This is a genomic window from Nocardia sp. NPDC059229, assembly GCF_042754165.1.
In the GTDB taxonomy this organism is placed as follows: domain Bacteria; phylum Actinomycetota; class Actinomycetes; order Mycobacteriales; family Mycobacteriaceae; genus Nocardia.
Map to the genome: position 1 here is coordinate 1 of NZ_JBHZAK010000018.1, position 169,544 is coordinate 169,544.

The window sequence follows — 169,544 nt, forward strand, 5'->3', positions numbered from 1 at the left end:
TCATCAGGCGCTCCTCGTCCAACCTCGTTTCCCAGGCCCTTGGGGCTCCGGGTCGGTGTCCGTGTCGCTCTGACCTGGAATAAGTTACGTGTTGCTACGAACAGAAGTCAAATCGGCTGGTCAGAGGCGCAATTCACGCAATTCGCACGCTCTCGCTCTTGCGACCCGTGGTCGGGTGGACGACCTTGGTGGTGTGTACGTCTGCGATTGGTCGATTACCAGTTCTGTTGTCGACGAGTTCGCGGAACGAGTTCCCGGCCATAAAGAAACCGACTGGCGTGTTAGTTGGCTGCCGGGCCGATTGTTCACCCGCGCCCAGGCGCTGGCCGCCATCGAATTGGCCGAACTCCTCTTCGACCCAGCCCGACCCACGGACGCCGACATCCACGCCACCATCGCCACGACCGCCGAACAGCTCGGCGTCCGGCCCATCGATGTGGCCGTCACCCTCTCGGCACGACACCCCAACCGCTGACCCCACCGCCGTCCGGCCGCACCGTCCACCCCTCGGTGGGCCCGGATACGCCGGGCGGACGATTCCCGCCGGAAGCCCTCCTCCCATGGGTGGAATTCCTTTGACACCCACCGGGAACGGGCCGAAATTGGGGCTGTGACAGGGGTAATCGCACGTCCCGAACGATCCGGAACCGACTGGTCACGATGGTTGCGGGGGCCGGCCCACCAGCCACGCTGGGCCCGACCCGCTTTGCTGGGCATCGCCGTCACGGCCGGGGTCCTCTACGCCTGGGGCATCAGGTCGCAGACACCACACCTCTACTACTCGGCCGCCGCCCGCTCGATGAGCATTAGCCGGCACAACTTCTTCTACGCGGCCTTCGACCCGGACGCGACCATCAGCATCGACAAACTGCCGGGCGCGATCTGGATCCAGGCGCTGTCGGTACGGGTATTCGGGCCGCACACCTGGGCGTATCTCCTGCCGCAGGTCATCGAGGGCGTGCTCACTGTGCTCGTGCTCTACCGCGCGGTGCGGCGACTGTCCGGTCCGTACGCGGCCCTCGTCGCGGCAGCGGTCGCGGCCGTGGCGCCGGCGGTGGTCGCGCTCGATCGCGGCAATATCTCCGACACCCTGCTGATCCTGCTGCTGGTGCTGGCCGCGGATCAGGCGGCGGCCGTGATCGTGTCGGGGCGGGTGCGGAATCTGGTGTGGTGCGGGCTGTGCATCGGCCTCGCCTTCCAGGCGAAGATGGTGCAGGCCTGGTTGGTCGTCCCGGTGCTGGCGGCGGCGCTGCTGCTGGCCGCGCCCAGAGGCGAACTGCGGCAGCGCATCACGGGTCTGGCCTGGTTCGGCGCGACCACGCTGGCGGTGTCGCTGAGCTGGATGACAGTGGTCAGCCTGCTACCCACCGGGCACCGGCCGTACGTGGACGGCAGCCACCACAACTCGTTGTTCGAGCAGGTCTTCGTCTACAACGCGGCCAGCCGCACCAATGACGAATTCAGTGTGGGGTCGGCCAACTTCACCACCGGTGGCCAGGGCTCGGGATACCGCGCGGAGCTGGTGCTCGGGCCGGACAGCCGGTTCGACCATCTCTTCGGAGGCGGTGGCGGCCGCGAGACCGGCTGGTTGATTCCACTCGCGCTGGTCTGCCTGATCGCCCTGGCCCGGGCGGCCCGGCGGCGGCCGCGCACCGACCGCGAGACCGCGGCGCTGGTGCTGTGGGGCGGCTGGCTCGTGGTCCACCTGGCGATCTTCCTGGTGATCGGGACGGTGAACCCCTACTACCTGGCGGTGCTCGCACCTGCGATCGCGGTCCTGATCGGTGTGGGGGCCGAGGCTTTCCGCCAGACGGATGACCGCTGGGTGCGCGGGCTGGGGTTGACCGCCGTGGCCGCGACCGCCGGGTACGGCTGGTGGCTGTCCGCGGCCGCACCCGGCTGGGCGCGGGCCGGGCTCGTGGTCGTCACCGTGGTGCTCATCCTGGCCGCGCTGCGCGTCCGCGAATCATTGGCAACCGCACTGCTACTCGTCGCGGCGCTCGCCGCGCCGACGACGGCCGCGGTCTCGGTGGTCGCGGACGGATACGGTCCGCTGGACACCCCCCTATGAATCGGCGCAGGCCCGGCAGGTCACCCAGGGCTTCATGGCCTCGGCCCTCACCTCGGCCCGGGAACTCGATGCACAGCTCGCCAAAACGCCCGGCCACCCGCGATATCCACTGGTCACCTTCACCTCCGCGCTGGCCTCGCCGTTCATTGTGAGCAGCGGCCGGGAGGTGCCGGCCATCGGCGGCTTCACGGGCGCGGCCCCGGTGCCCACCACCGCCGAGGTCGCCCGCATGATCGAGGCCGGCGAGGTCGGACTGGTCCTGGTGACGCCCGCGGACGACGACCGTGTGACCTGGATCCGGCAACACTGCCGCGCACTGCCCGGCGGCGGGGACGGCGCCGCGGTCCTCGCCTACACCTGCGCCCGCCACTGACAGCGAAACCGAAACGGTCCCGAATCACAGTGCGGCACTTAGCATCACTGACCATGCAGGACATCAGCGGGCTGATTCACAAGATCAAGCACGGCCTCGACACCCAGGTGAACCTCGCGCGGCTGCGGCGAAACCGCACCCTCACGGAGGCCGCGGCCGGACGCACCGTTCTGATCACCGGCGCCTCCTCCGGCATCGGACGCGCCGCCGCCGCCCAACTCGGCGCGGCCGGAGCGACCGTGCTGCTGGTCGCACGCCGCGCCGAGGAACTCGAACAGGCCGTCGCCGATATCGAGGCCGCCGGCGGCAAGGCCGCCGCCTACCCCTGCGACCTCAACGACTTCGACGCCCTCGACGCCATGACCGCCAGCGTGCTCGCCAATCACGGCCACGTCGACATCCTGGTCAACAATGCCGGCCGCTCCATCCGCCGCCCGCTCGACCAGTCCTACGACCGCTTCCACGACTACGAACGCACCATGCGGCTCAACTACTTCGCGGCCGTCCGCCTCATCCTCGCCTTCGCGCCCGGCATGCGGGACCGGCACGACGGCCACATCATCAACATCCTGTCCCTGGCCAACCTCTATGGCGGCCCGGGCTACGCGGCCTACGTCGCATCCAAGGCTGCCCTCGACTCCCTGAGCACCAGCCTCCAAGCCGAAACCCACACCGAGAATGTGCGTTTCACCTCCATCTACCTCCCCCTCGTCCGCACCCCGATGATCGCTCCCAACGCCGTCTACCAGAACGCCGACGCCCTCACCCCCGAAGAGGGCGGGCAGATCATCTGCGACGCCATCATCGACCGGCCGCGGCGACTCGCCCCGGTCATGGGCCGAGTCACCGCGCTCATCGACAGCGTCCTGCCCGAACGCGCCGACGGCATCCGCAGTGCGCGCTTCCGGCAAGGCATGTGACCAGTGCCCCGGGGACACTGTCATGCGGACCGGCGGCCCCACAGTGCGGCCAAGGCCAGCAGCCATCCGCTCCACAGCATCGCGGCGACCGGCCAGCAGCGCGATCGGAACGAACAGCACCGCGCCGGACGCGAGCACGGAGAACCACGCGACCACCGCGGGCTCGTGCGCCCGGAACAATGCCAGCACCTCCGCGCTCGGACGGGGCACCGACGGCGCGAACCTGTCCCTGCGCGGCGTCGCCCGCGACATGGGGATCGTGGCCTCCGCGCTCTAGCGCTACTTCCCCAGCCGCGACGACCTGCTGACCGCCCTCATCCTGGACAGCTACCGATCCCTCGGCGCGGCCGCCACCGCGTCCCAGGCCACCGCTCCCGCGAACAACGAACGCGCACAATGGCTTTCGGTCTGCGCATCGGTCCGGGACTGGGCCGTCGCCAACCCCACCGAATACGGACTCCTCTACGGCAGCCCCATCCCCGGCTACGACGCCCCCAAGGACGCCGTCGGCCCCGCCGCCACCGTCGTCATGCTGCTCGCCGGCATCGCCGCCCACGCCGCGACCGCCGACCGCCTCCACCCCGCACCCCTACCCACTCCCCTCCCCGCCCCGGTGCGCGCGGACCTGCGCACCCTCATCGAACAGCAGTCGTCCGACCTCCACGAAGAAGTCCTCGACCGCGTATTCCTGGCCTGGACACAGCTTTTCGGCCTGATCACCTTCGAGATCTTCGGCCGCCTCGACGGCACCATCGAAGCCGTCGCCGACTACTTCACCCACCACATGAACCTCATGGCCGACCTCGTCGGCCTCCCCGCCGAAAGCTGATCCAACACAAGCGAATCGGCCTGTGCGCCACCATCACACGCCTGGGCCCGGCCGCCGCATGCCGATCGCTGCTCCGCTTCCCCGCACATGGCCGAGGGCCCGGCCACCGTCAGGCGGCCGGGCCCTCGTTCTTCAGATGTGTTGCCGGAAGGCAGGACTCAGAAGTCCATGCCGCCCATGCCGCCGGTCGGGTCGCCCGCGGGGGCGGCCTTCTCCGGCTTGTCGGCGACGACGGCCTCGGTGGTCAGGAACAGGGCCGCGATGGAGGCCGCGTTCTGCAGGGCCGAGCGGGTGACCTTGACCGGGTCGGCAACGCCGGCGGCCAGCAGGTCGACGTACTCGCCGGACTCGGCGTTCAGGCCGTGGCCCGCCGGGAGGTTCGAGACCTTCTCGGCGACAACGCCCGGCTCCAGGCCGGCGTTGAAGGCGATCTGCTTCAGCGGGGCGGACAGCGCGACGCGGACGATGTTCGCGCCGGTGGCCTCGTCACCCGACAGGGACAGGGCGTCCAGGGCCGGGGCGGCCTGCAGCAGCGCCACGCCACCACCGGCGACGATGCCCTCTTCGACGGCAGCCTTCGCGTTGCGGACGGCGTCCTCGATGCGGTGCTTGCGCTCCTTGAGCTCGACCTCGGTCGCGGCGCCGGCCTTGATCACGGCAACACCGCCGGCCAGCTTGGCCAGGCGCTCCTGCAGCTTCTCACGGTCGTAGTCCGAGTCCGAGTTCTCGATCTCGGTGCGGATCTGCGCGACACGGCCCTTGATGGCCTCCGGGTCGCCCGCGCCCTCGACGATGGTGGTCTCGTCCTTGGTGATGACGACCTTGCGGGCGGTGCCCAGCAGCTCCAGACCGGCGGTCTCCAGGGAGAGGCCGACCTCTTCGCTGATGACCTCGCCACCGGTCAGGATGGCGATGTCGGCCAGCATGGCCTTGCGACGGTCACCGAAGCCCGGGGCCTTGACGGCGATGGACTTGAAGGTGCCACGGATCTTGTTGACGACCAGGGTCGACAGGGCCTCGCCCTCGACGTCCTCGGCGATGATCAGCAGCGGCTTGCCGGCCTGGATGACCTTCTCCAGCAGCGGCAGCAGGTCCTTGACGGTCGAGATCTTCGAGCCGACGAGCAGGATGTACGGGTCCTCGAGGACCGCTTCCTGACGCTCCGGGTCGGTCACGAAGTAACCGGAGATGTAGCCCTTGTCGAAGCGCATGCCCTCGGTCAGCTCCAGCTGGAGGCCGAAGGTGTTGCTCTCCTCGACGGTGATGACGCCTTCCTTGCCGACCTTGTCCATGGCCTCGGCGATCAGCTCACCGATGGACGAGTCGCCCGCCGAGATACCGGCGGTGGCAGCGATCTGCTCCTTGGTCTCGACCTCCTTGGCGGTGTCGAGCAGCTTGGCGGTGACGGCCTCGACGGCCTTCTCGATGCCGCGCTTCAGGCCGAGCGGGTTGGCGCCGGCGGCCACGTTGCGCAGGCCCTCACGGACCAGTGCCTGGGCCAGCACGGTGGCGGTGGTGGTGCCGTCACCCGCGACGTCGTCGGTCTTCTTCGCAACTTCCTTGACGAGCTCCGCGCCGATCTTCTCGTACGGGTCCTCGAGCTCGATTTCCTTGGCGATGGAGACACCGTCGTTGGTGATGGTGGGGGCGCCCCACTTCTTCTCCAGCACCACGTTGCGGCCCTTGGGGCCCAGGGTCACCTTGACAGCGTCGGCGAGGCTGTTCAGGCCACGCTCGAGTCCGCGGCGAGCCTCTTCGTCGTACGCAATTGTCTTGGCCATTGCGTTGAGATCCTCCAGATCAGGGGATTGGCATGATCTGGTCAGGTTCGGTGCCCGCGACGGACGACCCGGCTCATTTGGTCAAATACAGCCCGGTCTCACCGTTTCCGACCTAGCACTCGCAGGTGCGGAGTGCCAAATCCCTTTTTAGCACTCGCCCCAGACGAGTGCAAGGTTGGGGAGATGGCCGCACGAGTCCTCTCGGCGGCCCGGATCCCACGAGGACTACGAGAAGTGGGAGCGGTCGTCTACGCGCAGCAGCAGGGCGATCAGGGCGTCGGTACGACGCTCCTCCGGTGTCCGCGGCTCGCCGTGCTCGACGGTGACGAGTTCGGCATCCTGGAGGAGGAGTTCGGCCTCGATTCGCATGATGGCCCTGATGAACGGTGGTGCGACCTCGGGTGGGAGGTCTCCGTTCACAATGTAGCCGCCGTCCGGCGTGTCCTCGGTGGAGACATAACTGAGCGCGCGCAGCAGATCGGCGCGCTTTTCCCCCGCAACCAGGTCGGAACCCTCGTCGCCCGCCATTCCACAATCGTATCTGCCGCATCATGCACACCAGAGGACCCGGTGACGCGGGGATGATCGCGAGCCCTACATCACCAGGTCGGCAGCATGGTGGAGCGACACGCCGACTACTGCGTGTCGGGGGCGGGTGCCGTGATGCCGGGCACCGGCAGCGAGCTCAGCAGGTCCGCGACATCGGCCTGCACGGAGTCCTTGTCCAGACCGAGGCCGGACAGGATGCCGGCGCCGTTCTCCTGGTCCAGCAGGGCGAGCAGCAGGTGCTCGGTGCCGACGTAGTTGTGGCCCAGCCGCAAGGCCTCGCGGAAGGTCAGCTCGAGGGCCTTGCGGGCCTGCGCGTCGAACGGGATGAGCGCGGGCACCGGTTCGCCGGTGGCGGCGGGGAGCGCGGCCGTGGCCACCCGGCGGACGGCGTCGGCCGAGACGCCCTTGGCCTCGATGACCTTCACCGCGAGGGATTCCGGCTCGGCCAGCAGGCCCAGGATCAGGTGTTCGGGACGGGTTTCGAGATTGCCGACCGCCCGGGCCTCCTCCTGGGCGGCCATCACCACGTGACGGGCGCGCTGGGTGAAGCGGGCGAACCCGGCATTGGGGTCGAGGGCGGCGGCCTGGCCCGGGTCGGCGGGAGTCTTGGGGACGAAGCGCTTCTGGGCGGCCTGCTTGGTCACGCCCATGCTCTGGCCGATATCGGTCCAGGACGCGCCGGAGCGGCGGGCCTGGTCGACGAAGTGGCCGATCAGATGGTCGGCCACCTCGCCGATGTGGTTGCCGAGGACCACGGCGTCGGAGAGCTGCTCGAGGACGTCGTCGGGACGGGCCTTCTTGATGCCGTCGATCAGATCGTCGAGGCGGATAGAGTTCATCATGCGTCAACTGTAGGTTGACCATCACCGTTCAGTCAACCATGAGTTGACGAATTGCCGCCACCTCGCGGCTAGTCCAGCGCCACCTTGCCGACCATGCGCACGATCTGCTCCTTGAACCACGCGGCCGTGCGACCGGTCAGCACCGTCCGAGCCGGGGAATCGTCGGCGTGCACGAACTGGATGACGCCATCGTGTCGGCCGAGGCTGATGCACTGGAAGACATAGCGGTACTTGCGCGCCGCCGGTTCCTTGCCGCGCAACCGCGCCGCGATGGCGGTGGCCGCGTACTGTCCCGCCGGAATCGCTGTGGCGCAGGCCATCCGGAGCTCATGTCCGTCCGAGCCCGCGATGACGGCGGCGTCGCCGACCGCGTAGATGTCGGGGTGCGAGCTCGAGCGCAGTTCGTCGTCGACCAGGATGCGGCCGCGGGCGTCCACGGCCAGACCGGACCGGGCCGCCACCTGCGGAACCCCGAAACCGGTTGTCCACAGCACGGTTTCGGCGGGGATGCGGTCCCCGTCGACCAGTTCCAGACCGTCCGCGGTCACGGCCGCCACCTTGGCGTCGGTGCGGACCCGCACGCCCAGGCGGTCGAGGGTGGCACGAATGTGGTTGTGCGCCTTCGGCGAGAGCCAGCCGCCGGGTTCGTCCGCGCTGACCAGCGACACCAGCAGGTCCGGCCGCGATTCGGCGAGCTCGCTGGCGACCTCGATGCCGGTCGCGCCGCCGCCCACCACGGCGATCCGGCCGGACAGCTCGGACACGGCCCGAATGTCCTCGGGAACGGCCACGGAGTGCGCGAATTCGGTCGCACCGGGCACGGCGGAGCGATCGCCGGCGCTACCCAGCGCATAGACGAGGGTGTCGTACCCGAGCGCTTGTCCCCCAGCCAGTTCGACGCGGCGGCCAGCGCTATCGATGCGCTCGATCCGGGCCTGCACGAACTCGATGCCCTTGCCCGCCAGCATCTTCCGCAGATCCGCTCGCGGCACCTGCTGACCCGCCAGCGCTTGGTGCAGGCGCACCCGGTCCACGAATTCCGCGCGGGCGTCCACGACCGTGATCCGCGCGCCCTTGGCCTTCGCGACCTGCCGCGCCGCGGACAGTCCCGAGTAGCCCGCGCCCAGCACGACGATCCGATGTTCTCCGGTCATGAGAGGGGTCCTTCCCTTGCGAGGTAGCCGACACTCTCCAGACCGGATGGCCGGGCGATCCCTGACAGATCGCCGACGTGCGCCCGATCACACCCGGAGTCGACGCAGGTCAGGCGATGGATTCGCCCGTCGATGCCGACTCGGCCCGCGCGAAGAAGGCCAGCTTGTCCGGGTTCAGCACCATGCGCAGCGCGGAGATGCGGTCACCGTCGACCTCGATGGCGCCGACCATGAAGACGATGCCCGCGGTCCGGAAGACCATGGCGGGCTCGCCATTGACGTCCTCGAAGGCGAAGGACGCATCGGGGAACTCGGGCAGCAGCTTGGTGACCAGACCGTAGAGGTACTGCGCCACCCGGGCGGGACCGACGACCGGGCGGCGAGCCACGTTGACCTTGCCGCCGCCGTCGGCCGTCGAGACGATATCGGCGGTGAACATGGCCTCCAGCGCGGTCAGATCACCGGAATACGCCGCGGCCAGGAACTTTTCGAACAGGGCCCGCACGTGTTCCGGGGACGCGTCGAAGCGGGGGCGGTCGGCGCGCACGTGCTGCGAGGCGCGGCGATAGAGCTGCTGGGAATTCGCCTCGGAGAGATCGAGCATGTCCGCGATCTCGCGATGCGCGTACCCGAAGGCCTCGCGCAGCACGAAGACGGCGCGCTCGGCGGGACCAAGGCGCTCCAGCATGGTCAACATCGCCATGGACACGAGCTCACGCTGTTCGGCCGATTCCAGCGGTCCGAGTTCGCCGTGCCCTGTCGAGACCGGCTCCGGAAGCCACGGTCCGACATAGGTTTCCCGGCGGGCGCGCGCCGAATCCAGCCACGTGCGGCACAGATTCACCAGAATGGTGGTCAACCAAGCTTCGGCCGACCGGACCGCGGGGCGGTCGGTGGCGTCCCAGCGCAGGTAGGTCTCCTGGACAGCGTCCTCGGCCTCACTCGCCGAGCCGAGCATGCGGTAGGCGAGCGCGAACAGGCGCGGCCGGTGTCGCTCGAATTCGACCAGCCCGTCGGCGTCCATCCGTACCCCAGTCCTCGTCGTACGCAATCGTTTGAGGACGATACGCCTGCGGCGCGCGGCCACGACGGTGACCATCCACACGCCGCCACCGTGCGCCTGCGCACTGATGAGACGCCAATGGATCGCTAATGGAGATCGAGAGCGAAACTACTTGGGCGCCACCCGGATCGCCACCGCGACCGGCGTATTCGCATACGCCGAGGCCAGGCAGGCCAGTTTGGCGGTACCCAGCGCCACGTTCGGGCTGCCGTCCAGGAACGACCCCGGATTGGCGGCCAGCACCTGGTCGATCACCTGCTTCTCGGCGTCCTCGGTGAGGTCGCGGAAGTCACCGCAGGTGGTCTGGGCGCCGGCGGGCGCGGCCGTCTTCTTGGCCGCGGTGGCGCTGGTGGGCGCCTCGGCGGGCGGTTGCACCGGGGCCGCGGCGGTGGTGGAAGCGCCCGCGCTGGTGGTTCTGGCCGCAGTGGTGGTCGCGGCCTGCTTCAGGCCGTTCGTATCACTGGATTTGTCCGAACCACAACCGGCGAGAGTCAACGCCATCGCACCGGCGGCGAGGGCGACGATCGAAAGACGCTTCATACCCTGCTTTCCGAACTTCCCGAGAGTGCCGGCACCGGACCGGCCCGGCGCTCGCAGCAGCGTACCCGGCCCCGGCGACTCCCGGTAGAAAAAGTTCCGGCCCGCGGCTTTCGTCAGTGCAGATGCTGCTGCCAGTCCGCGGGCACCCGGCCGCGCGGGCCGGGCACCGGCTGGTCCAGCGGATGCGCGTGCGGCGGCGCGAGTTCCGGGCCGCCCTCGTACATCTCCTTGTTCTCGAAGTTGTAGTACCAGTCCTCACCCGGCTCGAAACTCTGGATGAAGGGGTGCCCGGTGCTCTCGAAGTGCTTGGTGCCGTGCTGGTTCGGCGACATGTCGCAGCAGCCGATGTGCCCGCACTGCGCGCACCGGCGCAGGTGCACCCACCAGCCGCCGGCGGCATCGCATTCGACGCAACCGGATCCGCTGGGCGCGATGCTGGGGTCGATGCCTTCGATCTGTTCTGTCATCAGTTGCCTTCCGTCGTTTACTGCGCTGCTTCGAGAGTGGACTGCGCTGCGTCGGGAGCGGCTGCCTCGAGCGGCAGTCGGACGATGAAACGCGTATTCCCGGGCGCGGATTCGACGCGGATGTCGCCGTGGTGCTTGTTCACCACGATCCGGAACGAGATGTCCAGCCCGAGCCCGGTGCCCTCGCCGACCGGTTTGGTGGTGAAGAACGGTTCGAAGATGCGGGTGCGGATCTCCTCCGGGATACCGGGCCCGGTATCGCCGATTTCCACTGCGGCGCAGTCGTTCTCACGATAGGTGCGGACGGTGAGGGTGCCACGCCCGGACATGGCGGAGACCGCGTTGTCGATCAGATTGGTCCACACCTGGTTGAGCTCGGCGGCGTAGCACGGCACCGGCGGCAGCGCCGGATCGTATTCCTTGACCACCGCGATGTCGTCGCCGATCTTGCGGGCCAGCATGACCAGCGTGCTGTCCAGCAGTTCGTGCAGGTCCACCACCTGGAACGGGGCCCGGTCCATCTGCGAGTACTGCTTGGCCGCGTTCACCAGCGAGGAGATGCGGTTGGTCGAGTCGGTGATCTCGTTCATCAGCAGCTCGGTCTCGACCGTGTAGTTGAGCCAGCGCATGGCCGCCTCGAAAACATCGCCGCCACAACCGGACAGGGTGCCGTGCACCTTCTCCATCCAGTCGATGTCGAATCCCGCCTGCACGAAGTTCGGCGCGATGTCCCAGCCATTGGCGACGCCGTGGTCCTCGAGCCAGTCGCCCAGCTCGTCCTCGCGATCGGCGGCCTCCAGCGGCGTCAGCGTCGGGGCCTTGGCGACCTGGGCGGCCGCCTCCTCCTGCAGCTGGGCCAGCGCCTCCAGGGTCTCGGAGTTGAACTTGCCGTGCGCCATCATCTTCAGCTTGTGCCGCATGCCCGCGACCCGCTCGCGCAGCGAGGAGGTGGCGCGCACCGCGGCGGCGGCCGGATTGTTCAGCTCGTGGGTGAGGCCCGCCGAGAGGGAACCCAGCGCCAGCAGCCGTTCCCGCTGACCGATGCGCTCATTGGCATTGCGGTTGCCGAAGAAGACGCCCTCCAGCAGGTGCAGCGCCATCGGGAACCATTCCTGCATCATCTTCGCGAAGGTGCCGGCGTCCAGCACGAAGAACTTCGACGGCCGGGTCACGTAGAACGACGCGGTATAGGCCTGTTCGACCTTGTCGCCCATGTAGGCCGTCCACGCGCCCGAGTAGGAGCCGACGTGCTCGGTGCGGACGAGTTCGATCTCCTCGCCGCCCGACATCTTGGTCAGCCGCACCTCGCCGTCCATCAGGACGTAGAAGCAGGTGGCCGGGTCGCCCTCGCGGAAAACCATTCCGGGCTCGAACATTTCGACCCGGCCGTCCTTGCACAGCCAGGCCAGCTGATCGTCGTCGAGCTTCTCGAACAGGAACAGCTGCCGCAGTTCGTCCGGGTCGCAGATCAATCGGGTGTTGCCCATTCACCTACTCCTACTGTTTCGCGAGCCAGCGGTGCACCAGCATGACGGCCATGGCGCCCTCGCCGACCGCGGAGGCCACCCGTTTCGCCGATTCCGACCGCACGTCGCCGGCCACGAACACGCCGGGCACGCTGGTCTCCAGATGCTGTGGGGGACGAGGTAGTTCCCAGCCCGCGGGCCGTTCGCCCTCGACCATGAGGTCCGGTCCGGCCAGCACATAGCCCTTGTCGTCGCGCTTGACGGTGCCTTCGAGCCAGTCGGTTTCCGGCGCCGCACCGATGAACAGGAACAAACGCTCCGCGTCCACCTTTTCTTCCGTGCCGGCCTCGTTATTGCGCAGCACGATCCATTCCAGGTGGTCGTCGCCATCGGCGGACACCACCTCGGTACGGGTGTGCACCTTGATGTTCGGGATCTGCGCGATCTGCTGAATCAGGTAGTGCGACATGGACGCTTCCAGCGACGCCCCGCGCACCACAATGTGCACGGTCCGGGCCCGCCGGGACAGGAACACCGCCGCCTGGCCCGCCGAGTTCGCGCCACCGACGATGTAGACGTCCTTGTCGGCGCAGTCGCTGGCCTCGGTCATGGCCGAGCCGTAGTAGACGCCGCGGCCGGTGAATTCGTCCACGCCGGGGGCCGGGTGGTGGCGGTAGTTGACGCCGGTGGCGATGAGCACCGAGTGCGCCGCGACGCTGCCGCCGTCGGCGAACCGCACCACGCGGGCGGAACCGCAGGCCTCGAGGGCCACCACCTCCCGCGCGGTGATCAGCTCGGCCCCGAATTTCACGGCCTGCCGGCGAGCCCGGTCGGCCAGCTGCGCGCCGGAGAGGCCGTCGGGGAAGCCCAGGTAGTTCTCGATGCGGGAACTCTGCCCGGCCTGGCCGCCGGTGGCGGTGCGTTCCACCAGCACGGTGCGCAGACCCTCCGACGCGCCGTAAACCGCCGCGCCGAGACCGGCCGGGCCGCCGCCGACCACGATCAGGTCGTAGAAGTCGCTGGAGGCGTCGGTGTTCAGGCCCACGCCCTCGGCCAATTGCGCGTCGGTGGGCATGATCAGCACATCGCCGCTGGGATTGATGATGACCGGACACTGGTCCTCGGTGGCATTGGCCGCGGTCAGCAGCCGCGCCCCCTCCGGCTCGTCCACCTGGTACCAGCGATACGGCAACTGGTTGCGCGCCAGGAACTCCCGCACCTCCGAGCAGCGGGCCGACCAGCGGTGGCCCACCACCTTGGTCTCGGTCACCGGCTTGTGCTCGTCCCCGCGCCAGGCCTCCATCAGGGCGTCGACGACCGGGTAGAGCTTCTCCTCCGGCGGATCCCACGGCTTGAGCAGGTAGTGATCCAGGTCGACCACATTGATGGCCTCGATGGCGGCATTGGTGTCCGCGTAGGCGGTCAGCAGCACGCGGCGCGCGTACGGGTGCAGGTCCATGGCCTGTTCGAGGAATTCGACGCCGTTCATCCCGGGCATCCGGTAGTCGGCGATTATCACCGCGACCGGCTGGCCGCGCAGTTTCATCTCGCGAAGGGCCTCGAGCGCATCGGCGCCGGACTCCGCCCGCAGAATCCGGTAGTCCGCCCCGTACCGGCGGCGCAGGTCCCGCACGACCGCGCGCGAGACGCCAGGATCGTCGTCGACGCTGAGGATGGCCGGCTTCGCGGCAGCTGGTGAAGTCACCTAACGAGTATGGGCTGACGAGGCAAGACCGCGAAGGCCAGACCGTGCCATGTTCGCGTCAGGCGGAACAGACCTGCGTCCTTGCTCGAACATCCTGCGCACACCGATTCAAATCCGGTGATGCTCAATGAAATCCATCTCGGTAGGGGTGAGCAATCGCTCGAGGCGCTCTTCGAGGTCACCGTTGGCCTTGCGGCGGAAGCGTTTCGTCGGTTTGTCGAGCGTCATGGACTCCGCATCGGTACCGGACTCTTCAGCGGGGAGAAGCGGGACCGTCTTGGTCTCGAGATGCAGGAGCGAACGCAGGTTCACGGCCGATCACCTCACGTTTCCCAATCGGAAAGCTGGTGGCAGTGTCTGTTGCTTCGTCTATCGACATTGTGCGCCGAGCATTACATTTCGGACATCAACACCCCCAGAATGTGATCTAGTTGATTTTCAACCGCGGAATGAACCAGCGGCACATGCCATACGTGCAGGTGGGGTGTGGTGATCCACACCACGGAGCCGAGGTGATCCACGCCACCCGAACTAGGATGCGTGGTACCGATCGTTACGTCCCCGGAGGCAGCGTTGCCGAAAACTCTCGAAGCCAGCATCGATATCGCGGCAGCACCCGAGCAGGTCTGGAGCGTTGTCGCCGACCTCAAGCGCATTCCCGAGTTCAGCCCGCAGACCCTGCGCATGCAGCCGCTGGGCCGCGCGGTGCACACCGGCACCTGGACGGTGAACCTCAACAAGGCCAAGGGCTACGTCTACCCGACCACCTCCCGGGTGGTGCGATTCGAGCCGAATCGCGCGATTGCCTTCCGCATGAACGAGAACCGGACCATCTGGAGCTACACCCTCGAGCCCACCGCGGACGGCGGCACCAAGCTGGTCCAGCGGCGCGACGTCCCCAGCGGCAAGCTGCCCCGGTGGCTGCAGTTCACGATCGACAACGTCTTCGGCGGTGAGCAGCCCTTCGAAGGCGCGCTCGAGGACGGCATGCAGGTGACCCTCGGGAAGATCAAGCAAACCGTGGAGCGCTGAGCGTAGGTTCGGCCTATGCGACGACTGACAGCGCTCTGCGCCGCCACGGCCGGTGTGGCGCTCGTGCTCACCGGCTGCGGCAGCTCCGACTCCTCGGGCGACCGCACGGTCACCGTCACCGGTACCGGAAAGGTCCAGGGCACACCGGATGTGCTCAATGCCGATCTGGGCACCGAGGTGAGCGCGGCCGACGTGTCCGCGGCCGTGAACCAGGCCGGCGACAAGGCCAAGGCGATCACCGACGCCATGGTCACGGCCGGGGCCAAGCGCGAGGACATCAAGACCAGCGACCTGTCCGTGCAGCCCACCTACGGCACCGACGGCCACAACATCACCGGCTATCGCGCCACCAACACCATGCACGTGGCCGTGCGGGACCTGCCGAAGGCCTCGGGCATCCTGTCGGCGGCGGTGCAGGCGGGCGGCAACGACACCCGCATCAACTCGGTGGCTTTCGGGCTGGAGGACAACACCAAGCTGCTGTCCGATGCCCGCGCGCGAGCCTTCGACGACGCCAAGAGCCGCGCCGAGCAGTACGCGGGCCTGTCCGGGCTGAAACTGAAGACGGTCAAGACCATCAGCGAAAACGGCAGCGGCGCAACGCCGACGCCTATGTACCGGGACACCGCCCCGGGCGCCGCACCCAACATCAACCTCGAACCAGGCCAGCAGACGGTCACATTCACCGTGACCGTCGCCTGGGATATGGGATAGCTCGTCCGCTGCGCGCCGCCGGGTGGCGGCGCGCAGCGGCGCTCACTTCCAGTTCGGCAGCTGGGCCACCTGCGCCGCCCAGGACAACCCCGCACCGAAGGCGATGAGCAGTGCGGTGCCGCCGGGTTTGGCGTCGCCCGCGCGCATCATGGCCTCCATGGCCAGCGGGATGGAGGCCGCCGAGGTGTTGCCGGCCTCCTCGATGTCATTGGCCAGGGCGCACCGCTCGGGGAGCTTCAGCACCCGCGCCATGATCTCGATGATGCGACCGTTGGCCTGATGCGGGACCATCGCGTCCAGATCGTCCGTGGTCAGGCCCGCCCGCTCGATGGCCTCGCGGCACACCTGCTCCAAAGAGTGTGCGGCCCAGCGGAAGACAGCTGTTCCTTCCATGGCGAGGTAGGGCCGGACAGCATCGAGGCCCTTCTCGTCGATCTCGTCGAAGAACTGCAGCCAGTCCTTGTCCTGGCGGATGGCATGGTGCTGGGTGCCGTCCGATCCCCAGACGGTCGGGCCGATGCCCGGTTCGCTGGAGGGGCCGATCACCACCGCGCCGGCGCCGTCGGCGAAGAGGAAGGCGGTGCCACGATCCCTCGGGTTGACTGTGTCCGTCAGCTTTTCCACGCCGATGACCAGTACGTGCCGGGCGGTGCCGCCCTTCACCAGATCCGACGCCATGGCGACCCCGTGGCAGAAGCCGGCGCAACCGGCCGAGACATCGAAGGCGGCCACATTGTTCAGACCGAGCGCAGTGGCGATCTGCGGGCCCGCGGCGGGCGTGAGCAGTAGCCAGGTGGACGTTGCGACGATGACGCAATCGATCTGATCCGCGTCGATCTCCGCTGCTTCGATGGCGTCGCGGGCAGCCGCGGCGCTCATGCTGACGATCGTCTCCTCGGGAGAGGCGAAGCGTCTGTTGCGGATGCCGGAACGTGTCCGGATCCACTCGTCACTGGAATCTATCGGCCCCGCCACCTCGTCATTGGTGACGATTCGCTCCGGCCGGTACACACCGAGCCCGAGCATGGCCGTGTGCTCTGCCCCGTTGATCGAAGCAATTCGAGCAGACATTGGTTCTCTCCTATGTACTGCGTACCGCGCGTCGAACGTGACCTTCATCGGGTTCCTCACCCCCCGCGGACCCACAATGCCGCAGACATGAGGCTCCCTCATCTTAATCGCGATAGCCTCTCATGCCAGTGCTACTGATCACAATCGAGGGGTCGATGCCGGGTGGCGCACCTGCGGTCCGGGAGGCCGGCCGCGGGTGTTCGGTCACCGAGAACGCGAACGTCGAACCCACTTCACGTATCGTGTGATCGCGGTCCCTGACCGTATCTATCCGCGCATGAAAGAGGAGCCTGTGGCCCGCCGACCCACCCCGCCCGGCACTCCGGAACAGACCGGCCTCGGCCACGTCGCCGACCTGGTCCGCAAAGCCGTTCCGCCGCTGCATCCGGCAGGTCTGCCGTTCGTGGCCGCACCGCTGGCGGTGGCCACCCTCGGCTATCGGCGGAAGTGGCTGCGCCGCACCGGTTTGCTGGCGGCCGCGGCCTGCGCCGGATTCTTCCGGCACCCGCACCGGGTGCCGCCGAACCGCCCCGGCGTCGTGGTGGCCCCCGCCGACGGCGAGGTCGCCCTGGTCGACACCGCGGTGCCGCCGGCCGAACTCGGCCTGGGCGACGCACCGCTGCCGCGGGTGAGCATCTTCCTGTCGGTGCTGGACGTGCACGTGCAGCGGGTGCCGGTGAGCGGCCTGGTGGAACAGGTCGCCTACCAGAAGGGCAAGTTCGTCTCCGCCGACCTGCCCGAGGCCAGCGACCGCAACGAGCGCAACAGCATGGTCATCGAGACCGCCTCCGGGCAGCGCGTGGTGGTGGTGCAGATCGCCGGGCTGCTGGCCCGCCGCATCATCTGCGAGGCCGAGGCCGGCGACAAGCTGAACATCGGTGACACCTACGGCCTGATCCGGTTCGGTTCGCGCGTGGATACCTACTTCCCGGCCGGGACCAGGCTGCTGGTCACCCCGGGGCAGCGCACCATCGGTGCGGAAACGGTGCTGGCCGAACTGGATTCATGATGGAACAACTCGCGCCCGCACCGAACGGGCGTCGCCGTAACCGCACCATCCGACTGCTGCCGAGCATGGTGACCATCCTGGGACTGTGCTCGGGCCTGTCCGCGGTGAAGTTCGGCATGGAGGGCAAGCTGGGGATCGCGCTGGCGCTGGTCGGCGCGGCCGCGGTCTTCGACATGCTGGACGGGCGCATCGCCCGCATGCTGGACGCCACCACCAAGATGGGCGCGGAGCTGGATTCGCTGTCCGACGCCATCGCGTTCGGCGTCACGCCCGCCCTGGTGCTGTACGTGACCTTCCTGCACGCCGACAGCATCGGCTGGATCCTGGCGCTGATGTTCGCGGTCTGCATGGTGTTGCGGCTGGCCCGCTTCAACACGCTGATGGATGACGACAACCGCCCGGACTGGCAGCGTGAGTACTTCACCGGCGTGCCCGCCCCGGCGGGCGCGCTCATCGTGCTGACGCCCATCGCGCTGTCCGAGCAGTTCGGCGACGGCTGGTGGGTGAGCTTCCCGGTGGTGGCGGTGTGGACGGTGCTGACCGCCCTGCTGTGCGTGAGCACGCTGCCCACCCTGGCCGTCAAGTCGGTGTCGGTGGCCCCGCGCACCGCGCCCATCCTGCTGGTGCTGGTCGCGCTCGCCGCGGCGCTGCTGGTCACCTACCCGCTCATCCTGATGATGGCGCTGGTCGTGCTGTACCTCGGCCACATCCCGTTCGCGGTGCACTCCGCGCGCTGGGTGGCGGCCCGGCCCGAGACCTGGAACCACAAGCCCGCCGAGCGCCGCGCCCAGCGCAAGGCGCAGCGCCGCCAGCGCCCGCTGGCCGGGCGGGTGCCGCGGGTGTCGGTGTCCACGGCACGCCTGCGCCTGCGCCGCCCGGGTCAGCGCGACCGAGTGTCGAACCGCCCCGGGCGCTGAAACCAACGGCCGGGCCGCAATTCGCCGACGCTGCCGTCGGCGGCCGGCCGGCCCGGGCAGAATTGACGGCGTGACCGACTCACAGCCGGGTTTCCAGTTCACCGCTCGCCTGAACACCTCCCCCGCCGACGATCGGCGGGGGGTGGTCCGGTTGCATCCGGACTCGCTGGCGCTGCTGGGCGTGAATCCGTGGGACGTGATCTCGATAGCCGGCGGCAGACAGACCTCGGCGTTGGTGGCGACACCGGTGAAAGGCAAACCCGTCGGGCGCGGCGAGGCGCTGCTCGACGAGGTGACGATGTCGAACGCGCACATCTCGGCGGGCTCGAAACTGACCATCGCGAGGGTGATTCCGCGCCGGGCCACCCGGATTTCGGTCACGGGCTCGCCGGACGTCATGCGCGCCATCGACGAGACGACACTGCGGCAAGCCCTGCAGGGCAAGGTGGTGTCGATCCAGGACGCCGTCTCGCTGCGCCCGATGGATCTCAAACCCGGGACCAGCCGATCCGGTGTGGCCCAGCAGCTTTCGAGAGCCCTCAATATCGCCTGGACCTCGGAGCTGCTGCGGGTGACGGCCGTCGATCCGCAGCCCGGCCCGGTGGTCGTCAGTACCAACAGCGCGGTGGGCTGGGGTTTCGGCATCGCCGAGACGGACCTGCCCGCGGCTCCCCTGGACGACACGGATGCCCGCACCGACCTCCGGGTCAGCGCTCCGGCGTCATCACCGCCGTCGGTGGTGGCGGTGGCCGATCTGGCCGGGGTCCAGACCCAGGCCTCGAAGCTGCGGGAGTGGCTGAGCCTGGCACTGGACGAGCCCGATCTGCTGAAGAAACTCGGAGCGTCCTCGCATCTGGGGGTCCTGATCACCGGTCCGGCGGGCGTCGGGAAGGCGACGCTCGCGCGGGCCGTGACGGGATCGCGGCGGCTGGTGGAGCTGGACGGTCCGGCGGTCGGTGCGACCGACATCGGGCCCAGGCTGCGCGACGTGTCCGACAAGGTGGCCGAAATCTGTTCCGGCGCAGGCGGAGTGCTGCTGATCACCGATATCGACGCGCTGCTGCCGACGCCGGCCGAACCGGTGGCCACGCTGATTCTGGACCAGTTGCGCGCCGCCGTGGCGCAGGAGACGGTCGCGGTGCTGGCCACGACGTCGAATGCGGCGGGTATCGACCCGCGGCTACGTGCTCCGGAGCTGTGCGATCGGGAGGTGTCGCTGCCGCTGCCCACGTCGGGGGTGCGCGCGGCGCTGCTGGAGAAACTGCTGCGCAATGTCCCCGCCGATGGGCTGAAGCTCGATGAGATTTCCTCGCGGACACCGGGTTTCGTCGCGGCGGACCTGACGGCGCTGGTGCGGGAGGCGGCCCTGCGGGCGGCCGCGCGGGCCAGTCGCGAGCAGTCGGATCCGATGCTGCTGCAGGAGGATCTGGCCGGAGCGCTGGAGGTGATCCGTCCGCTGTCGCGTTCCGGGTCCGAGGAACTGGCCATCGGCAGTCTGAGCCTCGCCGACGTCGGTGACATGGCGGAGACCAAGCAGGCCCTCACCGAGGCCGTGCTGTGGCCGCTGAAGCATCCGGATTCGTTCCAGCGGCTGGGTATCGAGCCACCGCGCGGAGTGCTGCTCTACGGGCCGCCGGGGTGCGGCAAGACCTTCCTGGTGCGGGCGCTGGCGGGAACGGGGCAGGTGAGTGTGCACGCCGTGAAGGGCGCGGAGCTGATGGACAAGTGGGTCGGCTCCTCGGAGCGGGCGGTGCGCGAATTGTTCCAGCGCGCACGGGATTCCGCGCCGTCGCTGATCTTCCTGGACGAGGTGGACGCGCTGGCGCCGCGCCGCGGGCAGTCCAGCGACTCGGGCGTCTCGGATCGCATTGTCGCCGCGCTCCTGACCGAACTGGACGGTATCGAGCCGCTGCGGGATGTGGTCGTGATCGGCGCGACCAACCGGCCCGAACTCATCGATCCGGCCCTGACCCGTCCCGGGCGCCTGGAGCGCCTGGTGTTCGTGCCGCCGCCGGATGCCGATGCCCGCGCCGAAATCCTGGGCACCGCCGCCAAATCCGTGCCGCTGGCCAAGGACGTCAATCTGCGGCGGCTGGCGCGTGAGCTGGAGGGCTACTCGGCGGCGGATTGCTCGGCGCTGCTGCGCGAGGCCGCGCTCGCCGCCATGCGCCGCGATGTCGAGGCCGGGGAGGTGACAGTCGCGGATGTGGGGGCCGCGCGCAAGGCGGTGCGGCCCTCGCTGGATCCGGTCCAGGTGGAGGCCCTGCGGCTGTATGCCGCCCAGCGCGAATCGTCGACTCCACCCGGCGACGTGTCCGGCTACGTCTGAACGCTCCCCACCAGGGCATATGAGACCGATTAGTCTGCTGTGTCAATGGTTTCGCGGCGCGTTCGCCATGCGCGCCGGTAGCGCGCCGAATCTGTACAAAGTAGGCGAGTCGTACCAATCGGTCCGCCTATCACCGGTAATTTTGCGCTGGTGAGGTCGCATCACGTAGCCGCGGAGACGATCACGGCGCTGGTCGCAGCAACGGTTGCCGGCCTGGCGCTGGCCCTGCCCATCGACTTCGGCTGGACCTCGGAGACGTCGGCCCTGCAGCGGGACCTGCTGGCCTACACCCTGCCCCGCGCCGTGTCGGCGGGCGCGCTCATCGCCATGATCGCGGCGGTGCTCATCACCACGCTGGGCAGCCCCGTGGCGGCGTGGGCGACCACGCTGGGCGGGCTGCTGGTGCTGCTGGCCAATCACGTATTCGGCCATGCCGGCGAACCGAATTCGTCGCTGCCCACCATGAACTTCATCGATTCCCTGGCCGGCGGCCTGATCCTGGGCGCGCTGGGGGCGGCGGTGCTGCACCGTCGGCTACCCGCCTTCGGCTGGACCCTGGGCGTTCTGATCAGCCTGCTGCTCGGTTCGGTGAATCCGGTGCCGCGGATCGGCGGCAGCATCGACGCGACGGCGAGCGATCACTGGCACGCCGGCGATGTGCTGCCCATCTGGATGCTCCTGCTGGCGCTGGTCCTGGTCGGCTTCGGATTCCTGACCCATCGGAAGCGCGAGGTGGAGGAACGGCTCTCGGCGGAGCTGCCGCTGGCCCCGATCCTGGGGGGTGTGGTGCTGGTGCTGGTGACGCTGGCCAGTGCGGAATGGCTGGCCCGGCACGGCGACAGCCAAGCGGGCATCGTCCTCGCGGTGGCGACCGCGGTGGGGACCGCGATTGTCGCGGCCATGCTGTTGCCGGGCCGGGACGGCGAGATCGTGCTGCTGGCGGTGGGCCTGGGCGCGGTGGGTGCGGCGACCGTGGCGGCCGAGATGCCGGCCTGGTCGATCCCCCTGCTGGCGGCGGTGTCGGCGGTCGGCATGTGGGTGGGCAGCAGGGGCGGGGGTCCTGCGGTCTCCCTGGCCGCGGGCATGGCGCTCGGGGTGCTCACGGCGTTCACGGCCGATTCGACCCGGGCCTGGCTGATCGTGGGCAGTGCGGCGGTCGTGTCCTGGCTCATCGGTTTCGCCCTGCTGTCCACGCGGCCGCGCTATGTGCCGAGCCGGGTGCTGGGCACCCTGGTGCTGTTCGTCCCGTCGGCGGTGCTGGGCATGCGCGATTATGTGTCGCGGGGCCACTACGCTACGCAATCCGCCGACAGCGCGTCGATGTGCGCGGTGAGCTCCAGCAGCACCGCGGCCCCGGGCTGGACGTCGGCGCTGGTGGCCGGGGGCTGTCTGGCCGGGATCTACCTGCTGCGGCGCAGTCGCCCGCGGATCCCGGCGACGACCGACACCGCGCCCGATTCGCCCGAAACTTCGAACGGCGCGGCCACCTCCGGCTGACCGCACGGCGACCGGCGAACGGTCAGGCGCGCACCGCGGATTCGAGCTCGGGGGCCGTGGTCACGGCGTCTCCGAACCAGGTGCGGTAGAAGGCCGTCACGTAACCGGCCAGCAGGCCGAGCACGACGATGCCCGCGGGCACGGGATGTTCGGCGAAGCCGGTCGACAGGTACCGGTAGGACAGCAGCAGCCCGGCGAAGAGCGCGGCACCGGCCGACACCAGCTGCACGCGGGTGCGATCCCAGCCGCGTTCCGGTGCGCGCAGGGCGGATTCGATGGTCAGGCACAGCACTACGCCCGCCACCAGATCCGCGCCGTAGTGGTAGCCGAAGCCCAGGGTGGCCGACAGGGTGGCGACGAGCCAGAAGGTCCCGCCCCAGCGCAGCCAGACCGGCGCGGGCGCACCCGTGAAAGGGTCGCGGCGAGAGTGGATGAAGATCGACAGCGCCCACGCGGTGTGCAATGACGGCATGCAGTTGCGCGGGGTGTAGTGGTCGAAGGCGATCGACCCCGGCGAGAGGTCCACCGGCGGCACGACATTCGGCCAGTAGCTGCCCAGCGAGAAGACGTGCCCGTCCGCGCCGAACGCGAACATCGGCCCGACGACGGGGAATACGACATAGAAGACCGGGCCGATGAGGCCGAGCACCAGGAAGGTGCGCACCAGATAGTGCTTGGGCCAGTCCCCCGTCGTGACCACATTGCGCAGCTGCCAGATGGTCACGATCATCGCGCCGACGGGCAGTTCGATGTAGACCCAGTGCAGCACGGCGGAGGCAAAGGGCCCCAGCCAGTCCAGCAGCTGCCCCATCAGCCAGGAGGGGTCGCCCAGGGCGTGGTCCACCAGCACGATGTGTTCGTCGAGCACGCGGGGCCCGGCCAGCACGGTGATGCCCAGCCAGACGTCGGCGACCTTGCTCGACAGCACCAGCAGGATGCCGAGCGCGGCGGCGTGCAACGCATTCGTGCGGTCCTTGCCCTGCCACTTCCAGCACGCGAGCCCGATGAGGGCGAGCAGTACGAGGACAGGGCCGTTGCCCATGGCCAGTGGTCCACCGGACAGCGTCCGAATCGCTTGGTACACAAGGTCGATGCCGAGCGCCGCGCCGACCGCCAGGAACCGCCGCCGCCAGCTCAGCCCGATGAGCGCCAGCCCGAGCCCGGCCCACGGCACGGTGAAGGATTTGGCATTACCCGCGAAGTCGGCCCAGATGCTTTCCAGCGGGCCGGTGAAGTGGTGGCGCGAGGCCACGATCTGCAGGACGATGAGCAGCGCCGCCCCCACCGACAGCGCGGCTGTCAGGCCGGCGCGCGGCGACAACATCCGTAACCCGGTTCGGCGTGTCTCGCCGCCGATTCGGGAGTACGGATCGTCGAGCAGCATCCAGCCATAGTAAACGCCGCATGAACGCCAGCTCGGTGAGTAGTTGAACGCCGCCCATCTCACCAGATGAACAGGCCCCGGTCAGCGCGGCATCGCTCCTGGCCACGCGTACACCGTACGTATCCGGTCGTAATCGAAATCACAACCGTGCAAGACGGTTCCGCGGTGCGCGAGTTCGTGGACCTCAGTACTCGAGTTCGTGGACCAGCGAATCGACGACCGCGACCAGATCGCCCTGCGCGGTCGCGGCCACCCGGCGCTGACGCTGATAGGACGCGCCCTTCTTCGGGATGTCGGCGACCATGGCGAGCTCGTTCTCGCAGCCGAGGCTCTTGGCGGTCGGCTCCAGCCGGTTGAGCAGTTCCATCAGGTCGTCGGTGACCAGTCGCTCATTGCTGTCGGCGTCGGTGATGACGATGGCGTCGAGCCCGTATCGCGCTGCGCGCCACTTGTTTTCCTGCACATGCCAGGGCGGCAGGATGGCCGGCATGGTCTCGCCGGATTCCACCCGGCGGTCGAGATCCACCACCAGGCAGTGGATCAGCGCCACGATGGCCGCCAGTTCGGCCTTGGTGGGGGTGCCGTCGCAGACGCGGACCTCGATGGTGCCCCACTTGGGCGCGGGCCGGATGTCCCAGTGCATGCCGCCGAGTTGTTCGATCACACCGGTTTTCATCTGGTCGTGCACGAAACCTTCGAACTGGCCCCAGTTCTCGAACTGGAAGGGCAATCCGGCGGTGGGCAGCTGCTGGAACATGAGCGCCCGGTTGCTGGCGTATCCGGTGTCGACGCCCGCCCACATGGGCGAGGAGGCCGACAGCGCCAGCAGATGCGGATAGGACGGCAGCAGCCCGTTGAGGATGGGGAAGACCTTGTCCGGGTGGGAGATTCCGACGTGCACGTGCACGCCCCAGATGAGCATCTGGCGGCCCCACCACTGGGTGCGCTCGATGAGTTCGTCGTAATGCGCACTGCGCGTGAGCTGTTGGGTGGACCACTGCGCGAAGGGATGGGTGCCGGCGCAGAACAGGTCGACGCCGACCTGGTCGGCGGCGCGGCGCACGACGTCCTGGGTGGCGCGCAGTTCGTCGACCACCTCGCTCACGGTGTCGTGCTTGCCGGAGACGAGTTCGACGGTGTTCTTCAGCAGTTCCTTGGTGATCTGCGGGGTGCCGTCCCAGGCGCGCAGATCACCGCAGGCTTCGAAAACCGCTGCGGCGGTGTTGGACAGGTCGCGCGTGCGCTTGTCGACGAGCGCGACCTCCCATTCCACGCCGAGCGTGTGCCGGGGCGATGAGTTGAAGGGGACCTTCGTTCTGCCTGCCCCGGCCATGGCTCACCTCGAGAGGGTTCAGGCGACGACGCCGCAGGCGACCCGTGCACCCGCGTCGCCGGTCGCGAGGGTGTCCGCATCCGGTGCGGGCGCGTACCGGGTGGGAATGTTGCCGAAGTTGTCGGCGCCGGCGTGGATGATCAGCGCCTTGCCCTTGACCTCGTCCAGGGTGAAGGCGTCGGTGGTGGTGACCAGCTTGGCGGTGCCGTCCTTGAGCACCTCGAGCGAGGTCAGGTCGCCGCTGGCCGGGTGGGTGCTCTGGTCGCCGACCTGCAGGTGGCCACCGGCGGAGAGGAAGTCGCCGGGCGCGCCGCCCGCCGGTGCGGTGGAGTTGGGCTCGCACTTGCCGACCGAGTGGACGTGCAGGCCGTGGAAGCCGGGCTTCAGCCCGTGCGCCTCGACGGTGATCTGGAGGTGGTTGCCCACCTTCGCGATGGTGGCGGTCCCGACGGTGCCGCCGCTGGGGTCCTTCAACGTGACGCTGGACGAGTCCTCCGGAGCATTACCGCCCTCGGTCCCCTGCGTGCCGGCGGGGGCCTGCGAGCTGGTGAACACCGGCGGAGTCGTCCCTTTGACGTCGCTCGACTCCTGGCTGTTGGAGCAGGCGGTGAGGCCGAGGGCTGCGACCGCGAGCACCGGAGCAACAGTCCACCAGGACGGGCGACGAGTTGTGGACGAGGCCATCGGGGAACTCCTTTACGAGTCCGAGTTTATCGGGAAAGCAGGGTGGACATACTTCGTACCGGACAAGATGATGCCAGAGACGTGCGTGTGTGCCGTGGAGGGGCCGCACGGTTTCTTTCGAGCGACCCGACAGTGCCTTACCAACAGCGATTCAGTGCCTTGTCAACAGCGATTCAGTGCCGCTGTCAACGGCGATTCAGTTACCGGTGACGATGACGATGACGCCGGTGGGCGAGTCCGAGATTCCGGGGAATCGGGGTTCGGTCGAGCAGCCCAGTTGCGCGGCGATGGCCTGGGCCAGCGCCTGCTCCTTGGGCGAACTGCCGTAGTACACAGTGGTTTTCGGAATGACGCCGTTCGCGTAGTTGCCCACCTCGGTGACGTTGTACCCGTCGGAGGTGAGCTGGTCGCCGGTCTTCTTGGCCAAGCCGGGCACGGTGCCGTTGTTGTAAACCCGTACGGGAAGGGTCTTGTCGACGCCCGCGGCCGCGGTGGTGGTCGCGGTAGTGGTCGTGGGCAGCGCCGCCGTGGTGGTGGGCGCGACCGGTGGGGTGGTGGTGGCCTGGGCCGAATTCTGCTGTGCCGCAGTGGTGGTGGCCGCGGCGGTGCTCGACTGCGAGGTCGAGTCGGCGCTGCTGCTCGAGGAGTCCGAACTCGACAGCGACATCGCGCCCAGCCCGGCGAACACGATGGCCAGCGCGATCAGGACCATCGCCAGGGCCCGCAGCGGCGGGCCGCCGGCCGGCGAATTCGGGTTGCTCACGGCATCGAGCCTAATGGGTGATGGGGCGCCCGCGCGGGATCAAGCGCGTACGCACGCGGTGTTGGAAGCTGCTTCACATTCCGGGCGTGGTTCACACCTGGAAACCGAGACGGCGTGCGGCCCTGGTCTTCTGGCGGCTGGCGCGCAGCCGGCGCAGGCGTTTGACCAGCATGGGGTCGGCGGCCAGCGCCTCCGGCTTGTCGACGACCGCGTTCAGGACCTGGTAGTAGCGGGTGGGTGAGAGGTCGAAGAGCTCACGGATGGCTTCTTCCTTCGCACCGGCGTACTTCCACCACTTGCGTTCGAAGTCGAGAATGTCGAGCTCGCGGCGGGAAAGCCCGTGTGCGCCATCCTCGCCGGAAGGGCCGTCCTCGCTTGCGGGGATGTCGCGTGCCGCTGCGCTGTCCATAGTGCTCCCTCGCCGAGTGGTCACCAGACGAATATGGTGCTTGTGCGTCGCCGATCATTCAACCACGCGGCGGAGTCGTCCCGATGCGTACCGATCGGCGTGTTCTGTGACGCCCCCTCGGCGTGTCGCCGTGGACCGGGTCCGTCCAGTGTGCGAGGTCAGTCTGCCCTACGACAGCGGCAACAGGCACCTCGAGCAGCCCGGCAACCACCCAGTAGGCTGCTCAGCATGGCTATTCTCCCGATTCGCATTGTCGGCGACCCGGTTCTGCACCGCGCGACCACTCCGGTCACGCAGACCCCGGAGGAGCTGGCCGAGCTGATCGCGGACATGTACGAGACCATGGACGCCGCCAATGGCGTGGGCCTGGCCGCCAATCAGGTCATCATCAAGGACGAGGACGAGGTCTCGCCGCGCATCTTCGTCTACGACTGCCCGGACGACACCGACGGCGCGAAGATGGTCCGCCGCCGCGGCTGCGTCGTGAATCCCGTGCTGCAGACCTCGGAGATCCCGGAATCCATGCCGGATCCCGATGATGACGAGGAGGGCTGCCTGTCGGTGCCCGGCGAGCAGTTCCCCACCGGCCGCGCCGACTGGGCGAAGGTCACCGGCACCGACGAGCACGGCGAACCGATCGAGATCGAGGGCCGCGGCTTCTTCGCCCGCATGCTGCAGCACGAGACCGGGCACCTGGACGGCTTCCTCTACGTCGACGTGCTGATCGGGCGCAATGCCCGGGCCGCCAAGAAGTCCATCAAGCGAAACGGCTGGGGCAAGCCGGGTTTGAGCTGGGTACCGGGCACCGTGCCGGATCCCTTCGGACACGACGACGACGATCTCGACGACTGATCGGGTATGACCGATTCCGAACTCCCGCCGATCGGTAAGCGGGTGGTGGTTCGCTACCGCCTGCCCGCGGGCTATCCGCAACCGCTGACGGATGTGATCGGTGAACTCACCGAGACCGATCCGCTGACCGTGCGCACCGCCGACGGCCAGGTGGTGTCGATCGCCTGGGATCGGGTGGTGGCCTGGAAACCGCTCGGGCCCAGGCCCATTCGGACCAGCGAGATCCGCGCCCTGGAGGCGGCCGCGGCCGACGGCTGGCCGGGCCTGCGGCGGTCCTGGATCGGCGGCTGGCTGCTGCGCGCCGGGGACGGGTACACCAATCGCGCGAATTCCGCGGTGCCGCTGGGCGGTACGGACGGACCCGCCCTGATGGACACCGAGACCCTGCATCGGATCGCCGAGTGGTACACCGCGCACAGCCTGCCCGCACAGTTCCAGCTGCCCGACCGGCTGGCCACCGTGCCCGCGGACTGGCGCCGCTGGAACGAAACCCAGGTGCTGGCGGTCGATATCGAGACCATGGCGCTGCCGTCCGGACCGCCGATGGTGCGCTTCACCGCGGATCCGGACGGGGCCTGGCTGTCCATGCACCGGCATCGCGGCGGGGACGCCGAACTCGGGTCGACCCCGGTCGTGGAGGTGCTGACGGCGGTGCGCGACGGTCAGGTCGCCTTCGCCACGCTGGGGTTGCAGTCGCCGCTGGCCATCGGCCGGGTCGCGGTCACCACGGCCCCGGACGGCCGCTGCTGGGCGGGGCTGACCTGCGTCGCGGTGGCGAACGGGCATCGGCGGCACGGGCTGGGCGCGCTGGTGTGCGCGGAGATGATCCGCTGGGGGCAGTCGCACGGGGCCACGCACGCGTACGTGCAGGTGTCGGACGAGAATGACGCGGCGCTGGCGCTGTACCAGGAGATGGGGTTCGTCGAACACCACCGCTACCGGTACGCCGCGCCCTGATTGCGTGCCACTCGCTTTCGCAAGACACTAGTTCTGAAAGGTTCACCACTCGTGCGCATCGCTACCTGGAACGTGAATTCGATTCGTACCCGGCAGGATCGGGTGCTGGCGTGGCTGGACCGCGCCGATATCGACGTGCTGGCCATGCAGGAAACCAAGTGCAAGGACGAGCAGTTCCCGTTCGAGGCCTTCGAGGCGGCCGGGTACGAGGTCGCGCACGTCGGCTACAGCCAGTGGAACGGTGTGGCCATCGCCTCCCGGGTCGGGATCGAGGATGTCGAGATCGGCTTCCCGGATCAGCCCGGATTCGACAAGGACGCCGGGGAATCGCTGCTCAGCGCGCCGGTGGTGGAGGCCCGCGCGATCGGCGCGACCTGCGGCGGGGTGCGGGTGTGGAGCCTGTACGTGCCCAATGGCCGCGCCCTGGACGATCCGCACTACACCTACAAGCTGGAATGGCTTGCCGCCCTGCGCAGTGCGGGCAGCAAGTGGCTTTCGGAGGATCCGGACGCGCAGATCGCGCTGGTGGGTGACTGGAATATCGCGCCGACCGATCTGGATGTGTGGTCGCCGGAATTCTTCGAGGGCAAGACCCACGTGTCCGACCGGGAGCGCGACGCCTTCGACGCCTTCGGCGAGGTGGGCTTTAGCGACGTGATGCGGCCCTTCCACCCGGGCCCGGGCGTCTACACCTACTGGGACTACACGCAGCTGCGCTTCCCCCGGAAGGAGGGCATGCGCATCGATTTCATCCTCGGCTCCCCCGCCCTGTCGGCCCGGGTCACCGAGGCGAACGTGGACCGCGAGGAGCGAAAGGGCAAGGGCGCCAGCGATCATGCGCCCGTGGTGGCCGAACTCGCCGACTAGACGGACCGGCTCTTGATGGCGTCGCGGGAAATGAAGACGTCGTAGCTGCCCGCGGCCGCGATGACCGCGTTGCCGTAGGCCGAGCGCACGAAAGGCCTTGTGTACCAGGACTGATTCTTCATGTCCTGGAAGAAGTCGGCGTCGCTGCCATTGAGGAAGATCTGATTCTGCTTGGTGGCGATGCCGTCCAGCCGCTGGCCGTAGAGCCGGGTCACCTTGTACCCGGAGTTGAAGCCGAGCGCGTTCACCCACGGTTCGAGTTCCACGATATTGGCCTGCAGTACCCACAGGTCGCCCTCGACCTGATAGGTCTGGTGCTGGTCGCCGTGGTCCTTGTCGCCGTAGAGGGTCAGCTCCACGTTCATCATGTGCTCTTGCCCCGCAACAGGTTTGGCCTCGATGTGCGCCGCCTTCACCTCCCCGGTGAGCCCGAGAAACGTCTGCAGCAGCGTGGTGATCCACAGGATCACGACGGCGACGAGCACCAGCCCGGCCGCACCCGCGCCCCGGCCGGCCAGCGCCCGCCACCCCACCTTGCGCGCTTTGAGAACAGCCGTGACGAGCAATCCGATCGCCGCGATGCCGAGTACCAGCAGCAGCATCTGGATCCAGCCGAAGGTAACCGGGAAGACCATGCCGTAGTTGTACCCGCTGGGGACGACACTGCACGGCGCCGTCACACATCGAATGTGCGTGTCACATCGGCGAGTCGCGCCGCGCCGACAAGACACACAGGAACTCGTTCGGGGCCGGGTGGATCGGGGAGTCTGCGGGCTGATCCACCCGGCCGTCGAGCACCTTTCCACGCACGGTGCACCACCCGGGTTTGGTGAAGCGTGGGCACCGCGTTCCGGGACCGTCCGGCGACGGCCCCGACATGGTGATCCGGACCGGGGGTGCGGCGAGATAACCACTCCCGAGCCCCGCCACCGTTCCCCACTCCGGTCACCCGTACCGGACGGTAGTGCAATCTGGCGCTGGAGCGGCCCAGATGCCACGCCGGTGGCACGAATCGAGAGTGCTCGAGGCACGGAAAGTCACAGTTATCTTCAAAGTAGCTACACGTTCGAATATCTCGTGCAGAATGCCGGTCAAAACCCGGCCCCGGCCGGTGGCGGACCTCGGAGGGGCGAGATGAACAATCCGACAGGCTCGAGTGCGCACCAGGTACTCGACGAGATCCTCACGCGCTACGGCAGCCTCGACGCCTTCAGCGCCCACCTACACGCCGTGCTGGACGCACCGACCATCGTGCTCCCCAACCCCGTGGTCGCTCCCGCCGCGGGCGGACGGCACCGACGTCGAGACCCCGCCGACCGGGGACCCGCGAGCCGGGTGGCATGAAGCAAACCGGCCCCGCACCGGACAGGTGCGGGGCCGGGGGATGCGCGTGGGTCAGAAAGCGGCTTCGTCCAGCTTCATGATGTCGTTGTCGATGTTCTCGACGACCGAGCGCACGCCGCTGATGAGCGGCAGCTTGTTCTTCGCGAACCAGGACGCCACGCCGACCTTGCCGGTGTAGAAGTTCTTGTCCTTGTCGGCCGCACCGGCGTCCAGCGCCGCCTGGGCGATGGCGGCCTGCTCCAGCAGTCGCCAGGAAATGACGAGATCGCCCACGGCGTACAGGAATCGGACCGAACCCAGACCGACCTTGTAGATCTCGTCGATCTGCTGCTGCGCGGCCATCAGGTAGCCGGTGAGGGTGGCCGCCATGGCCTGCACGTCGGCCAGCGCCGCGCCGAGCAGCCCGCGCTCGATCTTGAATTGGTCCGGGCCGCCGTCGATGAACTGCTGCATCAGGCCCGCGACGTGCGCGAGCGCCACACCCTTGTCGCGAATGATCTTGCGGAAGAAGAAGTCCTGCGCCTGGATGGCGGTGGTGCCCTCGTACAGCGAGTCGATCTTGCAGTCGCGGATGTACTGCTCGATCGGGTAGTCCTGCAGGTAGCCGGAACCACCCAGGGTCTGCAGCGATTCGGTCAGGCTCTCGTACGCCCGGTCCGAACCGCAGCCCTTGACGATCGGCAGCAGCAGGTCGTTGACCTTCTCCGCCAGCTCGGCGTCCACCCCGTAATTGGCCTGCGCCACATCGGCGTTCTGGTACGAGGCGCAGTACATGTACAGCCCGCGCAGACCCTCGGCGTACGCCTTCTGGGTGGCCAGCGAACGACGCACGTCCGGGTGGTGGGTGATGGTGACGCGCGGCGCGCTCTTGTCGGCCATCTGGGTCAGATCCGCGCCCTGCACGCGCTGCTTGGCGTACTCCAGGGCGTTCAGGTACCCGGTGGACAGCGCGCCGGTGGCCTTGGTGCCCACCATCATTCGCGCGTTCTCGATGACCTTGAACATCTGCGCGATGCCATTGTGCTCGTCACCGACCAGGTAGCCGACGGCCGGAATGTCGCCGCCGAAGGTGATCTCACAGGTGGGCGAGGACTTGATGCCCATCTTGTGCTCGACGCCGGTGACCAGCGCGCCGTTCTTGGCGCCGAGTTCCATGGTCTCGGTGTCGAACAGGAAGCGCGGAACCACGAACAGCGACAGGCCCTTGGTGCCCGGGCCGGCGCCCTCGGGGCGGGCCAGCACCAGGTGGAAGATGTTGTCGGCGGTGTCGCCCACGTCGCCACCGGAGATGAAGCGCTTCACGCCCTCGATGTGCCAGGTGCCGTCGGCCTGCTGGATCGCCTTGGTGCGGCCCATGCCGACATCGGAGCCGGCGTCCGGCTCGGTGAGCACCATGGTGCCGCCCCAGCGGTTCTCCCACGCGTGGGTGGCCCACTTCTGCTGCTGCTCGGTGCCCTCGTCGAAGAGCACCTTGTGCATGAGCGGACCCATGTTGAAGAACGAGGCCGAGTTGTTCGCGGCGACCAGCATTTCCTGGATACCCCAGATGAGGGCGTTGGGGGCGGGCACGCCGCCCATCGCCTCGGCCATGCCCAGACCGGAGTACCCGGCCTCGTTGACCGCGGCAACGGTCTTCTTCAGCGATTCCGGCACGGTGATGGTGTGCTGGTCCGGAATGAACTCGACCGGGTTGCGATCGGCTTCGACGAACGATTCCGCGATCGGCCCCTCCGCCAGGCGCTTCGCCTCGGCGAGCATCTCCCGCGCGGTGTCGGCGTCCAGGTCGCCGTAGGCGCCCTGGTCCAGCAGTTCCCCGATACCCAGTACTTCGAACAAGTTGAACTCGATGTCTCGTAGGTTCGCCTTGTAGTGGGACACGGAAGAGCCTCCTCGGCTGAGTCTGAACTGGTGGAGCGATGTCGAAGATCTGGTCGAGCATCTCGAAGATCAAGGCGAGGTTGCCGTACGCCTGTCCTGTTACGCAAGCGTAGGTACGCCTCTTTACCCGGAAAGCCCGGTCCGACCGGGAAGAATCCCAAAAAGTTAACCCCGCCGTTATGCGCTGGACCGGGACCCGCGGGCGTACAGCCCCTTGGCCTGCTGCGGAGTGACGGTCACGGGATTCGTGGGAACCCCGGCTCGCATGTGCTCCCCGAGCAGACGACCGGCGAATGTGGCATGTGCGGCCCGGGCCGGCCGGGCCGCCGGGAACAACGTCAGGGATTCATTTCGTAGACCCCGGCCAGGGCTTCGACCTGCGCCGATACGCGGTCGAAGCGGGACTGGTCGGCGATCGGGCGGCGGACCAGATCCAGGGCGCGGATCTGCTGGGCCTTGGTGGCGGTCGGTTTGGTGTGCAGGGTCAGGGCGTGCTTGGAGAACTCGCGGACGAAGAGGTCGAAGAGCTGGTCGAGCACCGACTCGTCGGCGCCGGCGATCTCGGCCTGTTCGAGGATGAGCTGGGCGTACGGGAGCGTGGTGAACAGCTCGCCGAGGGCGAAGAGGAAGTCGACGTCCCGCTGCTGTGCGGCGGTCGGGGTGGCGGCGGCGAGCAAGGATTGGAAGGCGAGGGCCTGCTCCTGGAAGACCGCGACATTCGGGATGTGGGCGAACTTCTCGAAGACCGGTCGCCAGTCGGTGAAGCGGATCTTGCCGAGGCCGCTGCTCGGGCCCTGGCGGAACAGGAATTCGTCGTCGGCGGCGTCGCGGCGGGTGGGCACGGGAGCGTGTGCGGCCCGGGCGAATTCGCTCTTCAGCGCGGGCACCGCCTTGGCGGCGGGGCCGCTGGCACGACGGCTGGTCCAGCTCAGCGTCCTGGACACCGCGCGCACCGCGCCCCTGGGCGCGACGCCCGCGCCCGGCAGGTAGCGCAGCGCGGCGAGTCCGGCGTCGGCGGGGTGGAACATGAAGTTGGGCATGAACTTCAGCGACAGGGCCATGTTCACGTGGACGGTGCCCTCGAGCCGTGGCAGGCCGAACATGCCGGCCATGGCCATCGGGAAGTACATGTCGTTCTCGAAGCCGCGCGCCGCGATGACGTCGGCGAGGTCCTCGTACAGCCGCTGGCCGTGCCGGGTGACCGACATCTTCTCGATGGCGTTGAAAAGCAGGTAGCGCCGGTCGTTCTCATTGGCCGAGCGCAGGTAGTCGATGGCGCGCTCGCTGTAGAGCTTCATGCCGATCAGGCGGGCGTAGCTGTCCGCCAACAGCGATTTCACCTGCGGGAACTCGGTCACCCGGTGCCCGAACAGGATTCGGTTGTACGCGTGGCCGACCGCCTCGAACATGGCGTGCTCACACGCGCCGACCGCACCGAAGCCGAGGTTGAACTTGCCGACATTGACCGTGTTCATGGCGGCGTCGAAGGCCGCGCGCCCGGTGTGCAGGATGTCGGATTCGGCGACCGGGTACCGGTCGAGATCGAAAGCGGCGACGTACATCTGGGAGTCGACGACGTTCTTGCGCAGTTTGTAGTTCTTGTGCCGGGAGTCGGCGGCGAAGAACAGATAGCCCGAGTACTCCTCGTCGGTCATCTTCCGCAGGAAGTCCGAGGAGTCGATGATCGGCTTGTCGGCGCGGCGGCCGAAGACCGACACCATGCCCGCGAGATTGCCGTTGCCGATGTAGTGCTTGCTTCCGGTGGCGGCGTAGCCGCCGCCCGGTTTCGGTTCCAGCACCATGTCGGTGGAGTAGATGTCGGCGCCGTGCTCCTTCTCGGAGAGGCCGAAGGCGAAGATCTCGCCGGATTCCAGCAGTGCGGCGGCGCGGGCCTTGGCCTCGGCATTGGCGCTCTGCCAGATCGGGCCGAGGCCGAGGATGGTGACCTGCCACACGTACCAGTACTGCATGCCGTAGAAGCCGAGGATCTTGCTCATCATGGCGATACGCGCGGTGTCCCAGCGCTTGTTCGGGTCGCCGCCGGCCTGCGCCGCCGGGGTCAGGAAGGTCGCGAAGACCCGTTCACGCTTGATGAAGTCCAGGAAATCCGCGTACCAGACCCGGTCCCGGCTCTCGGCCAGCAGCCGGGTCTTGCCGAAGGTCTCGAAGTAGTCGACGGTGGCGCGCAGCAGTCGCCTGGTCTCGGCGTCGAATTCGGCGAATTCGCAGGTCTTCGGATTGAACAGGGTCTGACTCATCGGGATTCGTCTCCTCCGGCCGGGGGCGTCCTCTGCTCCTCCGGGTGGTTTCCTTCGTGAATGTAGCATTTTTGTGCACTGCTGTAGGAAATGATCTTGTTACCGGCTCGGACCAGCGGGTCCCCACCCCGCGCGCACTGCTATCGTCGGTGCGCATGGGCATCGATTCGGCGATACGACCACGCCAGCGCGCGCGGCATCTGGGTCCCGAACGGCGTCGCCCGCAGGTCCTCGACACCGCCCTCGAGATCGCCGTCGCCGACGGCATCGCGGCGGTGACCATCGCCGCCGTGGCCGACCGCATGAAGGTCACCCGCCCGGTCGTCTACGCCTGCTTCGCCGATCGGGTGGAGCTCCTCGAAGCGCTCATCCGCCGCGAGGAGGACTACCTCGTGCAGGGCGTCATGGAGACGCTGCCGCGCCGCCGGGTCGAAGCCGACGAAGCGGTCTTCGTGGAGGGCTTCCGCGCCCTGCTGCACACGGTGTCCCAGCGGCCCGACACCTGGCGCCTGCTGTACGGCAATCCCGATCCGGCCGTGGCGGATTCGTTCGGCAAGGGCCGGCTGCTGGCCGTCGAGCGCTGCACCCGGCGGTTGCGCCCGACCCTGAAGGCCTGGGGCACCGCGCAGGCCGAACGCAAGCTGCCGGCCCTGGTCGAGCTGTGGGTCTCGGCCGGTGAGGGTGCGGTGCGCACCCTGCTCACCGATCCGGGCGAGTGGACCCCCGACACACTGGGTGAGTTCGTCGGCGCGGCGGTGTATCGGGCCCTGCGCCACGCTTGAGAATCCGGGGTCCTGCCGTTATCCGGTGGCTACGATGGGAAAGGGACCATCGGTCAGCGGGAGGCCGCCATGACGTTCTATCGGCAGGTTGGTTCGGTGCCGCCCAAGCGGCACACGCAGCATCGGGACGAGCGGGGCACGCTCTATTACGAAGAGCTGATGGGCGAAGAGGGCTTCTCCGGTGATTCCTCGCTGCTCTATCACCGGGGATTGCCTCCGGCCATTGTGGATTCGTCGGTGTGGATACTGCCCGAACAGCGGCTGTACCCGAATCATCCACTGCGGCACCGGCATCTGAAGCTGCACGAACTGTTCCTGGGCGACAAGCCGGCCGACAGCGATGTGGTGACCGGGCGACGACTGCTGCTGGGCAATGCCGATGTGCGCATCTCCTACGTGGCGGCGCTGCGGGAATCGGCGCTGTACCGCAATGCCGTCGGCGATGAACTCGTCTACATCGAATCCGGTTCGGGGCGGGTGGAAACCGTCTTCGGGGCCCTGCCGGTGCGGCAGGGGCATCAGGTGCTGCTGCCGCGCGCCACCACGCATCGCTGGATTCCCGACGGCCCCGAACCCTTGCGCGCCTATGTCATCGAGGGCGCCGGCCACATCACCCCGCCCAAGCGGTATCTCTCGAAATACGGCCAGTTCCTGGAGAACTCGCCCTACTGCGAGCGGGATCTGCACGGGCCCACCGAACCGGTACAGGTCGAGGGCGAGGACGTGGAGGTGCTGGTCAAGCACCGCCCCGCCGGTGAGATCGTCGGCACCAGTATGGTGTACGCCAGCCACCCCTTCGACGTGGTGGGCTGGGACGGCTGCCTGTATCCGTTCACCTTCGACATCGCCGACTTCGAACCGATCACCGGCCGCGTGCATCAGCCGCCGCCGGTGCATCAGGCCTTCGAGGGGCAGAACTTCGTGATCTGCAATTTCGTGCCGCGGAAGGTGGACTACCACCCGCTGTCGATACCGGTCCCCTACTACCACTCGAATGTGGACTCCGACGAGATCCTCTTCTATTGCGGCGGAAGCTACGAGGCGCGCAAGGGATCCGGAATCGGGCAGGGCTCGGTGTCGGTGCATCCGGGCGGGTATGCGCACGGGCCGCAGCCGGGGGCCTACGAGCGCAGCATCGGCATCGATTTCTTCGACGAGCTGGCGGTCATGGTGGACACCTTCCACCCGTTGCAGCTGGGTGAGGGCGCGCTGGCGTGCGAGGACGCGCGTTATGCCTGGACCTGGTCGGGGCGAGGGCCGTCCGAGTGGATCTGAGTCCGAGTGGTGCGACGGTGCAGGGGTTGGTGACATGGGATCGGGTGGTGGGGAAATGAGCAGCCGGGTGCGGATCGAGGTGCCCGCGGGTTCCGGATTCGGGCCGGAACACCTGCCGTACTGCGTGTTCCGGCCGCTGGGCGGGGACCCGCGGGTGGGGGCGCGGCTGGGCGATTCGATCATCGATCTGGCGGTGGCGCTGGATGATCCGATGTTCGCGCAGCCCAGCCTGAACGCCTTCATGACCCAGGGCCCGCAGTGCTGGCGGGAGGTGCGCGAGCGGGTGCGCGCGGCGGCCGACGCGGAACTGCCCGCGGCGGCGGTGCATTCGGTGCGGGCGGTGCGGTTGGACCTGCCGGTGGAGATCGGCGACTACGTCGACTTCTACGCCAGCCTCGATCACGCCACCGCCATGGGCCGGATGCTGCGGCCGGCCGGTGAACCGCTGCTGCCGAATTGGCGGCACCTGCCGGTGGGGTATCACGGGCGCGCGGGCACCGTGGTGGTGTCGGGCACGGATGTCGTCCGGCCGCACGGACAACGCCGGACCGATTCCGGCACACCGGATTTCGGGCCGAGCCGCCGCCTCGATATCGAGGCCGAACTGGGCTTCGTGGTGGGCGCGGGCTCGCGGCTCGGTACCCCCATCGGGACCGGCGAGTTCGCCGAGCACGTCTTCGGGGTGGCGCTGGTGAACGACTGGTCGGCCCGGGATATCCAGGCCTGGGAGGGGCAACCGCTGGGCCCGTTCCTCGGCAAGTCCTTCGCGACCAGCCTGTCGGCGTTCGTGACTCCACTCGACGCGCTGGCCGCCGCGCGGATTCCGCTGCCGCCGCAGCATCCGGAGCCGCTGCCGTATCTGCGAGACGACACGTCCTGGGGACTGGACATCACGCTGACCGTCGAGTGGAACGGCCAGGTGATCTCCACTCCCCCGTTTCGGCGCATGTACTGGTCGGCGCCGCAGATGCTCGCGCATCTGACGGTCAACGGCGCGTCGACCCGCACCGGCGACCTGTTCGCCTCCGGCACCATCTCGGGGGCCGATCGTGGCGAGCGTGGGTCGCTGATGGAAATGAGCTGGGGCGGTACCGAACCGATCGAGTTGAACGGGGTCCAGCGGACCTTCCTGCAGGACGGCGACGAGGTGGTCATCACGGCCACCGCACCCGCCAGCGGGGGCGGTCACCTGGAGCTGGGTGAGGTGCGCGGGCGCATCACGAAAGCCAAGTAATAGCGGCACCACATCACCATGAACATCATCACTGACCCTACCGACCGGTAGGTCAGGAACGTTACCGTTCCGAATGTCTGAAGACTTCGGAGGGTGGCGTCAATGTTGACCAGTTCTGCCCGGTTCGCCATGGCACGCCCGCGCGCGGTCCTGGTGGCCGCGCTCCTGTTGATGCTCGTGTGCGGCGGCTTCGGAGCCACCGTGAAATCCCACATGGTCGGCGGCGGCTATCTCACCGACTCGCTGGAGTCGGTGCGCGCCAATGACTTCATCACGAAGAACTTCCCCGGCGGCAATCCCAACCTCATCGTCATGGTCAGCGGTGACGGGGGCGTCAACAGCCCGCAGGTGCGCGCCGAGGCGCAGCGCGTCACCGACGAGCTGAGCCAGGACCCGACGGTGACCGGCGTGCAGTCGTATTGGACCAGTCTCACCGCCCGGCCCGACCTGGCCGCCGCGCTGAAGAGCAAGGACGGGCAGCGCGGGCTCATCATGGCCACGGTCACCGGCACCGACACCGAGGTGCAGAACCGGGCCGCCGAGCTGTCGAACCAGCTCAATGGGGACAGCGACGGCGTGCAGGTCCGGGTCGGCGGCATGGCCGGTTCCTTCGCCGATATCAATCACCAGGTCGAGAAGGACCTGCTGCTGGCGGAGGCCATCGCGGTGCCGGTATCGGCGCTGCTGCTGGTGCTGGTGTTCGGCAGCGTGGTCGCGGCGCTGCTGCCGGTCGGCGTGGGACTGTTCGCGATCGCCGCGACGCTGGGCATTCTGCGCGGGCTGACCACGGTCATGGATGTCTCCATCTTCGCGCTGAACATGACCAGCGCGCTGGGGCTGGCCCTGGCCATCGACTACAGCCTGTTCATTGTCAGCCGGTATCGCGAGGAGCTGGCCAATGGCCGCGATACCCGGGCCGCCATTCTGCGGTCGGTGCAGACCGCGGGCCGCACCGTGGTGTTCTCCGGCTTGACCGTCGCCCTGGCCCTGGCGGCGCTGGCGGTGTTCCCGCAGCCGTTCTTCAAGTCCTTCGCCTACGCCGGTGTCGCGGTCGTCGCCGCGGCCGTGGGCGCGTCGGTGCTGTTGCTGCCCGCCGCGCTGGTGCTGCTCGGCGATCGGGTGAACGCCTGGGATCTGCGGAAACCGGTGCGCCGCCTGCTGGGTCGCGGCGAGCCTGCGCCCAAGCCGGTCGAGACCACCTTCTGGTACCGGCTGGTGACCGCGGTCATGCGGCGCGCGCTGCCGGTCGCGGTGATCGCGGCGGCGGTGCTGCTGGCGCTCGGATCCCCGTTCCTGAAGGCACATTTCGGCACCCCGGACGATCGCGTGATCGGCACCTTCGCGTCCAGCCGTCAGGTGGGTGACGCGCTGCGGCAGGACTTCAATGCCGACATGGCCTCCAGCACCGTGATCGTGCTGCCCGAATTCCACGGCGGCGCAGCGGAAATCGGCGCGTATGCCAAGAGCCTGTCGGAGGTGCCGGGCGTCGCGGCGGTGCTGTCCAGCGAAGGCGTCTACCTGGCGTCGCCGTCCGCCGAGGGCGTTCCGCCGACCGGCAAGCGGGTGGCGGCCGGTATCCCGCAGATGGCCGGCCCGAACGGGACCTACCTTTCCGTCGGCACGAAGGTCGCGCCCTACTCCGCCGCGGGCAAGCAGCAGCTCGCGGCACTGCGGGCGGTCCCGGCTCCCGGCGAGGTGCTGTACGGCGGCGCGGCGGCCCTGAACGAGGACACCATGGACTCGGTCATCAGCCGGATCCCCTTGGCGGCCGCGCTCATCGCCGTCATCACCCTGATCCTGCTGTTCCTGTTCACCGGCAGCGTGGTGCTCCCGGTGAAGGCACTGCTGTTGAACATGCTGTCGCTGACCGCCACCTTCGGCGCCATGATCTGGGTCTTCGCGCAGGGCCACCTGTCCGGCCTGCTGGGGTTCACCCCGACCGGCAGCATCGACCTGTTCATGCCGATCCTCATGTTCTGCCTGGCCTTCGGCATGTCGATGGACTACGAGGTCTTCCTGCTGTCCCGGATTCGGGAGGAGTGGCTGGCCTCCGATCGCGGCCGGGCGGCCAATACCCGCTCGGTGGCCCTCGGGGTGGCCCGCACCGGCCGGATCTTCACCGCCGCGGCGGGTTTGATGGCGGTGGTGCTGCTGGCCGTGGCCACCTCCGAGGTCGCACCCATGAAGTTGTTCGGCATCGGCCTGGCGCTGGCCGTGGTCTCCGACGCCACCATCATTCGCGGTCTGCTCGCCCCGGCCCTCATGCGCCTGATGTCCACCGGCAACTGGTGGGCGCCGAAACCGCTTGCGGCGCTGCACAAGCGGATCGGGCTGGAGGAGGAGTCAGCCGCGGCGGTAGCCGAGGGCGACCACACCGGCGGCGAGCAGCACCAGGACACCGATGACGCCGAGACCGACGCCCATGCTGTCGGCGAAGGCGACCGGGTGGGCGCCGTCTCCGGCGTGTGACGCCATCACGGTGCCGATCACCCGCCCGAGCGACTGAGCGCTCCCACTCAGCGAGCGGCGACCCGGCCCGCGTCGACCACCGCCACGAAGTGGTTCAGATCGGCGACGAGGGTGTCCACGGAATCCGGTGCGCCGCCGTCGTCGTGGTGGTGCAGCCAGTCGGCGACCAGTTCGAACATGCCGCCGATGGTGGCGAGGGCCAGGGCCAGCAGGTGCGGGTCGTCGCGCGGATCGGCTTGCAGCCATTGGTGTTTCAGGAATTCGGCGGACCAGCGGCGGTTGGAGCGGCGCATGGCTTCGACGGTGGGCGAGATGCCGCCGGCCTCGCCGAAGGTGACCTTGGCCAGGCGGGGGTCGTCGGCGATGGCGTGGACGAAGGCGGCCAGGACGGTGGCGCGGCGGGTGGGCCAGTCCGCGTCCGCGGTTTCGCCGGCCACCTCGGCCACCCGTTGCTGGATGCCCGTGGTGATCTGTTCCAGCAGGGCGGTGTAGCAGGCTTCCTTGCTGTCGAAGTGGTCGTAGAAGCCCTTGGTGCCGACGTAGGCGTGCTGACAGATCTGTTCGATGGAGGTGCCCGAATAGCTCTGCCGGGCAAAGAGTTCGGTGGCGGCGGTGAGCAGCTGACGGCGGCGCTGCGCGCTGCGTTCGTCGGCGTCCAGGCCGCGGATGCGACGCCGCACGGGGGTCCGGTCGGTCGGCGCGGCAGATTTGCTGCGGGACATGCCTAGACGATAGCCAAGCTCGTTTCAGAAAGACATCTTGTTGGCAACTGGATGCCGTGCTGTAATCGCTGTCACGTCGATGCGGAAGGGAACAGAGACGTGGCAATCGCTGGGGATCGCGGGCGTGGGAGGCGGCTGCTCGCGGCCGCGCTCACGACGGCACTGACGACCGCCTCGGCCGTACTACTGGGGGGGAGTCACCGCGGGAACGGTTGCCGCGCAACCACTCCCGGTGAACGTCGACCCGTTCTATCGAGCGCCCGACGGGTTCGAATCCACCGATCCCGGCACGATCCTGCGCAGCCGCGAGGTGCAACTGGCGGTGCTCACCGTACTGCCGGTGCACGTGCGATCGTGGCAACTGCTGTACCGCACCACCGACCTGTTCGGGCAGCCGACGGTCGCGGCCACCACGGTGGCGATTCCGGAGGGGGCCAGCACTTCTCACGGCCGGCCGCTGGTCTCGCACCAGTTCTTCTACGACAGCACCTCGCCTGCCTGCGCGCCGTCCTACGTGCTGCAGCAGGGCGGCGGTCTACCCGCGCTGGAGGGCGTGCACTCCACGGTCGAGTACCTGGAGCTCGCGGCCTCCATCAGCCAGGGGTACGCCATCAATGTGCCCGACTACGAGGGCCTGAACGGGCATCTCGCGGTCGCCAAGGAGCCCGGGTACCTGGTTCTCGACAGCGTGCGCGCCGCCGAGAGCTTCCAGCCGCTGGGCCTGGACGGCGCGAATACACCGGTGGCCCTGTGGGGTTACTCCGGCGGCGGCATGGGCAGCGGCTGGGCGGCGGAGATGCAGCCGGGCTATGCGCCGGAGCTGAACGTCAAGGGCATCGCCCGGCGCCGGTTTCGGATGTCGAATCCCTGTTGCACGTCAACGGTTCGATGTTCGCCAGCCTGATCGGCGTGGGTATCGCCTCGCTGCGCAACGCGTATCCCGAGTTCGCCGAAACCACCGAGAAGTACCTGACACCCGAGGGCCGCGCGGTCATGGACCGCACCGCGAACCAGTGCCTGGTGCGCAATGTGCTGAATCTGATGTTCACCGACTACCAGCGCATGCTGACCATCCCGATCGCCGACTACCTGGCACTGCCGGAGATCAAGGAGGTCTTCGATTCGACTGTGCTGGGCAGTAATCCGCCGACCGCGCCCACCATGGTCTATCAGGGCGTCTACGACGAGGCCGTGCCGTGGTACACCAACGACCGCATGGTCCAGCGGTGGTGCGACGGGGGTGCTTCCGTCTACTACAAGCGCGATCATCTCAGCGAGCACCTGACCCTGACCACCCTCGGCATGGCCGACGCCTTCAACTGGATCAAGTCCCGCCTCGCCCCCGGCGCGGCCGACCCCTCCGGCTGCCGCACCGACGATGTGATCACCATGCTCGGCAGCCTCGACGCCCTCGCCACCCAGACCGAGATCGAGCTGAACGCCGCGTTCGGCGCACTGGGCTGGCCCATCGGCCCGCAGGAGCGCTGAGACTCGCCCACCCGCTGAACCTCACCCGGCCGAATCCATTCGGCTCGCCGAGCAGACCGAATCGTATATTCCGCGGTCTCGGAGCGTGCGTGCAGTGGAGCGCGGTATGGTCGCTGCGGAAAAGTACGTATGCCAACGGGGGCTCGCACCAGCGGGCTGAGAGGACGGCTAGCGGGCCGTCGACCGTATGAACCTGACCGGGTAATGCCGGCGTAGGGAGGATTCACCCATGTCATCGAGTCGCGTCCCGAGCAACTCCGCGCCCGTCGACACCGTGACAACCGGTCCCATCGAGGGCAGCGTCAAGCACTACGAACAGGTCGAGGCCGACGGCACGACGCTGCGGGTTCCGGTGCGGCGCATCAATCTCACCAATGGCGAGCACTTCGACGTGTACGACACCTCAGGTCCGTACACCGACGACACCGCCACCATCGATCTCGAGGCGGGGCTACCCAAGCTCCGCGACACCTGGGACAAGCCGCAGGTCGACGGCCCGCCGACCCAGCTGGCCTGGGCCCGCCAGGGCATCATCACCAACGAGATGCGCTACATCGCGGCGCGCGAGGGCGTCGCGCCCGAGCTGGTGCGCGACGAGGTGGCCGCCGGTCGCGCGGTGATCCCGGCCAACCACCGCCACCCCGAGTCCGAGCCGATGATCATCGGCAAGAAGTTCGCGGTCAAGATCAATGCGAACATCGGCAATTCGGCCGTGAGCTCCTCCATCGCCGAGGAGGTGGAGAAGATGGTGTGGGCCACCCGCTGGGGCGCCGACACCATCATGGATCTGTCCACCGGCAAGAACATTCACGAGACCCGTGAGTGGATTCTGCGCAACTCCCCCGTCCCGGTCGGCACCGTGCCGATCTACCAGGCGCTGGAGAAGGTGAACGGCGATCCCACCAAGCTCACCTGGGAGATCTACCGCGACACCGTGATCGAGCAGGCCGAGCAGGGCGTCGACTACATGACGGTGCACGCCGGCGTGCTGCTGCGCTACGTGCCGCTGACCGCCAAGCGGGTCACCGGCATCGTGTCGCGCGGCGGTTCCATCATGGCGGCGTGGTGCCTGGCGCATCACCAGGAATCGTTCCTGTACACCAACTTCGCCGAGCTGTGCGAGATCCTGGCCAAGTACGACATCACCTTCTCGCTGGGTGACGGTCTGCGCCCGGGTTCCATCGCGGACGCCAATGACGAGGCCCAGTTCGCCGAGCTGCGCACCCTGGGCGAGCTCACCAAGATCGCGAAATCCCATGGCGTGCAGGTGATGATCGAGGGCCCGGGCCACGTGCCCATGCACAAGATCGTCGAGAACGTGAAGCTGGAGGAGGAGCTCTGCGAGGAGGCCCCCTTCTACACGCTGGGCCCGCTGGCCACCGATATCGCGCCGGCCTACGACCACATCACCTCGGCCATCGGCGCGGCCATCATCGCGCAGGCGGGCACCGCCATGCTCTGCTACGTGACGCCCAAGGAGCACCTGGGCCTGCCCAACCGGGACGACGTGAAGGTCGGCGTGATCACCTACAAGATCGCCGCCCACTCCGCTGACCTGGCCAAGCAGCACCCGCGCGCCCAAGATCGCGACAACGCACTGTCCAAGGCGCGCTTCGAGTTCCGCTGGACCGACCAGTTCAACCTCTCGCTGGACCCCGATACCGCCCGCGAGTACCACGACGAGACCCTCCCGGCCGAGCCCGCCAAGACCGCGCACTTCTGCTCCATGTGCGGTCCGAAGTTCTGCTCCATGCGCATCTCGCAGGACGTGCGCGACTACGCCGAGAAGCAGGGCCTCACCGATATCGCCGCCATCGAAGCGGGCATGGCGGAGAAGTCCGCCGAGTTCGCCTCCACCGGCAACCAGGTGTACCTGCCGGTCGTGTCCTAGGACCTCATACGGTAGCCGACGAATCCGATTCGGGGCGAGCGGCTTTCGAGCTGCCCGCCCCGAATCGCGTTCCGGCCCGGCGTCGTCGCCTCAGGCCCTGCTCGAAATCTGCTGGACGGCCCAGCTGTTGCCGTCCGGATCGTCGAAGAAGATGAATCCGCTGTTGTCGAGCGGGTCGCCCGCCGACGGCGGCCCCGGCAGTACCTGGATGTCGCTGACCTCGACTCCGCGCTCGACCAGTTCAGCGTGGGCACGCTTCAGATCCGGCACCACCAGCTGCAGCCCTTTGAGATATCCCGGCTCCATCTTCGGCACCACACCCTCGCCGATGACGATCGAACAGCCCGACCCCGGCGGCGTGAGCTGACAGATCCGCACCCCCTCCGCGGGCCGGACATCGTGGTCCACATGGAACCCGAGCTTGGTGCTGTAGAAGTCCTTGGCGCGGTCCACGTCCGACACGGGGACGATGACCACTTCGAGTGTCCAGTTCATGACAGTTCCTTCCGATTCGAGTGTTCTTGCGGAAGTCGGAGCCGAGCCGCGGAATTCATCATGGTTCGGGAACGAATGCCGGCCCGCCGCGGCGAACGCTACCGTTCACTGGTCACGACGCTGCCAGCGTTGGGCGAATTCGCCTGGAACCGGTGGCGGGCCGGGCAGGTCGCCGGTGGCGGTGAGGCCGTCGATCAGCAGGGCCAGGACCCGGCGGCGCAGCTGGGCGGTGCGTTCGGGATCGGGCAGTGCAATCGTCGCGCAGGCTTCGAGGATCAGGCCGAAGTCGGCGACGGTGACCCCGGGACGCAACCGCCCCGATTCCCGGGCCCGGCGCAGGAGTTCGTCATTGAGTTCGGCCGAGCGCTGGACGTCCGGGAGGATCGATTCGTCCGGGGTGAAGGTGCCGGCCAGATGCACGGTCAGCGAGTGCACATCGGCGTCGACCACGCGGTGCAGGAAGTCGACCAGCGCCGCCCAGCCGTCGGAATTCTCCAGGGCCGCTTCGGCTTCCGCGTTGTAGCGACGCAGTCCGTCGTAGCAGAGGGTGCGCAGCAGCTCCTCCTTGCTCGGATAGCGGCGGTACAGCGCGCTGATGCCCACCCCCGCGCGCTCGGCGACGGCCGAGATCGGCGCCTTGGGTTCGGCCAGGAACACGTCCCGGGCGGCGGCCAGGATGAGTTCGTCATTGCGCGCGGCCTGTGCCTTTCGGCCGGGTAGGGCGCGCTGATCTGCGGGTTCGGCTGTCTTCGGCATGAATGCAAGCTTATCACTTGAACGGAATGATCCGTTCCGTTATTCTTGGAACAGAACGAACCATTCCGTTCCAACAAGGAGAGAATGATGAACGCCATCCGCCCCTTCCGCATCGACGTCCCCCAGGCCCAGCTGGACGATCTGGCCGAGCGGCTGCGCAAGGCGCTGTGGCCGAACGAGCTGCCGGGCGTGGGCGACGCGTACGGCGTCCCGAACGCGCGCATCCGTGAGCTCGCGCAGTACTGGCTGGAGCAGTTCGACTGGCGGGCACTGGAATCCAAGCTGAACGCCTACCCGCAGTTCACCACCGAGATCGAGGGCGAGGACATCCACTTCCTGCACGTGCGGTCGGCGCGAGAGGACGCCACCCCGGTGATCCTCACCCACGGCTGGCCGGGCTCGATCCTCGAGTACGTGGATCTCATCGCGCCGCTCACCGCACCCGAGGATGCGGACGCCCCGGCCTTCCACGTGGTCATCCCGTCGCTGCCGGGCTACGGATTCTCCGGCCCGACCCGCTCCACCGGCTGGAACCGCTACCGCACCGCCCGCGCCTGGGTGGAGCTCATGGACCGGCTCGGCTACACCCGGTTCGGCACGATCGGCAATGACGCCGGCTCGATGATCGCGCCGGAAATGGGCCGGATCGCGCCGGATCGCGTGCTGGGAGTCCATGTGACGCAGCTGTTCTCGTTCCCGTCGGGCGACCCGGCCGAGATGGCCGGCCTGTCCGAGGAGGACATGGCCGCGCTGGCGCACCTGCAGTGGTTCTACGACAACAAGTTCGCGTTCAATACGCTGTCGAGCCAGCAGCCGCACACCCTGGCCTTCGCGTTGTCGGACTCGCCGCTGGGCCTGCTGGGCTGGAACTCGCAGCTCTTCCCCGAGAGCCTCGACGCGGAATTCGTGATCGGCAATGTGGCCATCTACTGGCTCACCGGCACCGCCGGATCGTCCATCCGCTTCTACTACGAGGACGCCCACGCCACCGAGCAGCACACCGGACCGACCACCGTCCCCACCGCGCTGGCCATGTTCACCGGCGATTTCCAGTCCATCCGCCCCTTCGCCGAACGCGATCACAAGAACATCGTGAGCTGGCACGCCTACGACGTGAACTCGGGCTCGACCAGTGCCAATGATGCCGCGGGACACTACGCCGCGCACGAGGCGACCGACGTGCTGGTGGCGGATATTCGCGAATTCTTCGCCGGGCTGCGCTGATTCGCCTGGTTCTGCTCGAAGGCCGGCCTGGTGCATCCCACGGGCCGGTCTGGATCCTCCCGCATGTTCGCGAGACGCGCGGCGATGGTTCCCGGAGGCTCTCGCTGATGTACTGAATTCACCATCGCAACAACGAATTACACGAGGTGAGAGCCATGAAGGTTGCCATTTTCGGAGCCACCGGAACCGTCGGTCGCCACGTCGTCGCCCGCGCCCTCGCGGCCGGGTATCAGGTCACCGTACTGACCCGCGATCCCGCCAACCTGACCACCGCACCCCATGAGCGGCTGCGCGTCGAGGTCGGCGATGTACTGGACCCGGCCGCGGTGGAGCGCACCGTGATCGGGCAGGACGCGGTGATCGTCACCCTCGGCGCGGGCCGCAAGGGCGTGGTGCGTGCCGAGGGCACCCGCCACATCATCGAGGCCATGACCCGGACCGGGGTGAAGCGGCTGATCTGCCAGTCCTCGCTGGGTGTCGGCGACAGCCGCGGCAATCTGAACTTCGTCTGGAAGTACGTCATGTTCGGCATGCTGCTGCGGCAGGCCTACGCCGATCACGTGCGGCAGGAGGAGTACGTGCTGGCCAGTGATCTGGACTGGACCGTCGTGCGGCCCAGCGCCTTCACCGACGGACCGGCCACCGGGAACTACCGCCGGGATTTCCCGGCCACGGAAACCGGTCTGTCGCTGAAGATCTCACGCGCCGACATCGCCGAGTTCCTCGTCGAACAGCTCACCGACGGCACCTACGTCCGTCGCACCCCGGGCATCTCGAACTGACCCGGTGCGCCGCCGATCAGAAGCCGAAAACCTCTGCCATGGAGATGGATTCGTCATCCCAGCGCCGTTCTATGGCCGCGCGCTCGGCATCCGGGAGGTACGGATCCCATCCGGCCCTGCGCCAGAAGGCTTCTCGATGCTCATCGCTGAGGGGATGCGGCGTGCTCATGGCGGATTCCCTGGATCGTGACGACCGTCACATCGATTCTAACGACGAGGTAGATCACTTGCGGCCGAGTCGCACACCCACTTGCGTGCGACGGAAAGAACCGAGCGCTCGTCCCCCATCGGGTACGAGCGCTCAGTCCTGTTGTGGCGGTGGCAAGCCCGCCGGTCAGGTGGTCTTCGGCGAGGTCAGGTCGTAGAGGGTGATGCCGTCCACCTCCTGCGAGTCGAAGTGCTCCTTCACCCACGCCGTGATCTGCGAGCTCTGGCTCTGGTTGCCGCCGTTGCCGCCGCGGTCGCCGCCCATCTGATTGCCACTGATGAAGTAGTGGATCCGGCCGACCTGGACGTACTCCTGGAACTGAGACAGTGTCGGCGAGGGGTCGCTGCCGTTGAAGCCACCGATCGGCATGACCGGCAGCTGGGTCGCCAGCTGGAATCCGGCCGCCGAGTTGGAGCTGACCGTCGCCGCCACCCAGGTGTACTCGGAGCCGTCGGCCTTCAGCAGCGCGGTGACCTTGTCGCTCGGGTTGCTCGCCATCATCATGTTGCCCGCGCCGCCGCCGAATCCGCCGTGCTGACCGCCACCCGGCTGCCCGCCGGGCATGCCATTGCCGGGTCCCGCATTGCTACCCGGTCCACCGTTGCCGGTGCGGCCGTTCGGCATACCGTGGTCGCCGCCGCGCGGACCGCCCGGACCCCAGCCGCCGCGCACCGCGGGTCCGGCGGAGGGCATCGGTCCCTGGTGTGCGGTGGCGATGCCGTCCACGGCGTAGGCGGTGGGACCGGCCAGACCGACCAGCACCGCGGCCGCCGCGACGGCCAGACCGGCCTTGCGGGGCAGGCGAATCAGCAGGAGCACGGTGGCGACAATGCCGCCCACCAGGACCACCCAGCGCAGCCACGGCACGAAGGACGTGCTGCGGGACAGGATGATCCACGCCGTCGCCGTGGTCAGACCCATGGCGAGAACGGCGGCCAGGCGCACCCACAGCCGATCGCGGTGCTGCCAGGCGAGCACCGAGCCCGCGCCGATCAGCGCGGCCACGGCCGGGGCCAGCGCCACCGTGTAGTACGGGTGGAAGATGCCCTTCATGAGGCTGAACACCAGTCCGGTGCCCACCAGCCAGCCGCCGAACAGGATCAGCGTGGCGCGCTGAGGATCGGTGCGGGTCAGCTTGCCGCGCAGGGCGATTCCCGCCACCAGCAGCACCAGGGCCGCCGGGATGAGCCATGCGATCTGACCGGCCTGCGCCGGTTCGAACAGCCGCCCGATGCCGGGCGTGCCCCACATGCCGCCACCGCCGGTCGGCAGCTGGTCGCCGCCGCCGAAACCGCCGACGCTGCCGCGCTCATTGCCGTCGAGACGGCCCAGGCCGTTGTAGCCGAGGGTGAGTTCGATGATCGAATTGTGCTGCGAGCCGCCGAAGTACGGGCGATCCGAGGCCGGCCACAGCTCGGCCAGCAGCACCCACCAGCCCGCGCCCGCCACCATGGCCACGGCCGCGCCGAACAGCTGCGCGACGCGCTTGCCCAGCTTGGGCGGGCCCGCGATCAGGTAGGTCAGCGCCAACGCGGGCACCACCAGCAGCACCTGCAGCTGCTTGGCCAGGAAGCCGAGTCCGATGAACGCGCCGGTGAGCAGCACCCAGCGCCAGCGGCCGTCGGCGACCGCGCGGGTCATGGCCCAGGCCGCGGCCAGCATGAGGAACACCAGCATGGCGTCCGGGTTGTTGAACCGGAACATCACGGCGGCAATGGGAGTCAGCGCCAGCACCAGGCCGGCCAGCAGTCCGGCGCTCGCGCCGAAGCTGCGGCGCACGATGGCCCACAGCAGCGCCACCGAGGCCACGCCGAGCAGGGCCTGCGGCAGCAGCATGCTCCAGCTGTGCAGGCCGAAGATCCGCACCGAGATCTCCATGGGCCACAACGACAGTGGCGTCTTGTCCACGGTGATGGAGTTGGCCGCGTCGGAGGAGCCGAAGAACATGGCCTTCCACGACACCGAACCCGCCTGCACGGCGGCCGCGTAGAAGGAGTTGGCCCAGCCGTTGGCGGACAGGTTCCAGAGGTAGGCGATGGCGGTGCCGATCAGCAGGGCCGCCAGCGCCGGGTACTCCCGGCGGCCGGTGCGGGCCGCGGGCGGCTCGGCCGGGGATGGGGCGAGCCGGGGCTCGGTCAGAGTCGCGGTCATCGGTCGCCTCCTCGGTCAGCTCGATCAGTGGGGGTGTCGGACGGGGTGGTCCAGTACGGCAGGTCGCCGTGTTCGGGATGGCACCGGCCGGGGAAGTCCACTCGCACCAGCCGGAAGCCGTCGTTCGGAAGCACCTGTGGCGCAGGGAAGATCGTGGTCACCGGACCGCCTCGGGCACGGGATGCCGTCCGGCATTGCGGAAGACCCAGCGCAGGCCGACGAAGCGCAGCAGGGTGGCGACCAGGTTGGCGATCACCAGTACCAGCAGTTCCAGGTGCACCGCCGCATTCGGGGCCCAGTGGTGCAGGGTGTAGAGCGAACCACTGGTCAGCACCAGGCCGACGCCGAAGATGAGCAGACCCTGGAAGTGGTGCGACACCGCCTGATTGGACCCGCGCACCCCGAAGGTGAAGGCACGGTTGGCGGCGGTATTGCCGATCGCGGTGACCAGCAGGGCCAGGAAGTTGGCGGCCTGCGCGCCCGTGATGCCCTGCAGCAGGACGTAGAGCAGCAGGTAGGCCAGGGTCGAGGTGACGCCGACGATGCCGAAGCGGACCAGCTGCCCGACCATGCCCAGCGGCACGCCCTCCACCAGCGGTTCGCGGCCGATGGCGGCGCGCAGCTCGTTGATGGGGAGCCGGCCGGTGGTCAGCGCGCGGCCGACCCGCCAGACGCCGAGCAGGTCCTTGCGGGCCGTGTCGATGATGTCCACCCGGGAGTCCGGGTCGTCGATCCAGTCCACCGGCACCTCGTGGATGCGCAGCCCGATGCGCTCGGCCAGCACCAGCAGTTCGGTGTCGAAGAACCATTCGCCGTCCTCGACGAGCGGCAGCACCAGCTTGGCCACGTCGCCGCGCATGGCCTTGAAGCCGCACTGCGCGTCGGAGAACTTGGCCTGCAGCGAGGCCCGCAGGATCAGGTTGTAGCAGCGGGAGATGATCTCGCGCTTGGGCCCGCGCACCACCCGTGAGGAGGAGGCCAGCCGGGTGCCGATGGCGACGTCCGAGTGCCCGGACACCAGCGGCGCGACCAGCGGTAGCAGCGCGTTGAGGTCGGTGGACAGGTCCACGTCCATGTAGGCGACGACCTGGGCGTCGGAGGCCTGCCAGACCTCGCGCAACGCGCGGCCGCGACCCTTGCGGTCCAGGTGGACCACCCGCACGCCGTCCATCTGGTCGGCCAGCTGCCGGGCCACCTCGAGGGTGTTGTCGGTGGAGGCGTTGTCGGCGATGGTGATGCGCGCCGTGAAGGGGAAGTTCAGGGTGAGGAACGCGTGCAGTCTGCGCACGCAGGGGCCGAGGTCGACCTCTTCGTTGTAGACCGGAACGACCACGTCCACGACGGGAGCGGTCACTGCTTCTGCGGGTTCCGCCGCCCGCACGGCGGTTACGGTGTCGTTCATGGTGACCAATCTCGATCACCAGACTCACATCAGTCTGCGGCCTGCCTGGGAGGTTCCTGGGAGCCGCTTGCCTCGGCGTCGATTTCGTGCGATGCGCGACCCCGGATCGAGATCGCGCGGGCCCCGCCGTGATCGCGCTAGCTCGGTCCGAGATGCAGCCGCCACAGCGGGGAGACCGGTCCGTGTCCTTTGCCCAGGTCGTACGACGCTTCCAGGCAGCGGAAGGTCCATTCCTTGGCGAAGGCGACGGCGTCGGGGACCGAGTAGCCGTGGGCCAGCGCGCAGCAGATGGACGCGGCCAGGGTGTCGCCGCCGCCGTGATCGTTGCCGGTGACCAGGCGCCGGGCGGGGAGCTCGTGGAAGGTGTCGCCGTCGAAGAGCAGGTCGGTCGACTGCTCCGAGGTGCGCAGGTGGCCGCCCTTGACGATGGCCCACTGCGGGCCCAGCGCGATGAGCGCCTCGGCGGCCTTGCGGGCGGAAGCGTCGTCGATCACGTCGATGCCGGTGATCAGACGGACCTCGTCGAGGTTGGGGGTGACCACCGTGGCCAGCGGAATCAGGGTGTGGCGCACCGCATCCAGGGCCTCGGCGTGCAGCAGGGCGTCGCCGTGCATGGAGGCGGCGACCGGATCGACCACCAGCGGGATGCTGCCCTGGCGTCCGATGCCGACCTCGCGGCAGACCGCCGCCACGGCCTCGATGATGGCGGTGGAGGCCAGCATGCCGGTCTTGGCCGCGCCGATTCCGATGTCGCCGACCACGGTTCGCACCTGGTCGGCCACGATCTGCGGCGGGATCTCGTGGAAACCGCTGACGCCGACGGTGTTCTGCACGGTCACCGCGGCGACCGCCACGCACGCGTGCACACCGCACAGGGCCATGGTGCGGGAGTCGGCCTGGATGCCCGCGCCGCCGCCGGAGTCGGTGCCCGCGATGGTGAGGGCGCGGACCGGGGTGGTGCCGTTCGGGGCAAGCGGTAGGAGTTGCACGGCGCTTATTTTGCCCTCCGCTTCGCTCCGGGCGGGTTCGCGGCCCTGGGGGCGATCGATCGCGCTATTGAAAACCATTATCATTAATGGATGACTTCAACTCAGCTGCCTGTGACCGTGCTGTCGGGTTTCCTCGGCGCGGGCAAAACAACCCTGCTCAACCACATCCTGGCCAACCGGGAGGGCCGCCAGGTGGCGGTCATCGTCAATGACATGAGCGAGGTGAACATCGACGCGGCGCTGGTCGCGGGGCAGGGGCACCTGGACCGCACCGAGGAGAAACTGGTCGAGCTCACCAACGGCTGCATCTGCTGCACGCTGCGCGAGGACCTCATCGAATCGGTGGGAAAACTGGCGCGGGAAGGGCGCTTCGACCAGCTGGTCATCGAATCCACCGGGATCTCCGAGCCGATGCCGGTGGCGGCCACCTTCGAGTGGGAGTTCGAGGACGGCTTTCAGCTCGGCGAACTCGCGCGTCTGGACACCATGGTGACGGTTGTGGACTGCTCCACCTTCCTCGCCGAAGTGGTCAAGGGGCAGGCCCTGGCCGAGCGGAATCTGCAAGCGGGAGAAGGGGATGCGCGCACCATCGCCGACCTGCTGATCGATCAGGTCGAGTTCGCGAACGTGCTGGTGCTCAACAAGACCGACCTGGTGAGCGCGAATGCCCTCGGAACCGTGGAGGCCACGCTCCGGCGGTTGAACCCGGGCGCGCGGATCCTGCGCGCCGCACACGGCGTCGTCGACCTCGCCGAAGTCCTCGACACCGGCCGCTACAACCCCGATCTCGCCGCCCAATTCGAGGGCTGGGACGAGGAATTGGCGGGCGGCCACACGCCCGAAACCGAGGAATACGGCATCAGCAGCCTCACCTTCACCGCCGACCGACCCTTCCACCCCGAACGCCTCGACGACGCCCTCGCCCAGCTACAGCGACTGCTCCGCAGCAAGGGCTTCTTCTGGCTGGCGAGCCGCCCCCACCTGGCCGCCATCTGGTCCCAGGCGGGCCCGAACCTGACCTTCGAAGCCGGCGCCTACTGGGACGCCCTCGACATGCAACCCGGCCAGGAAATCGTCTTCATCGGCATCAGACTCGACCGCCCCCACGTCCACGACCTCCTGACCTCAGCCCTCCTCACCGACGCCGAACTGGCTGCGGGCCACCAGGAATGGCTCACCTACTCCGACCCCTTCCCCTCGTGGGGCCCCTCCCACAACCACGCCTGATCATCCGAACCGGCGGCGACTGCCCGATCGACCGACTCCACCACCCGTGACGCAGGTCATACGAAGGTGATGTCACAAGACCGAACGATTTCGAGTCTTGTGTGCGAATCGCCGAGAAGGAGTCGCCACCATGAACATCGCCCTGTGGATCTGCGCCGGCCTACTGGCAGCCGTAGCCCTCTTCGGCGGCCTCACGAAAATCGTCGTCCCCAAGGAGAAGCTGGCCGCCGCCCCCGGCGGCGGCTGGACCGGCGACGCCACCACCACATTCGTCAAAACCCTAGGCGCCCTGGAAGTCCTGGCCGCCCTCGGCCTCACCCTCCCCGCAGTTCTCGACATAGCCCCGTTCATGCTCCCGGTAACCGCCATCTGCTGGATCCTCCTGATGATCGGCGCCATGATCACCCACCTCCGCCACGGCGACCGAGCCGCCTTGATCGCCAACGTGCTCTACCTGGCCCTGGCCCTCTTCATCGCAGTTGGCCGCTTCTGGCTCCACCCGTTCTGACCAGCACCGAGCTGCCGAGTGCCCAACCGAGATACGGCGCTACCCGATGCTCGGCTCGGAGGTAGTGCAGCGCTCGGCCACCTCGTGACACCGGTGATGTCCGCCGAGTGTCAGGACGATGTTCATGCGGTCGCAGTAACGGGTGACCCTCGCGAAAATTGTTTGTATGTCGTGGCTTTCGCTCCGAGTGAGCGTTCGTTGGTCACCTCTCGGCGCCTTGGGTTCGCAGGGCGGGGCTGTCGTGGTGTGCCGCGCGGCGGGTTCCGATGAACAGGAGGGTTGTCGCGAGCGCCATGATCGGCCAGGGAGTGGGCGCGAGGACGATGGCGCCGATCACGGTCCAGATCCCCAGAATCCAGGGAATGAAGGGCGGTGGCGTGATGTGCCGGTTGTCCAGCCAGAGCACTGTCAGGCCGACCACGATCAGCGGAATGCCGAAGCTGTCCAGGGAGAGCCAGTAGGCGCTGTCCGCCGGGCTCATGGCGGCGAAGTCGTCGCCCCACAGCTCCCCGCTGAACCACGCTCCGGCGTGGCGTGCCGCGTGCTCGATCGTCAACGCGCCCACGGTGTGTGCGGCTCCGAAAAATACGATGAGCCGACCAGCCCACTTGATCATCCGAACTCCCCATTTCTCTTGCGGGGGTGCGTGTCCCGTCCCCCGCCAGTCTTGTTATACGGTGGCGTATAACAGCGAGAGTAGCCCTGATATACGGTGCCGTATAGAAGGCGAGGCGTGAGAGGAGTCACCAAATGGGCGTGGCCCGCACCCCGCGAGAGGCGTGGATCGAGCAGGGCTTGCAGACGCTCGTCGACAGCGGCGTGGAAGCGGTCCGCATCGAAGTCCTGGCCAAGCAACTGGGCGTGACCAAGGGCGGGTTCTACGGTTACTTCCCCAACCGCGCAGCCCTTTTGGAGGCGATGCTGGACGTCTGGGAGCGCGAGAGCACCGACGAAGTGCTCGAAACCATTGCGCGCGAGGACGACCCGCGGGACAGAATCACGCTCGCCGGCCAGTTGACCTTGTCCCCCAATCGTTTGCTGGCGATCGACCTGGCGATCCGGGACTGGGCCCGCCGCGATGAATCGGTCGCCGCCCGGCTGCGCCGCGTCGACGACCGCCGGATGGCCCTGCTGCGCGAGACCATCGGCACCTTCTGCTCCGACCCCGACGAGATCGAGGCCCGCAGCCTGCTCGCCTTCTGCCTGGCCATCGGAAACCAGTTCCTCGCCGCCGACCATCCCGGCCGCACCCGCGCCCAGGTCCTCGCCCGCGCCTCCGCGATCCTCCTCGACCGCCCCGCAGAGCCGGACCGATAGTCATCGACGCGCTTCGAACAGCGCGGGGCCGGGTTCAGGGCCGTGCGCGTTCCACCGGCTGGATGGTCAGTGCCGGGCGGCCAAGGCGGTGTGCAGGGTGGCGGCCCACTGCTGCACGATTTCCTTGCGGCGCACGGAGTCGTCGGTGAGGACATCGGCGAGGCCCAGGCCGCGGGCCAGGTCGAGGGTGGCCTGCACCAGGTGGTGCGCGACCGGATCCGAATCGTCCACACCCAGCGCCTCGACCGCCATCCGATGCGAGACGCGGCCGAAGCGGGCTTCCATGGGGACGATTCGCTCACGCAGGGCCGGGTCGGCGGCCGCGTGCGTCCACACCTGCAGCGCCGCCTTGAACAGCGGGCTGGTGTAGGACTCGACCAGGCCGGCCACCACCGCCTCGGTGCGCGCGACGCCCTCGGCGACGTCGGCTACCGCGAGGGCGTCGGCCTTGGCCTGGTCCATCCGGGTGTCGAACATGTACTCGAGTGCGGCGGTGATCAGATCCTCACGGGTGGGGAAGTGATGCTGGGCCGCGCCGCGCGACACCCCGGCCCGTTCGGCCACCACGGCGACCGTGGCGGCCGCCCAGCCCGTCTGGGCCAGACAGTCGATGGTCGCCTCCAGCAGCCGCTGCCGGGTGGCCCGGCTGCGGTCCTGCTTGGGTTCGTGGGGTGTCGCCATGGTTGCCTATTCTGCCCAGCTGGGTGGGCGACGCAGCATGAAGGCCGTGATGCCCTCGATCACCTCGGGGGTGCCGAAGAAGCTCGCGGAGCGTTTGGCCAGGTCCTCGGCCCCGCGGTCGAAGGCCGTGAGCAGGTCCGCGTTGACGAGCTGCTTGGCTTCGGCCAGGCCCTGCGGTGAGCCCTTGCGGAGCTCACCGAGCAGGCGCGCGGTCTCGGCCGCGGGGTCGTCGGCGGCGACGGTGATGAGGCCGATGCGTTCGGCCTCGGCCGCGTCGAAGGTCTCGCCGGTCTGGAAGTAGCGGGCCGCCGACCGGCCGGTCATGCGCGGCAGCAGGGTCAGCGAGATCATGAACGGGGCCAGCCCGATCCGCACCTCGGTCAGCGCGAAGCTGCTGCTCCGCCCGGCGACCACGAGGTCGCAGGCGGCGATGATGCCCATGCCGCCCGCCCGCACATTGCCGTCCACCTGTGCCACCACGGGCTTGGGCATGGCGAGGATGTCGCGCAGCACCGAGATCATCCAGCGGGTGCGGATGTCGGCGGCGGCCGCCGGGTCGGCGTCCACCGCCTCCTTGAGATCCGCGCCCGCACAGAAGGTGTTGCCGGTGTGGGTGAGCAGCACACCGCGCACCGCGTCGTCCCCGGTCGCCCGCTCCAGGCCCGCCAGCAGTTCGGTGACCAGCCGGGAGGACAGGGCGTTGCGATTGTGCGGGGAGTCCAGGGTCAGTACCGCGAATCCGTCGCGCACCTCGTAGCGCACGAACGGCGCGTCCGCGGCGGCACCGGCTGTGTCGGTCATCGAATTCTCCTGCTGCTGTGTGGCTTTCGGGTGCGGAAGGAACGAGTGGCGGTGGCCGCGCACACCGCCGCCACTCGTCGCCCCGGTCAGTAGGACCGGGGCAGACCCAGCGAATGCTGGGCCACGAAATTGAGGATCATCTCGCGGCTGACCGGGGCCACCCGGGCGATGCGCGCGGCGGCCAGCATGCCCGCCAGGCCCACATCCGAGGTCAGGCCGGAACCGCCGTGGGTCTGGATGGCCTGGTCCAGGGCCTTGATACTGGCCTCGGCCGCAGCGTATTTCGCCATATTGGCGGCCTCGGCCGCGCCGAAGTCGTCACCGGAGTCGTAGAGGAAGGCGGCCTTCTGCATCATGACCTTGGCCAGTTCCAGCTCGATCTTCACCTGCGCCAGCGGGTGCGAGATGCCCTGGTGCGCGCCGATCGGCGCGCCCTTCCACACCGCGCGCTCCTTGGCGTAGGCCACGGCCCGGTCGATGGCGTAGCGGCCCATGCCGACCGCCATGGCCGCGCCCATGATGCGCTCCGGGTTCAGGCCCGCGAACAGCTGCGCGATGGCGGCGTCCTCCTGGCCGACCAGGGCGGTGGCGGGCAGCCGCACATCGTCGAGGAACAGCGTGAACTGGTTGTCCGGCTCGAGGATGTCCATCTCCTGCTTCGTCTTCACGAAGCCGGGGGCGTCGGTGGGGACGATGAACAGGGCGGGCTGCAGGTTGCCGGTCTTGGCGTTCTCGGAGCGGGCCACGATGAGCACCGCCTCGGCCTGGTCCACGCCGGAGATGAAGATCTTGCGGCCGTTGAGGATCCAGTCCTCGCCGTCGCGGCGGGCGGTGGTGGTGATCTTGTGCGAGTTGGAGCCCGCGTCCGGCTCGGTGATACCGAAGACCATCTTCGACGAGCCGTCGGCCAGCTTGGTCAGCCAGTGCTGCTTCTGCGCCTCGGTGCCGTACTTGGTGATGATGGTGCCGCAGATGGCGGGCGAGACCACCATGAGCAGCAGGCCGCAGCCCTGCGCCGCCAATTCCTCCTGCACCAGCGCGAGTTCGTAGATGCCCGCGCCACCGCCGCCGTACTCCTCGGGCAGGTTCACGCCCAGGAAGCCGAGTTTGCCGGCCTCGTCCCACAGCTCGTCGAAGGGCTCGTTGCGGCGGGCCTTGGGTCCGGCATAGTCGCGGAAGTTGTACTTGGCGGCCAGCTTGGCCACCGCGGCCCGCAGCGCCTTCTGCTCGTCGGTCTCGATGAAACTCATTGCCTACTCCTGATCTTCGCTGTGGACCACGGCGAGAACCGCGCCGACCTCGACCTGCTGGCCGGCGGAAACGTTCAATTCGGTGAGCACGCCGGCGGTGGGTGCGGCAATGGTGTGCTCCATCTTCATCGCCTCCAGCCACAGAATGGGCTGGCCCTTCTCGAGCCGGTCGCCGACCGCCGCGCCCAGGCGGATGACCGCGCCCGGCATCGGGGCCAGCAGCGAGCCCTCGGCCACCTGGTCGGCCGGGTCCTCGAAGCGCGGCAGGCGGCGCACGGCCACCGGGCCGAGCGGGGAATCCACCGCGACCAGGTCGCCGTAGCGGGCGATCTCGAAGCGCCGGCGCACCGGGCCGCGCTCCCCCGGGACCTGGAGCACCACGAGATCCGGTGTGGCCTCAAGCAATTCGAGCCCGTCGTGGCCCTCGACCTCGACACCCGCGCGGGTCAGGCGGTAACGCACCTCGTGCTTGCCGGTCAGGCGCGACTCGTAGGACTTGGACTGCGGCTGCGACGGCAGATTGCGCCAGCCGCTGGGCAGGCCGCTGCCGACCCGGGCCGCCCGCCGGTTGGCGGCGGCGTCGGCGAGCGCGGCGGCCACGATGGACAGCTGCTCATCGGCCTCGGAAACCAGTGGCGCCGAGAGCTTCTCGAGATCGTGGGTCGCGAAGAACGCCGTGTCGGTGTCTCCCGTCAGGAACGCCGGATGCCGCAGCACCCGCACCAGCAGGTCGCGGTTGGTGACCAGGCCGTGAATCTTGGCCCGCTGCAACGCGCTCGCCAGCAGATGCGCCGCCTCGTCCCGGGTTTCGGCGAAGGAGATGACCTTCGACAGCATGGGGTCGTAGTGCACGCCCACCACCGAGCCGTCCACCACGCCGGTGTCCAGGCGCACACCCGGCTCGGTCAGCACGGTGAATTCGCCCAGGGCGCCGGGGATGTCGAGCTTGTGTACGGGGCCGGACTGCGGCTGCCAATCGTGGGCCGGATCCTCGGCGTACAGGCGCACCTCGATGGAGTGGCCACGCATCTCCGGCTGCCGCGCGGGCAGCGCGCGACCGGCGGCCACCTGCAGCTGCAGGCGCACCAGGTCGAGGCCGGTGACCTGCTCGGTGACCGGATGTTCCACCTGCAGACGGGTATTCATCTCCAGGAAGAAGAAGTCGCCCTTCTCGTCGGCCAGGAATTCGACGGTGCCCGCACCCTCGTAGCCGATGGCCTCCGACGCCAGCCGCGCCGCCTCGAACAGCCGCGCCCGCATGCCGTCGACCTTCTCGACCAGCGGCGACGGAGCCTCCTCGACAACCTTCTGGTGGCGGCGCTGGATCGAGCACTCGCGCTCGCCGACCGCCCACACGGTGCCGTGGGTGTCGGCCATGACCTGCACCTCGATATGGCGCCCGGTCTCCAGGTAGCGCTCACAGAAGACGGTCGGATCGCCGAAGGCGGACTGGGCTTCCCGCTGCGCCGCCTCGATCTGACCGCTCAGCTCGGACAGTTCGCGCACCACCCGCATGCCGCGACCGCCACCGCCGGCGGACGCCTTGATCAGCACCGGCAGCATGTCCGCGGTGACCTCGGCCGGATCCAGCTGCTTCAGCACCGGGACACCGGCGGCGTCCATCATCTTCTTGGACTCGACCTTGGAGCCCATCTGCTCGATGGCCGCGACCGGCGGGCCGATCCAGACTAGGCCGGCGGCCTGCACGGCCTTGGCGAATTCGGCGTTCTCGGAGAGGAATCCGTAGCCGGGGTGGATGGCGTCGGCACCGGCGGCCAGCGCGGCCTCGATGATCAGCTCGGCACGCAGGTAAGTCTCGCCAGGGGTGTTGCCCGGCAGGCGAATTGCGGCATCGGCCTCGGCCACGTGCGGGGCGTTCGCATCCGCATCCGAATAGACGGCCGTGGTCGCGATACCCATGCGACGGCAGGTGGCGAACACCCGTCGTGCGATCTCGCCACGGTTGGCGACCAGAACGTTGGTAATCACTGTGCCCATTGGGGTCGCAATGCTCATCTCTGGCCTCACATCCGGAAGACGCCGAAGCCCTCGGCGCCCTTGATCGGGGAATTGTGGATGGCGGACAACGCCATTCCCAACACCGTGCGGGTGTCACGCGGGTCGATGACGCCGTCGTCGTAGAGCCGGCCCGACATGAACATGGGCAGCGATTCGGCCTCGATCTGCGCCTCGATCATGGCGCGCATCCCGGCGTCGGCCTCCTCGTTGAAGGGCATGCCCTTGGCCTCGGCCGCGGCCCGGCCCACGATGGAGATGACGCCCGCCAGCTGCGCGCCGCCCATGACGGCGGATTTGGCGCTGGGCCAGGCGAACACGAAGCGCGGATCGTAGGCGCGCCCGCACATGCCGTAGTGGCCCGCGCCGTAGGACGCGCCCATGAGCAGCGAGATGTGCGGCACCTTCGAATTCGACACCGCGTTGATCATCATCGCGCCGTGCTTGATGATGCCCTTCTGCTCGTACTCCTTGCCGACCATGTAGCCGGTGGTGTTGTGCAGGAACAGCAGTGGCGTGTCCGACTGGTTGGCCAGCTGGATGAACTGGGTGGCCTTCTGCGCTTCCTCGGAGAACAGCACGCCGCGGGCATTGGCGAGAATGCCGACCGGGTAGCCGTGCAGTTCCGCCCAGCCGGTCACCAGGCTGGAACCGTAGAGCGGCTTGAACTCGTCGAAGTCGGAGCCGTCGACCACCCGGGCGATGACCTCGCGCGGATCGAACGGGATCTTGAGGTCGGTCGGCACGATGCCGAGCAGTTCCTCCGAGTCGTACATCGGCTCGATCACCTCGGTGACCGGGCGCGCGGCCGGACCCTGCTTCTGCCAGTTCAGCCGCTTGACGATGGAACGGCCCAGCCGGATCGCGTCCTGCTCGTCCACGGCCAGGTAGTCGGCCAGACCCGAAATGCGGGCGTGCATTTCGGCACCGCCGAGGGATTCGTCGTCGGACTCCTCACCGGTGGCCATCTTCACCAGCGGCGGACCGCCCAGGAACACCTTGGAGCGCTCCTTGATCATGACCGTGTAGTCGGACATGCCCGGGACGTACGCGCCACCGGCGGTGGAGTTGCCGAAAACCAGTGCGATGGTGGGGATTCCGGCCGCCGACAGCCGGGTGAGGTCCCGGAACATCCGCCCGCCGGGGACGAACACCTCTTTCTGCGTCGGCAGATCCGCACCGCCGGACTCGACCAGGCCGATCACCGGCAGCCGGTTCTCCAGCGCGATGTCGTTCATGCGCAGGTTCTTGCGCAGCGTCCACGGATTCGACGTACCGCCGCGCACGGTCGGATCCGGCGCCACGATCATGCACTCGACGCCCTCGACAATGCCGATACCCGCGATCACGCTGGCGCCCACATGGAAGTCGCTGCCCCAGGCCGCGAGCGGAGCCAGCTCCAGGAACGGCGAATCCTCGTCGATGAGCAGTTCGATGCGCTCACGCGCGGTCAGCTTGCCGCGCTTGCGGTGCCGGGCCATCTTGTCCGGGCCACCGCCCGCGATGTTCTTGGCGTACTCGGCCTCCACCTCGGCCAGCTTGGCCGTCATGGCCTCGGCGGCGGCCTGATAGTCCGCCGAATTCGGGTCTACGGACGTGCGCAGAATACTCAAGACTGGAACCCCAATCGCTTGGCCGCGAGGCTGGTCAGAATCTCGTTGGTGCCACCACCGATGCCGAGGATGCGGACATCGCGGTAGTGGCGCTCGACTTCGGACTCACGCATGTAGCCGAGGCCGCCGAAGAGCTGCACCGCCTGGTGGGCAACCCACTCCGCGGTCTCCACGGCGGTGTTCTTGGCGAAGCACACCTCGGCGATCAGATCGGTCTCGCCGCGGGCGGCGCGCTCGGCCACCGCGTGCGTGTACACGCGCGCGACATCGATGCGGCGCGCCATCTCCGACAGTGTGTTCTGCACGGCCTGGCGGCTGATCAGCGGGCGGCCAAAGGTCTCCCGGTCCCGGCACCACTGCAGCGTCAGGTCCAGGCAGCGCTGGGCGTGCCCGTACCCCTGCACGGCCAGCCCCACCCGCTCGCTCACGAAAGCCTGTGCGATCTGGGCGAATCCGCTGTTCTCCGGGCCCACCAGGTTCGAGACCGGCACTCGCACATCGACATACGAGAGTTCGGCGGTGTCCGAGCACAGCCAGCCCATCTTCTCCAGCTTGCGGCTGACGGTGAACCCGGGCGTGCCCTTCTCCACCACCAGCAGCGACACACCGGCCGCGCCCGGACCGCCCGTACGCACCGCGGTCACCACGAAATCGGCGCGCACACCGGAGGTGATGAAGGTCTTGGACCCGTTCACGATGAAGTCGTCGCCGTCCCGGACCGCCGTGGTCCGCAGATGCCCGACATCCGAACCGCCGCCCGGCTCGGTGATGGCCAGCGACCCGATCTTCTCGCCCGCCAGCGTGGGCCGGACCCAGCGCTCGATGTGCTCGGCATTGCCCGAGGCGATGAGGTGCGGCACCGCGATACCGCAGGTGAACAGGGAGGCGAACAGGCCGCCCGAGCAGCCCGCGTAGTGCAGCTCCTCGGCCACGATGGCGGCGTCGATGCCGTCGCCACCGGAACCGCCGGCGGATTCCGGGAACTGGATGCCCAGCAGCCCCAGCGCACCCGCCTTCTTGTGCAGCTCACGCGGGATCTCGCCGTTGCGCTCCCACTCGTCCAGATACGGCAGTACCTCCCGCTCCGCGAAACCACGCACGGTGGCGCGCAATTCGCGGCGTTCGGGCGTCTGCCACGGGTCTGCATATCCGGCGCTCATACCGCCTCGTTCCCTTCCGCGAGGCCGAACCCTCGCCTGTCACCGGCTCGGCCGGTCCACGGCCGCAGCGCAGGTCCGCCGGGCCGCCTCACAGCAGCAACTCCGCGGGGATGTCGAGGTACCGGGCGCGCAGCCATTCGCCGAGCCCCTTGGCCTGCGGGTCGAAGCGGGCCTGATAGGCCACGCCCTCGCCGAGCAGGCCCTCGACAATGAAGTTCAGCGCCCGCAGATTCGGCAGCACGTGCCGGGTGACCGGCAGCGCGGCGGTCTCGGGCAGCAGGCGGCGCAGCTCGTCGACGGTCAGCGTGTGCACCAGCCAGCGCCACTGCTCCTCGGTGCGCACCCAGACGCCGATATTGGCATTGCCGCCCTTGTCGCCACTGCGGGCCAGCGCGATCGCGCCCAGCGGGGCGCGGGTGGTGGCTCCGGCCGGAAGCGGCTGCGGCAGTTCGGGTTCCGCGACCGCATCCAGCTCCAGGGTTTCCCCGGCCGGCGCGATCGCCACCTCGGCGCCGTCCGCCAGGACCGCCGTATGCGGAATCTCCTTGGAATCCACGTATCCCGGCGTGAACACCCCGTACGGACCGCCATTGCCGGGCGGGGCCGTCAGCGAGAAGCCGGGGAAGCTGGCCAGGGCCAATTCCACGGCGACACTGGAGAACGCGCGCCCCACCTTGTTCGGATCCGGGTCCCGGACCACACAGCGCAGCAGGGCGCTGGCCTGCTCCTCGGTGTCGGCGTCGGGCCGGTCCAGCCGCGCCAGGGTCCACTCCAGCTCGGCAGGCCGCGCCGGCAGCCAGGACTCCAGCTGCCGTTGCGCCAGTTCGGCTTTGGCCTCGATATCCAGGCCGGTGAGGATGAACTCCATCTCGTTGCGGAATCCGCCGATGGTGTTGGTCGACACCTTGGTCTGCGGCGGCGGGGCCTCACCGGTCACGCCACTGATCAGCACCCGGTCGGGGCCCTCCTGGCTCACCTCGATGGTGTCGAGTCGCGTGGTGACATCCGGCCCGGCGTAGCGCGCGCTCTGGATCTCGTACATGAGCTGGGCTTTCACCGTGTCCACGGTGACCGCGCCGCCGGTGCCCGCATGCTTGGTGATGACACTGCTGCCATCGCGCCGCACCTCGGCAATCGGGAAGCCCGGCCGCCCCAGATCGGCGATCTCGGTGAAGAAGGCGAAGTTGCCGCCGGTGGCCTGGGTGCTGCACTCGATGACGTGCCCCGCCACCACCGCACCGGCCAGCGCGTCGTAATCGGTTCGGCCCCAGCCGAAATGCGCGGCCGCAGGACCGACCACCACCGAGGCGTCGGTGACCCGCCCGGTCACGACGATGTCCGCGCCCGCGGTCAGGCATTCGGCGATGCCCCACGCGCCCAGGTAGGCGTTCGCGGTCAGCGGCGCGCCCAGCCCCAGCTCTCCGGCCCGCGCCAGCAGATCGTCACCGGTCACGTACGCGACCTTCGGTGCGAGACCGAGCTTTTCGGCCACCTCCCGCACCCGCTGGGCCAGCCCGGCCGGATTCAGCCCGCCCGCATTGGCGACGATCTTCACCCCGGACTCGAGGGCCAGGCCGAGGCTGCCCTCCAGCTGCTTCACAAAGGTTTTGGCGTAGCCGAGGTTCGCGTCCTTCATGCGATCGCGCCCCAGGATCAGCATGGTGAGTTCGGCCAGATAGTCGCCGGTGAGCACGTCGAGCTGCCCGCCCTCGAGCATCTCCCGCATGGCGCTGAGGCGATCGCCGTAGAACCCGGAACAGTTGCCGATCCGAATCAGATCCGGAGTATCGGCGAGCTGACTCATGGCGGGCCTCCCTGTACACCTGCGCTGTCACAGCGCGGTCGGCGCAGCCTCGGTGCTGCGGTCGGTTACAGGGTCACATCGGTCCCGGAAAAAATCAAGCCCGCGTGCTTGTTATTTTCCAGAATCCCAGGTCGGGACCGGTCCCCGGTACGTCGGCAACCTTCAGGCACACTGAACAGGTGTCCTCAGACGTCACCGTGATCGTCCTGCTCGCCCTCGCCGGATTCCTGCTCGGCGGGGCGTACTCGCTGTTCAAGACCTCGCGCCCACTGGCCATCGGGCTCGCCGTCTGCGGCGTGCTCGCGGCCGTGGGCGCGGTGCTCTGGATGACGAACTGACTCTCGGGCCGGCGGACCGTTACTCGGCTTCGAGGCGGAAGATGCGGAGATCTTCCGGGACGCCGCTCAGGGGAGCCGCGAAAAAGCTACGGCGATAGGGCTTTACGCCCAGGCCGAGCTCCTCGAGCGTCTCCGGGCGCAGCGAGTCCAGCGTCACGCCCGAGAGCATGGTGTTGCCATTGCCGCCCGCCTCCATGACTCGGGCCGCGATGTTCACATCGATGCCGAGCCAGTCGCCGCCGATCTCGCGCGGACTGCCGGTGTGCAGCCCCAGGCGCATCTGCGGGCGATAGCCGTCCACCGACACCGCCGACAGGTTCTCCTTGGCCGCCACCGCCGCCCGCACAGCCCGGTCCGCGGACGGGAACACGGCCATCACGCCGTCCCCCATGCGCTTGACCACTTGGCCGCCGCGATCCACGATGGGCGGCTCGATGGCCTTGGCCACCCGCCGCAGCAGGTCCAGGGTCACCTCGTCCCCCGCGGCCAGGGACCAACTGGAGAAGGCCACCAGATCAGTGAACATGATGGTGATCTCCTGCGGGCCGCGGCCCTTGCCGATCCGCTCCAGCACGGCCTGCCAGACCTGCAGCGCGCCCAGTCCCAATTCGCGTGCGGCACTGGGGGAATCACCAACCAGCTTGTCTGCCGCGCGGGCCATGGCACGCGCGCCACCGGGTCCGGAGACCGAGAGCGGATCACCGAAGGCCGGATCGCCGGGCAGGTTCTCGCGCGCCTTGCGGATGGCGTCGATGAAGTCGCCGCGCTGATTGGCGGCATTGACCATGGCCGAGAGCTGCCCGGGAAAACGGCCGCGCCGCCGCCCGGTCTGCGACTCGTCGGTCTCGTCGGGGTCCTCGGACAGTTCCGCGGGAATCAGGGGGATGACCACATCCGGGTCGATGCGGGGTTGCCGTGCCCGGCTGCCGGGCGCGTCGCGGGACCGGTTGCGATCGGTTCCCAGTCCGTCCGTACGGTTCGCGTCGGAGGCGCGTTCACCGCCGTCGGAGGGTCGTTCGCTCACGCCCAGAGCGTATCTCAGCGTTCCGTCGTGGAATGGATCAATGATTGCCACCTGACACCTCCCGATCGGTGCTAGCGGCCACATCATTGGACCCGCCGAAGGTTTGAGTGTTTTGGTTGCTGTTTCGATGCTACCGACCGTCCAGTACGACGGCCAACCGATCCATGCCGACAGGAAACGTTAGCTGGCACACACTTTTGGCCCGTTATGACACCGGCCCGACACGGAGAATCCGTATCGGGCCGATGCTCGCCGCCGTGCCGGGCAGTGGCCGGCGGCCCCTAGGGCAGGGTCTGTGCGTCGCTCTACGCGTCGCGCTTATTTACCACGAACAACGCGGCTGCGAAGATCAATCCAACAAAGACCGCGAAGTAGACCAGGCCGCCCCACGGACCCCAGTGCCAGTACGACGACTTGGCGTCCACGGTGCCCAGGAACAGGCCCGCGTTCTGGAACGGCAGCAGCACCTGGATCTCGCGGCCGATCTTGCCGAACGCGCCGACCATGGGCTCGAGGATGACCGGCCAGACGATCAGCAGCGACAGCGCGCCCGCCGACTGCCGGATCAGCGTGCCCACGCCGACCGCCAGGAAGACCACCAGCAGGATGAACAGCGGCACGGCGTAGAAGACCCGCAGATCGCCACTGCTCAGGCTCAGGTGACTGCCCGCATCGTGGTTCACCATGACCTTGAAGATGAAGAAGCCGAGGAAGGTCAGCGCCGCACTCAGCAACGCCATGGCAACCCCGATGACGCCGGCCTTGGTGAGCAGCACGGTGGTTCGACCGGGAACCGCGAGGAAGGTGGTCTTGATGGTGCCGAAGCGGTATTCACTGGTGACCGCGAGCGCCGCCAGGATCATGACCATCAGGTAGCCGAAACCCGGAATGCCCTGGGCCAGGCCGGTGATACCCAGGCCCGCCACCGAGTTCTCCGCGTACGGCGCATCGGCCGGGGTCATCTTGCCCTGGGCCAGCTGATCCTCGAACACCCGCCAGGACGCGTTCAAGGCCAGGCTGAACAGCGCCGCGATACCCAGCGCGAACACCACCAGCAGCGCCGTGCACCAGACCGGGGACTTGGTCGAGGTGAGCTTGATTCGTTCCGCCGCGAGCACTCCCATCAGAGCGCACCTCCCATAACCTGATCGAAGCTTTCGCCGTGGTACTGCACCGCGCCACCGGTCATACGCATGAACGCCTCCTCCAGCGAGGCGCGCTGCGGCGAGAGCTCGTAGAGAGTGATGTCATTGGCGCCGGCCAGTTTTCCGACCGCGTCGCTGGTGACGCCCGCGACCACCAGGGCCGGGCCGTCCGCCTCGGCACCATCCTCGCGCACCGTCATGCCGTTCGAGGTGAGCAGGCTGCGCAGCTGATCCAGCTGCGGACTGCGTACGCGCACAGACTGTTCCGAGGCCTTCTCGATGAAATCCTTTGTGGTGGTGTCGGCAATGAGCCGGCCCCGGCCGATCACGACGAGATGCTCGGCGGTCTGCGCCATTTCGGAGAGCAGATGACTCGACACCAGCACGGTGCGGCCCTCGCCCGCCAGCCGCTGCATGAAGCGGCGGATCCACAGAATGCCCTCGGGATCCAGGCCGTTCACCGGTTCGTCGAACAGCAGCACCTGCGGGTCGCCGAGCAGGGCGCCGGCCAGGCCGAGCCGCTGCGACATGCCGAGGGAGAAACCACCGGCGCTCTTGTTGGCGACCTCGGACAGGCCGACCAGGCGCAGCACCTCCTCCACCCGCGACTGCGGAATGTCATTGGAGGCGGCCATCCACCGCAGGTGCGAACGCGCGGAACGATTGGGATGCACCCACTTCGCGTCCAGCAGCGCGCCGACGGTGTCGAGCGGACGCTTCAGGTCGTGATACGGCTTACCGTCGATGAGGGCGGTGCCGGAGGTCGGTGTGTCCAACCCCAGGATCATCCGCATGGTGGTCGACTTGCCCGCCCCGTTCGGGCCGAGGAAGCCGGTCACCTGCCCCGGACGGACCGTGAACGACAGGTCCGACACCGCGACGGTCTGGCCGTAGTGCTTGGTCAGGCCTCTCAGTTCGATCATGGCGACCAGTCTTCCCCATGTACGGAGCGCGCACTGTCGCTAAATGGTCGCGCGTCGCTCATCCCTGAGGATGACTACGGGCCGGACCGGCCTCCGGGTTCAGAACCCGCGCCGGACTTCAGAATCCGGGCGAGGACGCTTGGGCCCAGAACCGCTTGGGGATTCGACCCGCCTGCCGCGCCAGCCGGCCGCCCTCGACCGCGCGGGCCATGGCGGCGGCCATCAGCGCGGGCTGCCGGGCGCGGGTGACCGCGGTGGCCAGCAGGACCGCCGAGCAGCCGAGTTCCATTGCCAGCGCGGCATCACTGGCGGTGCCGATGCCCGCGTCGAGGATGACCGGCACGCCCGCGGCGGCCACGATCATCTCGATATTGTGCGGATTGCCGATACCCAGACCGGTGCCGATCGGCGAGCCCAGGGGCATGACCGCGGCGCAGCCGGTGTCCTCGAGGCGCTTGGCCAGCACCGGGTCGTCGGTGGTGTAGGGCAGCACGGTGAAGCCGTCGTCCACCAATTGCTCTGCGGCGGCGACCAATTCGATGGCATCGGGCAGCAGGGTACGCTCGTCGGCGATGACTTCCAGCTTCACCCAATCGGTTTCGAGAGCCTCGCGGGCCAGCTGGGCGGTGAGCACCGCCTCGGCGGCCGTGCGGCAGCCGGCGGTATTGGGCAGCGGGGCGATCTCCAGCCGCTTGAGCAGGTCCAGCACGCCGGTGCCGCCCGCGGCGTCCACCCGGCGCATCGCGACCGTGGTCAACTCGGTGCCCGAGGCGACCAGGGCCTCCTCCAGCACGGCCAGGTTCTCCGCCCCACCGGTGCCCATGATGAGCCGGGAGCCGAACTCGCGGCCCGCGATGACCAGCGGTTCGATCGTGCTAACCACCCTGCACCGCCGTCAGCACCTCGATCTCCCAGCCGCGGCCGACCGGCTCGTCCCAGCGGGACTTGGGGAACACCGCGCCGTCGATGGCCAGAGCCACGCCCTGGCACGGCAGGTTCAGCCGTTCCAGCAGCTGCCGGATGGTGAGCTCGTCGGGGAAAACATGATCCTCGCCATTGACGGTGACGCCGACCGGGATTGCGGTCATCGGACTCCTCCTGGGTGAAACGGTGCGGCGGTGGTGAACCGGCGCGGGTCCGCGGCGCGCGCCTCGGGCAGCTCGGTGTCGGCGAGCAGAGCCAGGACGGCGTCGGCGGTGACCGGGGTGTCGAGAATGCCGTTGCGACCGTGTCCCGCGGCCACGATCACCCGCTCGTCCAGGTAACCGATCAGCGGCAGATTGTCGGGCGAGCCCGGGCGCGAACCCGCGATGGCCTCGGCGAATTCGTATTCGCCGATACCCGGCAGCACGACCTCGGCATCGGTGACCAGGTCGCGGACACCGGCGACGGTGACGGCGTTGTCGAACCCGACTTCGTATTGTGTTGCACCCAGCACGATTCCGTCACGCCGCGGCACAAGATATATGGGCCGGCCGTGCACCCGGGCCCGGACCACGCGGGCGGGAGCGGGCGGGGCGCTGGGGCGGCGGCGCAGGCGCAGGATCTCGCCCTTCACCGGGCGCACCGGCAGACCGGGCCACAGGTCGGCGGCCGCGGCGCCGGTGGCGAGCACGGCACGATCGTGCGGCAGGCCCGCCGAGGACTCCACCCGCTCCGCGCGGAACTCGACTCCGGCCGCGGCACAGGCGGTTCGGAGCGCGGTCACCAGGGCGCGATTGTCCACGGCGGGTTCGGCGACGGCGAGCAGTCCGGCGCGCACGCCGCGGCCCAGGCCGGGTTCGGCGGCGCGCACCCCCGCGCGGTCCAGCAGGCGCAGCTCGTGGCCGCGGGCATTCACCCAGTCGGCGATGGTGCGCAGGTCGGCGGCATCAGCGCCGTCCAGGGCGACGGTCAGGGTCTGGTCGGCGACGAAGACATCGGTACCGGTGACCGCCCGCAGCTCGGCGGCGAAACCGGGCCAGCGGATCAGGGAGGCGGCGCCGAAGGCGAGAGCGGCGTCCTCACCGGGCCAGCCCTCCGAGAGCGGGGCGAGCATGCCGCCCGCCACCCAGGAGGATCCGGAGCCCACGGCCGGGTCGAAGAGGGTGACGGTCCAGCCCGCTCCGGCGGCACGCCAGGCTACCGAAAGTCCGATCACACCGCCGCCGACGACGGCCAGAGTCCGCATGTGAATCCACCTAACTCATCCCAGCATCCGCGGGACCTGCATATATATCGCGCGAAACAGTGGACTCGGCGGGAGCGTCGCGCAGCTGCACGCCGGGTGCGCTCTCTCGGGTCGTTTCGACTCGAACACCGTAGCGCGACTACCGTCGAGGCTGTGCAACCCTCCCACCCGAACCGGCCCGCCACCCCACGGGAACGCCTCGCCACCGCGCGGCTGTACCTGTGCACCGACGCCCGCCGGGACCGAGGTGACCTGGCGGAGTTCGCCGAGGCGGCCCTGGCCGGCGGCGTCGACATCATCCAGCTGCGGGACAAGGGTTCGCCCGGGGAGAAGAAGTTCGGGCCGCTCGAGGCCAAGGCCGAACTGGGTGCGCTGGCCGAGCTGAAGGCCGCCGCCCGCCGCCACGGCGCACTGGTCGCGTGCAACGACCGCGCCGATATTGCGCTCGCGGCCGGGGTGGACGTGCTACACCTGGGCCAGGGCGACCTGCCGCCCTGGTACGCGCGGCAGATCCTGGGCGGCGAGGTGGTGCTGGGCCGTTCCACCCACAATCGCGCGCAGGCCGGACTGGCCGCGGTGGACGAGCACATCGACTACTTCTGCACCGGGCCGGTGTACGCCACCCCGACCAAGCCGGGCCGCACCCCCGCGGGCATCGACCTGGTCCGGTCCACCGCCGATTCACACACCCGGCGGCCGTGGTTCGCCATCGGCGGCATCGACGCCCGCACCCTGCCCGAGGTACTGGACGCGGGCGCGACGCGAATCGTGGTGGTGCGGGCCATTACCGAGGCCGACGATCCGGAGGCCGCCGCCCGCGCCATCAAGCAGCGGATCCTGGAGAACGACCGCTAGTCAGCCGACCGGGTCGAGGCGGATCGGGACGCCGTTCAGGTTGGACATGCCCGCGAGGCGTTCCACATCGGCGAGATCGGTGGACATCAGGTCGTTCACGTTCGCGCCCCCGGCGGCATTGGCGCGCTGCCAGCCGCCGTCGTGACCCCAGCCGTGCGGAATGGCCACGGTGCCCTCGGTCATGTCCTCGGTGAGCCGGGCGGTCACCTCGATGGCGCCGTGCGCGGAGGAAACCCGGCAGCGGTCGCCGTCGGAAATGCCCGCCACCGCCGCGTCTTTGGGGTTGATGCGGGCGGCGTGCTCGCGGTCGCCGCGCATGAGCGGCTCGGCATTGTGCATCCACGAATTGTGCGATTTGAGTTCGCGCAGGCCGATGACGCGCAGCGGATAGGCCGGATCGACCGGCCGCGCGCTGAGGGCGCGCAGTTCGCCGATGATCTCGTCTGGATCCAGCCGCACGCGGCCCCCCTTGTGCCGCACCACGTTCCGCAGCACCCCGGTGGCGATGCTGTCGGCGAGCACCACCCCGTGCGGGTGACGGCGCAGCATGCGCAGGCTGAGGCCATTGCGGCGCAGGCCGAATCGGTCGCCGTAGGGGCCGGTGCGCAGGGCCAGGTCGGCCAGCAGGGTCGGGGTGGGGCGGGCGGAGCCGAGGCCGGGGACACGGCGGCGCAGCGCGCTCAGCAGGCGACCGGCCGGGCGGGCCGGGCCGACGGCGAAGGGCTGCACGCCGATCCGGGTCGCGATGGCGTCGATGATCCGCCATTCCTCGCGAGCCTCCCCGTACGGTTCGACGACCCGCTCGGTGTACTGGGTGTACGGCGTCGGGGAGAACGCGGTGAACGGCAGCGGAATGTCGTCGCGCTCCAGGAAGGTGGTCGCCGGGAGGATGTAGTCGGCGATCCGGTTGGTGTCGTTGACATATATGTCTATGGAAACGAACAGGTCCAGTTCGGTGAGCGCGGCGGCCAGTTCGCGGCCGTTGGGCACCGAGGAAACCGGATTGCCCGCCGAGGTGAACAGGGCACGCAGCTGCCCCGGGCCGGGCGTGGTGATCTCCTTGGCCATGATGGCGGCCGGGAAGGTGCCCAGCACGTCCGGGAATCCGCCGATGCGGGAATGGTTCCTGCCGTAGCCGGCGAAACCGAGGCGGGCGCTCAGCTCGGAGACCGCCACCAGTTCCTTGCCGAAGACCGAACCGCCCGGCCTGTCGAGGTTTCCGGTCACCAGGGACAGGACGTCGATGAGGAAGGCCACCAGGGTCGCGTGCCTGCCCAGGCAGGTGCCGGTGCGGCCGTAGACCGCGGCGGATTCGGCGCGGGCCAGATCGCGGGCCAGGGCGCGCACCCGATCGGGTTCGAGGCCGGTGACCTCGGCGGTGTATTCGGGCGTGAAACGCGCTACGGCAGCCCGTAATTCACGTGCGCCGCGGGCCTGGCGGCGCAGCGCCCCGGTGTCTTCCAGACCCTCGTCGAAGATCACCTGCAACAGGGCGGCCAGCAGCCAGGCGTCACCGTCCGGTCGCACGCCGACGTGCTCGAACAGCTTGGCGGTCTCGGTGTTTCGCGGGTCGACCACCACCACACGCCCGCCCCGCTTCGTGATGGCGGTGAGCTTCTCGCGGATACGCGGCGCGCTCAGCACACTGCCGTGTGAGACAAGGGGATTCGCTCCCAGCATGAGCAGGAAGTCGGTGCGGTCCAGATCGGGCACCGGCACGGTGGTGAGGGAGCCGTAGAGCAGCTCGCTGGCCACGAAGCGGTTGTTGATGTCCTGTGAACCGGCCGAATACACGTGCTTCAGCCCGGCGGCCAGCTGGAAGCCCACCATCCACAGGGTGTGTGAATAGGAGAAGGAGGACGGATTGCCGAAATACCAGCCGAGACTCTCGATTCCGTGCTCGCGGATGAGCCCGCGCAGGCGTGCGCCGATCTCGTCCAGCGCCGTGTCCCAGGACACCCGTTCGAACGCGCCGGATGCCGTGCGCCGCAAGGGATACAGCACCCGGTCGGGATCGTTCTGGATCTCGGTGAAGGCGATGCCCTTGGGGCAGGCGTTGCCGCGGGAGAGCGGATGGTCCTTGTCGGCGCGCAGGCGCACCAGCTTCCCGTCGTCGACGGTGGCGATCAGCCCGCAGAGGGGCTCACAGATCCGGCAGTAGGTGGGGAGCTCGCGCGTTGTCACGCCTCAAGACAACACCTGGTCCAGAGTGAGGAACAACACATTTCCGGCCAAATCGGTCTGTTCCGTGACCGATTCGGGCGCGCCGATGCGGGCGGTGCGGCCGACCCCGTCGCCATTCGAATGCAGCCAGAGGAATCCCTGCCCGGCCAGATCCAGAGTGCGCGGCAACGCGGCCGCCACCACGCCGGTATCGGCGATTCCCTCGAGACTGATCCGGGTGGGCGTGGCGCGCAGGGCGGGCCACGCGGCGGCGAAGCCGGGGTGCAGCGGCCGGTCCTCGACCTCGTCCTCGGGCACCCAGATCAGGTCCTGACTCTCCGTGTTGCCGCGGGTGCGCAGTTGATCGGCGGCATCGGCGATGACGGTGGTGTAGGTCCAGCCACTGGGCGCGGTCGCGGTCACGCGGGAGGCGCGCACCCGGATCGAGCCGGGCGCGATGCCCGCCTCCTCCTCGGCCTCGCGGACGGCCGCGTGCACGCTGGTCTCGTGGGAGTCGCGGGCTCCGCCGGGCAGCGCCCAGGTGCCGCCCTGATGGGTCCAGGCGGCACGATGGTGCAGCAGGACTGCAGATCCGCCGCCGGCCAGCGGGGCGCGCAGCAACAGTCCGGCAGCGCCGAAACGACCCCACTGGCGGGTGCCATCCGGACTCTCCGCCCACCCGTCCCCATCACCACGCATCTTCGCAATCCCATCGTCCGACCGCACTGCCGTGCACAGTCCCCGCTCGGCGGAGCAGACCGCGGGGATTCCCGCGTCACAGCGGCGGTACGTCCACAATAAGCTCATCCGGCAGCAACAAGTCGGTCGTTCGATATCGGTCAGTAGGAGGTGAGGATGGCTCGCACTGAGGAATTGCGGCTCGCGGAGCTGTCCCCGCGCACCGCCGCGGCGGCCTGGCGCGAACGCTTCGCGACCACCGAACTGCGCAGTTTCGCCCAGTCCTCCCCGGCCAAACTGATCGCCATCGGGCTGGTTCTGCTGAGCCTGTGCGTGGCGGCCGGCCTCGTGACCGACACCGCGGTGACCAACCGGCAACACGCCCTGGACGTCCTGCTGGATCAGTCGGAGCCCGATGCCTATTCGGCGCAACGGCTCTACACCTCGCTGTCGGTGGCCGACGCCTCGGCCGGTGCCGCCTTCATTTCCGGTGGGCTGGAACCGAAGCCGGTGCGTGACCGGTACAACCAGGCGGTCGGCGAGGCCGCGGCCGAACTGGTGACCCAGTCCAATCGCAGTGACGGGAACACGGATACGCAGCTGCGCAGCGGCATCGCCACCGGACTGCCGGTGTACACCGGCGTCATCGAGACCGCGCGGGCCAACAACCGCGCCGGGGAGCCGGTGGGCGCGGCCTATCTGAGCGAGGCGTCCAACCTGATGCAGGGGACACTGCTGCCGATGGCGCAGGAACTGCAGGAGCACCGGTCCGCCGCCATCACCGCCACCCAGCACACCCACGTGCGCCCGCCCTGGCCCGCCATCCTGCTGCCGCTGCTGGTGGTGACGGCGCTGATCGCGGCGCAGCTGTTCCTGTACCGACGCTGGCACCGGGTACTCAATCTCGGGCTGCTGCTGGCCACCGGGACCATGGTGGTGCTGCTGGCCTGGACGGTGATCGCGGGCATCATCTCCGCGGTGGACACCACCCACGCCCGCGACCAGGGCAGCACTCCCACCACCGCGCTCACCCAGAGCCGCATCCTGGCCCAGCAGGCCCGCACCGCGGAGACCCTCAAGCTGGTGCGCCGCGACACCAGCGCGGACTACGACAAGGCCTACGACCAGGCCATCGACAAACTGCGAAACATCCTGTCCGGCTATCGAACCGACGCGCCCGGCGCGAGCGACGTGCACACCGCGGCGGCCGCCCTGGACCGCTGGCGAGCCGCGCACCAGCGCATGAACGACGCGCTGTCCAAGGGCGACTTCATCGGCGCGGCCGCGGTCGCCACCGGGCCGGGCGCCAACGAGGCCGCCGCCCAGACCGACGCGCTGGACCGCGCGCTCGGCGACGGCATCGCCGACACCCGGAACATGCTGCGCACCGACACCTCGCACGCCGCCCGCACGCTGGACCTGCTCGGCCCCGGGGCGCTGGTGCTGAGCACCGCCGCCGCCGTGCTGATCGCGGCCGGGCTCTGGCCCCGACTGCGGGAGTACCGATGACCCGAAGACTCGTCCGCTCCCTGATTCTCGCGGTCCTGGCCGCGGCCGTGGCCTGCACGGCAGCCTGCGGGGACAGCAGTTCCCCGCCGCCCGTGCCCTCGACCCGGGTGCCCAGCTATGTCGAGCCGCCGCTGCCGTCGGGAGCCGTTGCGGCACAGACCCAGACCGCGCCGCCGCCGGAGGTGGCCGACTGCGGTGACCCGACCGCGAGCCTGCGGCCCAATGGCACCAGGAGCGGGCCGGACATCGACGCCATCCGGGCGCGGGGCCGGCTGCTGGTGGGCCTGGACCCGGGCAGCAATCTGTTCAGCTTCCGGGATCCGGCCAGCGGTACGCTCGCCGGATTCGATGTGGACATCGCCCGCGAGCTGGCCCGGGACCTGCTGGGCGATCCGGCGGCGCTGGAGTTCCGGATCCTCGGCTCCGCCGACCGCGAGCGGGCGCTGCAGGAGCACACCGTGGACGTCGTGGTGAAGACCATGACCATCAATTGTCAACGGCGGCAGACGGTTACCTTCTCCACCTCGTATCTGCAGGCGCATCAGCGCGTGCTGGCCTTCCGCAACTCCGGCATCAACGGGCTGACCGATCTGGCGGGCAAACGGCTGTGCCTGGTCAACGGCACCACCTCCCTGGACCTGATCCGGCGCTCGCAGCCCGCCGCGTCCATCCTGACCGTGCCCACCTGGGCCGACTGCCTGGTGGTGCTGCAGCAGCGGCAGGTGGACGCGGTCAGCACCGACGACACCGTGCTGGCCGGGCTGGCCGAGCAGGATCCGGCCATCGAGGTGGTCGGCCCCAACCTGAGCACCGAGCAGTACGGGATCGGCATCTCCAAGGGCGCGGACGATCTGGTCCGCTTCGTCAACGGCACCCTGGAACGCATTCGCGCGGACGGGACGTGGAACCGGCTCTACCGCCGCTGGCTGGTGACCGAGCTCGGCGACGCCGCCATTCCGCCGCCCCCGATGTATCAGGACTGACGATGACCACACCGGAGCAGCCCGAGGGGACGCAGGCGGTCGCGCGCACCGAGATGACCGTGGGGCCGTACTGGCCCGCCCGGACCGAGCTGACCACGCGGCACGCACCGGCCGGCGACGACGACGCGGGCACCCGGCCCGCCCAGCGCACCGAGCCGACGCCGCGCGCGGAATCCCCCGGCACGGAGCCGACCGCCGTGGAACCGGAAACCCCTGTGCCGCCGAGTGTTTCGAGCGACGAGGGCGAGACGCGCACCCCGACCCGGCCCTCCCAGCGCACCGCCCGCATGACCCGCCCGCGCCCCGCGATGCGGCGGCTCGGGGCCGGACTGGTGCCGATCCCGGCGGTGGAGCCGGTGGATCCGGAAGCCGCCGTGCTCGACGATCCGGTGGTGGCCGAGGGGCGGCGGTTCTGCTGGCGGTGCGGCAAGCCGGTCGGGCGGGCCACCCCGACCCGGGTGTCCACCACCGCGGGCACCTGCCAGACCTGCGGCGCGCCTTACGATTTCCGGCCCTCGCTGTATCCCGGCGACCGGGTGGCGGGCCAGTACGAGATCCAGGGCTGTATCGCGCACGGCGGACTGGGCTGGATCTACCTGGCCATCGACCGCAATGTGAGCGACCGCTGGGTGGTGCTCAAGGGCCTGTTGCACGCCGGTGACGCCGAGGCGCAGGCGGTCGCGCTGTCGGAACGGCAGTTCCTGGCCGAGGTCGTACACCCGAGCATCGTGAAGATCCACAACTTCGTGGAGCACCCGGGGCCGGACGGGACGCCGATCGGCTACATCGTCATGGAGTACGTGGGCGGGCATTCGCTGCGCGATCTGCTCGATCACCATGCGCCCGACCGCATGCCGGTCGCGGAGGCCATCGCCTACCTGCTGGAAATCCTTCCGGCCCTGGACTATCTGCATTCGGTGGGGCTGGCCTACAACGACCTCAAGCCCGACAACATCATGATCACCACCGACCGGGTGGAGCTCATCGACATGGGCGCGGTCACCCAGTTCGAGGCGTACGGAAACCTGTACGGCACCAGGGGATTCCAGGCGCCCGAGATCGCGCACACCGGGCCGACGGTGGCCTCCGACATCTACACCGTGGGCCGCGCGCTGGCCGTGCTCACCCTGCACCTGCCGATGGAACGCGGCGCCTACGGCGACGGCATCCCGGATCCGAAGGAGCAGGCGGTGCTGGCCCGGCACCCGTTCCTGTACCGGCTGCTGCTGCGCGCCACCCACCCGGACCCGGAGCGCCGTTTCCCCTCCGCGCGCCTGCTCGCCACCCAGCTCACCGGCGTGCTGCGGGAGATCCTGGCCGTCGAGACCGGCAATGAGCATCCGCAGCTGTCCACCCTGTTCAGCCCGCCGCGCACCAGTTTCGGCACCGGCGAGCTCATCGCGCAGACCGACGGCATCATCGACGGCGTCCCCCGCGACACCCTGCTGCAGCCCGGCGATGTGGTGGCGGCGCTGCCGGTGCCCATCATCGATCCGGGCGACCCGTCCGCGCCGCTGCTGGCCGGGGCCGCGCATCCCGAACCCCGGCACTCCCTCGACGAACTGCGGCACGCCCGCCAGCGCGCGTCGGCCGAACCCGGCGGCGCGCCCGAGACTTTCGAACTGGAGGTGACGCTGGCCGAGGCCCGCGCCCACCTGGACCTCGACGAGCCCGCGGCCGCCCGCATGCTGCTGGCCCGGCTCACCGAGGAGCCGCTGCCGCCGGCCCCGGACTGGCGCATCGACTGGTACCTGGGCCTGACCGAGCTGCTGGAACTGGAGTACGAGCGCGCTTTCGCCCGCTTCGACGCCGTGCTGGAGGCGCTGCCCGGCGAGATCGCGCCCAAGCTGGCGCTGGCCGCCACCGCGGAACTCATTCTCCAGCACTGGGATTCGCCCGATCCCGAGGAATGGCGGTCCTACGCCGAGAACTACTACGCCACCGTGTGGCGTACCGATCGGGGCGTGGTGAGCGCGGCCTTCGGCCTGGCCCGCCAGCTGGCCGCGGCCGGGAACATCACCGCCGCCGTGCACGCGCTGGATCAGGTGCCGCCCGCCTCACGGCATTACGCGGAGGCCCGGATGACGGCCATTCTCATGCTGCTGACCTGCGCGTCCGCCGCGGAACTGGACGAGTCGACACTGCGGGTGGCGGCGGCGCGGGTGCAGGATCTGCCGCCCGGCGAGGGACGCGCGGCCCAGCTGCGGATTCTCACCCTGGGGGTCGCGCTGGGCTGGGTGCAGGCCGGGAAGCAGCCGAAATCGGTTGGCTCCAAGCTGTTCGGGTCACCGTTCACCGAACGGGATCTCCGGCGCGGCATCGAGGCCGGCCTGCGCGGCCTGGCCCGCTCCGCGCCCGAACGCACCCACCGGTACGCGCTGGTGGATCTGGCCAACGCGGTGCGCGCCAAATCCTGGTTCTGAAAAACCGGAAGAGTCCCGTGTCGCCCGCGGCGGTCACAGAGGCAGTCTGCGAACCACGGGGCCGGCGAGGGAATTTCGGCCCCTACCACGGTTGTGCGTGGTGCGACACGGGTTCCGGTGGACCGGGCGAACCGGATCCGGTGACCACCATGCCAGGCCCATCATGATGTTTTCGTGAAGTCCGAATCGCTCTGCGGGTGCCGTGGCGCTCAGCCGACCAGATCGGCGGCGGCGCGGGCGATGGCGAGTTCCTCGTTGGTCGGGACCACCAGCACCGACACGTCCGAGTCGTCGGTCGAGATGCGCCGGGCCGTACGGTCTTTCGCGGTGTTCCGGTCGGCGTCGATGCGAATCCCGTACCGCTCCAGTCCCGCCAGCGACTCGGCGCGCACCTTGGCGTCGTTCTCGCCGACACCGGCGGTGAAGGTGATGGCGTCCACCTTCCCCAATTCGATCAGGTAGGCGCCGATGTAGCGGCGCAGCCGGTGGATGTAGACGTCGAACGCCAATTTCGCGGTCGGATGGCCGGTTTCGATGAGGCGGCCGAGCTCCCGGAAGTCATTGACACCGGAGATGCCCTTGATCCCGGAGTTCCGGTTGAGCAGGGCGTCCACATCGTTCACATCCATGTCCGCCGTGCGGATGAGGTGGAAGATGATCCCCGGATCCAGATCCCCGGACCGGGTTCCCATGACCAGGCCCTCCAGCGGGGTCAGGCCCATGGAGGTGTCCACCGCCTGCCCGGCGCGAATGGCCGAGGCCGACGCGCCGTTGCCGAGGTGCAGCACGATCTGGTCGAGCTCGGTTCTGTCCTTCCCGAGGAAGGCCGCGACCTGACCGGACACGTAATCGTGCGAGGTGCCGTGGAAACCGTACTTGCGAACACCGTGCGCCGCCGCGATTTCCGCGTCGATGGCGTAGGTCTTCGCCGCGGCGGGCAGATTGTGGAAGAAGGCGGTGTCGAACACCGCGACCTGCGGCACATCCGGCAGCAGCGCGCGCGCCGATTCGATGCCGATGACATTGGGCGGATTGTGCAGCGGCGCAAGGGAGGACAGGTCGACGATGGCCTGCACCACCGCGTCGGTGATGAGCGTCGGCTCGTAGAAGACCTCACCGCCGTGCACCACCCGGTGCCCGACCGCGGCCAGATCCGCGTGCGCCAGATCCTGGCCGCTCGCGCTGAACAGATCGAACACCACCCGCAGGCCCTGCGCATGATCGGCGATGGGCCCCTGATACTCGAAAGTCTTCTCGCCCGAGGTGTGTTCGACGGTCACCGCATCCGGCTCGACCGCCTCGCCGATGCGCTGCACCACGCCCTGCGCGCACACGTCGGCGGTCGCCGGATCGAGCAGCTGATATTTGATGGACGAGGATCCGGAATTGATCACCAGAGCCTTCATCACGCCTCCTGCTGAGCCTGAATCGCGGTGATCGCGACGGTGTTCACGATGTCCGCGACCAGCGCGCCCCGCGACAGATCATTGACCGGCTTGCGCAAACCCTGCAGCACCGGGCCGATGGCGACGGCCCCGGCGCTGCGCTGCACCGCCTTGTAGGTGTTGTTGCCGGTATTGAGGTCCGGGAAGATGAAGACCGTCGCCTGGCCCGCCACTTCGGAATTCGGCAGCTTGGTCTTGGCCACCGTGGGCTCGATCGCGGCGTCGTATTGAATCGGCCCCTCCACCAGCAGTTCCGGCGCCCGCTCGTGCACGAGCTTGGTGCCGGCGCGCACCTTGTCGACGTCGGCGCCGGACCCCGACTCGCCCGTGGAATAGGAGAGCATGGCCACGCGCGGATCGATGCCGAACTGGACGGCGGTGCGGGCGGAGGAGATGGCGATATCGGCCAGCTGGTCGGAGGTCGGGTCCGGCACCACGGCGCAGTCGCCGTACACCAGCACCCGGTCGGCCAGGCACATGAGGAAGACGCTGGACACCGTGGACACGCCCGGCTCGGTCTTGATGATCTCGAAGGACGGGCGGATGGTGTGCGCGGTGGTGTGCGCCGCGCCCGACACCATGCCGTCGGCGACCCCCATGTGCACCATCATGGTGCCGAAATACGAGATGTCGCTCATGAATTCGCGGGCGCGGTCCACCGTCATGCCCTTGTGGGCACGCAGGCGGGCGTACTCCTCGGCGAATTCGTCGCGCAGCGGGCAGGTCTTGGGATCGAGCACCTCGGCGGCCTCGATGTCCACGCCGAGCTCGGCGGCGCGGCCGCGCACCGACGCCTCGTCGCCGAGGATGGTGAGGTCGGCGATCTTGCGCTGCAGCACCCGCCCGGCCGCGCGCAGAATGCGGTCGTCGTCGCCCTCGGGCAGCACAATGCGCTTGCGGTCGTTGCGGGCGCGGTCGATGAGCTGGTACTCGAACATCTGCGGGGTGACGATGTTCGGGATGGGAATCTCGATCTGCCGCAGCAGTTCCCGCGGATCGACCCGCTGCTCCATGAGGGCCAGCGCGGTGTCCACCTTGCGGATGCTGGACAGCGAGACGCGGCCGCGGGTGAGCGCGGTGGCCTTGGCGGTCTCGAAGGTGCCGAGGTCGGTGGCGAGGATGGGCAGCTTGGGTTTGAGGCCCGCCATCAGTCGCGCGATGGACGGCTCGGGCAGCATGCCGCCGTTCATGATGATGCCGGCCAGCGACGGAAAGCCCTCCGCCTCATGGGCGTTCACCAGCGCGAGCAGCACGTCGGAGCGGTCCCCGGGGGTGATGACGGCGACGCCGTCGGCGAGGCGTTCCAGAATGTGCTCGGCGGTCATGCCGCCGACGATCACCTCGAGCGCCTCGCGCTGCATGAGTTCCGGGTCGCCGCTGTAGAGTTCGCCGCCGATCGCCTCGCGCAGCTCCTCCATGGTGGGCGCCTGCAGCAGCGGTACCTCGGGCAGCGCCCAGGACGGCACGGTGCAGGCCTGCTTCAGGGCGGCGGCATCGGCTTCCAGCTGCCCGGGCTCGCACCGGTTGGCGATCACGGCCACCAGCTTGGCGTGCTCGGCCGCCAGCTCGGCGCGGCACAGCTCCACCAGCTGGCCCAATTCCTCAGGGGTACGGCCCATTCCGCGCACCACCAGCAGCACGGGCGCGCCGAGGTTCACCGCGATGCGGGCGTTGTAGCGCAGTTCGCTGGGGCTGGCGACATCGGTGTAGTCCGAGCCGACGATGAGCACGGCGTCGCACTGCTTGGCGACCGCGTGGTACCGCATGACGATCTCGCTGATCGCCGCGTCCGGATCCTCGTGCACCTGTTCGTAGGTGACGCCGATGGCCTGGTCGTAGTCGACATCGGCGGTGGAGTGCTCGAGCAGCAGCTCGAGAATGTAGTCGCGCCCGATCGCGGACCTGGTGATCGGCCGGAACACGCCCACTCGCGGCGTGGTCGCCGCGAGGGCCTGCAGGACACCGAGCGCCACCGTCGACTTGCCGGTGTCGCCCTCGGGGGACGCGATGTACACACTGGAAACCGGTGTGGCAGCCATGGGCGAAAGCCTACCGACCGTTATGGGCTGATTTCCGCGCCCACCCGGTTACCCGGCCGCGGATATTCGGGGACGGACTGCCGCGAGGGTCGCCCGTCCCCGTATGCCACTGCGTGAACCGACTCAGAGGGCGCGCAGGCGGGGCGCCAGATCGCGCTGGAACAGATCCAGGAACCGGCGCTGATCATGACCGGGCGCGTGGAAGACCAGGTGGTTCAGGCCCGCGTCCAGGTACGGCTTGATCTGCTCGACCGCCTGGTCCGGATCACTGGCCACGATCCAGCGCTTGGCGATCTGCTCGATCGGCAGCGCGTCGGCGGCCGCCTCCATCTCGATGGGATCGGTGATGGAGTGCTTCTGCTCCGCGGTCAGCGAGAGCGGGGCCCAGAAGCGGGTGTTCTCCAGTGCCAGAACGGGATCGGTGTCGTAGGAGATCTTGATCTCGATCATGCGGTCGATGTCGTCGACGGAGCGGCCGGCCTTGGCGGCGCCCTCCGCGACGGCGGGCATCAGCTTCTCGGTGTAGAGATCCATGCCCTTGCCGGAGGTGCAGATGAAACCGTCACCGGCGCGGCCGGCATAGCGGGCCACCAGCGGGCCGCCCGCGGCGATGTAGACCGGGATGCCGCCCTTGGGCACGTCGTAGATCGAGGCGCCGACGGTCTTGTAGTACTGGCCGTCGAAGTCGACCCGCTCGCCCGTCCACAGCGCGCGCATCAGGTCCACCGACTCGCGCAGCCGCGCGAAACGCTCCTTGAACTCCGGCCATTCGCCCTGGAATCCGGTGGCGATCTCGTTCAGCGCCTCACCCGAGCCGACGCCGAGCATGATGCGATCCGGGTACAGGCAGCCCATGGTGGCGAACGCCTGCGCGATGACCGCGGGGTTGTACCGGAAGGTCGGGGTCAGCACCGAGGTGCCGAGCTGAATGCGCTTGGTGCGCTCGCCCACCGCGGCCAGGAAGGCCAGCGAGAACGGGGCGTGCCCGCCATTGTGCCGCCACGGCTGGAAATGGTCGGAGACGGTGGCGCTGTCGAGGCCGTGCGCCTCCGCCTCCACCGCGAGCTCCACCAGTTCGCGCGGGCCGAACTGTTCCGCGGACGCCTTGTAACCGAGCTTGAGGTCTTTCACCTGGGCACTCCTGTCGCCATGCTGCGCTCGAGCTGTGCGGGCCAACCTCCCGCACGACCGCCGCGACACCGGGCATCGCGAACGGTCCTACTTCGCACGATAGGTCAGCGGTGAAACGCGGTGCGGCAGGGGTCACACCCAAGGGATCGAACCCCGGGCGGACGGACGGTATTCCGGGGATGAAACCGGTCGGACGGTCTGCAAGAGCAGGAATATATGAGCGTCCGGTCCCGGGATAGCGGAGAATGTGCGCGTGACCTACTCGAGCGCTGAACCGATCCTCTCCTATCTGACCGACATGGACGGCGTCCTCGTGCACGAGAATCACATGGTGCCCGGGGCCGATCAGTTCCTCGCCGAACTGCGCGACAACGACATTCCGTTCCTCGTTCTCACCAACAATTCGATCTACACCGCGCGCGACCTGCAGGCCCGGCTCAGGCACACCGGCCTCGACATTCCGGTCGAGTCCATCTGGACCTCCGCCCTCGCCACCGCGACCTTCCTCAACGACCAGCGCCCAGGCGGCACCGCCTACGTGGTCGGCGAATCCGGCCTCACGACCGCTCTGCACGAAATCGGTTACGTTCTCACCGATTCCGACCCGGACTACGTGGTGCTCGGTGAAACCCGCACCTACTCTTTCGAAGCCATCACCACCGCCATCCGGCTGATCTCCGCGGGCGCGCGCTTCATCGCCACCAACCCGGACGCCACCGGCCCGTCCCGCGAAGGCATCCTTCCGGCCACCGGCTCCGTCGCCGCCCTCATCACCGAGGCCACCGGCCGCAAGCCCTACTACGTCGGTAAACCCAACCCACTGATGATGCGATCGGCGTTGCGCCGCATCGGTGCCCACTCCCAGTCCACCGTCATGATCGGCGACCGGATGGACACGGACGTCATCGCGGGCCTGGAGGCGGGCATGCGGACCATCCTGGTCACCACCGGCATCTCCACCCCGGCCCTGGTCGAGCAGTTCCCGTACCGCCCGACCACCATCCTGCCGTCGGTGGCCGCCCTGGTCGGCAAGACCAAGGACCCGTTCGCGCTGTAGTCAGGCCATGCCCGTCACGTCACCCTCGAGCGCGTCGAGGGCAGCCGACAGGGTCGTCAGCGCGTCCACGATGTGGGCGAGCTGCTCGATACCCAGCTGCGCCACCAGCCGTTTCGCCATGGCCGCGTGCTGCGGGTCGATCCGCCGCACCGCGTCGTGACCCGCCTCGGTGATGGCCACCAGCTTCGCGCGCCGATGCGCCGGATTGGGGCGGTATTCCACGAATCCCTTGTCCGCCAGCACATCCGCGATGCGCTGCACGCTCTGGCGGGTGATACCCATTGCGCGGGCGATACCGGCCACCGGGAGCGGTTCGTGCAGAATCGCGCCGAGCACCTGCCACCACGCGACCGTGATCCCGGACGGCTTGGCCAATTCCTCTGCGATCGAGAGGAATTGGCCGTTCAGCTTGAACGACGTGACGGCCGCGGCCCCGAACAGCTGCTGCGCGGTGCGGGTCACCGCGCGGCCGCCGCGCGCTGCTGCTCGTACTCGAACAACGCGTAGAAGCCCGCGGGATCATTGTTTCCGTACAGCCGGTACCAGGACTCCAGCACGTGCGGCTCGTAGATACCCAGGCGCGCGAAGATCTCGCGGGCGAAATCGACCGGTCGGGTGCCGGTCGCGGTGATCAGGTCACCGTCGGTGACCGCGGTCGCCTGAACATAGTGCTCGCCACCCGAATATCCGCTGTAGGCAAGATATCCCGCGTCATTGCTGGTATGCCGCCGACCGTCCAGCAGGCCCTCCTGCGCCAGCCCGAAGGTCGCGCCGCAGATCGCCGCCACCGGCACCCCGGCCGCCAGAAACTCCCGGGCCTTGCGCGCGAAGGCGGCCGGCGTCTCGGGATGCTGCTCGGTTTCGAGTCCCGGCAGGATCAGCATGGCGCTGTCGGCGGGCTTCAGCTCATCGAGAACCAGATCGGGCAGGACCCGCATGCCGCCCATCGAGGTGATCGGCTCGGCGCCGAGGGCGACCGTCTTCACCTGCCAGGTTCCCGGCTCGCGGTGCCAGAGTTCGCGATTGATGTGCGCGGTCGCATGCCCGACCTCCCAGTCCGAGAAGGTGTCGTACACGGCCATGTGGACTGTTTTCATCATGACAGCATGCTGTCATTTTTGACAGCATGCTGTCAAACAATGCTCGACGACTCCAGGGGCCGCTTCCGAACCCCCGTCGGCCCCCGTGCACGAAAAGGGCCGGAACCCAGTGGGTTCCGGCCCTTCGAATACTCGGCGGTTCGAATACTCGGCGGATCAGCTCAGTGCCCGGTCCAGGTCATTGAGCAGGTCCTCCACATCCTCGAGCCCGATGGAGATGCGGAGCACGCCATCGGTAATCCCCACGGCCGCACGACCTTCCGGGCCCATCGCCCGGTGGGTGGTGGTGGCCGGATGCGTGATCAGCGTCTTCGCATCGCCGAGGTTGTTGGAGATGTCGACGATGCGCAGGCGGTTGAGCACCTCGAAAGCGCGCTTCTTGGCCTCGTTCTCCGACGCCTTCAGCTCGAAGGTGATCACCGTGCCGCCGCCGGACATCTGACGCTTGGCCAGCTCGTACTGCGGGTGCGAGGACAGGAACGGATACTTCACCCACGCCACGGCGGGATGGGTCTCCAGGAACCCGGCGATCTTCAGCGCGGAGTCCACCGACTGGCGCAGGCGCAGCGGCATGGTCTCCAGACCCTTGAGCAGGGTCCACGCATTGAAGGGGCTCAGCGCCGGACCGGTGTGGCGCATCAGGCTCTTCACCGGGCCGTCGATGTAGTCCTGCGGTCCGAGGATCGCGCCGCCGAGGACGCGGCCCTGCCCGTCGATGTGCTTGGTGCCCGAGTACACGGTGATGTCGGCACCCAGGTCGAAGCCGCGCTGCAGCAGCGGGGTGGCGAAGACGTTGTCCAGCACCACCTTCGCGCCCGCCGCGTGCGCGAGATCGGAGACCGCGCGGACATCGGTGAGGGTCTGCATGGGGTTGGAAGGGGTCTCGAAGAAGACGGCCTGGGTCGGCACCGACAGCGCCTGCTCCCACTGGTCCAGATCCTCGCCGTCGACGAAGACGGTCTCCACGCCCCAGCGCGGCAGGATCTCGTTGGCCACCACGAAGCAGGAGCCGAACAGGCTGCGCGCCGCCACCAGCCGGTCACCCGCGGCGAGCAGCGCGCCCAGCGCGGTGAACACCGCCGACATGCCGGAGGCCGTCGCGAAACAGGCCTCCGCGCCGTCGATCAGGCGCAGCCGCTCCTCGAACATGGCGACCGTCGGGTTGCCGTAGCGGGAGTAGACGAAGTGCTCGATATCGCCGGTGAAGGACGCCTCGGCCGCCTCGGCGCTCTCGTAGACGAAACCCGAATTGAGGAACAGCGCCTCGGAGGTCTCGTCGAAGCCCGAGCGCCGGGTGCCGCCGCGCACGGCCTGCGTGGCGGGGCCGACGCCCTCGGGGAGCGGTTTGTCGAAGGAACCACCGGTGATCATGACTGCCTCCCTGCGATCCGTCCGGACACGAAACTCATGACTGACGCCAGGGCAGGCCGTCGGCCCGCCAGCCCGTGCCGCCGCGATGCCCCTGACCGTCGAGCGCACCCTCGAAGCCGTCGACCACATTGAAGGACGGGGCGATGCCGAGGGTGGTGGCGGCGGTCGCCGCGCCGATGGAGCGCTGGCCGGAGCGGCAGATGAAGATGACCGGCGCGGCCGAGTCCTGGCCGCGATCGCCGAGCGCCTGCTTCAGCTGATCGGTGAAACGGGTATTGGGCGTGCCGGAGACGTCCACCCACTCGATCAGCGCGGTCGGCCGGCCGATGCCGCTGGTGTCGGGCACCCCGACGAACCGCCACTCGGCTTCGGTGCGCACATCCACCAGCACCGCATCGGGGTTGTCGCGCAACAGTTCCCACGCCTGCTTCGGCGTGATGTCACCCGCGTAGCTCACTTGTACCTCCTGTGAATCCGCACTTGCCGCACCGCTGTCCGATGCGTGGCCAGGTCGTCACCCGGAGCACCCCACCGCGGAGGAGGGTTGCCGACCAGCCAGCCGGGGCTTGACGCTGGTACTCATGACCTGGGTTGAGATTGCCGAAAAAACGGCCCCACTGTCAAACCCCGGCCGCGACTTCGGCCGTTGTCAGGAATTGCAGACCAACCAGCGGGAATTCTCCCGGGTGAAGTGCCAGGTCGAGGTGGTTTGGGCGCCGGAGACCGTGAAAGTGACCTGCGCCGTGGCCTTCTCGCCGTCGACGGCCGGGTCGGCCAGCTTGTCGAACGTGATGGTCCCCCCGGTCGCGGCCGCGACCTCGAGCGGCGAGGCGTTCTCGTCGAATCCCTTGCAGGACAGGGTCGGATCGTACTTGCCGGTCTCGCTACGGGACTTGATGAAGTTGCCTGCGGCCACCGCGAGCCGATCGGAATCTGTGACATTCTTCTCAACCGGCGAGACCAGCGTCGCGATCACGATGCCCAGGATCACGACCGCGATGACGCTCGCCGCCACCAGGAACGGCCACATGCTGCGGGCCTCGTTCTGATCGATCGGAACCGATGTCTCCCCGGCTGTCTCCTCGGCGTCGCTCATGGGTAGATCATGCCTGGTCGCCGCCGTCCGCCCGGCACGGCATTGCCACGGTTCGGGCCTCGGCATTCCCACAGTTCACGGCCCTGCGCGTGAAGGGCCCCGTGCGCCATCGATAGAATCAGCAGAATTTCCGCCCCAGGCGCGGGAATAGCAAGACTACGCAGCAACGCTGCAGCGTCGGGGGCCAACGGCGGTCACCGAAGCCAGGACGTCAACTTAGCCTAAGCTAAGAACGACGGCTGAGTTTTGACGACAAGTTAGTTTCGACCCAAAGGGTGCGCGGAAGAATGACCGAACAGAGTGCAGCGACCCGCCCGCTACGCATTGCGATCGTGGGCGCAGGCCCGGCCGGTATTTACGCCGCCGATGCCTTGATGAAGTCCGATGCCGAGGTGAGCATCGACCTCTACGAGCGCATGCCCGCGCCCTTCGGCCTCATCCGCTACGGCGTCGCGCCCGACCACCCGCGCATCAAGGGCATCATCACCGCCCTGCACAAGGTCCTCGACAAACCGCAGGTCCGACTGCTCGGCAATATCGACTACGGCGTCGACATCAACCTCGAGGACCTGCGGCAGTTCTACGACGCGGTCATCTTCTCCACCGGCGCCAACGCCGACCGCGCCCTCGAGGTGCCGGGGATCGACCTCGACGGCTCCTACGGCGCCGCCGACTTCGTGTCCTGGTACGACGGCCACCCGGACGTGCCGCGTACCTGGCCGCTGGACGCGGAGAAGGTCGCCGTCCTCGGTGTCGGCAACGTCGCCCTCGACGTGGCCCGCGTGCTCGCCAAGACCGGCGACGAACTGCTGCCCACCGAGATCCCGCCGAACGTCTACGAGGGCCTGCAGGACAACAAGGCCCTCGAGGTCCACGTCTTCGGCCGCCGCGGACCCGCCCAGGCCAAGTTCACCCCGCTCGAACTGCGCGAACTCGACCACTCCCCGACCATCGAGGTCATCGTCGACCCCGAGGACATCGACTACGACGAGGGCTCCGAGGCCGCGCGCCGCCACTCCAAGCAGGTCGACATGATCTGCAATACGTTGGAGCAGTGGGCCATCCGCGATGTCGGCGACCGCCCGCACAAGCTGTTCCTGCACTTCTTCGAGAACCCGTCGGAGATCCTCGGCGCGGACGGCAAGGTCGTGGGCCTGCGCACCGAGCGCACCCAGCTCGACGGCACCGGAAACTGCAAGGGCACCGGCGAATTCAAGGACTGGGACATCCAGGCCGTGTACCGCGCGGTCGGCTACCTGTCGCAGAACATCCCGCTGCTGCCCTTCGACGACCAGGCCGGCACCGTGCCCAACGAGGCCGGGCGCGTGCTCGTCGACGAGGACGCCGACGGTGCGGCTCGCTACATGCCCGCTACCTACGTGACCGGCTGGATCAAGCGCGGCCCGGTCGGCCTCATCGGCCACACCAAGGGCGACGCCAACGAGACCATCGCCTGCCTGCTCGACGACGCCGCGAACTTCACCCCGGCCGCGCGGCCGGAGCTGGAGGCGGTCACCGAATTCCTCGAGCACAAGGGCATCCCGTTCACCACCTGGGCCGGCTGGTACCGCCTCGACGCGCACGAGCGCGCCCTGGGCGAGCCGCAGGGCCGCGAGCGGGTCAAGGTCGTCGAGCGCGACGAGATGCTCGCCGCCTCCGAACCCGGCAAGGTTTCCTGACCAGCTCCGGGCAAGGTGTCCTGACCAGCGCCAATCCGGCTGCCGGACAAGGTTGTCCACACATGTCACCGTTCTGAGGCATGCTGATCACGTGTTCGATGCCCATCTCCACATCTTCGATCCGCGGTTCCCGCTGGTCGAGAACGAGGGCTACCTGCCCGACCCGTACACCATCGCCGCTTATCGCAAGCGCATGTCCCGCTTCGATATCGACGGTGGCGCCCTGGTCAGCGGGTCGTTCCAGGGCACCGATCAGAGCTATCTGCTGGCCGCCCTCGCCGAACTCGGCGAGGGCTGGGTCGGTGTCACCAATCTGCACGTGGACGCCACCGACGCCGAGATCCTCGAGCTGAACCGGGCCGGGGTGCGGGCCATCCGGTTCAACCTCAAGCGCGCGGGCGGCGACATCGTCGGGCTCACCATGCTGGCGCTGCGGGCCTACGAACTGGCCGGCTGGCATGTGGAGCTCTACATCGACGGGTCCATGCTGGGCTCGCTGGAACCGGTCATCACCAAACTGCCCAAGCTGTCGATCGACCATCTGGGCATGTCCGACGACTGCCTGCCCTACCTGCTCAACCTGGTCGACCGCGGGGCCAAGGTGAAGGCCTCCGGCTTCGGGCGGGTGGCGATGAATGTGGGCTCGGCCCTGCGCAAGATCCACACCGTCAACCCCGAGGCCCTGATGTTCGGCACCGACCTGCCCGGCACCCGGGCCGGACGGCCGTTCCGCGACGCCGATATCTCGCTGCTCGCCGACGCCGTGGGCTCCGATCTGCACCGGGTGCTCGAGGACAATGCCCGCGCGTTCTACGGGCTGCCCGCCAAGGAACGCCTGTTCGAGGACCCGAACCCGACCATGCGCCTGGCCGCGGGCGAAGCGCCCACCCTGCGGCTGCCGCGCTCGGAGCTCCCCGGACCCCCGCCCCCGCCCACCCTGCCGCTGCCGATCATCGATCGCTAGCGCAACGGGCCACCCCCTGAGGGCCGCGGAGACGTCGCGTTATTGTCATACCGTCAACACCGGTGTGTGAGCCGGTGCGCAGGATTCGACGACGAACCGAGGTAGGGCGTGAGCACTCCATCCACCGCCAAGCAGGGCCCGCTCGCGGGCATCCGGGTTGTTGAACTGGCCGGCATCGGCCCCGGTCCGCACGCGGCACTGCTGCTCGCCGACCTCGGCGCCGACGTGGTGCGGGTGCAGCGTCCCGGCATGCTGCCCGGCTTCATGGAGCGTCCGCAGTGGCGCGGCCGCACCATCGTCGAGGCGAACCTGAAGGATCCCGCCGACATCGAGCAGGTGCTCGGGCTCATCGAGAAGGCCGACGTGCTGCTCGAGGGCTTCCGGCCCGGCGTCACCGAGCGCATGGGGCTGGGCCCCGACACGGCGCTGGAACGCAATCCGCGCCTGATCTACGGCCGCATGACCGGCTGGGGCCAGTACGGCCCGATGGCCGACCGCGCCGGACACGACATCAACTACATCTCGCTCACCGGTGTGCTGAACGCCATCGGCCGCAAGGGCGAACGCCCCGTGCCGCCGCTGAACATGGTCGGCGACTTCGGCGGCGGTTCCATGTTCCTGGTCTTCGGCATCCTGGCCGCGCTGGTGGAACGCCAGAACTCCGGCAAGGGCCAGGTCATCGACGCCGCCATGATCGACGGCGCACTCGCGCTCTCACACATGATCTGGGGCATGAAGGGCGTCGGCCTGTGGTCCGACGAGCGCGGCACCAACCTGCTCGACACCGGCATGGCCTTCTACGACACCTACGAGACCTCCGACGGCAAGTACATGGCCGTGGGCTGCATCGAGCCCCAGTTCTACGCGGAACTGCTGCAGGGCCTGGAGATCTCGCCCGAGGGCCTGCCCAACCAGCTCGACCCCAACGGCCAGGACCAACTGCGCAAGCTGTTCACCGAGAAGTTCAAGACCAAGACCCGCGACGAGTGGTGGGCGATCTTCGAGCACACCGACGCCTGCACCACCCCGGTCCTGACTTTCACCGAGGCCGAACAGAATCCGCACATCCAGGCCCGCACCGGGCTGATCGACATCGACGGCGTCGTGCAGCACGCCCCGGCCCCGCGCTTCTCGCGCACGCCGGCGGGCATCCCGACCCCGCCGCCGAACGAGGGCACCCCGATCGAAACGGTCTGGGCGGACTGACCTTCCGCGCACGGCCGAACGCCCCCTATGGAATTCCACAGGGGGCGTTGACTTTTCCGATGCGGCGGGTGGCTCCCGGACTTACGGGGCGACGAGCTGGATGTCGAGCTCGATGGCGATCTTGTCGCTCAGCATGGCGTTGGGCATGCCCGGGGCGACGTCGAACTCGCTGCGCTTGATGGTGCCGGAGGCGGTGAAGCCGGCGTGCTCCTTGTTGTCCTGCGGGAAGACCTGCACGCCGCCCCACTCGACCTCGAGGGTGACGGGCTTGGTGATGCCGCCGATGGTGGCCTCACCGGTGACCTCGAACTCCTCGCTCAGGGCGACGGGCTCGGGGACGCGGAAGGTCAGGTGCGGGCGGTTGGCGACATCGAGGATGTCGGCGCTGCGGACGTGGCCGTCGCGCATCTCGTTGCCGGTGTCGAAGGAGTCGAAGTAGATGGTGGCCTCGATGGCGGCCTCGCCGGCCTCGTTGACCACGAAACCGGTCTCGAAGCGGTTGAAGCGGCCGCGGACCTTGGAGATGCCCAGGTGCTTCACGGTGAAGTTGACCGAGGAGTGGGCGGCGTCCAGGGTCCAGGAGCCGGGGGCGAGGGTGGTCTGCTCGGAAGTCGTCATGTCAACCACTCTAAGTGGACTCCGGTCCGCTTATCCACACCGTGGTTATCCGGGGACTGCCAGGGCGCGGATAACGGAACCAGGACCAGGCAGTATGGATGGGTGTCCCGTTCCGAATTCGCCGAGTTCCTGATCGCCCGCCGCGCACAACTGCAGCCCGAGGACGTCGGACTGCCCGCCGGGCGGCGACGGCGCACACCCGGCCTGCGCCGCGAGGAGGTGGCCGCGCTCGCCGGTGTCAGCGCAGACTACCTGGCCCGCCTGGAACAGGGACGCGACACCAACCCCTCCACCGCCGTGCTGGCCGCCCTCGCGGAAGCCTTGCGGCTCAACGAGATCGAGAAACACCACTTCGGCAAGCTGGCCCTCGGGCTGGAACAGAAGGCTTCCTGCCCCGCCTCCGGGCAGGCCCGGGAACAGGTCTCCGAGACCATTCAGGCGGTCATCGACGCCCTGCAGCCGACGCCCGCGCTGGTGCTCGGGCGCTGGCTGAACCTGCTCGCCGGAAACCCCTCCTTCCGCGCCTTCGCCGAACCCCTCGGCATGTTCGACGCAGAGGCGCACGGCAACTTCGCCATCTACGTCTTCGCTCATCCGGCCGCCCGGCAGACCTTCCTGAACTGGTCCGACGCCGCCGATATGGCCGCCTCGTCCCTGCGCGCCGCCGCCACCCGGTTCCCCGACGACCCGTCGGTCGAGGCCGTCGTCACCGCCCTGAACCGCTACCCGGAGTTCGAGCGACGCTGGCGCGAGCACCGGCTCACCGATTTCCGATCCCTCGTGCTGAAGATCCAGCACCCGGCCCGGGGGGCGGTCGAGGTGGAGGTCGAGACCCTGGATCCGGCCGCCGACCAGACCGTCATGGTCTGGCTGGTCGACCGCCGCCAGGCCCGCACACCCGGATTACGGCTGGTCAACGAATAAAAGCCGCAGGTTCCGGGCGTTTCGTTCCCGCTGCCGGGGCGGGTCGGGCCATCTACAGTTGAGCCATGGCTCGGAATTGGCCGATGGTCGAACGGGTGAAAGAGCTCGAATCGATCAGGTCGGCACTCACCGGCGACGAGTTCGTCGGGGCGGTGCTCACCGGTGACGCGGGGGTCGGCAAGACCACGCTGGCGCGGCAGGCCACCGCCGCCGTCGGCGGCAATATCCGCTGGGTCGCGGGCACCGAATCCGCCCGCAGCATTCCGCTCGGGGTGTTCGCGCACATGGTGGGGGTGTACACCGCCCACGATCCGGTGACCTTCATGGCGGCCGCGCGCGAGGCGCTGCTCGCCGACGGGCACACCATCATCGGCGTCGACGACGCCCATCTGCTCGACCAGCTCTCGGCCACCCTGCTGCTGCAGCTGGCCCTCGACAAGGCCGCCCACATCGTGTGCACGGTACGCAGCGGGGTGCAGGTGCCCGACGCGGTGACCTCGCTGTGGAAGGACGGGCACCTGCTGCGCATCGACCTGAAGCCGTTCACCCAGCGCCAGAGCGTGGAACTGGTGGAATCCATGCTGGGCGGGCAGCTGGAGGGCTTCACCGCCAATCTGATGTGGGAATCCTCCGGCGGCAATGCGCTTTTCCTGCGGCACCTGGTCGAGGGCGCGCTGGAGGCCGGGACGCTGCGGCAGGTCAGCGGGGTGTGGCAACTGCGCGGGCGCGCGGCCGTCACCTCGGAATTGGCTGCGCTGCTGGAGGATCGGGTCGAGCAGCTGCCCGAGTCGGTGCTGCGGGTGCTGGAACTGCTCACCTTCTGCGAGCCCATCGACCTGGACGTGCTCTCCGAACTCGCGGGCGAGGAGGCGGTGGAATCCGCCGAATCACGCGGTCTCATCAGGATTGTCGAGAACAGCCATCAGCTGCTGGTGCGCTACAACCATCCGCTGTTCGGTGAGGTGATCCGGCGGCGGCTGGGTATCGCGTCGGCGCGGCGGCTGCGCGGGCGGCTCTACTCCTCGCTCCGGGACCGGCCCATCAAGTCCGCGTCCGAGCGCATCCGATTGGCCGAATTGGCCTTGGACAGCGACAAATCCGCGGATCTCGAGCTGTTCCAGGCGGCGGCCGCGGATGCCATCGCGCTGGCGAATCTGCCTCTGGGCGAACGGTTCGCGCGCGCGGCGGTGGAACGCCAGGGCGGAGTGGAGGCCGCTGACCTGCTGGCCCGCGCGCTGCTGTGGCAGGGGCATCGCATAGAGGCCGAGCGCACACTGGCCGGATTCGATCCGGACGAGATGAACGAGGTGCAGCTGGCGCGCTGGGGCAGCACCCGGGTGTCGAACCTGCTGTGGTCCATGGGCGACGCGGATCGCGCCGATACCGTGCTGGAATCGGTGCGACACCGGGTCACACATCCGAAAATTATTGCGACACTGGATGGTCTGGCCTCCGCGTGCGCGGTCAACGAGAACCGGATCGACGACGCGTTCGCCCTCGCCGAGCCGGTCATGTCCGCCCCGGACGCGCCACCGTGGGCGGTGTACTGGGCTGCCTTCGGTGGCGGACTCGCCCTCGCGCTCATGGGACGCGGTGAAGCCGCCCGGCAGTACGCGGCCCGCTCGCACGCCGTGGAGTCGCATATCGACGGATTGAACCGATTCATCTCCACGCACGCGGAAGTGCTGGCCCTGACCTTCATCGGCGAGTTGGAAGCCGCACGCCGATGCGCCAATACGCCCTACCCGTTCTCCTCCCCCGGCCAATATCTGGCCTGGGGCATGGCCAAGATCCTGCAGGGCACCGTGGACGTGGCGCAGGGCCAGTTCCCGCAGGGCATCGACAATCTCGAGCAGGCGCTCGCGGCGCTCACCACCGAGGGCGCGGCGTCCTGGATGTTCCCCGCCCAACTGCGGCTGGCGGAGGCGTACTCGGCGCTCGGGCGGCCCACCGAAGCGGCGGAAGCCATTGCGGCGGCGACCCTGAGAGGGGGGCGTCACAGTGCCGTCTATGAACCGCTGCTCGAACTCGTGCGGGCCATGCAGACGGCCGCCGAGGGCACCGCGACGCCGGCCGTACGGCTCGCGCTGGGGGCGGCGGATCTGGCCGGACGCACCCACCAGCACGCCATCGAGGCCATGGCGCTGCACGCCGCCGCCCGCTTCGGCGATCAGTCGGTCGCCGGGCGGTTGGCGGATCTCGCGGCCCGCATCGACGGGCGGCTGGTGCAGGTGCAGGCGCGGCACGCGGTGGCGGTCGCGGCCCACGACGGACCCGGATTGGACACCGCCGCAGCGGAATTCGAGGCAATCGGGGCGCTGCTCTCCGCAGCGGACGCGGCCGCGCAGGCCGCCTCCGCGCACGAGCGGGCGGGTGACCGCCGGCGACTGCTGGAATCCGCGGCAACCGCCAATCGGCTGGCGGCCGCCTGCGGTGGCGCGTCGACCCCGGCGCTGCGGCAGTCCGCGCAGCCGCTGCCGCTGACCGCGCGCGAACGGGAGATCGCGAATCTGGTGGCCGCCGGGCTGTCCAACCGGCAGATCGCGGACCGACTGACCGTCTCGGTGCGGACGGTGGAGGGGCACCTGTACCGGGCGTGCATCAAGCTCGACGTCACCGATCGGGAGGCGCTGGCGGAATTGATGCGCGGAGGGACGCCTTCGGGCAAATCAGCAAAGCTGACCTGATCCGGATCGAGAAATGAATACCGGCGTGCCCCCCACGCCGTCCCCATGCCGCCGGCGTCCTGCCGCTGGAACTTCGCACCCCCAATTCGAGGCGCTGATCTGCGTCGATGTGGATAGGGCCGATGCACGGGCAAGCCGAGCCAAGGGTTCCCGCGAATAACCGGTAGTCATGGCCGGTCTCGGGACCGGCGCACGAAATATGTTGGAAGGCAGGTGTTTCGGCGTGGTCGGTCGGGATCGTGAAGTGAAGGGTACCGTGGCTCGGCGGGCGATCGTCGTGGGCGTCGTTCCGCTGGCGTTGACAGTGGCCTGCGCGAATACGAGTGACCACTTGGCCAAGTCGGCGCAGGGCAGCTCGACCCTGGCCGCCGTGCAGCCGAGTGGCACCCGCGCCCCGGCCAATACCGGTGCCCCGGAAGCGAATCCACAGCCCGGTGCGGCGGCCCGGGACGCCGCCGGCACGTCGAGCTCCGTCCAGTCCGCCCCGCGCCCCGGCGCCGCCCAGCCGGGCGTGGCCCTCCCGGCTCATGACCAGGAACGCCCCGGCCCGCGTCCGAGCCTCGTGCAGCCCGGCGTCACGGTGCCGAATCGCCCACTGCCGCAACCACAGTCTCCGTCGCAGGCCGACTACCCGATCCCCGCGAACTTCCGCCCCATCCCGAATCACGAAGCGGCACCGGCGGTCGACTTCCAAACCCTGCACGCCCCGACGGCGGTGGCCCCGGTCCTCCCGATCGCCCCGCCCCCGCGCACCGTCCGCATCGGCGAGTTCACCGCCCCCGCCCCGGAGCAGCTGCCCGACACCATCCTCGACACCGTCAACGGCGCAGCCGCCGATACCGAAGCGGGTCTGGCCACCGGCCTGAACTCCATCGGAGTCAACCCGAGCCGCTCCGACAAGATCGCCGCGGGCACCCTCGGCGGTGCGGCGATCGGCGCGGGCGCCGGTGCCGTCGGTGCTGGCGTTCCGGCGGCGTTGCTCGGTGGGGCGGTCGGCGGCACGATCGGCGCGGGCGTCGGCGCTGCGGTCGGATTCGGGCTCGGTTCGGCCGGTGCCGTCGTGGCGCCGGGGACCGCGCCGATCGACATCCCGGGCGGTACGGCCGGTGGGGCACTGATCGGGGCGGGCATGGGCGCTGTCGCTGGAGCCGCGGCCGCGGGCATCCCCGCCGCACTCGTCGGGGGAGCCGTGGTCGGAGCGGGAGGCGCGGCGCTGGGCGGCTTCCTGGGCGGCGCGCTCTAACGCACACCGTCCGGCGATACGGGGCATCCGCACCAGGCCTTCGGTGCGGATGCCTTTCATACGGCGGTGGTCAGAACAGGGTGGGTTCGCCGAAGCCGGGAGTGCGTTCGATCTCCAGCAGGCGCTGTTTGGTGGTGAGGCCGCCGGGGGCGGAGAAGCCGTGCAGGGCGTGGTCGGCGGCCAGTACCCGGTGGCACGGGATGATCAGGGGGATCGGGTTGCGGCCCAGGGATTGTCCGACGGCCTGGGCGCCGCCGGGGGCGCCGATGCGGTTCGCGACCGCGCCGTAGTTGAGGGTGTGGCCCGGGTCGATGGCGCGGGTCACCTCGTAGACGGCACGGTCGAACTCGTTGAAAGCGGTGGTGTCCAGGGGGATCCAGCGGAGGTCGTCCAGGTCGCCGGTGAGGTGGGCGCGGATGCGGTCGATGGCCGTGGCCAGCTCCGCGGTGGGCTCGGCCTCGTGGATGTCGGCCAGGCGGTGGCGGCGGAGGATGTGGGTGCGGGTGGCCGCGGGGTCGCGGTCGGGAAGGGCGAAGCGCAGGACACCGGTGGCGCTCCAGGCGATGGCGCACACGCCGATCGCGGTATCGAAGAGCGCCGCCGACGCCAGGGGTCGGGCCGGGGCGGACATGAGGCCAGTGTGCACGGTGGCACCGACAAGAATCTGATTCAAGTCCAGTTGGCTAGAACTGGACTGATTCTCCCCGGCAGGGGATGGTGGACAGGGCGGCCACGGCCGGAGCGCTGCGACGGAATCGCCGCGCGGGAGCCGGCGGGCAGGCATCCGGGCGGAGCGACGCGATGGCCGCGAGGTCCGAATACTGCCGGGACGCTTCATATTCGACGACCGACCAGTCCGACATGGGAGCATGCGGGCGATACCGCTCCAGCAGCTCACCCCAGCGCTCACCGGGCTTGGGCGCGTACCGGTACACGAGACCGGCGAAAGCGGCGACGATCAGAATGGAGACCAGCAGAGCGACCATGAGCCCATAGTGGCCCGGGCCCGGACTTGAAGAAAATATCCAGTACCCCGATACTGGCCTGTATGGCGACACGAGTGATCGGCGCGGCCAGCCTGACGCGCGACCTGGGCAGGTGGCGGAACGACGAACCGGGCGCCCCCGCCGACAATGGCAAGCGTGCGGCGCGGCCCGCCTACGTGGCACTGGCGGAGAGCATCCGCCTGCTCATTCACGACGGCCGCGCGCCGCTCGGCGTCGCGCTGCCCAGTGAGCGCGATCTGGCCACCGCCCTCGCGGTCAGCCGCACCACCGTCACCTCCGCGTACTCCCTGCTGCGCGAGCACGGTTACCTGATCAGCCGCCAGGGCTCGCGCAGCACCGTGGCGCTGCCGCCGACCGTGCTGCACGACGGCGCGAAGCCCGCGCGCAGCATCCTGGCCATGATGGCGCAGCCGGAACTGCCGACCATCGACATGACCTACGCCGCCATGGCCGCCCCGCCGCAGATGACCGAAGCGTACTCCTTTGCCCTGCAAGGGCTTCCGACCTATCTCGGCACGCACGGCATGGACCCGGTGGGTGTGCTCATGCTGCGCGAGGCGCTGGCCCGCCGCTACACCGAGCGCGGGCTGCCCACCGAGCCGGACCAGATCCTCATCACCCTGGGCGCGCAGCACGGCCTGCGGCTGCTGCTCAATGTGCTGACCACCCCGGCCGAACGCGTGCTCATCGAGCACCCCACCTATCCGAACGCCATCGAGGCGATTCGCGATGTGGGTGCGCGCCCGGTGCCGGTGCCCATGCGCCCGGACGGCTGGGATCTGGACGGAATCCGCAGTGCCGCACGGCAGACCGCGGCCAGCGTCGCCTACCTGATTCCGGACTTCAACAATCCGACCGGTCACCTGCTCGACGCCGAGGGCCGGGCGGAGCTGGCCGCCATCGCCCGCGAGACCCGCATGACGCTGATCGTCGACGAATCCATGGTGGATCTGAACCTCACCGACCTCGAATCCCCGCCCCCCGCCGCCGCTTTCGCCCGCAATTCGGAGATCGTCACCATCGGTTCGGCCTCCAAGTCCTTCTGGGGCGGCCTGCGCGTCGGCTGGGTCCGCGCCAACCAGGCCCTGATCACCAAACTCCTGGGCACCCGCTCCACCGTCGACCTCGGCACCCCCGTCATGGACCAGCTGGCCACCGTCCACCTGCTCCGCAATGCCGACGAGATCCTCACCACCCGCCGCGACCAGCTCCGCTCCCGCCGCGCGGTCCTGCTCGAAACCCTCGCCGAGGAACTCCCCGACTGGCGCGTCACCGAGGGCGTCGGCGGCATGTCCGTGTGGGCCCAACTCCCCGCCCCGGTCTCCACCGCCTTGGCCGCCACCGCCCCCAACCACGGCGTCTTGCTGGCCGCCGGACCACGTTTCGGCGTCCAGGGCGCCTTCGAACGCTTCATCCGCCTCCCCTTCACCCACGAGGAATCCGACCTGCGAGTCGCCGTGAAGTCCATCGCGGCGGCCGCCGCCGCCCTCAACCCGCACGCGGCCGATCCCCTGGCCCCACTCATCACCTACTGAGGACCCGAAAAGGATTCGAGCCCACCGCGTATGCACGCGATGGGCTCGAATCTCGGCTCAGGCCAGGTCTTTCCGGATTACCCCAGGATATCGTGCCGGACGATGGTCTGGTCACGACCCGGGCCGACGCCGATGCACGAAACCCGTGCTCCCGACAGTTCTTCCAGGCGCTCGACGTAGGCCCGGGCGTTGGCGGGGAGCTCCTCGAAGGTGCGGGCACCCGAGATGTCCTCCCACCAGCCGGGCATTTCCTCGTAAATCGGCTTGGCGTGGTGGAATTCGGTCTGGGTGGTGGGCATCTGCTCGACCCGCTCGCCGTCGATCTCGTAGGCGACGCAGATCGGGACGGTGTCCAGGCTGGAGAGCACGTCCAGCTTGGTGAGGAAGTAGTCGGTGATGCCGTTGACGCGGGTGGCGTAGCGAGCGATCACGGCGTCGAACCAGCCGGTGCGGCGGGCGCGGCCGGTGGTGACGCCGACCTCGCCGCCGGTCTTGGCCAGGTAGGTGCCGGACTCGTCGAAGAGTTCGGTCGGGAACGGGCCGGAGCCGACGCGAGTGGTGTACGCCTTCAGGATGCCGAGCACCGTGGTGATCTTGTTCGGGCCGACGCCCGCGCCCACCGCCGCGCCACCAGCGGTCGGGTTGGAGGAGGTGACGTACGGGTAGGTGCCGTGGTCGACGTCCAGCAGGGTGCCCTGCGAACCCTCCAGCAGCACAATCTCATCGCGCTCCAGCGCCTGGTTGAGCAGCAGGCGGCTGTCGGCGATGCGGTGCTTGAAGCCCTCGGCCTTCTCCAGCACCTCGTCCACCACCTGCTGCGGGTCCAGCGCGCGGCGGTTGTAGATCTTCACCAGCACCTGGTTCTTGAATTCCAGTGCGGCCTCGACCTTCTGGGTGAGGATCTTCTCGTCCAGCACGTCGGCCACGCGGACGCCGACGCGAGCGACCTTGTCCTGGTAGCAGGGACCGATGCCGCGGCCGGTGGTGCCGATCTTCTTGTTGCCCAGGAAGCGCTCGGTGACCTTATCGATGGCCACGTGGTACGGCATGATCAGGTGCGCGTCGGCCGAGAGCAGCAGGCGGGAGGTGTCCACACCGCGCTCTTCCAGACCGGCGAGTTCGGCCAGCAGCACACCCGGATCCACCACCACGCCATTGCCGATGACGTTGGTCACATCGGGGGTGAGGATGCCGGACGGGATCAGATGCAGGGCGAAGCTCTCACCATTGGGCAGCACCACGGTGTGACCCGCGTTGTTGCCGCCCTGGTATCGAACTACCCACTGGACCCGATCGCCGAGCAGATCGGTTGCCTTGCCCTTGCCCTCGTCGCCCCACTGGGCGCCGATCAGCACGATTGCCGGCATGTGAGTGTCTCCTACGGGTTCGACGCGCAGCCCCTCTGGTGCTGCAGCTACCCGCCGTCAGAAGGCGGTGGCCGTAGGCACACTTTACGGGAGTCCCCCATGAGTCCCGCGAGGCGGCATACCCGCAGTTCGCGGCCCGGCTCGGGCTGGACTGCGCTCCGCCTGCCCGCGCTCGGAGCGGATACGGGAGCGAAGCTGCGAAGCGTAGGGCAAATCCGGCACCGTAACGGATGCGCAGCGAGGACAGCGTGGCAAATGAGACAGGGCTATGGTGGCACGGGGAGAGGGACCGGCGGGGGTCCATCGGATATGCAGCGAGGCGGGATAGGTGTTGGCAAGCCAGAGGAGGGTGTTCGGCAGTTGAGTACCCATGTTCTCCGCTGCGACGGCGCGCCTGTTCCCATCGCGCTGGCATCCCTGCCCCTCACCCAGACCTCCGCCATTCCCGATAGCGGCGCTCTGGACGAGTTGCTGCCGGTCATGGCCGCCGACAGCCTGCCCCGGCTCATCGTGCTCGGTGAGGATGCCGGATTGGCCGCGGTCCTCACCCATCTGATGCGCACCGAACGCCTCGGCGTCGAGATCGGTTATGTGCCCATCGATCGCACCTACGGCTCCCGCGCCTACGAGACCGGTACCGGCTCCGCCGCCGCCAAGCGCGCGCTGGAGGGCAAGGCCATCGCGACCCCGCTGATTCGCGACGACACCGGCAAGGTGCTGATCGGCCGCGCCACCCTGGTCGGCGAGGCGGGCGCGAAGCTGGAGGGCGAGGCCTACGTCGACGACACCCGGCTGTTCACGGGAAAGGTCGCGGCACTGCATGTTTCGCCCATGCTGGAGATGCCCGGCCTGCACGCCACCGTGCAGCGCGGCCTGCGCAAGAAGCGCTGGGTCGAGGGCCGCGCCATGCAGCTGGGCACCGGCGGCGCCATTGTCACCCGCGACGGGATCACCACCGATCGGGTGGTGAAGCGCTCCACGTTCTATCGGCACCACGAACCTTGGCTGCTGGTTCGCTGATTCACCCCCAGAATGGGTAGCGGCGTACAGCAGAGCCGACCAGTTGGGAGTATCAGGTGAATTACCCGCGCGCGGTGGGCCGGGCATCCGGAGCGGTCCGGCCCAGTCCGGTGTTCCTACTGGTCGTGGTGATCACGGTGGCGGGCGGAGCGCTCGCCTGGGACGCCGACTACGGTTCGCGCCAGGCCCAATTCGGCGTTTTCATCCTGGTGGTGGCGGGCTGGATCGTCTCCATCTGCCTGCACGAATTCGCGCACGCGTATGTGGCGTGGCGGGCCGGGGACCGCGAAGTGGAGATGCGCGGGTATCTGACCCTCAATCCGCTCAAGTACAGCCATCCGCTGCTGTCGATCGCGTTGCCGGTGGTGTTCATCGCGCTCGGCGGGTTCGCGCTGCCCGGTGGTGCGGTGTACGTGCACTCGCACAACTTCAGCCCGCGGATACAGCGGATCCTCAGCGGCGCCGGGCCCGCGGTGAACGCGCTGTGTGCGATCGTGCTGCTGGTGATCGTGCGGTTCTACGGCAGCACCCATTCGCACGCGGCATTCTGGTTCGGGCTCAGTTACCTTGCGTTCCTGCAGATTACGGCGACCGTGCTGAATCTCATCCCGATTCCCGGCACCGACGGGTACGGCATTCTGGAGCCGTCGCTGAGCTATCAGACGCGGCGGTCGCTGGACCAGATCAAGCCGTTCGGCATCCTGATCCTGTTCGCGCTGCTGTTCACGCCGGAACTCAACCGGCTCTTCTTCGACGCGATCAACGCGCTGTTCGAATTGTCCGGGCTGCCGGGCAGCTGGTGGTCGGTGGGCAGCGCACTGACGCGCTTCTGGCTCTGACCCGGGTGGGCCGCCCGGACGACCCGGTGTCGGGCGGCCCATCGCAACGACATCGGTCCGGAGAAACCGTTGCCACCCGTCGCTGCGAGTCCGGAACCGGACTACCCCTCGTAAATCCGGCCTGATACGAACGGTAGAGAGACGCAAGCGGTTCGACGCGAGTAGCGGACTACCCGAAGATCGAGAGCAGGCCCCCGCAGACGAATCGGACATACCCGCAATTCCGGTCTCGGACCTACCCCTTATTCGGGTGGGCGCAGGCGCGGATCAGTCGATCGGCGTGACGTAGGGATGCGGGACGGTCGGCGGCAGCAGCGCCATGGCGGAGAGTCTTCGTATCCCGCACACCTGCATGAGATCCACGACGATGGAACGCAATTGGGCGAAGACCACGTGGGCGGACAGGCCCGCCCCGGTCACCAGATCCTTGGTCGCACCCTTGCCGACCGAGCGCAGCACACGGGTCGCCTCGGCGGGATCGGGCTTCTCGTCCGGATCGGCCAGCATCATGCGGCGCACCACATCCACGGCCTGACCGAGCTTCTCGACCTCCGCGACGAGGCCCGGATTCAGTACCTCGTCGTCGCGCACCGAGGTGAGCGCGCGGCGCAGCAGCACGCGGGTATTGCGGACCGCGTTGTCGAGCGGGTCGGCGGCCTGCCGCAGGCGCTGCAGACGGGAGCGAGAGTTCCAGTACAGCGGAGAGATTCGAATGATCTCCCGGCTGCCCTCGAGGGTGTTGCGCATGGCATCGATCGCACCCTGGGTGCCGCGCACGGTCTCGAGCGCCGTCTTGATCTTGCCGGCATCCTGCTCGAGCAGGCCGTCCGCGCACTCGGTGAGGGCCTTGCCCATCACCTCGAGAATCCCGGCGGCCTGCTCCCGGGCACGGCGGACCGGATGCAGCGGGATCGCCGCCACCACCACGATGCCGACCAGACCGCCCACCAGCGCGTCGATCATGCGCAGCGACGCACCACCCTGACCGGGCGGATAGAGCGTGGCCACCAGCACCGCGGAACTGGCCGCCTGCATGGTGATGACCGGGCCGCCGTCGAGGAAGACGGCGGTGCACATGGCGATCACCACCAGCAGCACGATCTGCCAGCCGCCGGTGCCCACCCGGGAGACGAACAGGTCGCCGATGCCGATGCCGACGGCCACGCCGACGATCAGCTCGACCGACCGGCGCAGCCGCGCACCGAACGACAGGCCGATGGAGATCATGGCGGCCATGGGCGCGAAGAACGGGCGCTCGTGCCCGATCACATTGTGGGCGATGAACCAGGCCACGCCCGCGCCGATCGCGCACTGCACGATCGGCAGCAGCGAGGACCGGACGCGCCCCGCGGCCCTGCGCATGCGGGTGACGCTGCTCTCCCGGGCAGCGTCGAAGGTTTCGCCCAGGCCGCTGCTCAATTCAGTCGAGGCCGAGCTCGGCGGCCGCGCGCGGGTCGCAGTCCTCGAGCAGGTCCAGGCAGCGCGCGTACTCGTCGGTCTCGCCGATGGCGCGGGCGGCCTTCGCCAGCGCGCCGACGCTGCGCAGGAAGCCCCGGTTGGGCTCGTGGCTCCACGGCACGGGGCCGAAGCCCTTCCAGCCGTTGCGGCGCAACAGGTCCAGGCCGCGGTGGTAGCCGGTGCGCGCGAAGGCGTAGGCGGAGATGATGTCGTGGTTGATCTCGCCGTCGGCGGCTGCGCCCCGCTCCAGCGCGGCCTCGGCCAGGTAGGCCCAGGCGATGGAGGCGGTCGGATGCGCCGCGGCGACCTGCACCGGGTCCTGTTTCTGGAGCAGCGCGTCCTCCGCGTCGATGTTTTCCGGGAGGAGGACCGGCTGCGGTCCGAGTAGATCGCCGAAGGAGGTCATGCCGATCATTCTGCACCGCCGTCCGGAATGCTCAGTAGGCTGACCGTCGAATCACAGTTCCGCCGAAGCAAGGGGTGTAGCGCGTGTCCGACCCGAAAGACGACCAGCAGCCGCAGGGTCCTGCCAACTCGGCATCCGGCGCCGAGGACACCGCCGCCCCCAAGACTCCGACCGACCAGTCCACGTCCCGGCCCAGCGGCCCCGCCCCGAGCAACCCCGCGAAGGGCCCAGGCGCACCGAGCGATGCCGAAGCAGACGACGCTCCCCCGACCGCCGCCACAGAAGTGATTCCCACCGCCGACTCCCGCACCGAGGAGATCCGCACCGGCACAGCCGAACCCGCACCGACCGGCTCGAAGCCGGCCCCCGGCCAAGGCAAGCCGGCCAAGTCCGGCTCGGCCGGTTTCGCCACCATCCACTACGAAACCCCCAAGTCCGCCGGACGCATCCAGACCCCCGCCCCGCAGAGCACCCCGGGCGGCCAACCCCCGGCCGCCGCGCGCCAGGGCTCGGGCGAATTCGTACCCCAGAACACCTCGAGCGCCAGGCCCGCGGCCCCCGGCCCGGCCGGCAAGCAGAACCCGCCCGGCACCCAACCCGCTGCCGCCCGGCAATCCGCCCCCGCCCGACAGGCTCCCGCCGCGGGCGCTGCACCGCGACCGGGCACCCCGAAGGCCGGCGAACCCGCAGCGGGACAGACAACCCGCCCGGACGCGAACGCGTCGACGCCATCGAACGCAGCCGCTGAGAAGTCCACTGGCGCTGGACAATCCGGACCCGGCGCAAAATCACAGGCCGCAGGCGACGTGCAGCGCCCGGACACGTCCTCGACTCCCGGAGCGAAGGCGGGGCAGACCGCCCCGGCCGAGCCCAAGCGTTCGAGCGCACCCGCGCAACAGAACGCCGGTGGAAAGCCGACCGGCGCGGAGCAGTCCGGCCCGGGCCGACAGGCGGCGACGGACGATGCTCCCACGCAGTTCATTCCGATTCAGCGGCCGAGCGGGAAGAAGTCCGCCGCGGGCGAGGCCGCCGCGGCGGACGCGACCACCCAGTTGATTCGGATTCAGCAACCCGGGCAGGCGGCGAGCGGCGAGGCCGCCAAGGCCGGTTCCGCGCCCGCGGCTGCCGGGAAGCCGGGTGGAGCCCCGAGCGATGCGGCGCAGGGGAAGCCCGCGCCGCAGGATGTTCCCACCGAGGGGATGCCGCAGGCGGATTCGCAGCCGGAGGATGGCAAGGCCGCCGCGGACAGCGGTAAGTCGAAGGATGGTGGCGCGGCGGCCGAGAAGGCCGGCGGGGCAGGCGATTCCGCGGAGAAGCCGGACGGCGATTCCGGCGGTGACGCGAAAACCGTTGTGATCAAGAAGGTTCCGAGTCCGGCGGATGACGCCACGACGGCGTTGCCGATCGTGTCCGGGGACCAGGCGACCGAGAAGATCCGGGTGTCGGGGCCGCAGGGGCGGGCGGTCAGCAAGCCGCCGCAGACGCCGCGGGTGAACGCGGGGCCGCGGAATGTGGGGCCGAAGGGGAACGCGCCGGCGCCGGACGCGCCGGTCGAGGAGACCCGGCCGTCGCCGCCGCGGCCGCCGATGGGGCCGCGCCGGCCCGCGACCGCGCCGTCACCCGCGGATATGCAGCCGACCATGCCGGGCCAGCCCATCGGCGGGCCGCGCATCGCCCCGCCGCAGCGGGTCGGGGCGGGTGCGCCGCCGCAGGGTCCGCGCGGCCCGCAGGGACCGGGCGCACCGGGCCCCAATGCACCGCAAGGCCCCAACGCACTGCAGGGACCGAATGCACCGCAGGGTGTGCAGCAGGGTCCGGTGCCGGGTGGCCCGGGACAGGCTGGGCCGCAGGATGCTCAGGGGGATGGACCGCGCATTCTGGCGCAGCCGCAGCGGGTTCCGGCCGCCGCCGAGGCAGCCGCCGGGACCGCACCGGCCGCGGGCGGTGTGTCGAAGAAGCTGTGGATCATCGTGGCGGCGGCCGTGATCGCGGTGATCGCCATTGCCGGTGTGGTGTTCGGTGTGGTGAAGCACCAGAACAACAACTCGCCGGAAGCCTTGGTGCAGAAGACGATCACCACGTACACCGACGCGCTGAAGTCCGGGAATCTGGATGCGTTGCGGGCCGTGACCTGCGGTGCGCAGCACGACTTCTACCAGAAGATCTCGGCCGACCAGTTCGCGAGCGTGTACAAGACCTCGCAGGACCAGAAGAGCATTCCTCAGGTGAAGAGCGTCGACGCCATTCAGATCACCGGCGAGGCCGCGCTGGCACAGGCGACCGTGTACACCGCGGCGGACCCGTCGAAGACGTCCGCACGCACCTTCGATCTGCGCAACGAGGGTGGTTCGTGGAAGGTGTGCGACCCACAGAACGGGCACTGATCGGCTCCCGGAAAATTTACTGACGCATTTGCGCCCCCGGTCGCGATGAACATCACAAAGACCTGGTCAACAGTCCGGCACGTCGGTACAGTGTGCCGGATTGTCTGGGCCAGCCATTCGGCATTCCGGCACTTCAGCGGTTGTACACCGTCCAGGACATTGTCTGATTCGTGAGGACAGTGTCCGGCAGAAGTGGTGCGGGCCCACCGGGTTTCGATTTGCAGGGAGCTGAACACCATGCCGGAAACGGCAGAGGCTACTCAAGCCACCGCGGCCGAGCTGGTCGGACGGCACTTCCGTGTCCGTGATCACTACGACGTCGGCCGCGAGAAGATCCGCGAGTTCGCGCGTTCGGTGCGCAACGATCACCCCGGTCACCACACCGAGGCCGCCGCCGCGGCGCTCGGCTACGGCGGCCTGCTCGCCTCCCCGACCTTCGCGTCGGTGATCGGCGCGGCCACCACCCGCTCGCTGATCGGATCGGTGCTCACCGAGTACGACGTCTCGCAGATCCTGCAGACCGATCAGATCTTCGAGTACTACCGCCCGATCCTGGCCGAGGACCGCCTCGGGGTGGACGTCGTCGTCGAGAACATCCGCAGCTTCGGCGACAACGACTTCATCACCGTCAAGGTCACCCTCACCGATGCCGACGCGCTGCCGGTGCTGGTCGCCACCACCACCATCGTGGCCCGCAAGGGCGTCGAGATCGATCCGGCCATGGTCCAGACGGTCTCGGGCGTGGTCATGCACGGCCATGTGGTCGAGCCCGGCGAATTCGACGGCGACCCGACCGGTCTGATTCTGCTGGCCCCCGACGAGGTCGCCGAGCTGGCCGCCCCCGCCCCGCCGCAGCCGGTCCACACCATCCCCACCGCCGCCACCCTGACCGCCGGCACCGACCTGCCCGCCGCCAAGGTGCCGGTCACCCGCGGCGACCTGGTCAACTACGCGGGCGTCTCCGGCGACCCGAACCCCATCCACTTCAGCGACACCGCCGCCACCCTGGTCGGCCTGCCCACCGTGGTGGCGCACGGCATGCTCACCATGGGCCTGACCGCCGGCTACCTGGTGGACTGGCTGGGCGATCCGTCGGCGCTGGGCAAGTTCAGCGTCCGCTTCTCCGGCTTCGTGCCGGTCGAGCCGACCGCCCCGACCATCGTCGAGTTCACCGGCAAGGTGAAGTCGGTGGACGCCGCCCGGGGCGCGGCCACCGTCGTACTGGGCGCGACCTCGGAAGGCAAGAAGCTCTTCGGCCGCGCCATCGCCGAGATCCGACTGTCCCGCCTCCCCGAGACTTCAGCGCACAACTGAGAGCTCCCCCGCCTCCCCGGAACTTCAGCGCCCGGCAAAGAGCCGTCGCCCGCCGCGCACGCGTGCCGGCGGGCGTGTGCCGAATCTATTTCGGGCGTACCCCAGGAGTTACCCCGACCGTTACGAAATCATTTGCTGCGGTTGGCAACCGAACAACGAGAAACGGATGCGCCGCACCTGCCACGCGGCCCACTCGCTTCGAGTGCTAGTTCACCGTGACGTGCATCAGGTAGACGTTGTAGTCGCTCCAGGTCGACATGGTGAAGTACATGTCGTTGCCGGTGGACCACGGATGGATGAAGCCGCCGTACAGCTCCGGGAATTGCAGTGCGCTCACCGTGACCGCGCTGTCGGACCACGTGCCCTGCGGCGTATCCGATTCCCGCACAACGAGTGCCGCCTTGGCGGTGTCCAGGTAGCTCATCTGCCATACATTGCGGCTCTCGTCGTAGCGCACCGACAGCTCACCGGCGGGCGCGTCGACAATCGGTGTGACCGTGACCGATCCGTTCGTCCCGGGTATCCAGGAGCCGCTGTTCCAGTACTGGTAGGCCGTCGGGTTGAGCACCTGATCCTTCGGGACCCGGGCCAGCCCGACCCCGCCGAGCCGCGAGTTGGGGATACCGAACATGTAGACCCAGTCCCCCTGCGGCACCATGGCCGTCACCTGGAAGTTGGAGAGGCCGAAGATGTTCTCCCACTTGGCGTACGGGTCCTTGGTCCAGTGCTCGCCGTGGTCGTCGGAGTAGGCGATGCCGCCGTAGTTGGTGTACCAGGTGCCGGGCACGCTGTTCCAGGTGCGGATCGACATGTAGCTCAGGTACTGCCGGTCCCCGATGGCGAAGCCCGAGGTCGGGATGGTGGTGATCTCGATATTGTCCAGCTTGCGGCTGCTCAGCAGTTCGGCGGCGTGGCAGCGGTCGTCGGTGACCATGCGGTCGAAGACCACACCGTTCTCCAGATCCCGGTTCTTGCTGAAGGCCAGCAGGTTCGAGCGCCAGTCCTCACCCATGCCGCCCGGCGGATGAAAGTCGCGGCCGACGGTGTCGCCGAAGGCGATGGCGATCTCGTCCGGCGCGCTCTGCCACATGATGCCCAGGTCGGTGCCCTGGACCTGCCAGCGCTTGTCGGTGCGGTTGACCGAGTCGGCGCCGGTCAGCTTGGACACCTCGCGCACGTCGGAGACCTGCGGCGTCGGCCGGGCGGGCACCTGGGCGGCGGCCTCGACCGGCGGGTGCGCCGGATCGGGACCGGGCGGCAGCGCCGGCGGATTCGGGTTGGGTAAAGCGAAATTGAACGGTTGCGGCCGCACGATCAGCTTGGGGAGGCCGAGCTGTTCGGCGAGTCCCGGTGGCGGAGCGGGAGTGTCGGTGAGGTCCGGGCACGGGTTCACGCACGGATCCGGCGGCAGCTCCATCGCCACGCGCTTGGTGTTCTCCGGCACCGGCCCGGTGTCGACCGTGACCACCGGATAGGGCACGGGGACCTCGACGGTCTTCGGAACCAGCGACTCGTGTCCGGGCTTGGCGTCGGTGCTGCAGGGCCCGATACCCGGAACGGCCGGTGCCGCACCCGGATCCGGATCCGCCGCCGCGACCGGCCCGCCCATTCCGGCGAGTACGCCCGCCCCGACGATCACCACCCCCGCAGCTGCCACCAGCCGCTTGGCCATGCACTCAACCTTCCGACAAACGGGCTCTCGGACATATCCGGGCAGAGACCCTACCCCCGGAACCGGGCGAACCGCCGGTACTCGACCGATCTCGACCGAATCGAGACCCGCGGGCCTACCGCCGCCGCACCGCGAACCGAAACCGACAGTGCAGCAGCGTAATACAGCGACAGCTCAGCGCAAGGCCTGGAAAGTGAGCACGGTGGTGCCGATCCGGATGGCGTCCCCGTCGGCCAGCACAGCGGCCGATTCGATGGACTCCTCATTGATGTAGATGCCGTTGGCGGAGTGCAGGTCCTTGATGAGCAGCCCGGCCCGGCTCGGGGTGATCTGCGCGTGGTACCGGCTGGCCTTCGGATCGTCGAGCACCAGATCGTTGTCCGTCATGCGGCCGATCTTCATGCCGTTCGGGCCGATCGGCACCGCCCGGCCGTCGGACAGCCGCAGCTGCCCGGCGCGCACGGCGCGCGGCATCTCGGTGACGGTCTCGGTCATGGCCTTGGCCATGCGCTCGACCTCGTGAATCTGCCCGGTACTCAACGGTTCCTGACGCAGCACCTTCTGCTCCAGCGCGATGAGCGCGGGACCGGGATCGATGCCGAGCTCGTCGGCCAGCACGGTGCGCACCCGGCGGCAGGCGTCGAGCGCGTCGGCCTGCCGGCCGGACAGATAGAGCGCGGTGATGAGCTGCGCCCACAGCGGCTCCCGCAGCGGATGCGCACTGGTCATCGACACCAGTTCGCCGACCACGGAAGAGGCTCGGCCCAAAGCGATTTCGGAGTCGATGCGGGCGGAGGCGACCAGCAGTCGCTCCTCGTCCATGGCGGTGGCGAAGCTCTCCGCGAAGCCGAGGCCGGACAGATCGTCCAGGGCGCGGCCGCTCCATTCCGCCAGCGCCTCGCCGAAGAGCCGGGACGCGGCGGTGGGGTCGCCGATCGAGGCGGCCTCCGAACCCTCGCGGCGCAGCGTCTCGAAGCGCCCGAGATCGCACTCGTCGTCCTCGATCTCCAGCCGGTAGCCGGAGGATTCGGTGCGCAGCAGCGCCACCGGGTCGACCCCGGCGGTGCGCAGGGTCTTGCGAATATTCGAGACGAACACCTGCAGACTCGCCTGATAGGAGTCCGGTGGATCGTCGTTCCAGACAATGTCGGCCAGCGCCTGCGAGGACACCGCGCGCCGCCGGTTCACGGTCAGAGCCGCCAGCAGCGCACGCGGCTTGGGGCCGCCGACCGGCACGGACCGACCGGCGACCAACAGCTGCACGGGGCCCAGGACCCGCACATCGACAGTCATGCCACCTGCCTCGATAGAGACCGCGGCGCGCCCGCCGCTCGAAAATTGCCCGGGATTCCGCTCGTCTCAGCGGAATCCCGGCCTTTGAGCTTACTTGGCGCTGATCGAACGTCCCGCAGAGTTCAGGTCGTTGCAGGCCTCGACGACGCGCGCCGCCATCGAGGTCTCGGCCTTCTTGAGGTAGCTGCGCGGGTCGTAGACCTTCTTGTTGCCGACCTCGCCGTCGATCTTCAGGACGCCGTCGTAGTTGCCGAACATGTGGCCGGCGACCGGACGGGTGAAGGCGTACTGGGTGTCGGTGTCGACGTTCATCTTCACCACGCCGAAGCGCAGCGAGTCCTCGATCTCCGACTTCAGCGAGCCCGAGCCGCCGTGGAAGACGAAGTCGAACGGCTGCGCGTCCGCGCCCAGGCCCAGCTTGGCGGCGGCGACCCGCTGGCCCTCGGCCAGCACCTCGGGCTTGAGCACCACATTGCCCGGCTTGTACACGCCGTGCACATTGCCGAAGGTGGCGGCCAGCAGGTACTGGCCGTTCTCCCCGGAGCCCAGCGCGTCGATGGTCTTCTCGAAGTCCTCGGGCGAGGTGTAGAGCTTCTCGTTGATCTCGGCCTCGACGCCGTCCTCTTCACCGCCGACGACGCCGATCTCGACCTCGAGGATGATGTTCGCCGCATGCGCCTGCTTCAGCAGTTCCTTGGCGATCTCCAGGTTCTCGTCGATCGGGATCGCGGAACCGTCCCACATGTGCGACTGGAACAGCGGGTTCAGGCCGTTCTTCACGCGCTCGGCCGAGATGGCCAGCAGCGGGCGCACGAAGGTGTCCAGCTTGTCCTTCGGGCAGTGGTCGGTGTGCAGTGCGATGGTCACGTCGTACTTCGCAGCGACCACGTTCGCGAACTCGGCGAGCGCGACCGCACCGGTCACCATGTCCTTCACGCCCAGGCCGGAGCCGAATTCCGCACCGCCGGTGGAGAACTGGATGATGCCGTCGCTGCCGGCGTCCGCGAAGCCCTTGATGGCCGCGTTGATGGTCTCCGACGAGGTGCAGTTGATGGCGGGGAACGCGAAGGAGTTCTGCTTGGCCCGAGCAATCATCTCGGCGTAGATCTCCGGAGTCGCGATGGGCACAGTGACCTCCGTGTTGTGTGTGGTGCGTACTACAAAATTCTGTCAGTTGACACGATAGGACAGCCCCTTTTCTCCGAGGCAATGGCCTCACATACCCCACAAGTTTGTGAGGTTGCTTCGACGTTCGGTGTGATGTCCGGGCTACCGGTACTGTGGTGGCCGTGACCTTGCTGGCCGTATCCGATGCCGTGACGACCAATGCCGCGCTCCCCGCGATCTTGGATCCAATGCACCTCCTGACGGAGACTTGGCTGCAGCACGCGGTGCTCCCGGCGATCCTGGCCATCGTCTTCATCGAGACCGGTCTGCTGTTCCCGATCCTGCCCGGCGACTCGCTGCTGTTCACCGGCGGTCTGCTGGCGGCCCAGGCGCACCCGCCGACCGGCATGAACATCTGGTGGCTGGTACCGGCCACCGCGTTCGTGGCCTGGCTCGGCGACCAGAGCGGCTACTGGATCGGGCGATCCATCGGCCCCGCGCTGTTCAAGAAGGAAGACACGCGCTTCTTCAAGCAGCACTACATCACCGAGACCCACGCCTTCTTCGAGAAGCACGGCCCCAAGACCATCGTGCTGGCCCGCTTCGTGCCCATCGTGCGCACCTTCATGCCGGTGCTGGCCGGTGTCTCGAAGATGGACTACCGCAAGTTCGCCACCGTCGACATCATCGGCGCGGTGCTGTGGGGCGGCGGCGTCACCGTGCTCGGTTACTTCCTGGGCAATGTCGAATTCATTCGCAAGAACGTCGAGGCGATCTTCCTGCTGATCGTGTTCGTGTCCATCCTGCCGGGCATCATCACGGTCGCGAAGAACCTGCTGCACCGCGGCCAGGCCCCGGAACAGGCCGAGTACGCCACCTCGACGAACGAGCCGACCCACTGAGCCCTTCGGTGTCGACCACCCCGCTAACCCTCGCATCGGGCGGCCCTGCCGCTCTTTCCGCCTCCGGCGGATTCGGCCCGCTCGAGACAGCCGGACCAGTGCTCGTCTGGACCGTGGTTCTCACCTTCGTCTTCCTGGAGTGCGCACTCATCATCGGGCTGTTCCTGCCCGGTGACTCCATGCTCATCACCGCCGGTGTGGTGCTGGCCTCGCAGGTCGGCGAGGGGCAGGTCTGGGCGCTGTCGATCGGCACCATGATCGCGGCCATCGCCGGCAACCAGGTGGGGTACGTCTTCGGCCAGCGCGCCGGACACCATCTGGTGGCGCGCAAGAACGGGAAATACATCAATACCCGCAATCTCGCGCGGGTTTCGGACATGCTGCACAAGCACGGGTTCCTGGCGGTGCTGGTGGCCCGCTGGATTCCGTGGGTGCGCACGCTGTGCCCGCTGGTCGCGGGCGCGGCCGGGATGGACCACCGCAAGTACACCATCGCCTCGTCCGTCGGCGCGGTCATCTGGGCGCCGGTGATCCTGCTGGCCAGCTACTACGCGGGCAGCTTCCTGGAGAACATTTCCTGGCTCATGCCCGCGGTCATCGGAACCCTGGTGGTCGGGCTGGTGCTCGGCACGGTCCTGGGCGTGCGGCAGTACCGCGTCGAAATGGCACGTCCCGCCGAGGATTTCGACCTCGACGTGGCAGAGGCCGCAACGGTGCCGCTGCCCCGGGTGCCGCGCGCCTGAACGATTACAGCCCGGCGGCCGTCACCGTGTGCGCGGCCTCCATCAGCTTCCAGCCCGAAAGCTGCACCGACAGGTCGCGTTCCGGGCTGCGCGAGGCGGTCACCGAACCGCCCTCGAAGCCGCCCGCGCCCGCGATGCCCGGAAGTCGCGCGGGCTGCCGCCAATCCGCGCCGAACAGCGGCTCACCCTCCACATCCAGGCGGTGCTCCCAGGCCGCGTTCGCGGACGCGCGCACCATCGCGGCGGCCTTGCGGCGCGCGGTCACCTGGGCGGGGTCGTCGCCGGGCAGCATGAGGGCGGTCAGCGCCAGGTAGCGGATGAGAATGCCGTTGAACAGGCCGCCGTCCCCGCCGCCGTCGCCGACCACCACGCCGTCCGCGGTCAGATGCTCCTCGACCGCGTCCACCAGCCGGACCGCGCGCTCGGCGTGCCGGGGTTCGCCGGTGTGCACCGCGAGTTCGGTTTCCAGGCCGAGCGTCACGCCCTGGCAGTAGCTGTAGACCGGCTTCTCGACCTCGCCGGAGGGTAAGTGGATGCCGTCGAAGATGAGGCCGGTCTCCTTGTCGCGCAGGTTGGCGTCGAGGAAGTCGGCCAGTTCCTGTGCCAGGTGGTAGCGGCCCAGCCGCGCCATGGCGATGCCTGCCGGGCCGTTGGCCGGGGCGTTGTAGAAGTCGGAGCCCTTACGCCAGGGCACCGCGCCGAACTCCGGATCGAACCCGTTGGCCAGCGTCTTCTCCAGAGTGAGCAGCGCGCCCCGCACCTCGGCGACGCCCTGGGTGCGTTCGGCCCGCTCCAAAGCGATTGTCAGCCAGGCCATGTCGTCGTAGTAGTTGTTGGTCCAGCCGGTGATATTGCGCAGGCGCGAGGCGTGGGCGATGGACCAGAGGCGCCGCTGCCGGGCGGGGGTCGGCGCACGATTGGCGGCGTCGACCGCGCAGTCGATCAGGTGGGCCTGCCACCAGTAGTGCCAGAAGGCGAAAACCCGCTCACCCTTGGTGGCGGGCCAGCCCACCACGCCGAGCTGGGTGCCGGGACAGCCCCACAACTTGCGTAGGTGACGCGAGAGGATCGCGGACTCCGCCAGGTCGGCTCGCTCCGACCAGAGGGCAGCGGTCGGCTCGATATTGCGTCCGGTCCGCGAAGTCATGGGACTTATCGTGCCAGTCGGGCACTGCGCTCGTGGCCGATTTGTTACCGAGAGTCGTCCAGCTCACCAGGCGGTGGTGAGGTCGGCGTGCTGGCGGATCCAGGCGTGCATGGCGATGCCCGCGGCGACACCGGCATTGATGCTGCGGGTCGAGCCGAACTGCGCGATCGAAACGGTCAGCAGCGCGCCCGCTTTCGCGGCCTCGGTCACGCCCGGGCCCTCCTGGCCGAAGAGCAGCAGGCACTCGCGCGGCAGCGCGGCGGTCTCCAGCGGCACCGCGCCGGGGACGTTGTCCACCGCCACCACCGTCAGTCCCTCGCCGGCCGCGAAACGCAGCAGCTCATCGATATCGGCGTGATGGTGAATGTGCTGGTAGCGGTCGGTGACCATGGCCCCGCGGCGATTCCACCGCTTGCGCCCGACAATGTGCACGGCCGCCGCCGCGAAGGCATTGGCCGTGCGCACCACCGTGCCGATATTGGCGTCGTGCCCGAAGTTCTCGATGGCCACATGGAACGGGTGCCGGCGACTGTCGATATCGGCGACGATGGCCTCGCGCCGCCAATACCGGTAGGCATCCACCACATTGCGCCGGTCGCCGTGCTCGAGCAGGTCCGGGTCCAGGCGGGGATCGTCCGGCGGCTCGGTGCCGAACTCCTCGCGCCACGGTCCGACGCCGTGCGGATGCTCACCCCATTCGGTCGGTCCGGGGGTCGGCGGTTCGTGGGCGGTCGGGGCGGAACTCACCCCGGCGATGGTAGTTGCCTAGTGCGAGGAGCCGACCGCGCCCACGATGATGGCGAGCACGATGAACAGGATGACCAGGACCATCAGCGCGGTGGCGACGATGCCGCAGATCCAGCCGGCCGTCACCATGCCGCTGCCGCCGATCATGCCGTTCGACTCGCTGATCTCCCGGCGGGCCTTGCCGCCCATGATCCAGGCCACCGGCCCGAGCAGCTGGCAGAACACCAGGCTCATGATGCCGAGGATCAACACGACCACCGCCTGCGGATGATCCGGCGCGGGCGCGCCGTAGTAGCCGGGCGGGTAGTAGCCGGGCGCCTGCGGCGGGTAGCCCTGGGGGTAGCCGGGCGGCTGGTTGTAGCCCGGCTGCTGCTGGTAGCCCTGGGACTGCGGATCCCAGCCCGGCGGGGGCGCGTCGTAGGTCATGGCTGAATGCTAGGTGGTCGTGCTGGCTACACCGAATATTTTCTGGGCTGCTCCCTGGCCACCGCACCGCGCCGCCCGCGACCATGAATCCATGAGCGATACGGCCGCCCTACCCAGCATCGTGCTCGATCCGCCTGCGCCGCAATCGGATCCGGGCGCCCGCCCCACCCCCGCGTCCGTGCTGCGGACCTTCCTGGCCACGCCGTTCCGGGCGCGCACCTGGAAGGAATTCGCCTACCTGATCATTGTTTTCGGGCTGGGCTGTGCCGCCGCGGTCTATCTGTTCCTGGGTATCGGCGGCAGCCTGTACCTCTCGGTGTTCGTGGTGGGCATCCCGGTGCTGGCGGCCATGATCCTCGGCGGGCGGGTATGGGGCCGCATTCATCGGGTGCTGGGCGCGGTGCTGCTCGACGCGGCCCTGCCCGAGCCGCCCCCGTTCACCTTTCGGCCCGGGCCGATCGGCTGGCTGCGCAGTGCCTTCACCGATCGGACCTCGTACCGCGCCCTGCTGTTCCTGATCCTCGACGGCCTGCTGGGTGTGGTGATCGGCTACGGTGTGCTGACGGCGGTGGCGGTGACGGGTTTCGTTGCGCTGTCGCCGATTCCGTGGGCACTCATGAATCCGGTCAATGTGGACGAACACGGCGTGTCGCACCGGTCGATGATCCAGCTCGGCGACTACTATCTCGACACCTGGCCGCGCGTCCTGGGTTTCGCGGCGCTCGGCGTGCTCGGCTGCTTCCTGCTGCCGTGGCTGATCCGCGGCGTCTGCTTCCTGCACCGCGTGCTCGCGCTGTGGCTGCTCACCCCGACCGCCCGCGATCTCGAGCTGGCCGGCCTGCGCGAGAGCCGCCGCGCCGCGGTCGACGACTCCACCGCCACCCTGCGCCGGCTGGAACGCGACCTGCACGACGGCACCCAGGCGCGACTGGTCAGCATCGCCATGATGCTGGGCCGCGCCGAGGAGCGGATCGCGGCCGGCGGCGACGCCGCCGAGCTGATCGCCCAGGCCCGCACCGGATCCAAGGAGGCACTGACCGAACTGCGGGAACTGGTGCGCGGCATCCATCCACCCGCCCTCGAACTCGGGCTGGAACCGGCGCTGGAGACCCTGGCCGCCCGCTGCGCGCTGCCGGTGGAGCTGCGGGTACTGCTGCCGCTGCGGCCCAGCCCGGCCATCGAGGCCATCGCCTATTTCTCGGTTGCGGAACTGCTCACCAATGTGGTGAAACACGCTGCCGCGAACCGGATCTGGGTGGCGGTGCTGCCGACGGGGACGGATGCGCTGGCGGTGAGCGTGCGCGACAACGGCCAGGGCGGTGCGCTGCAACCGGTGGGCGGACCCGGCGAAGGCGTTGTGGTGGGCGGGCTTTCGGGGCTGGCGCAACGGGTGCGCGCGGTGGACGGCACGCTCACGGTGGACAGCCCCATCGGCGGCCCGACCGTGGTCACGCTGGTGCTGCCGCTGGCCGGGCCGCAATGATCGAGGCTGTGAACACTCCGGACAACGAGGACGCGAACACCGCGAACCAGCCGCTGCGGGTGGTCATCGCGGAGGACAATGCCATTCTGCGCGACGGCCTCACCGCATTGCTGGCGGAGCGCGGGTTCGAGGTGGTGGCCGCGGTGAGCGACGCGACCGGTCTGCACGCCGCGGTCGCCGACCAACTGCCGGACGTCGCCGTGGTGGACGTTCGCATGCCGCCCAGCTTCACCGACGAGGGCCTGCTGGCCGCGCTCGCGCTGCGCCGCAGCCATCCCGGCACCGGGGTGCTGGTGTTCTCGCAGTGGATCGAAACCCGTTATGCCACCGAGTTACTGGCCGCCGGTGCGGGCGGCGTCGGCTACCTGCTCAAGGACCGGGTGGCCGACGTCGGCGATTTCACCGAGGCTCTGCGCCGCGTCGCCACCGGCGGCACCGCGCTGGACCCGGAGGTGGTCTGCCAGCTCATGGGCGCTGCCCGGCAACAGGATTCGCTGGCCCGGCTCACCCCGCGCGAGCGTGAAGTGCTGGAATCCATGGCCCAGGGACTGTCGAACGCGGCCATCGCCCGGGCCCTCTCGGTGACCGAACGCGCGGTGGAGAAGCACATCGGCAACATCTTCTCCAAGCTGGAATTGCCGCCCTCGGATCTGCATCATCGGCGGGTACTCGCCGTTCTGCGGTTGCGGGGTTGAAACATCGCTGCACGATTGCCGGGCGTGGAAGACTGGGCCCATGACTCGATCGAGTTCCGCGGAATTGCTGAAATCGGTTGAATACTGGCCGAATCACCTGCTGACCATCGCGGAGTGGTCGCTGCTGCCGGAGAACAATCGGCACTGCCTCGAACTGGTGGACGGCGTCCTGGTGGTGGCGCCGCAGCCGCCGCGGCATCAGCTCGCGGTATGGCGTTTGGCCGCCCAGCTGGAGCGGGCGCTGCCGCGGCGGGTGGCCGCCATGGCGCGGATCGAATTGATCATCGACGACGGCACGCCGCCGACCGTGCGGGTGCCGGATGTGCTGATCGTGGGCGGTGCGGCCGGGGCCGAGCACGCCACCCGGGTGCGGCCGGGCGATGTGCTGGCGGCCATCGAGATCGTGTCGCCGGGTTCGCGCCGGGTGGATCGGGTCATGAAGTTCGCCGAGTACGCGGCGGCGGGGATCGGGCACTACTGGCTGCTGGAGACCGAGGAGTCGCTGCGGCTGCTGACCCATCGGCTGCGGGACGGTCGATACCTACCGACCGGTGAGTACTCGGGACAGGTGACCCTGACACTCGACGGCCTCGACCTGCCGCTCGATCTGGACGCTCTCACCACGCTCCGCACATCCGGCGTGTCCGTTTGACCCGCCAGCCCTCTGACCTCGCCTGATCGGGCCACGCGGAACAAACTTCGGGACTATCCTGGAGTTCTGAAAGGCCGTGGTTGGAGGGTGTCATGGACCACGCGCGTATAGCCCGTACGGTGCTCGGAGTGACGGCGGCATATCTCGTCGCACTCGGGTTGTGGCTGGGGTGGTTGGTCCCGCTCACCCCGCCGGGTACCGTGCCGGTCCAAATCGTCACACTGGTCGGTCTCTTCGGAACGTTCCTGGGCCTCGGCATGCTGTTCGCCCAGCGCCCCAGCCGCTCCGACCGCAGACTACGCCGGCACGGGCTCGAGGGCTGGGCGAACATCGAAGCGGTCCACCCCCTGCAGCGCACCGACCACTGCACCGAGATCACCGAACTCGATCTCGAACTCGTGGTGCCGGGCTCGGAGACCTACTACGGCAGCATCGTCTTCGATGTCGAACCGGTGGTGAAACCGAGAATCGCTGTGGGCGGCACGATTTCGATCCGTGTCGACCCGCAGAACCGGGACCGGATCATCCTCTGCCTCTGATATATATCCAGCTCAGTGCCGGATTCGCACGATTCGGGCCGTAGGCTCCTGGGCATGACGATCGCCGAGAAACCCGACCGCAGGGAAGCGCCGCTGGTGCTCGACACCCAGCCGCCGCGCACGCTGGGGTTCACGGATCAGGCGGCGTTCTGGCTCAATCTCGGCGTCAGTCTCATCGGCTTCAGCGGCGCCGCGTACGTGCTCTTCCCGACCGGGAACCCGCCGCTCCCGCTGGCCGGGGCGCTGCTGGCGACCGTCCTGGGCACCGTGGTCGGCGCGGCCATGGTGGCCGGACCGGGTGCCGTCGGGGCCCGCACCGGCGCACCGGCCATGGCGGTGCTGCGCGGCCTGTTCGGGACGCGGCTGTCGTACCTGCCGACGGGCGCCAATATCGTGCAGTGCATCGGCTGGGGTGTGTACGAGCTGACCGTCATCGCGCTCGGCGTCTCGGCGCTCACCCACGACCGGGTACCGCACTGGGTGGTCATCGTCGCGGCGGGCACGCTGTCCACCACCATGGCCATCTGGCCGCTGTCCGCGGTGCGGGCGCTCCGCAAATACGTCTCGGTGGCTGTGGCCATCGCCATGCTCTACTTCACGATTCAGCTACTGCGGCAACCGATTCCGGTGCAGCACGACACCAGCTGGAGCGGGTTCTGGCCCGCCGTCGACACCACCCTGGCCGTATCCATCTCGTTCGTACCGCTGGCCGCCGACTACACCCGGCACTCCCGATCGGCGAAGACCGCCGCCGGGGCCACCGTGGCCGGCTACTCGATCGCCCAGGTGTGGTGCTACCTGCTGGGCATCATCGCCATCCTGCAGGCGGGCGGCAATGCCGACCACGTTTTCGACTCCTTCCTGGGCGTCACCGCGGGCTGGGTCTTCTTCGCGGTACTGGTGCTGCGCGAGTCGGACCAGTCCTTCGCCAATGTGTATTCGACGGCCATGTCCATCCAGAACCTGCTGCCACGGGTGGATCGGCGACTGTTGGCCGGACTGGTCGGTGTGGCGGTGACGCTGCTGGCGCTACCGGTGCGCGACTTCAGCAGCTACGCGAATTTCCTCTATCTGATCGGCTCGGTCTTCGTGCCGCTGTGCGCGGTGCTCATCGTCGACTACTTCCTCGGCCAGGGCCGCCGCGACTGGAATCTGGCGCAGAACGCGCCCGCCCGGCCGCTCATGCTGCTGCCGTGGGCCATCGGCTTCGTGGTGTACCAGCTGTTCAATCCCGGCTCCATCAGCTGGTGGGCGACATTCTGGACCCGGGCGCAGGACGCGCTCAGCGTGCATCCGGGCTGGTGGTCCTCGGCCTCGCTCTACTCGTTCCTGGCGGCCGCGGCGGTGACCGCGCTCCTGGCGCGGGTCCGGCGGGGATGACCGACGGCCGCGTCTACGGCATGGGATTCGACCCGTTGGTCGAACCCGATTGGCCCGCACTGACTTCCGCCGAGGTGGACGCGGTGCTGGGCACGGACGCGGCGATCGTGTGGCGCAGCCCGAGACCACTGTCGGCGACCGCCCGGGTACGCCCGACGGGCGGGCACGACCTCATCGTCAAACGCCTCCCCCGGGCGCTGCGCGACGCCGCCGCGCTCGGCGAGGAGCACCGCTTCATGGATCACCTGCGCTCGCAAGGAATTCCGGTGCCGCGCGTACGGCACACGGTCGACCTGGGCGATTTCGCCTACGAGGTCCAGGAATCGGGTGACGGGCGAGACGAGTACGAGGGCGTCTTCTCCTGGACGCCGTACCGCTCCCTCGACGGGGCGGCCGCGGCCGGGCGCCTGCTGGCCCGCCTGCACCTGGCCGCCGCGGGATACGAGGCGCCACGCCGGCCGCCCCGGCCGCTACTGGCAGGCTTCACCCTCTTCGCCTCCGCCGATCCCCTTGCGGCCGTGGCGCATCGGGCCGCGGAACGCCCGGCCGTCGGCGCATTCCTCGCCGAACGCGACTGGCGGGCGGACCTGGAACGCGTCCACCTCCCGGCCTACGAGCGGCTCCGGCCGCTGCTCGCGGACCTGGAACCGCTATGGACACACAATGATTGGCACGGCACGAACCTGCTCTGGCGCGACCGCGACGTCACCTCCGTCATCGACTTCGGCCTGTGCGACCGCACCACCGCCGTCCACGATCTCGCCACCGCCATCGAACGCAGTGCCGTGGACTGGATTTCGATCCGCGACGGCGGACCGGCGAAGGTGCGATTCGACCAGGTGCGTGTGCTGCTCCAGGGCTACGAATCGGTCCGGCCGCTGACCGCCGCCGAGCGGCGCGCCCTCCCGGCGCTGCTCCCCCTCGTGCATTGCGAGTACGAGCTGTCCGAGATCGACTACTTCCTCGGCGTCGTCCCCGGCGGCAATGCGAAGAACGCCGAAATCGCCTACGACGAGTACTTTCTCGGCCATACCGCATGGTGGACGGAATCCGGCGCGGGCCGCGAACTGCTATCCGCAATCCCCGGAATGGCACGCGTCACCGAATAGTGGTGGCGAGCACAATTCCACGGATCTCGAATGGCGGCAGTGCGACTTGATTCCGCGACCGCGATCGGATAAAACTTGTTCCGTTGCCATCGGCAACGCGAATCGTTCTGCACGCCATCTGAGTTCAGCGTGCTGCGGGGGTCGGGAGGACAGGAATAATCATGCGTCGTACCATTCGTAATTTCGGTCGTAAGGCAATCGTTGCGGCACTGCCGCTGGCCGTCGCCACGACTTTCGCAAGCGCCGGAACGGCTTCCGCCACCGCCCCGGCCGACGCCGTGCAGTCGGCCCCGGTCGTGCAGATGGTCACGGCTCCGGTCGCGGCCGCCATCGCCCAGACCATCGCGCCGGCGGCGGTCTCCGTCGCTCCGGAGGCCGCGCAGCCGGTCACCCCGGATGTCGAGCAGCCCGCTTCGCCCGAGGTCGCGCAGCCGGCGGCCGAGATTTCGCAGCCGCAGGACATCGCCACCGATCCCAATGCCAAGAACCACGACCCGATGGCCAATGCCGCCGTCGTAGGCGCGGGCGTCGGGGCCGTGATCGGCGCCGTCATCTGCGCCGTCACCGTGGTCGGCATTCCGCTCATCCCGCTGTGCGCCCTCGGCCCGGCGCTCCAGGGCGCCCTGATCGGCCTGCTCGTCGGCGCGGTCGACCCGGATGCCATTCCGCAGGTCCTGCCCTGATCCCTCGGGGATGAAAACACCGGAACCCCATCCCGAAACTCGGGATGGGGTTCTTGTCCAATCGAATTCGATGACCGGCAGCGGTTGCAGATGACAGATACGGTGACCTATTCGGTTACCGATGCGCGCGGGGATCCGCGAGCAGGTATTGCGCGGCGGCATATGTGCCGAGAATGACGCCCTCACTGATCCGGCGCGACTTCTCACCGCGCGCGAAAATGCGCCGCAGCACGATCAATCCGTCGGACAGCGTGAACAACAGCGCACCCACGCCCAATCGGCTGCGCGGGTCCGCATTCGGAATGTTCACGCCCGCAATATTCTTCGCGTCCCGGGCCAGTTCCGGATCGGACGCCAGCGTGGCCGCCGTGCCGAGGGTCGCGCCGTAGGCGGTGAGCGGCACCACGATCGCCGGGGCCTTGAACCGCATCAGCGTCGCCGCGCCCAGCCAGGCCGCCAGGCGCGGAACCGCGATCTGCGCGCGCGGCCGGCCGCCGCGCCGGAACCACAACCACGAATACCCGGTCTGCATGACCGCGAAAGACGAAGCGCCGGCTATCAATCGGCGATCGTCATCGGGATCGATGAGCAACACGTCGCCGACCGTGGCCGCGGCCAGCGACCCGAGCAGCACCGTGCGATCGGTGCGATGCAGAGCTGCGCCGTTCACCGCCACATCGGCCGCCAGCAGCGGCATCAGCAAAGGCTTTGCGGCCCACTGCAATTTCTCGCGGCCGGTGACGGCGCCGAACACCGTCACCACCGCCGCGCCGACGAACGCGGCGCGGAACGGGCGGGCCATCAGAAGCTGGGTTCGGCCGGCGCGGGCGGCAGCACCGCGACCTGACCGGCGTAGGACAGGCCCGCGCCGAAGCCGAGCAGCAGGGCCAGCTGACCGCCCTTGGCCTTGCCGGTCACCAGCATCTCCTCCATGGCCAGCGGAATCGAGGCCGCGGAGGTGTTGCCGGTGTTCTCGATGTCATTGGCCATCGGGATGTCGTCGGCGAGCCCGAGGTTCTTCCTCATGAGCTCGTTGATACGGGCATTGGCCTGGTGCGGGATGAACACCTCGATGTCCTCCTTGTGCACGCCGGACTGCTCGATGGCACTCGACAGCGCGCGCGGCAGGGTGACCGCGGCCCAGCGGAAGACCTTGGGGCCCTCCATGTGCAGCGACATGCGGCCCACCGGCTCGACGGCCGGGTCGGTGCCCTGCAGGCGCTGCGCCTTGTTCATGAACTCCAGGAAGTCGACGTCCTGCGCGATGGCCTCGGCGTTCTCGCCGTCGGAACCCCACACGGTCGGCGAGATGCCGTTCTCCTCGCTGGGCCCGACCACGACCGCGCCCGCGCCGTCGCCGAAGATCATGGCGGTGCCGCGATCCTTCGGGTCCAGGCCCACGGTCATCGTCTCCGCGCCGATCACCAGGATGTATTCGGCCGAGCCGGAGCGGATCATGTCGGTGGCGACACCCAGGCCGTAACCGAACCCGCCGCAGCCGGAGGTCAGGTCGAAGGCCGGGATGCCGTTCATGCCGAGGTCGGCGGCGACGCTCGGCGCACCGTGCGGGGTCAGTTTGAGCCAGCTGGAGGTGCAGAAGAGCAGCGCGCCGATCTTGGACCGGTCGATGCCGGTGTTGTTCAGCGCCCGGTTGCCCGCCGCCACCGCCATGGTGCGCAGCGTCTCGTCACCGGAGATCCAGCGCCGGTTGTGGATGCCGGTGCGCTCGAAGATCCACTCCGGGGTGGAGTCCAGGACCTCGCACACTTCGGCGTTGCTGACCAGGCGCTGGGGCCGGTAGGCGCCGATGCCGAGCATCGCAACATTTTGATGACCCTTGTTGATTGCAATGCTCACCACTGGTGACTCACACGACCCTTCGCAACACCTTTGTCGGACGTAAGACCAGCACCAGGCTAACCCAGAGCAAGGGTTCAGCCCAGAGCAAAGTCTTGTTAACCCTTCGGTAAGGACCTAAGTCCTCACCCCAGGGCGAGGTCCTTCAGACCCAGGATCGACCGGTACTCCAGACCCTCGGCCGCGATGATGTCGTCGGCGCCGGTCTCACGGTCCACCACGGTGGCCACACCGACCACGATGGCGCCCGCCTCACGGAGCGCGCGCACCGCGGTGAGCGGGGAGTTTCCGGTCGTGGTGGTGTCCTCGACCACCAGCACCCGCTTGCCCACGATGTCCGGGCCCTCGATCTGACGCTGCATGCCGTGCGTCTTGGCGGCCTTGCGGACCACGAAGGCGTCGATGGCCCGGCCGGGCGCGTGCATGACCGCGGCCGCCACCGGGTCCGCGCCCATGGTGAGCCCGCCCACCGCGTCGAAGTCCCAGTCCGCCACGAGTTCGCGCAGTAGCTTGCCGATGAGCGGGGCCGCCTCGTGGTGCAGGGTGGCGCGGCGCAGGTCCACGTAGTAGTCGGCTTCCTTGCCCGAGGACAGGGTCACCCGGCCGTGCACCACGGCGAGGTCGCGCACCAGAGCCGCGAGTCTGTCCCGGTCGGTGGTCGTTACCTGCATTGCTTTCTCTATGTCCTTCCGCGTGCGTTGAACAGGCCCCGGTTCAGGCGGGTCACCAGGGATCGTGGGATGAACCCGGCGATCGCGACGATCGCTTTGTACTGCATTCCGGGCACGCTGATCACCCGGTCTCTCTCCAGATCATGCAGCGAACCCGCCACCACCTCGTCCACGCTCAACCACAACGGTCGCGGTAGCGAGGCCATGTCGATTCCGGCCCGCTCATGGAATTCGGTGCGGACGAATCCCGGGCACAAGGCCTGCACCCGGACTCCGGTTCCGGCCAGCCCGCCGGCCAGCCCCTGAGAAAAGGATACGACGTACGCCTTGGAGGCCGAATAGGTCGAACCCCGTCCGGGTATCAGTCCCGCGGTGCTGGCCACATTGACCACGGTGCCCTTGGCCGCGTGCAGCATGGGAGGCAGGGCCGCCCGGGTCAGCTGTACGACAGCGGTGACATTGACATCCAGTTGCTGCTGCAGGGCGTCCGGCTCCAGCGTCCAGAACTCGCCCGACATGCCGAATCCCGCATTGTTGACCAGGAATTCGACGCCCTGTGCCAGGCGTTCGGCCACCCGGCCGAGGTCGGCGGAGCGGCCCAGGTCCGCGGGCAGCGTCTCGGCTCGCGCGCCGAAACGCACCCGCACATCGTGTGCCAGCGCGGCCAGCCGATCCTCATCCCGCGCCACCAGCACCAGGTCGTAGCCGAGCGCGGCGAGCCGGGTGGCGTACGCCTTGCCGATGCCGGAGGTCGGTCCCGTGATCAAGGCCACCGGGCGGTGGGCACCCGGCAGGCGCGGGGCGCCCGCCGGACGATCAGGGGAACTCTCGGTCATCGGCGGCCCATCACTCGCACGACTGGGGAGCGGTCGGCGATGACCGGAACTGCGCCCCCATTCTGATCCCTGACCGACCCGCACGCGGCGAATTCGCGCAGACACCACGTGGCTGCGGCGTGCCGCGCGCGGACACGGCCGGGGTGGGTCACCTCGGCGCGGGTCCCTGGTAGGGGCGGAACCCCGGATGGAACGGGCCGCCGGGCGGGGCGCTGCGACCCTGGTCCCTGCGCCAGCCCTCCTCGGGCTCGCGGTCGGACTCGGATTCGTCGCGCCAATCCTCGGATTCCGGTTCCGCCCAACGGTCTTCGTCCCCGGGGCGGCGCCGGTCGTCCTCGTCGTACCGATCCGGCTCCTCCCCCTCGGGGGCGGGCGGCCAGTTGCGGCGCGGGCGGTTGCGCGGGTCCGGCACGACTTTCAGTGCGGGACGCCAGTTTTCGGGCTCGTCGTCCGGTTCGCTCGCGCCGGCGATATCGCTGACCAGCGGGGGCTCGTAGTCGTCGGCTTCCTCGGCGCGCGGGCGGGCCGGGCGGTCCTGGCCGCGCGGGCGATCGCGGTCGTCGTCGCCGAAGTCACCGAATTCGTCGTGGCCGTCATAGTCGTCGTCCTCGGGAACCGGGTGCGAGCGACCGGGTTCGGGGAGTTCGTCGCGGCCGCGCTCGGCATTGATGACCGGCGGCAGCACGTGCAGCAGGCCCGACAGCCGCAGCACCGCGTCGATGGCCATCTCCCAGTCCTTGGCCACGGCCCCGACCGGCAGCATGCCCAGAGTCCAGTTGCCCTCGGACCACAGCTGCTGCACGGTGTCGGGCAGCGACTCGATGAACGCCACCATGCGCTGATCCACCGCGTGCCGGGCGACGTCCGGGTTGGTGGCGAAGACCACCCGGTCGCCGATGGCGCCGAGCAGCTCCAGATCGTGATCCTTCGGCGGCGCCGCTGTTTTCAGCCGCAGGTCGATGTCGATGTCCGAGCCGATCTGCCGGCGCACCGCGACCAGGGTGGCGGCGTCCTCCAGATCGAAGAGCACGAACTTCTCACCCTTGCGGTTGCCCGACACCACGTCCACCGCGGACAGGTAGCCGAGCTTGGCCAGGGCGCCGCGCCGCCAGGTGGAGGCGAGCGCGGGCTCCACCGAAACATAGGTGTAGCCCTGGGATTTCGCCCAGACCTGTCGCACGTGCCCGGTGCGCTGCCGCTGCAGCCGATCGAAATAGAGCAGCACGATCGCACCCACGAGCGCGATCGCCGCCAGCCCGAACCATATTGCCGTCATCGCCGCCTACCCTATCCATCCGAGCGCGCGAATGCCCGGCACGCCCGCAGAGTCGTTTGTCATCGGGTCCCGCTCGGCATCGAGGTGCTGATGATCAGCTTCGCCTGGATGGATCCGTCGGCGTTCTTGTCGCCCTGGACCATGATCACCTCGCCGACCGGCAAGTCCGAAACCTTGGTGCTGCCCAGGGAAATCACCTGTGTCCTGTTGTCGGTCTTCACGGTCGCCGTGCCACCGGACAGGGTGGTGATGGTGAGGGTGGAACCGTCGTTGTTCGAGATGGTGCCCATGTTCGCACCCAGCTCGTCCAGATCGCCCAGGCCCGGGATGGTGGGAATGCCGCTGGGCAGGGGTAGGGCCGAGGAGTTGCCGGGCAGGCTCGGCGCCGGGTACCCGGAGGTCCGGACGCTGCCGGGTGCGGCGCTGTTCGACGAATCGTTGTTCGACAGCAGGGTTCCCGCCGCGACGCCGACAATGGCGACCACGATGACCGCGGCGATGCCCAGCGCGATCCACATGGTGGTCCGGCGGGGCGGCGGGGGCGGGACCGGATGCTGCGGGAAGCCCGCGGGCTGATATCCACCGGTCGGCATTCCCGGACCACCCGGGTAACCGGGCCCGCCCGCGGCGGGCGGATATCCGGGCGCGCCATAGCTGCTCGTGGGGGCATACCCGGGCTGGCCCGGGTAGACGGCGGTCGGCTCGTAGCCGCCGCCGGTCTCGTATCCACCCCACTGCGCGTCCGCCGGCGGCAGCACGCGGGTGGAGTCGGGGCCGGGCGGCTGCCCGAAATAGTCGACCGGATCAGCGGGTATGGCCTCGGTGGGCCCGTAGCCCGCGGCGCTATCCGAGGGGTAGCCGCCAGGTGCGGCCTGCTCGGCGGGCCCCTCCCCCGGGCCCGGTTCCGGCCGCCGCGACCACGGATCGCTCGGATCAGTCATGGCCTCCAGGGTAGGCGGCCGACCCGTCCCGAGCCGCGAACTCGACCGGACGGTTCCCAATTCGCGGACCGTTCACACCTCGAAACCGGCAGGGCTCGGTCGCCCGGCACGAGCAAGGCCCCCGCCGAGCCGAAGCTCGCGCGGGGGCCCGGGTCCGCTGGGTCAGCGGCCGACGATGAGGGTGTCGCCGTCGGGGGTGACGTTGACCTTCACCGTGTCACCGTCCTGCACCTCGCCGGCCAGCAGCTCCTTGGCGAGCGAGTCGCCGATGGCCTGCTGGATGAGGCGGCGCAGCGGGCGCGCACCGTACGCCGGGTCGTAGCCGCGCACGGCCAGCCAGAAGCGGGCCGAGTCGGACACGTCCAGCTTCAGGCGGCGCTGGGACAGGCGCTTCTGCAGCTGGTTCAGCTGGATGTCGACGATCCGTTCCAGCTGCTCCTCGTCGAGCGCGTGGAACATGACCACGTCGTCGAGCCGGTTCAGGAACTCCGGCTTGAAGGCGCGGCGCACCGCGTTCATGACCGCGTCCTTGTCACCGCCCGCACCCAGATTGGAGGTCAGGATGAGGATGGTGTTGCGGAAGTCGACCGTGCGGCCCTGGCTGTCGGTCAGCCGGCCCTCGTCGAGCACCTGCAGCAGGATGTCGAAGACGTCCGGGTGGGCCTTCTCGATCTCGTCGAACAGCACCACCGTGTACGGGCGTCGCCGCACCGCCTCGGTGAGCTGGCCGCCCTGGTCGTAGCCGACGTAGCCGGGGGGCGCACCGACCAGGCGGGCCACCGAGTGCTTCTCGCTGTACTCGCTCATGTCGATGCGGACCATGGCGCGCTCGTCGTCGAACAGGAAGTCCGCCAACGCCTTCGCGAGTTCGGTCTTACCGACACCGGTCGGGCCGACGAACATGAACGAGCCGGTGGGCCGGTTGGGGTCGGCGACCCCGGCCCGGGCGCGGCGCACGGCATCCGAAACCGCTTGCACGGCTTCCGGTTGCCCGACGACCCGGTTGCCCAGTTCGTCCTCCATGCGCAGCAGCTTCTGGGTCTCGCCCTCCATCATCTTGCCCACGGGGACACCGGTCCACGACGACACCACCTCGGCGATATCGTCCGGCCCGACCTCCTCCTTGAGCATGACGTCGCCGTCGGCGGCGGTCTTCGCCTTGGACTCGGCCTCGGCGAGTTCCTTCTCCAGCTTGGGGATTCGCCCGTACCGGAGTTCGGCGGCCTTGTTGTAGTCGCCGTCGCGCTCGGCCCGCTCGGATTCGCCCTTGAGCGACTCCAGCTCCTCCTTGAGCACGCTCACCGCGTCGATGGCCTGCTTCTCGTTCTGCCAGCGGGTCATCAGCTGGTTGAGCTTCTCGCGGTCGTCGGCGAGCTCCTGGCGCAGCTTCTCCAGCCGCTGCTTGGACGCCTCGTCGGTCTCCTTGGCCAGCGCCACCTCTTCGATCTCGAGGCGCCGCACGACGCGTTCGATCTCGTCGATTTCCACTGGGCGGGAATCGATTTCCATGCGCAGCCGCGAGGCCGACTCGTCGACCAGGTCGATGGCCTTGTCCGGCAGGAACCGTGAGGTGATGTAGCGGTCGGACAGGGTCGCCGCGGCCACCAGCGCGGAGTCGGTGATCCGCACGTGGTGGTGGTTCTCGTAGCGCTCCTTGAGCCCGCGCAGGATGCCGACGGTGTCCTCCACCGACGGCTCGCCCACCAGCACCTGCTGGAACCGGCGTTCCAGGGCCGCGTCCTTCTCGATGTGCTGCCGGTATTCGTCGAGGGTGGTGGCGCCGACCAGCCGCAGCTCGCCGCGGGCCAGCATGGGCTTGATCATGTTGCCCGCGTCCATGGCGGATTCGCCGGTGGCGCCGGCGCCGACGATGGTGTGTAGCTCGTCGATGAACGTGATGATCTGTCCGGCAGAGGATTTGATCTCCTCCAGCACGGCCTTCAACCGCTCCTCGAACTCACCGCGGTACTTGGCGCCGGCCACCATCGCGCCCAGGTCGAGCGAAACGAGCTTCTTGCCGCGCAACGATTCCGGGACGTCACCCGCCACGATGCGCTGGGCCAGGCCCTCCACGATGGCGGTCTTGCCGACGCCGGGCTCGCCGATCAGCACCGGGTTGTTCTTGGTGCGACGGCTCAAAACCTGTACAACACGGCGGATTTCGGTGTCGCGGCCGATGACCGGGTCCAGCTTGCCCTCGCGGGCGGCGGCGGTCAGGTCGGTGGAGTACTTCTCCAGCGCCTGGTACGAGCCCTCCGGATCCGGCGAGGTGACACGGGCGTTGCCGCGCACGGCGGTGAAGGCCTCGCGCAGGGCGTCGGCGGTCGCGCCGTACTTCAGCAGCAGTTGCTGAACGTCGGAGTCACCGGCAGCCAGGCCGTAGACCAGGTGCTCGGTGGAGACGTATTCGTCGCCCAGCTCGGTGGCCAGCCGCTGGGCGGAGCTGAGCGCAGCGATGGCTTCGCGCCCGAGATTGGGGGTGGTGGTGGCGCCGGTGGCCCGGGGCAGCCGGTCCACGATCTCCTGGGCCTCGCGCCGCACCGTCGCCGGGTCGACTGCGACGGCCTTGAGCAGCGGTGCGGCGATGCCGTCGATCTGATCCAGCAACGCCACCAGCAAGTGCGCCGGACGGATTTCCGGGTTTCCGGCGACGGCTGCCGCCTGTTGCGCGGCGGTCAGGGCCGCCTGGGTCTTGGTGGTGGGATTGAACGAGTCCACTGTCACCTTCCTACTTGTCGTTGCTCTCTACAACGCGATAGAAGTTGAGTCTGTTCCGCTCAAGTCTGACCAGTTTTCGACGCCAGGTCCAGAGTCCGAAGCCGGTTCCTACGCTACGCGTACGATGACTCCATTCGTTGACGCATCACACCAGCTCATCCATCCCGGTTTCCGAATGAATGGAGCAGCAAATGCGCGCGATCGTCGTCCGTGAATTCGGGGGCCGCCCCGAGCCCGCCGACATGCCCACCCCCGAGGCCGGACCGGGCCAGGTCCAGATCCAGCTCGAGGCCGCCGGGGTCAACCCGCTCGACCAGCGGATCATCGACGGCTTCCTGGACGGCCAACTGCCGCACGACTTTCCGCTGATCCCGGGCACCGACGGCGCGGGCACGATCAGCGCGGTGGGCGCGGGGGTGAACGACTTCGAGGTCGGGGAGCGAGTGGTCGGGAAGTTCTTGAACCCGCCGGTCGGGCACGGCACCTTCGCCGAGTACATCGTGGCGCCGCACGACAGCGCCCTCGCCAAGCTGCCGGACGAGGTCTCCGCCATTCGCGGCGCCGCCCTGCCGACCGCGGGCATCACGGCCCTGGACCTCATGCACGCCGCCGGGGTCACCCGCAACCAGAAGGTGCTGGTCGTGGGCGCCTCGGGTGGCGTCGGCTCCTATCTGGTGCAGCTCGCGGCGCTCGCCGGCGCGCACGTCATCGCCACCGCCCGCCCCGACGACACCGATCGGATGATCCGGCTGGGCGCGACCGAGGTGGTGAACTACGGCCGGATCACCGTCACCGACTCCCCCACCCACGCCGAGGGCTCGGAGTTGTCGGTCGCGGATTCGGTGCGGATCACCGATCCCGGCGGCATCGACGTGCTGTTCGATCTGGTCAGCCCGCCGCCGGTTTTCGCCGACAACGCGAGCCTGGTCAAGTCCGGCGGTTCGGCCTATTCGACCATCTGGTCCGCCGACGAGGCGGATCTGCAGGCCCGGGGCGTGCACGGCGGCAACCTCCAATCCCACGGCGGCGCAGCCGAATTGCGCGAGCTGCTGCGGATGGTCGGCGACGGCGACCTGATGGTCCCGATCAGCGCCATGCCGCCGCTGGCCGAGGCCCCCGGCGTGATCGGCGCATCCGGCGCACGCGGCAAGATCGTCCTGGTGATCTGAACTCCGGGTTACGCAAAACGATCGGCCTCCGGCTATATCCGTGCGACCACCGCGTTTTAAGGGATACTTGACGCGGAGGGCCGCCTGGCAGCAGGCGTTCCGGGGTAGCAGCACAGGAAGGAAAGCTCGACGTCGTGGATGCGCGTTCGGCAGCGCTGGTCCGCGCAAACTTTCGGACAGTCGTCGAGGCCCCCAACGGGCCTGAACGGCTGATCAGCGCGTTCTACGGTCATCTTTTCGCAGAGATTCCCGCCCTGCGGGAACTGTTCCCCTCCGCCATGGACATGCAGCCGAAACGGTTGGTCACGGCCATCTCGTTCGTGCTCGACAACCTGGAGGACTGGGATCGCGCGCAACGCTTCCTGGAGCAACTCGCGCGCGACCATCGCAAGTACGGGGTGGAGGCGGCGCACTACGACATCGCCGGGCGCGCCCTGCTCCACGCCTTCCGCAGCTACAACGGCACCGCGAACTGGAGCCGGCAGCTGGAGGCAGGCTGGCGCGACATCACCATCCTGATCTCGGCGTCCATGGCGATCGGCGCCAATTCGGATAAGTCGCAACCGTATTGGGAGGCGACGGTGGTCGGGCACCGGCGGGTGGTGGACGATCTGGCCATCGTCCGGCTGCAGACCGACACCCCGATCCCCTATCAGGCCGGGCAGTACGTACCGGTGGCCATTCCGCAGCGGCCCAAGATGTGGCGCTACCTGTCGCCGGCCATCCCCACCAATCCGTACGGCGAGATCGAGTTCCATGTGCGGAAGGTGCGCACCGGCTGGGTGAGCCCGGGCATCGTGAACGAGACCCAGGTCGGCGACCGGTGGATGATCGCCGCGCCGCTGGGTGGTCTGCACGTGGATCTGAGCCGCCGCAAGGATGTGCTCATGATCGGGTCCGGCACCGGCATCGCCCCGCTGCGGGCACAGCTCATCGAGATGGGCCGGCGCGGCATCAATCCGCGTGTGCACCTGTTCATGGGCGGGCGCTACCCGTGTGATCTCTACGATGTGGAGAACATGTGGCAGCTCTCGCAGTCCAATCCGTGGCTCACGGTGGTCCCGGTCTGCGAGAACGAGACCAACCCGTGGTGGCACCCCTATCCGCCGGCGGAGACGCCGTTCGGCATGCATCGGCGGCTGATCGGCAATCTGGGCGCGGTGGTGGCCAGCTTCGGCGCCTGGGCCGATCGCCAGATCCAGATCGCCGGCTCGGCCCGCATGATCGCCGACACCAAGCGCGCCCTGCTCGCGGTGGGCACGCCGACGTCGGCGATAAGCTCGGATCCGGTGTAGTGCACGGCCTTTCGACAATCAGGAGTTATCGGTGACGCTCGGCCCGGACGAGACCGGAGAGCTCGCGCTCGGCGCGCAGACGGAGTGGAACGCCACGGTGGTGGGTGCGCACCGGCTGCGCGAGGACACCACGGTGGTGCGGCTGATCGGCGAGTTCGTGCCGTTCGCGGCGGGCCAGTCGGTGGAGGTGCGCACGCCGCAGCATCCGAACATGGTGCGCCGCCTGTATCCCGCGCTGCCGCCCTCGCTGGACGGCAAGCTGGAATTCCATGTGCGCACGGTGCCGGGCGGCTGGTGCAGCGGTTCCATCGTCGCCGACTCGCATCCGGGCGACGAATGGCGGATCAGCGCGCCCGCGGGCTGGCTGACGGTGGAACCGGAGGCCACCGAGGTGGTCATGATCGCCGACGGGGTCGGGCTCGCGCCGATGCGCGCGCTGCTGCTGGATCTGTCGCGCCGGGAGCAGCCGCCGCGCACCCACCTGTTCGTGGGCGGGCGCTACCCGCGCGACCTCTACGCCTCCGACATGCTCTACCTGCTGACCGGTGAATTGCCGTGGCTCACGGTCGTTCCCGTGGTGCAGAACGAGTACGACCCGGATTTCGTCGACACCTGGTACGAGCAGTGCCGGGTGGACATCGGTTTCCGCCCGGAGGAGATGATGCCGGGCACCATCGCCGACATCCCGGAACGCTTCGGCCCGCTGGACCACCACCAGATCCTGGTCTGCGGCGGCGCGGCCATGGTTCGCAACACCATCGATCAGCTGGTCGCCATCGGCGCACCCGCGGAAGCCATTCGCTACGAGGGTTTTTGAAAATCGCCAACGCGACAACTGATTTCGCAAGGATCAGGGTAACTCTCCGGGTACCCCCGAGATTGCTTTGGTTCCCAACCGCCGGCACGGGTGCCCAAGTCCGAGGGCTCTCAGCCGTCCGCTGAATATCCGGGGAGGCGGGACAGCCGCGCTCAGAACAAGGGGTCGTGGCGAATGTTCTCGGTGGGGGTGCCCGCGGCCATGAGGCGGAACTTGGTGGTCTGCACCATGGACGGCGCGCCGACGATCTGCACGTCCCGGTCGTCCCAGGAGCCGTGGCTCGCCACGATCTTGCCGATCTGACCGACCACCCGCGGCTGCAGGCCCGGATACTCGCGGGTCCCGTCGGAGTCGTCGAAGTGCCACCACGGGTTCTCGGTGGACTCGGTGACCGGGTGCACGCTGAGCCACTTGTTGGCGCAGGCCAATTGGCTCAGCACCTCGAGATCGTAGAGATCGCACGGGTAGTGGCCGCCGACGAACAGATCCACCTTGGGGTTGGAGCGCCGGGCGGTCATGGCCATGAGCTGGGCGCGCAGCGGGGCGATGCCGGTGCCGCAGCCGATCATGAGCAGCTTGCGGCGGGTGTTGCGGGGCACGCCGAGCCCGCCCAGTGGCGAGCCGATCAGCCACTGCTCGCCGACCCGGCTGTGGCCGACCATGGCCGGGCTGACCCAGCCGCCGGTGACGCCGCGGATGTGGAATTCCAGTTCGCCGGAGGCATTCGCGGGGATGGCCGGGGACAGGTAGCGCCACATGCGCGGGCGGGACGGGATCTGCACGCTCATGTACTGACCGGCCGCGTACTGCATGGGCTGGTCCAGCCGCAGGCGCACGACGGCCAGATTGCGCAGTACTTCCCGGTGCTCGATGACGGTGCCGGTCCACACCGGCGGAGTGGTCTCCTGCTCGGCCGCGTTGATCATGGTGCCGGCGATGACGCCGATGCCCTCGTCCCAGGCGCGCCCGATCTCGTCGGTCCAGATCTCGGTGCCGGCGTAGGCCTCCAGCGCGCTCTTGAGCGATTTCCCCACGGCCTCATAGTGTTCGGCCACCACCCCGTACTTGCGGTGATCACGCCCGAGCTGGGCCAGGAAGGGCAGCAACCGGTCCGGCTCCTCCAGCCGGTCCACCACGTAGGCGATGGCCCTGACCAGCCGGTCGCGCTGGGCGTCCAGGGCGGCGGGGAAGTGATCGCGAACGTGGGGGTACTCCGTGAAGAGGATGGCGTAGAACGATCGCGCGAGTTTCTCGGGGCCACCTTCTTCCGCAGCAACCGCCTTGAACGTTGTTCTTATCAATGCGACGGTGCGCGAATCCATGTGTGTCACAACCCCATTTCGCAATCGAACGCAGGCGTGACCGGCGAGTGAAGTGCTGCGGGACACTCGACAGCAGCCGTTGCCAAGCAAGTGTAAGCGAGGTTAGCCAGCAACGGAACGGGACGTTTCAATAACACGGCCCTTATTCCTCGAAAACGTGAATGTTGCGGGGTATCCGAGCCGAAAACAGACTGTTCAACCGGAACACACCGTGAGACACCGGCTTTCGGACGGCGAACCTGCCTGATCCGTTTGCAAGACTCAGGAAAACAGCCATCCTGCCGCAACTGCGCCGGTCCTTGAATTCCCTTGCAGCATACGGACAAAACTCACGATTGGCGTTAATTCATAACCTACCGGTTTGTTTGCAATAAACCGGCGCCAAGAACTTCGCCAATCCCACAGCCCCCCAGGGAAACTCAGCACATTGCCCGCAACAATCGCAAGTGGTCGAGCACCCGGCCCCATCGGCAACGCCTGATACAGCAGGGAAGGGGTCGGGAGCGTTGCTCCCGACCCCTTCCCTGTCCGTTTCCCGAACGGGACAACTGATTTCGCGAGATCCGGGTAACTCCCCGGGTACCCCCGAAATAGGTTCGGCTCCCAACCGCCGGCACGGCTGCCCAACCCCAACGGCTCTCAGCCGCCCGCTGAATATCCGGGGAGGCGGGGGAGCTACTGCTTTCGCCGGTTTCTGGGCTGCCACACCACGAGAGCCGTGCTGCGCTGCGGCGGGGTCAGGTCGGGGCGGTACCCCGACCGGAGCCTTTCCACCTCGGCGGTCAACTCGCTCACCCGCTGCTGCAGCTCCTCCACCTGGTTGGTGAGTTCGATGATCCGTTTGATGCCGGCCAGGTTCACGCCCTCGTCCTGGGACAGGCGCTGCACCTCGCGGAGCAGCTCCACATCCCGGTCCGAGTAGCGCCGCCCGCCGCCCGAGGTGCGTTGCGGCGAAACCAGACCCAGCCGGTCATAGGTGCGCAGCGTCTGGGCGTGCATGCCCGCCAGCTGCGCGGCCACCGAGATCAGGAAGTACTGGGCCTCGGTCTTCTTCGGATCGGAACTCATTACGCACCTGCCCATCCCGCACGTGGATCGAACCCGCTGGTCTTCTCCGCCTCCGCGTAGCGCCGCAGCGCCTCGGCGGCATTGTCGTCCAGCTTCTGCGGTACCGCGACCTTCACCGTGACCAACAGGTCACCGGCGCCGCCGTCGCGCTTGGGCACACCGCGCCCGCGCACCCGCAGGGTCCGGCCGTCGGCGGTGCCCGGCGGCACCTTGACGCCGACACGGCCGTCCAGGGTGGGCACGGAAACCGTGGTACCCAGCACCAGTTCGGCGTACGAGACCGGCAGCACCAGGGTCAGGTCGTCGCCATTGCGGCCGAAGACCTTGTCCTGGCTGACGTGCACGGTGACGTACAGGTCGCCCGGAGGCGCGCCGCGCAGGCCCGCCTCGCCCTGACCGGCCAGCCGGATCCGCTGCCCGTCGCGCACACCCGGGGGAATGCGCACGGTGATGGTGCGGGTCCGGTTCTGGATGCCGCTACCGCGGCAGTCGACACACGGGTCGTCGATGATCGACCCGGTGCCCCGGCAGTCCTCGCACGGCTCGCTGAAGCCGAACGCGCCCTGGTTCCGGCTGACCACACCGGTGCCATTGCAGTGCGGGCAGACTCGCGGGCTGGTGCCCGGCTTGGCACCACTGCCGTGGCAGGTGGTGCAGGCGGCCGGGCTGGTCATGCGCAGCGGGACGGTCACACCCTGGGCGGCCTCGCGGAAGCCGAGGGTGGTCTCGGTCTCCACATCCGAACCGCGCCGCGGACGCGACGAGGTCCGGGTGCCGCCGCGATTGAACAGTCCGCCCAGCAGATCGCCCAGGCCGCCGTCGGCGCCACCGGCTCCGGCGCCCGCGCCGAAGATGTCGCCGAGGTTGAACTCGCCGGAGAACCCGCCGCCGGGCTGGCCGTAGCCACCCCCGGGCGAGAACCCGCCGCGGCCGAAACCGCCGCCGGCGAACAGCTTCCGGGCCTCGTCGTACTCCTTGCGCTTCTCCGGATCCGACAGCACGGCATTCGCCTCGCTGACGGCCTTGAACCGCTCCTCGGCCGTGCTGTCCCCGGGGTTCTTGTCCGGGTGCAGGTCACGGGCCAGCTTGCGGTAGGCCTTCTTGATCTCGTCCTGGGTGGCGCCGGAGGAAACACCCAGATCCTTGTAGAAGTCCTTCTCGAGCCACTCTCGATTCACCGGGCATCTCCTCCTTTCCGTGTTGTCGGTGACGCCGGGGGCGTCTGTGCGTTGTTAATCAGTGCCAGCGGCATCGGTGCCAGCGTTCGTCGTATCCGGCTGCGCCGCAGCCAGATCCGCCACACCGTCGGTGACGCCGACCAGCGCGTGCCGCAGCACGCGATCGCCGAAGCGGTAGCCCTTGCGCATCACCATGCCGAGGATCGGGTCCGCGCCACTGCCCTCGTGCTGCACGGCCTCGTGCAGGGTCGGGTCGAAAGGCTCGCCCTCCGAACCGAATTCCTCGAGGCCCTGCTTCTGCAGGGCGGTGACCAGCTTGTCCGCGACCGACTTGAGCGGTCCGTTGTCGAGGTCACCGTGCGCGCGGGCGCGATCCAGATCGTCGAGCACCGGGAGCAGTTCGCCCACGACCGCGGCCTTGGCGGTGTCGATGGCGGCCTTGCGGTCGCGCTCGACGCGGCGGCGGTAGTTGGCGTACTCCGCGGTCAGACGCTGCAGATCGGCGGTGCGCTCGGCCAATTCGGCCGTGATCGCGTCGGCGAGGGCATCCTCACTGACCTCGGGAGTTCCCTCGGCCCCGAGGGCCGCGGCGGTGTCCGCCGCGGCCTCGAAGATCTCACCCGTGGCCGAGTCGACCATGTTTTCCGGGTTCTGGTTCGTCACTTCTTCTCAGGCTCCTCGACGACCTCGGCGTCCACGACAGTGTCATCGGACTGCGGCGCGCCCGCGCCGTTGCCCTGGGCGGCCTGGTCCGCGGCCGAGGCCTCGTAGATGGCCTGGCCCAGCGCCTGCGACTCGGTGGCGAGCTTCTCCACCGCGGTCTTGATGACCGAGATGTCGGTGCCCTTGAGCGCCTCGTTCGCCTCCGCGATGGCCGCCTCGACCTTGGTCTTGACGTCCGCCGGGACCTTGTCCTCGTTGTCCTTGATGAACTTCTCGGTCTGGTGCACCAGCGACTCGGCCTGGTTGCGGGTCTCCGCCTCCTCGCGACGCGCCTTGTCCTCGGCCGCGTGCGCCTCGGCGTCCTTCACCATGCGGTCGATCTCCTCCTTGGACAGGCCGGAGCCGTCCTGGATCTTGATCGTGTTCTCCTTGCCGGTGCCCTTGTCCTTGGCGGTGACGTGGACGATGCCGTTGGCGTCGATGTCGAAGGTGACCTCGATCTGCGGCACGCCTCGCGGGGCCGGCGGGATGCCGGTCAGCTCGAACGATCCGAGCAGCTTGTTGTGCGAAGCGATCTCGCGCTCACCCTGGAAGACCTGGATCTGCACGGACGGCTGGTTGTCGTCGGCCGTGGTGAAGGTCTCCGACCGCTTGGTCGGAATGGTGGTGTTGCGCTCGATCAGCTTGGTCATCACGCCGCCCTTGGTCTCGATGCCCAGCGACAGCGGGGTGACATCGAGCAGCAGGACGTCCTTGACCTCACCCTTGAGCACACCGGCCTGCAGGGCGGCGCCGACGGCGACGACCTCGTCCGGGTTCACGCCCTTGTTGGGCTCCTTGCCGCCGGTCAGTTCCTTGACCAGGTCGGACACGGCGGGCATACGGGTCGAACCACCAACGAGCACAACGTGATCGATGTCGCCGACCGAGATGCCGGCGTCCTTGATGACCGACTGGAACGGCTTGCGGGTGCGGTCCAGCAGATCCGAGGTGATCTTCTGGAACTCGGCGCGGGTCAGCTGCTCATCGAGGAACAGCGGGTTCTTGTCCGCGTCGACCGTGATGTAGGGCAGGTTGATCGAGGTCGACTGCGAGGACGACAGCTCGATCTTGGCCTTCTCGGCAGCCTCGCGCAGGCGCTGCATGGCCATCTTGTCCTTGGTCAGGTCGATGCCCGAGGTGCCCTTGAACTTGTCGACCAGCCAGCCGACGATGCGCTCGTCCCAGTCGTCGCCACCGAGGTGGTTGTCACCGGAGGTGGCGCGGACCTCGACGACGCCCTCGCCGATCTCCAGCAGCGAGACGTCGAAGGTGCCGCCACCGAGGTCGAAGACCAGGATGGTCTGTTCCTTGTCGCCCTTGTCGAGGCCGTAGGCCAGCGCGGCGGCCGTGGGCTCGTTGACGATGCGGAGCACGTTCATGCCCGCGATCTGGCCGGCCTCCTTGGTGGCCTGGCGCTGCGCGTCCTCGAAGTAAGCGGGGACGGTGATCACGGCGTCGGTGATCTCTTCACCCAGGTAGGCCTCGGCGTCGCGCTTCAGCTTCATCAGCACGCGCGCGGAGATCTCCTGCGGGGTGTACTTCTTGCCGTCGATGTCGACAGACCAGTCCTCGCCCATGTGGCGCTTGACGGACCGGATGGTGCGGTCGACGTTGGTGACGGCCTGGTTCTTGGCGGGCTGACCGACGAGCACTTCACCGTTCTTGGCGAAAGCGACGATCGACGGCGTGGTGCGCGATCCTTCCGAGTTGGCCACGACGACCGGTTCGCCGCCTTCGAGAACGGCGATGACAGAGTTCGTGGTCCCGAGGTCGATACCGACCGCACGAGCCATGGTGGTTCCTCCTAGTTGATGTACCTGAGCGCCCCGGAATCCCTTCCGAGCGACTCCGGCGCACTGCAATCCCAGTAACACTGAGCGTGGTCGGCTCAATCCTGCACCCGCCGGCGGCGGTGCGCAACTTGAACTTGAGTCCGACTCGCTCAACCTTGCTGACCTGTCCCAACGGGGACCGCACGTCATCTATTCCACGCAGCACAAAAAAAATTCTTCGCGGGCAGGCGCGACTCACAGCCCTTGCATCCACGCCGGTCGGTTTGCAACTACCGATGGGCCGGGACCGTGGCCTATCAGCTGGGCGGGTAGATCGCCATCGGCTCGCCCGTGGCGCTGACCTTGAAATAGCCGTGCTGGGAGCCGTCGTCGACGTAAACGGTCACCACCGGATTGCCATCGGCGCCCCCGGCGATCTCGACGTGGCCGATCCGGCCGTTGGGCACGCCCGCCGACTGCGGAGCCCCGGCGAGCAGGCCCGCGATCTTCTTCAGATCCAGGACCGACATGTCGAAGATGTCCACGCCCGAAGACCGGGCGATGTCGTCATAGGAGTGGAAGCCGCCGTCGTAACGGATGTGCGCGTCACGTGGCGCCGACGGATCCTGGCGCCGCTCGATGATCACGTAGGTGGGATAGAGGAGAACCTGATCGGCCTTGGTATCGCCGAAGTGGTCCTGGTAGGCCGCGACGAAACTGGCCAGGCCCGGGCCCGTGGTCGGGTCCGGTAGAGCGGGTTTCGGTGCGGCCGTGCGCGAGACGCAACCCGCGAACGCGCCGAGCAGGGCCGCGGCCACCAGGATCGCGGCGGCGACCCGCATGCGAGTGGACGGACCGCGCCGATTCGCCCGCACCACAGGCGAATTCACCAGATTGGCGGGAATCTGCAGATCCTCCAGCACCGCATCCAGTTCGCCGAAGGTCTTGGCCGCCATGGCCTTCGCGGTTCGTGCGGTGTGCTCGCTCGTGGTGAGCTCGCCGGCGTCCCGGGCGGTGTCGAGCAGGGTGCAGGCATCCACGCGATCGGTGTCGCGGGCCCGCAATCCCTGGGAGCGTGCATCAGCCATGGTCTCGACCTATCCCCCGAACGCCAGGGTCCGCACGATCCGGCCATCGAGGGTCGCCTCGAGGTAGCCGTTCTCATTGGCCTTGTTGCCCACATAGATACGAACGATCGGCCCGCTGCCGGACCCTTCGATGTCGAGGTAGCTGACCGTGCCCTGATCCACCTTGGTGAGGGCCGGGGCCTGGGCCGCGAGCGCGGCGATGGCCGGCACGTTCAGTGCGGCCAGATCCGCGGTCGGCGTCTGCGGCGACCGGGTCTGCGGCTGGTCACCCTGGTCGAAGCCGCCGCGATAGGTGTAGCGGATCTTGCGGTTGGCCTGGGTCCCGCGGGTGACCACCGCGTAGCCGGGGAACAGGTCGACCTCGTCGACGATGGTGTCACCGAACTTGGCGCGATAGGCGTCCCGGAAGTAGCCGATACCCTCGGCCTCGGTGAGTTTCGGCCGGGGCAGCACCATCGGTCCGATCACACCCAGGTCGACCGCGGGCGGTCCGGCCGCCGGGGTGGCGGGGCGATCCACGGCCACGAACGTGCCCACCGCGACCGCGATGCTCAGGGCCGCGACACCGGCCGCGAACCAGTTCTCGCGCCGCGACTTCGGCGGAATCGGATCCGGCCGGGCGTCGGCGGGCCGCTGCAGATCATCGGTGAGCTGGGCCAGTTCGCCCAATGTCCGCGCCTCGCCGGCGAGTTCGGTGAGGGTGCGATGGTCGGCGGCGCTGAGCTGCCCGTCCGCGCGAGCGGCGTCGAGCAGGGTGCAGGTGGCCTGGCGGTCGCTGTCGCGGGCCCGGGTGCGCGGCGGATAGCCGCCCACGGACGGCCGTCGCGCCCGCCGGCCGGCGGGCGTGAGGTCGGCGGTCTTGGTGCTCGGCTGCAGGTCGCCGATGAGTCGTTGCAGTTCGCCGAGGGTCTGTGCGGTCTGCGCCTGCTCGGACCGCTGGTGGTACTCCTCGACCGCGAGCTCGCCCTCCTCGAAGGCGGCGTCGAGCAGCGCCCGTGCGTTGACGCGGTCGATGTCCCGCGCCCGCATCCGCCCGGCCCCGGGCGAATCCCCGGGCGATCCGGACGATTTCGAGCTCACGCGGGGATCGTAAACGGAACCCGGCCGTACCGCGCGGTTTCCGGCGGGGCGGTGAGCAGGGGCGGGACACGCCCGGGATGCGCGCCGACGTCCGAAATGCCGGTGTTGCACGCAACCGCCCACGAAGATCGTGAGCGTCGATTTCCGCTGGTGAGGAGGCGCGATGCAGGCAAGGTTCGGTATTTCGATCCCGCCCGTCGCGGCCGCGCTGCCGGACGTCATCGATATGGCCGTGGCCGCCGACGCCGAGGGGCTGGATCTGGTGGCCATCCAGGACCATCCCTACAACGCGCAGTTCGGCGACACCTTCGCGGTGATCGGGGCCTGCCTGGCGGCCACCGGCCGGGTCAGCCTGTATCCGGGCGTGGCGAATCTGCCGCTGCGCACTCCCGCCATGATCGCCAAGCAGGCCGCCACCTTCGACCTGCTCAGCGGCGGGCGCTTCGAATTGGGTTTGGGGGCGGGCGCTTTCGAGAGCGGCGTGGTGGCCATGGGCGGGCCCGCCCGCAAGGGCCGGTCGGCGCTCATGGCCTTGGCCGAGAGCATTGCCATCATCCGGGCGGAATGGCGTCCCGGGCAGCTGGTGTCCGTGGTGGGCACCGAATACACGGTGCAGGGCATCGAGGGCGGACCCGCGCCCGCGCACAATATCGGGATCTGGCTGGGCGCCATGGGCCCGCACGCGCTGGACCTGATCGGCTCGGCGGCCGACGGATGGGTTGCGCCGCTGCCGAATTGGATGCCCTGGGAGCAGTGGGCCGGAGCCAATGCCCGCATCGACGCGGTGGCGCGCTCGCTCGGGCGGGATCCGCGCACCATCACCCGGCTGGCGGCGCTGCCCGGCGTGGTGAGCGACCGGTCGCTACACCCGGATCCCCGTGGCTCCGACCCGATTCACGGTTCCCCGGAGGAGTGGGCGGACATCATCGTCCGCCTGGCCCGCGACGCCGGGTTCGACACCTTCATCTACTGGCCGCCGGGTTTCGACGTCGACCAGGTGCAGCGTTTCGCGCGACAGGTGGTGCCCATCGCGCGAAAGCTCCTGGGCGACGGCTGAACCCGCGATCGGAGCGCCGTTCGGGGACCTCCTCGAGGTTACCGCGCCGCCTTCGCGGCCTCGACCGCCTCGATCTCGGCGGGCAGTTCACCGGGCTGACCGACGCCGGTGGTGATCAGGTCGCGCAGGCTCTCGGTGATGTAGAACGTCCACGCCGGGGAGCAGGCGTCATAGCACTCGTAGTCGGGAACGAGCCCGACGTGGGTGAAGCGGAGTTCGGTGCCGCCGTCGGTTTCGATGATGTCGAAATGGATTTCGGTATTCACCCACTCGGTCTTGTCCTGGACGAAGGACATCCAGTTGTCCTTGACCAGCCAGACCACGCGGCGGTTCGGCACCACCTCGGTCAGCTCGATATCGCTGCGGTGGACGCCGGGGACCTCGAAGACGAAAGTGTCGCCCTGCCGCTCGGTGCTGCTCGTAATGCCCTTCCCCCACCAGCCGCGGGCGTTCAGGACGGCGGCGAAGACCTCGGCGGGGGTGCGGTCGACGGTGACGCTGGTGGTGAAGTTCTGATCAGTCATGGCAGGTCCCATTTCTTTCCTGAACACACAGGACGGGTCGGAGTGGACTGTCTCGCGAGAACTTACTTGCATAACGATAGTGTGGTTACTTGCATCACACAAGCGGATGAGCCAATCTGGATACATGTTGGGACGCATGTACGACGGGGAGGTGTGCTCGGCCGCACGCACGCTGGAGATCGTGGGCGAGCGCTGGAGCCTGCTCATCGTGCGCAATGCCATGTTCGCCGGGATGACCCGGTTCACCGAGTTCCAGCGCTCGCTCGGCATCGCGCCGAACATCCTCACCAAGCGACTCGCCGAATTCGTCGAGGCCGGAATCTTCGAGCAGCGCAGCGGCACCGGCAGCGGCCACCCCGAATATCTGCTCACCGCCAAGGGACTCGACCTGAAACCGGTCATCCTCGCGCTCACCGACTGGGGCGACCGCTGGGCGGCGCCGGACGGACCGCCGGTCACCTACCGGCACACCGGGTGCGGCGGGAAAGTCGATGTGCGCCTGGAGTGTTCGGACTGCGACGCCAGCCCCGACCTGGCAGCGGTGACGGCCGAGCTCGCGCCGTGGGCGTACGAGATGAAGTACGGGACGCCCGCGTCACTCCAGTAGCGGGAACCGCCCCGAACGCAGCAGCCCGGCGATGGCCTCCAGCTTCGCCTGCGGAGCGGCGTAATCCGGATGCGCGCCGAGCACGGCGGCGGCATCGTGCAGGCGCACCATCTGCCGCTCCGCCTCCTCCACACTGCGCCCGCCCGGCGTGATCGGGTGCGCGGCGAAGGCGGGGCGGCGCGGATCCACCCGGCCCAGCTCGACGGCCTTCTCCACCCGCCGCGAGCACCGGCAGAACGCCTGGGGATTCGCCAGCCCGCAGGTGGATTGCAGGAAGTTCCCGAGCCGTTTCTTGGCCCGCTCCACCCGTTTCCGATACGCGGCGGGTGTCGCGCCGACGATCCAGGCGGCCTCCTCCGAACTCACCTCGAAGACGTCGGAGAGCACGTACGCCACGCGTTCGTCGCGGCCCAGGCACTGCAGCATGGCCTGGCTGCAGTTGAGCCGCACCTCGTGGGTGAGCAGCGTGGACTCCGGACCGCGGTAATCCTCCTCGGCCAGACCGTCTTTCAGTCCCTCGCCGAACTGGTCGAGGCTGAGCTGCTGCGCTTCCTGCGGCGTCTGCCGCTTCAGATTCAGCAGGTAGTTGACGCCGATGCGGTAGGCCCAGGTGGTGAGCCGGGCCTCGCCGCGCCAGGTCGCGAGATTGCCGACCACCCGCAGCAGGATCTCCTGGGTGGCGTCCTCGGCGTCGGCGGGCCGCCACACCATGCGCAACGCCAGCCGGTAGATCGGATCCTGCAGCAGCCGAACGACATCCGAGACGGCGGCGCGATCGCCCTCGACAGCCCGTGCGACGAGCGCGCGCTCGTCGATGTCCGATCCGGTGTCCATATCGCCAGCATAGGGATCGCGGGGCGCACCATGGTGCGCCCCGCGATCAGCCCTGCCACGGCGAAACCAGGCTAACCGGTCGAACCGCCCGGCCGTGCGACCCGGCGGATCAGGCCACGGCCGCAGTGGCGGTGAGGGCGTGGCGGTGGATCCACTGCGCGACCGCCTGCCCGATGGCATCGGGCTGGTCCTCGGGGCAGTGATGCCCCGCCGGTCCGATATTCGCGAGCTCGGCGGCGGCGAAGGTCCGCTCCGCCCACTCCATCACCTCCGGCGAGCCGAGGCCGACACCGTCCTCGACGTGCATGACCAGCTTCGGCACCTCGGGGGTCGCGGCCATCCACCGGTCGTAGTTCTCGATGATGGCGACCACGTCGGCCGGCTCGCCCTCCAGCGGGAATTCGCGCGGCCACGCCAGCATCGGCCGGCGGGACTCCGGGGTCGGATAGGGCGCGCGGTAGGCGTCCAGGGCCTCGGGGCTCAGATTCCGGGTGGCGGCAGGCAGGTTGAATTCGATGAACATATTGCGTTCCAGCACCATCTCCTCGCCCTCGGGGGAACGGAAGCGGCGGAACAGTTCCGCGCCCTGGGGCGGCATCTCCGACCAGCGCATCGGCCGCAGGAAGGTCTCCACCACGGCGATACCGCGCACTCGCTCGGGATGCCGTGCGGCCCAGTCCATTCCGAGTGCGCCGCCCCAGTCGTGACCCACGATCACGACCTGGTCCAGGCCCAGGGCGTCGAACCAGGCATCCAGGTAGCGGGCGTGATCGACGAAGCGGTAGTCGCTGTCCGGCTTGCCGGAGGCGCCCATGCCGATGAGATCGGGTGCCAGGGCGCGGGTCCCGCCGCTCACGTGCGGGATCACATTGCGCCAGAGGTAGGAGGAGGTGGGGTTGCCGTGCAGGAACACGACGGGCACCGCACCGCTGCCGGTGTCGGTGTAGTTGATGAACGAGTCCAGAACGTCGATGGTGGCCATCGTCGGTGTCCTTCCGGGTGAGTTGCCTACACCTGGTTGGACACGCGCCGGCCCGGCCTGTGACAGCGCCTATGTGTGATCTGGGCCATACATGGGCACGGTGCCCGGCGCGACGGTCAGACCGGGATGGACACCCGGGGTCAGGCCGTTGCCGATCGCCGTCCGCTGCAGCAGCGCGAGCAGCCGCGGCCGGTCCTCAGGGTCGAGCGCGGCGAGCAGTTCCGCATTGAGTCCATCGGCGATCGCGGCCGCGCGGGCGATGGTCTCGCGCCCGGCGGGCAGCAGGTGCACGGCGTGGGCGCGGCGATCGACCGGATGCTTGCGCCGCTCGACCAGGCCACGCTTCTCCAGGTCGTCGATCAGGCTGACCATGACATTCCGGTGGATCCCCAGGGCATCGCACAGCTGCTGCTGAGTGCGGCCGTCATTGGCCTCGAGCAGGCGCAGCGTGCCGTATTGCGGCGGCCTGATCCCCAGGGGCGCGAGCAGTGCGTCGAAGCGGTACGCGGAATGCGATCCCAACTGCCCCAGCAGGAAGGCGGCGCTCTCGAACAGCGGTGAGTACTGGGGATCGGCGTCGGTCACCTGCACAGCTTACAGTAATGCCCTGACCATGATTGCCTACTTGATTGATAATCACTTCAGGTGCATAGTTTGAGAAGTCGATCCAACCCCCGACAGCGAAGAGAGCTCGCGCATGGATACCAACAATTCCCCCACCCTCGATCCACGCCGCTGGATCGCCTTCACCGTCGTGCTGGCCGCCGGATTCATGGACCTGCTCGATGTCACCATCGTCAATGTGGCCGTGCCGAGCATCCAGAAGGACCTGGGCGCGGCCTACTCGCAGATCGAATGGATCATCGCCGCGTACGTGCTGTCCTTCGCGGCCGTACTCATCACCGGCGGGCGGCTCGGCGACATCTACGGCCGCAAACGCCTGTTCCTGCTCGGCATGGCCGGATTCACCGCGGCCTCACTGGCCTGCGGCCTGGCCTCCTCACCCACACTGCTCATCGGCTCGCGGTTCGTCCAGGGCGCGATGGCCGGGCTCATGGTGCCGCAGATCCTCGCCATCATTCGCGTCACCTTCCCGAAGGACGAGCGCGCCAAGGCCATTGCCGTCTACAGCGGCGTCGGCGGATCCGCGTCCGCGGTCGGGCTGTCCCTGGGCGGGCTGCTGGTGCAGTGGAATCTCTTCGATCTGAGCTGGCGCCCCATCTTCCTGGTGAACGTGCCGGTCGGCCTGATCGCGCTGGCCGCCGCGGCCCTGGTGATGCGGGATTCGCGGTCCGCGCACGCGCCGCGCCTGGACATCGTCGGCATGGCGCTCGCCATTTCCGCGGTGCTACTGCTGGTGTATCCGCTCACCGAGGGCCGCCGATTGGACTGGCCCGCCTGGACTTTCGTCATGATGGGCGCGGCGGCCGCGGCCTTCGCCGCCTTCGTGGTCTACGAACGGTGGCGCAGCCGCAACGGCGGATCACCCCTGATCGACCTGGACCTGTTCCGGTCGCGGCCGTTCACCGTCGGCCTGGCGAGCTGGCTGCTGTTCTGGGTCGGCTTCGGCGGGTTCTTCCTGATCTGGACGCTGTTCATGCAGGCCGGGCTGGGCTGGTCGCCCATGCGGGCCGGCCTGACCTCGGTGTTCTTCGCGGTCGGCGCGGGCATCGGGGCGGGCGTGTCGGTCAGCGTGCTGGCACCGCGGTTCGGCAAGTGGGTGCTGCTCGCGGGCGGACTGGTGACGGCGGGCGGGTTCGCGCTGTACGGCGCGATGGCCGCCCACTACGAATCCGATTTCGCCTCCTGGCAGATGGTGTTGCCGCTCATCGTGACCGGCATCGGATTCGGCATCGTGGTCGCGCCGACCATCGACATGCTGCTCGGGCAGATTCCCGACCGCGAGGCCGGGGCGGCATCCGGGCTGCTGAACACCGGCCAGCAGCTGGGGATGGCGCTGGGTGTGGCACTGGTCGGCATTCTGTTCTTCGCCCAGCTGGATCATGATTCGGCGCGCGGCGTGGATTCCGTTGCCGCGCAGACCCGCACCGAGCTGGCGGCGGCCGGGGTGCCCGGGCCCGCGCAGGAGCAGATCCTCGCGAACTTCCGGGCCTGTGTGCGGGATCGCTCCGCCGAGGTGGATCCCTCCGTCATCCCGGCGAGCTGCCAGTCTCCGGCCGCGAATCCGGCTGTCGGCCAGGCCCTCGCGCATGCGGGTGAACAGGCCAATGCGGTCAACTTCGCGCACACCTTCGACTACACGCTGGTGTGGGGCATCGGGCTGATGGCGCTGGTGTGCCTCGGATTCCTGGCGCTGCCGCGCGACACCCGGCTCGAGCAGCACGAGGTGGAGACCGAGGAGGAACTCGTGGGAGTCTGACCCCACCGGCGGGATCCGGGCACGGAGTCCGGCAAAACGGCCGCGGGTTCGGTGATTCACCGGACCCGCGGTCCGTTCCGGTGAAGAATCCACAGTGTCACCGGCATTCGACAGGAGTCAGGCATGCGCGCGACCGTCGTCAGCAAGGGCGAATTCCGGGTCGAGGACCTGCCCACCCCCGTACCCGGGCCCGGTCAGGTGCTGCTGTCCGTCACCCGCTGCGGCATCTGCGGATCCGACCTGCACGCCCGCCTGCACTGCGACGAACTCGCCGACCTGGCCGCCGCCACCGGCTACGACCACTTCATGCGCTCCGATCAGCGGATCGTCATGGGACACGAATTCACCGGCGAGATCGCCGAATACGGTCCCGGCACCCGCCGCCGCTGGAAGCCCGGCACCCCGGTGGTGGCGCTGCCCATCCTGCGCACCGGCCGGCAGCCCGAACTCACCGGACTGTCCGCCAACGCGCCCGGCGGCTACGCCGAGCAGGTGCTGGTGCAGGAACCCATGACCTTCCCGGTCCCCAACGGCCTGTCCCCCGACCACGCCGCCCTCACCGAACCGATGTCGGTGGGCTGGCACGCGGTCCGCCGCAGCCGGATCAGCAAGGGACAGATCGCCTTCGTCGTCGGGTGCGGTCCCATCGGTCTGGCCGTCATCTCCATGCTGAAGGCCGCGGGCGTGCGCACCGTGATCGCCAGCGACTTCTCGCCGCGCCGCCGCGAACTCGCGGGCCGGTGCGGGGCCGATGTGGTGGTCGACCCCACCGTCGAATCACCGTGGGAGGCAACGCCGAAGAAGCCGCGGATCTCCGGCGCCTCCGACATCCTCAATCTGGGCTTCGACGCCATGGAACGGCTGCGGCGGATCCCGAATTTCCCGTGGTGGTACCTGTTCCGCGTCGCGCACACCCTCGATCGCGGTCCGACGGGGCCCGTCGTCTTCGAATGCGTCGGCGTGCCCGGCATCATCGACCAGATCCTCACCGCCGCACCGCCATTGACCCGCGTGGTGGTCGTGGGCGTGTGCATGCAGCAGGACGCCTTCCATCCCGCCACCGCCATCAACAAGGAGATCGAGCTGCGATTCGTCCTCGGCTACGACCCGGGCGAATTCCGCGACACCCTCCACATGATCGCCGACGGGAAGGTGGATCCCAGCCCATTGATCACCGGGACCGTCGGCCTCGACGGCATCGACGCGGCCTTCACCACCCTCGCCTCACCCGAGCACCACGCCAAGATCCTGATCGACCCGCGCAGCGACCGCACGGCACCCTGACGCCGGGCGCCTAGCGGCCGGGCCGCCGCAGCGCCGGGAAAGGCGTGGTCGGGGGCTCGTGCAGGATGTCCAGCAGGCCCTCCGCGCTGCGGGCCGCGGTCAGGCAGGCATTCGCGGTGAACTGATCGGCCAGCGGGTGGCGGGCCCGGGCACGCCATTTCTGGACCGCGGCCAGGGCCGCCTCGCGCTGGGTGGCGAGATCGGTGTGGGCGGACAGGCCCAGTCGCAGCGTAGGGGCCACGCCGGTGCCGCCGATGAGGCGGTTCAGGTCGGCCAGATCGTCCGGGGGCAGGGGCAATTCGTCCGAGCGCAGGTGCGCCAGCAGGCGGAGTTCGGCGAAGCCGTGCACATCGGCGAGCAGGGTGCGCACCCGCGGCAGCAGGGCATCGGCCGCCGAACCCGGGTTGGCGGTGAGAATGCGGGCCAGGGCGGTGAGGGCCGAATGGGCCTTCAATTCGTCGGCGCGCTGGGCGAATTGGACGTCCAGGACGGTGCGGAGTTCGTCGAGGCCACTGCGGTCCGACAATTCGGCCGCCAGGGCCTGCGAACCGCGGACACCGAGCCGGATCAGGGTGACGGCCAAGCGGATTCCGAACAAACCGAATCGGGCCGTCAGGTGGGCGCGCAACTCGGCCGGGACCGGCAGCGGCAGATCGGGATGGGCGAAGCGGTCCGCCGACAGCAGGGCCGCGGTCAGCTCGTCCACCGGGATGGCGGCCAGCGCCTCGAAGGCATCGTATTCCCGCTGGCGCAGCGTGGCGGCGGCGAACGCGAGCAGGCCCGCCACCGGAATCACGGACTGGCACAGGCCGGTTCGCTCCAGCTCGGTCGCGAAGCGGGCGGCCACATCGCGGGCGGAATGCAGGGCGTCGATGCGCCCGGCGCCGATCTCGTCGGCCCGCGACACCACGCCCACCACGCCCAGCGGGCCCGAGAAGGATTGCGGTGCACCGGAACTCGCGTTCGGTCCGGCGCCGATGCGCTCCAGGAAATCCACATCGGCGGCGTCGAGACGACGCAGTAGATAGAGCACGGCATCGGCGGGCGGCAGCGCCGGGCCCGGGCCGCCCGGCGTGAGCAGCCGCGACGTGCGCGCCGACACCTCCCGCGACAGCGAGGAGATGCCGGGCGTATCGATGATGGTGGTCTGTGCCAGCTCGGCCGACGGCCACTCCACCGCCAGGTGGTCCACTTCTCGCGGGGCGGGGGCGTTCCAGCGCAGCGCCGACAGATCGAAGGTGAGCCCGTGCGCGCCCGGCAGCCCCTCGGCCCCGCGGCCGCGCCGCACCACCACATCCGCACGCGCCCCGTCCAGGCTGAACGCGGTCACCCGCGGCGCGGTCCCATTGCGGTACCAGGTGACCAGCCGCGTGCACTCGGTCGCGTCGGTCGGCGCGATGTCCTGCCCGACCAACGCGTTCAACAGCGTCGACTTACCGGCCTTGAGCTGGCCCGCCAACGCCACCCGCAGCGGCTCGTCCAGCCGCCGCGCGCACTCGTCCAGCTGGCCGCGCACCCGCGGCCGCTCGCCCAGCGCCCGCCGCGCCGCCGCCACCAGCCCGCGCGTCTCCGGCACCAGCCCATACCCGACACCGCTCGCGTCGTCCCTCATAGGCTCCCGATTCCGAAGCACACCGCACCTCCACGCATCGCAAGGCATTCGCCCGGCCACGCCGAATCGTTATCAGAACCGCCCAGCTCTCACAGCCGATTCCCAGTTCCGAGAGACAGCTCACCACAGCGCGAACCCGGCCACCCAACCCCTGATCTTGCCCGGCCCGAACGTGAACGCCCCGCCTTCCTCCCGGTGCGCCGCGCCCCTTCCCGGCCCCGCGCCGGTCCGGCATATTGCCCAACTGGTCAGTGCCATTGCCACGACCACGTCCGGACGCCCGCCTCGCGCGGTGGGATCGTCCAACGGTCGCCCCGCTCACCCGCCTCAGGTGCGGAATGACAGGCCCGGTCGCGAGCACTGGAACCGCCTCGGCAGCGGCACCCGGCCGCTAGCGGGCCGAGTCGTCTGCACTAGTGCGCGGTGGGCGGGAGTTGTGGCTGCGCGGCGGGCGGAAGGTGCGGCTGGGCGGCGGGAGCCAGCGCGGCCTGGGGTTCCGGGCCGAGGAGGGTGTTGGCGTGACGCCGGAGTTCGGCCACGACGCGCAGGCGGCGTTCGAGTTCGGCAGCGCGTTCGGTGCGGCGGGCGGCCTCCAGGTTGGCGGCCTCCTGGGCGGCGCGCAGGGATTCGTCGATGGAGCGCAGGGTGCGGTCGGCGATGGCGGTGAAGTGATCGCGCAGCAGGCGGTGGATGCGGTGCAGGCGGTCCTTGGTCTCCTTGCCGGTGTGGAAGGCGATGTCGTCCAGGTAGCGGCGCACCGCCATCTTGGCATCGGCACGACGCTTGGCCAGGCGGGCCTTCTTGTCGTCGCTGAAGGCCTTGCCGCCCAGCAGGACTCCCGCACCCAGCGAGAGCGGGTTGATCAGGGCCAGCCCGGCCATGGTGCCGACCATGCCCGCCATCACCACGCCGCCGTAGGAGCCGCGCACACCCACCAGCAGCTTGTGACCCAGGCCCAGATCGGGTTCCAGATCGGCGAGGGTGCAGGACTCGGCGCGGGAGTCGTCGTCGAGGGTGTCGCGCACCTCGGGCAGATCCACCGCGCCGAGATCGTCGAAGTGGGTGGCGACCCGCTCGGCCAGCTTCACCGCGCGGGTGCCCGTCCACACCAGGTTGTCGCCGACCGCGGAACCCACGGTGGCCGTGAGCCATTCGTCCATGCTGTCCCAGTGCCGGCCGGGATCGTGCTGGTCGATCCAGTCCTCGGCGGTACGGGCGATATCGCGCAGGCGGTTGCGCAGATCGTGGTCGATATCCCCCGCCAGATCGGTGATGCCGTCACCCAGCGTCTGCTGCCAGGCGGCGGTGTGGCGATGCAGTTTCTCCGCCTCGGCCTTGGCGGCGTGCAGCTCCCGGATGGCCGCCGCGCCCCGCTCGGGATCACGCAGCGCGACCAGTTCACTGCCCAGCGCCAGCGCCAGATGCTCTGCGGCAGAGGAGATGTCGAGGGCGACCGCACGCTGCATCGCCGCCTGATCCCGGGCCACCACCTGCTCACGCAGGAACTGGAACACCAGCCCGAACCCGGACTCGCGGCCCAGGCCCTCGTCCTGCAGGCGCATGGCGTGCGCGCGCAGCACCGCCGACACCGGCAGCATGGGCATCTCGATCCCATTGGCGTGCAGGTGCTTCCGGTTCGCCTCGAACACCTGCCGCCAATGCGGATACAGGTCGATCTTGGTGACCAGCAGCGCCACCGCCGGGCACAGCTCCCGCACCTGCCGCAGGAAATCCACCTCGGTCTCGGTGAGCTCGGTGGAGGCGTCGGTGAGCACCAGCACCGCGTCCGCGGCCGGGGCCTGCGCGAGAACGCCTGCCGCGCCCGTGGTTCCGTGCACGCCCAGTCCCGGCGTATCCACCACCACGATGCCGTCGGCCAGCAGCCGGCTCGGGGCCTCCAGCTCGAGCCGCAGTACGGCGCGGCCCTGCGGACTGCGCGCGGTGAGGGCGGGGACCGCCTCGAACGGCACCGGCTCCCGGGTGTTCTCGCCGCCGTCGGCGCCCGCCGCGACCACGGTCGCCCGCGGTTGCCCACCGTAGGACAGCACCGTGGTGACCGCCGTGGTCGCATCGTCGGCGACCGGGCAGACATCCATGTTGATCAGGGCGTTGACGAACCGGCTCTTGCCCTGATTCCCCAGACCGGCCACCAGGATCCGCCGCCGCGGATCGCGCACCTTGCCCGCGACCGTCTCCAGCCGCGCGACCAGATCCCCGCGTTCCGCGGCCTTCGCCACCGCGATGGTCTCCGACACCATCGTCAACAGCGGATTCGCCGCCACCATGCCTGTCACAGCCTGCTCACCGAACCTATTCCAGCCGTTTGTGTTCCGACAGGTCGTCGCTCACCGCGGCGAGCGACCCTTCCACCTACGAGTGCAGCATGTCGCCGACGACGTCTCCGCCCGGGTGCGTTCCGAGATCCACTCCGGTGTGCGCCCCACCATCCCCGAACAGCGACGCGTCCGCGCCCGGAGCATGCACTCCGCCGCCGAACGCCTGCGAAACATCCACACCCGCCCAGGGATTCGTACCGGCACCATGCAACCCGGCATCCACCGCGGTCCCACCGTGCACCCCGGCATCGAGCCCACTCCCCACATGCACGCCTCCACCGGCCTGCGTCCCCACCCCGGCATCCAACCCGCCGCCGACCCCGGCGACCGAATTCCCCACCCCGGTCAGACCGGTATCCACGCCCCCGCCCAGCTGCGTCCCCGCATCCAGCCCGGTCCCCACATTCGCGGCCCCGCCGAGCCCCGTCTCCAGCCCCGCACCCACCTGGCTCACCGCGCCGAGGGCCGAGTGCACCCCGGCATCAAGGCCACTCCCGACCTGGGTCCCAAGCCCCGCACCAACATTCGCGGACCCGCCGAGCCCGGTCGCCGCATTACCCACGCCGGAAATACCCGTTTCCAAGCCACTTCCGAGCTGCGCACCCAGATCCGCACCCGTGTGCAGGCCGCCATCGAGCCCCGCACCCAACTGCGTCCCGGCACCCGCCAGAGTGCCGGCCGTACCGGAAAGCCCGGTCTCCAGGCCAGCTCCGACCTGTGTGCCCAGGCCCGCGCCGACGTTCGCGGCGCCGCCGATGCCGGTCTGCAGTCCTGCGCCCGCCTGGGTACCCGCGCCCAGCAGAGTGTTGATTCCGGCGTCGAGACCCGCGCCCACCTGGGCACCGGTGTTCAGACCACCCGAGAGTCCACTGTTCAGGTCGCCGCCGAGCTGGCTGCCGACCCCGGCCATGGTGTCGGCGGCCCCGGAAAGCCCGGTCTCCAAACCACTTCCGAGCTGCGCGCCCACATTCGCCGCACCATTGAGGCCGGTCTGTACGCCCAGGCCCGCATCGAGTGCGCTGTCGATTCCGGTGGAAAGCCCGGCGCCGAGGCCGGTTCCGAGGCCACCCGCCGCGTTCACCGCGCCATCGAGACCCGTCTGCACGCCCGCGCCCACTCCGGCGGCGGTGTTCAGCGCGCCGGTGAGGCCCGCGCCGACGCCGGCAGCGGCGTCGAGGGCGCCTGTAAGGCCGGTCTGAAGGCCCGCGCCCACATCGGTGGCGGCGTTGACGGCGGCGGAAAGGTTGGCGCCGAGGCCGGTTTCGAGGCCGCCGGCGGTGGAGAGGGCGCCGGTCAGGCCGGTGGTGAGGTCCGCGCCGGCCTGGGTGACGGTGTCGAGGGCGCCCTGGAGGCCGGTCTGGAGGCCGGCGCCGGCGGTGAGTCCGCCGGTGAGGGCGGAGGTCAGGTCCGCGGCGGCCTGCGCACCGAGCACGCCCCCGAGGTCGGTCTCCACGCCGGTGGCGACGTCACCGGCCACGCCGAGCGCGCCGCCGAGTCCGGCGGACAGGCCCGCGCCGAGGTCGGCGGCCGCACCGACGACCGCGCCGATGCCATCGGACAGGCCCAGCTCGAGGCCGGTGCCGGTGTCGCCGGTCAGGCACACCTGGGTGGCGGTGGCAGCGGTGGTGCCCAAATTCACACCCGCGGAGTCGCCGATGGCGGCCGAGCCGCCCACGCCGCCGTTGGCCCCGACCCCGAGACCGGTGTCGGCGCCCAGCCCGGCGGAGCCGCCCAGCCCGGTGTCGGCGCCCAGGCCGGTCGTCCCGCCCGCGGCAATGATGTCGGACAGCTGCGAACCTCCCGCAACCAGTGCGGACTCGGCCACCATGGGGGCCACGGCGGCGATGTCCTCGGGGGTCACATTCTCCAGCCCGGCGGCGGCCAGCGCCCCGCCCGGATTGTTGCAATAACTGACCGCGGCCTCGTGGTCACGCAGCAGATTGAGGATGAACTCGAGAATTGCGTTGGGGCTCATAGCGAATCGTCTCCCTGGATGGGCGGGCCCCGCTGACCCGCGCTGCTCGAATTTCCTTTCACGTTAGGAAGGCATCTCGTTACGCGTAACGGGGTGAACTCCCCCAAGTTCCACAGCGGTCACCTACGGGGGCAGGCGAACATTAGGGGAATTTCCCCAAACCTGCGGGGGAATCGGTAACGGGATCCCCTCAGCTACCGACAGGCGGGGTGGGCCACGCGGCCTAACCCGAGATTTTTCGTACAAATCGGACCGAAGAGCTTTCGGCACGCGATCCACCGGTCGCGCGTTGGGTAATGACAGGGGAACTCGAATGAGTCAGGGGCTGGCGCTCGGCATCACCGTCGGGTCGTCGAATACGGTTGCCGTGACGACTTCGGGGGGACAACACACAGTACATACGCGGCCCAGCGTGCTGGGCGCCGAGCCGGAGGTTCCGGACAGTTTTCTGGCCCGGGTCGGGGATCCCGTGGACATCAGAACCCGGGACGGATCCGCGGTCCGCGCCGCCGACCTGGTGGCGGCGGCCATCGGCCGCGCGGTGGACGGCACGGGCCCGGCCGCGGCCACGGTCGCCAGCTACCCGGTCTGGTGGTCGCAGCACACCGTGGAGGTGCAGCGGAACGCCCTGGACGCGGCCGGCCTGGACGCGGTGGCCCTGGTCCCGGAGCCGACGGCGGCCATGCGCTGGCTGCAGGAGGTGCACGAGTCCAGCCACGACGGCGCGATGGTGGTGTACGACCTGGGGGCCACCGGCCTGACGGTTTCGGTGGCGCGCACGGGGGCCATGTCGGGCCTGCTGGGCGAACCGGTACGGACCACCGAGGTGGCCGGGTCGGAATTCGATCTGCTGACAATGCGTTTCGTGCTCGCCCATGCGGTCGGCGAAAAGGATTTCGATCCTTTCGACCCTTTGGTGGAAAAAGAATTAGCGGCGCTCCGCGTTCGCTGCAAAATTGCGAAAGAAACTCTATCCACAAATACCGCCACCATGGTGCCCGTGCGTTTGCCCGCCCTGGCCGAAGTGGACGTACGACTGGTTCGCGACGATATCGAGGAACTGCTGCGGGGTCCGCTCCTCGGTTCGATCGATCTGGCCCGTGAGGCCCTGCGCCGGGCCGGACTCACCGCGGCCGATCTGGACGGCTTTCTGGTCATCGGTGGCGGCGCGAGCATCCCGCTGGTAACCGAACTGCTGTCCACCGAATTCGGCATCCCGGTCGCGGCCGCCGCCGACCCGGCCCACCTCAGCGCGCACGGCGCCGCCTTGCTGGCCGCCGACCTGCTCGCCGACACCACCGACACCGAGGCGCATCCGGCGATCGCGGTCGGCGGCCTGGGCCTCGCCGAGGCCGACGGCGGCCGGGCCCTCGCACCCGGCCGCCCCGCGGCCGGGCTCCCCCAGCGGCCCCGATCCGGCTCCCCGGCCGGGCCCGCGGACCCCGAACCACCGGGCCCCGGCGGCGATTCCGGCCGAGCGGCGGCGGACGATACCGCACTGATGGCGGAATCGTCTGCGGCCCCGCGCATTCCGCTACTGCCCGACCTCCCGGTCGAGGAATCCGCCGGCGGCTTCCGGCACTGGAAGCGCCTCGCGGTGATCGGCGCGGCCGCGGTCGCGGTGGCCGCCATCGCCACCGGCACCCTGGCCATGGGCACCGGCGGACAGTCCACGCCCGCGAATCCCGCGGGCACACAGTCCCCCTCGACCTCCGCCGTGGCGCTCGATTCCCCGGCGCCGACGGGCGGGGCCACCACCTCCGGCGCCCCGGCTCCGGCGGCCGGGAACCCGGTCTCCGCGACCAAGCCCGCGTCGCAGCCGGGCGCGGCCAAGCCGGGCAGCCCGGCCACCACCGGCGCCGCGGCCCCCGCACCGGCCGCCGCCGACCCGACCACCCCCGCCGCGCAGGCCGATACCCCGGCGCCGCAACAGAATCCGGCGAGCCCCCAGCCGCCGCAACAGCAGCAACAACCACCGGTCCAGATGCCGACGGTGCCGCAGATCCAGCCGCCGACGGTCCCCAGCGTGACGCTCCCCACGGGCGCACTGAACAATGCAGTTGATCAGCTCGGCAACGCCGTTCCACCGGTCGTTCCGCACACCGGCCGCTGAGAGTTGGTTCCTCGTGACAGGCATGACCCCCGTCGCACTGGATTCCATCCCGTGCGCCCGTGAGATTTTCCGGGACCTCGATTCCGACGATTCCGCCTCGGTGCTCTACCTCGTCCGGGGCCGCTCCGGCACCGGAAAGTCCACCCTGCTGGGCGCCCTCCGAGCGCGGTTGCGCGCCCGGGGCGTACCGCACACCGACAATCCGGCGCACGCGTTGCGCGCGTCGGCCCCGGGCCGCGCCGACGGCAACAGCCGCGCCCGCGGCGCCCTCATCGTCGACGACGCCCACGCGCTGAACCCGGCCGAATTCGACCTGCTGTGCGCCGCAGCCGAATCCGGGGAGTACCCGGTGGTGATCGCGCTGCGCCCGCGCCCGCACGACCCCCGGCTGCGGGGCCTGACCGATCTGGTGGCCCGCCGCGGCCGGGTGGTCGATCTGCGCGCCCTGGGCGCCACCGAGATCGCCCCGTTCGCCCGCGAACTGGGCATGATGGTGCCGCGCGGGCTGGCCCAGCACATCCACCGCCAGACCGGCGGCATCCACGGCGGTGTGGTGGCCGCGCTGACCGCCGCCTGCGCCACTCGCCTGGACGCGGGCGTGACCGCGGTGGACCAGGCGGTGACGGCCTGGGCGCGAGCGCGTCTCGACGACGCCGATCCGGATCTGCTGGACGCCCTGGTGGTGGCGGCCATCGGCGCGGGCCTGGATACCGGCGAACTCACCGAGGTGCTCGACGTCGCCCCGCCCGCCGCCCAGGATCTGGTGGACCGGGCCCGGGGCAGCGCCCTGGTCACCGATGCCGATCTGCTGCTGGCCCCGGCCGTCCCGCCGCTGCGCACCCTGGTCGGCGACCGCCGCTTCCTGACCGTCGCCCGCCGCCTGCTGCACGCGCGCCTGGACGCCGGACTGCTGCGCGACCACACCGCGCTGCTGCTCGCCGAATCCGGCGTCCGCGACGAGCGGCTGGCCGAATTCCTGTGTGCCGCAGCCGAACGCGCCGGTGACGAGGCGGTCCGGCACTATGCGGCCGCGGCCGCCGCCGGCGCGGATCCGGAGGCCCTGGCCGTGCGCTGGGCCGATGCCGCCGCCCGGGCCGGGGACGGCGACACCGCCCTGCGCCTGGCCGAACCCACGCTGGCCAATCCGGCGATCCCGCTCGCGGATCTGGCTGCCGCCGTGCGCATCTGCGCCGGTGTGTGGACCCGGCGCGGCCTGGCCGGCCGGGCCGCCCAGCTCTACACCTGGCTCGGACCGACCCGGGTCGGCCCGGACTGGGCGGTCGCCGCCACGGTGCTGTCGCTGTCCGGTGACGCCCGGGGCGCACAGGCGCTGTCGGTCAATGCCGCCCAGTGGCCGCCGACCGAGGCCACCGCGCGCGCGGCCTCGATCGCCAATGCCCTGTTCGACACCATCGGATCGACCAGTGCCCCCGGCGATTTCAGCGCGGCAACGCGCACCGATCGCGGGAACGGCCACAGCGGCACCCCATTCCCGCCGCCGCACCGGACTTTTGCCGCGCCGGCCGCCGGAACCGGCGCACCGGCCCGGGCCGCGAGCCCCGCGGCCCGGCCCATCGGCGACCGGCCGCGCCCCGACGACACCGCACCGGCGAGACCCGCTGCGAGCGCGGCGAATACCTTCGGAGCCGGCTCGGCCCCGACTGGTTTCACCGCCGAGATGCGGGCCATCGCGCCGACAACCCTTGCCGTGCAGCGCTTCACCAGCCCCGCGCAGGCGCGGCGCGGCGCGGCCGTCACGGCGGCGTCCGCGCTCATCCACGCCGCGCACTCCGGTCCGGCCCCCACCGATGACGGCGGCGATCGCTTCCTGCCGTGCTCGGCGGTGTCGATCGCGGTGCTGCTGTGCCTGAGCATGGGCGATCCGCGCCGGGCCGCGGACGCCCTGCGGCAGGGCACCCAGGACCGCGGCCCCAGCCGCGATCCGCAGAGCCTGGTGCTGGGCGCGTGGGTCGCCATGCTGGGCGGCGACGAACATTCGGCGGCCACCCTGATGTCGGAAGTCCGGCTGACGGAACTGGATCCGCGCGATCGGCTGCTCGCGCACGGCGTAATCGTCGGCCTGGCCCGGCGCAGCGGCGATCACGCGGCGCTGGCCATGGCCTGGCAGCAGGCCTTCCCGCTGTTCGACGAGGTCGGAGCGGATCTGCTGGCGCTGCTGCCCATCGGCGAGCTCTGGCTGGCCGGCATCCGCCTGCGTGACGAGGCCCGGATGACCGCCCTGGTGACCGGCGCCGACGACCTGCTGCGCCGGCTCGGTGAGCCGCCCGCCTGGTCGAATGCCTTCCACTGGTACGCGATTCAGGCCGCGATCGCCCAGGAGAGCCCCGAAGCCCTGCTGCCGCACGCCCATCGGCTCAAGACCTCCGCCGCGGCGGGTGATCCGCAGGCCGCGGTACTGGCGGACGCGGGCCGCACCTGGGTGCTGGTACTGCGCGGTCAGGTGGTGCGCGAGCAGGTGGAGGGCGCGGTGGCCCGGCTGGCCGGGCTCGGCCTGCGCTGGGACGCGGCCCGGCTGGCCAGTGAGGCCGCGTTGGCGGCGGGTGATTCCGCCACCGCGACCGCGCTGCTCAAGCTGGCGCGCACGGTGCGCGCGCAGTCTCGGCCGCCGGAGTCTCCGGTGCGCGCGCCCGAGCCCGCGGCCCCGCAGCCACGCCCGGAACCGATCACCGATACCGTGCTGAGCGAACGCGAGCGTGAGGTGGCCGAACTGGTCCTACTGGGGTTGACGTACCGGGAGATCGGGGCCCGGCTCTACATTTCGGCCAAAACCGTGGAACATCACGTGGCTCGGATGAGACGTCGAATCGGTGCCGGCTCGCGTTCGGAGCTATTGTCAATGCTTCGCGCCATGGGTCACGGTTCACTCCTCGTCTGACCTCGGCGCGGAGAGCACCCGGACGCATCGAGCGAGGTAGAAGAGGATGGCCACTGGGGTGGGCCTGCGGATCGCGGACGACGAATCCGTCGTTGCCGTGGTGACAGGCGATGACGCCACACTCCCGGTGCACTACACCGTGCGCGAGTCCGTGCTGCACATGTCCGAGGACGGCGACGCCGTGCTCGGCGGCGACGCGCCGGAAGGCTACAGCCATTCCATCCGGGGCTTCGTGGGCGCGGTCGGGGATCCGGCCGGGCTCGCGGTGGACGACGGTGAGGCGTACCGGGCCGAGGACCTGATGGCCACGGCGGTCTTCTGTCTGATCAGTCAGGCCGCCGAACATCTCAACGGTCCCGCCGAGTTCTATCTGGCCCACCCGACCGGCTGGCCCGACGCCCACGTGCGATCCCTGCGCGAGGCGCTGGACTATCTGGGCCTGAAGTCGGTGGTGCTGGTCAGCGAGCGGGATCTACCCCAGGCGGACGCGGAGACCGGGAAGACCCTGGCCTACAACGCGGCCCGCGCGGCGCTGGCGGCGGTGCTGTCCACCCCGGCCGGCCTCACGCCGCCCGATGCCACGGCGGCCACCGAGAACGCCGCCGACGTCACCGACGTGCTGCCCGCGCTCAAGTCCTCCGAACTGGCCCAGGCGTATTCGGCCGCGGTCCCGGCCGTCACCACCGCCGAGCCGGCCGTCACCCGCGCGACCGCGGCGGTCGCGGTCACCCACGCGCCGCGCGCCAACCGCGGCCCGTACATCATCGCCGCGGCGGCCGCCCTGATCGGTTTGCTGCTCGGTGGCGTCGGGGTGGCGGCCGTGTTGCGCACCGACGACTCCACCCCGGGCCCGCCGCGCGGCGAGGTGCGTTCGGAGCCGGTGGCCACCGCGGGGGTGGCGCCGCCGCTGCTACCGCCGACCGGTTCGGACAATCCGACCGCGGCCGCGCCGCCCGCCGATGCCGCGGACGTCCCGGTCACCTCGGACCCCACGACCACGCCGCCACCGCCGACGACCACGCCGGACCCGCCGGCCACCACACCGAGCCCCACCCCGCACACCACGCCGCCCACGACGACACGCCCGTATCCGCCGATCTACCAGTATCCGTCGGTGCCGACCTTCGAGCTGCCGCAAGCGCCGGTGCTGCAGGATCCATGGGGACAGAATCCGCGTTGATTTCGTAGAGCCCTTCGGTGGTTGATGCCCTAAAGTGGTGCGCTGACCGACCTTCCGGAAGGTAACCGGATCCGGGCCCGGGACATCGGTCTGCTGGTGCACTTACGAAGGGACTCCATGCGCAAGTTCATGGCGCGTCGCGCCACGGTTCGAGCAGCCACTGTCGCGTTCGCCTCGACCGTCCTCATCGGTCCCTTGCTCAGCACCGCCACCGCCGACCCGGCGTCCCCGGATCAGCTTGCCGCCGACAAACTTCCGGCCGAGCTGGTCACCGCCATCCAGCGCGATCTGAAGATGACGCCCGCCGAATATCTGGACCGGGCCAACCAGGCCCAGCAATTGCGGGACTACGCAACGACTTTCCGCAGCCAGCGTCCCGACGACTTCGCGGGCGCGTGGCTGGGCACCGACGGCAAGCCGGTCATGGCCGTCACCTCGCTCGATGCCGCCAAGATCGCCGCCGCCGACGGCTACCAGACCCGGCTGGCCCCGATCAGCGCCGACAACCTCGAGAGTTCGGCCGATCAGCTGAACATGTGGATCACCAGCCTGCCGCGCGATCTGTCCAATGCCATCAACTCGGTCGCCATCGACTTCCTCAACAGCCAGCTGGTGCTCAGCGTGGCGAACACCCCGGCCGGGCATTTGCTGAATCTGCCCACGCTGATCGCGAATATCAAGGTGATGCTGTCCCCGGATTCCGGCGGGCCGGTCGAACGGCGCCCCATGGGCGGTGACACCTACATCACCGCGCCGACCGCGCTCAGTGATTCGTCGCTGCGCAGCGTCGATGTGTGCTCGTTCGGCTTCAACAGTGTGGATTCCGCCGGAAACGCCCTGAACATCAGTGCCGGACACTGCAATCCGAATGTGGACAAGGGCACCAGCGCCGATGTCTACATTCCGAATGTGAAAAACCTGGTGTCGAGCCCGAAGGCCGGCAGCTTCGTCTCCTCGAATCTGGGCGGCCGCAGCGCACTCGACTATTCGGTCATCAAGCTGAACGACGACGCGGTGCGGGCCGGCATGGATCAGCCGTCGGTGCGCGGCGCCAACGGCACCACCCTGACCATCACCGGGGTGGCCGACCCGATCACCGGCGCGCCGGTCTGCAAGTCCGGCCAATCCTCCACCTTCACTTGTGGTTTCGTGGTGGCCGACCGGGTAGAGACCCAGTTGTTCACCGCCGAGGGCCAGTCCAAGACGGTGCGCGGCTTCGCCTCCAGCGCCTGCACCCTGGGTGGCGACAGCGGCGGCGCGATCGTGACCGGCACGCTGGCGCTGGGCATCACCAGCGGCTCGAATGCGGCCGACGCGCCGAACTGCAACGAGGCCAATACCGCGCTGGCGCAGTATGGTGGTACCGCGTCGCTGGGCATCCCGGTGCGCGCGATCCTCACCGAAATCGACGCCAATTCCGGCGGCGGCGTCGGCAGCGGAATTCAGGTCCGGACGCGTTCCAACGCGTGATGATTCGCGGCCCCTTCCGGCGGGCCGCGAAAATCGGACACCTCTCTCATTGCGCGTGTTTAAGACACGCCCGCTGTTTGCCCGCCGAATACCGAAACGTCATCTCGCAATAAGTAGGCATAACCGGCCCGACACCATATAGTCGGGGCCATGCTCCTGCCACGTATGCGCTTCTCCATGCCTGCCGTGGGCCGCCGCCCACGGTCCCTTGTCCGTACTGCGGCGATCGCGGCCACCACTGTGCTCGTCGCCGGACCCCTGGCGGCGAGTGCGCACGCGGAGCCCGCGACCCCCGCGACGCCGGATCTGCCGGCCGAGCTGGTCACCGCCATCACCCGCGACCTGAAGATCTCCCCGCAGGACTACCTGCAGCGCGCCGACACCGCGCAGAAGGTGGCCACCTTCGCCACCACCGCCCAGCGGCAGTTCCCGGGCGTCTTCGGTGGCGCCTGGCTGGACGAGACCGGTAAGGCCATCGTGGCGCTGGCCCCCGGCGACACCCTGGACCAGGCCCGCAAGGCCGTGGCGGACGCCGGCTTCACCGCCAAGGACGTCGCCAAGAGCGAGACCACGCTGCGCGGTGAGAAGAACGCCTTCCAGCAGTGGCTCAAGGACCAGCCGGAGTCCGTGTCCAAGGCCATCCGGGGCGTGGCCGTCGACACCCTGAACAACAGCATCGCGGTGCGGGTGGACAAGCCCGACCTGCCGCTGCCCGGCTTCGTGGACCCGGCCCGCGTCATCGTCATGACCGCCCCGCCGGTCGGCGGCGAGGGCCAGGACGTCCCGAAGGCTTCCGACATCGCCGGTGCCGGCCCGCAGACCATGGCCGCCGGCCAGGCCTACGCCTCGGTGGCCGGTCGCATGTCGCTGCGCTGCTCGCTCGGCTTCAACGGCACCGACGGCAACGGCAATGTCGTGAACATCACCGCCGGTCACTGCAACCCCAACATCTCGGCCACCCCCGGCGCCAACTCGCCGGGCGTCTACCAGATGGTCGGCGGCGAGAGCCTGGGCCCGCAGGTCGGCGTGTTCCAGAAGTCGGTGCTGGGCAACCAGGACTACTCGATCATCGGGATCAGCGACCAGTACCGGGACGCCTTCTCCAACCCGCTGGTGAACGTCCCGGGCGCGGCCCCGGTCAACATCACCGGCGTGGCCGTGCCGGTGGTCGGCGCCCCGGTCTGCAAGTCGGGTGCGCGCACCGGCTTCAGCTGCGGCGTGGTGAACGCCGTCGACCAGACCGTCCAGGTCGGCGACCGCATGCTCACCCAGTCGTTCTCCGCCAATATCTGCGCCCTGCCCGGTGATTCGGGCGGCCCGCTGGTGACCGGCACCCTGGCCCTGGGCATTTCCAGCGCCTCCTCGGTCGCCGACTACCCGGTCTGCGAGATCCCGAACCTGATCGGTCTCATCACCGGCAACACCCCGCAGCTGTTCGCGCAGCCGGTGAGCACCGTGCTCTCCGACAACCCGGGCCTGCGCGTGCGCACCCTCTGATCACAGCACCCTCGAAAAGGCCGGTAGCCCAACCGCTACCGGCCTTTTCGCATTCCGGGGTACCCGGGTGCCCTCGGGTGGCAGCGCAGGGGCGGCGGCGGCAGCGGGCGGGGAGCGATCGGGCGTGGTCACGGCGAGCCCCGGTCGGGCATGCTGGGGTTATGTGTTTGGTGTTGCTCGGCTGGCGGGCGCATCCGGAGTACCGGTTGATCCTGGCCGCCAATCGGGACGAATTCTTCACCCGCCCAACGGAACCGCTGCGGTCCTGGGACGAGGTGCCCGGTCTGCTGGCGGGCCGGGATCTGGGTGCGGCGGGGCCGGTGCCGGGCACCTGGCTGGGTCTGCTGTCCGATCGGCACCGCTTCGCGACGATCACCAATGTGCGCCGGCCCGGCGACTTCCGCCCCGATGCCCGCTCCCGGGGCGCGCTGCTGATGGATTTCCTGCGCGGCGATCCGGTGCCGGAGAAGTTCGTGCGCGGCGTCGCGGCCGCGCCCGACGACTACAACGGCTACAACGTGGTGGTCTCGGATCTGGAAACGCTGTGGTGGCACAGCAATCGGAGCGACCGGACCCCGCGCGAACTCGCGCCGGGCTTCCACGGCCTGTCCAACAATGCGCTCGTGGGATCCCTCGAACCCGACGGCAGCGTATCGACCGGCACCGATGATCCGGCCTGGCCCAAGGTCCGCGAGGGCGTGCGCGCGCTGGCCGCCGTGGCCGCGGCCGATCCGGGCGATGTCGAGAGCTATCTGGCCGTCCTGGCCGACCGCACCCCCGCCGCCGCCTCCGAATTGCCGGAGACCGGACTGGACCCTCTCGCCGAACGCGCGGCCTCCGCGCGCTTCGTCGATCATCCCGTGCACGGAACCCGATGCAGCACAGTTCTTCTGGTGCGCGAGGACGGCAGCTACGTGATGACCGAGCGCACCTTCGCCCGGTTCGCCCACCGCCGCGACACGGTGTCGTTCGACGGCCGGCTGGAGCTACCGGCCTGAGTCGGTCCGCCAACGCGTTCGGCCCGCCTGCGACGAGCGAGGCGGGCCGAACGGGTTCAGCGTGCCGAGGCTCGAAAACCCCGGCGGTGGTTCAGTTCTGGGTGACCTGAGCGGGCTTGCTGGTCGTGGCCCACTGGGTGGTGCCGTCCGGAGCCTGCAGGGTCTGCAGCAGGCCGATGCCCGCGGCAACCAGGGTCGGGCCACCCGCGGCGATGGTGCCGAGGATGCCGCCGATGCCGGCGCCGGCCACCAGGCCGGGAACGCAGCCGGCCACGATGGTCACGACGCAGCCGATCATCGCGCCGAGTGCCGTGCCCACGAAGCTGCCGATGCCGATGGCCAGGCCGAACTGAGTGGAGAAGTTGCTCATCGCCTTCTGGTTCTCGTCCGCCGAGGCGATCGGCTTGGCGGCGAGCACGGTGGTGCCGGGCTGGTAGCCCTCCGGCTTCTCCGGAACCACCTCGAGCACCTTGCCGTCGTCCTTGACCTCGGACTTCACCGGGATGTCGGTGCCGTCGGCGTCGAACTTCAGCGGGAAGGAGATGGCGGTCGCGCCCTGCGGGTCCTTGACGTTCACCACCGTGACCTTCGGGTCCTCGGGCGTCGCGCCGTCCTGCTGGGCGAGCTCGAAGGTGCCGTTCTTCAAGGTGGAGACGATCGTCTTGCCGTCGACCAGCTTGGTGGAGTAGTTGATTCCAGCAGGCTGTGCGGGAGCATCGTCGGCGTGGGCGGTCGTCATCCCGATGGTCATTGCGCCGATGACCAGGGCAGCAGCCGCAGTGGTACTGCGAAGCTTCATTCGGTTGGTATCCAATCCGTCATGAGGTATATGTGTGCGCTTCTTCGCCACGCGAGGCCCGGCTTCCCTCGGGCCATGCCACGCGCTAGGACGAGTCCTCCCCGAGCATGTGAAGACGCGCACAGCTGTCGGACAGCGAGAGCCTAGTCGATCACCCTACGATTTGCGAGATCCGTTTCTTTCTGCTGGACACCGCGTTTCGCGAGTAAGCCTGCCCTTGGTTACCGCACCGATTTGCCGGGATTTACGGTGTGGGAAACCCTGGACAGCTAAGTTACCGGCGGGTAACTTACCGTCCATTAGGATACGAGCAACTCGAGGCGGAACCAGGCTGCCTCGCAAGACGCTCGTAGAACCGTAAGAGAGGTCGCGACATGAATGCCCTGACAGTGACGCTGGGCACGATTGGGGCGGTGTTCACAGTCTTCTGCTGGGCATCGTTCATCGGAGGTGTGCGGAACATCGCGCGCACCGTCATGGTCGGGCAGTCCGCACCCGATCGCTGGCGGCCATTCTTCCCCCGCTTCAAGACCATGATCGTGGAATTCCTCGCGCACACGCGCATGAACAAATTCCGCACGGTCGGCTGGGCCCACTGGCTCGTCATGATCGGCTTCCTCGCCGGGTTCATCCTGTGGTTCGAGGCGTACGGCCAGATCTTCGACCCCGAATTCCACTGGCCCATCGTCGGGTCCTGGGGCATCTACCACCTGGTGGACGAGATCCTCGGCATCGGCACGGTGATCGGCATTCTGGTGCTGATCGTCATCCGCCAGCTGAATCACCCGCGCGTGCCGCAGCGGCTGTCCCGGTTCAGCGGTTCCCGGTTCGCACCCGCGTACGTCATCGAGGCGATCGTCCTCGTCGAGGGCCTGGGCATGACCTTCGTGAAGGCGGGCAAGATCGCCACCTACCACGAATCCCACACCTGGAGCGACTTCTTCACCGAGCAGGTGGCCAAGCTGCTGCCCGACTCGGTGATCATGGTGTCGATCTTCGCGTTCATCAAGCTGGTCTCCGGCGCGACCTTCCTGCTGCTGGTCGGCCGCAATGTCACCTGGGGTGTGGCGTGGCACCGATTCGCCGCCTTCCCGAACATCTATTTCAAGCGTGAGGCCGACGGTGACGTCGCCCTTGGTGCGGCGAAGCCGATGATGTCGAACGGTAAGCCGATCGAGATGGAGACCGCGGATCCGGACAATGACACCTTCGGTGTGGGTAGGTT

The 169,544-nt window shown here is 68.9% G+C and carries 151 protein-coding genes, 1 pseudogene and 2 riboswitches; of the genes and pseudogenes, 68 read left to right on the forward strand and 84 right to left on the reverse strand.

Annotated features, from left to right (window positions below):
- Positions 1–175 precede the first annotated feature (175 nt).
- From ACFXHE_RS32910 to ACFXHE_RS32935, 6 genes are all read left to right on the forward strand, one after another.
- Positions 176–475 carry a hypothetical protein gene (locus tag ACFXHE_RS32910; protein WP_379388532.1) on the forward strand — a complete coding sequence of 100 codons (300 nt, stop codon included), beginning with the start codon at positions 176–178 and terminating at the stop codon, positions 473–475.
- A 231-nt stretch (positions 476–706) separates the two neighbouring features.
- A complete protein-coding gene (locus ACFXHE_RS32915; protein WP_379388534.1) occupies positions 707–2,071 on the forward strand; it encodes an ArnT family glycosyltransferase in 1,365 nt (454 codons plus the stop codon).
- 34 nt (positions 2,072–2,105) lie between these two features.
- Entirely contained in the window at positions 2,106–2,444 is a 339-nt protein-coding gene (locus ACFXHE_RS32920) for a hypothetical protein (protein ID WP_379388536.1), read from the forward strand.
- A 53-nt stretch (positions 2,445–2,497) separates the two neighbouring features.
- Entirely contained in the window at positions 2,498–3,364 is an 867-nt protein-coding gene (locus ACFXHE_RS32925) for an SDR family NAD(P)-dependent oxidoreductase (RefSeq protein ID WP_379388538.1), read from the forward strand.
- 22 nt (positions 3,365–3,386) lie between these two features.
- Complete coding sequence (locus ACFXHE_RS32930) at positions 3,387–3,641, forward strand: hypothetical protein (RefSeq protein WP_379388540.1); 255 nt, start codon at positions 3,387–3,389, stop codon at positions 3,639–3,641.
- 42 nt (positions 3,642–3,683) lie between these two features.
- On the forward strand, positions 3,684–4,193 hold the full coding sequence (locus tag ACFXHE_RS32935) for a TetR-like C-terminal domain-containing protein (protein ID WP_379388706.1): 510 nt from the start codon (positions 3,684–3,686) through the stop codon (positions 4,191–4,193).
- 158 nt (positions 4,194–4,351) lie between these two features.
- Here the strand turns inward: ACFXHE_RS32935 and groL are convergent, their stop codons facing one another.
- The 10 genes from groL to ACFXHE_RS32985 all read right to left on the reverse strand — a co-directional run bounded on the left by groL (position 4,352) and on the right by ACFXHE_RS32985 (position 14,072).
- Complete coding sequence (gene groL / locus ACFXHE_RS32940) at positions 4,352–5,974, reverse strand: chaperonin GroEL (RefSeq protein ID WP_354843619.1); 1,623 nt, start codon at positions 5,972–5,974, stop codon at positions 4,352–4,354.
- 225 nt (positions 5,975–6,199) lie between these two features.
- Positions 6,200–6,502: a hypothetical protein gene (locus ACFXHE_RS32945; protein WP_071343351.1), complete on the reverse strand. Its 303-nt coding sequence runs from the start codon at positions 6,500–6,502 to the stop codon at positions 6,200–6,202.
- Positions 6,503–6,609: 107 nt separating this feature from the next.
- The gene (locus ACFXHE_RS32950; protein ID WP_379388542.1) at positions 6,610–7,365 is read right to left on the reverse strand and encodes a Clp protease N-terminal domain-containing protein; all 756 of its coding nucleotides are present in this window, start codon (positions 7,363–7,365) and stop codon (positions 6,610–6,612) included.
- Positions 7,366–7,433: 68 nt separating this feature from the next.
- Positions 7,434–8,519, reverse strand: coding sequence for an NAD(P)/FAD-dependent oxidoreductase (locus ACFXHE_RS32955; protein WP_379388544.1), 1,086 nt, complete (start codon positions 8,517–8,519; stop codon positions 7,434–7,436).
- Between the two features lie 109 nt (positions 8,520–8,628).
- Complete coding sequence (locus tag ACFXHE_RS32960; RefSeq protein WP_379388546.1) at positions 8,629–9,543, reverse strand: RNA polymerase sigma-70 factor; 915 nt, start codon at positions 9,541–9,543, stop codon at positions 8,629–8,631.
- 147 nt (positions 9,544–9,690) lie between these two features.
- Entirely contained in the window at positions 9,691–10,122 is a 432-nt protein-coding gene (locus tag ACFXHE_RS32965; RefSeq protein WP_379388548.1) for a hypothetical protein, read from the reverse strand.
- Positions 10,123–10,235: 113 nt separating this feature from the next.
- Positions 10,236–10,589: a UBP-type zinc finger domain-containing protein gene (locus tag ACFXHE_RS32970; RefSeq protein WP_357004805.1), complete on the reverse strand. Its 354-nt coding sequence runs from the start codon at positions 10,587–10,589 to the stop codon at positions 10,236–10,238.
- A 17-nt stretch (positions 10,590–10,606) separates the two neighbouring features.
- Positions 10,607–12,076, reverse strand: a complete 1,470-nt coding sequence (locus ACFXHE_RS32975) for an ATP-binding protein (RefSeq protein WP_379388550.1) — start codon at positions 12,074–12,076, stop codon at positions 10,607–10,609.
- Between the two features lie 10 nt (positions 12,077–12,086).
- On the reverse strand, positions 12,087–13,760 hold the full coding sequence (locus tag ACFXHE_RS32980; protein ID WP_379388552.1) for an FAD-dependent oxidoreductase: 1,674 nt from the start codon (positions 13,758–13,760) through the stop codon (positions 12,087–12,089).
- A gap of 108 nt (positions 13,761–13,868) precedes the next feature.
- A complete protein-coding gene (locus tag ACFXHE_RS32985) occupies positions 13,869–14,072 on the reverse strand; it encodes a hypothetical protein (protein WP_379388554.1) in 204 nt (67 codons plus the stop codon).
- Positions 14,073–14,333: 261 nt separating this feature from the next.
- On the opposite strand from ACFXHE_RS32985, the gene ACFXHE_RS32990 reads away from it, so the two are divergent.
- Together ACFXHE_RS32990 and ACFXHE_RS32995 are read left to right on the forward strand one after the other, a co-directional pair.
- On the forward strand, positions 14,334–14,792 hold the full coding sequence (locus ACFXHE_RS32990; protein ID WP_379388556.1) for an SRPBCC family protein: 459 nt from the start codon (positions 14,334–14,336) through the stop codon (positions 14,790–14,792).
- Positions 14,793–14,807: 15 nt separating this feature from the next.
- Positions 14,808–15,506, forward strand: coding sequence for an SIMPL domain-containing protein (locus ACFXHE_RS32995; RefSeq protein WP_379388558.1), 699 nt, complete (start codon positions 14,808–14,810; stop codon positions 15,504–15,506).
- Positions 15,507–15,548: 42 nt separating this feature from the next.
- Here ACFXHE_RS32995 and ACFXHE_RS33000 read toward each other — a convergent pair whose 3' ends face one another.
- A complete protein-coding gene (locus ACFXHE_RS33000) occupies positions 15,549–16,577 on the reverse strand; it encodes a beta-ketoacyl-ACP synthase III (RefSeq protein WP_379388560.1) in 1,029 nt (342 codons plus the stop codon).
- A gap of 292 nt (positions 16,578–16,869) precedes the next feature.
- On the opposite strand from ACFXHE_RS33000, the gene ACFXHE_RS33005 reads away from it, so the two are divergent.
- The 4 genes from ACFXHE_RS33005 to ACFXHE_RS33020 all read left to right on the forward strand — a co-directional run bounded on the left by ACFXHE_RS33005 (position 16,870) and on the right by ACFXHE_RS33020 (position 22,329).
- Positions 16,870–17,586, forward strand: a complete 717-nt coding sequence (locus tag ACFXHE_RS33005) for a phosphatidylserine decarboxylase (RefSeq protein WP_379388707.1) — start codon at positions 16,870–16,872, stop codon at positions 17,584–17,586.
- A complete protein-coding gene (gene pssA / locus ACFXHE_RS33010; protein WP_379388562.1) occupies positions 17,583–18,503 on the forward strand; it encodes a CDP-diacylglycerol--serine O-phosphatidyltransferase in 921 nt (306 codons plus the stop codon). Before ACFXHE_RS33005 ends, pssA begins: the two co-directional genes overlap by 4 nt.
- A 70-nt stretch (positions 18,504–18,573) precedes the next feature.
- The gene (locus tag ACFXHE_RS33015) at positions 18,574–20,832 is read left to right on the forward strand and encodes an AAA family ATPase (protein ID WP_379388564.1); all 2,259 of its coding nucleotides are present in this window, start codon (positions 18,574–18,576) and stop codon (positions 20,830–20,832) included.
- Between the two features lie 150 nt (positions 20,833–20,982).
- On the forward strand, positions 20,983–22,329 hold the full coding sequence (locus tag ACFXHE_RS33020) for a hypothetical protein (RefSeq protein ID WP_379388566.1): 1,347 nt from the start codon (positions 20,983–20,985) through the stop codon (positions 22,327–22,329).
- Between the two features lie 22 nt (positions 22,330–22,351).
- Here ACFXHE_RS33020 and ACFXHE_RS33025 read toward each other — a convergent pair whose 3' ends face one another.
- The 5 genes from ACFXHE_RS33025 to ACFXHE_RS33045 all read right to left on the reverse strand — a co-directional run bounded on the left by ACFXHE_RS33025 (position 22,352) and on the right by ACFXHE_RS33045 (position 26,902).
- Positions 22,352–23,713, reverse strand: coding sequence for a DUF5933 domain-containing protein (locus ACFXHE_RS33025; RefSeq protein WP_379388568.1), 1,362 nt, complete (start codon positions 23,711–23,713; stop codon positions 22,352–22,354).
- Between the two features lie 184 nt (positions 23,714–23,897).
- Complete coding sequence (locus tag ACFXHE_RS33030; RefSeq protein WP_379388570.1) at positions 23,898–25,046, reverse strand: glutamate--cysteine ligase; 1,149 nt, start codon at positions 25,044–25,046, stop codon at positions 23,898–23,900.
- An 18-nt stretch (positions 25,047–25,064) separates the two neighbouring features.
- Positions 25,065–25,730, reverse strand: coding sequence for a superoxide dismutase family protein (locus ACFXHE_RS33035; RefSeq protein ID WP_379388572.1), 666 nt, complete (start codon positions 25,728–25,730; stop codon positions 25,065–25,067).
- A 196-nt stretch (positions 25,731–25,926) separates the two neighbouring features.
- Positions 25,927–26,493, reverse strand: a complete 567-nt coding sequence (locus ACFXHE_RS33040) for a LytR C-terminal domain-containing protein (protein WP_379388574.1) — start codon at positions 26,491–26,493, stop codon at positions 25,927–25,929.
- Between the two features lie 91 nt (positions 26,494–26,584).
- A complete protein-coding gene (locus ACFXHE_RS33045; protein WP_364619725.1) occupies positions 26,585–26,902 on the reverse strand; it encodes a DUF3263 domain-containing protein in 318 nt (105 codons plus the stop codon).
- 228 nt (positions 26,903–27,130) lie between these two features.
- Between ACFXHE_RS33045 and ACFXHE_RS33050 the strand changes: the two genes are divergently transcribed.
- The 3 genes from ACFXHE_RS33050 to ACFXHE_RS33060 are packed head-to-tail and all read left to right on the forward strand — an operon-like array spanning position 27,131 to position 29,578.
- On the forward strand, positions 27,131–27,754 hold the full coding sequence (locus tag ACFXHE_RS33050; protein WP_379388575.1) for a peptide deformylase: 624 nt from the start codon (positions 27,131–27,133) through the stop codon (positions 27,752–27,754).
- A gap of 6 nt (positions 27,755–27,760) precedes the next feature.
- Positions 27,761–28,711, forward strand: coding sequence for a GNAT family N-acetyltransferase (locus tag ACFXHE_RS33055; RefSeq protein ID WP_379388576.1), 951 nt, complete (start codon positions 27,761–27,763; stop codon positions 28,709–28,711).
- A 51-nt stretch (positions 28,712–28,762) separates the two neighbouring features.
- Positions 28,763–29,578: an exodeoxyribonuclease III gene (locus ACFXHE_RS33060; protein WP_379388577.1), complete on the forward strand. Its 816-nt coding sequence runs from the start codon at positions 28,763–28,765 to the stop codon at positions 29,576–29,578.
- On the opposite strand, the gene ACFXHE_RS33065 is transcribed toward ACFXHE_RS33060, so the two are convergent.
- The gene (locus tag ACFXHE_RS33065; RefSeq protein WP_379388708.1) at positions 29,575–30,213 is read right to left on the reverse strand and encodes a hypothetical protein; all 639 of its coding nucleotides are present in this window, start codon (positions 30,211–30,213) and stop codon (positions 29,575–29,577) included. The two genes, ACFXHE_RS33060 and ACFXHE_RS33065, sit on opposite strands and share 4 nt — an antisense overlap.
- 499 nt (positions 30,214–30,712) lie before the next feature.
- On the opposite strand from ACFXHE_RS33065, the gene ACFXHE_RS33070 reads away from it, so the two are divergent.
- Positions 30,713–30,922 (forward strand): hypothetical protein, encoded by a 210-nt coding sequence (locus ACFXHE_RS33070; RefSeq protein ID WP_379388579.1) that lies wholly within the window; start codon positions 30,713–30,715, stop codon positions 30,920–30,922.
- A gap of 51 nt (positions 30,923–30,973) precedes the next feature.
- On the opposite strand, the gene ACFXHE_RS33075 is transcribed toward ACFXHE_RS33070, so the two are convergent.
- Positions 30,974–32,800 (reverse strand): acyl-CoA dehydrogenase, encoded by a 1,827-nt coding sequence (locus ACFXHE_RS33075; RefSeq protein WP_379388581.1) that lies wholly within the window; start codon positions 32,798–32,800, stop codon positions 30,974–30,976.
- Positions 32,801–33,138: 338 nt separating this feature from the next.
- Complete coding sequence (locus ACFXHE_RS33080; protein ID WP_379388583.1) at positions 33,139–35,058, reverse strand: acyl-CoA dehydrogenase family protein; 1,920 nt, start codon at positions 35,056–35,058, stop codon at positions 33,139–33,141.
- 155 nt (positions 35,059–35,213) lie between these two features.
- On the opposite strand from ACFXHE_RS33080, the gene ACFXHE_RS33085 reads away from it, so the two are divergent.
- The 4 genes from ACFXHE_RS33085 to ACFXHE_RS33100 all read left to right on the forward strand — a co-directional run bounded on the left by ACFXHE_RS33085 (position 35,214) and on the right by ACFXHE_RS33100 (position 40,818).
- Positions 35,214–35,840 carry a TetR/AcrR family transcriptional regulator gene (locus ACFXHE_RS33085; protein ID WP_379388584.1) on the forward strand — a complete coding sequence of 209 codons (627 nt, stop codon included), beginning with the start codon at positions 35,214–35,216 and terminating at the stop codon, positions 35,838–35,840.
- A 69-nt stretch (positions 35,841–35,909) separates the two neighbouring features.
- A complete protein-coding gene (locus ACFXHE_RS33090; protein ID WP_379388585.1) occupies positions 35,910–37,115 on the forward strand; it encodes a homogentisate 1,2-dioxygenase in 1,206 nt (401 codons plus the stop codon).
- A gap of 55 nt (positions 37,116–37,170) precedes the next feature.
- Positions 37,171–38,349, forward strand: coding sequence for a fumarylacetoacetase (fahA, locus tag ACFXHE_RS33095; protein WP_379388587.1), 1,179 nt, complete (start codon positions 37,171–37,173; stop codon positions 38,347–38,349).
- A 102-nt stretch (positions 38,350–38,451) separates the two neighbouring features.
- Positions 38,452–40,818 (forward strand): MMPL family transporter, encoded by a 2,367-nt coding sequence (locus ACFXHE_RS33100; RefSeq protein WP_379388588.1) that lies wholly within the window; start codon positions 38,452–38,454, stop codon positions 40,816–40,818.
- 47 nt (positions 40,819–40,865) lie between these two features.
- Here the strand turns inward: ACFXHE_RS33100 and ACFXHE_RS33105 are convergent, their stop codons facing one another.
- Positions 40,866–41,540, reverse strand: coding sequence for a TetR/AcrR family transcriptional regulator (locus tag ACFXHE_RS33105; protein ID WP_379388589.1), 675 nt, complete (start codon positions 41,538–41,540; stop codon positions 40,866–40,868).
- 232 nt (positions 41,541–41,772) lie between these two features.
- Here ACFXHE_RS33105 and ACFXHE_RS33110 point away from each other — a divergent pair, with 232 nt between their 5' ends.
- The 3 genes from ACFXHE_RS33110 to thiC all read left to right on the forward strand — a co-directional run bounded on the left by ACFXHE_RS33110 (position 41,773) and on the right by thiC (position 44,919).
- Positions 41,773–42,444, forward strand: a complete 672-nt coding sequence (locus ACFXHE_RS33110) for a lipase family protein (RefSeq protein WP_379388590.1) — start codon at positions 41,773–41,775, stop codon at positions 42,442–42,444.
- Positions 42,429–43,028, forward strand: coding sequence for a lipase family protein (locus ACFXHE_RS33115; protein WP_379388592.1), 600 nt, complete (start codon positions 42,429–42,431; stop codon positions 43,026–43,028). Before ACFXHE_RS33110 ends, ACFXHE_RS33115 begins: the two co-directional genes overlap by 16 nt.
- Before the next feature lie 125 nt (positions 43,029–43,153).
- Positions 43,154–43,264, forward strand: a riboswitch (TPP riboswitch).
- Complete coding sequence (thiC, locus tag ACFXHE_RS33120) at positions 43,258–44,919, forward strand: phosphomethylpyrimidine synthase ThiC (protein ID WP_379388593.1); 1,662 nt, start codon at positions 43,258–43,260, stop codon at positions 44,917–44,919. Its footprint overlaps the riboswitch before it by 7 nt.
- Before the next feature lie 90 nt (positions 44,920–45,009).
- Here the strand turns inward: thiC and ACFXHE_RS33125 are convergent, their stop codons facing one another.
- Positions 45,010–45,414 (reverse strand): VOC family protein, encoded by a 405-nt coding sequence (locus tag ACFXHE_RS33125; protein WP_379388594.1) that lies wholly within the window; start codon positions 45,412–45,414, stop codon positions 45,010–45,012.
- 105 nt (positions 45,415–45,519) lie between these two features.
- Complete coding sequence (locus ACFXHE_RS33130) at positions 45,520–46,170, reverse strand: TetR/AcrR family transcriptional regulator (protein WP_379388595.1); 651 nt, start codon at positions 46,168–46,170, stop codon at positions 45,520–45,522.
- Positions 46,171–46,257: 87 nt separating this feature from the next.
- Here ACFXHE_RS33130 and ACFXHE_RS33135 point away from each other — a divergent pair, with 87 nt between their 5' ends.
- Entirely contained in the window at positions 46,258–47,394 is a 1,137-nt protein-coding gene (locus tag ACFXHE_RS33135) for an epoxide hydrolase family protein (protein WP_379388596.1), read from the forward strand.
- A gap of 155 nt (positions 47,395–47,549) precedes the next feature.
- Positions 47,550–48,176: an NAD(P)-dependent oxidoreductase gene (locus ACFXHE_RS33140; protein ID WP_379388597.1), complete on the forward strand. Its 627-nt coding sequence runs from the start codon at positions 47,550–47,552 to the stop codon at positions 48,174–48,176.
- Between the two features lie 16 nt (positions 48,177–48,192).
- Here the strand turns inward: ACFXHE_RS33140 and ACFXHE_RS33145 are convergent, their stop codons facing one another.
- The 4 genes from ACFXHE_RS33145 to thiD form a co-directional block, all read right to left on the reverse strand.
- Positions 48,193–48,345, reverse strand: coding sequence for a hypothetical protein (locus tag ACFXHE_RS33145; RefSeq protein ID WP_364619771.1), 153 nt, complete (start codon positions 48,343–48,345; stop codon positions 48,193–48,195).
- A gap of 165 nt (positions 48,346–48,510) precedes the next feature.
- Positions 48,511–50,535, reverse strand: coding sequence for a glycosyltransferase family 39 protein (locus ACFXHE_RS33150; protein ID WP_379388598.1), 2,025 nt, complete (start codon positions 50,533–50,535; stop codon positions 48,511–48,513).
- Positions 50,536–50,692: 157 nt separating this feature from the next.
- Positions 50,693–51,937: a glycosyltransferase gene (locus ACFXHE_RS33155; protein WP_379388599.1), complete on the reverse strand. Its 1,245-nt coding sequence runs from the start codon at positions 51,935–51,937 to the stop codon at positions 50,693–50,695.
- Positions 51,938–52,074: 137 nt separating this feature from the next.
- On the reverse strand, positions 52,075–52,926 hold the full coding sequence (thiD, locus tag ACFXHE_RS33160; protein WP_354843653.1) for a bifunctional hydroxymethylpyrimidine kinase/phosphomethylpyrimidine kinase: 852 nt from the start codon (positions 52,924–52,926) through the stop codon (positions 52,075–52,077).
- Positions 52,927–53,016: 90 nt separating this feature from the next.
- On the opposite strand from thiD, the gene ACFXHE_RS33165 reads away from it, so the two are divergent.
- A complete protein-coding gene (locus ACFXHE_RS33165; RefSeq protein WP_379388601.1) occupies positions 53,017–54,153 on the forward strand; it encodes a GTP-binding protein in 1,137 nt (378 codons plus the stop codon).
- Between the two features lie 130 nt (positions 54,154–54,283).
- On the forward strand, positions 54,284–54,661 hold the full coding sequence (locus ACFXHE_RS33170) for a DoxX family protein (protein WP_379388603.1): 378 nt from the start codon (positions 54,284–54,286) through the stop codon (positions 54,659–54,661).
- Between the two features lie 202 nt (positions 54,662–54,863).
- On the opposite strand, the gene ACFXHE_RS33175 is transcribed toward ACFXHE_RS33170, so the two are convergent.
- The gene (locus ACFXHE_RS33175) at positions 54,864–55,277 is read right to left on the reverse strand and encodes a hypothetical protein (protein WP_379388605.1); all 414 of its coding nucleotides are present in this window, start codon (positions 55,275–55,277) and stop codon (positions 54,864–54,866) included.
- Positions 55,278–55,411: 134 nt separating this feature from the next.
- Here ACFXHE_RS33175 and ACFXHE_RS33180 point away from each other — a divergent pair, with 134 nt between their 5' ends.
- A complete protein-coding gene (locus tag ACFXHE_RS33180; RefSeq protein ID WP_379388607.1) occupies positions 55,412–55,978 on the forward strand; it encodes a TetR/AcrR family transcriptional regulator in 567 nt (188 codons plus the stop codon).
- 66 nt (positions 55,979–56,044) lie between these two features.
- Here ACFXHE_RS33180 and ACFXHE_RS33185 read toward each other — a convergent pair whose 3' ends face one another.
- The 7 genes from ACFXHE_RS33185 to ACFXHE_RS33215 form a co-directional block, all read right to left on the reverse strand.
- Positions 56,045–56,659 carry a TetR/AcrR family transcriptional regulator gene (locus tag ACFXHE_RS33185; RefSeq protein ID WP_379388609.1) on the reverse strand — a complete coding sequence of 205 codons (615 nt, stop codon included), beginning with the start codon at positions 56,657–56,659 and terminating at the stop codon, positions 56,045–56,047.
- Between the two features lie 6 nt (positions 56,660–56,665).
- On the reverse strand, positions 56,666–57,460 hold the full coding sequence (locus ACFXHE_RS33190) for an enoyl-CoA hydratase family protein (RefSeq protein WP_379388611.1): 795 nt from the start codon (positions 57,458–57,460) through the stop codon (positions 56,666–56,668).
- Positions 57,461–57,546: 86 nt separating this feature from the next.
- Entirely contained in the window at positions 57,547–58,710 is a 1,164-nt protein-coding gene (locus ACFXHE_RS33195) for an acyl-CoA dehydrogenase family protein (RefSeq protein ID WP_354843494.1), read from the reverse strand.
- Positions 58,711–58,713: 3 nt separating this feature from the next.
- Positions 58,714–60,708 carry an acetyl/propionyl/methylcrotonyl-CoA carboxylase subunit alpha gene (locus ACFXHE_RS33200; protein WP_379388612.1) on the reverse strand — a complete coding sequence of 665 codons (1,995 nt, stop codon included), beginning with the start codon at positions 60,706–60,708 and terminating at the stop codon, positions 58,714–58,716.
- 26 nt (positions 60,709–60,734) lie between these two features.
- On the reverse strand, positions 60,735–62,339 hold the full coding sequence (locus ACFXHE_RS33205) for an acyl-CoA carboxylase subunit beta (RefSeq protein ID WP_379388614.1): 1,605 nt from the start codon (positions 62,337–62,339) through the stop codon (positions 60,735–60,737).
- Positions 62,336–63,499, reverse strand: coding sequence for an acyl-CoA dehydrogenase family protein (locus ACFXHE_RS33210; RefSeq protein WP_379388616.1), 1,164 nt, complete (start codon positions 63,497–63,499; stop codon positions 62,336–62,338). Before ACFXHE_RS33210 ends, ACFXHE_RS33205 begins: the two co-directional genes overlap by 4 nt.
- A gap of 88 nt (positions 63,500–63,587) precedes the next feature.
- Positions 63,588–65,303: an acyclic terpene utilization AtuA family protein gene (locus ACFXHE_RS33215; protein WP_379388618.1), complete on the reverse strand. Its 1,716-nt coding sequence runs from the start codon at positions 65,301–65,303 to the stop codon at positions 63,588–63,590.
- A 179-nt stretch (positions 65,304–65,482) separates the two neighbouring features.
- Between ACFXHE_RS33215 and ACFXHE_RS33220 the strand changes: the two genes are divergently transcribed.
- The gene (locus tag ACFXHE_RS33220) at positions 65,483–65,641 is read left to right on the forward strand and encodes a hypothetical protein (RefSeq protein WP_354843480.1); all 159 of its coding nucleotides are present in this window, start codon (positions 65,483–65,485) and stop codon (positions 65,639–65,641) included.
- Between the two features lie 19 nt (positions 65,642–65,660).
- Here ACFXHE_RS33220 and ACFXHE_RS33225 read toward each other — a convergent pair whose 3' ends face one another.
- From ACFXHE_RS33225 to thiO, 6 genes are all read right to left on the reverse strand, one after another.
- Entirely contained in the window at positions 65,661–66,665 is a 1,005-nt protein-coding gene (locus ACFXHE_RS33225) for an adenylate/guanylate cyclase domain-containing protein (RefSeq protein ID WP_379388620.1), read from the reverse strand.
- 305 nt (positions 66,666–66,970) lie between these two features.
- Entirely contained in the window at positions 66,971–67,789 is an 819-nt protein-coding gene (locus ACFXHE_RS33230) for an ABC transporter permease (RefSeq protein WP_379388622.1), read from the reverse strand.
- Positions 67,789–68,733, reverse strand: a complete 945-nt coding sequence (locus tag ACFXHE_RS33235) for an ABC transporter ATP-binding protein (protein WP_379388623.1) — start codon at positions 68,731–68,733, stop codon at positions 67,789–67,791. Before ACFXHE_RS33235 ends, ACFXHE_RS33230 begins: the two co-directional genes overlap by 1 nt.
- A gap of 118 nt (positions 68,734–68,851) precedes the next feature.
- Positions 68,852–69,616 (reverse strand): thiazole synthase, encoded by a 765-nt coding sequence (locus ACFXHE_RS33240; protein WP_379388624.1) that lies wholly within the window; start codon positions 69,614–69,616, stop codon positions 68,852–68,854.
- A complete protein-coding gene (thiS, locus tag ACFXHE_RS33245) occupies positions 69,609–69,821 on the reverse strand; it encodes a sulfur carrier protein ThiS (protein ID WP_354843470.1) in 213 nt (70 codons plus the stop codon). The genes ACFXHE_RS33240 and thiS overlap by 8 nt, the downstream gene beginning before the upstream one ends.
- Positions 69,818–70,903: a glycine oxidase ThiO gene (thiO, locus tag ACFXHE_RS33250; RefSeq protein ID WP_379388626.1), complete on the reverse strand. Its 1,086-nt coding sequence runs from the start codon at positions 70,901–70,903 to the stop codon at positions 69,818–69,820. Before thiO ends, thiS begins: the two co-directional genes overlap by 4 nt.
- A gap of 153 nt (positions 70,904–71,056) precedes the next feature.
- On the opposite strand from thiO, the gene thiE reads away from it, so the two are divergent.
- Positions 71,057–71,758: a thiamine phosphate synthase gene (gene thiE, locus ACFXHE_RS33255; protein ID WP_379388628.1), complete on the forward strand. Its 702-nt coding sequence runs from the start codon at positions 71,057–71,059 to the stop codon at positions 71,756–71,758.
- Here thiE and ACFXHE_RS33260 read toward each other — a convergent pair whose 3' ends face one another.
- A complete protein-coding gene (locus ACFXHE_RS33260) occupies positions 71,759–73,942 on the reverse strand; it encodes a molybdopterin-dependent oxidoreductase (protein ID WP_379388629.1) in 2,184 nt (727 codons plus the stop codon). It lies immediately after the preceding gene.
- A gap of 3 nt (positions 73,943–73,945) precedes the next feature.
- Entirely contained in the window at positions 73,946–74,620 is a 675-nt protein-coding gene (locus ACFXHE_RS33265) for an NUDIX domain-containing protein (RefSeq protein ID WP_379388631.1), read from the reverse strand.
- 156 nt (positions 74,621–74,776) lie between these two features.
- On the opposite strand from ACFXHE_RS33265, the gene ACFXHE_RS33270 reads away from it, so the two are divergent.
- The 3 genes from ACFXHE_RS33270 to ACFXHE_RS33280 are packed head-to-tail and all read left to right on the forward strand — an operon-like array spanning position 74,777 to position 79,514.
- Complete coding sequence (locus ACFXHE_RS33270) at positions 74,777–76,108, forward strand: hypothetical protein (RefSeq protein WP_379388633.1); 1,332 nt, start codon at positions 74,777–74,779, stop codon at positions 76,106–76,108.
- Positions 76,105–77,091 carry a glutamate ABC transporter substrate-binding protein gene (locus ACFXHE_RS33275; protein ID WP_379388635.1) on the forward strand — a complete coding sequence of 329 codons (987 nt, stop codon included), beginning with the start codon at positions 76,105–76,107 and terminating at the stop codon, positions 77,089–77,091. Before ACFXHE_RS33270 ends, ACFXHE_RS33275 begins: the two co-directional genes overlap by 4 nt.
- A gap of 53 nt (positions 77,092–77,144) precedes the next feature.
- A complete protein-coding gene (locus ACFXHE_RS33280) occupies positions 77,145–79,514 on the forward strand; it encodes a serine/threonine-protein kinase PknG (RefSeq protein ID WP_379388709.1) in 2,370 nt (789 codons plus the stop codon).
- A 209-nt stretch (positions 79,515–79,723) separates the two neighbouring features.
- On the opposite strand, the gene ACFXHE_RS33285 is transcribed toward ACFXHE_RS33280, so the two are convergent.
- From ACFXHE_RS33285 to fgd, 3 genes are all read right to left on the reverse strand, one after another.
- Positions 79,724–80,920: an acetate kinase gene (locus tag ACFXHE_RS33285; protein ID WP_379388636.1), complete on the reverse strand. Its 1,197-nt coding sequence runs from the start codon at positions 80,918–80,920 to the stop codon at positions 79,724–79,726.
- Entirely contained in the window at positions 80,920–82,998 is a 2,079-nt protein-coding gene (gene pta / locus ACFXHE_RS33290; protein WP_379388637.1) for a phosphate acetyltransferase, read from the reverse strand. Before pta ends, ACFXHE_RS33285 begins: the two co-directional genes overlap by 1 nt.
- 123 nt (positions 82,999–83,121) lie before the next feature.
- On the reverse strand, positions 83,122–84,129 hold the full coding sequence (fgd, locus tag ACFXHE_RS33295; protein ID WP_379388639.1) for a glucose-6-phosphate dehydrogenase (coenzyme-F420): 1,008 nt from the start codon (positions 84,127–84,129) through the stop codon (positions 83,122–83,124).
- 298 nt (positions 84,130–84,427) lie between these two features.
- On the opposite strand from fgd, the gene ACFXHE_RS33300 reads away from it, so the two are divergent.
- Positions 84,428–85,186 carry an HAD-IIA family hydrolase gene (locus ACFXHE_RS33300; protein WP_379388710.1) on the forward strand — a complete coding sequence of 253 codons (759 nt, stop codon included), beginning with the start codon at positions 84,428–84,430 and terminating at the stop codon, positions 85,184–85,186.
- Here the strand turns inward: ACFXHE_RS33300 and ACFXHE_RS33305 are convergent, their stop codons facing one another.
- From ACFXHE_RS33305 to ACFXHE_RS33325, 5 genes are all read right to left on the reverse strand, one after another.
- On the reverse strand, positions 85,187–85,648 hold the full coding sequence (locus tag ACFXHE_RS33305) for a MarR family winged helix-turn-helix transcriptional regulator (RefSeq protein WP_379388641.1): 462 nt from the start codon (positions 85,646–85,648) through the stop codon (positions 85,187–85,189). It abuts the gene before it with no gap.
- A complete protein-coding gene (locus ACFXHE_RS33310) occupies positions 85,645–86,286 on the reverse strand; it encodes a type 1 glutamine amidotransferase family protein (protein ID WP_379388643.1) in 642 nt (213 codons plus the stop codon). The genes ACFXHE_RS33305 and ACFXHE_RS33310 overlap by 4 nt, the downstream gene beginning before the upstream one ends.
- 156 nt (positions 86,287–86,442) lie before the next feature.
- Positions 86,443–87,657, reverse strand: a complete 1,215-nt coding sequence (locus ACFXHE_RS33315) for an O-succinylhomoserine sulfhydrylase (protein WP_379388644.1) — start codon at positions 87,655–87,657, stop codon at positions 86,443–86,445.
- Between the two features lie 34 nt (positions 87,658–87,691).
- Positions 87,692–88,114, reverse strand: a complete 423-nt coding sequence (locus ACFXHE_RS33320; RefSeq protein ID WP_357004953.1) for a rhodanese-like domain-containing protein — start codon at positions 88,112–88,114, stop codon at positions 87,692–87,694.
- 14 nt (positions 88,115–88,128) lie between these two features.
- A riboswitch (SAM riboswitch) is annotated at positions 88,129–88,244 on the reverse strand.
- Between the two features lie 62 nt (positions 88,245–88,306).
- Positions 88,307–88,753, reverse strand: a complete 447-nt coding sequence (locus ACFXHE_RS33325; protein WP_379388645.1) for a hypothetical protein — start codon at positions 88,751–88,753, stop codon at positions 88,307–88,309.
- Between the two features lie 287 nt (positions 88,754–89,040).
- On the opposite strand from ACFXHE_RS33325, the gene ACFXHE_RS33330 reads away from it, so the two are divergent.
- From ACFXHE_RS33330 to ACFXHE_RS33340, 3 genes are all read left to right on the forward strand, one after another.
- Positions 89,041–90,432 carry an FAD-dependent oxidoreductase gene (locus ACFXHE_RS33330; protein WP_379388646.1) on the forward strand — a complete coding sequence of 464 codons (1,392 nt, stop codon included), beginning with the start codon at positions 89,041–89,043 and terminating at the stop codon, positions 90,430–90,432.
- A 91-nt stretch (positions 90,433–90,523) separates the two neighbouring features.
- Positions 90,524–91,396: an amidohydrolase family protein gene (locus tag ACFXHE_RS33335; protein ID WP_379388647.1), complete on the forward strand. Its 873-nt coding sequence runs from the start codon at positions 90,524–90,526 to the stop codon at positions 91,394–91,396.
- Positions 91,397–91,504: 108 nt separating this feature from the next.
- Positions 91,505–92,602 (forward strand): CaiB/BaiF CoA transferase family protein, encoded by a 1,098-nt coding sequence (locus ACFXHE_RS33340; RefSeq protein WP_379388648.1) that lies wholly within the window; start codon positions 91,505–91,507, stop codon positions 92,600–92,602.
- Positions 92,603–92,683: 81 nt separating this feature from the next.
- Here ACFXHE_RS33340 and ACFXHE_RS33345 read toward each other — a convergent pair whose 3' ends face one another.
- Positions 92,684–93,220, reverse strand: coding sequence for a YceI family protein (locus ACFXHE_RS33345; RefSeq protein ID WP_364619874.1), 537 nt, complete (start codon positions 93,218–93,220; stop codon positions 92,684–92,686).
- 102 nt (positions 93,221–93,322) lie between these two features.
- On the opposite strand from ACFXHE_RS33345, the gene ACFXHE_RS33350 reads away from it, so the two are divergent.
- From ACFXHE_RS33350 to ACFXHE_RS33360, 3 genes are all read left to right on the forward strand, one after another.
- On the forward strand, positions 93,323–94,144 hold the full coding sequence (locus tag ACFXHE_RS33350) for a helix-turn-helix domain-containing protein (RefSeq protein ID WP_379388650.1): 822 nt from the start codon (positions 93,323–93,325) through the stop codon (positions 94,142–94,144).
- Positions 94,145–94,209: 65 nt separating this feature from the next.
- On the forward strand, positions 94,210–96,831 hold the full coding sequence (locus ACFXHE_RS33355) for a LuxR C-terminal-related transcriptional regulator (RefSeq protein WP_379388652.1): 2,622 nt from the start codon (positions 94,210–94,212) through the stop codon (positions 96,829–96,831).
- Between the two features lie 244 nt (positions 96,832–97,075).
- Positions 97,076–98,074, forward strand: coding sequence for a hypothetical protein (locus tag ACFXHE_RS33360; protein WP_379388654.1), 999 nt, complete (start codon positions 97,076–97,078; stop codon positions 98,072–98,074).
- A 70-nt stretch (positions 98,075–98,144) separates the two neighbouring features.
- Here the strand turns inward: ACFXHE_RS33360 and ACFXHE_RS33365 are convergent, their stop codons facing one another.
- Positions 98,145–98,705: a methylated-DNA--[protein]-cysteine S-methyltransferase gene (locus ACFXHE_RS33365; protein WP_379388656.1), complete on the reverse strand. Its 561-nt coding sequence runs from the start codon at positions 98,703–98,705 to the stop codon at positions 98,145–98,147.
- A 52-nt stretch (positions 98,706–98,757) separates the two neighbouring features.
- The gene (locus tag ACFXHE_RS33370; RefSeq protein WP_379388658.1) at positions 98,758–99,060 is read right to left on the reverse strand and encodes a hypothetical protein; all 303 of its coding nucleotides are present in this window, start codon (positions 99,058–99,060) and stop codon (positions 98,758–98,760) included.
- 62 nt (positions 99,061–99,122) lie between these two features.
- Between ACFXHE_RS33370 and ACFXHE_RS33375 the strand changes: the two genes are divergently transcribed.
- Positions 99,123–100,616 (forward strand): PLP-dependent aminotransferase family protein, encoded by a 1,494-nt coding sequence (locus tag ACFXHE_RS33375; protein ID WP_379388660.1) that lies wholly within the window; start codon positions 99,123–99,125, stop codon positions 100,614–100,616.
- A gap of 77 nt (positions 100,617–100,693) precedes the next feature.
- On the opposite strand, the gene ACFXHE_RS33380 is transcribed toward ACFXHE_RS33375, so the two are convergent.
- Positions 100,694–101,983: an adenylosuccinate synthase gene (locus ACFXHE_RS33380; RefSeq protein ID WP_379388662.1), complete on the reverse strand. Its 1,290-nt coding sequence runs from the start codon at positions 101,981–101,983 to the stop codon at positions 100,694–100,696.
- A gap of 360 nt (positions 101,984–102,343) precedes the next feature.
- On the opposite strand from ACFXHE_RS33380, the gene ACFXHE_RS33385 reads away from it, so the two are divergent.
- Entirely contained in the window at positions 102,344–103,003 is a 660-nt protein-coding gene (locus tag ACFXHE_RS33385) for a hypothetical protein (RefSeq protein ID WP_379388664.1), read from the forward strand.
- Positions 103,004–103,059: 56 nt separating this feature from the next.
- Entirely contained in the window at positions 103,060–103,842 is a 783-nt protein-coding gene (locus ACFXHE_RS33390; protein WP_379388666.1) for a site-2 protease family protein, read from the forward strand.
- A gap of 267 nt (positions 103,843–104,109) precedes the next feature.
- On the opposite strand, the gene ACFXHE_RS33395 is transcribed toward ACFXHE_RS33390, so the two are convergent.
- On the reverse strand, positions 104,110–105,204 hold the full coding sequence (locus ACFXHE_RS33395; RefSeq protein ID WP_354843389.1) for an FUSC family protein: 1,095 nt from the start codon (positions 105,202–105,204) through the stop codon (positions 104,110–104,112).
- 58 nt (positions 105,205–105,262) lie between these two features.
- Positions 105,263–105,706: a DUF3151 domain-containing protein gene (locus ACFXHE_RS33400; RefSeq protein WP_354843386.1), complete on the reverse strand. Its 444-nt coding sequence runs from the start codon at positions 105,704–105,706 to the stop codon at positions 105,263–105,265.
- Positions 105,707–105,789: 83 nt separating this feature from the next.
- On the opposite strand from ACFXHE_RS33400, the gene ACFXHE_RS33405 reads away from it, so the two are divergent.
- Together ACFXHE_RS33405 and ACFXHE_RS33410 are read left to right on the forward strand one after the other, a co-directional pair.
- Positions 105,790–108,090 carry a hypothetical protein gene (locus ACFXHE_RS33405; protein ID WP_379388668.1) on the forward strand — a complete coding sequence of 767 codons (2,301 nt, stop codon included), beginning with the start codon at positions 105,790–105,792 and terminating at the stop codon, positions 108,088–108,090.
- A 237-nt stretch (positions 108,091–108,327) separates the two neighbouring features.
- Positions 108,328–109,404 (forward strand): fused (3R)-hydroxyacyl-ACP dehydratase subunits HadA/HadB, encoded by a 1,077-nt coding sequence (locus ACFXHE_RS33410; RefSeq protein ID WP_379388669.1) that lies wholly within the window; start codon positions 108,328–108,330, stop codon positions 109,402–109,404.
- A gap of 205 nt (positions 109,405–109,609) precedes the next feature.
- On the opposite strand, the gene ACFXHE_RS33415 is transcribed toward ACFXHE_RS33410, so the two are convergent.
- The 3 genes from ACFXHE_RS33415 to fbaA all read right to left on the reverse strand — a co-directional run bounded on the left by ACFXHE_RS33415 (position 109,610) and on the right by fbaA (position 113,497).
- Entirely contained in the window at positions 109,610–111,076 is a 1,467-nt protein-coding gene (locus ACFXHE_RS33415) for a DUF4185 domain-containing protein (protein WP_379388670.1), read from the reverse strand.
- Positions 111,077–111,250: 174 nt separating this feature from the next.
- Entirely contained in the window at positions 111,251–112,369 is a 1,119-nt protein-coding gene (locus tag ACFXHE_RS33420) for a BTAD domain-containing putative transcriptional regulator (protein ID WP_379388671.1), read from the reverse strand.
- Positions 112,370–112,459: 90 nt separating this feature from the next.
- Complete coding sequence (gene fbaA / locus ACFXHE_RS33425; protein WP_354843373.1) at positions 112,460–113,497, reverse strand: class II fructose-bisphosphate aldolase; 1,038 nt, start codon at positions 113,495–113,497, stop codon at positions 112,460–112,462.
- A gap of 227 nt (positions 113,498–113,724) precedes the next feature.
- Between fbaA and ACFXHE_RS33430 the strand changes: the two genes are divergently transcribed.
- Together ACFXHE_RS33430 and ACFXHE_RS33435 are read left to right on the forward strand one after the other, a co-directional pair.
- Positions 113,725–114,378, forward strand: coding sequence for a DedA family protein (locus tag ACFXHE_RS33430; RefSeq protein ID WP_379388711.1), 654 nt, complete (start codon positions 113,725–113,727; stop codon positions 114,376–114,378).
- Between the two features lie 98 nt (positions 114,379–114,476).
- On the forward strand, positions 114,477–115,121 hold the full coding sequence (locus ACFXHE_RS33435; RefSeq protein ID WP_379388672.1) for a DedA family protein: 645 nt from the start codon (positions 114,477–114,479) through the stop codon (positions 115,119–115,121).
- A gap of 4 nt (positions 115,122–115,125) precedes the next feature.
- Here ACFXHE_RS33435 and ACFXHE_RS33440 read toward each other — a convergent pair whose 3' ends face one another.
- The 3 genes from ACFXHE_RS33440 to ACFXHE_RS33450 all read right to left on the reverse strand — a co-directional run bounded on the left by ACFXHE_RS33440 (position 115,126) and on the right by ACFXHE_RS33450 (position 117,441).
- On the reverse strand, positions 115,126–116,268 hold the full coding sequence (locus ACFXHE_RS33440) for a glycoside hydrolase family 76 protein (protein WP_379388673.1): 1,143 nt from the start codon (positions 116,266–116,268) through the stop codon (positions 115,126–115,128).
- 63 nt (positions 116,269–116,331) lie between these two features.
- On the reverse strand, positions 116,332–117,015 hold the full coding sequence (locus ACFXHE_RS33445) for a TrmH family RNA methyltransferase (protein ID WP_354843365.1): 684 nt from the start codon (positions 117,013–117,015) through the stop codon (positions 116,332–116,334).
- 18 nt (positions 117,016–117,033) lie between these two features.
- Positions 117,034–117,441 (reverse strand): DUF4190 domain-containing protein, encoded by a 408-nt coding sequence (locus ACFXHE_RS33450; RefSeq protein ID WP_379388674.1) that lies wholly within the window; start codon positions 117,439–117,441, stop codon positions 117,034–117,036.
- Between the two features lie 91 nt (positions 117,442–117,532).
- Between ACFXHE_RS33450 and ACFXHE_RS33455 the strand changes: the two genes are divergently transcribed.
- The 7 genes from ACFXHE_RS33455 (at position 117,533) to ACFXHE_RS33485 (ending at position 123,982) form a co-directional block, all read left to right on the forward strand.
- Positions 117,533–118,924 carry a sensor histidine kinase gene (locus ACFXHE_RS33455; RefSeq protein WP_379388675.1) on the forward strand — a complete coding sequence of 464 codons (1,392 nt, stop codon included), beginning with the start codon at positions 117,533–117,535 and terminating at the stop codon, positions 118,922–118,924.
- Positions 118,925–118,977: 53 nt separating this feature from the next.
- Positions 118,978–119,619, forward strand: a complete 642-nt coding sequence (locus ACFXHE_RS33460) for a LuxR C-terminal-related transcriptional regulator (RefSeq protein ID WP_379388712.1) — start codon at positions 118,978–118,980, stop codon at positions 119,617–119,619.
- A 40-nt stretch (positions 119,620–119,659) separates the two neighbouring features.
- A complete protein-coding gene (locus ACFXHE_RS33465) occupies positions 119,660–120,271 on the forward strand; it encodes a Uma2 family endonuclease (RefSeq protein ID WP_379388676.1) in 612 nt (203 codons plus the stop codon).
- Between the two features lie 92 nt (positions 120,272–120,363).
- A complete protein-coding gene (locus ACFXHE_RS33470; protein WP_354843354.1) occupies positions 120,364–120,810 on the forward strand; it encodes a hypothetical protein in 447 nt (148 codons plus the stop codon).
- Positions 120,811–120,864: 54 nt separating this feature from the next.
- On the forward strand, positions 120,865–122,190 hold the full coding sequence (locus ACFXHE_RS33475; protein ID WP_379388677.1) for a purine-cytosine permease family protein: 1,326 nt from the start codon (positions 120,865–120,867) through the stop codon (positions 122,188–122,190).
- The gene (locus tag ACFXHE_RS33480) at positions 122,187–123,299 is read left to right on the forward strand and encodes a phosphotransferase enzyme family protein (RefSeq protein ID WP_379388678.1); all 1,113 of its coding nucleotides are present in this window, start codon (positions 122,187–122,189) and stop codon (positions 123,297–123,299) included. The genes ACFXHE_RS33475 and ACFXHE_RS33480 overlap by 4 nt, the downstream gene beginning before the upstream one ends.
- Before the next feature lie 161 nt (positions 123,300–123,460).
- Positions 123,461–123,982, forward strand: coding sequence for a hypothetical protein (locus tag ACFXHE_RS33485; RefSeq protein ID WP_379388679.1), 522 nt, complete (start codon positions 123,461–123,463; stop codon positions 123,980–123,982).
- A gap of 115 nt (positions 123,983–124,097) precedes the next feature.
- Here ACFXHE_RS33485 and ACFXHE_RS33490 read toward each other — a convergent pair whose 3' ends face one another.
- The 7 genes from ACFXHE_RS33490 to clpB all read right to left on the reverse strand — a co-directional run bounded on the left by ACFXHE_RS33490 (position 124,098) and on the right by clpB (position 132,281).
- Positions 124,098–124,784: a lysoplasmalogenase gene (locus ACFXHE_RS33490; RefSeq protein ID WP_379388680.1), complete on the reverse strand. Its 687-nt coding sequence runs from the start codon at positions 124,782–124,784 to the stop codon at positions 124,098–124,100.
- Positions 124,784–125,842, reverse strand: coding sequence for a beta-ketoacyl-ACP synthase 3 (locus ACFXHE_RS33495; RefSeq protein WP_379388681.1), 1,059 nt, complete (start codon positions 125,840–125,842; stop codon positions 124,784–124,786). The genes ACFXHE_RS33490 and ACFXHE_RS33495 overlap by 1 nt, the downstream gene beginning before the upstream one ends.
- 122 nt (positions 125,843–125,964) lie before the next feature.
- Positions 125,965–126,510 (reverse strand): orotate phosphoribosyltransferase, encoded by a 546-nt coding sequence (gene pyrE, locus ACFXHE_RS33500; RefSeq protein WP_354843337.1) that lies wholly within the window; start codon positions 126,508–126,510, stop codon positions 125,965–125,967.
- 8 nt (positions 126,511–126,518) lie between these two features.
- Positions 126,519–127,346, reverse strand: coding sequence for an SDR family NAD(P)-dependent oxidoreductase (locus ACFXHE_RS33505; protein ID WP_379388682.1), 828 nt, complete (start codon positions 127,344–127,346; stop codon positions 126,519–126,521).
- Positions 127,347–127,494: 148 nt separating this feature from the next.
- Positions 127,495–128,622, reverse strand: a complete 1,128-nt coding sequence (locus ACFXHE_RS33510; RefSeq protein WP_379388683.1) for a hypothetical protein — start codon at positions 128,620–128,622, stop codon at positions 127,495–127,497.
- Between the two features lie 59 nt (positions 128,623–128,681).
- Positions 128,682–129,563 (reverse strand): DUF5666 domain-containing protein, encoded by an 882-nt coding sequence (locus ACFXHE_RS33515; RefSeq protein WP_379388684.1) that lies wholly within the window; start codon positions 129,561–129,563, stop codon positions 128,682–128,684.
- A 162-nt stretch (positions 129,564–129,725) separates the two neighbouring features.
- The gene (clpB, locus tag ACFXHE_RS33520; RefSeq protein WP_379388685.1) at positions 129,726–132,281 is read right to left on the reverse strand and encodes an ATP-dependent chaperone ClpB; all 2,556 of its coding nucleotides are present in this window, start codon (positions 132,279–132,281) and stop codon (positions 129,726–129,728) included.
- A gap of 191 nt (positions 132,282–132,472) precedes the next feature.
- Between clpB and ACFXHE_RS33525 the strand changes: the two genes are divergently transcribed.
- The 3 genes from ACFXHE_RS33525 to ACFXHE_RS33535 all read left to right on the forward strand — a co-directional run bounded on the left by ACFXHE_RS33525 (position 132,473) and on the right by ACFXHE_RS33535 (position 135,562).
- Entirely contained in the window at positions 132,473–133,450 is a 978-nt protein-coding gene (locus tag ACFXHE_RS33525) for an NADP-dependent oxidoreductase (RefSeq protein ID WP_379388686.1), read from the forward strand.
- A 134-nt stretch (positions 133,451–133,584) separates the two neighbouring features.
- Positions 133,585–134,745, forward strand: a complete 1,161-nt coding sequence (locus ACFXHE_RS33530) for an FAD-binding oxidoreductase (RefSeq protein WP_354843320.1) — start codon at positions 133,585–133,587, stop codon at positions 134,743–134,745.
- A gap of 31 nt (positions 134,746–134,776) precedes the next feature.
- Positions 134,777–135,562 carry an FAD-binding oxidoreductase gene (locus ACFXHE_RS33535; protein WP_379388687.1) on the forward strand — a complete coding sequence of 262 codons (786 nt, stop codon included), beginning with the start codon at positions 134,777–134,779 and terminating at the stop codon, positions 135,560–135,562.
- Between the two features lie 152 nt (positions 135,563–135,714).
- On the opposite strand, the gene ACFXHE_RS33540 is transcribed toward ACFXHE_RS33535, so the two are convergent.
- The 7 genes from ACFXHE_RS33540 to ACFXHE_RS33570 form a co-directional block, all read right to left on the reverse strand.
- Entirely contained in the window at positions 135,715–136,884 is a 1,170-nt protein-coding gene (locus ACFXHE_RS33540; RefSeq protein WP_379388688.1) for a globin domain-containing protein, read from the reverse strand.
- Between the two features lie 675 nt (positions 136,885–137,559).
- Positions 137,560–137,952, reverse strand: coding sequence for a heat shock protein transcriptional repressor HspR (locus ACFXHE_RS33545; RefSeq protein ID WP_357005070.1), 393 nt, complete (start codon positions 137,950–137,952; stop codon positions 137,560–137,562).
- On the reverse strand, positions 137,952–139,130 hold the full coding sequence (dnaJ, locus tag ACFXHE_RS33550) for a molecular chaperone DnaJ (RefSeq protein ID WP_379388689.1): 1,179 nt from the start codon (positions 139,128–139,130) through the stop codon (positions 137,952–137,954). Before dnaJ ends, ACFXHE_RS33545 begins: the two co-directional genes overlap by 1 nt.
- Before the next feature lie 54 nt (positions 139,131–139,184).
- Entirely contained in the window at positions 139,185–139,769 is a 585-nt protein-coding gene (gene grpE / locus ACFXHE_RS33555; RefSeq protein ID WP_379388713.1) for a nucleotide exchange factor GrpE, read from the reverse strand.
- A 20-nt stretch (positions 139,770–139,789) separates the two neighbouring features.
- On the reverse strand, positions 139,790–141,628 hold the full coding sequence (gene dnaK / locus ACFXHE_RS33560; RefSeq protein ID WP_364619978.1) for a molecular chaperone DnaK: 1,839 nt from the start codon (positions 141,626–141,628) through the stop codon (positions 139,790–139,792).
- A gap of 296 nt (positions 141,629–141,924) precedes the next feature.
- Positions 141,925–142,695 (reverse strand): DUF1707 domain-containing protein, encoded by a 771-nt coding sequence (locus ACFXHE_RS33565; protein WP_379388690.1) that lies wholly within the window; start codon positions 142,693–142,695, stop codon positions 141,925–141,927.
- Positions 142,696–142,704: 9 nt separating this feature from the next.
- Positions 142,705–143,775 (reverse strand): DUF1707 domain-containing protein, encoded by a 1,071-nt coding sequence (locus ACFXHE_RS33570; RefSeq protein ID WP_379388691.1) that lies wholly within the window; start codon positions 143,773–143,775, stop codon positions 142,705–142,707.
- 163 nt (positions 143,776–143,938) lie between these two features.
- Here ACFXHE_RS33570 and ACFXHE_RS33575 point away from each other — a divergent pair, with 163 nt between their 5' ends.
- Entirely contained in the window at positions 143,939–144,832 is an 894-nt protein-coding gene (locus ACFXHE_RS33575) for an LLM class flavin-dependent oxidoreductase (protein WP_379388692.1), read from the forward strand.
- A gap of 38 nt (positions 144,833–144,870) precedes the next feature.
- Here ACFXHE_RS33575 and ACFXHE_RS33580 read toward each other — a convergent pair whose 3' ends face one another.
- Positions 144,871–145,356 (reverse strand): SRPBCC domain-containing protein, encoded by a 486-nt coding sequence (locus tag ACFXHE_RS33580; protein ID WP_379388693.1) that lies wholly within the window; start codon positions 145,354–145,356, stop codon positions 144,871–144,873.
- A gap of 124 nt (positions 145,357–145,480) precedes the next feature.
- Between ACFXHE_RS33580 and ACFXHE_RS33585 the strand changes: the two genes are divergently transcribed.
- Positions 145,481–145,963 carry a winged helix-turn-helix transcriptional regulator gene (locus ACFXHE_RS33585; RefSeq protein WP_379388694.1) on the forward strand — a complete coding sequence of 161 codons (483 nt, stop codon included), beginning with the start codon at positions 145,481–145,483 and terminating at the stop codon, positions 145,961–145,963.
- Here ACFXHE_RS33585 and ACFXHE_RS33590 read toward each other — a convergent pair.
- The 3 genes from ACFXHE_RS33590 to ACFXHE_RS33600 all read right to left on the reverse strand — a co-directional run bounded on the left by ACFXHE_RS33590 (position 145,952) and on the right by ACFXHE_RS33600 (position 148,364).
- Positions 145,952–146,797 (reverse strand): RNA polymerase sigma factor, encoded by an 846-nt coding sequence (locus ACFXHE_RS33590; protein WP_354843286.1) that lies wholly within the window; start codon positions 146,795–146,797, stop codon positions 145,952–145,954. The genes ACFXHE_RS33585 and ACFXHE_RS33590 overlap by 12 nt on opposite strands.
- 109 nt (positions 146,798–146,906) lie before the next feature.
- On the reverse strand, positions 146,907–147,779 hold the full coding sequence (locus ACFXHE_RS33595) for a haloalkane dehalogenase (protein WP_379388695.1): 873 nt from the start codon (positions 147,777–147,779) through the stop codon (positions 146,907–146,909).
- 69 nt (positions 147,780–147,848) lie between these two features.
- The gene (locus ACFXHE_RS33600) at positions 147,849–148,364 is read right to left on the reverse strand and encodes a MarR family winged helix-turn-helix transcriptional regulator (RefSeq protein WP_354843282.1); all 516 of its coding nucleotides are present in this window, start codon (positions 148,362–148,364) and stop codon (positions 147,849–147,851) included.
- Between the two features lie 112 nt (positions 148,365–148,476).
- Here ACFXHE_RS33600 and ACFXHE_RS33605 point away from each other — a divergent pair, with 112 nt between their 5' ends.
- Positions 148,477–150,159: an MFS transporter gene (locus tag ACFXHE_RS33605; RefSeq protein WP_379388696.1), complete on the forward strand. Its 1,683-nt coding sequence runs from the start codon at positions 148,477–148,479 to the stop codon at positions 150,157–150,159.
- A gap of 123 nt (positions 150,160–150,282) precedes the next feature.
- Positions 150,283–151,443 (forward strand): zinc-binding dehydrogenase, encoded by a 1,161-nt coding sequence (locus ACFXHE_RS33610; protein ID WP_379388697.1) that lies wholly within the window; start codon positions 150,283–150,285, stop codon positions 151,441–151,443.
- Positions 151,444–151,453: 10 nt separating this feature from the next.
- Here the strand turns inward: ACFXHE_RS33610 and ACFXHE_RS33615 are convergent, their stop codons facing one another.
- From ACFXHE_RS33615 to ACFXHE_RS33625, 3 genes are all read right to left on the reverse strand, one after another.
- On the reverse strand, positions 151,454–153,055 hold the full coding sequence (locus ACFXHE_RS33615) for a dynamin family protein (RefSeq protein ID WP_379388698.1): 1,602 nt from the start codon (positions 153,053–153,055) through the stop codon (positions 151,454–151,456).
- A 413-nt stretch (positions 153,056–153,468) separates the two neighbouring features.
- Positions 153,469–155,340 (reverse strand): dynamin family protein, encoded by a 1,872-nt coding sequence (locus ACFXHE_RS33620; RefSeq protein ID WP_379388714.1) that lies wholly within the window; start codon positions 155,338–155,340, stop codon positions 153,469–153,471.
- An 85-nt stretch (positions 155,341–155,425) separates the two neighbouring features.
- The gene (locus ACFXHE_RS33625; protein ID WP_379388699.1) at positions 155,426–157,366 is read right to left on the reverse strand and encodes an IniB N-terminal domain-containing protein; all 1,941 of its coding nucleotides are present in this window, start codon (positions 157,364–157,366) and stop codon (positions 155,426–155,428) included.
- Between the two features lie 313 nt (positions 157,367–157,679).
- Between ACFXHE_RS33625 and ACFXHE_RS33630 the strand changes: the two genes are divergently transcribed.
- The 6 genes from ACFXHE_RS33630 to ACFXHE_RS33655 all read left to right on the forward strand — a co-directional run bounded on the left by ACFXHE_RS33630 (position 157,680) and on the right by ACFXHE_RS33655 (position 167,520).
- On the forward strand, positions 157,680–159,479 hold the full coding sequence (locus tag ACFXHE_RS33630) for an Hsp70 family protein (RefSeq protein WP_379388700.1): 1,800 nt from the start codon (positions 157,680–157,682) through the stop codon (positions 159,477–159,479).
- A gap of 22 nt (positions 159,480–159,501) precedes the next feature.
- Positions 159,502–162,375: a LuxR C-terminal-related transcriptional regulator gene (locus ACFXHE_RS33635; protein ID WP_379388701.1), complete on the forward strand. Its 2,874-nt coding sequence runs from the start codon at positions 159,502–159,504 to the stop codon at positions 162,373–162,375.
- Positions 162,376–162,421: 46 nt separating this feature from the next.
- Complete coding sequence (locus ACFXHE_RS33640; RefSeq protein ID WP_379388702.1) at positions 162,422–163,555, forward strand: hypothetical protein; 1,134 nt, start codon at positions 162,422–162,424, stop codon at positions 163,553–163,555.
- Positions 163,556–163,672: 117 nt separating this feature from the next.
- Positions 163,673–165,025 carry a S1 family peptidase gene (locus ACFXHE_RS33645; protein ID WP_364620021.1) on the forward strand — a complete coding sequence of 451 codons (1,353 nt, stop codon included), beginning with the start codon at positions 163,673–163,675 and terminating at the stop codon, positions 165,023–165,025.
- A gap of 150 nt (positions 165,026–165,175) precedes the next feature.
- Entirely contained in the window at positions 165,176–166,522 is a 1,347-nt protein-coding gene (locus ACFXHE_RS33650) for a S1 family peptidase (RefSeq protein WP_379388703.1), read from the forward strand.
- Positions 166,523–166,683: 161 nt separating this feature from the next.
- Complete coding sequence (locus tag ACFXHE_RS33655) at positions 166,684–167,520, forward strand: NRDE family protein (RefSeq protein WP_379388704.1); 837 nt, start codon at positions 166,684–166,686, stop codon at positions 167,518–167,520.
- Between the two features lie 91 nt (positions 167,521–167,611).
- Here the strand turns inward: ACFXHE_RS33655 and ACFXHE_RS33660 are convergent, their stop codons facing one another.
- On the reverse strand, positions 167,612–168,319 hold the full coding sequence (locus tag ACFXHE_RS33660; RefSeq protein WP_379388705.1) for a hypothetical protein: 708 nt from the start codon (positions 168,317–168,319) through the stop codon (positions 167,612–167,614).
- A gap of 374 nt (positions 168,320–168,693) precedes the next feature.
- On the opposite strand from ACFXHE_RS33660, the pseudogene ACFXHE_RS33665 reads away from it, so the two are divergent.
- A pseudogene (locus ACFXHE_RS33665) lies at positions 168,694–169,544 on the forward strand (Fe-S oxidoreductase); the annotation flags it as partial.

Coding starts and splice junctions, on each gene's coding strand:
- ACFXHE_RS33580 (WP_379388693.1), bottom strand. CDS start 145,356: ATGACTGATCAGAACTTCACCACCAGCGTCACCGTCGACCGCACCCCC.
- ACFXHE_RS33655 (WP_379388704.1), top strand. CDS start 166,684: ATGTGTTTGGTGTTGCTCGGCTGGCGGGCGCATCCGGAGTACCGGTTG.
- ACFXHE_RS33375 (WP_379388660.1), top strand. CDS start 99,123: ATGGCGACACGAGTGATCGGCGCGGCCAGCCTGACGCGCGACCTGGGC.
- ACFXHE_RS33515 (WP_379388684.1), bottom strand. CDS start 129,563: ATGACTGATCCGAGCGATCCGTGGTCGCGGCGGCCGGAACCGGGCCCG.
- ACFXHE_RS33275 (WP_379388635.1), top strand. CDS start 76,105: ATGACCCGAAGACTCGTCCGCTCCCTGATTCTCGCGGTCCTGGCCGCG.
- ACFXHE_RS33195 (WP_354843494.1), bottom strand. CDS start 58,710: ATGAGTTTCATCGAGACCGACGAGCAGAAGGCGCTGCGGGCCGCGGTG.
- ACFXHE_RS33475 (WP_379388677.1), top strand. CDS start 120,865: ATGACGATCGCCGAGAAACCCGACCGCAGGGAAGCGCCGCTGGTGCTC.
- groL (WP_354843619.1), bottom strand. CDS start 5,974: ATGGCCAAGACAATTGCGTACGACGAAGAGGCTCGCCGCGGACTCGAG.
- ACFXHE_RS33300 (WP_379388710.1), top strand. CDS start 84,428: ATGGACGGCGTCCTCGTGCACGAGAATCACATGGTGCCCGGGGCCGAT.
- ACFXHE_RS33525 (WP_379388686.1), top strand. CDS start 132,473: ATGCGCGCGATCGTCGTCCGTGAATTCGGGGGCCGCCCCGAGCCCGCC.
- ACFXHE_RS33490 (WP_379388680.1), bottom strand. CDS start 124,784: ATGGCCCGCCCGTTCCGCGCCGCGTTCGTCGGCGCGGCGGTGGTGACG.
- thiS (WP_354843470.1), bottom strand. CDS start 69,821: ATGACCGCAATCCCGGTCGGCGTCACCGTCAATGGCGAGGATCATGTT.
- ACFXHE_RS33215 (WP_379388618.1), bottom strand. CDS start 65,303: ATGAGTCAGCTCGCCGATACTCCGGATCTGATTCGGATCGGCAACTGT.
- ACFXHE_RS33115 (WP_379388592.1), top strand. CDS start 42,429: ATGTTCGCCAGCCTGATCGGCGTGGGTATCGCCTCGCTGCGCAACGCG.
- ACFXHE_RS33210 (WP_379388616.1), bottom strand. CDS start 63,499: ATGAGCGCCGGATATGCAGACCCGTGGCAGACGCCCGAACGCCGCGAA.
- ACFXHE_RS33630 (WP_379388700.1), top strand. CDS start 157,680: ATGAGTCAGGGGCTGGCGCTCGGCATCACCGTCGGGTCGTCGAATACG.
- ACFXHE_RS33140 (WP_379388597.1), top strand. CDS start 47,550: ATGAAGGTTGCCATTTTCGGAGCCACCGGAACCGTCGGTCGCCACGTC.
- ACFXHE_RS33230 (WP_379388622.1), bottom strand. CDS start 67,789: ATGGGAGTGCTCGCGGCGGAACGAATCAAGCTCACCTCGACCAAGTCC.
- dnaK (WP_364619978.1), bottom strand. CDS start 141,628: ATGGCTCGTGCGGTCGGTATCGACCTCGGGACCACGAACTCTGTCATC.
- ACFXHE_RS32965 (WP_379388548.1), bottom strand. CDS start 10,122: ATGAAGCGTCTTTCGATCGTCGCCCTCGCCGCCGGTGCGATGGCGTTG.
- ACFXHE_RS33640 (WP_379388702.1), top strand. CDS start 162,422: ATGGCCACTGGGGTGGGCCTGCGGATCGCGGACGACGAATCCGTCGTT.
- ACFXHE_RS33400 (WP_354843386.1), bottom strand. CDS start 105,706: ATGACCTCCTTCGGCGATCTACTCGGACCGCAGCCGGTCCTCCTCCCG.
- ACFXHE_RS33270 (WP_379388633.1), top strand. CDS start 74,777: ATGGCTCGCACTGAGGAATTGCGGCTCGCGGAGCTGTCCCCGCGCACC.
- thiO (WP_379388626.1), bottom strand. CDS start 70,903: ATGCGGACTCTGGCCGTCGTCGGCGGCGGTGTGATCGGACTTTCGGTA.
- ACFXHE_RS33380 (WP_379388662.1), bottom strand. CDS start 101,983: ATGCCGGCAATCGTGCTGATCGGCGCCCAGTGGGGCGACGAGGGCAAG.
- ACFXHE_RS32925 (WP_379388538.1), top strand. CDS start 2,498: ATGCAGGACATCAGCGGGCTGATTCACAAGATCAAGCACGGCCTCGAC.
- ACFXHE_RS33415 (WP_379388670.1), bottom strand. CDS start 111,076: ATGGCCAAGCGGCTGGTGGCAGCTGCGGGGGTGGTGATCGTCGGGGCG.
- ACFXHE_RS33025 (WP_379388568.1), bottom strand. CDS start 23,713: ATGCTGCTCGACGATCCGTACTCCCGAATCGGCGGCGAGACACGCCGA.
- ACFXHE_RS33175 (WP_379388605.1), bottom strand. CDS start 55,277: ATGATCAAGTGGGCTGGTCGGCTCATCGTATTTTTCGGAGCCGCACAC.
- ACFXHE_RS33055 (WP_379388576.1), top strand. CDS start 27,761: ATGACCGATTCCGAACTCCCGCCGATCGGTAAGCGGGTGGTGGTTCGC.
- ACFXHE_RS33280 (WP_379388709.1), top strand. CDS start 77,145: ATGACCGTGGGGCCGTACTGGCCCGCCCGGACCGAGCTGACCACGCGG.
- ACFXHE_RS33000 (WP_379388560.1), bottom strand. CDS start 16,577: ATGTCTGCTCGAATTGCTTCGATCAACGGGGCAGAGCACACGGCCATG.
- ACFXHE_RS33080 (WP_379388583.1), bottom strand. CDS start 35,058: ATGAGTCAGACCCTGTTCAATCCGAAGACCTGCGAATTCGCCGAATTC.
- ACFXHE_RS33325 (WP_379388645.1), bottom strand. CDS start 88,753: ATGAGCGACGCCGAGGAGACAGCCGGGGAGACATCGGTTCCGATCGAT.
- ACFXHE_RS32975 (WP_379388550.1), bottom strand. CDS start 12,076: ATGGGCAACACCCGATTGATCTGCGACCCGGACGAACTGCGGCAGCTG.
- ACFXHE_RS33410 (WP_379388669.1), top strand. CDS start 108,328: ATGCCGGAAACGGCAGAGGCTACTCAAGCCACCGCGGCCGAGCTGGTC.
- pyrE (WP_354843337.1), bottom strand. CDS start 126,510: ATGCAGGTAACGACCACCGACCGGGACAGACTCGCGGCTCTGGTGCGC.
- ACFXHE_RS33310 (WP_379388643.1), bottom strand. CDS start 86,286: ATGATGAAAACAGTCCACATGGCCGTGTACGACACCTTCTCGGACTGG.
- ACFXHE_RS33345 (WP_364619874.1), bottom strand. CDS start 93,220: ATGACGACTTCCGAGCAGACCACCCTCGCCCCCGGCTCCTGGACCCTG.
- ACFXHE_RS33170 (WP_379388603.1), top strand. CDS start 54,284: ATGAACATCGCCCTGTGGATCTGCGCCGGCCTACTGGCAGCCGTAGCC.
- ACFXHE_RS33565 (WP_379388690.1), bottom strand. CDS start 142,695: ATGGCTGATGCACGCTCCCAGGGATTGCGGGCCCGCGACACCGATCGC.
- ACFXHE_RS33645 (WP_364620021.1), top strand. CDS start 163,673: ATGCGCAAGTTCATGGCGCGTCGCGCCACGGTTCGAGCAGCCACTGTC.
- ACFXHE_RS33085 (WP_379388584.1), top strand. CDS start 35,214: ATGGGCATCGATTCGGCGATACGACCACGCCAGCGCGCGCGGCATCTG.
- ACFXHE_RS33145 (WP_364619771.1), bottom strand. CDS start 48,345: ATGAGCACGCCGCATCCCCTCAGCGATGAGCATCGAGAAGCCTTCTGG.
- ACFXHE_RS33485 (WP_379388679.1), top strand. CDS start 123,461: ATGCGTCGTACCATTCGTAATTTCGGTCGTAAGGCAATCGTTGCGGCA.
- ACFXHE_RS32995 (WP_379388558.1), top strand. CDS start 14,808: ATGCGACGACTGACAGCGCTCTGCGCCGCCACGGCCGGTGTGGCGCTC.
- ACFXHE_RS33470 (WP_354843354.1), top strand. CDS start 120,364: ATGGACCACGCGCGTATAGCCCGTACGGTGCTCGGAGTGACGGCGGCA.
- ACFXHE_RS33590 (WP_354843286.1), bottom strand. CDS start 146,797: ATGGACACCGGATCGGACATCGACGAGCGCGCGCTCGTCGCACGGGCT.
- ACFXHE_RS33635 (WP_379388701.1), top strand. CDS start 159,502: ATGACCCCCGTCGCACTGGATTCCATCCCGTGCGCCCGTGAGATTTTC.
- ACFXHE_RS33650 (WP_379388703.1), top strand. CDS start 165,176: ATGCTCCTGCCACGTATGCGCTTCTCCATGCCTGCCGTGGGCCGCCGC.
- ACFXHE_RS33540 (WP_379388688.1), bottom strand. CDS start 136,884: ATGGATTCGCGCACCGTCGCATTGATAAGAACAACGTTCAAGGCGGTT.
- ACFXHE_RS33235 (WP_379388623.1), bottom strand. CDS start 68,733: ATGATCGAACTGAGAGGCCTGACCAAGCACTACGGCCAGACCGTCGCG.
- ACFXHE_RS33070 (WP_379388579.1), top strand. CDS start 30,713: ATGAACAATCCGACAGGCTCGAGTGCGCACCAGGTACTCGACGAGATC.
- ACFXHE_RS33200 (WP_379388612.1), bottom strand. CDS start 60,708: ATGGGCACAGTGATTACCAACGTTCTGGTCGCCAACCGTGGCGAGATC.
- ACFXHE_RS33185 (WP_379388609.1), bottom strand. CDS start 56,659: ATGGCGACACCCCACGAACCCAAGCAGGACCGCAGCCGGGCCACCCGG.
- ACFXHE_RS33585 (WP_379388694.1), top strand. CDS start 145,481: ATGTTGGGACGCATGTACGACGGGGAGGTGTGCTCGGCCGCACGCACG.
- ACFXHE_RS33090 (WP_379388585.1), top strand. CDS start 35,910: ATGACGTTCTATCGGCAGGTTGGTTCGGTGCCGCCCAAGCGGCACACG.
- ACFXHE_RS33065 (WP_379388708.1), bottom strand. CDS start 30,213: ATGGTCTTCCCGGTTACCTTCGGCTGGATCCAGATGCTGCTGCTGGTA.
- ACFXHE_RS33035 (WP_379388572.1), bottom strand. CDS start 25,730: ATGGCCTCGTCCACAACTCGTCGCCCGTCCTGGTGGACTGTTGCTCCG.
- ACFXHE_RS32950 (WP_379388542.1), bottom strand. CDS start 7,365: ATGATGAACTCTATCCGCCTCGACGATCTGATCGACGGCATCAAGAAG.
- pssA (WP_379388562.1), top strand. CDS start 17,583: ATGATGGAACAACTCGCGCCCGCACCGAACGGGCGTCGCCGTAACCGC.
- ACFXHE_RS33625 (WP_379388699.1), bottom strand. CDS start 157,366: ATGAGCCCCAACGCAATTCTCGAGTTCATCCTCAATCTGCTGCGTGAC.
- ACFXHE_RS33045 (WP_364619725.1), bottom strand. CDS start 26,902: ATGGACAGCGCAGCGGCACGCGACATCCCCGCAAGCGAGGACGGCCCT.
- ACFXHE_RS33575 (WP_379388692.1), top strand. CDS start 143,939: ATGCAGGCAAGGTTCGGTATTTCGATCCCGCCCGTCGCGGCCGCGCTG.
- pta (WP_379388637.1), bottom strand. CDS start 82,998: ATGGCTGCCACACCGGTTTCCAGTGTGTACATCGCGTCCCCCGAGGGC.
- ACFXHE_RS33440 (WP_379388673.1), bottom strand. CDS start 116,268: ATGACTTCGCGGACCGGACGCAATATCGAGCCGACCGCTGCCCTCTGG.
- ACFXHE_RS33420 (WP_379388671.1), bottom strand. CDS start 112,369: ATGACTGTCGATGTGCGGGTCCTGGGCCCCGTGCAGCTGTTGGTCGCC.
- ACFXHE_RS33465 (WP_379388676.1), top strand. CDS start 119,660: ATGACTCGATCGAGTTCCGCGGAATTGCTGAAATCGGTTGAATACTGG.
- ACFXHE_RS33265 (WP_379388631.1), bottom strand. CDS start 74,620: ATGCGTGGTGATGGGGACGGGTGGGCGGAGAGTCCGGATGGCACCCGC.
- ACFXHE_RS32930 (WP_379388540.1), top strand. CDS start 3,387: ATGCGGACCGGCGGCCCCACAGTGCGGCCAAGGCCAGCAGCCATCCGC.
- ACFXHE_RS33660 (WP_379388705.1), bottom strand. CDS start 168,319: ATGAAGCTTCGCAGTACCACTGCGGCTGCTGCCCTGGTCATCGGCGCA.
- ACFXHE_RS33355 (WP_379388652.1), top strand. CDS start 94,210: ATGGCTCGGAATTGGCCGATGGTCGAACGGGTGAAAGAGCTCGAATCG.
- ACFXHE_RS33330 (WP_379388646.1), top strand. CDS start 89,041: ATGACCGAACAGAGTGCAGCGACCCGCCCGCTACGCATTGCGATCGTG.
- ACFXHE_RS32945 (WP_071343351.1), bottom strand. CDS start 6,502: ATGGCGGGCGACGAGGGTTCCGACCTGGTTGCGGGGGAAAAGCGCGCC.
- ACFXHE_RS33505 (WP_379388682.1), bottom strand. CDS start 127,346: ATGACCGAGAGTTCCCCTGATCGTCCGGCGGGCGCCCCGCGCCTGCCG.
- ACFXHE_RS33130 (WP_379388595.1), bottom strand. CDS start 46,170: ATGCCGAAGACAGCCGAACCCGCAGATCAGCGCGCCCTACCCGGCCGA.
- ACFXHE_RS33155 (WP_379388599.1), bottom strand. CDS start 51,937: ATGAACGACACCGTAACCGCCGTGCGGGCGGCGGAACCCGCAGAAGCA.
- ACFXHE_RS32955 (WP_379388544.1), bottom strand. CDS start 8,519: ATGACCGGAGAACATCGGATCGTCGTGCTGGGCGCGGGCTACTCGGGA.
- ACFXHE_RS33595 (WP_379388695.1), bottom strand. CDS start 147,779: ATGGCCACCATCGACGTTCTGGACTCGTTCATCAACTACACCGACACC.
- thiC (WP_379388593.1), top strand. CDS start 43,258: ATGTCATCGAGTCGCGTCCCGAGCAACTCCGCGCCCGTCGACACCGTG.
- ACFXHE_RS32920 (WP_379388536.1), top strand. CDS start 2,106: ATGGCCTCGGCCCTCACCTCGGCCCGGGAACTCGATGCACAGCTCGCC.
- ACFXHE_RS32970 (WP_357004805.1), bottom strand. CDS start 10,589: ATGACAGAACAGATCGAAGGCATCGACCCCAGCATCGCGCCCAGCGGA.
- ACFXHE_RS33315 (WP_379388644.1), bottom strand. CDS start 87,657: ATGATCACCGGTGGTTCCTTCGACAAACCGCTCCCCGAGGGCGTCGGC.
- fahA (WP_379388587.1), top strand. CDS start 37,171: ATGAGCAGCCGGGTGCGGATCGAGGTGCCCGCGGGTTCCGGATTCGGG.
- ACFXHE_RS33030 (WP_379388570.1), bottom strand. CDS start 25,046: ATGGCCGGGGCAGGCAGAACGAAGGTCCCCTTCAACTCATCGCCCCGG.
- ACFXHE_RS33100 (WP_379388588.1), top strand. CDS start 38,452: ATGTTGACCAGTTCTGCCCGGTTCGCCATGGCACGCCCGCGCGCGGTC.
- ACFXHE_RS33125 (WP_379388594.1), bottom strand. CDS start 45,414: ATGAACTGGACACTCGAAGTGGTCATCGTCCCCGTGTCGGACGTGGAC.
- ACFXHE_RS33365 (WP_379388656.1), bottom strand. CDS start 98,705: ATGTCCGCCCCGGCCCGACCCCTGGCGTCGGCGGCGCTCTTCGATACC.
- ACFXHE_RS33610 (WP_379388697.1), top strand. CDS start 150,283: ATGCGCGCGACCGTCGTCAGCAAGGGCGAATTCCGGGTCGAGGACCTG.
- ACFXHE_RS33545 (WP_357005070.1), bottom strand. CDS start 137,952: ATGAGTTCCGATCCGAAGAAGACCGAGGCCCAGTACTTCCTGATCTCG.
- ACFXHE_RS33180 (WP_379388607.1), top strand. CDS start 55,412: ATGGGCGTGGCCCGCACCCCGCGAGAGGCGTGGATCGAGCAGGGCTTG.
- ACFXHE_RS33050 (WP_379388575.1), top strand. CDS start 27,131: ATGGCTATTCTCCCGATTCGCATTGTCGGCGACCCGGTTCTGCACCGC.
- ACFXHE_RS33105 (WP_379388589.1), bottom strand. CDS start 41,540: ATGTCCCGCAGCAAATCTGCCGCGCCGACCGACCGGACCCCCGTGCGG.
- ACFXHE_RS33450 (WP_379388674.1), bottom strand. CDS start 117,441: ATGACCTACGACGCGCCCCCGCCGGGCTGGGATCCGCAGTCCCAGGGC.
- ACFXHE_RS33135 (WP_379388596.1), top strand. CDS start 46,258: ATGAACGCCATCCGCCCCTTCCGCATCGACGTCCCCCAGGCCCAGCTG.
- ACFXHE_RS33510 (WP_379388683.1), bottom strand. CDS start 128,622: ATGACGGCAATATGGTTCGGGCTGGCGGCGATCGCGCTCGTGGGTGCG.
- grpE (WP_379388713.1), bottom strand. CDS start 139,769: ATGGTCGACTCGGCCACGGGTGAGATCTTCGAGGCCGCGGCGGACACC.
- ACFXHE_RS33480 (WP_379388678.1), top strand. CDS start 122,187: ATGACCGACGGCCGCGTCTACGGCATGGGATTCGACCCGTTGGTCGAA.
- ACFXHE_RS33370 (WP_379388658.1), bottom strand. CDS start 99,060: ATGGTCGCTCTGCTGGTCTCCATTCTGATCGTCGCCGCTTTCGCCGGT.
- ACFXHE_RS32960 (WP_379388546.1), bottom strand. CDS start 9,543: ATGGACGCCGACGGGCTGGTCGAATTCGAGCGACACCGGCCGCGCCTG.
- ACFXHE_RS33165 (WP_379388601.1), top strand. CDS start 53,017: ATGACTTCAACTCAGCTGCCTGTGACCGTGCTGTCGGGTTTCCTCGGC.
- ACFXHE_RS33615 (WP_379388698.1), bottom strand. CDS start 153,055: ATGAGGGACGACGCGAGCGGTGTCGGGTATGGGCTGGTGCCGGAGACG.
- ACFXHE_RS33455 (WP_379388675.1), top strand. CDS start 117,533: ATGAGCGATACGGCCGCCCTACCCAGCATCGTGCTCGATCCGCCTGCG.
- ACFXHE_RS33605 (WP_379388696.1), top strand. CDS start 148,477: ATGGATACCAACAATTCCCCCACCCTCGATCCACGCCGCTGGATCGCC.
- ACFXHE_RS33395 (WP_354843389.1), bottom strand. CDS start 105,204: ATGCGCAGGGCCGCGGGGCGCGTCCGGTCCTCGCTGCTGCCGATCGTG.
- ACFXHE_RS33430 (WP_379388711.1), top strand. CDS start 113,725: ATGCACCTCCTGACGGAGACTTGGCTGCAGCACGCGGTGCTCCCGGCG.
- ACFXHE_RS33285 (WP_379388636.1), bottom strand. CDS start 80,920: ATGAAGGCTCTGGTGATCAATTCCGGATCCTCGTCCATCAAATATCAG.
- ACFXHE_RS33150 (WP_379388598.1), bottom strand. CDS start 50,535: ATGACCGCGACTCTGACCGAGCCCCGGCTCGCCCCATCCCCGGCCGAG.
- ACFXHE_RS33190 (WP_379388611.1), bottom strand. CDS start 57,460: ATGACCGACACAGCCGGTGCCGCCGCGGACGCGCCGTTCGTGCGCTAC.
- ACFXHE_RS33620 (WP_379388714.1), bottom strand. CDS start 155,340: ATGGTGGCGGCGAATCCGCTGTTGACGATGGTGTCGGAGACCATCGCG.